Genomic DNA, 216,600 nt, shown 5'->3' with positions numbered 1-216,600 from the left:
GATCGGTCGGCCGGTCATCAGATGGCTGATCCACTGGCGCGAGGCCCGCCAGAAGGCGCCGAACGAGATCAGGTTGGAGGTCACGATCCGCACCGGCGTCAGCGGCACATGCTTCAGGCCGTGATTGATCCCGGTGAACCAGGCGCGGTGCAGGATGCGGTTGACCAGGAACAGGAAGTTGATCGTCACGATCACCCAGACCCAGTGCCGGTCGATCACCGGCGGCAGGTTCACGGCCTCCGGCCAGATCATCTCGACCAGCAGCAGGCCAAGGAGCTGCACCACGATCACATAGCCGAACATGCCCACCGGGGCGGTGAACAGGGCCTTGCGGTCGCGGAACAGGTAGTAGCGGTTCACCAGCCCGCCGAACCATCCCAGCTGGGCCCAGCCCATGATGGAGATGCCCAGGGTCCACCGCGCCTTCTGCCGGACGCTGTAGAAGAATTTGTGCGGGAAGAACTCCTTGGTCGACACCAGTTCACGGCGCTGGATGTCCACCATGCCCTTGCGGAACCAGGCCTTCCTCTGACGCGGCACCCGGGCGTGGTAGCGCACGAACATCGACGGATACCCCAGCGCGCTCAGCCGGTGGGCGACGTCGTAGTCCTCGGTCAGGCTGTCGGTGTTGAACGGCTGGCCGTCCTTTTCCTCGACCAGCGCCATCATGGCCAGGCGATGGAAGGCGGTGGCCACGCCCGCCGACGGAGTCATGCGGGCCAGGGCCGAGCGGACGGGCAGGTCCTTCGTGTGGAACTCGGCGAACTCGTCCATGTAGTGGCAGGCGACGAGGTTGGTCCATTTGCGGTCCATGGACAGGACCGGCATCTGGATCATGGCCGCCTCGTCGACGAACCAGTTGACCGTCTTCAGGCCGAACGGGTGCACCACGTCCTCGGCGTCGTGCATCAGGAAGGCGCCGAACTTCTGGCCGCTCTTCTCCTCGTACAGAAGGATGTTCTGCACGATCCAGTTCAGGCAGTCGGCCTTGGACGTCGGGCCGTCGTGCGGCACCTCGGCCCGATGCACGTTGGGAAAGCGCTGACGCACCTTCTCGACCTCGCGCCGGGTCTCCGGGTCGTTGGCGTAGACCCCCACGAAGATGTGGTAGCGGCTGTAGTCGAAGGTGTTGTTGGTGTTGGCCACCATGCTGGCGATGACGTCCGACTCCTGCCAGGCGGGCACCATGATGGCGATCAGCTTCTCGGGCTCGCGTTCCAGTAGGGCTTGCGGCGCCGGCCGCTCCCAGAAGGTGCAGAACCGCACCAGCAGTCCCCACCAGTAGGCGAGATCGATCAGCAGATCGTCCAGCGAGCTGATCAGGATCAGCACCGCCGAGATGATCACCGCCCAGCGCAGCACCTCCCAGTAGCCCAGGACGAAGGCGTACAGGTCCGCGCCCGTCGGCAGGAACGCCGTCAGGAGGTTCAGCCAGTACCCGAGGGTGATGGCCAGGACGGGAGACATGTCAGACCGCCGCCCGGATCTGTTCGCCGCCCGGCGCCTTGGCCGGGCTCCAGCGCGAGACGACGTCGGCGATACGCCCGGCCGCGAAGCCGTCGCCGAACGGGCTGATCGCGCGGACCATCTGCATCCGCTGGGGTTCGTTGGTCAGCAGGGCGGTGGCGGCCTCGACCACGTCGTCCGTCCGCGCGCCGACCAGCTTGGCCACGCCCGCCTCTACGGCCTCGGCCCGTTCGGTGGCGTCGCGCAGCACCAGAACCGGCACGCCAAGAACCGGGCCTTCCTCCTGCACCCCGCCGGAGTCCGAAAGGACCAGGGTGGCGCTCTTCAGGTGCGCGAGGAAGCCGAGGTAGTCCAGCGGCTCGACGATGCGGATGCGGTCCTGGTTCACCAGGGCCGCGTCGACACGACCGCGCAGCGCCGGGTTGGCGTGGGCCGCGAAAACGATCTCGATATCGGACACCTGGTCGCGAATCTGGAGCAGCGCGGCCAGAACCTGTTCCAATTCGGGACCCCAGTTCTCGCGCCGGTGCACGGTGACCAGCACCAGGCGCAGGCCATCGGTCAGCGGGACGGGCGTCACGCGGGCGCCCGACAGCCGAACGGCGTCGATTCCGGTGTTGCCGGTCATGTGGATACGGTGCTGGGACACGCCCCCGCGCAGCAGGTTCCGGACCGCGGCTTCGGTCGGGGCGAAATGCAGGTCGGCCAGCTGACCGACGACGCACCGCCAGCCCTCCTCGGGGAAGGGTTGCTCAAGATCGAAGGTGCGCAGGCCGGCCTCGACGTGGCCGATCGGAATCCGCCGGGCGAAGCCCGCCATGGCCCCGGCCGCCGTGGTTGAGGTGTCGCCCTGCACCAGCACTAGCTGTGGGGCCAGACGGCCCAGAACGTCATCCAGCCGGTCCATGATCTGGGCGAAGCGTCCGCCCAGGGTGCGCTCCGGCGAGGGCGGGTCCAGCCGGATCTCCGGCGTGATTCCGAAAGTCTCCAGCGCCTGCGCGTTCAGGGAGCCCTGCTGCTCGGTGGAGATCCACACGGGCTCCAGCCCGGGCACGGCGCCCAGCGCGGCTCGAACCGGCGCCAATTTGACGACTTCAGGACGAGTGCCTGCAAGTATAGCGATCTTCACAACCGGCCCCACAACCTTATCGAGAGGTCTCGATCGTCGCGGTGTGCAACTCTCGCGCCCAACAGAGGCTGAGGGTCTTGTTGTCCGCCGTTCATCTACACGAACCCCCTCAGGCCCGGACGGGCGTCTAGCCGGGGTAGGCGACCAGACCGCGGCTGCCTCAAGACCGCTTTACGGCAGCTTCACCGTTGCCGCAGCAGATCGTTCCACCGCCAGCTTCCGGTCCCCAGCACCACTCGCGCCGCGCCGGGGGCGTCGCTCATGGTGATCAGGACCAGGCCGCGCATGGTCTCGCGGCGGCAGGCCTGCGGGGCGAAGGCGACCTCCAGGGCGATGGCCTGACGCACGCCCGCCAGTCCCTTGCCCGACTGCCCCGGGGTCTGGCGCCAGTCGCCGTCCCAGACCAGCAGGGCCCGGCCCGGACCGGCGGCGCTATGGGCGCTGGCGATGGCCGCGCGCACATCGGCGTCGCCGCGCAGGGCGTTCTGGAGCTCGCGCACCATGTCGCAGCCGCCGCCGTCCCCGGAACCGCCGCCTCCGCCGCCCGCACCGCCCGCGCCTCCGGCTCCGCCGCCGGATCCCGCGCCGGCCCGCAGCGCTCCAGCCAGCTGGGCCTCGCCCACGGTCGGCATCGGAAGGGCGGGCGGCGCTTCAGGCGCTGCGGCGGGCAGGGGGACGGACTCCATCCGCGGCGTCGGCGGGGCCGGGCGCACGCGCAGGGGCGGGCGCGGCGCCGGCGGCCTGGGCGGGGCGGGCGCGGGATCAGGCGGTCCGGCGGGCGGCGTCGGCGTCTCCGCCTTCGGACCGGGCGGCGGCGGCGCCTCGGTCGGCGCTGGCGGCGGCGGCGGGGGTTTCGGCGGCGGGATCAACTCCACCAGGATCGCCGGCGGCTCGACCGGCGCCGGCAGGGCGCCCGGATCGCCGCTGGCCGCGAACAGAACCGGCAGCAGGGCGGCGTGGGCCAGTACCGCGACCGCCGTCGCGCCGACCCTTCCGCCGTTTCGCCGTCGTCTCGCTTCGCGCATCCAATCTCCGGAACGATGTTAGATGAAAATCGCTGTCTCGATGATGAGTCGCGCCTCGCGTCAGCATCATGGCGCCGCACTACAAGTTGAAAGCAAGCTTTACCGTAAGAGATGACAGAGTATCTCGATGCAATAAATCGCATAGCTTCCATTCGTCTCATGCAACCTCATTCGCCGTTCGTCGTTGGGCAACCTGTGCTGGGCGGCTCGCGCGACAACCGGACCATGGCGCACCGGACCATTGATGGAGAGACTCTTGATCAGATCGAAACTCAGGATGGCCGCGGCCGCAGGCGTTCTTCTGGCCGTGGGCGTCGCCGCCTCGGGCTGCGCTAGCCACCGCTTCGTGCGCGATCAGACCGCCGTGGTCGATGCGCGCGTGACCACGGTCGAGGGCACCGCCGGCGAAGCGCTCGCCCGCGCCAACTCGGCCCACAAACTGGCCGAGGGCAAATTCCTGTACGAGGTCGTCCTGTCGGATGACTCGGTGAAATTCCCGACCGACATGCACGGTCTCTCGCCCGAGGCGGAACAGCGTCTGTCCGAGTTCGCCCAGCGCCTGACCAGCGAGAACCAGAACGTCTATCTGGAGATCCAGGGCTATACCGACAGCGTCGGCGACGCCGCGCACAACGACCAGCTCGGTGAAGCCCGGGCCGAGGCCGTGCGCCGCTTCCTCAGCCGTCGGGGCGTGGCCCTGAACCGCATGGCGGCCATCTCGTACGGCGAGGAATCGCCGGTGGCCTCTAACGACACCCCCGAGGGCCGCGCCCAGAACCGGCGCGTGACCATCGTCGTCCTGGCGTAAGCCGGACGACGACGGACTTTCCCGGCGGCCGCGCGGTTGACGCCGCGCGGCCGTTCCCGTCTGTGTGTCGGCCCGCCTGTAGCCGAGTCCGACCATGACTGACGCCCTCAACCTCGCCTTCACCGACAGCCCGCTGAACCCGCTCGAGGTCGCCCTGAACGACAGTCTGGCGCCGCCCGCGGACATGGGCCTGTTCGAGGCCCTGCTGCTGGGCGAGGACCTGTTCGCCGTGCCCCAGCCGGACAGCGTCGGCGCCGGTCTTTCCGAGGGCGCCCAGATGATCAGCCCGGGGCAGGAGCTGATCCTGCGCGGCCTGCGCATGAAGGACGGCCGCGACACCGTCGCTCTCTTCACCGATCCCCAACGCGTCGCCCAGGTGTTCGGCGCCGACGCCGCCTTCATCGCCATTCAGGGTCGCCACCTGTTCGAGCTGCTCCAGGACGCGGTGATCCTGATCAACCCGGCCGGCGGTCGCGGCGTGATGATGAACCCCGACCAGATCCGGGCCATTCTGGCTCGGGCTCCGGCGCGGATGGGGTAGGGGCCGCCGGCCGGGCCTAGACCAGCCGGTATTCATAGCTGGTGGGGCTCAGGCGATCGTCCTCCAGAAGCCACGGCGAAAGAACCAGAAGCGTCCCGCCCGAGGCGGACACGCCGTCCTTCCCCAGCTTGACGCCATGCACCACGAGGAGCGCGTTCAGCGGATGGGACGCGCGATGCAGCGCCACCTCGTTCCGCGTGACCAGGATGCTCTTGGGGCCCGCGGTCGTGCCCTTGACCTCGATGACCCAGTCCTCGCCGTCGCGCTGGGCGCGAAAGTCGCAGCTGTCGGTGGATGAGACGTCGGTGAAGGTGAACCCTTCCTGCGAAAGCCATTCCTCGGCGACGCGCATCGCGCGCAGTTCGACCGCCGTCTTGGCCGCGGTGTCGAGGCCCCATCCCTGTCCGCGCTGAGGTGGTTTGAACGGCGCCGCCATCTCCTCCGCCAACTGCAGGATGTGGACGACTTCCGCACTGGAGGAGCCGGGCGTGATCCCCGCCTCGTCGGCGCGATAGAGTTTGGCCAGCGCGCCGGAAAACAGAATGAGATCGCCGACCAGCGCCTCGTCGGCGGGTATCGATCCGTCGGCGTAGAATTTCGAGAACAGGGCCGTTCGTTCGTAGGCCGCCGCCAGATGCTGCCGGCCCAGAACGACGCCGGCCTGCACCGCCTCGTCGTGGGCCAGGTCGTTCCTCACGACGGAGCGTCCCCAATCGACCAGCTCAGCGGCTTCGCCTCGGCCCAGGCTTTTGAATTGTCGGCCTTCCCCGGTCGTCGATCCGTGGATCAGGCACAGGGAGACGCCGGCGCCGTCCGGATGGAAGAGATAGCTGATGGACCAGCCCTTGGTCGGGGCCGGCGCCATTCTCCTGGAACAGAGCCTGATCCACGGGATGACGGCCTTGCGACCCGAGCCGTCGCTGCCCCGGACTTCCAGATCGTCCCCGTAGCGTCCCAACACCCGCGCGATTTCAAGACGCCACTCGTTGATCTCCAGCCGCAGGGCGTCGCGAACCAACTCACCCCTCAGCGCCATGGCCGGCGTGCCGACCGACGAATGCTCGTGCTGGAGCGAGATGATGGATTGCAGGATCGACGAGAGTGACATGCGCCTTTGCGCGCCTCCCCCGCGCCCTCGGCGGGTTCCTATCTCAGGTAGGAAGCAAACCTATCCGCCTACCCTAGGTTAGGCATGGCGCGAGGGGGGACAGCAACAGGTTTTAGTCGGCCTGAGGTGTCTTCACCGCCCTACCGCTTCCTGAACCGCGTCGCCTCGGCCGCCATCTTCGATCCCCAGTCGTCGCCGCGGTCGTCCGGGCCCGGCTCGGGCTGGAAGGGCAGTTCGCCGGCGACGCCGCGCATGGCCAGCGCCAGCGGCAGGGTCCAGTGGGCCAGCATGCGCAGGGGCTTGCGCTTGGCGTCCGCGACATCCCAGCCCTCGGCCTCGAAGGCGTCGGCCAGGTCGAAGCCGGTGAGGCGCTCGATACCGTCCCAGTCGGCGGGCAGGGCCACGGCCTCCGCCTCGTCCGGGGTCAGGCCGAAGGCGGCCTTCGCCGCCTCGGCGATCTCGGGGAATTCGTCGCGCGTGTCGGGGTCGGCGAGGCGCGGCTTCATCAGCGCCTTCATCTCCAGGGCGTCGAGGCCCGGCAGGTCGATCAGGCGGCGCAGGGGAGCTTGGGTCATGGGCGCGGTGTAGCGTGTCGGGCTCAAGGACGACAGAGGAGGCGACAGCGGCGGCGAAGAGGTGGAGGATGGGCTCCCCTTCGCCGAGATCATTTCATGCCCGCTTCCGACGCCGCCAAGCCGCCCCGCCTCGCCGTGCTGATCGACGCCGAGAACGCCTCGGCCCGGATCGCCGAGGCCCTGTTCACCGAGATCGCCACCCTGGGCGAGGCCTCGGCGCGGCGCATCTACGGCGACTTCTCCAGCGCTCAGCTGGCCGGATGGACGCGGGTCCTGGCCCGCTTCGCCATCCAGCCGCAGCAGAATTTCGCCAACACCAAGGGCAAGAACTCCGGCGATATCGCCCTGGTGATCGACGGCATGGACCTGCTGCATTCGGGCCGGTTCGACGGCTTCTGCCTGGTCTCCTCGGACGCCGACTTCACCCGGCTGGCGTCGCGGATCCGCGAGGAGGGGGTCGATGTCTACGGCTTCGGCGAACAGAAGACGCCCGAGAGCTTCCGGCAGGCCTGCACCCGCTTCATCTACACCGAGAACCTGAGCGCCCCCGCCGCCGAGGAGGGGACGGTCGCCGCGCCGGCGGGCAAGGCGCCGGCCGCGCCGGCGGTGCGCCGCAAGCCGTCCGAGGCCGCGCGCCTGATCGCCTCGGTCATCGCCGACATGGACGAGGACGGCGACGGCTGGGTGACGGTCGGCGGCATCGGCAACCGGCTGCGCAACGCCTATCCCGACTTCGATCAGCGGTCCTACGGCCACGCCAAGCTGTCGGACCTGATCCGCGCCACCGGCCGCTTCGATGTGGAGACCGGCCAGGGCGGCGCGATGCGGGTGCGCGACAAGGCCTAGAAGCGGACGACGGTCCGCACGGCCTTGCCCGCGTGCAGGTCGTCAAAGGCGGCGTTGATGTCCTCAAGCGCGACGACGCCGGTCAGCAGCCGGTCGACCGGCAGACGGCCCTCGCGGAACAGGGCGATGTAGCGGGGGATGTCGCGCGACGGGATGGCCGTGCCGATATAGCTGCCCTTCAGGGTCCGCTCCTCGGCGACCAGATTGACGACGTTGACCGCCAGCGCCGCCTCGGGCGGGGGCAGGCCGGCGGTGACCGTGGTCCCGCCCCGGCGGGTCATCTTCCACGCCGCCTCCAGCGCCCGGACCGAGCCGGCCATTTCCAGGACCACGTCGGCGCCGCCGCCGGTCAGGGCGCGCACCTGTTCGACGGCGTCGGCGTCCGCGGCGTTGACGGTGAGGACGGGGCCGAGGGAGCGGGCCAGCGCCAGCTTGTCCTCGGACAGGTCCACGGCCACGACGGGGCTGGCGCCGCTGGCCAATGCGCCCAGCACGGAGGCCAGGCCGACCCCGCCCAGACCGACCACGGCCACCGACTGCCCGGCCTTGACCTGCGCGGTGTTCACGACGGCCCCGACCCCGGTCAGGACGGCGCAGCCGAACAGGGCGGCGTGCTCGAACGGCAGGTCGGCCGGGACCTTGACCAGCGACCGGCGCGAGACGACCGCGCGGTCTGCGAAGGCGGAGCAGCCGAGGTGATGGTGCAGGTCGCCCTCGGGGCCGTGCAGGCGGACGCCGCCGCCCAGCAGTTCGCCCTTGCCGTTGGCCGCCGCGCCGGGCTCGCACAGGGCCGGGCGGCCGCCGGCGCAGGGCTGGCAATGGCCGCAGCTGGGCATGAAGACCATGACCACATGGTCGCCGGGCCGCAGGTCGTCGACGCCGGGGCCGACCGCCTCGACCACGCCGGCCGCCTCATGGCCCAGCGCCATCGGCATGGGGCGGGGCCGGTCGCCGTTGATGACGCTGAGGTCCGAGTGGCACAGGCCCGCCGCCCGGACCGCCACGAGGACCTCTCCAGCGCCCGGCGGGTCCAGGGTGACGGTCTCGATCGCCAGCGGACGGCTGTCGGCATAGGGGCGGGAGGCGCCCATGGTGCGGAGGACGGCGGCGCGGGTCTGGATCGGCGTGCTCATGACCAGACGCTAGACCATTTTCGCTTCGGGCCGGAACGGCCCGAATCCAGAAAATGGTCCAGCATTAAACTGGACCGAAATCTGGGTTGAGTTGGGCCCTGCCCAACCCAACCGATTTCGGTTCGGGCGCTTGACGCGGCGTCCGCCAAGCCCGAGCGTCGGTATCGGAAGTCGGCGCAGACCGGCTCCGAGGGACGAACGACCACACAGCGCGGCGCACTCATCCTGCGCTCAAGCAGCGAGGCGCCGCGCGCCGAGCGGTAGCGCACCTAAAAGAGGGAAGGGACTTAATGACCGGGACCATCGAACGCACGAAGCGCGGCGATTACCGCCGCTTCCAGCAGATCTCGACGCGCTGGATGGACAACGACGTCTACGGCCACGTGAACAATGTGGTCTATTATTCGTGGTTCGACACGGCGGTGAACCGGCTGCTGGTGGTCAACGGCGTGCTGGACATCCACGAGGGCACGACCATCGGCCTGGTGGTCGAGACGGGCTGCCGGTATTTCTCGCCGACGGCCTTCCCGGACGAGATCGAGGCCGGGGTGCGGGTGGCGCACGTGGGCTCAAGCTCGGTTCGCTACGAGATCGGCCTGTTCCGCAACAACGAGCAGGAGGCCGCCGCCGTCGGCTATTTCGTCCACGTCTATGTCGACCGAGAGACCAAGCGGCCGGTGCCCGTGGACGAGAAGATGCGCGGCTTCCTTGAGAGCCTGAAGAGCTGACCGGATGAAGAGCACGGCCCTCGCGCTTCTCAAGAAGGCCGAGACGGTGCTGCAGGAAAGCCGTGACGCTCGCGGGGAATGGCTCGCGTACAGAACCTCGCTTGCGCGTTCAGAGGCCGTGAAACGCTCGCTGGCCGAGGTGGACGCCGCGATCAGGCAGGCCCTCGCTAGCCACGCGGACATGATGCGGGCCTATACAGACCTGGACGACGCCCTTGCGGCCATTAGCCGGGCTTCAGCCAGTACGCTGCCGCCACAAGGTGCGGAGGCCGGGGCGGTGGACCGGATGCAGATCGAGACCCTGTCTCGCGCTGACGCCGCGTTTGGACTCGCGCTCGACACGGCGGCGTTTCGTGTCGCTCAGGAGTGCGGACGTCTCGCCTCGGTCCTGGCGCCCAACGACAGCCAGACGCTGACTTCGCTGATCGATTCACTGGTGCGGAACGGCGCTGACGCCGCGGCCAACTTCACCCCGATCGGGAATTTCATCGCGATCTCGAAGGCTGTCCAGAGGGCGGCCGACGATATCGCCAATCACGTCTCCAAGCCCTGGCCGGTGGAGATCGTGCTGGCGGATGGATGGTTCAGCCTGTCCGATCGCCTGAAAGACCAGCTGGTTGAATGCGACAACTGGAACAAGCTCGTGGAGGCCGACCTCACATACCGGAGACATTCCATCCAGAACTCCGCCCTTCTCGGGACGGCGGGAGAATAGCGTCTCAGTCGTCCAGGCGGCCCATCAGGGCCAGGGCGCCGACGGCGGTCAGCACACCGAGCGCAAAGGCGCCGATGACGGCGCCGGTGGCGACGGCGGTCGGCACGGTGACGGGGCGGGCTTCGTACCACTCGACGATGTCGGCCTCATGCAGGTCGTCGTCGTGATAGCCCTCGGCTGCGTAGATGGCGTCTTCGGCGGTCATGTCGGGGCTCCGTCTGCTGATCCGAAATGCCTGTAAAGCTCTACAGGTTCCTGAATCGTGACACCGCCGCCGCCTTCGGCTAGATCGCGGCTCCGACTTTCGACCCTTTGAGACGACCGGAGACCGAACCCATGGCCGGCCATTCCAAGTTCAAGAACATCATGCACCGCAAGGGGCGCGCCGACGCCCAGCGTTCCAAGCTGTTCTCCAAGCTGTCGCGCGACATCACGGTCGCCGCCAAGTCGGGCATGCCCGACCCCGCCATGAACCCGCGCCTGCGTCTGGCGGTGAACAACGCCAAGGCCGAAAGCCTGCCCAAGGACGTCATCCAGCGCGCCATCAACAAGGCCTCGTCAGGCGATGTCGATACGATGGAAGAGGTCCGCTACGAGGGCCGCGGCCCGGGCGGCGTCGGCATCATCGTCGAAGCCCTGACCGACAACCGCAACCGCGCCGCCTCCAACATCGGCGCCGCCTTCAAGAAGAACGGCGGGGCGCTGAGCGAGATGAACTCGGTCGCCTTCATGTGGGATCGCGTCGGCCAGATCATCTACAAGGCCGAGGCCGGCACCGAGGACGCCGTCATGGAAGCCGCCATCGAGGCGGGCGCCCAGGACGTCGAGAGCGATCTGGTCAAGCCGGACATCTATGAAGACGCGCCGGGCCATACCATCTGGACCGCCTTCGAGGACCTGAACGAGGTGGCCGAGGCCATGTCCAAGGTGCTGGGCGACCCGAAGTCGACCGCCATCGTATGGAAGCCCCAGTCGGAGGTGCCGGTCACCGGCGAAGCCGTCGGCACCCTGCTCAAGCTGCTCGACGCGCTGGACGCCGAGGACGACGTGCAGAACGTCTATTCGAACGAGGACATCTCGGACGAAGACGCCGCCAAGTACGCGGGCTGACCCCGTACGCCGTCCAGCAGACGGCGCCTGAGGGGAAGCGGCGGGGCTTCTCTCTCTCTAGACGATGTAGGGCGACTTTTCCTCCAGCCAGCCAGAGTCATGGCTGATCGGCCGGCCCGGGCGGCGCAGGCGGATCATGCTGTGCAGGGCGTCGCTCAGCGCCATCAGCTGTTCGTCCGACAGTTCCACGGCGGCGCGGATCACCTCAGCCTTCAGGGCGGTGAATGTCTCCGGACAGAGGCCGCGTTCGGGCGGGGAGGTCATGACGTCATCCTAGAAACGGGCGGTGACGGCGAAGCCGAAACGGGATCGGGCGCCCGAAGGCCGCGGATCGTCGACGGCGCGGGCGCCCTCCAGCTCCACCATGACCTTGTCGGCGACGGCGATGCGGACGCCGCCGCCGGCGGACATCAGGCTGTCGGACCGTTCGGCGAAGGGGCCGCGGGCGTTGACCATGACCTCGCCGCCATCGGCGAAGGCATAGAGCTCGCTGCCGGCGAACGGGCGGGGGACGAAGGCGGGGCGCCAGGCGGTCTCGATCTTGGCGCCGTAGCCGCTGTCGCCGACCAGCAGGCCCGAACCGAAGCCTCGGCCGAAGTCGGTCCCGCCCAGGCTGAACAGCTCGGCGGTCGGGGTGCGGTCTTGCGAATACTGCACGGCGACAGCCCCGCTGACCCGGACGCTTCGGCCGAAGGCGCGGGCCCCGTCGACGCGGCCGTTGAGTTTGGTGAAATCGGCGTCGGTGAAGCCGTCGACTTCGGCGCCCAGGCCGTCGACACCGCGGCTGATCGTCAGGCTGGCGTTGAGGGTCGAGCCGGTCCCGATCTGGCCGAAGGCGGCGGAGGCGCGCAGGGCGCGGGTCTTCTCGGTCGCGCGCAGATTGCCGAACACGGCGTTGTCGCTGTCCAGGCTGTCCAGCCCGGCGCTGAGCACCAGGTTGCGGCGATAGCTGCGGATCATCGGCCAGCTGAGGACGGCGCCCAGGGTGGTGGCGTCGCCGTCCGCGCCCTCGACCCGGGTGCGCAGCCGCCCGGAGGCCAGCGTCACCGCCATCCCGTCCGCGCCGATCGGCTGGCGGTGGGACAGGCTCAGGAACTGGAACCGGTCGGGGTCGGTCGGGACGGTCAGGGCCAGCCGCGTCTGGTCGCCCATCCGCCAGCCCCCGTTCAAGGTCACCGCGCCGGTGACCTGGGTCCGGCCCAGCGTCTGGGAGCCGCGATTATTGATGTCGGTCTCGAACACCCAACGGCTGAAGTCGACGTCGAAGCCCAGGTCGGTGGCGCCGGGCGTCGCCGACGGCGCGCTCTCCAGCGTCGTCTTCGCCCCGGGGATGTCGGCGATCAGCGACAGATAGCGTTCAGCCGTCTCGCGGGTCAGCGGCGCCTCGGCGGCCAGCCGCCCGGCGTAACGGCGCATCAGATCCACGCTCGGCCGCGTGTCGCCATAGATGGCCACGCGGCCGACCCGGCCCGGCGCGGCGGTGATGCGCAGCAGGCCCGTGGCCGACTCGCGGGTGTCGATGGAGACGATGGGCAAGGCGGCGCGGCGCGACAGGGTCGTGCTGACCGCGGCGCGCAGCCGGGCCAGGCCGTCGGCGTCGAGGGTCTGGCCGATGAAGGGATCGACCGCGGCGCGGATCTCGTCCGCGGCCACGGGCGGCGTCCGGATATCGACGGCGCGCAGCACGAACGGGGCGACCGGCGCATCGGCGCCTTCCGCCTCGGCGGGGGTCGGGGTCGGGGGCGGGGGCTGATCGGGGAGGGGCTGGCTGCGGTCCAGCCGGCCGCGATCGACGATCAGTCCATCCTGGGGACCGTCGGGGGCTGTCATCAGAAGAGCGGCCAGCACGGCGGGTGCGATCATTCACGACATCCTTGCAAGGGACGAGAGGCGGGCGGCGTCGAAAGGCGACGCCGCCCGTCCATTCTCAGTGGCCGCCGCCGGGGCGCAGGCCGCCCAGCAGGCCGCCGACCGGGTTGGCTCCGCCCGTCGCGCCGCCGTTCAGCAGCCCGCCGACCGTGCCGGTGACGCCGCCGAGGACGCCGCCGACGGGATTGGTCCCGCCCGTGGCTCCCGGCGTGCCGCTGACTCCGACGCCGACCGGCTGTCCGTTCGACAGGATGTTGCCCGTCACCGCCGTGCCGGAGGCTCCGGTGGGCGACAACACGTTCAGATCAATGGCCCGATTGCCGCTGCCGGAACCGACGACCTGATGACTGCCGACCGTGAGCCCCAGCAGTCCGGTGGCCGGACCCGAGGCGTTGGTCACCGGCGTATTCGGCGTGCCGGCGCCGACCGTGGCGATCTGCCCGCCGGACAGGACGCCGACCGTGGCGACCGAGCCTGTCTGCTGTGTCGGAGACAGGACGCTGACGCCGAGCGGGCCGCCGGTTCCACCTTGGCCGAGGACCGTGCGGTCGCCGACGGTGACGCGGCCCAAGGGGTCGGTCAGGCCGGTCAGGCCGGTGGTCTCGCCCAGATCGCTCAGGCCGCCGACCAGTCCGCCGCCGATGCCGCCGGGCGCGCCCGGGGTTCCGGGACCTCCGGGCGTACCGGGAGGGCCGGACGGTCCGGGTTCGCCTGGAGCGCCCGGAGCGCCTTGTCCGCCGTCGGAGCCGAAGCCGCCTCCGCCGCCGAGTGAGTATGATCGGTTTCCGTTGCAGCCCGCCACCATGAGCGCCGCGGCGATGCCGCAGCAGATCAAGGCGTTGGGAGCGCTAAAGGTTGTGTGACCCATGGTATTCTCCTTTCCCGAGCCGAAAAAGGAGCGATCCCCCAGGTGGTTCCCTTGGGGTTTCGAGTAATCACTCATTCGTGATCAGATTAGGAAATTGTTAATACTGGATTAACCTAGGAAATTCAGTCGTGGCGGCAATTCCAATAGCAAGGCTTGATGTATTCGTTGATGTTACAACATACGCAGCCGGAGCTTTGCTATTGTGATGAAGGTGCGGACTACTTTCCGTACGCCTTCACCAGTTCGAACAGGAAATCTCGTCCTTCATACAGCGACCGGACGCGAATGCGTTCGTTCAGCCCATGCACGCCGCCGCCGTCGGGGTCGGAGAACAGGCCGGTGACGCCGTAGGTCGGGATGCCGGCGGCGTTGGTGAAGCGGCCGTCGGTGGCGCCTGGGCTCATCGACGGGACCACCGGCACGCCCGGCCACAGATCGGCGGCGATGCGGCGGATCGGATCGACGATGGCGGGGCTCAGCGGCGGGGGCGGCGATGTGGGATCGATCTGGCCCGGAATCGTCACCGCGATGTCCCGATCCGCCAGCACCCGCTCCAGTTCGGCGCGCACCGCCTGTGGATCGTGACCCGGCAGGATGCGGCAGTTCACATTGGCGGTCGCGCGTTGGGGCAGGGCGTTGGGCGCGTGGCCCGCATCGACCATGGTCGCCACGCAGGTGGTGCGCAGCACGGCGTTCCATGCCGGATCGGCCGCGGAAAGCCGCTGCGCCGCCCGCTCGCGGATGTCCAGATTGGCGGCCGCGGCGACCTCGCGCATGGGCAGGGCGTAGGCGGGCGTGACCTCGGCCAGGGCGGTGAAATAGGCCCGGACCGTCGCGTTCGGCTCGGTCGGGAAGGTGTAGCCGCCCAGTCGGGTCAGGGCGGCGGACAGGCGGTAGATGGCGTTGTCCGCAACCGGCCGCGACGAGTGGCCGCCCGGATTGGTGATCTCCAGCCGGTAGTCCTGATAGATCTTCTCGCCGGCCTGGATCTCCAGCGCCACGCGGTTTCCGTCCGCGTCCAGACGCCCGCGCGCGCCCTCGTTCAGGGCGAAGTCCGCCTGCAGCGCGTCGCGGTGGTGCTCCAGCAGCCACGAGACGCCGTTGAAGGTGTCGGAGGTCTCCTCGCCGCAGGTCAGGGCGATCTTGATGTCGCGACGCGGGGTGAAGCCCTGCGCCTTCAGCCGGATCAGGGTGTCGACCCAGATGGCCGCCTGGGCCTTGTCGTCCTGCGCGCCGCGCGCGTGGAAATAGCCGCCCTCCTCGACGAGGGTGAACGGATCGCGGTCCCAGTCCTCGCGGCGGGCCTCGACCACGTCGATGTGGGCCAGCAGCAGGATCGCACCGGCCGACGGGTCCGAGCCGCGCAGCACCGCCGACAGATTGCCGTCCTTCGGCCGCTCCGCCGGAACCAGCACGCGCACGTCGGCGGCCGGGTAACCGGCGGCCAGCAGCCGCGCCGCCATCCGCTCGGACGCCAGGGTGCAACTGCCTTCGGACAGGGTAGTGTTGGTCTCGATCAGTTCCTCGTAGAGGCCGCGAAACGCCTGCTGGTCGGGCCGGGGCGCAGCGTCCTGGGCCCGCGACGGGGCGCCCCCGAAGGCGATGAGGGCGACCGCGATCGCGGCGATGGTTCCGGCGGACTTGGACATCAGGCTTCTCCCCAGCAGCCAGACGCTAGCGCGGCGCGGCGCGGCTGTCTCGGGCGTTGCAAGACAGGGGGCTGACCGGTCAGGATAGGGGCGGGGAGGCGCCATGACGCACAGCTATGACGATCCGGCGGATGCGAGGCCGCGCGGCAGGACCGAGCGGTGGCTGATCCGGGCCTTCAGCGCGACCCTGGCGGTCGCGACCGTCGTGTCGCTGGTCCATCTGGTCGGCCAGTATCGGCAGGCCGGACCTTATCGCGCGACGCAGGCCGCCGAGCGGGCGGCGCGAGCCGCCCAAAGGGCGCTTGAACGCGAACCGCCCGTGCCGACTCCCGCCGCCGAGGCGTCGTCGGCGGCCCCCCTGACGGTCCCCGTCTCGCCCCCGGGCGATCTCTCCTACGGCGACGCGCCCCCGTATACGGCGCCGCGCGGCGCATCCTCCGAGCGTGAGAGCCGTGAGCCGGCCTGGGGGCCGCTGCGCTGGTCGGTCCCGCCGACCTGGCCATCGGTCGGAGACGACGCCTACCCGACGGGCGTCACCCGCATGAGCGTTCGGTTCCGCTGCAATGTCAGCCGCGGCGGGACCCTGTCGAACTGTGCGGCGACCGAGGAGCCCGCGGGCACGGGTCTGGCCGCGCGGACGCGGCCCGCCCTGTCGGGCGCTCGCATGGAGCCGCTGACGGCCAACGGCCGCACGGTCGAAGGCACGGTCACGCTCGGCGTGTCCTACACCGCCACTCCTCGATGGGTGAGGCCGCCTCAGCCGCCGGCCGAGGCTGAAAAGCCGCCCGTCTACATGCCGCCGTCGGCCCTGCCGCCCACCGATCGGCTGGAAACGCCCGCGCCCCCGCCGCCGGAACCCGCGCCGGCCGGCTGAGCGCCGGAACCGCTACGCTCGGCCGCCGTTGCTCGCCCATGGACATGAGCGACCTGCCCGGTTTCACCCTTCCACTTCTGGCCGCCGTCCTGGCCGGCGGGCTGATCGGCTTCGAACGCGAATGGCGGGGGCGGGCGGCGGGCTTTCGCACCCACATCCTCGTCTGCCTGGCTTCGGCCCTGCTGATGGAGGCGGCGGTGTCGCAGGGCGCGTGGCGGTTCCTGCCGGTGGCGGGCGCGGCGGTGGTGGCCGATCCGGCGCGTCTGGCGCACGGCGTCCTGACCGGGATCGGCTTCCTGTGCGCCGGGGTGATCTTCCGCGCGGGCTTCTCCATCCACGGCCTGACCACGGCGGCGTCGCTGTGGATCACGGCGGCGATCGGCCTGCTGTTCGGGGCCGGCCTGTATGGGCTCGGCCTCGTCGGGACGGTGCTGACGGTCGCCATCCTGGTCGTCCTGCGGCTGGTCAGCCTGCGCCTGCCGCAGAAGGCGGTGATCGACGCCCAGATCGTCTGGCGGCGCGACGCGACCGGCGCCGAGGATCGCATCGAGGCGGCGCTGGCCGGCATCGACCGCTCCTCCACGGTGGACCATTTCGAACTGATCGACGGCGGCGCCGCCCTGCGCCGAAGTTTCCGCTTCAAGGTCGAAGGCGAGCCGGCCCTGAAGACGCTCGCGGCCCGCCTGCGCGGCATCGACGGCGTGATCGGCTACTCGCTGGATCCGCGCGACGACTGACCCCTGCTTGCCCGCTGCTTGATTGAAGCCGCCGGACAGGCCTAGGTTCGGGATTCGTCAGTTTGCGGAGCGAATTTCATTGCTGAACTTTGATCTGGTCTGGCCCGTGCTCGCGGCCATGACGGCCGGGGGGCTGATCGGCGTCGAGCGGACCTATCACGGGCATCCGGCGGGCTTTCGCACCCACATCCTGGTCTGCCTGACCAGCTGCGTGCTGATGCTGGCGGCCATGCACCAGTCGACCTGGGCCTTCACCGCCCTGCCAGGGCAGAATGTGGTGGTCGATCCGACGCGGATGTCGCACGGCCTGCTGACCGGCATCGGCTTCCTGTGCGCGGGCGTGATCTTCCGCGAGGGATTTTCGGTCCACGGCCTGACCACGGCGGCGTCGTTGTGGGTGACCTCGGCCATCGGCGTGCTGTTCGGCGTCGGCATGCTGCCGCTGGCCCTGCTGGCGGCGGGCGCGACGCTGGCGGTGCTGGCCGTACTGCGCCTCGCCGACGCCAAGCTGCCCCACATCGGCGTCATGGACGTGGTGCTGAAGTGGCGGCGCAACGCCGCTCCGGGCGAGGCCGTCGTCCGCAACCTGCTGCGCGACTCGGGCATGAAGGCCGTCCGTCTGGGCCACGTCATCTCGCAGGACGGCAAGGTCCACGAGCACCACATGAAGGTGAAGGGCGCCATGCCCCTGGACGTCGACGGCCTGGTCGCCCGCCTGTCGCAGGAGGACGATCTGTCCGGCTTCTCGGTGATGCCCAGAGACGAATAGGCCCGACGAACAGGCCTCAGGCGCAGAAGGCGACCATGGCGTCCAGGAACACCGCCATGCCGTTGCGGCTCCATAGCCAGAGCCCCAGCCCGGTCAGGACCAGCGCCGCGCCGCCGATGGCCAGTTTGCGCGTCATTGCGCCGGGACCGCTTCGGGCCGAAGCAGCGGCGCTTCCCGGATCGGCAGATTGGCGGCGGCGGCCAGCAGGCCCAGGGCGATCGAGACCATCCAGATCAGGTTGTAGGAGCCGGTGACGTCGAAGGCCACACCCGCCGTCCAGGCGCCGAGGAAGGCCCCGACCTGGTGGCTCAGGAAGACGATCCCGCCCAGCGCCGACAGGTGCCTCAAGCCGTAGATCTGTGCCACCAGCCCGTTGGTGAGCGGCACCGTGCCCAGCCACAGGAAGCCGAAGGTCGCGGCGAAGACCAGCACGCTGACCGACGACAGGGGCAGGATCATGAACAGCACGATGGTCACGGAGCGCAGGCCGTAGAGCAGGGCCAGCAGGTTCTTCTTGGACCGCTTCGAGCCCCAGGCGCCCCACAGCCAGGAGCCCGCGATGTTGAACAGGCCGATCAGGGCCAGGGACCAGGCCCCGACCTCGGCGGGCAGGCCCTGGTCGCGGATGTAGGACGGCAGGTGGGTGCCGACGAAGGCGATGTGGAAGCCGCAGACGAAGAAGCCCGCGTTCAGCAGCCAGAACGAACGGTCGGCGAACGCCTCTTTCAGCGCCTCGCGGATCGGCGGGCCGTCCTGCCGGCCGATCGAGGCGGGCGGCTTGCCCGCGATGCCGATCGCCAGCAGCGCGATCACGGCGATCAGGCCGGCCATGACGAACAGGGTCAGCCGCCAGTCCAGGGCGTCCAGCAGCCCTTGCGCCGCGGGCACGACCAGGAACTGGCCCAGCGATCCGCCGGCGGTGACGATGCCGAAGGCCAGGGTGCGCTTCTCGGCGGGCACGATCTTGCCGACCGCGCCGAGGATGACGGTGAAGGTACAGCCGGCCATGGCCAGGCCCACCAGGGCGCCGAAGCCGACGGCGAGGCCCAGCGCGTTCACCGCCGTCGCCGCGATGATCAGCCCGACCGCATAGACGGCGGCCCCGACCACGGCGACACGGCCCGCGCCGTGCCGGTCGGCCCAGGCCCCGACGAAGGGCTGCAGAAGGCCGAACAGCAGGTTCTGGCCGGCGACGATCAGGCCGAAGGTCTGGCGGTCCACGCCCAACTCCAGCCCCAGCGGTTGCAGGAACAGGCCGAACGACTGCCGCACCCCCATCGACAGGGTCACGATCACCGCCCCCGCCAGGATCATGGTCCAGGCGCGGTTCGACAGCTTCGGGTGCAGGACGTCAGACATGGGCTTCGACTTCCCGCAGCAGGGCGATCAGGGCGGCTTCGCGGTCGCCGAGGGTTTCGGACACCTTGGCCTGCGCCGCGCGCCAGTGGGGCATCGCGTCGTTCAGCTTTTCGAGGCCCGACGGCGTCACCGACAGGCGCTGCCCGCGCTCGCCCTTCGGCGAGGCGGCGTCGATCCAGCCCTTCTTCACCAGCGGCTGCAGGATACGCCACAGGGCGCTTTTCTCATGGGCGGTGGCGTCCGCCAGCTCCGTCAGCGTCGGCCGGTCCAGCCGCGACAGGGTCCGCGTGACCGAGAATTGCGTGACCGTCAGCCCGACCGGCGCCAGCGCCTCGTCATACAGTCGCGTCAGGGCGCGCGAGGTGCGGCGCAAGCGGCCGCAGATGCAGGGGGTGGTGTCCATTGCATACGCAAAGCACGACTTCATTGCGTATGCAATGGTCGATGATCGCATCCGGTCATTGTCCGTTAGGCATCTCTCGGGCAATAACGGAACGGATGGCGAACGAAACGACTCGGATACTCGGTCTGGATCCCGGCCTCAGACGCGCCGGATGGGGGGTCGTGGCCTCCGAAGGCTCGCGGCTGCGCTGGATCGCGCACGGCGTCGTGACCCCGCCCGAGACCGCCCCGTTCAGCGAGCGGCTGCTGCACCTGCTCGACGCCCTGAGCGCGATCTGCACCGAATACGCCTGTGACGAGGCGGCGGTGGAGGAGGTGTTCGTCAACATGAACCCGTCCTCGACGCTGAAGCTCGGCCATGCCCGCGCCGCCGTCATGCTGGCCCCCGCGAAATGCGGCCTGCCGGTCGCGGAATATTCGCCCAACCTGATCAAGAAGGCGGTGGTCGGCGCCGGCCACGCCGACAAGGGCCAGATCGCCTTCATGGTGAAGCGGCTGCTGCCCTCGGCCGGCGACGTGAAGGCGGACGCCGCCGACGCCCTGGCCGTCGCCATCACCCACGCCCAGCTGCGCAAGCGCGCGCTTCTGACCGCCCTGCGAGGCGCGGCATGATCGGACGTCTTCGCGGCGTGCTGGCCGAGGTCGAGCAGGATCACTGCCTGATCGACTGCGCCGGGGTCGGCTATGTCGTCGCCTGCGGGGCCCGCACCTTGCAGCGCCTGCCCGCGCCCGGCGACGAGGCGACCCTGCACATCGAATCGAACTGGTCCGCCGAGAACGGCCCGCGCCTGTACGGCTTCCTGACCCGCGACGACCGGCGCGCCTTCACCACCCTGACCGGCATTCAGGGCGTGGGCCCCAAGGCGGCGCTCAGCGTTCTAGATGTCCTGCCGCCCGGCGAACTGGCCGCCGCGGTGGCGCGCGAGGACAAGGCGGCGGTGGCCCGCGCCAACGGCGTCGGCCCCAAGCTGGCCCTGCGCATCGTCACGGAATTGAAGGGCAAGCCGCTGGGCGACACCTCCTTCACGCCCTCCGCGCCTGGCGTCCACGCCGAGATCGCGGCTCCGACCCCCAGCCTGACCGGCGAAGCCGTCTCTGCCCTGCTGGGACTCGGCGTGGCCGAGGTCAACGCCCGCCGCGCGGTGGATCAGGCCCTGATCCGCCTGGGTGAGGACGCCGACCTGTCCGCCGTCATCCGCGCCGCCCTGCAGGAGCTGGGGCGTTGACCGACGACCGCATCATCTCCGCCGAGCCCGCCCCCGGCGAGGCCTACGACCGCGCCCTGCGGCCCCAGACCCTGTCCGAGTTCGTCGGCCAGGAGCAGACCAAGGGCAATCTGAAGGTCTTCATCGACGCCGCCCGCGCCCGCAACGAGGCGCTGGACCATGTGCTGCTGTTCGGCCCTCCGGGGCTGGGCAAGACGACGCTGGCGCAGATCGTGGCGCGCGAGCTGGGCGTCGGCTTCCGCGCCACCTCCGGCCCCATCCTCGCCAAGGCCGGCGACCTGGCCGCCATCCTGACCAATCTCGAACCGCGCGACGTGCTGTTCATCGACGAGATCCACCGTCTCGCCCCGACGGTCGAAGAAATCCTCTACCCGGCCATGGAAGACCATGTGCTGGACCTGATCATCGGCGAGGGGCCTTCCGCCCGCTCCGTGCGCATCGACCTGGCCCCCTTCACCCTGGTCGGCGCCACGACCCGCGCGGGCCTGCTGGCGACGCCGCTGCGCGACCGGTTCGGCATCCCGATGCGGCTGGAGTTCTACACTCCGCAGGAACTCACCCGCGTGGTCATGGGCACGGCGCGCAAGATGGGCGCTGCGATCACCGAGGACGGGGCGCTGGAGATCGCCTCGCGCTCGCGCGGCACGCCCCGGGTCGCGGGCCGCCTGCTGCGTCGGGTGCGCGACTTCGCCTCCGCCGAAGGGGCGACCTCCATCGACAGACTGGCCGCCGCCCGCGCGCTGGCCCGGCTGGAGATCGACGAGGTCGGCCTGGACGCCAACGACCGGCGCTTCCTCAAGGCCTTGATCGAGAACTACGGCGGCGGCCCCGTCGGCATGGACACCCTCGCCGCCGCCATCGCCGAGGCGCGCGACGCGGTCGAGGACGTGATCGAGCCCTATCTGCTGCAGCAGGGCTTCATCCAGCGCACCCCCCGCGGCCGCATGGCCTGCGCACGCGCCTACAGCCACCTCGGCCTGACCGAACCGCCCAAGGTTCCCCAAGCGGGCGACCTGTTCGGGGGCAAATAGCCTTCACCTGCGCGCCGAACCCCGGCATGGTCGGGGCAGGGAGGCCGCATGGCGAAACGGACAATCCGCGTTGAACGCCTGATCGCCGTCCTCGGCGTGGCCGTCATCCTGCTCGGCGCGCTTCTGGTCTGGCTGGTCAGCCGCAACGCCTTCGGAACGCCCGAGCCGACGCCCGAGCAGCGCGCCCAGGCCCAGGTGCATCGGCTGGTCGGCCGTCAAGCGCGCGTCACCTATACGGAGACCGGCCGCCGCCGCGCGGTCTGCGGCTACATCCGCAACGGCGATGACATCGTCGCCTTCATCTCGCGCCCCAATCGCCTGATGCTGGAGACCGATCCGCTCAAGGTCGAGTTCGACCAGCTGCAGGGCGACCTGTGCCCTGGCTTCCTCAAGCGTCATGAAGAGCTGGTGCGATGACCGACCGTCCCACCGCCGGCCGTTTCGAAGGGCGTGAGCATCGCCTGCCGGTGCGCGTCTATTACGAGGACACGGACTTCACCGGCCTAGTCTACCACGCCAACTACGTCCGCTATTTCGAGCGGGGGCGGTCCGACTGCCTGCGCCTGATGGGCGTGGGCCATGCGGAGCTGCTGGACGGCGACCAGCCCATGGCCTTCGTGGTCTCCAAGATGAACCTGACCTTCCTCAAGCCCGCGCGCATCGACGACGAGCTGGTGGTGCGCACCTGGTATGAGGCCGTGAAGGGACCCCGCCTGCTGATCGCGCAGGAGATCGCGCGCGGCGATGACGCCCCCACCCAAAGCGTCCTGTGCCGCGCCGAGGTGGAGGTCGTCTGCATCCACATGGACGGCCGCCCGCGCCGTCCCACCAAGACACTCGTTGAAAAGGTCCGCCCCTGGCTGGCCGAAGAAAGGAAGCCCTGACATGGCTCAGACCTCCGAGATGACCGGCCGCCAGGCCTGGACCCTGCTGGCCATCTTCACCCTGCTGGCGGTGCTGCTGCTGGGCGGCGGACTGGTCGGCTGCCCCTACTACAAGGTCTGGGAGCGCAAGATGGCCGGTCAGGCCGAGCTGCAGTACCAGCAGGGCGCTCGCCAGGCCCTGATCGCCCAGGCCGCCGCCGAGGACGAGGCCGCGATCAAGCGGGCCGAGGCGGCCACCCGTCGGGTGCGCGGCTGGGCCGATGCGGCCAAGCGCGGCTGCGAGGATCTGGGCCGTCCGAATGATCAGGCCTGCGAGAACCAGCTGCTGCGCGACGCCGCCACCTATTCGATCGCCAAGGAAGGCCACGAAGGTGTGATCATCAGCGTCGGGGCCCCCGTCTCGGTGGCCGTTCAGCCGAACGCCGCCCGCTCGCCGGAATAGCTTGAGGCGAGAGCGGCGGCGCATTGCGAACCTGTCACGTGCACGAGCGTGACCGTGCCGCTACAGGACACTAAACCCGGCTGACGACATCTGACTCGCCACAGAACCGCCACGCCCGTCCGCTGCACAGGACGGACACGCAAGGACGCCTGAATGACCATCGCTGCAGACCCCTCGATGCTGAATCCCGTCGATCTGTTCCTGCGGGCCGACCTCGTCGTGAAGGCCATCATGGTCGGTCTGGCGCTCGCCTCGGTCTGGTCGTGGGCGGTGATCATCGACAAGGCGATCCGCTTCGCCGGCCTGAACGGTCAGGCCAACGCCTTTGAGGACGCTGTCGGCTCGGGCCGGTCGCTGGAAGAGATCGCGGCGCAGGCCGGTCCGAACCCTTCGCATCCCCTGCCGCGCATGCTGGTGATCGCCCTGTCGGACTGGCGCGAGGCCCGCACGCGCGGCCCGCTGACCGAGGGGCAGGGCAATCTGCTGATGGCCCGTATCGACCGCGCGCTGGACAGCCTGATCGCCCGTGAGGGTCAACGGGTCGAGAACGGTCTCGGCGTCCTGTCGGTGGTCGCCACCTCCTCGCCCTTCATCGGCCTGTTCGGCACGGTCTGGGGCATCATGAACGCCTTCGGCGCCATCGCCTCGGCGGGCAACACCAATCTGACGACGGTGGCCCCGGCCATTTCGGAAGCCCTGTTTGCGACAGCCATCGGCCTGTTCGCGGCCATCCCGGCCTATATCGCCTACAACAAATTCTCGATCGACGCGGGCAAGTTCACCGGCCGTCTGGAGAGCTTCGCCGACGACCTGCAGGCCGCCGTGGCCCGCCGCCTGGGCGCGCCTTCGTCCGAACCGCGCCGGGAGGCCTGAGCCATGGCCCTGGGTGGAGCAGGCGGAGGCGGCCATGTCCGCGGCCGACGCCGGGCGCGCAAGCGTCCGCTGAGCGAGATCAACGTCACCCCGCTGGTGGACGTCATGCTGGTGCTGCTGATCATCTTCATGATCTCGGCGCCCCTACTGACGACAGGCGTCGAGGTGGAGCTGCCCAAGACCGAAGCCAGTTCGGTCGACACCACGACAGAGCCGGTCACCGTCGCGATCAAGCAGGACGGCCAGATCTTCGTCGGCGAAAACGAGGTCCGCTGGGACGATCTGGTTCTGACCGTGGCCCGTGAAGGCGGAGCCGGCGCACGCGAAAAGCCGGTCTTCATTCGCGCGGATGGACGTGCGCCCTATCAGGCGGTGGCCAGGGTCATGGCCCGGCTGTCGTCGGACGGCTTTACCAAGCTGAACCTCATCACCGACACCGCTCCGACGCCTAGGGAGGGCTGACGGGGTGGAGCGTCCCGGAACCGCAGTGATCGCCTCCGTGGTGGTGCACGCCGGCATTGCCGGAGCCATCGCCTGGGCGCTGATGTTCAGCGAGGCGCACCCGCCCACGCCTGTGGTCAATTCTGTTGCGGTACAGGTGGTCTCCGAGGTCGAGGTGCTTGGCGCCGCGCCGCTCAATCCCAGCGAGGAGTTGATCACCGGGGACGTCGCCACCGCTCCGGTCGAGACCACCGCCGAGCCCGCGCCGCCGCCCGAACCGACGCCGCCTCCTCCGACGCCGAGCCCGCGCCCGCCGACCACGCCGCCGCGCACCCCTCCGCCGCGCACCCCGCCGCAACCGCCACGGCCGGCCCAGCCGCAGCCTCAGCCGCCCCGGACGCCGCGTCCCCCGGCCCCCCAACCTCAGCCCGGCTTCAATCCGGACGCCAACGCGGGTCCCCTGCGCCCCGGTCCGAACCGGAACGGACGTCCTCCCACCGGCGGCGGCGCGACCGGCGATGCGCCACGCACGCTCGGCCGCGCCTCGCTGCAGGCGCTGGCGGGCCAGATTCAGAACAACTGGGATATTCCCTGCGACTTGCCGGGCGGGCGTGATGCGGTCATCGCGGTGCGCCTCACGCTGGACGAGAGGGGCCGCCTCGTCGGTCTGGCCCGCGCCACCCATTCGAACCGGGGCATCGCCGACGGCGTTGAAAGAGCGATCCGTGCATCCGTGCCGTTCCAGATGCCGGCTGGCTACGAACAGCAGGAAATCACCATGTCGTTCCGTACGGCCACCATGTGCGCGAACCGCTGACGGAAACCGACTGTCGAGCCTTCGGGCCTGAAAGTCGCCTCAATCACGCCCAAGCTGGTTTCGGTGACAGGCCGGGGCCAGAGTGGTCCCAAACCGACCCGACCTGGAGGTCTTGATGCGTTTGAAAACTCTTCTGGTTTCGGTCGCCGCCCTGGCGGTGATCACGCCCGCGATGGCGGCCGCCCAGACCCCCCGGTCGCAAGAGCCTGATGTCATCGTCGATCAGGGCGTGATCCGCGCCTTCCAGATCGCCGTCGCCGACTTCGGCGGGCAGAACGGTTCCGACCTGTCGGGCGTGATCCGCGCCGACCTGCGCCGCTCGGGCTATTTCGAGCCGCTGGATCCGGCCAGCTTCGTCGAGACGGGCCTGACGCTGGCCAACGCGCCGAACTTCGCCCAGTGGACCTCCATCGGCGCCCAGGCCGTGCTGTACGGCTCGGTCACCGCCCGGCCCGACGGCCGCAACGACTTCGGCTTCCGCCTGTACGACCCCTATCGCCAGTGCCAGCTGGTCGCCTACCAGTTCACCGCCACGCCCGAGCAATGGCGCCGGATCGGCCACAAGATCGCGGACATGGTCTACCAGCGCATGACCGGCGAGAGCGGCTTCTTCGACAGCCGCGTGGTCTTCGTCTCGGAAAGCGGCACCCAGCTGAACCGGCTGTCGCGCCTGACGATCTCGGATCAGGACGGGTTCAGCCCCATCTACCTCACCCAGGGCGACGAGATCATCATGTCGCCGCGCTTCTCGCTGAGCGATCCGAACGAGATCACTTACGTCGCCCTCGGCAAGGACTACAGCCGCATCTATCTGTTCAACCTGGCCACCCAGCGCCGTGAGAGCCTGGGCGAGTTCGACGGTCAGGTGCTGGCGCCGCGGTTCTCGAACGACGGGGCCAAGATGGCCTTCTCGATCATCCGGAACGGCAACACCGACGTCTATGTGATGGACCTCAGCAGCCGTCAGGTGCGTCGCCTGACCAGCGATCCGGGCATCGACACCTCGCCGTCGTTTAGCCCGGACAACAGCCAGATCGTCTTCACCTCGGACCGTTCGGGCAGCGCGCGCCTGTACACCATGCGCGCCGACGGTTCGGGCCAGCGGCCGATCTCGCGCGGCGGCGGCCTCTATACGGCCCCGACCTGGAGCCCGCGCGGCGACCTGATCGCCTTCACCAAACAGGGCGGCGGCCGCTTCTCGACCGGCGTCATGAACACCGACGGCTCGGGCGAGCGCATCCTGTCGTCCAGCTATTTCGAGGAAGGCCCGACCTGGGCGCCCAACGGCCGCTACATCATGTTCGCGCGCCAGAGCCCGGGCGGCGACACCCGGCTGTGGACCGTCGATCTGTCCGGCCGGGTGGTCAGCCAGGCCGGCTACAGCGGTCGCGGCACAGACCCGGCGTGGTCGCCGCTGCTCGATCAGCAACCCAGCCGTCTGAGCGCCTCCGGCGCGGACGCCTGTCCCAGCTGATCACAAGCGGAGCCTTTGGCCTCACTACCGCGTTATCGTGTCTGGTGAAAAAGCTGGCGCGACAGTACCGACCTACTACAGCAAAGCTAAGCGGGGCCTGGCCCCGACGACCTAGGAGACGACCTCGATGATGAAGCCCTCGACCCTCGTCCGTCTGGCCGCCGTGGGCGTGGCCGTGACGGCCATCGCCGCCTGCACCCCGCGTCGTCCGGTCGAGACCGGTACGGGCGAGGTCCCGCCGCCGGTCGGCCCGCAGTATCCGCCGGTCAACAACGGCAACGTCGACGGCGGAAACCTCGGCGCCGCCGCCCCGGGTTCGGAGCAGGACTTCGTCGTCAACGTCGGCGACCGCGTCTATTTCGACCTCGACAGCTATTCGGTCCGTTCGGAAGCCTTCCCGCGCCTCGACGCCCAGGTGGCCTGGCTGCAGCGCTACCCCTCGGTCACGATCCGTATCGAAGGCAACGCCGACGAACGCGGCACGCGTGAGTACAATCTGGCCCTGGGCGCCCGCCGCGCCGAGTCGGTCCGCACCTATCTGATCGAGCGCGGCATCAACGCCGGCCGCATCGACACGATCAGCTTCGGCAAGGAACGTCCGATCGCCGCCGGTTCGTCGGAAGAATCGTGGGCCCGCAACCGCAACGCCCACACCGCGATCGTCTCCGGCGCCGCGCGCTAAATCGCGGCGACAGTTGTATGGGGAGGGGGCGTCGGTTTACCGACGCCCTTTCCTTTTGTACGGCGGGTTTGACATCCGCCTGAGTGCGGCCCGGGGGGATGCTGGCGATGGATATCGAAGGTGCAGGCGGCGTCGTGACCGCGGGTTTGATCGCCGGCGCGATCGAGAAGCCGGCCGGCAAGGCGGGCGAGGACCACACCGGAACCTGCGCCGACTGCGGGTCCGAGACCTCCGGCAATTTCTGTTCGAACTGCGGTCAGCCGACCCATGTTCACCGCACCCTGCTGCATCTCGGCGAGGAGGTGCTGCACGGCGTCATGCATTTCGACGCCCGTATCTGGCGCACCCTGCCGTTGCTGGCCTTCAATCCCGGCAAGCTGACGCGCGAGTGGATCCACGGCAAGCGCACCCGCTACGTCTCGCCGCTGGCGATCTTCCTGTTCACGGTCTTCGTCTCCTTCTTCGCGCTCAGCTTTGTGCACATGCCTGAGTCCAGCTTCCACCCGGTCAGCACCGTCGCGGGGGAAGAGGGCGCGGCCGAGTTCGAGAAGGGGCGTCAGGATATCGCCGCGGCCCGCGCCGCGGCGACAACCGCCGGCGACAAGGCGGCGCTGGACGTCGCCGACAATGTCCTGGCGGGTCTCAGCAAAAAGGCTGATGGCGCCGAAGCGGCCTCTTCCGACGAGGCGCAATCGGACAGCTGGCAGGGGTCGGTCAGTGAGATCGCCAACGACGTCTACTCTGACCCGACCGTCAGTCCGGGCGTCAAGAAGGTCGCCAAGAAGCTGATGAACCCTGACCTCGCGGTCTACAAAATCCAGCAGACCTTCTACAAATTCGCCTTCCTGCTGGTGCCGCTGTCGATCCCGTTCATGGCCCTGCTGTTCCTGTGGCGGCGCAAGACGACCCTTTATGACCACGGTGTCTTTGTTCTGTATTCGCTGACCTTCGTGGTGTTGGTGGGCCTGATCGCGATCTGTCTGGGCTTCATCCACCCGGCGCTGGGTGTGGCGGCGTGGTTCGCGGTCATGGTCGGTACGCCGATCCATCAATTCGCCCAGTTGAAGGGCGGTTATGAGCTCGGCTGGTTCTCGACGATCTGGCGGTTCGTCCTCCTCCAGAACTTCTGCCTCATCGTCGTGGGGCTGTTCGTCACGGCGATCATCTATCTGGCGGTCGCGGTCTGACTGCCTTGCGACCGCCCCAAATCCGGTGAAATCTGATCCCATGCTCAAGCTCCCGTCCGCCCTGCGCACCCGCAAAGTCGTCATCACCGCCTTGGGCGTCGTGATGATCGCCGGCACGACGACCGTTGTGGCCCAGACCACGCCGATGGAGCCGATCCAGTGGGACAAGCGCCGGCTGGATCAGCTGGACCGCAACGTCCGCCGCCTCGAGCGCGCCGTCACCCAGCGGAACGCCGCGGGCCAGCCGGTGATCATCGAGCCGGACGAAGAGGTCGTGGCGCTTCAGGGCCGCGTCGGCCTGATGGACCGCCGCCTGCAGGATCTGGAAGCCACCACCCAGCGGGTGAACGGCGAGATCGAGCGCCTGACCTTCGCCCTGGACGAGTCCAAGCGCGACAACGCCGCCCTGTCGACCCGTGTCCGCGACGCCGAGGGCCGGGTCCGCGCCATCGAGCAGGCCGCCGCCCGCGAGGCCGAGCTGAATTCGCCTATTCCCAACACCTCGCCGACGGGCGACGCGGCGCGCGATCTGGCCGCCGCCGTCCGTCTGGCCGCCACCGATCCGGCGCGGGGCGACCGCGCGCTGCAGACCGTGACCCTGGCCTGGCCCGACACGCCGCAGGCGCGCGAGGCGTTCAGCCGCATCGGCGATCTGCGCGTCTCGGACGGCGATTACGACAACGCCGTGCGCGCCTATTCCTCGGCCATCCGCGGCTGGCCGACCACGTCCTGGGCCGCGGCGACCACGCTGGAACTGGCCAATGCGCTGAACGCCGCCGACCGCAAGACCGACGCCTGCGGCGCGCTGGCGGAGTTCACCAACCGCTACGCCGCCACCGCCACGGCGCCCCAGCGCACCCGCGCCACCGAGATGGGCGCGCGCTTCGCCTGCGCCCCCGCCCGCGCCCCGGCGGCGACCCCCGCGCGTCCGCCGGCCCGGAGACCGGGCTGAGCCGGTCGGATCCTGACTGGGTCGTCCAGGCCCGGGGCCGCCTGACCGCCCGCCTTCTGACGGAGACTTCGCGCCCGCTCGCCGTGGCCCTTTCCGGCGGCGGGGATTCCATCGCCCTGCTGCGGCTCGCCGCCGACTGGGCCGGAGCCCATGGCCGCCGTCTGCTGGCGCTGACCGTCGATCACGGCCTGAACCCCGACAGCGCGGACTGGACCGCCCGCGCCGAGGCCGCCGCCCGGGCCGTCGGCGCCGACTGGCGCGGTCTCGTCTGGTCCGGCGACAAGCCCGCCACGGGCCTGCCCGCCGCCGCCCGCGCCGCCCGCCACCGGCTGCTCGCCGACGCGGCCCGCGCGGCGGACGCCTCGGTCATCCTGATCGGCCACACCGCCGACGACGTCTCCGAGGGCGAGGTCATGCGGGCCGAAGGCTCGACCCTGGGCCGCCTGCGCGAATGGACGCCGTCCCCTGTCTGGCCCGAGGGACGCGGGCTGATGCTGCTGCGTCCCCTGCTGGACGTCCGTCGCGCAGACCTGCGGACCTGGCTGAAGGCGCGCGGCGCCGACTGGATCGACGATCCGGCCAATGAAGACCTCCGCTTCGCCCGCGCCCGCGCGCGCGCCCTTCGCAGCCTGGCCGCCGCCGTCTCCCACGGCGTCTCGGCGGAGGGCCCCGTCGCGGGCGTGCTCGGCGTCGAGGAGGACCTCATCCGCCTGTCGCGCCGGGTCTCCGCCCGCGCCCTGTCCGCGGCCCTCGTCTGTGCCGGCGGCGGCGACCGGCCGCCGCGCGGCGAACGCCTGGGCGCCGTTCTGGAGCGTCTGCGGACGGGCGAGGACTTCACCGCCACCCTGTGCGGAGCCCGTCTCGAGGCGATAAGGGCGAAGATCAGCGTCCTGCGCGAGCCGGGCGAGTTCCGGCGCGGGGCGGGCCGCCCCATCCCCCTGTCGCCCGGCGTCGGGACGGTCTGGGACGGCCGGTGGCTGGTGACGGCGCCGGACGGCGGCTGGACCGTCTGCCCCGCCGCGGGGCGTATGGCCCTGTTGTCAGACGCCGATCGCGAGGTCCTGAAGGCCCTTCCGCCCGCCGCCCGCGGGGCTCGCCCTGTGCTGATCCGGAACGCTCCGGATGCTGCGGTTCTTGCAGGGGAGGGCATGAAGGCGCACGCCCTGGTCGAAGCGAGACTGGCGGCGGCGCTGGACGGAATGACGCATGAACGGGATCTGGATGCTCACGCACATGGCGCGACGCCCCGGAACCACCTATTTTCTGGCGTGACATCATCGAACGACGGGCCGCAACCGCGTTCCGAGGAAACGAGACGAGAATGAATTTGCGCAACCTGGCCATCATCGGCGTCCTGATCCTGGGACTGGCGACGGCCTATATGGCCTTCAACCGCGGCGGCCTGACGGCCCCCGACAACGCCAAGGCCACCGCCGCGCGTCCGGCCGAGATGAGCTATTCGGATCTGCTCCAGGCCCGCAACGCCAACGCCATCGCCAGCATCGAAGTTCATGGCGAGCAGGTGAAGGCCACGCTCAAGGACAACCGCGTCGTCACCGTCGTCACGCCCATGCCCAACGGCGCGCTGATCGACAGCATCACCGAGAAGGGCGCGACCGTCGACGTCAAGAACACCCGCCAGCCGATCTGGATCGGCATCCTGATGGCGGCGCTGCCCTTCCTGCTGATCATCGGCCTGTGGATCCTGATCATGCGCCAGATGCAGGGCGGCACGCGCGGGGCCATGGGCTTCGGCAAGTCCAAGGCCAAGCTGCTGACCGAGCACAAGGGCCGCAAGACCTTCGACGACGTCGCCGGCGTGGACGAGGCCAAGGAAGAACTGCAGGAGGTCGTCGACTTCCTGAAGGACCCGGGCAAGTTCCAGCGCCTGGGCGGCAAGATCCCCAAGGGCGCCCTGCTGGTCGGCCCGCCGGGTACGGGTAAGACCCTGCTGGCCCGCGCCGTCGCAGGCGAGGCCGGCGTGCCCTTCTTCTCCATCTCCGGCTCGGACTTCGTCGAGATGTTCGTCGGCGTCGGCGCCAGCCGCGTGCGCGACATGTTCGAACAGGCCAAGAAGAATTCGCCCTGCATCATCTTCATCGACGAGATCGACGCCGTCGGTCGCCATCGCGGCGCCGGTCTCGGCGGCGGCAATGACGAGCGCGAGCAGACCCTGAACCAGCTGCTGGTCGAGATGGACGGCTTCGAATCCAACGAAGGCATCATCCTGATCGCCGCCACCAACCGTCCCGACGTTCTGGACCCGGCCCTGCTGCGTCCGGGCCGCTTCGACCGTCAGGTCGTGGTGCCCAACCCCGACGTCGCGGGCCGCGAGAAGATCCTGCGCGTCCACATGAAGGACGTGCCGCTGGCCGCCGATGTGAATGTGAAGACCATCGCGCGCGGCACGCCGGGCTTCTCGGGCGCCGATCTGGCGAACCTGGTCAATGAAGCCGCCCTGATGGCCGCCCGCAAGGACCGCCGCATGGTCACGCACCGCGACTTCGAGGACGCCAAGGACAAGGTCATGATGGGCGCCGAGCGCAAATCCATGGCCATGAACGAGGAAGAGAAGCGCATGACCGCCTATCACGAGGCCGGTCACGCCCTGGTCGCCATCAACGTCAAGATGGCCGACCCGGTGCACAAGGCGACCATCGTCCCGCGCGGCCGCGCGCTCGGCATGGTCATGCAGCTGCCGGAAGGCGACCGCTACTCCATGAAGTACCAGCAGATGATCGACCGTATCGCCATCATGGCGGGCGGCCGGGTGGCCGAGGAGCTGATCTTCGGCAAGGAGAACATCACCTCGGGCGCCAGCTCGGACATCCAGCAGGCCACCAAGCTGGCGCGGGCCATGGTCACGCGCTGGGGCTTCTCGGACAAGCTGGGCACCGTCGCCTACGGCGAGAACCAGGAAGAGGTCTTCCTGGGCCACTCGGTCGCGCGCAGCCAGAACGTCTCGGAAGAGACCGCCCGGATCATCGATGAAGAGGTCAAGCGCCTGGTCACCGACGGCTGGGATGAGGCGCGCCGCATCCTGACCGAGAAGGCCGAGGATCACGAGAAACTGTCCCAGGCCCTGCTGGAGTACGAAACCCTGTCGGGCGACGAAATCCGCGACCTGCTGGAGAAGGGCCTCGCGCCGAACCGCGACGAGAGCAACTTCCCCACCGCCGGCCCGTCGGTCTCGGTGCCGATCACCCCGGTGTCGGACGGCGTCGAGGTCGAGGTTCCGACGGTCCACTGATCCGTCGCGCCATACGAAACAGGAAGGGCCGGGGAGCGATCCCCGGCCCTTTTTCCGTCCGCCTCAGACCAGGTCGTCGGGATCCTCGATCAGGACGGGCGTCAGGGTGCGGATCTGCCCGGATGGGGCGGGCCACCGGATCGACTGCCCCTGCGCCAGGCCCAGCAGGCCCGCGCCGACGTGCGACAGGGGCGAGATCAGCCCCCGATCGATATCGGCCTCGGCCGGAAGCACGATCTTGATCCGCCGCGTCCGGCTGTTGTCGCCGTCGACGTAGTGGACCCAGTGGTTCAGGCCCACGGTGGGGATGCGGCGGCCCGAGCGGTGCACATGGGCGCGGGCGAGTTCCTGCTGCAGCAGGCCCGCCGCGCCTTCGGCGTCGGCGTCTCCGACAAGGCCTGAAAGCAGGGCGTGGTCCGTGGCGCTGAGGTGGATGGCGGGCAGACGCGGGGCGGCGCCCGTGGAACGGGTTGTCATGGAATTGATCTCGATATGAAACGTGCAGCGCGCCCGCTCGGGCGCCGTTGCTGCTGTTGAACAGGTCGCGCCTCCCGGAGGCGCGACACGCGTCATCGCCCCCGGGTCAGTCGCCTGCGACGAGGCGGCCCGCGTGATTCAGCATTCGACCCTGTTCGGACAATCCGCACATGCCCCGCAGGCTAGGCCGACCACGGGGGAAGTCAAACCAGATGGACGTCGCTGTAATGAACAAGTTTGCATTTCAAACAAGTCTGACGTAGAACGCTGCTCTCAACGAGGGGAAGCCCATCATGCCGTCATCTGAAATCCGCCCCATCGGCCGTTCGCATCGGTTCGGCGCGCGCAAGGCCGGAGCTCTGGCGATCAGTCTGCTGGCGTTCGCCGCCGGGAGCACGTCAGCGGCGGCCCAGGGCGCGGTGAATCCGGCTCCCGCCGCGTCGGGCGGCTATGTCCGCCCGGCGGCTCCGGGTCGACTGGTCGCCATCGCTGACGGTCGCCGGCTGCACATCCTGTGCGAGGGCGAAGGCGGCGGACCCGCGGTGATCTTTGAAGCCGGGCTGTCCCAGTACACCGCCAACACCACCCTGAGGGCGGCCCAGGACGCGATCGCGGGCTTCGCGCGGGTCTGCACCTATGATCGCGCCGGGATGGGCTGGAGCGACCCCGCTCCGGAGGGCTGGAGCTATCCGGACAGGGTGGAAGACCTGCGCGCCCTGCTCACGGCGGCGGGGATCGACGGCCCCTATGTGCTTGTCGCCCATTCAATGGGCGGGCTCCTGGTTCGCGCCTACGCCGCCGCCAATCCCGATCAGGTGGCGGGCCTGGTGCTGGTGGACGCCACTTCGGAACGCAATCTCCCCGAGATCGACGCCGCCCGGGGACCGACCCTTTCGCAGATCGATGCGGCCCTGGCGGTCTCCCGGCCGGGCGTGCCGGTGATCGGCATGCCGGCTGGGACGCCGGCGGAAGTGCAGATGGCCTTCACGCCGGAGGTCCTGCGGGGCGTGAAGGCGGAGTTCGAGGCCCTGGGCCGGCTCGGTCCCGGGACCCTGCCGCCGGGCGGGCCGGGCGCGCTGGGCGACCTGCCTCTGATCGTCATCCGCCGGGGACGGACGATGTCGCCGCCGAGCGAAGCGGATCTGAACCATCGTCAGGGCCAGGAGGATCTGGCCGCCCTGTCCTCGAACAGCGTGCTGATCGTCGCGGAGAACAGCGGCCACACCATTCCGCTGGATGAGCCGCAGGTCGTGGCCGACGCGGTGCGCCGCCTGCTCGACGCCCTGAAATCCAACAACCGACGCCTGTGAAAGAGACCGGTTCGATGACCCATTCCGAAATCCGTCCACCCGAACGCCTTCATGGCCTCGACGCCCTGCGGGGCGGCGCGCTGTTGCTGGGCGTCGTCCTGCACGCCAGCCTGTCCTTCTTCCCCCAGCAGATCTGGATCGTCGCCGACGACAGCCGGTCGATCGGGGCGGCCTGGCTGTTCTTCGCCATCCACCTGTTCCGGATGACGGCCTTTTTCCTGATCGCCGGCCTGTTCGCCCACATGATGCTGAGCCGCAAGGGCTGGTGGGGCTTCGCGCGGGACCGGGCGGTGCGCATCACCGGGCCGCTGCTGGCCTTCTGGTTCCCCGTCATGGCGGGGATCGTGACGGCCCTGGTCTGGAACGCCCACGCCAACGGGATGATCGTCCCGGGCGCGCCGCCGCCGCCGCCGCCGACCTATGACTGGACCAATGTCCCGCTGACCCACCTGTGGTTCCTGTACGTTCTGTCCCTGTTCTGCATTGCGACCCTGATCCTGCGCGCGCCCTTCGCGGCGCTGGACCGCAATGGCGGCTGGGGCCGGGTGGTGGACCGGATCACGGGCGCGCTGATCGGCTGGTGGACGCCCGTCCTGATGGCCGCGCCGCTGGCGCTGGCGCTTTGGCTGGACCCGAAATGGATCGCCTTCTTCGCCGTGCCGACGCCGGACGCGGGACTGGTCCCGCACACCGCCGCCCTGGTCGGCTTCGGGTCGGCCTTCGGGCTGGGCTTCCTGCTGGATCGGCGGCGCGAGCTGCTGGACAGGATCGCCGCCTGGTCGCCGATCTTCCTGCTCGTCGCCGTGGCCTCGGGCGTCGCGGCCTATGAACTGGCGGGCGGACCGAAGCTGGCGCCGATGGTCGAGCCGACCATGACCAAGGCGATCGCCGCCGCCGTGTGCGCCCTGGCGGTCTATTCGTCCGCCTTCGCCGCCCTGGGCCTGAGCCTGCGGTTCCTGTCCGGCCATAGCCCGGTCCGCCGCTACCTCGCCGACGCCTCCTACTGGGTCTACATCCTGCACCTGCCGCTGGTCATGCTGGCCCAGGTGTGGGTGCAGGACTGGCCGGCGCCCTGGTGGATCAAGCTGGCGGGCGTGTCGCTCGGCGTCTTCGCCGTTTGCCTGGGCTCCTATGAGCTGCTGGTGCGGCACGGCTTCATGGGCAAGTGGCTGAACGGCCGCCGCATCCCGTGGCGTCGTCGGGCTGAACCTGAGGCGGTTCCCGCCGAATAACTTGCCAACCCCTTCCGGCTCGTCCACCCCGATGGACGAGCCGGTTCGGAGAGAGTCGCCATGCCCGCCAAGCCCCGTCTGCATTCGCCCGAGGACGACCTCGCCTTCATGCGCTCGATCGTCGAGGGCGGCGGGCGCGTGCCCATGACGCTGGCGGTCTGCTACCTGGCCGGCGGCCTGATCTACGGCGCCCAGTGCCTGTTCCACCTCGGTCAGGTCTTCGGCGTGATCCGCCTGCCCGATCTGGCCAACCTGATCATCGTGGTCGGCTTCACCGCCGCCTTCCTCGTCGTCCTGACCTGGGCGATCCTGCGGGACCGCAAGCAGGGCGCGCTCAACCGGGGCCCGACGGCGTCGCGCACGCTGAGCGCGGCCTTCAGCGCCACCGGCATGGCCAATACGGCGGTGATCATCGTCTTCGCCGTGGGCGCGATCCGGGACAAGGACTTCGCCATCTGGCTCTATTACGCCGCCATCGTCTTCGCGCTTCAGGCCGCCGCCTGGTACGTGGCCTGGATGCTGAAGCGGAAGGGCTGGATGCTGGCCACCGCGCTGGGCGGCTGGGTCACGGCGGTCGCCCTTGGGGTGCTGGTGCGCCAGCCGCTCGCCTATCTCGGCGTCTGCACCATCGCCCTGTTCCTGCTGTTCGCCCTGCCGGGCCTGATCCTGTTCCGCGACGCCCGCGCCGGATCGAAGGCGGTCTGAGCCATGGGACTGGCGGATCTCGGACGGATCGACGAGGTCATCCACGGTCGCATGCGGCTGGGGATCATGGTCTATCTGGCCGACGCCGACACCGCCGACTTCACCGAGCTGAAGACCGTGCTGGAGGCGACGCAGGGCAATCTGTCCGTCCATCTCAAGAAGCTGGAGGAGGCGGGCTATGTCGCCATCGACAAGAGCTTCAAGGACAACAAGCCGCTGACCCGCGTCTCCATCACCCCAACCGGCCGCAAGGCCTTCGGCGCCTATCTGGATGCGCTGGGCGGACTGATCGGGAGCAAGGGCTGATGGCGCCGGTCATCGTCGATCCCGCCCGCGTTCGCGAGTTCGAGGACGCCAAGGCCTTCCATGACTGGCTGGCGAAGAACCACGACCGCGAGCCCGAGGTCTGGATCAAGATCCACAAGAAGGGCTCGGGCCTGAAGTCGATCAATCACATCGAGGCCATCGAGACCGTCCTGTGCTGGGGCTGGATCGACGCCATCCGCAAGGGCTTCGACGACAAGAGCTTCCTTCAGCGCTACGTCCCGCGCGGGAAGAAGAGCACCTGGAGCCAGGTCAATGTCGACAACATCGACCGCCTGATCGCCGACGGCCGCATGACCGAGCATGGTCTGAAACAGGTCGAGGCGGCTAAGGCCGACGGCCGCTGGGACGCCGCCTACCGCATCAAGGGCTCGACTGTCCCCGACGACCTCCAGACCGCCATCGAGGCTGATCCGCAAGCCAAGGCCTTCTTCGCGACCCTGACCGCCCAAAACCGCTTCGCCCTGATCTTCCGCCTGCAGGCCCTCAAGACCGAGGCGGGCCGCGCCAAGCGCATCGCCGCCACCGTCGAGATGCTGCGCAAGGGCGAGACCGTCTATCCGCAGGGCAAGGGCTGATGGCGGTCCTGCGCCCTCGCGTGATGGGCATCGTCAACGTCACGCCCGACAGCTTCTCGGACGGCGGGCGGCACGACAGCGTCGAGGCGGCGATCGCGCACGGGCTTGAGCTGGTCCGGCAGGGCGCGGATATCCTCGACATCGGCGGCGAGAGCACGCGGCCGGGGGCCGAGCCGGTCAGCATCGAGGACGAGATCGCCCGCACCGCCCCGGTGATCGCCGGCCTGCGCGCGCACTGGGCCGGGCCGCTCAGCATCGACACCATGAAGCCCGAGGTGGCGGCCGTGGCCGTCGGCGCCGGGGCCAATATCTGGAACGATGTCTCCGCCCTGGGCTTCTCGGCCTCCAGCCTGCCGACCGCCGCCGATCTCGGCTGCGACGTGGTGCTGATGCACATGAAGGGCGAGCCGCGCACCATGCAGGACGCGCCCCACTACGACGACGTGGTGTCCGAGGTCGCCGACTGGCTGGCGCTGCGGGCGGGCGAGGTGATGGCGGCGGGCGTGGCGCCGGACCGCATCTGGCTTGATCCCGGCATCGGCTTCGGCAAGACCCTGGCGCACAACCTGGCCCTGACCGCGCATCTGGAGCGGATCGGCGCGACCGGCCTGCCGATCCTGTACGGAGCGAGCCGCAAGCGCACCATCGCCGCTGTCGATCCCACGGCGGCCGAGGCTTCAGACCGCCTGGGCGGCTCACTGGCCCTGGCGCTGGAAGCGGCGCGGCGCGGCGCGGCCGTCATCCGGGTCCACGACGTGCGCGAGACGGTTCAGGCGCTGGCCGTGCAGGCCGCCGTCACGGCGGCTCAGTAGGCGGCTCGGGCGGGCGCTTCTCCCTCGACCCAGCCTTGGGCGAACGCGTTCACATCCTCCATCTGGCGGCTAAGGACGCCCAGCCAGCCGCCAGTCCACGTACCGAAGGCCTCTGTTCCGTCCGGCCGCTTCAGGCTCTCCGGCAGGGTCCGGATCAGATAGACCGGGTTCTCGTTCGCATCGTACGCTTGGCCAAGGGCCGTGAAGTCCTCGCCTGACATCTGATAGACTGGCCGCCCTTGCCGGGCCAAAGTCACGCGACCGAACTTGCGACCCTTCATCGTCGCGGCGACCTGGAAGAGCGCCCTCATCAGGTCCACCGGGGCGGCGGTATCCACCGACACCAGATCGATCGTGATGTCGCGAGGATGAATGAGCCAGGACCGGTAGACGTGCACCTGCGCCGCGTCGGCGTTCCTGCTGTCCTTTGACAGAGCGGACGCCGCCGGCGCCCAGACACTCAGGTTGAAGACAGCGATGGCGCTGAGGACTGCGGCGGCGATCCATAGCCCCGACCTTCGCCGACTGGCCGGAGCGGTTGCTGGCGGGTCTGATTGTTCGATCATGGTGCGGCCTCCCCGGCCGGATCATCGTCCGAACACGCCCCTCCCGCAATCCGTGTTTATCCGCCGGCCGTCACGGCAGCCGGGTGAGCAGCCGCGCGCCGCGGCCCATGGTGAACCAGGCCCAGGTCCAGTTGACGTAGACCGCCGCCCGGCTGCGGAAGTCGATCAACAGCATCAGGTGGACCAGCGACCACGCCAGCCAGGCGATGAACCCCTTCAGCTTCCACGGCCCCAGCAGGGCCACGGCGCGGGAGCGGCCGATCACCGCCATCGTGCCCCAGTCGTGATAGCGGAACGGCGCCGGATCGGGCCGTCCCTCCGCCCGGGCGCGGACCAGCCGGCCGACCCACTTGCCCTGCTGCTTGGCCACGGGCGCGAGGCCGGGCAGGGGCTTGCCGTCCTGCCGGTAGCTGGCCACGTCGCCCAGGGCGAAGACGTTCTCCATCCCCGGAACGGCGCAGGTCGCATCGACCACGACGGCGCCGTTGCGCACCGCTTCGGCGCCCAGCCATTGCGCCACCGGCCGGGCTTCGACCCCCGCGCTCCACAGCACGGCGGCGGCCTCGATGGTCTCGCCGCCGGCGCGCACCATGCCGTCCGAGATCGCCTCCACCGCCGTTCCGGTGCGGACCTCGACGCCCAGTTCCTCCAGCGCCCTTTCGGCATAAGCGGACAGGTCCTCGGGGAAGGCGGCCAGCACGCGCGGCCCGGCCTCGAACAGGATGACCCGCGCCTGCGTCGGGTCGATGCGGCGGAACTCGTTGCGCAGGGTCATCCGCGCCATCTCGGCGATGGTCCCGGCGGTCTCCACCCCCGTCGGCCCGGCCCCGACCACGACGAAGGTGGTCAGCCGGCGCGCCTGCGCCGGATCGTCGGCCAGTTCCGCCCGTTCGAAGGCGGCCAGCAGCTTGCGGCGGATGGTCAGGGCGTCGTCCAGCGACTTCAGCACCTCGGCGTCGTCCGACCATTCGGGATGGCCGAAGAAGCTGTAGGCCGCGCCGGTGGCCAGGATCAGCCAGTCGTATTGCTGATCCGGGCCGTCCTTCAGCCGCACGCATTTCGCCCCGGCGTCGACCGCCGTCACCTCGCCCATCAGGACGGTGACGTTCTTCTGGCCCTTCAGCAGGGTGCGCGAGGCGGTGGCGATGTCGGCGGGCGACAGGGCCGCGGTGGCGACCTGGTAGAGCAGGGGCTGGAACAGGTGATGGTTGGTGCGGTCGATCAGCACCACGTCCACATCGGCGCCCTTGAACGCCTTGGCGGCGGCCAGCCCCCCGAAGCCGGCCCCGACGATCACCACGGTCTTCCTCGACACGACGGCTCTCCTGTTTCGATATTCCCTATGTAGTGAATACCGCGCCGGAAAGCCCGTCAGATCGTCTGGTAGAGCATGATCAGGTTGCCGCAGGTGTCGTTCAGCGTCGCGGCGCGCACCGCACCCATGTCGGCGGGCGGGCCGCGGAACGCGACGCCCAGTCCGGTCAGGCGTTCGTAGTCGGCGTCGATGTCGTCCACTTCGAAGGCGGTCCATGGGATGCCCTGCTCGACCATCCAGGCCTGGAAGGCCGCCACCTCCGGCTTGGTCGAGCCGGGCTCGATCGACAACTCGACCCCGTTGGGATCAGCCGGTGAGACGACGCTCAGCCAGCGGACCGGTCCCATCGGAATGTTCTGCTTCACCTGGAAGCCGAGCTTGTCGACGTAGAAGCGTTCAGCCCGATCCTGATCGGGCACGGAAATGCTGGTCAGTTTGATGCGGATCATCGGTCCCTTCCTTCAGGTCTTGCGGCAGTAGGTTGTGGTGGTGAAGTCGCGCCATTGTCCGTCCTGGCCGAGCACGCGCCCGGTCAGCCGGCGCTCGTCGGGCGAAAGGATTTCGAAGACGTCGTCGTAATCCGTCTCCTCGCCCTCGATATCGAAGCTGGGACCCCGGCTGCGCATGTGCAGCCGGCCGTCCTCGACGGCGCCGTCATAGGTCCACAGAGTGGGGTGTTCCCAGCTTACGAAATCGCCCGTGACCCTGCCCGTCGCCGGATCGAGCGCGAACTGGAAGCGGACGTCGTCGCTGGATTCGATGACGATCCAGGCGCCGCGGCGGGTGACGGTCTCCGCGCCCGTGCGGCGCTGAGAAGGATCGTCGGGGATCGTACGGCCGTCGAATGTCCACTCGCCGATCAGTTGGTCGAGCCAGTCGCTCATGATTGATCTCCAGTTGGTGACGCCTCCACGGTCCTCGCGAGGCCGTCCAGGATCATGGTCCAGCCCTTGGAGGCGCCCTCGACGAAGTGCGCCCATTCGTCCGGCAGGGCGTGTTCGAGCACGACAAGGCAGCCGTCGCCGGCAGGCCGGAACGTCACGGTGACGATGATCGACGGGTCGTCGGCGTATCGGGTCTCGAACACGATGCGGTGCGGCCGGTCGATCTCGATGAAGACGCCGTGATGCTCGGCGAGTTCTTCACCGCGTCGTTCGAACAGCTCGATCACCCCGCCCGGACGGGGCTCGTAGCGGACATGCTCCATCACGCCCGTGGGGGTCGCGTATAGCCATTCGCCGACATGGGCGGGATCCAGGAAGGCGTCGAACACCCGCTCCGGCGGATGGCGGAACCGCTTCTCCACACGTACGCCCGTCATGCCGACCATCCTGGTACGCGGTGCTCGGGGAAGCGATCGGCGACGAAACCCGGCTCGATCCCGTGCTCCAGCCAGATCTTGGCCCCGGCCATGACCAGGGCGAAGCCGCCGGTGGAATCAAGAGCCTCGGCGACGCCGTCGGCGTCATCCGTGAAGCCGCGGTTCTGGACCGTGACCCACGCGTGGTCGCCCCGGGGCTCGAACAGCCACTCCACCTCGGTCGGGGACGAGGTGTTGTCCCAGTCGATCAGGATGCGGCGGTTCGGCTCGACGGCCTTGACCACGACCTCGGTCGAGACGCCGTACATGGCCCAGGTCCAGGTCAGGGTCGCGCCGGGCTCCAGCCGCCCGCCGCCGTCGGTGAACCAGAAGCGGCGGGTGATCGCCGGATCGATGAAGGCCTCGAACACCTCGGCGACGGGCCGGCGGATCAGCATGCCGGCGGCGGCGACCGGGGCGGTCATCTCGTCGTCCAGTCGTTGGTGTGGCCCGCGTCCTGAGCGCCCTCCAGCCGCGCGCCATAGGCGTCGCGCAGGGCGAACCAGCGGTCCCAGTTCCACGGATGCCGCACGCCGCGCACCGCGTCGTCCAGGCCTTCCATGTGATGCTGCCAGCCGCTGAGCACATTGGCCCGCGCGCCTGCCCAGGTTTCCGGCACCCGGTGCACCAGCGTCAGGTGGGTGCCGTCGCCGTCCGGCTCGAGCCGCCACGAGACGACCGAGTCCGGATTGCTGCCGAAGGTGTGCTCGAAGCGGCTGTAGGGCTGCACCGTCAGCACCTCGTTCGACTGCCGGCGCTTCTCCGGAATGTCGGGCATGAAGTCATTGTCGGGCTGGCGGAAATTGAGCTCCATCTTACCGCCGGGGGCCAGTTCGATCTCGGCCTCGGCCAGCCAGCAGGCCAGGCCGTCGCCCGTGGTCAGGGCCTTCCAGACCCGCTCGGGCGAATGGCGCAGGCGGCGCTCGAAGCGGATCTCCCAGCCGTCCTCCACCCGGCGGATGGCGCCCGCGTCGGCCCCGAGGGCGACGGGCGGAGAGGTGGTGTCGGTCATTGCGGAAACTCCCTGTCGAGGTGCGCCTCCAGCGCATCCAGCGTGCTCGTCCAGAAGCGGCGATAACCCGCCAACCACTGGTCCAACTCCTTCAGCGGCGCGGGGTTGAGGCTGTAGAGCCGCCGCGTCGCGTCCTTGCGCACGGTCACCAGTCCGGCCTCACGCAGCACCGACAGGTGTTTGGACACCGTCGGCTGGGCGATGGGCAGGGCGTCGACGAAGTCCCCGGCGGGGCGTTCGCCGTCCGCCAGCATGGCCAGGATGGCCATGCGGTGCGGTTCGGAGAGGGCTTGAAGGGCGGCGTGCATAAGTATTGCCTATCGGCAATATAGCCGTATGGCAATGAAAAATGTGCACTTGGAAAAAAAGCGAGTGCACATTGTGCACTTTTTCTCGTTCAGGTGAGGGTGGCCGTAGCGGCTCGCCTCTCCCGAGCAGAAATTGAGTAGCACGCGACCCCGTCAGTTTTGGTCGTAGCGGGATCGGACTTGTCCCGACCTTCGGACTCGGCCATCTGCGGGGCATGACTTCCTCCCTCGGACGCGTCCTGATCATCGCCGGCTCCGACTCGGGCGGCGGGGCGGGAATTCAGGCGGACATCAAGGCCGTGACCGCCATGGGCGGCTATGCGGCGACGGCGATCACCGCCATCACGGTCCAGAACACCCTGGGCGTCCACGGCGTGCATCCCCTGCCGCTGGACCTGATCGAGGCTCAGGCCCGGGCGGTCTTGGACGACATCGGGGCCGACGCGATCAAGACCGGCATGCTGGGATCGACCGAGGTGGTCGAGCGGGTGGCGGCCATTCTGGACACCTCCGACGCCCTGACCGTCGTCGACCCGGTCATGATCGCCAAGGGCGGCCACCCGCTGCTGCCCGACGAGGCGGTGCAGGCCGTCCGCACATTGATGATCCCGCGCGCCACCCTGCTGACGCCCAATGCGCCCGAGGCCGAGGCCCTGACCGGGCTGACGGTCGCCGATCTCGACGGCCAGCGCCGGGCGGGCGAGTTCCTGCTCGGCATGGGCGCCAAGGCGGTGCTGATGAAGGGCGGCCACGTCCCGGGCGAGACCGTGGTCGACGTGCTGGTCACCCCGAACGGCGAGACCCTGCTGGAGGGCGAACGCGTCGATACCCGCCACACCCACGGCACCGGCTGCACCCTCGCCAGCGCCTGCGCCGCCGGCCTGGCGCGCGGCCTGACCCTGGAAGTCGCGGTCGCCGAGGCCTGGGCCTATGTCGCCGAGGCCATCCGCCGCGCGCCCGGCCTGGGCGGCGGCCACGGCCCGCTGGATCACGGCTGGACGCTGCGGAAATGAGCGATCTCGAGGCTCGCCTCGCCGACATCGTCCGCGCCAACCCGGATCTGATGCACGTCCTGAAGACGGTGCGCACGCTCGGCCTCGACGACTGGCGCGTCTTCTCCGGCGCCGTCTATCAGGCGGTCTGGAACGACGTCACCGGCCGCCCGGCGGGCTACGGGATCAAGGACTACGACCTCGGCTATTTTGATCCGGATGTCAGCTGGGACGCCGAGGATGTGGTGATCAAGCGCGTCGCCGCCACCTTCGACCCGCCCTTCCGCGACATCGTCGAAGTCCGCAATCAGGCCCGCGTCCACCTGTGGTTCGAAGACCGCTTCGGCGAGCCCTATGAGGCCCTGCCCGACACCGATACGGCCCTGAGCCGCTTCGTGGCCCCGGCCTTCTCCATCGGGATCCGGCTGGAGGAGGACGACGCCATCAGCATCGCGGCGCCCTTCGGCCTGGAGGACATTTTCGACATGGTCCTGCGCCCCAATCCCAACCGCCCGCTGGCCAAGGGGTGGGACAAGGTGGTGGCGAGCGCGCGGGCGCGGTGGCCGGAGCTGACAGTCGTTCGGCCATGACCCCAAAGCCCTTGCCCGACACCGATCGCTTCGTCGTCATCTCGGGTTGCTCGGGTGGCGGCAAGTCGACGCTTCTGGCGGAGCTGGCGCGGCGAGGTCATTCCGTCGTTGAGGAGCCGGGCCGGCGCATCGTCAGGCAGGCGTCGGAAGACAATGACCCATCCCTGCCTTGGCGAGATCTCGCTGCCTTCGCTCGCCGCGCGGCGGACATGGCGTCGGCGGATCGAGAGACCGCGCCGGCGGCGGGGTGGGTCTTCTTCGACCGGAGCCTGGTGGATGCGGCGGCGGCGCTGCAGCACGCGACGGGCGAAGCCGCCGTCGAACGCCTGGGCCGGGACCATCGCTACAATCCGGAAGTGTTCCTGACGCCGCCCTGGCCCGAAATCCGCGTCACCGACGCTGAGCGACGGCAGGGGTTCGACGAGGCTGTGCGGGAGTATGATCGCCTGATCGAGGCCTACAAATCGCTCGGCTATCAGATCGTCGATCTGCCCAAAGTCAGTGTCACTGAGCGTGCCGACCTGATCCTGCGAAGTCTGAACGCTCAAGGGAAGAACCGATGAAGCAGTGGACTGTCGACGCCTTCGCCGCCGCGCCCTTCCGGGGCAATCCCGCCTGCGTGGTCGAGCCCTTCGACCGATGGCCGGACGCCGGATGGATGCAGGCGTTGGCGAAGGAGAACAATCAGGCCGAGACCGCCTTCCTACTGCGCACCGCCGATCCCGCGCGCTTCGGCCTGCGCTGGTTCACCCCGGGGACGGAGGTCGATCTGTGCGGCCACGCCACCCTGGCCGCCGCCCATGTCCTGCTGGCGGAGACGGGTCCGGAGGCCGAAGCCCTGACCTTCGACACCCGCTCGGGGCCGCTGATCGTGCAGGCGTCGGGGCAGGGGTATGAGATGGATTTTCCCGCCGATCCGCCGCGCCGGACCGGGCCGGTCGAAGGGCTGGCGCGGGCGCTGGGCGTCGAGCCGGTCGAGGTCTGGGCGGGGCGCTATCTGGTCGCCGTGCTGGCGGACGCCGCCGCCGTCCATGCCGTTTCGCCCGACATCCGCGCCCTGGCCGCCTTGCAGGGCGAGGCGGGGGAGGCCGGGCAGGTCATCGTCTGCGCCCGCGCCGATGCGTCTGACGGCGTCGATGCGATCGACCGCTTCTTCGCGCCGGGCTGCGGCATCGACGAGGACCCCGCCACCGGCTCGGCCCACTGCATCCTGGCGCCGCTCTACGCCGACAAGCTGGGCCGTCCGGACGTGCGTTTCCGCCAGGTCTTTCCGGGGCGGGGCGGCGACATCGAAACGGTGCTGAACGGCGACCGGGTCCTGCTGCGCGGACAGGCGGTGACGGTGATCGAAAGCGTGCTCAGGCTCTGAACGGCGAAAGGGCGCGACCCTTTCGGATCGCGCCCCTCCGACGCCGGATAGGACGTCAGAGCTTAGTGGCGGCGGCCGTCGCGGTCGCGGCGCTCTTCGCGGACCTGGCGCGACAGCTGGTCATAGCGGCGGTCCAGGTCCTGACGCTCGCGGGCCGACAGGCCGCCGCGCTGGTAGCTGTACTCGAGGCGGACCAGCGAGTTCAGCTCAGCCCGCAGGCGGCTGGCCTCGCGGCGGCTCAGCTGGCCGTTACGCTGACCGACGTCGATACGCTGGTCGAGGTTGTACTTGCGCTGGGCGATCGGCTGCCAGCCGCGGTGGTTCTGCTCGTAGCGGGGACCGCCGCGATCATGGCCGCGATCGTGCTGGCCGTAGGACTGGGCGGCGGCGGGGACCGCGACGGAAGCCGCGGCCAGGACGAGGGCGGGGATGAGGGCTTTCTTGAACATCGGGTCTCTCCTTGGCTTGGCGCAACCGGATGGGCTGCGTTGACCCGGATAAGAGCAGCCCCGGCCTGAGCCCGACCTGAACAGCCGAAGTCAGTTAACGTTCATCTGCATGAAATCGGCGTCACGCTGGCCAGGGCCTGCTCTGGTTTGGGAGAGATGGTCCGCGCACGCGCGCGAGCCACGTCAGGCCGCATGAGGTCGGGAGGTCCCGCAGGGCCGACAGCTCGCGGCCAGAAAAAGATGCTTCGCGCCGACCGGTCGATGCCCGCGAACCGTGAAATATGTCTAGACTGCTCGTTCAGCCGTCGTTCAGAGCCCCGAGACTAGAAACCGATCCATGAACCGGATGTCCGCCCTTGTTGTCGCCGCCTTGCTCGCCGCAGCGCCCTTCCAGGCCGCGGTCGCTCAGGATGGGCCGCGCGGCGATCGCCGTCCGCCGTCCCAGGAGCAGCCGCAGCGCCAGGAACGGCCCCAGATGAGCTCCGCTGAAGCGCAGCGCATCGCCCAGTCGCGGGCGGGCGACGCCCGCTTCGTGGGCTATCGCGGCTTCTCGGGCGGGGCCCATGTGTTCACCTTCGAGCGCGACGGGCGGGTGTTCAACATCTCCGTCGACGCCAGCCGCTAGGATCCGACGATGCGAGTGCTTCTGGTCGAAGACGACGCCGACCTCTCGCGCCAGCTGAAGCTGGCGCTCGGGGATGCGGGCTATGCGGTGGATCACGCGGCGGATGGCGAGGAGGCGCATTTCCTCGGCGACACCGAACCCTATGACGTCATCGTCCTCGATCTCGGCCTGCCCAAGATCGACGGGGTGTCCGTGCTGGAACGCTGGCGGCGCGAGGGCAAGACCACGCCGGTCCTGATCCTGACCGCGCGCGGCGCCTGGTCGGACAAGGTGTCGGGCTTCGACGCCGGCGCCGACGACTATCTCACCAAGCCGTTCCACACCGAGGAGTTGCTGGCCCGCCTGCGCGCCCTGCTGCGCCGCTCGGCCGGCATCGCCTCGGCGACCCTGTCCTGCGGCGGCCTGCGCCTCGACCCCCGCGCGGCCCGCGCCAGCGTCAACGGCGAACCCCTGCGGCTGACGTCGCTGGAGTACCGCCTGCTGCACTATATGATGATGCACCAGGGCCGGGTGATCAGCCGCACCGAGCTGGTCGAGCACCTGTACGATCAGGACTTCGACCGGGATTCCAACACCATCGAGGTGTTCGTCGGCCGCCTGCGCAAGAAGATCGGCTCCGACCGGATCGAGACCGTGCGCGGCCTCGGTTACCGCCTGACGCCGCTGGCCGGGGAGTCTGACGCGGCGTGACCGACACGGCGGGGGAAGGCGAGACCGCGACGGAGCCGAAGACCTGGGGCCGCTGGTTCGGCCGTCCGGGCCGCAGCCTGACCCGGCGCCTGATCTGGCTGGCCGCCGCCTGGATCGTCGTCGCCCTGGCGCTGACCAGCTGGGCCCTGACGAGCCAGTATGAGGAAAGCACCCTGCGTCGCCTGGGCTTTCTCCTGAACCAGACCATCGACGAGGTGGTGCTGGCGACGACGGTGACCCCGGACGGCGTGACCGTCGCCGAGATCAAGGACTCGCAGACCCTTCGCCCGTTGTCCGGCAAATACTGGGCGGTGGGCGAGCTGGACGGGGAGGGCGGGGTTCGGACGCTGGCCCGTTCGCCCTCGCTGGCGGGCGAGGACCTGAACGTGCCGCCGGGGCTCGGCAACCGTCTGCAGGGCGCGTTCGGCGAGACGATCAGCTACAACGCCCCCGGCCCCATCGACAAGCCGCTGCGCGTCGCCGCCAGCCTGAAGACCATGCCCGGCCGGGATGCGCCGCTGGTGCTCATGGCGGGGGTGGACCGCTCGATGATCGACGCCGACACGCGCCAGTTCGCCACCTTCACCGGGACGGCGCTGCTGATCCTGGGGCTCGGCCTGGTGGTCGCGGTCTTCCTGCAGGTGCAGATCGGCCTGCGCCCGCTCTACAGCCTGCGCAACGAGATCGCCGACGTGCGCAAGGGCAAGGCCGCCCGCATCGCCCGAACCTACCCGCTCGAAATCCAGCCCCTGGCCGAACAGGTCAATCAGCTGCTGGACCACAATCAGGAGACGGTGGAGCGCCAGCGCACCCACGTCGGCAACCTGGCGCACGCCCTGAAGACGCCCCTGTCGGTCATGCTGGCCGAGGCGGGCGGCCAGGAAGGCGACCTGCCCGACATGGTGCGCAAGCAGACCGAGGTGATGAAGGCCCAGGTCGATCACCACCTGCGCCGCGCCCGCGCCGCCGCCCGCGCCCAGTCGCTGGGCGAACGCACCCCCATCGCCGAGGTGCTGGACGAGATGGCCGTCATGCTGGAGCGGGTGTTCGAGGAGAAGGGCGTCGAGATCGACTGGCGCGCGCCTGACGAGCTGGGCTTCCGCGGCGAGCGTCAGGACCTGCAGGAAATCCTCGGCAACCTGATGGAGAACGCCTGCAAATGGGCCAAGCGCCGGGTCCGCATCTCGGCCGGGCCCACCCATCTGGGCCAGATGATCGTGGTGGTCGAGGATGACGGCCCGGGTCTGCCCGAGGAGCAGCGCGCGGCCGCCCTGCAGCGCGGCATGCGCATGGACGAGACCACGCCCGGCTCGGGCCTGGGCCTGTCCATCGTGGTCGAGCTGACCCGCGCCTACGGCGGGAAGATCACCCTGGGCGACAGCGACATGGGCGGGCTCAAGGTCCTGCTGGAACTTCCCACGGCGGAAATCTGACCACAGAACAGTTGGTTAGAGCCTGTTAACCCTGGCTACCCCATTTTGGGGGCCTGCCGGACCTTGCCGGCTCGAAGAGGTCCCATGTCCGGGCTGACCGCCGCCCATCGCGTCGCGCTGGCAGCCCTGATCGGGCGGTGCCCGGAGACCGTCCTGAAGTCCGTCTCCGCCGCCGTCGCCGCCCTGCCGGGCGGCCGCGCCGCCGAGCTGCGCCTGATGCTGGCCGAGGAGATGCGCGATCGCGCCCGTCGCGCGGTGGTCCTGGCGCCGATCGCCCGCATGTTCCAGCCCCGCGCGGACGGCATCGCCGCCCTGGGTTTCCCGCCTGCGGTCCTGCCCCGCCTGTGGCGCGCGGCCATCGAACGCGAGCCGGATCTGCTGCCGCGCCTGGACACCGACGGGCCGGACGCGGTGGCGGTGGCCAACCGCTTCTGCCTGGCCGCCGCCTGCGCCGTCCGTGACCGGCCCGCCCTGGTCTGGCCCGAGAGCCTCGCGCCCGACCGCAGGGCTCAAGGGCTGATCGACCTGGCCTGTTGTCTCGATCTGGCCCACCTGGCGCGGCGCGGCCTGCCGTCGATCGAGGTCTGGCTCAAACGCCCGGACGGCGATCAGCTGGCCGAGCTGCGCCTGCTGGTGAAGGACTGTTCCGAAATCCATTCCGACGGCGCCACCCGCCTGCTGGAGATGCTGTTCGCCCGGCTGGACGATGCGGTGCTGGTGCTGCGCATCATCACCCGCACCTCGGGCGTGGCGGGCCGTCAGGGCTTTCTCAGCGGTTCGGAGCTGGCTGATTTCGTCGATCGGCTGCTGGCGGGCGTGGACGACCGCGCGGCCCGGCTGGCGGCCTATCGCCCCGACGGAACCGTCGGCGGCGTCGATGCGGTGATCGCCGATCTCGACTGGTGCGCCAGCGTGCTGGCCGAGCTGGACGTGACCCTGACCCTGGATCCGGATTCGGAGTGGGGACGGCGGGTGCGGGACAGCCGGGTCAAGGTCGCCGCCTGGCTGTCGGGCCTGCTCCGCAGCGCCGATAAGGCCGTGGATAAGGCGCTGCCCCTGGCCCGGGTGCAGACTACCGGCCGGATGAGCCGGATGGCCCCGATGCTGGGGGCCGCCGCGCGGGGAGAAGCGGCCGACGCGGCCTTCGCCCTGCTGCGGCTGGTCGGCGCCACCCGCGGCGCCGCCGCCATCTTCGGCGCCGAGGCGGCGCGCAAGGCGCTGGTCGAGGCCCTGACCGTACGACTGGTCGACTATGCGGACCAGGTGCTGGGCCAGATCAACGACGGCGAGGCCGCCGACGAGGCGCATGCGCTGAAGCTGGTTTCGGTCGCCGCCCGCTATCTGGAACTGATCGACGCCCGCGACCCGGCGCGGACCGTGCGTCGCCGCGCCGCAGTGGCCGGAGGGCCCCCGGTATCGAGCGGGGCCTCGTCGCGGGCGGCTTGATCGGCTACATCGCGCGGCGATGATGTTTTTCTGGATCATGACGGCTCTGCTGGCGGCCCTCGCGGGCCTGCTGGTGCTGACCGGCGCCCGCCGCGGCGCCGACGCCGGCGAGGCGGTCGAGACCGCCGCCGCTGCCGCCGAGCTGGCTGAGCTGGATCGCCTCAAGGCGCGCGGGCTGATGGACGAGGCCGGCTGGGCTGCCGCTCGCGCCGAGGCCGGGCGCCGCATCCTGTCGGGCGAGCGCGCGGTCGCGCCGGTGCGGGCCGGATCTAAGGACCGCATCTGGACCCTGGCCGGTGCGGGCGCGGCCGTCGCGGCGGCGCTGGGGCTGTATCTTCTGGTCGGCACGGTGGGACTGCCGGACCAGGCCTATGAGCGGCGGGTCGACGAATGGGCGGTCCAGCCGGAGGCCCTGGAAGGCCCGCAGATCGCGGCGGTCGTCGCTCGCATCGTGCGCGAGCAACCCGACAATCGTCAGGCCCTGACCATGCTGGGCGCGGCCCGCTTCGACGCGGGCGATCCCATCGGCGCGGCCTCCGCCTTCCGCCGGGCGCTGGCGCTCAACCCCGAGGACGCCCAGAGCTGGGCCCGGCTGGGCGAAAGCCTGGTGCGAGCCAATGACGGCGCGGTCGGGGGCGACGCCGAGGCGGCCTTCCAGGAGTCCCTCAAGCGCGACCCGAACCAGCTGGGGGCCCGCTACTTCCTGGGCGAGGCCGCCCTGGCGCGGGGCGACGCGGCGGGCGTGCGCGCGATGTGGCTGCCCCTGATCGCCGCGCTCGATCCCGCCGATCCGCGCCGGACCGATCTGGAACGCCGCCTGCCGCCGGGAGGCGCCGCATGAGCTGGCTGCCGAAATCGCCCAAGGCGCGCCGCCGCCTTTGGATCGTCGCCGCCGTGGCGCCTATCCTGGCGCTGGCTGTCGGCCTGTCGCTCTACGCCATGCGCGACAGCGTGACCTTCTTCTTCTCCCCGTCCGAGGCCTCTGCGGAGAAGGCGCCGGCCGGCCGGGTCATCCGTCTGGGCGGCCTGGTCGAGATGGGCAGCGTCCAGCGCGACGCCGACGGCCAGGTGGCCTTCGTCGTCACAGACAATGTCGCGGCCACCCGCGTGGTCTACCGCGGCGACCTGCCCGACCTGTTCCGGGAAGGGCAGGGGATCGTGGCCCAGGGCGCCTTCCTGCCGGACCGCTCGTTCCGCGCCACCCAGGTGCTGGCCAAGCATGACGAGACCTATATGCCGCGCGAGGTCGCCGACCGGCTGAAGGCCAAGGGCGAATGGCGTCCCGCCGCCGGAGATCCCGCCTCGTGATCGTCGAAACGGGCGCCTTCGCCCTCATCCTCGCGCTGGCGCTGTCGGTGCTGCAGGCGGTCATGGCGGCCGCCGGACGCCTGCGCCGCAGCCCGGTTCTGGCCGGAGCCGCCAACGGCGCGGCCATCGCCGCGGCGGGCCTGGTCGCCGTGGCCTTCGCGGCCCTGATCTTCGCCTTCGCGGTGTCGGACTTCTCGGTCGCCAACGTCGCGGCCAACAGCCACACCGACAAGCCGATGCTTTACAAGGTCGCCGCCGCCTGGGGCAGCCACGAGGGCTCGCTGCTGCTGTGGTGCCTGGTCATGACCGGGTTCGGCGCGGCGCTGGCGCGAGCGCACAACCTGCCCTTCGGCCTGAAGACCTGCGCGGTGGCGACTCAGGGCCTGCTGGGCGCCCTGTTCCTGGCCTTCACGGTCTTCACCTCGAACCCGTTCACGCGGCTGAACCCGGCTCCCTTCCAGGGCGACTCGCTGAATCCGCTGCTGCAGGATCCGGCGCTGGCCCTGCACCCGCCGCTGCTCTACCTCGGCTATGTCGGCTTCTCGGTCTGCTTCTCGCTGGCCGTCGCCGCCCTGATCGAAGGGCGCGCCAACGCCAGCTTCTGGCCCGCCTGGGGCCGTTGGGTTCGGCCGTGGGCCCTGGCCAGCTGGGCCTTCCTGACCGTCGGCATCATGCTGGGCAGCTTCTGGGCCTACTATGAGCTGGGCTGGGGCGGCTGGTGGTTCTGGGACCCCGTCGAGAACGCCTCCTTCATGCCCTGGCTGGTGGGCGCGGCCCTGCTGCACAGCGCCGTGGTCACCGAGCGGCGCGGAGCGCTGGCGGGCTGGACCACCTTCCTGGCCCTGCTGGCCTTCACCTTCTCCATGCTGGGGGCGTTCCTGGTGCGCTCGGGCGTGCTGACCAGCGTGCACGCCTTCGCCGTCGATCCCGAGCGCGGGATGATGCTGCTGGCTATCCTGGGCGGGACCGCCGGACTGGCCTTCGCCCTGTTCGCCTGGCGCGCGCCGCAGCTGAAGGGCGGCGGCCTGTTCGCCCCGGTCAGCCGCGAGGGCGCGCTGGTGATCAACAACCTGTTCCTGACCGCCGCCGCGGCGACGGTGCTGCTGGGGACCCTCTATCCGCTGATCCTGGAGGCCGCGTCGGGCGCGACCATCTCGGTCGGCCCTCCCTATTTCGCCCTGACCTTCGTGCCGCTGATGGCCGTGGCCCTGCTGATCCTGCCCGCCGGGCCGCTGCTGGCGTGGAAGCGCGGCGACCTGAAGGGGGCAAGCCAGCGGCTGGCGGTCGCCGCCGCCCTGACCGTGGTGATGGCGCTTCTGGCCTTCGCCGTGTTCGAGCCGCGCAAGGCCCTGTCGGCGGCGGGCGTCGGCCTGGGCGCCTGGCTGATCCTCGGCGCGCTGGCCGAGACCGCCGAGCGCATCCGCCTGTTCCGTGCGCCTCTGGTTGAGACGCTGCGCCGGGCCAGGGGGCTGCCGCTGGGCGCCTGGGGCATGACCCTGGCCCACGCCGGGCTGGGCGTCTTCGTGCTGGGGGCCGTGGTCGAGACCGGCTATCGCGTCGAGGCGGCCCGTCCGCTGGCCGTCGGCCAGTCGGTGCAGGCAGGGAAGTGGACCGTGACCCTGGATCAGGTCCGCATCGTCGAAGGCCCCAACTATCTGGCTGAGCAAGGCAAGCTCAGCGTCGCCACGCCCGGCGGCCGCACGCGCGAGGTGACCGCCGAGCGGCGCTTCTTCCCGGCGGGCGGCCAGACGACGACCGAGGTCGGGCTCGATTTCCGCGGGCTGGACGACGTCTATGTCGTGGTCGGCGAACGGGCGCGGGCGACGGACGGCCAACCCGCCTGGAATGTGCGCGTCTGGTGGAATCCGTGGGCGCGGCTGATCTTCCTGGGCCCGCTGATCATGGCGCTGGGCGGGGTGTTGTCGCTGATGGACCGCCGGCTGCGCCTGGCCGTGAACGCGAGGAAGGCGGCGTGAGGCGCGCCCTGCTGATCGCGGTCGCCGCCGTGGGGCTGATGGCCGCCGAGCCGCCGCCCGCGCCGGACCGGCCCCTGCCGGATGCGGTCCAGGAAGCCCGCGCCCAGCGCCTGTTCGACGACATCCGCTGCGTCGTCTGCCAGCACGAGGCCATCGCCGACAGCCCGGCGGGCATCGCCGCCGACATGCGCGGCCTGGTGCGCGAGCAGATCGCCGCCGGCCGCACGGACAAGGCGATCCGCGAGGACCTGGTGCGCCGTTACGGCGACTTCGTCCTGTTCAAGCCGCCGGTGCGGATCGGGACCTGGCTGCTGTGGTTCGGACCCCTGGCGGTGTTGCTGGCGGTGGGCGCCGCGCTGCTGGTCTTCGCGCGTCGCCGGAAGATGGAGATTTCTCCGCTTTCGCCTGATGAGGAGGCTCGACTGGCCGATATTCTCGCCGGAGAGCAGCTTCGCCGCGATCCTGACGCAAAGCCGTCCGACGACTGACGCGGGGCAGGAGCCATCATCGCGCCGTGGCGTTGGTGAGATCCACAAACGCTCTATATTCATCGCCGTAACGGGCGCATTCGTCGCCCGGCAAGAGGATCGCAAGACCGCCTATGATGAAGCGCAAGGAATTCATGCTCGGAGCCGTCGCCGGCCTGGCCTTCGCCGCCGCCGCGACCGCGGGTGGAGTGATCGACTGGCCGGCCGCCCATGCCGACCCCGTCGCGGGCGTCAGTGGACGTCTGATCCCCAGCGCCGGCGCCGCCGGCCTGAACTTCGCGCCGCCGCAGGGCGCGCCGCTGAGCTTCGCCGACATCTTCGCCCAGGTCGCTCCGGCGGTCGTGCAGATCGACGTAAAGACCCGCGTGCAACAACCGCGCGGCGGTTTCATCCAGATCCCGGGCCTCGGCCCTGTGCCGGTTCCGGCTCCGAACGGACAGGGCGAGGGCGAAGACGGCGAGGGCGCGACCGCCCTGGGCGCCGGTTCGGGCTTCTTCATCTCGGCCGACGGCTTCATCGTCACCAACAACCACGTCGTCGCCGACGCGGTCGAGATCAGCGTCAAGCTGGCCGACGGGCGTGAGATGGCCGGCCGGGTCGTCGGCCGCGACGAGTCGACCGATCTGGCGGTCATCAAGGTGGACGGTTCGGACTTTCCGTTCGTCAGCTTCGAGGAAACGGCCCAGCCCCGCGTGGGCGACTGGGTCATCGCCGTGGGCAACCCCTTCGGCCTGGGCGGCACCGCCACGGCCGGCATCGTCTCGGCGCAGGGGCGGAATCAACTGGATCGGGATACGCCCTACACCGACTACATCCAGATCGACGCCGCCATCAACCGGGGCAACTCGGGCGGCCCGACCTTCGACATCTACGGGCGCGTCATCGGCGTGAACTCGGCCATCTACTCGCCGTCAGGCGGTTCGGTCGGCATCGGCTTCGCCATCCCCGCCTCGGTCGCCAAACCGATCACGGATCGGTTGATGCGTGGTGAAAGCATTGAGCGCGGCTACCTTGGTGTCGAGATCGGGCCGATCGACCGCACCTGGGTGGGACCATTGGGGCTTCAGAGCCGCGATGGGGCCTATGTGAACAGCGTCACGCCCGGTGGTCCGGCCGAACGCGGTGGTCTGCAACAAGGCGACGTGGTTCTGAGCCTGAACGGCCAGAAGATCACGGACTCCAACGACTTGACCCGTCGAGTCGGGCAGGCGAGACCCGGCGACAACCTGCGCCTCGAAATCCTTCGTGACGGTCGCCGTCAGACGGTCAATGTCCGCTCCGGCACGCGTCCCTCTGTGGCCGAACTGAACGGTGGCAGCGCCCCCGCTCCGGATGCCGAACCCAATCCTGGCGGCGCCTCGGCCGGTACGGCGGTGGGCGGTCTGACCGTCGCGCCGATGAGCCCGGCCCTGCGCCAGCGCTACGATATCCCCGCCAACATCAACGGCGTGGTGATCACCCAGCAAGGCCGGGGCGACAACCGTGCCTATCAGCCGGGCTTCGTGATCATGCGGACGGGGCGCGGTCCTGTGACCTCGGTGGCGGACTTCCAGGCCGCCGTCCAGGCGGCCCAGACTGCGGGCACCGGGGTCTTCGTCCTGGTCTGGACGCCGCAGGGCAATGTCCCCACGGTTCTGGACCTTCCAAAGTCTGAGTAAGGCTCGGTCACTTCATCACCGCCGATGCATCGGCATCGGCGGTGATTTGCACTCAGGCGAGGATTCTCTAGGTTGTTCTTGCTTTGTGAAAATCTATAGGTTGTAGTGCTTCCTGTCTCGCTTTGGCGTTCACCTGCTTGAAGGAAGTCGTTATGAAGATAATTTCCCGTACTATCTTATCCGGTTTTGTGGCTGCGTGTTCGATATTGGGTTCTGCGACCTTGGTTCAAGCGCAGCAGCAGCAAGAAGTCAGGGATGAATCCAAGGCCGCCATTGTTTGCTATCACGTTGGTGGTGTAACGTATAATTGTTACTATGAATGGCCAGACGGTTATTCAAGATTTGCTTATAGGATTCAGGATATCTGACCCAATTGCTTTTGGTTTGATGGTTCTCTGGGCGGTGGTGGCCCGGGTCGGCGGGCACCGGAGTCTTCATCCTGGTCTGGACGCCGCAGCAGGGCAACGCGCCCTTGGTCCTGCCTCTTCCGAAGTCTGAATAACGCTTAACTGACTTCATCGCCGCCGATGCGCTAACATCGGCGGCGATTTGCATTCAGGGGCTGATTCCATGCGCATTCTGGTGGTCGAGGACGACGCCGAGGCCGCGACCGCGATGGTCCGGGGACTGACCGAGGCCGGTCACGACACCACCCACGCCGTCGATGGGGCCTTCGGCCTGCTTGAGGCCCAGAAGGGCGGCTATGACGTCTATGTCGTGGACCGCATGATGCCGCGCCTGGACGGCATCGGCATGGTCGAGACCCTGCGCAAGGACGGCGACCAGACTCCGGTCCTGTTCCTGTCGGCGCTGGGCGAGGTCGAGGACCGCGTCGTGGGTCTGAAGGCCGGCGGCGACGACTATCTGGTCAAGCCCTACGCCTTCGCCGAACTGATCGCCCGGGTCGAGGCCCTGTCGCGCCGCCGCGAGACCGGCTCGGTCGCCACGGTGCTGAAGGTCGGCGACCTGGAGATGAACCTGATCGCCCGCACCGTGCACCGCGCCGGGCAGGAGATCGACCTGCAGCCGCGGGAGTTCCAGCTTCTGGAGTTCCTGATGCGCCACGCCGGCCAGTCCGTGACCCGCACCATGCTGTTGGAGAAGGTCTGGGAATATCATTTCGACCCCCAGACCAACGTCATCGACGTCCACATCAGCCGCCTGCGCGCCAAGATCGACAAGGGTTTCGACAAGGCCATGCTGCAGACGGTCCGCGGGGCGGGATATCGGCTGGAGGCGTAGCGCCTCCGCATGAAGCTGCCCTCGCTCCTTCGCCGCACGCCCTTCCGGCTGACGCTGCTGTTCGTCGCCCTGTTCGCAGCGGCGGCCAGCGCGGTGCTGGCTTATGTCTATGTGGCCTCGGCCAATGAGGCGCGGTCCAAGACCCAGGTGGACGTGACGACCGAGTTCGGGGTGCTGACCGGCATCTATCGCGAGCGGGGGAAGGACGCCCTGAACGCGGCCCTGGTGGACCGGACCATCCGGGGCGGATCGTATCTGTACATGCTGATGGACGCCAACGGCGGCCTGATCACCGGCAACCTGACCGAGACGCCGATCGACCTGATCCCGGAGGGCACCGAGGACGGCGGTCGGACCCCGCGGTGGAGCACCTTCACCTATACCGACAACGACGCCAGCGGCCGGGTCACCCGGCCCCAGTCGCTGGGGGTGCAGGCGCGGCTGGCCGGCGGCGAGGTCCTGTTCGTCGGCCAGTCGATGGGCGACACCGAGGCCTATCTGAGCCGCCTGACCCAGGCCCTGTGGGCGGCGATGGGCATCGTCCTGCTGCTGGGCCTGGCGGGCGGCCTGTTCGTCAGCCGCAACCTGGAACGCTCGATGGGCCGGCTGAACAAGGTTGTCGGCGCTGTTCAGGAGGGCGACCTCAAGGCGCGGGTGCCGGTGCGGAATTCCGGCGACGAACTCGACGAACTGGGCGCCGGCCTGAACGTCATGCTGGACCGGATGGAGTCCTCCATGGCCTCGATCCGCCATGCCGGCGACGCCATCGCCCACGACCTGCGCTCGCCCCTGACCCGGATGCGGGCCAAGCTGGAGGTGGCGCTGATCGACGCCGAAGCCGGCAAGATCGACGGCACCGAGGCGCTGGAGCTGGCCCTGTCCGAGGCGGACGACCTGCTGAAGACCTTCAACACCGTGCTGGCCATCGCCCGCCTGCAGGCCGCCGCCGGTTCGGGCCGCACGCCGGATCCGGCGGTGTTCGACGCCGCCGACCTGGCCGCCGACATGGCCGAGCTCTACGAGCCCGCCAGCGAGGACAAGGGGCTGGAGTTCTCCGCCGAGATCGAGCGCGGCCTGATGGTCAACGCCAACCAGCCCTTCCTGGCCCAGGCGCTGGCCAACATCATCGACAACGCCATCAAGTACACGCCGGTGGGCGGCGCGGTGATGCTGCGCGCGCGCCGCCGGTCTTCGGGCGAGATCGAATTCTCGGTCACCGACACCGGCCCCGGCGTGCCCGAGGACGATCGGGAGCGCGTCATCCAGCGCTTCGTCCGCCTGGACAACAGCCGCACCGAGCCCGGCTCGGGCCTCGGCCTGTCGCTGGTCGGCGCGGTCATGGAGGCCCATGGCGGGCGCATCGTCCTGGACGAGGGCCCCGGAGCCTACGCCGGCTTCGGCCCCGGGCTGCGCGTGGCGCTGGTCCTGCCGGCGGCGGAGGGATGATCCGCGCCGCCACCGTCGCCGACGCTCCGCGCAATCTGGAGATCTGGCGCGCCGCCGTCCGCGCGACCCACGACTTCCTCGCCCCGGACGATCTGGAGGCGATCGACGCCCTGGTCGCCGAGCACCTGCCCGCGATGGTGTCCTGGGTGAAGGTGGACGGCGAGGATCGCCCGCTCGGCTTCATCGCCATGACCGAAACCCACGTCGACGCCCTGTTCGTCGATCCGGCCCGCCACGGCTCGGGCGTGGGCCGCGCCCTGATGGACCACGCCCGGTCGCTGCACCCGGCGCTGACGGTCGATGTGAACGAGCAGAACCCCCGCGCCATCGGTTTCTATGAACGCCTGGGGTTCGCGCGGACCGGGCGTTCCGAAACCGACGACCAGGGGCGCCCCTATCCGCTGCTGCATATGCGGTCGCCGGGATGAGCGCCCTGCGGCCCTGCGGACCGATCGTTGACGCCGCCGCCGCCGAGCGCGCCCATGAGCGGCTGTCGGAGGCTGCGGCGGAAGGCGGCTGGTCCGATACGCTGCAGGCCGCTTGGCCGGTTCTGGGCCCCGTCTTCTCCGCTTCGCCCTATCTGTTCGGCCTCGCCCGCCGCAGGCCGCAGATGCTGCATGATCTGCTGGAACAGGGCGCCGATGCGCGCCTGGCCGAGGTTCTGAACGGGACGGCCGCCCTGACCGGGGGGGCGGACGACCTGCGCGCGCCGCTGCGGCGTCTGAAGGGCGAGCTTCATCTGCTGACGGCCCTGGCCGACCTGGGCGGTCAATGGGACCTCGATCAGGTGACCGGCGCGCTCAGCCGTTTCGCTGACGTTTCGGCCCGGGCGGCGCTGGCGGCGGTGGCCCACGACCAGCGCGAGCGCGGCAAGCTGATCTCCGCCGCCGACGACCGGCGCGGCCCCATTCCAGGCCTGTTCGGCCTGGCGATGGGCAAGCACGGCGCGGACGAGCTCAACTACTCCTCGGACATCGACATCAGCCTGTTCTGGGAGCCGGAGGTGCTGACCGCGGCGCTGGCCGACGGCGTCGAGCCGCAGCGCTTCGTCGACCGGATCGCCCACGCCTTCTCGACCCTGATGCAGGAGCGCACCGGCGACGGCTATGTGTTCCGCGTCGACCTGCGGCTGCGGCCCGATCCGTCCTCGACCCCGCCGGTGATCGCGGTCCCCTTCGCCCTGACCTACTACGAGGGCGTCGGCCAGAACTGGGAGCGGGCGGCCTTCATCAAGGCCCGGGCCATGCTGGGCGACGAAGCGGAGGGCTGGGCCTTCCTCAAGGCGCTGACCCCCTTCATCTGGCGGCGCAGCCTCGACTATCCGGCCATCCTCGACATCCAGTCGATCAAGCGACAGATCCACGTCCACAAGACCGGCGAGGGGCTGGAGGCGGCAGGGGCCAACCTGAAACTGGGGCGCGGCGGCATCCGCGAGATCGAGTTCTTCGCCCAGACCCAGCAACTGATCCTGGGCGGGCGGGACCCGCAGCTGCGGGTCCCGCGCACCGTCGAGGCGCTGGCCGCCCTGCGCGACGCGGGCCACGTGAAGGCCGAGGTCTGCGCCGAGCTGACCGCCGCCTATGTCGAACTGCGCGGGCTGGAACACCGGGTCCAGATGCTGGACGACGAACAGACCCACAGCCTGCCCACGGACCCCGTCCGCCGCGCGGCCGTGGCGGCCCTGGCGGGGGAGGGCGACCTGGCGGTCTTCGACGCCCGCGTGGAGGCCGTGCTGGTCGGGGTCAACGGCCGCTACGGCGAGCTGTTCGAGGGCGAGGAGGAACTGTCGTCCCGCTATGGCTCCCTGGTCTTCACAGGCGTCGAGAACGACCCCGAGACCCTGGCCACCCTTGAACGGATGGGCTTTTCCGAACCCGCGGCCGTCGCCGACACGATCCGCAGCTGGCACCACGGACGCATTCCCGCGACCCGGACGGCCCGGGGGCGGGAGCTGTTCACCCGGCTGGCCCCCCGGCTGCTGACGGCGCTGGCCGACACCGGGGCGGCGGATGACGCCTTCCGCCGCTTCGCCGTCTTCTTCGCGGGCCTGAGCGGCGGGGTGCAGGTGCAGGCCCTGTTCCTGGCCCAGCCCCGGCTGTTCGACCTGGTGGTCGGCGTGATGGCCTTCGCGCCCCGACTGGCGCGCACCCTGGGCCGCTATCCGGCGGCGCTGGACAGCATGCTGGACGCCCGCTTCACCCGAGACCTGGAAGAGGACACCGGCGTCGCCGAGCAGATGCTGGCCGAGGCCGGCGCGGCCCCTGATTTCGAAGGCGCGATGAACGCCGTCCGGCGCATCCACCGCGATCAGATGTTCCGCATCGGCCTGCAGATCCTGACCGGTCGCGCGGGGGCGGAAAGCGCCGGTCGCGCCCTGACGGCGCTGGCCGACGCGACGCTGGCCGCCCTGGCCCCCGCCGCCCTGGCCGAGGCCGCGCGGCAGGGCGGGGACCTGCCCGGCGGACAGGTGGCGGTGGTGGCGCTGGGCAAGGCCGGATCGCGCGAGATGCGGGCCAGTTCCGACCTGGACCTGATGACCCTCTACGACGCGCCGCCCGAGGCGGTGTCGTCCGACAAGGGCTGGGCCGCCGGCGTCTTCTATTCCCGCTTCACCCAAAGGCTGATCGCCGCCCTGTCGGCGCACACGGCGGAGGGCGGGCTGTATGAGGTCGACATGCGGCTGCGCCCCGGCGCGGCCAAGGGACCGGTGTCCCTGCGGCTGTCCTCCATCCAGGACTATTACGCGGCCGAGGCGGACACCTGGGAGTTCATGGCCCTGACCCGCGCCCGCGTCGTCTGGGCCGACGATCCGGCCTTCGGCGCGGCGGTCACGGCGGCGCTCGAGGCCATTCTGCGCCGTCCCCGGCCCGGCGTGGACATCGCCGCCGACGCCCGCCGCATGCGGGACCTGATGGCGCGCGAACGGCCCGGACGCGGCGCCTGGGACCTGAAGCTGGCGCCCGGCGGGCAGGTCGACGCCGAGTTCGTGGCCCAGGCCGGCCAGCTGCGCGCGGCGGCGACGGGCGCCCCGCTGACCGTCTCGACGCTGGACGCCCTGGTGGGCGATCCTGAGCTGGCCGAGGCCTGGCGATTGCAACAGGCCCTGGGACAGGTGCTGGCCGCCGCCTTCGACGAGACCGGCGATCCTTCCGCCGAGCCCGAGGGGTTCCGCCGCCGTCTCGCCGAGGCCGCGGGCGCGCCCGATTTCGACGCCCTGACGGCGCGTCTGGCCGAGGTCCGGGCCGCGGCGCGAGCAGCCTTCGAGACGGCCCTGCCGCCGGTTCGCGACGGAGACTGAAGCCACCCCCGTTTGATCTCCTGACAGGGACGCACACGGCCGAACGGCCATGGAGATCATCGCATGAGCAGGACCTTGGCTATCGGCGCCGTCGCCACCGTCGTTCTGGCCGCCCTCGCCGGGGGCGCCACCGCCCAGCAGCCCGCCCGCCCCATCGTCGAGCGACAGGCGCACGCCCAGCGCGCCGACACGGACGGCGACGGCCGCATCAGCCAGGCCGAGTTCGTCGGCCGCCGCGTCGCTCGCCTGACCGCCGCCGACGCGGACCGCGACGGCTCGGTCACCCGCGAGGAGAGGCAGGCCCGGCGCGTCGCCCATCGGCAGCAGCGGGCCGAAGCGCGGTTCGCCCGGCTCGACGCCGACAGCAACGGCGCCATCAGCCGCGAAGAGTTCACCGCGCCCCGCGCCGCTCGCGCCCACGGCGAGCCCGGCCGTCATGGTCCGCGCATGGCCCGCCATGGCGGGCCGCGCGCCGAACGCGGCCCGGTTTCGGTGGCCGAGGCGCAGGCGAAAGCCGAGCAGGCCTTCGCGCGTCTGGATGCGGATCACGACGGCTTCGTCACCGCCGAAGAACGCCGCGCCGGGATGCAGCAGGCGCGCGAACATCGCCGCGAACGCATGGCCGAACGCCGCGCCGCACGTCAGGCGTCGCGTCCGGCCCCCGCTTCGGAGTAAGGAGATGGCGGGGACGACGGACCTGCGCCGACCGACCCTCTCGATGATGTTCGAACGAGGGCCTATTGGCGCTGATCGCCGACCCCGACGAGGATCTGGTGCGCCGCGTGGGTCAGGGCGATCCGGCGGCCATTCAGGCCATGGTGGCGCGCAAGCTGCCCCGCATGCTGGCGCTGGCGCGCCGGATGCTGGGCGACGCCGTGGAGGCCGAGGACGTGGCGCAGGAAGCCATGTTGCGGGCCTGGAGGCAGGCGCCGCGCTGGACGCCGGGCAAGGCGCGCTTCGATACGTGGCTGCACCGGGTGGCGCTGAACCTCTGCTACGACCGGCTGCGTCGGCGGCGCGAGATCGCCACCGACAGTCCGCCGGATCGGCCCGACGAGGGCGCGGCCCCGGATCGGGGCCTGCTGGCGGCGGACGTGGGGGCGCGGGTCGAGGCGGCCCTGGCCCGTTTACCGGATCGTCAGAGAGAGGCCATTGTCCTGTGCCACTATCAGGAGTTGACCAACATCGAGGCCGCGGCCCTGATGGAGGTCAGCGTCGAGGCTTTGGAAAGCCTGCTGTCGCGAGGGCGGCGGGCGTTGAGACTGGCTCTGGCCGATATGCGGCCGGACGCTGAAGGAGCATGAGTGTGATGACGGCGGAACGGTTCAACGCCCTGGTATCGGCCTACGGCGCCGACGCGCGGCGCTGGCCTGAAAGCGAACGGACGGCGGCGCAGGCCTATATGGCGGCTGAGCCCGAGGCGGCGCGCGCGGTCCTGGCCGAGGCGGACGCCGTCGACGCCCTGCTGCACGCCGCGCCGACACCGCAGGTCTCGCCGGCCCTGCGCGACCGGGTCATCGCTTCGGCCGCCGAACTGGGGCTGAAGGCGCGTCGCAACGGTCGCCTGTGGCTCGACCGGCTGGCGCTGGTTCTCGGCGCCGGCTGGGCCGCCGCGGCCTGCGCGGGCGTGGCCGCCGGCGTCATCATGACCGGCCACCTGACCGCCGACGCCCAGGCCGACGCGGTGCTCTATCAGGCCTCGCTGCAGGGCGTGGATGACACGGAGGTGCTCGGTTGAGCCCCAAGGCCCTCAAGATCGCGCTCGCCGCCTCGGTGGCGTTGAACCTGTTCGCGGTCGCGGCCGGCGCGACCCTCTGGGTGGGCCGGGCCAAGGTCGAGGACCGCATCGACGCCGCGCAGCGTGCGCCGCACGAGCGCTCGCCGATGCAGGTGGTGGTCAGCCGTCTCGATCCGCAGGTCCGACAGCGGGTTCGCCAGACGCTGAAGGCCTCGGCCCTGGTCGCCAAGCCGGACTTTGAGGAGGCGCGTCTGAAGCGCCGCGCGGCCGTTGATCTGGCCGGTTCTCCGGACTTCGATCCCGCCCGCGCCACAGCCCTGCTGGAAGAGTCCCGCGCCGCCGAGATCCGCGGCCGCGCCCGGCTGGAGGCCGACGCCGTCCAGCTGCTCGGCACCCTCGATCCGGCGGATCGGCAGGCGCTCTCGGAGATCCTGACCCGCCGCGGCCGCGTGGTGGTTCGGGATCGTCCGGACGTCCCGTCCGCTGACGACAAGAAGGCGGTCGATTAAGCGGCCGCCCGCGCCGCCTGCGCCGGCGCGCCGGGGGGATGGATCGGCAGTTCGAAGCTGACGGTGGTGCCCTGACCCGGCTCGCTTTCCATCATCAGCTGGCCGCCGTGCAGCTCGATCAGCGACTTGGTCAGCGCCAGGCCCAGGCCGGTGCCCTGGGTGGTCTTGGAGTGCTGGCCCTCGACCTGTTCGAACGGGCGCGCCAGGCGCGCCAGGTCCTCGGGCGCGATGCCGATGCCGGTGTCGGTCACCGCCACCCGCACCCGGTCGTCGTCGAGCCGTGACAGGGTCACCACGATGTCGCCGCCCTCGGGCGTGAACTTCACGGCGTTCGAGATCAGGTTCAGCACCACCTGCTTCAGACCGCGATGGTCGGCCTCGATGTCGGGGATTTCGGCGGCGTCGACCAGAAGCTTCAGCCCCGCCTCCTGGATCTTGCCGCGCATCAGCCGGGCCGCGTCGTCCACGACCTCCTTCAGCGACACCTGTTCATAATGCAGGGTCAGCTTGCCGGCCTCGATCTTGGCCATGTCGAGGATGTCGTTGATCAGGCTGAGCAGATGCTGGCCCGACTTCAGGATGTCGCCCGCATAGCCCTTGTATTTGGCGTCGCCCAGCGGACCGAACAGTTCTCCGGCCATGATCTCCGAGAAGCCGTTGATGGCGTTCAGCGGCGTGCGCAGTTCGTGGCTCATATTGGCCAGGAACTCGGACTTGGCCTGGTTGGCGGCCTCGGCCCGGGTCATGGCGACTTCGTATTTTCGCGCCAGCAGGGACAGCTTCTCCTCGCGGTCCTCCAACTCGGCGATGGTGGCGTGCAGGCGTTCGACCGCGCGCTGGCGCTCGGCTTCCTTCTGCTTGATGGCGGTGATGTCGGCGGCCGAGACGACCGAGCCGCCGTCCGAGGTGAAGCGCTCGACCAGCTGCAGCCAGCGGCCGTCGACCAGTTCGACCTCGCGGGCGCCGGCCCGGCCGCCCGCGGCGGCCTGCTCGGACTTGATGGCCAGGGCGGCGATGCGGTTCAGGTCCTGCTTGTAGGCTCCCTTGCGGACCACGCCGTCCTCGAACCCGAAGGCGTCCTGGAAGGCCTGGTTGGACAGGATCAGCCGGCCCGACTTGTCGAACAGGACGAAGGCGTCCGAGACGCTCTCGATGCCGTCGCGCAGGCGGCTTTCGGCGGCTTGGGCCTGAGACTTGGCGCGGCGGGCCTCGGTGGTGTCCAGCGCCACGCCGAGAATGGAGGTGAAGCCGTCCTGCCCGCGCTCGCCGCGGGCCTGGCCCCGCGCGTCGATCCAGCGGGCCCGGCCCTGGTCGTCCGGAACGGGGAAGCTGACCTCGAAGGCGCCGTAGGCCTGGGCCTGCCGCAGGGCGTGCTGCACGGCCTCGCGGTAGCGCGGATGGATGCGCTCCATGATCACGGTGTCAGGCAGGGAGCCGCTGCGGTCCAGCCCCAGCAGGCTGGCCATATAGTCCGAGATCATCACCTCGCCGGCCTCGATGTCCCAGTCCCAGACGCCGCAGTGCGCCGCCTCGACCGCGCCGCGGAACCGGCGCTCGGACGCCGCCCATTCACGGCTGATGCCCATCTGTCGCCGCTGCATGATGACGACGAGGACGAGGGTGAACAGGCCGATGCCGATCGGCGGGCCCAGCACCCACAGATCGTGCAGCGAGAAGCCGGCGCCCGTGCTCTGGGGCGCGGCGACGCCGCGGGCGACCAGAAGCACATGGGCGGTGATCGCCAGCGCCAGCGTCAGGATCGAGATGCGCAGCCATGCGGGCGCCCCGCGCTCGCGATCGGAGGCGCGTCGTCCCTGCGGTGATATGCGGCGCTCCTCACCCCGCAAGGCGCTCTCCCGGACGATTCGACAACGAAGCCCGAATCTAGGCTGCGTCGCGGATTCGTGTCGAGCGGGGTTAACCCTCGCTCAACATTCTTGAACGGGGTGAGTCGCGGGAGTCGCACTCCGGCGCCGAAACGCCGGAACCGGCCTGTCCTCGCGCCTACGCCGCCTGAATCGTCGGGGCCGCCGCCAGCTCGCCCGTCGGAGCGGCCAGCACGTCCGTCACGGTCCTGAGCACGGTCCGGGCCTCGCGGGCCAGGGCGCGCATCTCGGGCGGCGCGTCGTCGGGCGCCTCGTCGACCGAGGCCAGAAGCTGCTCGGCCAGCGCCATCAGGCGCGGCGCGGCGGCGATCAGCCGGGCCTGGAATTCGATCTGTTCGGGGTCGCGGTCGTATTCGGCGCCCGGCACGCGCCAGCCGCCCCAGTCGGCCTTGTCGGTCACGACGACGGGATAGGTGCCGGGGAAGGGATGGTGCGGGGTGTCCTCCGCCGCCTGCCACTTGTTCCGGGCGCGCATCAGCCGCCAGTTCTGGCCGGAGACCTCGGCGGCCGGATCCTCGACCGGCAGCAGCAGTTCATGGCCCAGGAACTCGCGGCCCAGGCCCACGTCATAGGTGACACGGACCGGCTCCTCGAAGCCCTTGGCCCAGACGGGCTGGACCTTCTCGATCTGGGCCCACGCGCCGACGCACTCGACCCAGACCTTCTGGCCCTTCTGGAACTGCGCGCGCGCCATTGATCACTCCCGTCCTGAGACAGGGCACAATGCGGCCTGCGGATGAACAGCCGGTTTGGCGAAAGGGTAAAGAGAATCCTGACGCCGCCGCCGGTCAGTTGCGGGAAATGCCTTCCAGGGCCTCGCCCGCGTACTTCTCCTTCACCCGGGTCGAGAGGTCGCCCAGAGACACCACGCCGACCAGGCGGTTGTCTTTATCCAGCACGGGCAGACGGCGAATCTGGCGGCTGCTCATGGCGTCCAGCACGGTCTTCAGATCATCGTCGACGCGCGCCGTGTAGGGATCGCGGGTGATGAACTCCACCACGGGGGCGGTGGCCGAGACGCCGCCGGCGAGGGCGCGCACGACGAGGTCGCGGTCGGTGATCGTCCCGATCAGGGTGTCGCCGTCGGCGACGGGCATGAAGCCGAAATCGCCGTCATGCATGCGGCGAGCCACCTCCTGCAGGCTGTCGCCGGGACGGGCCACCTGCACGTCCTTGCTCATCAGATCGCGTACCTTCATTGGGCTCTCTCCCTGGACTGGTTCGCCGACAGAACCCTTGCCCGGCGCGGCGGTTCCGCTTCCGCCCGCGCGATGGCCGGGCTACACGCCGCTTCAGACGAGGGAGAGCGGACGATGACGGCGGCGAATGAGGCGAAGGCCATCCTTCAACGACTGGGCGTCGATGCGGCGGTCTGGAACGGCCAGCTGCCGACGCGCTCGCCCATCGACGGCTCCACGGCCGGTTCGGTCGCTGAGACCGCGGACATCGACAGCGTGATCGCCCGCTCGGTCCAGGCCTTCCACGCCTGGAAACGCGTACCGGCCCCGCGCCGGGGCGAACTGGTCCGCCTGCTGGGCGAGGAGCTGCGGGCGTCGAAGGAGGACCTGGCCCGTCTGGTCACCCTGGAAGCCGGCAAGATCGTCTCCGAAGGCCTCGGCGAGGTGCAGGAGATGATCGACATCTGCGACTTCGCCGTCGGCCTGTCGCGCCAGCTCTACGGCCTGACGCTGGCCAGCGAACGGCCCGGCCACCACATGCGCGAGACCTGGCAGCCGCTGGGGCCGGTTCTCGTCATCTCGGCCTTCAACTTTCCGGTCGCGGTGTGGGCCTGGAACGCCTGTCTCGCCCTGGTCTGCGGCGACCCGGTGATCTGGAAGCCGTCGGAGAAGACGCCGCTGACAGCGCTGGCGACGCAGGCCGTCTTCGACCGGGCGCTGGCCCGTTTCGGGGACGCCCCGGAAGGGCTGTCACAGGTCGTCATCGGCGGGCGCGAAGCCGGCGAGGCGCTGGCCGCCGATCCGCGCATCCCGCTGGTCTCGGCCACGGGTTCGACCCGCATGGGCAAGGCTGTGGCGCAGACCGTGGCGGCCCGTCTCGGCCGGTCGCTGCTGGAACTGGGCGGCAACAACGCCATGATCGTTACCCCGTCCGCCGATTTGGAAATGGCCGTGCGCGCCATCGCCTTCTCCGCCGTCGGCACGGCCGGCCAGCGCTGCACCAGCCTGCGTCGCCTATTGGTGCACGAAAGCGTGGCGGACAGACTGATCGCCCGCCTGAAGGCCGCCTATGAAACCCTGCCGGTCGGGGATCCGCGTGAGACGGGGACGCTGGTCGGTCCGCTGATCGATGTCGACGCCGTGGTCGCCTTCGAGGCGGCGCTGGAACAGGCGGTCCAGCAGGGCGGCGAGATCGTCACCGGCGGGGGCCGCGTCGAGGCGGAGGGCGCCTATGTGAAGCCCGCCATCGTCCGCATGTCCGCTCAGACCGCGGTGGTCGAGCATGAGACCTTCGCCCCCATTCTCTACGTCCTGACCTGGTCCGACTTCGATCAGGCGGTCGAAATGCAGAACGCCGTGCCGCAAGGCCTGAGCTCCTGCATCTTCACCGACAGCGTCCGCGAGGCCGAGCAGTTCCTGTCGGCCTGGGGTTCGGACTGCGGCATCGCCAACGTCAACATCGGCCCCTCGGGCGCCGAGATCGGCGGGGCGTTCGGCGGCGAGAAGGACACCGGCGGCGGCCGCGAGTCCGGCTCCGACGCCTGGAAGGCCTATATGCGCCGCCAGACCCAGACGGTGAATTTCAGCCGCGAACTGCCGCTGGCGCAGGGGGTGAGGTTCGAGGTGTGAGGCAATAGGCAGGTAGGCAGTAGGCAATAGGGACGATTGCTCCCTCCGCCGACGGTCTGCATCCTACTGCCTACTGCCTACTGCCTACTGCCTGTCTCGCGTATCCACCCGCGCCACCACCGACAGGCCCGGCCGCAGGCGGTCCAGCCCTTCCTGGCCCGGATCCAGCGCGATGCGAACGGGCACCCGTTGGGCCACCTTGGTGAAGTTGCCGGTGGCGTTGTCTGGACGGATGACGCTGAACTCGGAGCCCGTGGCCGGGGCGATCTGCTCGACCTTGCCGGTCAGGGTGCGACCGCCCAGGGCGTCGACCGACAGCTCGACCGGCTGGCCCACGCGGATGTCGCGCAGCTGGTTCTCCTTGTAGTTGGCGGTCACCCAGATGCGGTCGGGGACCAGCGCCATCAGCTGGGTTCCAACGGCGACCTGCTGACCCTGCCGTACGCTGATCTCGCCCAGCCGTCCGTCGCGCGGGGCGACGATGCGGGTGTTCGACAGGTCGATCTCGGCCAGGTGCACCTGGGCCCGGGCGTTCTCGACGGCGGCTTCCAGCGAGCCGCGGCTGACGACAGCGGAGGTGACGTTGGTCTGGGCGATGCCCTCGGCGGCGCGGGCCTGGGCCAGCTGGGCCTGGGCGGCCCTGAGCGCCGCCTGGCTGACGTCGACCTGGGCCTGCGCCACCCAGCCGCCCTCGAACAGCCGCCGCGCCCGGGTCGCATCCGCCTGAGCCTTGGCCAGATTGGCTTCGGCGCCGGCGATGGTGGCGCGCTGCTGGGCCACCGACCCGCGCGCCGAATTCTGGGCCTGGGCCGAGTTGGCTAGGGCGGCCTCGGCCGAATGCAGGCTCGCCTTCGCCTGCTCTAGGCGCTGGCGGTAGATGCGGTCGTCGATGGTGGCCAGCAGCTGACCCTGTTTCACGGTCTGGAAATCCTGCACCTCGACCGAGGTGACATAGCCGGTCACCTGCGGCGCGATCACCGTCACCTGCCCGCGGACATAGGCGTTGTCCGTGTGCTGAACGCCGGAGACGAAGGGCGGCAGCTGCCAGGCCCACAGCACCAGCAGGACGCCGATCACGGCCGCCGCGATCAGCACGACGGTGAACAGCACGGTCTTCTTCGGCGCAGGCGCGGGCGCCGGAGCGGGGGGCTGCGTCGGCTCCGGGGCGGCTCCGGTCGTGGGAGCCGGGGTGGATGCGGGTGCGGTCGTGTCGGTCATGGCTTCAAGAGGGTTTCGTCGGTCATTGCGTGGCGGCGACGGGTTCGCCGGCCTTGCGCGCGGCCCGGCGGGCCAGGATGCGGGGTCGCAGGTGATGGAAGGTCGTCCACGCACAGCCGACCGCCGCGAACACCGCGATCAGCAGGAAGACGTCGTTGTAGGCCAGCACGTGAGCCTGCTGGGTGATCTGCTGCTGCAGCATCGCCTGTCCCTGCGTCGTGCGCAGGGCGGGATCGCCGAGCACCCGCGCATAGGCTCCGCCCAGCTGCTGCAGCCGCAGGACCACGTTCGGGTCGCCGAGGTTGATCGCCTCGGACAGCTGGTTGGAGTGGAATTTCTCCCGGATCGTCTCGATGGTGCCGACCAGGGCCGACCCCATCAGGCCGCCGATGTTCTGGCCGACCGTGAACACCACGATGAAGCTGACCAGGTTCTGGGCGCCCTTCTGGAGCACCTGCAGGAAGCCGATCAGCATCGCCGGCCCGATGAAGAACGAGGCCGCGAAGGCCATCAGGGCCTGGCTGAAATATAGCTGCGCCGGACGCGTCAGGATCGTCGAACGGGCGTCCAGGAAGGCGCCGACCGCGATTAGGGCCAGGGCGATGGCGATCAGGGCCATCAACCGGTCCGGCTTCAGCGTCAGGATGCTGACCACCGTCCCCGCCGCCGTGGCGACCAGAACCACCCAGAACAGGCTGTAGAGCTGCTCCGGCCCCAGGCCCATCTGGGTCATCAGGCCCACGGCCCCGGAGGTCTGCTCCGACAGGACGATGCGGGTCCCGATGATCACCAGCCCCAGCCGGAGGATGTCCGGCCCGGCCATCCATTTCAGGTTTATAAGAGGGGTCTCGCGATTGTACTCGATGGCGATCGCCGCGGTCAGCAGGACGATGGAGCCGACCAGGGCCCAGCCGATCCAGGCGGCCTCGGTCCACCAGACGATCCGGCCCAGGCCCAGCACGGCGCAGAGCAGGGCGATCCCCGGCGCGAACAGGGCGAAGGTGACGAAATCGAGGGGCTGGAACACCTTGGTCCGCTCGGACGGGGGCAGGCGCACGGCCAGGACGGTGGCGAGGGCGACCAGCGCCAGTCCCAGTTCGAAGACGTAGACGCCCCGCCACTCCGACAGGTCGATCAGCGAGGTCGAGAACAGCCGGGCGGCCGGTATGGCCAGGCCCGAGATCCCGATGCCGGTCAGCAGGCCGCCGATCCGCAGCTTGGGCGGAAAGGCCTGGATCAGATACAGAATGCCCAGGGTCGACAGGGCCGCCGCCGCCATGCCGGCGAACCCGCGGGCGATCAGCAGCGACTGGTAGTCTTCGAAAAGCAGGGTCCCCAGGCCGATCAGGACGTAGGCGACCAGGAAAATCTGGGCGAACAGCCGCAGCCCGTACTGCATCCGGAACTTGATCAGCAGCAGGTTCATGCAGGCGTTGGTCATGACGAACACGACCGGCAGCCAGGCCGCCTCGACCAACGACACGCCCAGGGCGCCCGCCAGTTGCGGCGTGTTGGCGGTGACGATGGCGTTGCCGATGCTGCCCGTGGCCGTGATCAGCACACCGGTGCCGGCATAGGCCAGCCGCCACGGGGCCGTGTGGTCCGGCGTCGCGGGCGAGCCGGGCAGCATCGGCCGCTCGTGCGGCTTCAGGGTCTCGAGATACTCGGCCCAGGGCAGGTGGAAGTTCCGACGGCTCATGCCTCCTCCCCGAGGCGCGCCTTCACAGCGTCCAGCACAAGCTCCAGCGTTCGGCGAGCGATGCCGTTCCGTTCACGCACCGTCGCATTGTGCAATCCGCCGCCCAGCATGGCCGCGAGGACGCGGATATCCTTCAGGGTCAGGTCGGGCCGGACCACGCCCGCGGCCTGCGAAACCTTCAGCGGCGCGGCGGCCGCTTCGATCATCGCGGCGCGCAGCGGGGTCAGGAGTTCGGGCGACGGCGGCGACCGCACGACCCCGCCCAGGGCCGCGTTGCGGACCATCCGGTCAGACAGGGCGGCGAGGAAGTCCAGGAAGGCGTCCGGCGCGTCGCGGTCCGCGAACCGCTCGCCCAGTTCGGCCATGTCGTCCAGCAGCACCGCCAGCGCGATCTCGGTCCGGCCGGGGAAGTTCCGGTACAGGGTCGCGCGGCCGACGCCCGCCCGTTCGGCGATGCGGTCCAGCGGCGCGTCGATGCCCTCTTCCGCGAAGACGGCGCGGGCGGCGTCCAGCAGCGCCTTGCGGCGTTCGGCGGCGTCTTTCCTCAGCGGGCGATCCATGATGGCGCGTAAGTGGACAGTCGTGTCCACTTAATCAAGAGGCGCCGCCCCGGACTTTTCAAAGCGCGCCGGCCAGGGCCTCCGCCAGATCGCCCTTGCCGACGACGTGGACGCCCCCCAGCCCCAGCCAGCCGGCCATCCGCTTCAGCTCGTCCGCCAGCCGCGCGGCGGTGTCGGGCGTGGCGTCCGGTTCACGCCAGGCGGCCTGCACCAGCAGTTGACCGGCCTTGCGGTCCGCCTTCAGATCGACGCGCGCCGTGATGGCCTCGTTCTCCAGGAAGGGCAGGACGTAGTAGCCGTGCTCGCGCTTGTGGGCGGGGGTGTAGATCTCCAGCCGCACCCGCACGCCGAACAGCCGCTCGGTCCGGTCGCGCGCCCAGATCAGGTTGTCGAACGGCGACAGCAGGGCGACGCCCTCGACCTTCCTCGGGGTTCGGGCGCCCGGCGCCAGATAGGCGGCGTGACGCCAGCCCTTCACCGTCACCGGCGTCAGCTCCCCCGCCTCGACCAGTTCCGCGATCCGCGCCTTCGTCTCGGCCACGGGCATGCGGAACCAGTCGCGCAGGTCGGCCTCGGTCGCGACGCCGAGCGCCTGCGCGGCGATGCGGACCATCTCGCGCTGGGCGTCCGGTTCGTCGGGGGTCGGCAGGTCGAGGATGCGGTCGGGCAGGGCGCGCTCGGTCAGGTCATAGACCCGCTCGAAGCCGCGCCGGGTCTTGGTCGTGATCAGCCCGGCCCAGAACAGCCACTCGAGAGCGCGCTTGCCGTCCGACCACGACCACCAGCCGGGCTGGCCGCGCGGCCCTTGCGCGAAGTCGCCGCCGGTCACCGGGCCGCGCCGTTCGATCTCGGCCAGCACGCCGTCGATGTAGTCCCGCTTTTCGCGTCCGAACCGCGCCAGGCCGGTCCACATCGCCCCGTCGCGCGCCCGCGCCATACGCCAGCGGAACAGGGGTTGAAGCTCCATCGGCATCAGCGAGGCTTCGTGGCCCCAGTATTCGAACAGGCTGCGCCGCGCGCCCCAGGCCTCGGCCTCCAGTGCTTCTCGCGGATAGTCGCCCAGCCGCGAGAAGGCGGGCAGGTAGTGGGTGCGCGCCACCACATTGACGCTGTCGATCTGCACCACGCCCAGCTTGCGGACGAGGTCGCGGACATGGCTCCGGCCGGGCGCCGCGGGGCGGGTTCGGCCGAAACCCTGGGCGGCCAGGGCGATGCGGCGGGCGGTCTTCAGGCTGATGGTTTCGGTCACCGGGTCAGCCTAGCCGAAGTCTGCCGCCACGCCATGGCAGGATGGCGGAAACCGGCTACGGAACCGGTCGGGCGGGCAGGCCCTGCGCGGCCCGGACCAGTTGCACGAACTCGGCCCGGTCGCCGTACGGGTCCTCGCCGCGCGCGCCCTGCGCCTGCTCCAGGATCTGATCCCAGCCGTAGTCGGCGGGCATCCAAGGATCGCCGCGCAGGCGTTGACCGAAGGCCGCGACCGCCAGCGCCCAGCGCGTGCTTTCCGGCGGCTGGGTCGAGCGGGCCGGCTGGCCGCTGTTGGACACCACGCGCTGGATCAGGCGCGAGTCCGCCTCGCCCGGCAGCTTGTAGCGGACCTGGACGAAGCCGATCTCCCCATTCGGATCGCCGCCGCCGACGCCGATGCGGTTCTGGTCGTAGCGCCGCTCGGGGATCTGGCTCGGTCCCCCGACGGGCGTGATTTCGTACAGGGCGGTCACCGAGGCGCCGGAGCCGACCTCGCCCGCATCGACGCGGTCGTTGTTGAAGTCTTCCTCGTTCAACATCCGGGTCTCATAGCCGATCAGCCGGTATTCGCTGACCCGCGCCGGATTGAACTCGACCTGGATCTTCACATCGTCGGCGATGGGGAAGGCGCCGCGGTCGAACATCGGCCCGAACAGGCGGCGTGCCTCGTTCAGGTCGTCGACATAGGCCGCCGTCCCGTTGCCGGCCTGGGCGATCGTCTGCATGCGGGCGTCCTGGTAGTTGCCGCGCCCGAAGCCGTAGACGGACAGGTAGATCCCGGTCGCGCGCTTGGCGGCGACGTAGTCCTCCAGCCGCTGGTTCTCGGTCACGCCGACGTTGAAGTCGCCGTCGGTGAACATCAGGATGCGGTTGACCTTGTCGGCCCCGAACGCGGCCTCGGCCTGCTGATAGGCGTTGACCATGCCCTGGGCTCCGGCGGTCGAACCGCCGGCGTTCAGGGCCGCCACGGCGCAGCGCAGCTTCAGCTTCTGGTCGCCCGGCGTCGGGCCGACGGCGGTGCCGACGTCGGAGGCGTAATAGGTTACCGCCACCCGGTCCTGGGGCCGCAGCCGGTCGATGATCAGGTTCATGGACCGCTGCGCCAGCGCCAGCTTGTCCGGCGAGTGCATCGAACCCGAGACGTCGACCATGAAGGTCAGGTTCAGGGGCCGCCGCTGGGCCGCGGGCAGTTCATAGCCCTGCAGGCCGACATGGACGATCTGGCGGCCCGGCGACCACGGCGCGGCCGCGACGACGGTGGTGATCGCGAACGGCTGACTGGCCGAGGTCGGACGGTCGTACCCGTAGTCGAAATAGTTGATCAGCTCCTCGACCCGCACGGCGTCGGCGGGTGGCGCGCGACCCTCGTCGATGAAGCGCCGGACGTTGGAATAGCTGGCCGTGTCCACGTCGATCGAGAAGGTGGACACCGGTTCGTCGGCGACGCGGCGCACGGGATTGGGCGTGGCGTCAGGATAGCGCTCTGTATCCGGCGTCGGCCGGGGGGCGACCGAGGGGTGCATCACCGGAGGAGCGACGGCGTACTGGGTGGTGGCGGCCCGCGCCTCAAGGCGCGGAATCGGTGAGGGCGCGACCGGCGGGGGCGGGGGAGGTGGCGGAGGCGGCATAGGCATTGAGGATTGCGGTCCAGTGCGCCTCATCCGCGTACCCGTGACGACGACATCCCCCTGAGCGACCTCCCGCTGCAGGGTGATCCCGACCTCACGGCAGGCCGCGACCGAGACTTCGCCGTCTCGCGCCAGCCGCCTTTGCGGCGCGCCCGCGGGAGGCGGCGGCGCGGCGCCCATGATCATGAGGGCGCTCATCGCCACGACGGTGGCGGACTTCAGCGGGCTGTGGGTCATCACGCATCTCCCTTTGGCTCTGACGGGCATCAGGGAGTTCAGCCTCGGGCCAAACTGTGGCGGGCGGACCTGACGAAGTCTGACGGCGCGGGGTGGCGATTCACGCCGTCGCGCCCCACTATGGAGCCTCGACTGACGAGGGGATGACAATGGCCGATGCGACCGGCGGACTCGAGCTGGGCCATGTGGCGGCGCTGCTGGCGGCGGGCGTCGTCGCCGTGCCGCTGTTCCGCAGGCTGCAACTGGGCTCGGTGCTCGGCTACCTGGCCGCCGGCCTGGCGATCGGCCCGTTCGGCGTCGGCCTGTTCACCGAGCCCGAGGTCATCCTTCACGTCGCCGAGTTCGGGGTGGTCATCTTCCTGTTCATCATCGGACTGGAGATGCGGCCCAGCCGGTTGTGGAGCCTGCGCAAGGACATCTTCGGCCTCGGCGCGGCCCAGGTGCTGGGCGCCGGCCTGCTGCTGACCTTCACCGGCATGGCCGCGGGCCTGTCGGTTCCGGTGGCCTTCGTCGCGGCCATGGGCTTCGTGCTCAGCTCCACCGCCGTGATCATGCAGATGCTGGATGAGCGTGGGGAGATGTCCGCGCCCTCGGGCCAGCGCGCCGTCTCCATCCTGCTGCTGGAAGACCTCGCCATCGTGCCGTTGCTGGCCGTGGTCGCCGTCATGGCCTCGGTCATGGGACTGGCGGGCGAGGCGGCGCCGCCCCTGTGGCGCACGGTCGGCCTGGCCATCGGCGCGGTGGCCATCGTCTTCCTGGCCGGCAAATTCCTGATCAATCCGATTTTCCGCCTCCTGGCCCGCTATGGCGGCCGCGAAGTGATGACCGCCGCGGCCCTGCTGGTCGTGGTGGGCGCCGCCTGGCTGATGGACCTGGGCGGCCTGTCGATGGCCATGGGCGCCTTCCTCGCCGGTGTGCTGATGTCGGAGTCCAGCTTCCGGCACCAGCTGGAGGCGGACGTGGAGCCTTTCCGCGCCATCCTGCTGGGCCTGTTCTTCCTCAGCGTCGGCATGTCGCTGGACCTCGGCGTGGTGCTGGCCGACTGGCAGGTCGTGGTCGGGGGCGTCATCGCCTTCATGGCCGTGAAGGCCGTGGCCATCTACGGCGTCGCCCGCATCTTCAAGGCCAGCGAGCGCGAGGCCGTGGAACGCGCCGTCCTGTTCGCCCAGGGCGGGGAGTTCGCCTTCGTCCTGTACGCCGCCGCCCTGACCACCGGGGTCTTCGACGCACGCATCTCGGGCATCGCCACCGCCGTCGTCATCCTGTCGATGGTGCTGACGCCGCTGACCACCCTGCTGGTCGGCCGTCTGATGCCCGCCTCGACCCTGAACCCCGAGGATGCGGACGGCGTCGACAAGGCCAAGAACCTGCGCGAGCGGGTGCTGATCATCGGTTTCGGCCGCTTCGCCCAGGTGGTTTCCCAGCCTCTGCTGGCCCGCGACGTGGACGTCTCCATCATCGATCTGGACGTGGAGATGATCCAGGCCGCCGGCAATTTCGGCTTCAAGGTCTATTACGGCGACGGGACCCGGCTGGACGTGCTGCGCGCCTCGGGCGCCGCCAACGCCGAGACCATCCTGGTCTGCGTCGACAAACAGGCGGACGCGGACAAGATCGTCGAACTGGTCAAGGCCGAGTTCCCGCTGACCAAGCTGTTCGTCCGCGCCTACGACCGCGGCCACGCCATCCGTCTGGTCCAGGCCGGGGTCGAGTATCAGCTGCGCGAAACCTTCGAGAGCGCCCTGGTGTTCGGCTATCAGGTGCTGATCGACCTGGGCTTCACCCACGAACAGGCCGGAGAGACCATCGAGGACGTTCGCCGCCGCGACGAGGAACGCCTGTCCATCCAGATGGTCGAGGGCATTCAGGGCGGGCGGTCGCTGATGCGGGGCAACATCCGCACCACCAAGCCGGAGCCCTACATCAAGCCCCGTCGCGAGGGGCAGGCGCTCAACGAGGAAGCCGCCGAGGCCCTCGAGGAAGAGGAAGAAGAGCGCGAGAAGGCCGGCGTTTGATCCATCACGGCGCCGGCGCGTTCAGCCTCGGGGTCGCAGCCATCTTCAGGAGCCCAGAATGTCGAAGCTGTCCGCCGTCGCCGTTTCGCTTGCCGTCTTCTCCCTGGTCGCCGCCTGTTCGCCGCCGGCCGAAGCTCCGGCCGCGCCCGCCGAACCCGCCGCGGCTGCGCCCGTGCCGTTGCCGACTGTCGACGCCGCGGCGCTGCAGGCCATCCTGTCGCCCGATGAAACCCTGTCGGTGGTGGAGCTTCCGCGCGAGGGTTCGACCACGGTCACGGGCGAGGTGAAGGGCTACAAGTCCACCGTCTGGGCCGTCCCAGTGGCGGGGGGGCAGACCCTGACGGCGACCTTCGCGCCCTCGAACACCAACCTCTACATCAACGTCATCGACGCGGCGGACACCAGCGGCGCCGCCGTCCATGCCGGAGAGACCGCCGGCGAGACGGCGACGGTCACCGCGGAGAAGGGGGCGATCTACATCATCCGGCCCTTCCAGCCTCGCGCCATGGCGCGTCGTGACGAGACCGGCGGCTACAGCCTGACCATCGCCCGGCGCTGAGCCGGGCTAGAAGAATTTGGGGATCGGCCCGAGCTGCGGCGTCTGGTCGGGCAGGTCGACGAACTCCTCGTCCGCGTAACACCAGCCCCAGCCCTCGGGCGGGTCATAGCCCTCGATGATCGGATGGTGGGTCGCCTGGTGGTGCGCGGTCGCGTGGCGGCTGGGCGAGTCCTCGCAGCAGCCGACATGGCCGCAGCTTCGGCACAGGCGCAGATGCACCCACCAGCCGCCGGTCTTCAGGCATTCCTCGCAGCCCTTCGATCCCGGGGTGACCCGGTTCACGGTGGCCAGATGTCCGCAGCCCGCCATGGTCTGTTCTCCTGTCGCGGAACCGAGGTTCGCCCTGTCGAGGACCCCGTGCAAGCGCTCCGGTCGCCTTCCGGGTCCGGATGACGTAAAAGCCGCCGCCTTCGTCTTCCAAACGGCCGTCTCGCTTGTCCGACCCGCTCGCCCTCTCCCGCCGCCTCTCCGTCGCTCCGATGATGGACTGGACCGACCGGCACTGCCGCGCCTTCCACCGCGCCCTGTCGGCGCGCGCGCTGCTCTATACCGAGATGGTCACGGCGCCCGCGGTGGTGCACGGCGACCGGGACAAGCTGCTGGGTTTCGACGCGGTCGAGCATCCGGTGGCCCTGCAGCTGGGCGGCTCCGACCCCGCGCAACTGGCCGAGGCCGCCCGCATCGGCGAGCAGTACGGCTATGACGAGATCAATCTGAACGTCGGCTGTCCGTCAGACCGGGTCCAGTCGGGCAAGTTCGGCGCCTGCCTGATGCGCGAGCCGGAACTGGTCGCCGACTGCATGGCGGCCATCAAGGAGGCGGTCTCGGTTCCCGCCACCGTCAAATGCCGCATCGGGGTGGATGACCAAGACCCTGAGGTCAGCCTGTTCGCCACCGTGGACGCCAGCGCAGCGGTCGGGATCGACACCTTCATCGTCCACGCCCGCAAGGCCTGGCTGAAAGGCCTCTCGCCCAAGGAAAACCGGGACGTTCCGCCGCTGGACTACGCCCTGGTCCGCCGCCTGAAGCGTGAGCGGCCTCACCTGTCGATCAGCATCAACGGCGGCATAGCGTCACTCGACGAGGCCGAAGCGCATCTTGACGACGCTGACGGGGTGCGGCTGGACGGGGTCATGCTGGGCCGCGCCGCCTATCACGAGCCCGCGCTGCTGGGGCAGGCCGACCGGCGCCTGTTCGGGTCGGCGGGGGCCGACGTGGACGCCTTCGAGGCGCTGGAGCGCTACCGTCCCTATCTGCGGGCGCGGCTGGAGGAGGGCGTGCACCTGGCCCACATGACCCGCCACATGCTGGGCGTCATGCACGGTCGGCCGGGCGCGCGCGCCTTCCGCCGCATTCTGACCGTCGAGGGGGTGAAGTCCGGCGCCGGCCTTGAGGTCGTCGATCGCGCCGCCGACGCCGTACGCGAGGCGGAGGCGCGTCTCGAGGCACACGAAGACGCGGCCTGACCGCGTTCACCTGAGGCGTGAAAGCCACAGCCCCGCTTTTGTGAAATCCGTCCGCGTGAGGACGGGAACTCCGACGAGTCAGCCCGCATTGGCTTGGCAGGAGACACCGCCATGCCCAAGCGCTCGCCGCCTTCTCAACCCGATCTGCGTCTCGTCCAGGCCGAGGCTGAAATCTACGACCTGATGCGGACGCCGGAGACCACGGCGGACCGGGTCCGTCGGCTTCAGATGGAAGCCCGTGCGCTGGCCGTCGAGCAGGTCGAGGCGCTGGAGGCGGTCCTGATGCAGGCGGCGGCTCTGGCCCGCGAGATCGCCGAGGGCGGTGACGCCTATCCGGTGGGTGCGCGTGAGCTGGCCGGGCGGCTGGCTTCTGACCTTCCCTCCAAGTCCGAGACGCTCAAGGCGATCGTCAGCCGGGCGCTCTGACTCGTCCCGCGTCGCGGCCGCGCAGACGGTTGGCCAGCCGAAAGACGATGACCGCCAGCACGATCAGCGCCAGCGGGATGAGGATCGGCGCGAGGAAGGCGACGATCACGGTCAGGACCGCCAGGACGTCCTCGATCAGGGACACCACCGGATTGCCCAGCCCGGCCGTGGTCGCGGTCGATCCGACCCGCACCCCGGTCTGGGCGGCGTTGAAGGCCAGCGCCGCGGGCGCTCCTACGATGACCCCGGCGATGGCCGCAGTCGTCGGATCCACGGCCCAGAACACGCTGCCCGCCGCCACCGCCCCGGCCACGGGTCGCGTCACATAGCCGATCGCGTTCAGCGCATGGTCGACCGCCGGGACCTTGTCGCCGGCGAATTCGGCCACGGCCGCCGTGCCCAGGGCCGCGATGGCGGGCCACGACACCAGCCAGTCCATCTGATCGATCAGCCGCACGCCGAACAGCTCGAACTTCGCCGCCAGCGCCAGCATCAGCAACGGCAGGAAGGTGCGCAGCCCCGTCGCCGAGGCCAGGCCGAGTCCCAGCAGGGCCGGCAGGATCCAGGTCTGCAGCGGCCCCGCCGCGGCGCCCAGGGTGTTCAGGTCCAGTTCCGGCATCTCGCCTCCCTCCAGCCGCTACGAGCTGGTCGAACACCATAATGCGCTGGAACGGTCGGCGCTCCCTCGGCTTTCCCTTCACCAGCTGAAGGAGAATCGACATGGATGACCGCTTCGAACCTCGCGCCGATACCATCGCCGATCAGGAGCGGAAGATTCAGGCTGTGATCGACGCCAAGGGCTCCTCGGGCGATAGCGAGAAGAGGGGCGCGGTCCAGGCCGGCGCGCGGAAATACCCTGAACCGCCGTTCCCGAGACAGCACCAGCGCAAGCCTGGCGAGGAGTTCAGGCTCGATCCCGCGCCGATGTACGAGGCGCCCTTCTGGAAGGGCTCGGGCAAGCTGGAGGGTTTGGCGGCGATCATCACGGGCGGCGATTCCGGCATCGGCCGCGCCGTCGCTGTCCTGTTCGCCCGCGAAGGCTGCGACATCGCCCTCTGTCATCTGGACGAGGAAAGAGACGCCGAGGATACGAAGAAGGCCGTCGAGGCCGAGGGCCGCAAGGCCATCGTGCTCAAGGGCGACGTCTCGGATCCCGCCTTTGCGACGGCGGCGGTGAAATCGGCGCTCGACGCCTTCGGGCGGCTGGATGTCGTCGTCCCCAACGCCGCCTTCCAGGAGCATGTGGAAACGCTGGAGGACCTGACGTTCGAACATTTCGACCGGACGCTGAAGACCAATCTCTACGGCTATTTCAACCTGGTGAAGGCGGCGGTCCCGCACTTGCGGCCCGGCTCGGCCATCGTGATGACCGGCTCGGTCACGGGCATCATGGGGAACGAGGACTTGCTGGACTATTCGATGACCAAGGGCGGCATCCATGCCTTCGCCCGGTCCTTGGGCACGCATCTGGCCCCTCGGGCGATCCGTGTGAACGTGGTCGCGCCGGGGCCGGTCTGGACGCCGCTGAACCCGGCCGACAAAGACGCCGAGGCGACTTCGAAATTCGGCTCAGGGACCGTCATGAAGCGTCCCGCCCAGCCCGAGGAAATCGCGCCCGCCTTCGTCTTCCTCGCCTCGCGCCAGTGTTCCAGCTACATCACCGGTGAAGTTCTGCCGATCATCGGCGGCTACGGAGGCGGCTGACGCCTAGCGGCCCTTGCCGGGGGCGGCGGAGGCGGCGCCCTTGTCCGGCCAGGCCTTTTCCGTCACCAGCTCGCAGGTGCCGATGAAGCGGTCCAGCTGCGCGCGGAGGTTGGTCAGGTTGACCCCGCCCGTCAGCTCGACCGCCCGTTCGACGACGTAGTCTTCGCCATCGGCCATGTCCGCCACGAAATTGTGGATCAGTTCGGATTCCAGCCGCCGGGCGCGAGCGGCGTCGTCGATCTCGAACAGGGCGTTGAAGGTCATCTCCTTGCAGCGCAGGGCCGGGCCCCGACCGTTGCAGTCCTTGCCGCCGATCAGGACCTTCAGCCAGCCGTCGAAGGTGGCGTAGACCTCCAGCGTTCCGTCATCGGGGCGCAGCACCTCGTCGACCACGCCGTTCTCGGCGGCGACCAGGGTGCGGGCTTCGGCCTCGCTCCAGTCGCTCCAGACCTGGGCGGAGGCCATGCCGGGCGCGGCCATGACGCAGACGGCCGCCACGGCGGCCAGATGGCGAACGATCATGTGAAAACTTCCCCCTGAGCGGGGCAGTCCAGCACAGGCTCAGGCGCAAGGCCAGTCGGGCGCGGCTCAGGCCAGGACGTCGTCGTACTCAGGGTGGCGACGGTGCCACAGGACCGCATAGCTGCAACGCGGTTGGAGTTTCAGCCCCTCGGCGCGGGCGTGGCCGGCCAACGCCTGCATGAATCGCCCGGCCGCGCCCCCGCCCCGCAGGGCGGGATCAGCCTCGACATGCAGGATCACCCTGACGTCGTCCTGCGTCGCATAGTCGGCGAAGACCGTGCGCATCTCGCCCTCGGAATCGGCGAAGCCCTGTTCAAAGCGCTGTTCGGCGCGAACGTCACGAAAGGTGGTCATGCGGAACTCCTGACTCTTGTCGGCGAACCGACATGCCCCCAATCCGCGCGCCGTCCCGGCGTTCCTGGAAAACCGCGAATCGCCGACGTCCGTGGTTCCGTCGCCTCAGGGCGCGCGGTCGTTGAGCAGGTTCAGCAGGCCGAGGATGCTCTTCACCGTGAACCAGACGGTGATCAGCAGCCACAGGATGCCGAAGAGGATCAGGAAGGGAATGCCCACCAAGATCATCGACAGCACCGCGCTGACCGCCAACCCGATCCAGCAGCCGATCGTCCACCAGAAGACCGACCAGAACAGCTTGATCTGCGCATCCAGATGGTCGCGCGAGAGGCCGGTGGCGGTGTCGCGCGAGGCGTAGGCGACCACCAGGCCGACCAGCACCAGGATGTTCGCGCTCGGAATGGACAGGATGTAGAGGGCCCAGGTGATCAGCGCCGGAACCCTGCCGCCGTCGCCGCTTCCGCTGTCAAAGCGCGGCGTGTCAGAATCCTGAGGGGGCACATGCGACATCGGGTTGTCTCTCTTTCAGATCCACCAGCTTCGTGGGCTGGAAATGGCGCGGCCTGATTTCAGGTTCCAGACGCCGGTGGCGCCGCGCAGCACGACCCACAGCGCCGCCAGGAACAGGATGGGCACGCCCAGGGCGAAGGGCGCCGCCAGCAGGATCACCCCCGCCACGACCGCCACCGCCGCGGCCCACAGGGTCCGCTGCTGATAGATGAAGTGCGACCGCGCCAGGGCGTCGTCCGGACCGGGCCGTCCGGTCACGGCGAACAGGGCGATCACCGCCGAAGCGCCCAGCGTCGGCACGGCCAGCAGGATCAGGGCGTAGACGGCGTACAGGCCCATGCCGCCGGGCGGGTCCTTGACCGGCGCGGCGCGCGAACGCGAATGGCCGGTGAAGTCGGGCGAGGCCTCGAAGATCGAATCGGCGGAGGCCGGGCGCCGGTCGGGCGTCGCCGGCTCCGGGGGCTTCGCACGGACGGGCGGAGGATCGAACAGATCGGGTTCGGGTTCCGGCTGCGGAGCCGCCTGGGGTTCCGGTTCCGGCTCCGGTTCGGGCGTGGGCTCGGGCTCCGGCGTCACGTCGCGCGGACGGCCCTCGAGCGCCGCCGCCGAGGCGAAGCCGACATGATCATCATGATCATCAGGGTGTTGGGGATCGCCGGGTTCGGCCATCGGGGGTCCTTCGAGTCCGTCCTCAGGTATGACGGTCCGGCTCGCGGGGCGCAACCGCCAGAGTCCGGAGACTAGCGGCTCATCACCAGTTCGCAGCCCGGAACCTCGTCGCCGCCCAGGGCGCCCGGCTTCTCGACCCGCACGGTGCAGCGCCGCACGCGCGCATCCCCAAGCATGGCCACGGCCAGCCGTTCGGCGAAGGTCTCGACCAGGCCCACGTGGCCCTCGGCGACGATGGCGCGCGCGGCCTCGGCCACGGTCTCGTAGTTGATGGTGTCGCTCAGCCGCTCGATCGGCGCGGGCGTCAGATCCAGCGTCACATCGATGACCAGCCGCTGCAGCCGGCCCTGTTCATGGTCGTAGACGCCGATGCCGGCGGCGACCTCCAGCCCTTTGACGAAGACGGTCAGCCCCTCGCGGACCGGCGCGCCAGGGGCGGGGAAGGGCAGGGGAGACGGTGCGGCCACGGGCTACTCCACAATGTCCGGGGTTCGCCAGGCCAGGTGCTGGCCCCCGTCGACAGCGATCATCTGGCCTGTCACGAGGTCGGCTTCAACCAGCCAACGCACCGCGGCGGCCACGGCCTCGGGGCTGCCCGCCCGTTCCAGCGGCACGGCGGCGGCCTCGGCGGCGAAATCTTCGGGGCTTTGATGGATGGAGGGCAGGGTCGGACCGGGGCCCACGCCGTTGACGCGGATACGCGGCGCCAGCGCCTGCGCCATCGTCCGCGTCGCCCACCACAGGCCGTTGCGCGACAGGGCGTAGGAGAAGAAGCGGGGATCGGGTTTCAGCACCCGCTGGTCCAGCAGGTTGACGATGCAGCCGCCGTCCGGCGCCTGGGCCGCGAAGGCCTCGGCCAGCACCACGGGCGCCCGCAAATTGGTCTCGATATGCGCGTCCCAGGTCTCGCGCCCCAGCGCTCCGACCCGGTCGTCCTCGAAGATGGAGGCGTTGTTGACCAGCACGGCCAGCGGACCGATGGCCTCGGCGGCGGCGGGAACGATCCCGCGCACTTCGGCCTCGACCGACAGGTCTCCGCGGACGACGGCGGCCCGGCGACCCAGGGCGCGCACCTCTTCGGCCACGGCTTCCGCCGCCTCCTTCGACCCGCGATAGTGGATCACGATGTCGAAGCCGGCGCGCGCCAGCTCCAGACAGATCGCCTTTCCGATCCGCTTGCCGCCGCCGGTGACCAGCGCGGCGCCGCGATCGGCGGCGGACTTAGTCAACCCGGCCGAACTCGACGAAGTTGATCAGGGCGAGGACGGCGATGAAACCGAAGATGATGTAGAGGGCCAGCATGGGAAGCTCCTTGATGCGACCGGCAATAAAGCGGCGTGCCTCGCTGTTCAAGGATGCATCAGGGCGTATCGTCGCCGCATGACGACGTGGCGCGCCCGCATCGAGCCCTTCACCCGGCCCCTGTTCTTCGCCTTCGCCCGCGCCAGCCGGGGCATGACCCTGGGCGTGCGGGGCGTCGCGGTGGACGGCGAGGGGCGGGTGCTGCTGGTCAAGCACACCTATGTCCGCGGCTGGTGGCTGCCCGGCGGCGGGGTCGAGCGCGGCCAGACCGCCGAGGACGCCCTGATCCGCGAGATGCGCGAGGAGGCCGGGCTGATCGTCGAAGGGCGGCCGATGCTGGTCAGCGCCCATTCCAACGAACGCTATTTCCGCGGCGATCATGTGCTGGTCTACCGCATCGACCGCTTCACCCTGACCGACCGCTCCAGCCACGGCGAGATCGCCGACATCGGCTGGTTCGACCCCGCCGCCCTGCCTGAGGACACCCATCGCGCCACCCGGACCCGACTGGCGGAGGTGTTCGGCGCGAACGAGGCCACGCCGCACTGGTGACGACGGAAAGAGGTCAAGCTTGGCGTTGAAAACCCTCGGGGGCTTAGGGAGACACATCTATGCGTGAACTGGATCGCCGCGCGGCCCTGATCGCGGGTATGGCCGCCACCTTCGCCGCCGGGGCCGCCGCTGCGCAGGATCGTCCTCGACTGCTCGGTCGCCGCCGAGGGCGGGGGGACGGCGCCTCCGACGCACCACACGTCTCGATCTCTACCGGGCCCGATCCGCAGCAGGCCTATGACCTCTACAGCGGCGGTCCGGATACCGGGCCTGTTCTGGCCTTCATCCATGGAGGCGGCTGGTCGAGGGGCGACCGGAGCATGGTGCACGGCCTGCCGGAGTACGCCCGCCGTCACGGTCTGACGTTCGCCTCCATCGGCTACCGGCTGGTCCCGCAGGTGACGCCGCGCGAGCAGGCGCAGGACGTGGCCGCCGCCGTCGCGGGACTGAAACGCACCCATCCGGGGCGCCCGTTGTTCCTGATCGGCCATTCCGCCGGGGCTCATCTGGCCGCGCTGGTCGGGGCCGATCCGGCCTACCTGGCCGGGCAGGGGCTGCAGCCGTCGGACCTGGCGGGCGTCATCCTTCTGGACGGCGCGGGCTATGACGCCACCGGCGATCGGGGCGGGCGGCTGCTGGGCGATCTGTACGGCGCCGCCTTCGGCGATCAGGCCGCGGAGCTGTCGCCGATCCTGCTGATCCGGTCCGGCGTGACCTATCCGCCCTATCTGATCTTCCACATCGCGAGCCGCGCCGATTCGAAGCGTCAGAGCGAGGCTCTGGCCGCCGCCTTGATCCGCGCGGGCGGCCGGGCCGAGGTGGTCGCCGCTCCGGGTGACAGCCACCGCGACATCAATGTCGACTTCGGCAAGGCGGGCGATGCGGAAGGCGAGCGCGCCGCGCGCTTCATGCTCGACCGCTGACGACCGGTGCGCGTCGCATCGGGAGGTGGTAGCCAGACAACATGAACCCGATGCTGCTTTCCATGATCGCCGTCGTCCTTGCGGGGGGCGCCACCGCGCTTCAGGCCCCGACCAACGCGAAGATGATGACCGCCGTCGGGTCGCCCGTGAACGCCGCCTTCGTGTCGTTCGCGGTGGGAACGGCGGCGCTGGGCGTCATGGCGGTGATCCTGCAGACCAAGCCGGACATGGCCGCCGCGCGCGGCCTGCCCTGGTACGCCTGGATCGGGGGGCTGTACGGCGCGATCTTCGTGGTCGCGGCGGCCTGGGGCGTGCCGCGTCTCGGCGTCGCCCTGACCATCACCCTGATGGTCGCCGGCCAACTGCTGATCGGCCTGATCCTGGATCAGATCGGCGCCTTCGGCGCGCCCCAGCACCCGATCAGCCTGGGCCGACTGGCCGGGGTGGCCCTGGTCATCGGCGGCGTCCTGATGGTCCGGCGCTTCTAGACCGGCTGCTGACGCTTCGCGGCGGCGCTGGGACGCCTATATTGCTTCCGATGACCGAGGAGACGCCCACGACTGATTCGCCGCTCCCGGAGTCGCCCCTGAGCGCCGCCGACCTGATCCGCGACGAAGCCCGTCGCGCGCCGGACAAGCCCGGCGTCTACCGGATGTACGGCGAGGACGGCGCCTGCCTGTACGTCGGCAAGGCGCGGTCGCTGAAGAAGCGCATCCTCCAGTACGCGCAGGGCCGGTTCCACACCCAGCGCATCGGCCTGATGGTCTCTCTCACCCGCTCGATGGAGCTGGTGGTCACGGCGTCCGAGACCGAGGCCCTGCTGCTGGAATCCAACTTCATCAAGAAGCTGAAGCCGCGGTTCAACGTCGTCCTGCGCGACGACAAGTCGTTCGCCGAGCTGATGATCCGCCGCGACCACCGCGCCCCCCAGGTCCGCAAGCATCGCGGCGCCCACACCATCAAGGGCGACTATTTCGGCCCCTTCGCTTCGACCTGGGCGGTGAACCGGACCCTGACCACCCTGCAAAAGGCCTTCCTGCTCCGGTCGTGCTCAGACAGCGTCTACGAGACCCGCACCCGGCCGTGCATGCTGCACCAGATCAAGCGCTGTTCGGCCCCCTGTACGGGCCTGATCAGCCTGGAGGATTACGGCGAGCTGGTCAGCGAGGCCGAACAGTTCCTGCGCGGCAAGTCGCGCGCGGTCATCGGCCGCCTGTCCAAGGAGATGCAGGCCGCGTCCGACGACATGGACTTCGAACAGGCCGCCCGCGTCCGCGATCGTATCCGCGCCCTCTCGGCCATCTCGATGGAGAACTCCGTCAGCGCCGAGGGTGTGGCCGAGGCCGACGTCTTCGCCCTGCATTCCGACGGCGGGCAGGCCTGCGTGCAGGTCTTCTTCTATCGCGGCGGCCAGAACTGGGGCGGGCGCGCCTACTTCCCGCGCGTGGACAAGACCGACACCGATCCCGAAATCCTCGCCGCCTTCCTGGGCCAGTTCTACGAGGACAAGCCGGTCCCGCGTCAGATCCTGTCCAACGTCGTCCCGTTCGAGAAGGAACTGCTGGAAGAGGCCTTCTCGATGAAGGCCCGTATCGTCGACGGCCGCCGCGTCGTCAGCATCGAGAAGCCCGCCCGGGGCGACCGCAGGGCGCTGGTCGATCACGCCCTGACCAACGCCCGCGAGGCGCTGGGCCGCAAGATGGCGGAGAGCTCGGCCCAGTCGAAGATCCTGGACGAGGTTTGTGAGGCCTTCGGGCTGGATTCGCGCCCCGAACGGATCGAGATCTACGACAACGCCCACATCTCCGGGACCAACGCCGTGGGCGGCATGGTCGTCGCCGGACCCGAGGGCTTCCGCAAGAACCAGTACCGCAAGTTCAACATCCGGGGCGAAGACCTCACCCCCGGCGACGACTACGGCATGATGCGCGAGGTCATGCGGCGACGCTTCACCCGCCTGGTCAAGGACGAGGATGAGGGCGAGGAGGTCGAACGCCCCGACCTGCTGCTGATCGACGGCGGGGCCGGCCAACTGGCCGAGGTGCAGGCGGTTCTGGCCGATCTGGGGCTGGAAGACATCCTCGCCGTCGGCGTGGCCAAGGGGCCGGACCGCGACGCGGGCAAGGAGCATTTCTTCATGCCGGGCAAGGCGCCCTTCATGATGCCGCTGAAGTCGCCGGCGCTCTATTACATTCAGCGCCTGCGCGACGAGGCGCACCGTTTCGCCAACGGCGCCCACGCCAAGCGGCGCTCCATGGACATCAAGAAGAACCCGCTCGACGAGATCGAGGGCATCGGCCCCGGCCGCAAGAAGGCGCTTCTGCACGCCTTCGGTTCGGCCAAGGGCGTCGGTCGGGCGTCGGTCGCCGACCTGATCCAGGTCGAGGGCGTCAGCCAGGCGCTGGCCGAACGCATCCACGGTTTCTTCCATCCCGAGGCGAACCGCTAGATCGAGGCGCGGCCCGATACGAGGTGCGGGGCGATGACCGTCGCTCCCGCAGGGATCGAAATTAGATACAGATACCACCATAGGTCATTGACCGGTGTTCTTCAGTCTGTTTCTTGAGCGGCGGATCGTGGCTGTCACGCTCCATTGAACCGTCGGAATTGGACCCTCTCAGATGTCGAGTGCACCCGGTCAAACCTCTCAGGCGCAGGCGCTTATTCCGTACACGGGCTTCTATGTCGTGGACGCGACGACCAACGCCTTCGTCATGGTCGATACCCATGAAGTCTGGACGGCGTCGCCGACAGGCGGTCAGTCGCAATATTTCGGCACCATCACCCTCTGCCCGGACGGCGTAACGTCCAACAAGTTTGAGATCGGCGCCGGGGCGAGCTTCGACGGCACGACCCTGACCGTCTCCGATGGCCAGGGCGGCGCTGCGGCCGCCCTCACCTTCAGCAGCACCTCATCGGGGGTCAGCCTGAGCGGCACGCTGTACGGCGCTCAGGTGAAAGGGACCACGCCGTTCGGGCCGGTTCTGCTGCCGCTCTGGACCGGGACCTACTATCAACAGGGGGCGGTTGAGCACCACGGCGGCCTTCTGCACTACCCCTATATCCCGGCCCTGCAGGTCAACCCCGACGGCTCCATGCTGTACACCGCCACCCAGGGCGGCGAGATGAAGCCCGTGTCGTCCTACTGGTACGACTACGGCATGTTCGTGATCGGACTGATGGGTGTCGGTGCGGCGGGCAGCCCCCCCAAGCTTTACGAGATGGGCACGTCGTCCGGCTGGGGCCGGGTGGCCGGTGACGCTGACAGCGGCGTGATGCTGGTCAGCCTTCAACTGCAGCAGCTGGCTCCGAATCTGTGACCCCTGCAGCCCGCCGCGCGACCTCTCCTCGCGGCGGGCGAGGGCATCTCCCCTAACGGCGCAGGAATGCTTATACGGGCGTCATGACCGACGAACTGGCTTCCGGCTATCGCCGCTTCCGTGAAGAACGCTGGCCCGAGGCCCGCGCCGAATACGAGGCTCTCGCAAAGGGCCAAAGGCCGCACACCCTGATCGTCGCCTGTTCCGACAGCCGCGCCGATCCGGCCCTGATCTTCGATACCGCGCCTGGCCAGCTGTTCGTGGTGCGCAACGTCGCCAACCTGGTCCCGCCCTATCAGCCCGACGGCCACCTGCACGGCGTCTCGGCGGCGCTGGAGTTCGGGGTGAAGGTGCTGAACGTGTCGCGCATCGTCGTCATGGGCCATGCCTCCTGCGGCGGGGTCAACGCCATGATCCACGGCGCGCCCGACAATGTGCGGGACTTCGTCGCGCCCTGGGTCGCGCAGGGCGCGCCCGTCGTGCGCCGAGTCTGCGAGGAGGTCGCTCCGGCGGAGCGGGAGCAGGCGGCGGAGGAGGCGGTGGTCCGCCTGTCGCTGGACAACCTGCGCACCTTCCCGTGGATCGCAGAGCGTGAGGCGGCGGGAACCCTGATGCTGAGCGGCCTGCATTTCGGCATCGCCGACGGCGTGCTTCGCGCGTTGAAGGGACCGGGGCGGTTCGAGCCCTTGGACTGAAGCCCCTTGTGACGCCTCGCCTCGTCCGACGAAGCGTGGCACACCGGACACCTGTTTTCGGAAGGCCGCGATGACCCCCACCCCTCACGCCAATCCCATCCCCAACATCCTGACCGGCCTGCGCCTCGCCGCGGGCGTGGTGATGTTCCTGATGCTGGCGGGCGCGGCCCCGGGCTTCATGGACGGCTTCCTGTCGCCCGAGCAGCAGCTCAGCTTCGGCGTCTGGGCCTTCTGGATCTACGCCGTCGCCGCCTCGACCGACTGGGTCGACGGCTTCCTGGCGCGCCGCTGGCACGCCACGACCCGCTGGGGCGCCATCCTGGATCCGATCGCCGACAAGGTGCTGATCACCGGAGCGATCCTGGGCGTGCTGGCGTCCGGTTCGCTGCCGGGCATCGCCATTCCCTGCGGCCTGATCCTGTTCCGCGAGTTCGCGGTTTCGGCCCTGCGCGAGACCGTGGCGGGCAAGGTCAAGCTGCCGGTCACCCTGCTGGCCAAGTGGAAGACCCTGCTTCAGATGCTGGCGCTGGGCGCCCTGCAACTGACCCTGCTGTGGGACGCTTTCGGCCTGACCAACCCGGACGGCACCGCCCCGGAATGGCAGACCCATTTCGAGACCTTCGCGGTCGTCCTGACCTGGGTCGCCGCCGGCGTCACCCTGTGGACCGGCTGGCAGTATTTCTCGAAGGCCCAGCAGAAGATGAGCCAGCTCTGAAGGTCTCCCTCCCCCGAAGTGGGGAGGGTGGCTGAGCGCAGCGAAGCCGGGTGGGGAATGCCAAACACACCCCACCCTGTCGCCGCTTCGCGTCGACATCCCTCCCCATGAAGGGGAGGAAGAAGCCTCACCGAACGCCCAGTTCCCGCACCAGCCCGTCCATGCCGTAGACGTCCCGCAGGGCGGTGGTCACCGCGCCGGTGGTCACGATGACCGAGCGGTTGACATTGCGGTCGTAGCCGTAGGCGTTGCGCTGGGTCAGGACGGTGGAGTCGAAGTTCGCCCCCACGATCTCTCCCGCCGCTGTCACGATAGGCGAACCCGACGAGCCGCCGATGGTGTCCGACGACACGGTCATGTTCAGCACGGTCGAGCCGTCGATGCGGTCACGCGCGGCCAGAAGTTTCGGGGCGACGTCGAACGGCGCGGCGCCGGTCGCCCGGTCCCACAGCCCGCTGAAGGTGGTGAAGGCGCCGAACCGCTGGCCCGGCACGTCCGACCCTTCGATCTTGCCGTAGGTCAGACGCAGGGTGCCGGTGGCGTCCGGGTAGACCGCGTCGCCGTAGGTCTGGAAGCGCAGGGCGGCCAGGCGTTCCGAGGCGCGGTCGGTCGGGGCCTGGACCCGGGCCTCCCAGTCTGAGCGGGCGGCGCGGGTCTCGTCCTGGATCGACAGCAGGTATTTGATCAGCGGATCGTTCGACGCCTCGACGGCGGCGAGGCCGCCCTCCCACAGCGCGCGGCGAACGGCGGGGTCGGCCAGGGTCGTGCCTTCGATCAGGCGCGCCGACAGGCCTTCCGGCGACTCGGCGCCCAGCAGGCCGCGCACCGCCGGATGATCGACCGTCAGCCACTCGCGGGTCTTGGACAGCCACCACTCCATGCGGACCTGCTCGAGGCCGGGATAGACCGGACGTTCGGCGAACAGGCCGGTCTGCACCGCCGCCAGACGGCTGTCGGCGAACTCCGGCAGGCGCTCGGCCGACGGCTTGCCGCGCTCCTGCGCGCCGCGCACGATGGTCCGCGCCCACAGGAACAGCTGGGATCCGCCGGCCACCGGCGTGGTGCCGATGCCGGTCGTGCCTTCCAGCAGGGCGTAGGCCGGATAGCTCTCCCGCAGGATCGGCTGCACGCCGCTCAGCGTGGTCCAGGGATTGTCGGCGCCGACGCCGGCCTCGGCGCGGCCGCGGAAGTCGGCTTCCTGCTCGGCCTTCATGGCCATGAACGACGGATCGGTCAGCGCCCGCATCCGGCCCAGGCCGCGCTTGTAGGTGTTCTCCAGGCCGACGATCGGATCCATGGCTTCGAAGGCCTGGCGCTCGCCCTCTTCGGAGTAGCGGATCAGGCGGCCGCGCAGCTCGGACGCGATCAGCTGGTCCATCGGCAGGACGACGTCGCGCACGCTGAACAGCTGGTCCTGCGTCAGCAGGCGCTGGGTCGCGCCGGGGCTGCCCGAAACGAACACCGGCGTGCCCTCGACCGGACGATCAGCCTTCCAGGTGAAGTGGGTCGGCGTCGCCGCCGGGGCGCCGTTCTCGTACAGGCGGATGAAGGCCGCATCGATGGCGAAGCGCGGGAAGCTGAAGTTGTCCAGATCGCCGCCGAAGGTCGCGGCCCGGTCCTCCGGCGCGAAGGCCAGGCGGACGTCCGAGTATTTCTTGTACGTGTAGAGCTTGAACTGACCGCCCCGATACAGGGTCACCACCTGGCAGCGCTTGTTGGGATCGCCGGCGCAGGCCTCCTGCTCGATCCGGCCCGCTTCCGCGTCACGGGCGCGGGTGAAGGCCTGGCCCGACAGGCCGGCGCCGACGGCGTGCATCCGCTCGGTCACGTCGGTGATGTCGGTCAGGATCTCCGCGCTGCCGCCGGGGCATTTCAGCTCCTCTTCCCGGCTGCGCGGGGTGAAGCCGGTCTCGGCGTAGTTGATCGCCTGCGTCGACAGGTTGGCGACGCAGGTGGCGACGCAGTGATTGTTGGTCATCACCAGGCCTTCGCCCGACACCAGGCCCGCCGAACAGCCGCCGAACTTCACCGACGACAGCCGCACCCGGTCCAGCCACGCCTGGTCGATATGGGTGCCCAGCGTCTGGTTGGCCCGCGCGATGGGGAAGTTGTCGAACGTCCACATGCCTTCTTCCGCCTGGGCGGCGGAGCCTGCGGCGAGGGTCAGAAGGGCGGCGGCGACGGCGGGGGTGAGATGACGCATGAAAACGGACTCCGGGCGGGCGGCGTGCGCCCTCATTTGCGGCGGACCATGAAACCAGAAGGGGCCGCCCGGCAAGTCCGGACGGCCCCTCTCGAAGGCGTTGCGGTGTCGCGCCGGACTTAGCGGCGGCGACGCTGCGGTTGATCGACCCCCAGCTCCTGAAGCAGGCGCGGGTTCGGGTAGATGTTGCGCAGCGCTTCGGTGATCGCCGCGGTCGAGACGGAGACGGTCCGGTTCAGCTCGCCGTCGTAGCCGAACGAGCCGCCCAGCGAGTGGATGTTGCCGTCGAAGGCGGCGCCGATCACTTCGCCGGCGGCGTTGATCACGGGCGAGCCCGAGTTGCCGCCGATGATGTCGTTGGTCGACGAGAAGTCATAGACCACCGACTTGTTCACCCGGCTCTCGTTGTCGATGAAGGCCTGGGCCGCGTTGAACGGCTCGGCGCCCGTGGCCCGTTCGTACAGGCCGCCCATGTAGGTGAACGGCGGCACGGTCACGCCGCGGTAGCTCCAGCCTTCGATCTTGCCGAAGGACAGGCGCAGGCTGAAGGTCGCGTCCGGATACAGGTTGGTGCCGTAGACCGCGAAGCGAGCCTGGGCGACCTTCTCGGCGGCGCGGGCCGTCGGGGCGTTGACCTCGGCGTTCCAGCGGTCGCCGATCGCCTTGGCGGCGTCGTCATTGGCGACGACGAAGGCCAGCAGCGGATCGGCTGCGGCCAGTTGCTCGGTCGTCATGGTCGCGGCCTGGGCGCGGAAGGCCGGATCCGCCAGCTTGGTGCCGGTGATCAGGCGCTCGGCCAGGGCTTCCGGGCTCTCGCGGCCCAGCATCGCCTTCACCTGCGGATTGTCGACCGTCAGGTACTCCCGCGTCTTCGACAGCCAGTAGCGCATGCGGATTTCTTCCATATCCACATAGATCGGCGTTTCGGCCGAGATCGTCGCCGCCATCCGGGTGCGCTGCTCGGCGGTCATGGTGGTGTTCTTGGACGCGCGGACCAGGGCCTTGGCGTAGGCGTACAGTTGCGAGCCGCCGCCGGCCGATTGCTCCAGCTGGCGGACGGGCAGGTAGAGGTCGCGGGCGGTGGCCTGCACGCGCTCCAGGTCGGCCCACGGATCGCCGATGCGCTGGACCAGCGACGGGTCGGCGGCGACGCGGGCGCGCAGCTCGGTCTCTTCTTCCCGCTTGCGGGCCATGAAGGCCGGATCGGTCAGGGCGCCTTGCTGGCCGTAGTAGACCTTGAAGCTGTTCTCCAGGCCGAACACCGGATCGAACGACACGCGCTTGGCCTCGTCGCCGGTCAGCGAATATTCGAGCAGGCGGCCGCGCAGTTCCGAGTTCTGGATCAGGGTGACCGGCAGCTGCTGGTCGCGCAGGCGCTCCAGCTGGCTCATGGTCAGCAGGCGCTGGGTGGTGCCCGGGTTGCCGGACACGAAGGTCACGTCACCCTCGGCCGGGGCGTTCGGGTTCCAGCGCAGATAGTTCTGGCCGACGTTGACCGGCTTGCCGTCCTCGTAGGCGCGCAGGAAGCCCGCATCCAGGGCGTAGCGCGGGAAGTTGAAGTTGTCGGGGTCCCCACCGAAGAAGGCGGCCTGGTTTTCAGGCGCGAACACCAGGCGGACATCGTCGTACTTGCGGAACTTGTACAGGGCGTATTTGCCGCCGCGGTAGAAGCTGATGACCTGGCAGTTGAACTTGGCGTCGCCCGCGCAGGCTTCGGTCTGGATCTTGTTGATCTCGGCCGAGCGGGCGGCGTTGAAGGCCGCGCCTTCCAGGCCCTGGCCGGCGCCCAGCACGCGGTCGGTGACGTCGACGATCTCGGTCAGGACTTCAGCGGTCTGGCCGGGGCAGCGGCGCTCTTCCTCGCGGGTCGCCGCCGTGAAGCCGTTCTTCACGAGGTCCTGCGTCGGAGTGGACAGCTCCTGCGAGCAGCCGACCACGCAGTGCCAGTTGGTCAGGATAAGGCCTTCCGGCGAAACGAAGGAGGCCGAGCAGCCCTGGATGCGGACCGAGGCGTTGCGCACGCGATCCAGCCACGCCTGATCGATGCGGGTGCCGTAGCGCTGGTTCACCGTCGCGATCGGGAAGTTGTCGAAGGTCCACATGCCTTCATCGGCCTTGGCGGCCGACGGCGTGGCCATGATCGCCATAACGCCACCCACGGCGATGATGGACGCGGTCGCCTGAACAGCGGCGCGCAACGAACGGAACATCATTTTGGCATTTCTCCCTTGGGCCGGCCCCCGGCCTGGTGCGGGTAACTAGCGCCTGTGCAACGCGGTCGTCCACGGTTTCCCGTCGCCGCCGTTTCATATCGGCGCTCGCCTTACCCCGATTTAACTTGGCCACAACCTTGGGCGTCGTCACATAGCGGGCAACGTCCGGGACCCGCTGATTTCATGTCGCTCGCACTTTCAACCCTTCTGTACGAGTGGCGCCGCTACATGGCGGCGGTGATGGCGCTCGCCCTTTCCGGCCTGCTGGTGTTGGCCATGACCGGCGTCTTCATCGGCATCGGCAAGGGCTTCACCGCGACCATCGAGCGCTCCAGCGCCGACATCATCATCATGCAGCCCGGCGCCAAGAGCCTGATGGGCGGACCGTCGGGCGTGCCGCGCCGCTTCATCCCGCTGGCCTACCGCAATCCGGCCGTGGTCGAGGTCCAGCCGCTGGACGGCGCCGGCGGCTCCTTCCAGTCGGTCAAGAACGTCGATCCGACCATGTCGCAGGCCGATCGCGCCAAGATGGGCGCGCCGCGTCAAGAGTTCGTCCAGGCCAGCATCATCGACACGACGCCGGGGTCCGTGACCATCCCGACCGACTATTCCCAGGAACTGGTCGACGCCCTGCGTCAGCCCTACACGGTCGCCATCGACGAGACCGCCACGCGCAAGCTGGGCGTCAAGCTGGGCGACAAGGCCCTGTACAACGGCCAGACCGTCACGGTCGTCGGGATCACCCGCGGCTATCCCAACATGATGCAGGCGACCATCATCATGTCGCGCGACACCCTGCGCATGGTGGGCCAGGCCGATACCGGTCCGCGCGTCGGCCCGCTGATGATCAAGCTGTCCGATCCGACCCAGGCCCAGCGCGTCGCCAATGAGCTGAACGTCCAGGGCGACGGCCAGTGGAAGGCCTGGACCCGCCAGCAGCTGGCTGACGCCAACGCCGGCGCGATGTTCGAAGAAGGCATCCTGGTCATCATCATCGGCGGCTGCGTGGTGCTGGGCACCATCATCGGCGTCGCCATCACCTGGCAGACCCTGCGCGGCGCCATCATGGCCAACATCAAGGAGTTCGCCTCGCTGCGCGCCCTGGGCGTGGGCATGGGGAGCCTGCGCCGCATCGTCATGGAACTGAGTTTCTGGGTCGGCTGCGTCGGCGTCATCGCCGCCATCTTCCTGACCTGGCTGGTGCAGCTTCTGGCCCTGTCCAACGCCGTCATCATCGCCCTGCCGATCCCGCTGCTGATCATCGTGGGCGGCGGCCTGATCATCATCGCCATGCTCTCGGGACTGCTCTCGCTCGGCATCCTCAAGAACAGCCAACCCGCGGACCTGCTGCGATGAACAGTCACACCAAGGTTCACGGAAAACACGGCGACTTCGCCATCGAGGCCAAGGGCCTGGTCAAGCGGTTCAAGTCCGGCAAAAGCTTCGTCGAAGTGCTGAAGGGCGTGGATTTCGACGCCCGCCACGGCGACCTGACCATGGTCATGGGACCGTCGGGCTCGGGCAAGTCGACCTTAATCGCCGCCCTGTCCGGCCTGCTCCGTCCCGAGAAGGGGCGGGTGGACGCCCTCGACGTGGACGACCTGTGGAGCTTCTCCTCGGGACGGATCGACCGCTTCCGGCTGGACCACTGCGGCTTCATCTTCCAGGGCTTCAACCTGTTCCCGGCGCTGTCGGCGCTGCAGCAGGTCGAGATCGTCCTGAAGTTCCAGGGGCTGTCCAAGGGCGACGCCACCAAACGCGCCAAGCTGGCGCTGGAGGAGGTCGGCCTCGGCCATCGCCTGCACCAGCGGCCGTCGGCCCTGTCGGGCGGCGAGAAGCAGCGCGTGGCCATCGCCCGCGCGCTCGCCAAGGATCCGAAGATCCTGTTCGCCGACGAACCCACATCGGCGCTGGACGGCGAGAACGGCCAGGTGGTCATCCGCCTGCTGCGCCGCGCCGCCACCGAACACGGCGCCGCCGTCATCTGCGTGACCCACGACCCCCGCCTCGAGGCCTGGGCCGACCGGGTCATCCACATCGAGGACGGCGTCATCATCAGCGACGAACGCCGCACCCCCAATCCTGACGCCGTCTTGGCGTCGCACTGAACGCCTTCCAGGACCGAGAAACGACATGCTCCGCTTTCTGAAGAACAAGTGGCTCTGGATCGGCCTGATCGCGGTGATCATCGCGGTCGCCGGCTTCACCATGGTCAGGGGTAACGCCAAGGCGAAAAAGGCCGAGGAAGAGAAGGCCGCCGCCGAGAAGGTTGAAAGCCCGTATGCGGCGATCGCCAACGGCAAGGTCGATATCGAGGGCGGCATCATCCAGATCGCGGCCCGCCGCGGCGGCGTGGTTCGCGAGGTTCTGGTGCAGGAAGGCGACCGTGTCGTCGCCGGTCAGATCCTGGCCCGTCAGGAAGACGATGAACCCCGTCTGGCCCTGCAGACCGCCAACGCCGATCTGGTCGCGGCCGAAAGCCAGCTGCGCCTGATCCAGGTCAACATCCGCACCGCCCAGCGCGAGTTCGAGCGTCTGGAACGTCTGGCCGCCACCAACTTCGTCGCCGCCCAGCGCCTCGACCAGGCCCGTGACGCCATCGCGTCGGCCCAGGCCCAGCTCGGCTCGCAGCAGGCGGCGGTCGAGACCGCGCGCGCCCGCCGCGATCAGGCGACCTATAATGTCGAGTTGACCGTCATCCGCTCGCCGGCCAACGGCCGCATCGTGCGTCGCTACGCCAATCCGGGCGCCGGCGCCTCGACCCTGAACGTGTCGAACATGTTCGATCTGGAGCCCGACGCCCCGCGCATCGCCCGCGCCGAGATCGTCGAGAGCGACATCCCGAACGTGACGGTCGGCCAGCAGGTCGAGATCACGCCCGAAGGCGACACCTCCAAGGTCTACGTCGGCACCGTCCTGCGCCGCGCCGCCGTCTTCGGCGCCCGCAAGCTGGCCTCGGACGATCCCTCGCAGCGTTCGGACGAGCGCGTCATCGAGGTGGTGGTCACCGCCGGCGACGCCCCGCTGCTGATCGGCCAGCGCGTGCTGGTGAAGTTCATGAAGCCCGGCCAGGTCGCCGGCGCCCCGCGCACGGTCGCCGCCGGCGTTCCGGCCGACCGCTCGATGCGCGCCCCGGCCCGTCAGGGCGGTTGATCAACGGCTGTGAGGATCAGGTTCGCGTCGCGCGGACCTGATCCCTCAGCCATCGCAGCACGGTTCGCTCGCTGCGGGTCGCCTCGCCTCGCCCGCGGATGACGGCCAGCACGCCGCCGTCCGGCACGAAACCGAACGGCGCCGCCAGCCGCCCGGCGGCCACCTCATCCTCGACGATGGCCCAGGGCAGCACCGCCGCCCCCAGGCCCGCCACGGCGGCGTCCACCACTACATGAAGATGCGCCAGCGTCCGGTTCCGCCCGCTCGGCGGCGTCTGTCCGGTGACGGCCGTCCAGTCCGTCCAGGCGCTTTCCCGGGTTCGCGTCGTCAGGCGCGGCGCGGTCGCCAACGTTTCGATCAACTGCGGCGCGCAGACCAGTCCGATCCGGTTCTCCGCGAGGATCTCTACCCCCGGCTCTTCCGCCTGGACGCGGTCGATATAGCGCAGGGCCAGGTCCGCGCCGCGCTGGCGCAGGGCGTGGGTCTCCAGTTCGCTCAGTGACAGCGCCACCTCCGGGTGTCGCGCTTCGAAATCGGCCAGCCGGGGCACCAGCCACTTCACCGCGAGGCTCGGATGCACCGCCAGTCGCACGGTCTCGCGCTCGCGCACCTGCCGCACCGCCGCCGCCAGCGTGTCGAAGCCGGACGTCAGTCCCGCCAGCAGAGTCTGGCCGGCTTCTGTCAGCCTCAATCTGTGCTTCGGCCCCTCGAACAGACGCACGCCCAGCGCGGCCTCCAGCGCCTTCACCTGCCGGCTGACGGCGCTGTGGGTCACATGCAGTTCGGCGGCCGCCCGGGTGGCGCTGCCGGTCCGTCCCATGGCCTCGAAGGCGCGCAGTCCGTTCAGCGACGGCAGCGACCCACGAGGTGTGAGGTTTTCGAACATGGTCTAGCCGATAAGTCGCTTTCGCGGGCGCCGCAATCCCGCGATCCAGCGCCATGTTCACGCGCGCCCGTCTCGTCGTCCCCGTCCTCGGCTTCGGCCAAATCGTCGCCTTCGCCTCCAGCTACTATCTGCTGGGGGTTCTCGCGGACCCGATGGCGCGGGCCTTCGGCCTGCCGCCGACGCAGGTGTTCGCCGCCCTGTCCGTCGCCTTCCTGATCTCGGCGGTCCTGACGCCCTGGGCGGGCCGGTGGCTCGAGCGGCGGGGCGGGCGGCGCGTTCTCGGATGGGCCCACAGCGCCTTCGCCGCCGCGCTGCTGCTCATGGCGACGGCCCCGTCGAAATGGGTCCTGCTGGCGGCGGTCGCGGGGCTGGGCGTGGGCATGTCGATCGGCCTGTACGGCTCGGCCTTCGCGACGCTGGTGGAGATCCACGGCGCGCAGGCGCGTCGTCCCATCACCGCCGTCTCGCTGCTCGGCGCCCTGGGCGGAGGGCTGGGCTGGCCGATCAGCCGCCTGATCGTCGAAACCTTCGACTGGCGGATCGCCTGCGCCTTCTGGGCGCTGGCGCATCTGGCGCTCTGCCTGCCCCTGACCGCCTTCGTCCTGCCGCCCCGACCACCGGGCGTGATCGATGGCCGGGCGCCCGCGGAGCGCATGCGCTGGGACCGCCGCATGGTCCAGATCGCCGCGGTGTTCGCCGGAGGCTGGATGGTCTCGACCGCCATGGGCGCGCATCTGCCGCGCCTGCTGGCCGATCTCGGCCTGGCGCCCGCCCACGCCGCCTGGGCCGCGGGACTGATGGCCGCCAGCGCCGTCGCCGCCCGTCTGTTCGACCTGCTGATCCTGCACCGCTCGCACCCGGTCCTCACCATCCGGATCGCCAGCCTGTTCCATCCTCTGGGCGCGGTCCTGGCGCTGCTCGGCGGCGCGCGCCTGGCGCCCCTGCTGGCGGTGGGGCAGGGGCTGGGCAACGGCCTGCTGTCCGTCGCCGCCGGCGTCCTGCCGCTGCATGTGTTCGGCCCGGATCGCTACGCCGTCCGGCAGGCGCTGGTCCTGACGCCGGCCCGCTACCTCCAGGCGGTCGCGCCCGCCGCCTATGCCTTCGCCGTGGACGCCTCGCCGGTCGCGGCTCTGATCCTGTCCGGCCTGGTGTGTCTGGCCATGTTCGCGATGACGCTGGGGCTGCGGCCGGTCGGGGAGGTCGCATAGCTTTCACTATGCAATCGATGCGAGAGGTGTAGGCTCCCGTTTCTGAAGCTTCACAGGAGACGTGCCATGGCCTTTCCGACCGCCGTCAACGACCAGATCACCGACGCGATCACTCAGAGCAATGTCAGCGTGCTGGGCGAGTCGCCCGCCGTGGCGCTGGGCAGCCTGTACCAGAGCATGGCGCACGCCACCGGCCTGATGTTCCACAACGCGGTCGCCGCCCAGCAACAGCAGAACATCGCCGCCCAGGCCGCGACCACTCAGGGCGTGATGCAAATTTACAGCCTGGACACCGTGGCGACCAGCAAGATCCTCGGATGAAACGGCCCATGCCGAAGGCTGGAGCCGAGGCCGGACCGGCGCGGCCCGCCGCGCGGTCCCGCTATGCTCACGTCAACCGGGAGGTCACCGACTCGGTGACCGAAACCAATGTAAAAGTGACGGCCGAAGCGCCCGCCATGGCGATGGGCGGGCTGTTCCAGAGCTTCGCCCATGCTTCGGGGATGATGTTCGAGAACACGACCGCCGCCCAGCAACAGCAGTTGGCGCTCGCCCAGGCCGCGAGCGACATCGGCATCGCCTTGCTCTATCGGGCGGCGGGCGTCACGCCGCCGACGCCGGCGAACGGCAAACCGCCCGTGGAGGGAACGACCTGAGATGGCGAAGCCTCCGCCCCCGAAACCCGCGCCCCCGAAGCCGTCCAAGCCCGTTCCGCCCACGTCGGACCCGACCATCGACGCCATGGTTCGACTGGCGGTGGCTCAATCGGTCTGCATGAATCTGATCGACGCCGCCGCGCATGTGCGGCGCACCTCCATCCTGGTCGAGGCGGCGAGCACCGCGGCCCTGATGCGCGCGCTTCAGGCCCCCGAAGGCGACAGGAGCTGGGTCCAGGCCCTGGAAGGCGCCGGAGTGATGATGAGCACGGCCTCCTCGGCCTTCGTCGCCGCCACACAATCGGCAATGGCGATGGCGGTCGATCCGCCGAAGCCGCCTAGCGTCCCTTGAAGTCCGCGGGCCGCTTCTCCAGCACGGCGGCCACCCCCTCGGCGTGATCGTCGGTCAGATGGGCCAGCGCCTGCATGGCGGCGGTCATCTCCAGGATCTGGTCGAAGGTCGCGTCTCGGCCCTGACGCAGCAGGGCCTTGGTCATGCGCAGGGCGTTGGGAGCCTGGGCCGCGATCTGGCCGGCGGTGGCGAAGGCCTCGTCCAGCAGGGCCTCGGCGGGAACCACCCGGTTGACCAACCCCCACTCCAGCGCCGTCTGAGCGTCCAGCGTCCGGCCGGTGAACAGAAGTTCCGCCGCGCGGACGTAGCCGACGTTGCGCGGCATCAGCCACGCCCCGCCGTCGCCCGGCAGGATGCCCAGCTTGAGGAAGGGCACGCCGAAAGAGGCGGCTTCGGAGGCGATGCGGATGTCGGCCAGGCCGGCGATGTCGCAGCCCAGTCCCATGGCCGGACCGTTCACCGCCGCGACCAGCGGAACCTCCAGTCCATACAGAGACCGCACGATCCGGTGCACGACGCGGCGGTAGCGCTCGCGGATGTCGGTCCCGGCCCCGGCGAAGAGGTCGCGCCTGTCCTGCATCGCCCGCAGGTCGCCGCCGGCCGAGAAGGCTCGGCCCGCGCCGGTCAGCACCACGCAACGCACATCTCGGTCGGCGTTCACGGCCTCGCAGGCGGCGGCGAAGGCCTCCCCGTCCTCCAGGTCGGGCAGGGCGTTCAGCCGCTCGGCGCGGTCCAGCGTCCAGAGTTCGATCGGGCCGCGGCGTTCAATGTGGATCAGGGTCATGACCGAGCAGTGCCGCATTCGGCGAGCGCGCTCAAGCTGCCGCCGGGGGAGCGCCGACCCGCTCAAGCCGCGAGCGGCCGCGTCGCGAACGGTAGCGCCCTCTGGAACAAGCCGCGCTCAAGCCGCGAGCGACCGCGTCGCAAGCGATAGCGCCCCCTGGAACCAGCCGCGCTCAAGCAGTGAGCGACCGCGTCGCGAGCGATAGCGCCCCTCTAGAAAGACAAAAGCCCCGGACCTTGCGGGCCGGAGCTTCTGTGTTCTTCGGATCCGGGTCTCGCCTTACCGGCGCGCCCTGTCGATCTTGATGGGCACGAAGTTCGACGGGTGGCTGATCACGCGATCGCCTGCGCCGTTGGTGTTCTTCGTGTTCACCAGCATCCCGCCCCAGAGCGCAAAGCTCATCATGGCGTGCTGGAGGTTCCTGTCTTTGTCGTTCATCTGTGATGTCTCCTTTCGTTGAACGATGAAAAGAGACACGTCGTGCTGATCGGGAGTCTCACCGTCATAGTCGTTTCGCGTCATGGTCAAGGTAGGATAATCCTGATCGAATTGCAAGTATTTTTACTCCGCTACCGGACCATATTTCGCACCCATGTCATCAACTGTCCCCTCCGCGCCACACCAGCCGCCCCGGCCCATCGTCACGCCCTGCGTGAAGGTGTGCATCGTCGACGGTCCTACCGGCCTTTGCCTGGGCTGCTATCGCACCCTTCCGGAGATCGGCGGTTGGAGCGCCCTGACCGACGAACAGCGCGCCGCCGTCATGGCCGAGCTGGCCTCGCGCCGCTCGCGGATCGATCCGGCGAAACTGGGGCCTGTCTGACTGGACGGATTCAGATTCCGTCCACCATCCTCCTTCACCGCATCCCAATCGGCCTGTGCGACAGGGGAGGGGCCGCAGTAAGCGGTGATCGCCGCGAGTTCGCGTCTTCATGCGTGTCGACCTGTCTTCCCTCGGGGTGCTGGCCCTGGCCGTTGCCTCGTCGCTGACCGTCCTGTGGTGGATGGAGCAATCCGGCCTGCGTGGCGAAGCCCAGGCCGCCGAAATCCCCGCAATCCACGCCGCCGCGACGGGCGTTCCGGGCCAGGTGCTCAAGGCCGCCGACGGCCACTACTGGGCTGAGGCGCGGATCGACGATCATGCGGTGCGCGTCATGGTCGATACCGGCGCCAGCGTGGTGGTCCTGACCCCCGCCGACGCCGCCCGCCTGGGCTTCGATCTCAAGGCCTCGGATTTCAGCGCCAAGGTGGTAACCGCCTCGGGCCCCGTCCGCGCCGCCCCCGTCCAGCTTCAGGCGGTCTCGGTCGCCGGCGCCCGCGTCGAGCAGGTCGAGGCCCTGGTGGTCGAACAGGGGCTGCCCCACTCGCTGCTGGGCATGAGCTACCTCGGCCGCCTGTCCGCCTTCACCGCGACCCCGGCCGCGCTGACGCTGAGGCCGTAGGGCGAGGGACTAGGGGCTAGGGATTAGATTGATGGGTTCTTGCGGTTCCGGCCTGCTCGCCAAACTAGCCCCTAGCCCCTAGCCCCTAGCCCCTCACAGCGCCTTCACGACCACCGACAGCGCCGTCGCCACCATGTAGACGGCGAAGACCTTGCGCAGGACGCGCTTGTCCAGCCGATGCGCCAGCTTGGCGCCCCAGGGCGCGACCGCCGTGGTCAGCACCCCCATGACGATGGCCGCGGGCACGTTGACGTAGCCGACCGAGAACGGCGGCCGTCCGACCGCATCCCAGCCGAACACCACGAAGCCGAACGCCGCCGCGGCGCCGATGGCCACGCCGAAGCCCGAGGCGGTCGCCACCGCCTGATGGATCGGCCGTCCGCACAGGGTCATGGTCAGGCCGCCGAAGCTGCCGCCGCCGATGCCCATCATCGCCGACAGCCCGCCGATCCCCGTGCCCACGATGCGCCGAGTCCAGCCGGTCGGCATGTCCTTCGCCAGGGTGAACCGTTCGGGCAGGAAGCCCAGCTGCAGCCCGATCAGCGCCAGGCAGACGCCGTAGACGACGGCCAGCCCTTCCATGGAGGCGACGCCCGCGATGGCCGCGCCGACCAGGCCGCCAAGCCCGACCCAGGGCGTCCAGCTTTTCAGCACCGCCTCGTCCACGGCGCCGTGGCTGCGGTGCGCCTTCAGCGAGCGCCAGCTGGTCGCCACGATGGTCAGCAGCGAGGTGCCCACCGCGACATGCAGATTGCTCTCGCCGCCGACGCCCAGCACCTCGAAGGCGTAGAACAGGGCGGGCACGATCACGGTCCCGCCGCCCACGCCGAACAGCCCGGCCACCAGTCCTCCGGCCAATCCCGCCGCGACCAGCGCCGCCAGCAGGATCAGGATTTCGGACAGGGGGAGGGCGGTCATGGATCGGGTTTAGCGGCTCCGCCTCAATCCGCCAGCCAGAACAGGTCCTCGACCTTCGCGTCCAGCGCCCGCGCCAGCGACAGGGCGAGGATGGTCGAGGGGATGAAGACCCCGTTCTCGACCGTGTTGACGGTCTTGCGCGACACCCCGGCTCTTTCAGCCAGTTCCGCCTGCGTCAGGCCCGCCGCCTGCCGCGCCTCCTTCAGCCGCGAGGCCAGCCGCGGATCACCCATCGTCGACCGGGCCCTTGTCCGCCTGACGATGAAGCCAGGCGAAATGGACACAGGCCACGCTGCCGCCCAGCCACAGGGCGAAGGGCAACAGGTACGTCAGCATGCCCGGGGCGCTGAAGCTAATCAGAAAGGCGGCGGCGCCCCCGGCCAGCAGGGCCCAGAAGCCGGACGCGGTGGCTCGCGCCCGGAAGGCATGATTCAACTCGCGATCCGGATCATCACGCAGCCGCTTTCCTTGGTGCCCCCAACCCATCAGGGTCGCGGGGGAGGCATAGAGCCAAAGCAGCACCAGGGACGCGTAGCAGTAGCCCGCCAATCGGTCGCCGTCTTCGAAAGCGCGAGCGGCTTGCGCGGTCCCCCATGCGATCCAGAGCAGGCCGGCGACAACATTGCTGACCAACTGCCAGGTCAGACTGGGTTCAACCGTTGGCTTCCCCTTGAGGCCGGTGTGCGGGATCGGCGCTGGCGTATAGGTCAGCGCTGCTCCCCCGAGGGTAATGCCGATCACGCAAGACAGGATCAGCGAGGTGGACATGTCTAGAGTGTCCAATCGCCCGACGCGCCACATCCACAGGGTTAGGGCGGCGCAGATAAAAGCCATCAAGGCCACGGCGGCCAGGCCAAGTCTCACGCGCGGAACCGCGCCCCATTTCGGCGATCTCTTAGTCATCTCCGCTCATCTCCTGCTCGGCCCGCCGGTGCAGGGCGGCGAACCTCAGGGCCGCCGTCGCCGCCGCGACCCACAGGATCATCGGCAGGGCGATCACCGTCACGTCCGCGTTCCACAGCCCGACCAGATAGGCCCCTGTCACCCCGACCAGCAGCACCCAGAAGGCGCAGGTCATGGCGCTCGCCCGATAGGCGCGGGTCAGTTCGTCGTCCAGCAGGCGCTTCACCTTCCGTGAACCGCCGTCCCAGCCCATGATCATCAGCGGGATCAGCAGCAGGTTCATCGCCGCCGCGCCGGCCAGGATGACCCCGCCCCAGCTGGTGTCCTCGCCGCTCAGCCATTCCTGGGCGCGACTCATGGCGACCGCCGTGATGCCCAGGGTGGCGGCGGGCAGGATAGTGATCCGGCTGATCCAGTCGCGCTGCAGGCGGTCGCGATAGCTGCCGGCTCCCTCCCGCGTCCGCTCGGCGTCGTCCCGGCGGAAGGCGAACATTCCACCGACCCCGGCCGCCGCCATCACGGCCCCCACACGATCGCGATCGCAAGAAGGCTGTGCGCGTCCGGCCCGTCCTCGTGCCGCCTGATGGCGGCGAAGCAGGCGATGAAGACGCCCAGGCAGAAGACCGCCACGGCGACGCCGTACCGCGTCGCCCTCCGTCGTTCCACCGCCTGCCAATTTCCGTCGCTCATGACCCTGCTTCCCGTGTCACCTACGGGTTACATGTCACCTCAGGGTTACATGAGTCAAGCGGTCAGAGCAGCAGGGCGCCCTCGTGCCTCAGCAGCCAGGTTTTGCGCTCCAGCCCGCCGCCGAAGCCGACCATGGCGCCGTCCGCGCCGACGACGCGGTGACAGGGCAGGACCACCGCGATCGGATTGCGGTTCAGCGCCACGCCCGCCGCCTGGGCCGCGCCGGGTTCTCCCGCCCGCTTCGCCATCTCGCCGTAGCTGATGGTCAGGCCGGCCGGGATCTCCGCCAGCGCCTTCCACACCCGCGCCTGAAAGCCGTCGCCCGCAGACGCGCCGTCCAGCGACCATGGGATCCGATGCAGCGCGGCCTGGTCGCCGGCGAAATAGGCCGTCAGTCCGTCCTGCACCGCCGCCGGGGTTTCGCCCTCGATCTGGACCGCGTCCGGATATTCCCGCCGCATGGCCTTGCTCAGTCCCTCGCCGAACGACACGCCGCGCAGCCGCCCTTCGGCGTCGCAGGCCAGAGCCAGCGGACCGACGGGGGAGGGCAGGATGGAGAGGGTCAGAATCATCGGGCCAGTCTAGCCCGGCATCAGGGCGTTCATCTCGCCCCAGCCCAGCGCGCCCTCCATCATCGGTTCGGACACGCCCGTGCTCAGGAAGTCCCTCGCCAGCGCCGCCGTCCGGCCGTAGGCGGCGCTCGCGAGTCCCGATCCGGCGCTCAGCCGCCGCACGCCAAGCCGCTCCAGCTCCGCCGCGTTCGGCAGGCCCGGGAAGGCCAGCAGGTTGACCGGCAGGGATGTCGCGCCGGTCAGGGTGGCGATCCCCTCGGCCTCGACCAGCCCCGGCGCGAACAGGCCGTCGGCCCCGGCCGCCTGATAGATCACCGCGCGGCGCACCGCCTCGTCGACCCGCCCCGCCGGCGCGCCCACGCCCGCCAGCCAGATATCGCAGCGGGCGTTGATGAACAGGGCGTCGCCCACCGCCGCGCGGATGGCCGCGATCTTGGCCGCCAGCGCCTCGGGCGCCTTGCCGCCGTCCTCGATGTTGACGCCCTGGGCGCCCGTCGCGACCAGCCGCTTCGCCGTCGCCGCCACCTCGGCCGGATCGTCGGAATAGCCGCCTTCGAAGTCGACGCTGACCGGGACGCCCTGCGCCGCCCGCACCACGTCGGCGGACATCTGTACGGCGCGGTCGACCGGCAGGGCGTCGCCGTCCGGCCAGCCCAGGGCCCAGGCGCAGCCCGCACTGGTGGTGGCGATGGCCCGCGCGCCCAGCGACCGCATCACCGCCGCGCTCCCGGCGTCCCAGGCGTTGGGCAGGATCAACAGGCCGGATCGATGCAGGTCGTGAAAGGCGGTCATGGGAAACTCCTCCGTGTCGGACGTCTACATGGGGGCGCGTTCGACCCGACGCTGGCGGTTTCCGGACATCCTCACCATCCTCGCCTTGCCGCGCCGCAGCAACCTTAACGGCTGCGCACCGTTCTTCCGGCCTCGAACAACGGTCGGAGCCTGACCCATGACGTCCAACAAACTCCTTTACGCAGCCGCCGCCGGCGCGCTGGTCCTTGGCGCCGCGCCGCTGGCCGCGGCCCAGACGCCCTACGGCTCGACCCAGCAACAGCCGACGAACCAGCAGGACGCCGTCGGCGCCATTCTCGGCGCCCTGTTCGGGGATCGTCTCGGTGTCTCGTCTTCGCTGGAGACCGAATGGAGCCGGGGACGCCGTCCGCTCTCGAACCAAAGCAGCCAATTCCAGACCCGGCTCGACGCCGATGTCCGCTCGGGCCGTCTGTCCAGCAGCGAAGCCCGTCGCCTGCGCGACGAATACGATGATCTGGTCCAGCTGGAGGCCCGCTACACCGCCGACGGCCGGGTCACGACCCAGGAGCGGGCCGATCTGGTCGCCCAGTATCGCGAGTTCTCGCAGCGGGTCGAAGCCGGCGGCTCCGACTATTCCTCCGGCCGCGCATCGGTCGCCGACGGCCGCGCCGATTTCGAGGCCCGGGTCGACACCGCCGTCCGCAACCGCCGGCTGACCCGCACCGAGGGCACGCGGTTGAAGACCGACTATCAGGACCTGATCCGCGTCGAGAGCGGCTACCTGCGCGACGGTCGCCTGACTGCCCAGGAACGCGACGACCTCGACAGCCGGCTGGACGCGCTGGACGCCCGCGTCGGCGACGCGCCCTCGGGCGGGAACAACGGCGGCGGCTATCAGGACAACCGCACCCGCCTGTCCAATATCGAGCGCGCCCTGTCGTCGAACGGCGCGGGTCTAAGCCGCACCGAGATCGCCGACATCCGCGTCGAGGCCGGCGACCTGGCCCGCCTCGAAGCCGCCTACGGCCGCACCCAGCCTTCGTCCGACGATCGGTCCTATCTGGATCGCCGCATCGGCGAGCTGGAGGTTCGCGCCCGCGTGCGCCGCTAGGGATCTGGCTGCTGCCAACCTGCTGTCAGCAGCCGAACATGCGGGGGCGTGCGTTCACTGGCGCACGCCCCCTTCGCTGACTAGATTGCGTTCATGGCCCGTTCTCCCCGGAATTCCTCCCAGACCACCCCGCAGGGGACGCGCAAGCCCGAGCACGTCCCCGGCGTGGCCGAGGCCCAGGCGCCCTTCATCTTCGACCCGGCGGCGGGCAAGAACCGCCAGCCCATGTTCGCCCCCGTCACCGGCCCGCGCCTGACGCCGGAGGAGGCGCCGGGCAAGCCGTCCGACTGGGTCCCGCACCGTCCGGACCGCCCGCAGGACCGCAAGTCCATCCCCTTCCGGCTGGAGACCCGGTACAGCCCCGCCGGCGACCAGCCCTCGGCCATCGCCGAACTGGTCGCGACCGCCGAGGCCGGCGAGCGGGATCAGGTGCTGCTCGGCGTCACCGGCTCGGGCAAGACCTTCACCATGGCCAAGGTCATCGAACAGACCCAGCGCCCGGCCCTGATCCTGGCCCACAACAAGACCCTCGCCGCCCAGCTCTATTCCGAGTTCAAGTCATTCTTCCCCGATAATGCTGTCGAATACTTCGTATCGTATTACGATTATTATCAACCGGAAGCATACGTCCCCCGGACCGACACCTACATCGAGAAGGACAGCTCCATAAACGAGCAGATCGACCGCATGCGCCACTCGGCGACGCGGGCGATCCTGGAGCGGGACGACGTCATCGTGGTGGCGTCGGTCAGCTGCATCTATGGCATCGGCTCGGTCGAGACTTATACCGCCATGACCTTCACCCTGAAGGTCGGGGACCAGATCGACGAGAGCAAGCTGCGCGCCGATCTGATCGCGCTGCAGTACAAGCGCAACGACCTGAATTTCGAGCGCGGCATGTTCCGCAAGCGCGGCGACGTGCTGGAGATCTTCCCGGTTCACATGGAGGACCGCGCCTGGCGCATCCAGCTGTTCGGGGACGAGGTCGAGAGCATCCAGGAGTTCGACCCCCTGAACGGCAAGAAGACCAATGACCTGACCGAGGTCACCGTCTACGCCGCCAGCCACTACGTCACCCCGCGCCCCTCGCTCAACCAGGCCATGACCGGCATCAAGGCCGAGCTGAAGGAGACGCTCGACTGGATGGTCGAGAACGGCAAGCTGCTCGAGGCCCAGCGGCTGGAGCAGCGCGTGCGCTTCGACCTGGAGATGATGGAGGCCACCGGCGCCTGCGCCGGCATCGAGAACTACAGCCGCTGGCTGACCGGCCGCGCGCCGGGCGAGCCGCCGCCCACCTTCTTCGAATACATCCCCGACAACGCCCTGCTGTTCGTCGACGAGAGCCACGTCACCGTCGGCCAGATCAGCGCCATGTACCGCGGCGACTACCGCCGCAAATCGACCCTGGCCGAGTACGGCTTCCGCCTGCCCAGCTGCATCGACAACCGCCCGCTGAAGTTCGACGAGTGGGACGCCATGCGCCCCCAGACGATGTTCGTCAGCGCCACCCCCGGCCCGTGGGAGCTGGAGCGGACCGGCGGCGTCTTCACCGAACAGGTCATCCGCCCCACCGGCCTGATCGACCCCCCGGTCGAGATCCGCCCGGTCAGCGGGACCACCCGCAACCAGGTCGACGACGTCATCGACGAGGTGAAGGCCGTCGCCCGCCAGGGCTACCGCTCCCTCGTCACCGTCCTGACCAAGAAGATGGCCGAGGACCTGACGGAGTACATGCACGAGCAGGGCGTCCGCGTCCGCTACATGCACTCCGACGTCGACACGCTCGAACGCATCGAGATCCTGCGCGATCTCCGTCTCGGTTCATTCGACGTCCTGATCGGCATCAACCTGCTGCGCGAGGGCCTGGACATCCCCGAGTGCGGCCTGGTCGCCATCCTCGACGCCGACAAGGAGGGCTTCCTGCGCTCCGAGACCAGCCTGATCCAGACCATCGGCCGCGCGGCGCGGAACGTCGACGGCCGCGTCATCCTCTACGCCGACCGCATGACCGGCTCGATGGAGCGCGCCATCGCCGAGACCAACCGCCGGCGCGAGAAGCAGGTCGAATACAACACCGCCCACGGCATCACGCCGGAGTCGGTCAAGCGCGACATCAAGGAGATCCTGGCCAGCCCCTATGAGTCCCGCGAGATGGACCGCCTGACCAACCCGGGCCTGAAGGACGAGTCCAAGCCCTTCATCGGCACGAATTTCCAGGCCGCCCTCAAGGACCTGGAAGGCCGCATGCGCAACGCCGCCGCCAACCTGGAGTTCGAGGAAGCCGCCCGCCTGCGCGACGAGATCAAGAAGATGAAGCTCCTCGACCTGGAGTTCGCCAACGAGGTCCTGACCGGCGCGGGCGAGGAGGTCGACAAGTCGGCGCCGAAGCGCTGGCGGGCCGAGGCGGCGGCGGAGAAGGCGGAGGCGTTCAGGAAGGGGCGGTGAGGGGCGTACTGGCTTGAGACCAGGGGCCCCATTGCGCTATCGGACAACCTCAAAGATAGTGCTGCCTATGGGTTCGCCTCAGGCGAGCCGGTTGGGGCGGGGGCCGCAGAAAAATGATGGGATTCCTGAAGGGTATACCCATTTTAGGTCAGTATTTCGAATGTAAAACTCAGCATTTTTCGGCGTCTTTGCTGGAGTTCGGGTTCATATTACTGGCATCCCTTTTGCCCATTCTAGCGGTCACATTCATCGAAGTGGCTGCTGGAAGCGTGACGACATTTCAGAACTGGACGCTTCGGTTTGCGCCGGAACTAGCCATCGCGGCACCGTGCATCATTGCGCCGATGATGTATTTCTTCGTGACTCCATCTCACCCTCGAGCAGATGGAGAGAGAACGGACTTTCCGCATAAGGGGTCTCTGCAACTTGCCTGCTTAGTCATCTTTGCGTTTGGGATGCTTTTGTATGTGACGTTGTCTTGTATAAAGTTTTTCAGACCCGAGACCGCAGAGGCAGTCAGATCTACGCTCTATAGCCTGGGCCTTTGGCTATATATTCCGTCGCTGTTCCTGTCATACACGGCGATTTTGTTTCGCAACTTTTCTGAGCGCCCGCCTATCGCGGGGCCTGACGATGACGTCCCTGACATTCTTGAAGATTTGAAAGGGAGGGCGTGACGTGGCAGTAACAAAAATCTATCCCGACCCTAACGATTTTGAGTACACATTTCCCTGTTTGAAGGCTGTGCAGCCTATCGGGGACTTGTACTCTGGAGTGCTTCCTCACGATGTCCTATATGACATCTGCGAGTTCGACGTCAGGCGGGTCATATACGAAGAGCGAGATATCGAACGATACCTCGGAATCCAAAGACCTTTGAACAAGGGTAGAGTTCAAGAGATTGGGTCGTATGTAAATTTTGCCGACGCATCCTTTCCGTCTGCCATTATCATTGCCATCGACGAGCGGTGCGTCAGTTACGACAACGGCCGCAACCGTATGACGATCCGAAATGTGCGGGATGTTGATGACCCAGTTCCCAAGAGAATGATCGCTCGAGTTATTGATGGTCAACATCGGGTCGCCGGCCTGAAGGCATTCGCGAGAGCCAACGGCGCATTTGACTGTTTGATCACCGTTCTCGTTGGAATGGATATCGCTGACCAAGGTCACATATTCGCAACTGTAAATTTGGCGCAAACCAAGGTTAATCGCAGTCTCGCGATTGACCTCTACGCACTCGAGAAAATCCGTAGTCCCATGAAGACCTGCCACTCCGTAGTGGTTGCGCTTGACCGTGATCCGAACGGTCCATTTTTCAAAATGATCAAGCGTCTTGGGGTAACGACGGAGGGTCGGAGAGGTGAGTCTCTCACCCAGGCGACGGTCGTTGATGGGCTAATCCCGTACGTGAGCGCGGAGCCCGACAAAGACCGAGATGCGATGCTGCGTGGCCAGAAACTGAAGCGTGTGGATCCGGCGAGAGAACGAGAGCTTCTATTTAGGAACTGGTTCTTGGATGGTGAGGATAGCCTGATCGCGGTCGTGTATTCGAACTACTTCGACGCGGTAAAGGAAAAGTGGGGTGCCGCTTGGTCTCGTCCCGGAGCTGGCCAGATATTGGGGCGCACGACAGGGTATCGTGCTTTAGCTAAGCTGTTTGGCGAAGCATATATTGCTTTGGGCGGCATCGGAAAGACGCCTTCCAAGGACGATTTTTATGCGCTCTTCAAGAACGTTGATATGGATGGTGAGGATTTCACCTCCGATATCTACCTGCCCGGCTCGTCAGGACAGAGCTTGTTGTATCAGACACTCAGAGAAAAAATCTTCGGCTGACCTACTCTGCCGCCACTGACGAGTTGTAAGAATACGTCTTCCACGTCGGCGTATAGGTCTCGTCTGCCTGATTGCCCCAGACAGCCCAGCCGGGCCGCTCGCCGCGCGCGAACAGTTCGAGATACGGCCCCGTGCTGCACGCCTCGACCAGATCGTACTGCTCGTCCGGCTTGCGGCTGTGTTCGCGCTTGCGCGTCTGGATCATGTTGACCTGGCTGCGGCCGGGGGCCTCGGTGCGGGCGTTCTTGCCGCGCGTTCCGAACAACAGGATCTCGGTGACATTGCGGAAATAGAAGCCGACGCCCCGACCGTCCGAGCCGCCGTCCTTGCGGATCTTGTGCCAGATCAGGTTGGATTTGTAGTTGAAGCCCCAGGCCTTCATGACCTCCAGCCCCTCGGGCAGCAGGGCGTTCGGCACCCACATGTAGAGGTGCGCCGTATCCTGCGCGACCTCGGCCACCGGCAGGTCGCAGATCGCCTGCAGATCCATGGTCGGATAGCGGTTCAGCCGCTTGTGCTCGGGCGCCACCTTGCCGGTGCGGTTCTGGAACTGCCACGGCGGGTCAGCGAGGATGGTCCTGAACTTCCGGCCATTGGCGAAGGCGCGGAGGTTCTCGATGGGATCAGGAAATTCGGCGTCGTAGGCCATCAGTCACTCCGGACCCAACCGAATCGGGTCGCACGATACAAAGGGTAACGTCGGAACCACACGATCCCCACACGAAATCCTTACGATCTGTATACCGGTGTTCGTGATTTGTTCCAGCGCTCACGCCTTGGACGGGGCGATCAGTCGCTGACACACGCGGGGGTGATGCCGAACACCAGTACCGGACAGGCGCCGTTGCGGCCGGCATTCAGCCGATAAAGGAGCTTGCCCATCCAGGTGGTGCTGGCCCCGTACTTGGCGCCGACCATCCGGGGCGCGCCGCCCTTGGTGAATTCAAGATTACCGTCCTTGTCGAGCGATTGGCCGAGCGATCGGATGAAGTCAGTCATGTCTTGGCCGCCCCGCGTGACCAGCACTCCCACATCGATCACGCCCGTCTGGGCGAAGGCCGAGAAGGCGTACAGGTCGCGGTCGAAGGTTTGATCCTTGCTGTTCCATTCGAGGTCGAAGGCGACGCGGCCTTTGACGTAGTCGACCTTGTGTCCGTCGAGATACTTGGAGCGTCGGATCACCCGAGTCTGTGCCTTGGTCCTCGCCTTGCCCTTGGAGTCGACGCCGACCTGAACCCTCGAAATCAGTTCGACCAACAGGTCGCCGCGAATGATCGTTTCGAACCATCCCTTGGGACGCAGTGACGCCGAGAAGACCTTCGGCACGTCGGACTCGTTTCCGCCGGCGGTCCGGATGATCGTCTTGGTGATCATGAAGGCGCGCAGCGCCTCGCACAGCTCACCGAACTCCTCCGGATGGCTTTCGGCGAGGATCGTGGCAGCGCTGCGGTAGCTATAGACCTCGTACTTGGCGCGCAGGTCGGCCGGAATCTTGGCATCGACCAACCATTGCGGGTCGGCAGCCTCGTCCGGCTTCAGCGCGACTTCGTCGCGGGAAATCTCGGCCTCGAAGTCATCTTCATCACTCATGCGCGAACAATGCCCCGGATTCTTGTCGCCCCACAACGGGGCGAACCAAGAGCCGACAGGAGTTTGAGCTGCTTGAGGCTGGCCGGATCGGGAGCGCGATCAGCTCTTGTGGCAGGCCCGCGAGCACCAGTAGCAGCCATCGACCTGAGAATAGATCGTACGCGCTTTGACAACCGCACTGGCGCATCCCGAATGGTCGCCGAGATATGTCCGGTTCGTCGCGTCGGGCAGATAGCTGCAGGTCGCCGCGTGAACTTCGTGGTCGCCGTTGGTCTGGGCGTTGTCGTTGACGTAGTAGTTGGCCATCACGGCCTCCGGGTGTCTCGCCCTCGACGGACGTTCTCTTTACGTTCACCGATTCTCGGTTGTGGTCAACGCGAACGGGGGGTGGTGTCCGCTTTCCGGTACACCGCCACCGGCGCAGACCGGACGACCCAGCGGCGCCGCGACGGCGGCGACACACCGGTGGATCAGGCGTGGGCGCTCCCGACAACTTCGCGCTCACGCGCGCCGCTGGGTCCCCCGGTCTCCCCTCGCTTTCGCGAGGGTCGCCGGAGGATGACGAAAGCAAGGGAGGGCGCCCCCGCACCCCACACCCCAACCCCACCACTCCCGACACCCTCCCTCCCTGCCAAACCCTGCCACCGCACCCCGCCATCCCGCGCCCACGTCCGTTTCTGACGCAGGCGCATGCCAGACTCCGCCGGTCGGAGGCTGCAGCAGGGGACATCGGACATGCAGGAGACTTCACGGCGGCGGTTGCCGCGCACGCGCTATGTGACGGCCAGTCCGGAGACCTGGGGGCTGATCCGGGGCGCCTATCTCTCAGGCCTGTCGGCGCCGGCGGTGGCGGCGCGGTTCGGGGTGTCGGAGACCTCGATCCGGCGGCGCGCCGGGCGCGAGGGCTGGACCAAGACCGCCTTCGCCGCACGCGTCACGCCCTGGCTGATCCCGCCGGGGGCGCGGGCCATCGCCCGGCCGGCGCAGGCCGCCGCCGCCACGCCCGAGGCCGCTGATCCGGAGGCGGCGGCCGAGGCGCCGGTGCTGGACCACTGGCGCGCGCCCCTGACCATCCGGCCGCAGGATCTGGCGCGCAAGGCGCTGGGCGGGGCCATGTCGGCGCTCAAGGCGGGGGAGGGGCTGAATGCGCTCCGGCTGGCCCGCGCCGCCGCCGAGATCGCCCGGCTGGACGCCGTCCTGGACTGGACCGAGGAGGACCTGGCCAATAGCGAGGCGGACGCCGAGTTCCGCTTCCAGCAGATGCAGACCTTCATCCGGGAACGCGCCCTCAACCTGGCCGAAGACCTCTTCGCCGGCCGGGACCTGCCCGAGCAGTACGCGGCGCTGAAGGCCGATCTGGAACGCCGCCGCGCGGTCCAGGCGGAGATCGACCGGGGCGCGGGCGTGTCGGGATGACAGGGTTTGGGGATTTTCCGGTGACAGGCGCCATCTCACCCTCCCCCTCGGAGGAGGGTAGTCGGGCAGCGACCGGACGGGGAGGAAGGGGCTGCGCGAAGCGCCAGGCCGCGTCGGGTCGGGAGGTCCCGCAGGGCCGACGGTCCGCGGCCCAAAAAGAAAGGCGCGGAGGCCTTGGCCTCCGCGCCCATCTTGTTCGACGTGGATGTCGATCCTTAGAGGATCTTCAGGTCCACGGCCGAGGTCTTGCCGCGCTGGGATTCCAGCTCGTATTCGACCTTGGCGTTTTCATCGAGGCCCGCGAGGCCGGCCTTCTGAACCGCGGTGATGTGGACGAAAACGTCCGAGCCGCCGCCATCAGGCTGGATGAAACCGAAACCCTTGGTCGGGTTGAACCACTTGACCGTGCCGGTCGCCATAATGCGTCTCCGTAAACGCGCTTTCCAGGCGGATGCCCCGACGGGGTCATCCGTCAGCCCATCTGGACAAGCTCGTTCCGTAAGAAGGAGCGGTGCACGGGTGTGGAGGCCGCGCGAAATCCGGACTGCGGGCGAAGTTCTCTCCCGCAAAACCGGACTGGTCAACAGCAAAGAGATTCGTTCGCAAGGCGAACATTATGAGCGGGGTTTAACCACACAGGCCGCGTGGGGCGCCGTCGAGGTGCAGGTGGTCCTTGTGCGCCTCATTGTAGTCCGGGGTCAGAACGGTCGAGAAGACCCGGCAGCCGCCGTCCTTCAGCCGGTGCAGGAAGCGGCCCCCGGGCTCCCCCGCCTGGCCCTGGCCGGTCCAGTCATTGGCCACGGAGACGGTGCGGCCGTCCTCCAGGGTCACGCCGGCGACATCCAGAGCATTGGCGCGGGCGTGCTCGCTGGGCCGGTCCTGGGGCTTGTCGGAGTTGTAGATGCGGCGGCAGGCGTAGGAGCCGTAGTTGTCGACCCGCGCGACCTTCGAGCCGAGGATCTCCTGCGCGGCGGGGCGCAGCACCTGCCGGTCCCAGATGACGTAGCGGACCGCCAGCGGGCACTGCATGACCAGGCCGCCCGGGGCCAGGGGGGTGATATCGCCGCCGGTGATGCGCACGGCGCCGCGCACGATGCAGAAGCCGCCGTCGTCGCGGTCGGGCGCGCGCTCCACCGTGACGCCCGCGTCGCGCAGGATCTGGATGCAGGCGTCGGTGACGGCGGCGACCTCTTCCGGGGCGGAGACGCGGGTCAGCTCGAAATCGTCGACCTTGGCGGCGGTGGCCTGGCCGATGGGGTGGCTGAGGTCCAGCGGCTTCCACGGCAGGTCCTGGGCCGGGGCGAAGGCGTTCAACAGGGCGAAGGCCGCGCAGACGCCCAGCGCGGCCTCCCACATCAGGTTCCAGAAATCGGCGAAGTCGCGCTGCATGCCCGCACAGGGTTAACCGGCCCGGACGGTTCGGCAAAGGGTGATCCGGGGCGCGCGGTTGCAACGGCCCGCAAGCTTGGGCGTTGGATTGCCCGACGCGCCATGGGGGCGCAGGGTGGGCGCATGGCCAAGACCAAGAATGACTATGACGACGTGCTGGAGCGGCTCCAGATCGCGATCGTCGACACCCAGGCGTGGACGATCGACAACGGGCGGCGGACGCTGATCGTGTTCGAGGGGCGGGACTCGGCGGGGAAGGACGGGGCGATCAAGCGCCTGACCGAATACATGTCGCCGCGGCAGACGCGGGTCGTGGCCCTGCCCAAGCCGACCGACCGCGAGACGACCCAGTGGTATTTCCAGCGCTACGTCGGCCACCTGCCGGCGGCGGGCGAGACGGTCATCCTGAACCGCTCCTGGTACAACCGCGGCGGGGTCGAGCCGGTGATGGGCTTCTGCACCCCGGCGCAGCACGAGCAGTTCCTGAAGGACGCGCCGCGCTTCGAGCGGATGCTGGCCGACGACGGGGTGACGATCATCAAGCTGTGGCTCGACATCTCCAAGGACGAGCAGGCCAAGCGGCTGGGCGAGCGGATCGAGGATCCGCTGAAGCGGTTCAAGGTGTCCTCGCTGGACGCCGAGGCGCAGGCGCGCTGGGACGCCTACAGCGCGGCCCGCGACCGCATGCTGGACGAGACCGACAGCAAGCACGCGCCGTGGAGCGTGGTGGCCACCGACGACAAGAAGACCGCGCGGCTGAACATCATCCGCCACATCCTGCGGACCATCGGCGGGCCGGGCGCCAAGGTCGAGGCGCCGGACAAGGCCGTGGTCTTCTCGCCGGCGAAGAACACCGACGGGCTATTCCGCTAGAAGCCCAGCTCCGCGCGCAGGGTGGCGGGGGCCAGCCCCTCGGACCGCAGGTGGGCCAGGGTGACGGAGCCGTCGCGCTTGGCGTAGCGGCGGCCGTCCTCGCCGGTGATCAGCCGATGATGGCGATAGACCGGCGTGGGCCAGCCCATCAAGGCCTGGATCAGGACCTGGATATGGGTCGCCTCGAACAGGTCCTGCCCGCGGATGACGTGGGTGACGGCCTGCAGGGCGTCGTCATGGGTGACGGCCACATGATAGGCGGTCCCCGCGTCCTTGCGGGCCACGACCACGTCGCCGGCGGTTTCGGGCCGGGCGCGGATCAGGCCGCGGTCGCCGTCGCCCTCCTCGACGAAGACCAGGGCGTCCCAGGCGCGGGCGCCGAGCGTCTCGCGGGCGCGGTCCAGCGACAGCCGCCAGGCGAAGGGACGGCCCTCCGCCAGCAGGGCGGCTTCCTCGTCGGCGGGATGCGGGCCGGGCCGCACCGCCTCCGCCGCGCCGTGCGGGGCGTCCCCGATGGCGTCCAGAATCTCCTTGCGGGTGCGGAAGCAGCGGTACAGCAGGCCGCGCCGGTCCAGGGCGTCCACCACCGTGGCGTAGTCGGCCAGGTGTTCCGATTGACGCCGCACCGGCGCGTCCCAGTCCACCCCCAGCCAGGCCAGGTCCTCGAGAATCCCGGCGTCGAACTCGGGCCTGCAGCGGGTGGGATCGATGTCCTCGATCCGCAGCAGGAAGCGCCCGCCGGCCGCCCGGGCCGCGCGCCAGGCGGTGAGGGCCGAGAAGGCGTGCCCCTTGTGCAGCCGTCCGGTCGGAGAGGGGGCGAACCGGGTGATCATGCGGCGCGCGCTTCAGACCCTTTGCAGGGCGCCCGCGGCCAGGGCGGCTTCGACCCCCGCGCGGATGTCGGCCTCGGAGACGAAGTCGAAGCGGGCGACGGCGTCCTCGACGGCGAACTGGCGCTCGAACTGCATCCACTCATAGCTCACCTGCACGCCGGTGGAGGCGCGGGGGAAGGGTCGGCCCGTGATCCGGCACAGCGTCACCGGCTTGCGCTCGGGCAGGCTGAAGCCCGAGGGGCGGGCGACCAGCTGGGTCTGGGTCATGGCCACCTCGTCGAGGAAGGCGGGCGAGGCGGACAGGGCGGCGAGCAGCTCGCCCAGCTCCTTGAGCCGCCGTCCGAGGGCGGCGCCGCCGTCGCGCGAGGCGGGCGGCAGATAGGCCCGGAAGGCGGTGTTCTGCATGGCGGCGTTGTCGAGCAGCTTGAGCAGGATCCGGCCGTAGAGCGGCGCGACGGAGAAGGTCACGTGCAGCGACCCGCCGTCCTGGGCGAGGGCGTCGTGGTACCAGCCGCGCGGCAGGTAGAGGACGTCGCCGGGCTTCATGACGACCTTCTGGATCACCGGCCCACGCGTCTGCTCGAAATAGCGGCGGGTCTCGGCGTTGTCCGGCAGGGGATCGACGGGGTTGGCCGCGCGGCCCTGATACAGGTTCCAGACCTTCTCGCCCTCGGTGTGGATCACGAAGACGTCGTGGTTGTCGTAGTGGGTGCCGAACGCCTGCACGCCCTGGAACGAGCAATAGACATTGGCCCCGACCCTGGCGCCGAAGGCCTCGCCCAGCGCGGCGGTCATCGCGGTCAGGGGCGGGTGCAGGTACATTACGTCGTTAGCGACTAGGCTGGCGCCCGTGGCCAGCAGCATCTCGACCTTCGCCGGCACGGGCCGCGGGATCGCGCCCTCCATCGTCGTCAGCGTCGTGCAGTACTGTTCGGGCGGCACGGCCTGATGGTTCATCATCAGGCGAAGGGTGTTGGCCGACCAGTTGGTGGTGCGGTCCAGCATGGCGTTGAAGTCGGCCCAGGCCAGGACCTGCCGCTTGCGGCGATCATCGCCCGCCGGGACGTGCAGCGGTTTCCGGTCATCATAGTCCGCGAAGAATTGCGCGGGCGTGATCGGGTGCAGAAGATCGTCCAGGGTGAACATGCCAAACGATTAGATCGCCCGCTTTCCCCTGTCGATGAGGTCCCATGCCCGTTCCGCCCGACCCCGCGCAGATCGCCGCCGCCCGCGAGGCGCTGATCGCGCTCGACCCCGCCCTGGGTGAGGCGCACCTGCGCCTGCCGGTGTTCGAATGGCGGCAGAGGACCGGCGGTTTCGAGGGCCTGTTCCGGATGATCGTGGAGCAGCAGGTCTCCGTGGCCTCGGCGAACGCCATCTGGAAACGGGTGGTGGACGGGCTGGGAGGCGTGGTCACGCCGGAGCGCGTGCTGGCCGCGGACATCGAGACGCTGCGATCCTTCGGCCTGTCGATCCAGAAGGCCACCTACGGCCACGAGATCGCCCGCGCCCACGTCGAGGGGCGGATCGACTTCGATCATCTTGAGACCCTGTCGGACGACGAGGCGGTGGCCCGGCTGGTGGCCATCAAGGGCGTTGGGCGATGGACGGCCGAGACCTTCCTGATGTTCTGCGAGGGGCGTACGGACGTCTTCCCCGGCGGGGACATCGCCCTGCAGGAAGCGATGCGCTGGGCGGACGGCGCGCCGCTGCGGCCCCGCGAAAAGGAGGCCAATCGCCGGGCCGAGGCGTGGAGCCCGCACCGCAGCGTCGCCGCCCATCTGCTGTGGGGCTGGTACGGCGCGGTGAAGCGGGGCGAGATCGCGCTGGAGAACCCGCCCGCGTAGCGCGAAACCGGTTTGGATGCTTTGGCATCCGAACTCAGATTTCGCTCCAACGTCGTGCCTGGAGCCTGATCCACGGCATCGATGGATCGCGAAGCGATTCCATCTCAACCGATCAGGCTCTAGGCGCTACAAGCGAAACCATGACGCCGATCATCGATCCCGCCATCGCCAATCCCGAGACGGTTCTCGGCGCGCTCGACTTCGCGGGCGTGGCCGTGTTCGCCGCGACCGGCGCGCTGGCGGCGGCGCGGCAGAAGCATGATCTGGTCACCTTCGCCTTCTTCGGCGCGATCACCGGCGTGGGCGGCGGCACCCTGCGCGACCTGCTGATCGGGGCGCCGGTCTTCTGGGTGCAGGACTGGCGCTACATCGCCGTCTGCCTGGCCGCATCGGTGGCGGTCTGGCTGATCGGCGCACGGCCCTGGCGGTTCCGCGCCCTGCTGTGGCTCGATGCGGTCGGGCTGGCGGCCTATGGCGTCATGGGGGCGGCCAAGGCCGGCGCCTTCGGCATCGCGCCGTTGATCTGCATCGTCATGGGCGCCCTGACGGCCTGTTTCGGCGGGGTGGTGCGCGACCTGCTGGCGGGGGAGCCGTCCATCCTGCTGCGGCGCGAGATCACCGTGTCCGCCGCCCTGCTGGCGGCCACCGTTTTCGTCATCGCCCGCGTGCTGGGCCTGGACATCTGGCCGGCGGCCATCGTCGGCGGCGCGCTGGGCTTCGGCCTGCGGGCCGGGGCGCTGGCCTGGGGCTGGAGCCTGCCGGCCTTTCCCGGCACCGTTGTCCGTAACTGAGGAAAAACCCGTGATGACCCTATCGCTCGACGCCTTTGGCGACGCACCCCGCTGGGCGTTCGGGGACAGCCCCGAACTGGCTGACGAGCTTCTGGCCCTGGTTCTGGCGGGCGGAAAGCGGGCGACCTGTTCGTCGCTCGCATCCTGCCAGGCCGACATCATGCCCACGGTCGGCGAACTGAGCGTGATCCTGGACGGGGCGGGAACGCCCACCTGCGTCATCCGCACGACCGAAGTCGAGATCATGCCTTATCGCGACGTGAGCGAGGACTTCATGCGCGCCGAGGGCGAGGGCGATCTGTCGCCCGAGTACTGGCGCACGGAGCACGAGGCCTACTACCGGCGAGAGGGGCATTTCTCGCCGGATATGCTGGTGGTGTGCGAGCGGTTCGAACTGGTCGGCCGCTTTTAGGCGGCGTCGCGAAAGCGTCGTCGTCCAGTCATCGCCAAGCTGTCGAATCAGGTCTAGCCTTCTCCTTGCCCTCATTGGGGCCTGACGAGGGAAGGAGACGTGTCTTCAGTCCTGTCGCTTCCATAACCCTCCGTCACGCGGAGCGGACCTGATGCAGGTCCTCAGTCGCCCCCCGTCGGGTTGGCCCGCGCTGGTGTTGAACGCCGACTTCCGTCCGCTGTCCTACTACCCGCTGTCGATCTGGCCGTGGGAGGAGGTGGTGAAGGCGGTGTATCAGGACCGCGTCGACGTGGTCTCGGTCTACGACAAGGTCGTGCGCAGCCCGTCCATGGAGATTCAGCTGCCCAGCGTGATCGCGCTGAAGAGCTATGTGGATCAGGATCGGCAGCCCGCCTTCACCCGCTTCAACGTCTTCCTGCGCGACGGCTTCGCCTGCCAGTACTGCGGCGACAGCGCCGAGCTGACCTTCGACCACGTCATCCCGCGCTGCCGCGGCGGCCGCACGACGTGGGAGAACATCGTGGCCGCCTGCGGCCCCTGCAACCTGCGCAAGGGCGGGCGCACGCCCCAGCAGGCACAGATGATGATCCGCCGCGCGCCCCATAGACCCAGCGCCTGGCAGCTGCAGGAACACGGCCGCCGCTTCCCGCCGCACTACCTGCACCAGAGCTGGCTCGACTACCTGTACTGGGACATCGAGCTGGAGCCGTAGGCTTCTGGCCGGTTCGCCGGATCAGCCGATCCGCGTCAGTCGCCGCAAACCCTCCTCCATCTCCCCGATCACCCGGTCGATGTGCGGATCCTCCCTCGACAGGCGGGCGTAGGTGTCGAGGGGCGAGCCGGGCTCGAGCAGGTCCAGTCCGAGACGATCGGCGGTGACCGCGACCGCGAACAGGGCGGGGGCCAGGGCGCAGTCGGCGATGGTGAGATGATCGCAGAGGGCGTATCGCGGCCCCTCCAGCAGGCCATCGACCATCTGGAGGCCATTCAGAAGATCCTCGACCGCGCGTCGCGCGCCCGCGCTATCGGTCCGTGGATCGGCGAGCGTCACCACCGGCGGCATCAGATAGAGATCGACGTGCTGCACCAGCAGCCGTGCGGTCGCCCGGTCAAAGAGATCGACGGGCATCAGCGACGAAGGGCTCGGGAAGCGCTCCTCCAGATATTCGAGCAGGACGGAGGACTCCCAGAGGGCGCCCCGGTCGTCGAGCAGCACCGGGACGCGGCCGGTCGGGTTCAGGTCCCGAAACTGGCGACTGTCGGGCCAGCCCGAGGGCGGCGGGACGATGTTGACCGGCAGATCCTTGGCGTAGATCGCGATACGAACGCGAGCCGCGAACGGCGAAACCGGAAGGCTGATCAGGTCCATGCCGGGGCTCCTCCAAAGCCGGTCCCCGGAAAATCGGAGCTGGGCATTCTTCGGTCTGCCCCTCCTGAGTCAATGTCGGAACGGGCTCCGCGAACCGGCCCTCGCGGCTCGTGATGATTTCCCGGAACGCCGCTTCCATCGCCGACGTTGACGGCAGGTTCCGCTTGGCCCAGTCGAGACCCCATGAAAATCCGCGTCCGCGCCGACCTCGTCTACCGCTTCGATCCGCCCACCGACGCCATCTACAAGATCCAGGTCGCGCACTGGCCGGGTCAGCATGTGCTCGAGGAACGGCTGACGACGACGCCGCATGTCGACTTCATCGAGGACGAGGACGATGAGTTCGGGGCCCGGACCCTTCGCGCCCACCTGTCCGGCGAGGTGGCCCTGACCTATGAGGCGGTGGTCGACAACGGCACCCTGAAGGGCCTGCCGCCAGTGACGGTGCAGCACGACTGGAACGACCTGCCGCCCGAGGTGCTGACCTATCTGTGGCCCAGCCGTTATTGCCCGTCGGACCAGTTCGGACGGTTCGTGGAGCGGACCTTCGGCGGCACGATCGGGGGCGGGCGGGTGCTGGCCATCCTCGACTGGATCAAGACCAACATCGACTATGAGCCCGGGGCGTCGGACAGCGACACGACGGCGGCGCGGACCTTTATCGACCGGGCCGGGGTGTGCCGCGACTTCACCCACATGGGGATCACCCTGTGCCGCGCCTCGGGCATTCCAGCGCGGGCGGTCAGCGCCTATGCCGACCAGCTGCAGCCGCCGGACTTCCACGCCATCTTCGAAGTCTGGCTGTCGGACGGCTGGTGGCTGGTCGATCCGACAGGACTGGCCCCGGTCGAGGGACTGGTGCGCATCGCCTGCGGCCGAGACGCCGGCGACATCGCCTTCCTGACGACGCAGGCGGGCTGCCGGCTGGTGCGGCAGTCGATCAGCGCGGCGGCGGTCGACTAGCGGGCCTGACGGCCCTTCCAGACCTCGATGAAGTCGAGGCGGCGCAGGACCTTGTTCTGCGGATCGATCAGCACATGAGCGCCCGCCGACGCCGTGACCTCGCCCCGGCCGCGGGTCATGGGCACGGTGACGATGCGCCCGTCGATCTCGACCTCGACCGGCATGGGGAAGGTCCCGCCGTCGCCCGTGACCCACTCCAGCGTCAGCCGGTCACCCTCGCGGGTCTGACGCAGGTCGGGCAGGGCGGCGTTGTAGAGATAGCCGCGGAAGAACCAGGTCAGGTCCCGGCCGGCCTCTTCGTTGACGATGGCCAGGAATTCATCGGTCGTGGCGTAGCGGGTGGTGAAGTTGCCGGGGCGCGGGTCCGGGCGTCCGTAGACCAACCGGGTCACCGACCGGAAGAAGGCCTCGTCGCCGATCAGCAGGCGCAGCGAGTGCGCGATCAGCGATCCCTTGTAGTAGATGTCGTTTCCGGGGCCGACCTCGCCCTTGTAGACCTCGTCCTCGGCCTTCTCGACGCCGGACACCACCGGGAAGCGATTGGCCAGGTTGTTGCGCTGGCTCAGCAGTTCGGCCTGGAAATACCGTTCGCCGTACAGCCAGCGCAGGTAGAGGGGCTGCATGTAGCTGCCCAGACCCTCGTGCAGCCACATGTCGTCGGCGTTGCGGTTGGTCATCTGGTTGCCGAACCACTCGTGCGCCAGTTCGTGGTGCAGCAGCCAGTCGTAGCCCTTGCCGTCCAGCCGATAGCCGTTGCCGTAGGCGTTGATGGTCTGGTGCTCCATGCCCAGGTGCGGGGTCTCGACCACGCCCATCTTCTCGTCGCCGAAGGGGAAGGGGCCGACGGTGGCTTCGTAGAAGTCCATCATCGGCGTGAACTCGGCGAACAGGGCCTGCACCTTGGCCGGGTCGTCCGTGCGCAGGTGCCAGTAGGACATCGGGATCGTGTTGCCGAAGCGGCTGCGGTAGCCGGTCGTGACCTCCTCGTACGGCCCGATGTTCAGGGCGATGGCGTAGGTGTTGGGATTGGCGGCGGACCAGTTCCAGGTGGTCCAGCCGTCGCCGTGATCCTGCTTGCCCATGAAGCGGCCGTTGGAGGGGGCGGAAAGGTCCGAGGGCACGGTGATGTGCAGGTCGACCCGGCCGGGTTCGGCCAGCGGGCTGTCGATGCAGGGCCAGAAGATGTCGCAGCCCTCGGGCTGGACGGCGGTGGCGATCCACGGCTTGCCGTCGACGGTCGTGGCCCAGACGAAGCCGCCGTCCCATGGGGCGCTGGGGGCCACGCGCGGGGCGCCGGCGTAGGCGATGCGCACCGCGACCTTGCCGCCCTCGGCGAGGGGACGGGGCAGGGGGATGGTCATGCGGCCTTCCGGATTGCTCCAGCCGCCCGGTCCGACCTCGGCGCCGTCGATCTGGACCGACGAGACGGTCAGCAGGGTGTCCAGCTCCAGCACCACGGCCTCCAGCGGGGCGGTGGCGGTGATCTCCAGCACGGCGACGGCGTCGATGGCCTTGTCGTCGGGGATGACCTTGATCGACAGGTCCGCCCGGTCGATGCGCATGGCCAGCTGTTCCGGCGTGCGGGGCTGATCGGTGCCCAGGGTGAAATCGGTGGATTCGCGGGTGATCTCCGGCGTGGCGGCATCCTGCGCCAGGGCGGGTGCGGCGGTCAGGGCCAGAAGCGAGGCGCCCAGCAGGGCGGCGCGGCGGATGGATGCGGACATGGCGTGACTCCCCGGCGAACAGGCGGGCAGACTGGCGGGGCGGCGACCGTCACGCAACCGCCAAGGTCTGGCTTCAAGCCTCCAGTCCGCGCGCCTTGCGCTGGGCCCGGGTCGCCCGCCGGGCCCAGGCCTTGTCGATCTGTTCGCGCAGCCGGTCGTCGTCGGCCGCGGCGTAGCGCACCAGCACCGCCGGCCAACCCTCATAGTGCGGGGTCTGGAAATAGGTCCCTGGCTCGGTCTCCTTGAGGAAGTCCACCGTGCCGAGGTCCAGCGCCAGGGCCAGGGCGTCCGGCTCGCGCCCTTCGTTGACGATCCAGTGGCCGCGCACCCGTACGCAACGCCCGCCGTGCAGGGTCGAATCCTCGGCCCCCGGCTGGGTCAGGGCGTAGGCGAACATCTCGTCGCGGGTCATGGGCGCAGGATGCGCCGCCTTTCGCGCAAAGCAAAAGGGCCGGTGTTTCCACCGGCCCCTTCAAACGTGATGGTCGTCGCGGATCAGGCGGCGGCGGCTTGTTCAGCCAGCTTGGCCTTGATCTGGCGCTTGATGCGCTGGGCGGCGATCGACAGCTGCTCGTCGCGAGCCTTGACGATGAAGGCGTCCAGGCCGCCCTTGTAGTCGAGGGTGCGCAGGGCGGCGTTCGAGATACGCAGCGAGAAGGTCTGGCCCAGAGCGTCCGAGCTGACCTTGACCGCCTTCAGCGACGGCAGGAACCGGCGCTTGGTCTTGATGTTCGAGTGGCTCACGCTGTGGCCGACCATCGGGCCGATACCGGTGAGTTCGCAACGACGCGACATCTGACTATCCTTCGGAGCCGTCCGCGAAGCGTGCAGACGCATGAAACAGGTGCGCGCGGGACGACATCCCGCGCGAGAGGTGGGGCGTATAGAGGAAGAGTCTGCCGGGCGTCAAGGCGTGGGGCCGTTCAGCCGCCGTTCAATTCCGGCCATATATCCCTTCTAGTCATAACGGACCAATCGCCTGAGGGGCCACGAGATGAAGACCGTCCTGACCCGAGCCGCCGCCGTCGCCGTGCCCGCGATCATCGGCGCCCTGTTCCTGGCCGCGCCCGCGACCCCGCAGGCGGCCATGGCGGCGCAGACCGGCGGGGACACCGTCCTGCCCGGCTACTGGGAGTATACGACCAGCGCGGTGGGGTCGCGCGACACCCAGCAGAAATGCGTCCGCCCCAGCGAGATCAACCGGTTCTTCGGCGGCCTGTCGACGCGCCGCTGGCGCTGCACCTATCCGGTGCGTCAGGTCGGCAACGGCAATGCGCGCTTCGAGGGCGTCTGCACCGACCACAAGAACCGCCGGGTGAATGTGCGCCTGAACGGCACCTATACGCAGGAAAGCTTCACCTTCCGCGGCGGGGCCCAGCTGGCGCGCGGCACGCCCTACCTGCCGGCCTCGATCACCGCCCGCCGTCTGGCGGCGACCTGCCCGGCCGACGCCGAATACTTCTGATCCCGGAGGAGGACCTCCCGCCGTCGATGACGGCGGGGGGCCGCCCGCGGGCCTACCAGTAGCCGCCCGGGCAGGAGCCGACGGCTTCCGCGACGACGAAGTCCGACTTCGAACCGGCCAGCGGGCCGGAGCCGACGTTGCCGTTGACGCACCGGTCGACCTGGATGCCCACCACCGTCGTCAGGGTGGCGTCGCTGTAATAGGTCTTCTGGTACATGAGCCCCGGGGGCACGGCCGAGGCCGCGCCGGCGATACCGGCGACGGCGACCGCCGCCGCGAGCGCCAGAGACTTGATGAGCTTCATAGCAGACCCTCCTTTGGTGAAGGTCCGCATTGGGGCAAACGGCGACGCGCCTGTACAACCCCAAATAAGGTGAATGGATAACGTTCGCGTGTTTGGAGAAGCTAGTGTGTGGCGGCGCCGGGCTTCAGCTTCAGGATCTGGTGCAACACGACCGCGATCACGGCGCCGACGACGACCCCGATCACCGCCGAGATCAGGGCGGTGGTCAGCCAGCCGGCGAGGCCGCCGATCGGGCCCAGCGCATGGGCGACCGTATGGGCCAGCTGCTCGACCGGCACGGCGGGCCAGTCCAGCCCCAGGGTGTGCGTTCCGTGAAGCAGGATGCCGCCGCCGACCCACAGCATGGCGGCGGTGCCGATCACGGACAGGGACGACATGACGATGGGCATGCCCTTGACCAGCCAGCGGCCGACGGTCCTGCTGAAGCGCGACGGGCGCTCGGCCATGTGCAGGCCGATGTCGTCCATCTTCACGATCAGCCCGACCGCGCCATAGACGATCACGGTCATGCCCAGGCCGACGACGATCAGCACTCCAGCCTGGGTCCACAGCGGGGCGTCCGAGACGTCGTTCAGCGCGATGGTCATGATCTCGGCCGACAGGATCAGGTCGGTGCGCACGGCGCCCGCGACGGTCGTGGCCTCCAGATGGGCGGCGTCGCCCTCGACGGGCGCATCTTCGCCATGGCCGCCGCCGAACATCTCCATCAGCTTTTCGGCCCCCTCGAAACAGAGGTAGGCCCCGCCGCACATCAGCAGCGGCGTGATGGCCCACGGCGCGAAGGCGGTCAGCAACAGGGCGACGGGCAGGATCAGCAGCAGCTTGTTGCGGATCGAGCCGATGGCGATCTTGCCGATGATCGGCAGCTCGCGGCTAGGCGACAGGCCGGTGACGTATTTCGGCGTGACCGCCGCGTCGTCGACCACGACCCCCGCCGCCTTGACCCCGGCCTTGCCCGCCGCGGCGCCGACATCGTCGATCGACGCCGCCGCAAGCTTGGCGATCCCCGCCACATCGTCGAGCAGGGCGATAAGTCCGGAGGGCATGGGCGCGGTCACAGGTGAGAAGGGGAGGCCGCAGGGGTACGGCAGGCGAGGGCGCGTGTCGATCCGGGCGCCTTCCGATGCGGCGTCCAAAAACACATAAGGATATCCTTATATGTTTCTTGACTTTGCCCCGACGCCCGGCATTGTAGCGCCTGTCGTGGTCTGCGCGTCGTCTTCGGGCGGCGCGGAGCTAAGAGGGAAGCCGGTGCGACGCCGGCGCTGCCCCCGCAACTGTAAGCGGCGAGCCGAAGGTTCATCACGTGTCACTGGGGGTTCGCTCCCGGGAAGGCCGGACCCGAAGCCGTGACCCGTGAGCCAGGAGACCTGCCCCGACAGATAACGTCCTCCGGCGGGGTGTCCGGTCAGGTCGCCTGTGCGCCGCCGGACCGTTTCCGCGCGGGCGTTCGCGCGTCCCTGCCCGAAGCCTTGCCACCAGCAAAGGCTTCGCATCATGACCGCCCGTCTCCCCGTCCAGGTCGCCACCCTCGGCTTTCCCCGCATCGGCCCGAAGCGCGAACTCAAGACCGCGCTTGAGCAGCATTGGTCCGGCCGGATCGACGACAAGGCCCTGCTGGCCGCCGCCGCCGAGCTGCGCGGCCAGGCCTGGCGGCGCCAGCGCGATCTGGGCGCCGATATCGTCCCGTCCAATGACTTCTCGCTCTACGACCATGTGCTGGACGCGACCGCCATGGTCGGCGCCGTGCCGGACATCTACGGCTGGACCGGCGAGCGGGTCGGGCTGGAGACCTATTTCGCCATGGCGCGCGGGTCGCAGGGTGACGGCGAGACCGTCTGCGCCCACGGCCATTCGCACGGCGGCGACGGAGTTCCCGCCGCCGAGATGACCAAGTGGTTCGACACCAACTACCACTACCTGGTGCCCGAGTTCACGGCGGACCAGGCCTTCCGGCTGGGTTCGACCAAGGCGTTGCACGAGTATCTGGAGGCGAAGGAGCAGGGGATCGAGACCCGGCCCGTGCTGCTGGGACCGGTCAGCTATCTGCTGCTGGGCAAGGCGCGGGCCGTCTCGAGCGGCGCGGCGGCGAACGACGCGGGCTTCGACCCGCTGACCCTGCTGCCCAGGCTGCTACCGGTCTACGCGGAGGTGCTGCGGTCGTTGGCGCGGGCGGGGGCGACCTGGGTGCAGATCGACGAGCCCTGCCTGGTCACTGACCTGAGCGACACGGCGCGCGAGGCCTACGCCCATGCCTACGCCGTGCTGAGCGATGTGACCCCGCCGATCAAGCTGATGCTGACGACCTGGTTCGGCGCGATCGGCGACAATCTGGAAACGGTGCTGACCCTGCCGGTGCACGGCCTGCACGTCGACCTGGTCCGCGCGCCGGAGCAGCTGGACGCCGTCGTCGCGGGCGCGCGGCCGGACCTTGTCCTGTCGCTGGGGGTGCTGGACGGGCGCAACGTCTGGAAGGCCGACCTGAACGCCGTGCTGGACCGGATCGAACCGGTGGTCGCGGCGGGCCGTCAGGTGATCATCGCCCCCTCATGCAGCCTGTTGCACACCCCGATCGATCTGGAGCGCGAGACCGCGCTGGACGCCGAGGTGAAGGACTGGCTGGCCTTCGCGGTGCAGAAGATCGCCGAGCTGGCGACGCTGGCGAAGGCCCTGAACGAGGGGCGCGACGCGGTGCGTGAGACCCTGGACGCCTCGACCGCCTCGGTGGCTTCGCGCCGGGTCTCGCGGCGCATCAACGATGCGGCGGTGCAGGCCCGGGCCGCCGAGCGCGACCCCGACCTGAGCCGGCGCACGGCCTCGTTCGAGGTGCGCCGCCTGCTGCAGGACGCCCGGCTGGGCCTGCCCGACTGGCCGACGACCACCATCGGCTCCTTCCCCCAGACCCCCGAGGTTCGAAAGGCCCGCGCCGACCACGGCAAGGGCGTCCTCGACGACGGGGCCTACGAACAGTTCCTGCGCGAGGAGACCGCCCGCACGGTCAGATGGCAGGAGGAGGCCGGTCTGGACGTGCTGGTCCACGGCGAGTTCGAGCGCAACGACATGGTCCAGTATTTCGGGGAGCAGCTGTCGGGCTTCGTCTTCACCAAGGCGGCGTGGGTGCAGTCCTACGGCTCGCGCTGCGTCCGCCCGCCGATCCTCTACGGCGACGTGTCGCGGCCGAAGGCCATGACGGTGGAGTGGTGGCGCTACGCCCAGTCCCTGACCGAGCGGCCGATGAAGGGGATGCTGACCGGTCCTGTGACGATCCTGAACTGGTCCTTCGTGCGCGACGACCAGCCGCGCAGCGAGACCTGCCGCCAGATCGCCTTCGCGATCCGGGACGAGGTGGTCGACCTGGAGACCGCCGGCGCCCCCATCATCCAGATCGACGAGGCCGCTTTGCGCGAGGGCCTGCCGCTGCGCCGCGCCGACTGGCAGGCCTATCTGGACTGGGCGGTCGAGGGCTTCCGCATCGCCGCCTCGGGGGTGCGGGACGAGACCCAGATCCACACCCACATGTGCTATTCAGAGTTCAACGACATCATCCGGTCGATCGGCGCCATGGACGCCGACGTCATCTCCATCGAGACCTCGCGCTCGAAGATGGAGCTGCTCGACGCCTTCTCCGGCTATCGCTATCCGGCCGGGATCGGGCCGGGCGTCTACGACATCCATTCGCCGCGCGTGCCGGCGGTGGAGGAGATGACGGCCCTGCTGAAGGCCGCGGCCGCCAAGCTGCCCGTCGGCCAGCTGTGGGTGAATCCGGACTGCGGGCTGAAGACCCGCCAGTGGCCCGAGACCGAGGCCGCCCTGCGCAACATGGTGGCGGCGGCGAAAGCGGTGCGGGCATGACCGTTCGCCTGATCGACATGGTGTTCCCCGGGGACGCCAACCACCACGGCACCCTGTTCGGGGGCGTCGGGCTGGCGCACCTGGACAAGGTCGCCTTCCTGGCCGCCAGCCGCCACGCGCGGCGGGCGGTGGTGACGGCCGGGTGCGAGCGGATCGACTTCGCCGCCCCCGCCCGCATCGGGGAGATGGCGGAGGCCACGGGCCGGGTCGTGCGCACGGGCCGGTCGTCGCTGGGCGTGGAGGTCGAGCTTCACGCCGAGGCCCTGCTGACCGGCGAGCGGCGGCTGTGCACGCGCGGCCTGTTCAACATGGTCGCCCTGCGCAGCGACGGAGACGAGACGCCGCTGTCGCCGGTCCAGGACGAGGCGGAGGAGGCCGATGGCTGGCTGCGAACGGTGGAAATGGTGTTCCCCGGCACGACCAACCACTACGGCACCCTGTTCGGCGGCGACGCCCTGAAGCTGATGGGCAAGGCGGCGTTCGTCACCGCGACGCGGTCCGCCCGCGCCGTGGTGGTGATGGCCGCCACCAACCGCATCGACTTCAAGGCCCCCATCGACGGCGGCGACATGATCGAACTGGTCTCGCGGGTGAAGATGACGGGGCGCAGCTCGCTGGCCGTCGAGGTTCAGCTGTGGGCCGAGGGGCTGGTGAGCGGCGACCGGCGCCACTCGGCCACGGCGGAGTTCATCATGGTCGCCGTCGACCGGACGGGGATACCGACGCCGGTGTCCTGAGGCTCAGGCGGTCCAGAAGCCATTGCGCCGCCGCGGCGGCCCCGTCTCTCCGGACTTCGCCTGCGAGCGCCGCAGCCCGCGCTGTCGTTTCGGGCCGCAGCGCCGCGTCCAACGCCGCCGTCAGCGTCTCGACCGTGGGCGTTGGGCCCTCGTGCGCCACGCCGACGCCCAGGCCGGCGACCCGGGCGGCCCAGTAGGGCTGATCGACGAGCTGGGGGACGATGACCTGCGGCGCTCCGGCGCGGGCGGCGGCGGTCGTGGTGCCCGCCCCGCCGTGGTGGATGACGGCGGCGACGCGGGAGAAGAGGGCCTGCTGATTGATGTCGCCGACCCGGAAACAGTCAGCTCCGTCGTCGGGCAGGGCGAAGCCGGCCCAGCCGCCGGCCAGAACGACGCGGCGGCCATGGGCGCGGGCGGCGGTGACGGCGGCCCGCGCCGCGTCCTGCGAGGCGGCCATGCTCATGCTGCCGAAGCCGACATAGACAGGCGGCGCGCCGGCCTCGAGAAAGTCGTCCAGCCCCTCCGGCAGCGGGCGCGGGTCCGGCAGGATCCAGGCGCCGGTCTGGACGGCGGCGCACAGGTCGGTCGGCGCCCAGGGCCACAGGGCCGGGTCCGAGGCCAGGAGCGGGCGATCAGAGAAGACCTGGTCGCGGACATTGTCGGTCGGCGACAGGCCGACGGAGGCGCGCAGACCGTTCACCGCCTCGCCGAACAGCGCGTTCATGACGCCGATGTTGAGGTCCCACAGCGCGCGGTTATCGGTCACCTCCGGCGGGTGGGGATGGCCGGGATAGGGGAAGGGGGCGTGATGCTCGGACGGCAGGATCAGGGGGCAGAAGGAGACGTGGGCGTAGGCCGCGCCCTTCTGCTCGGCCACGGCCTGCGAGGCCGCGCAGGACGGCATCAGGCCGGTCGCCACGATCAGGTCGCAACCCTCGGCCGCCCTGGAGATCGCGCCCAGCTGGGCGAAGGCCATTTCGGCCGCGCGTTTGGGCAGGTCCACCGGCGGCTTGCCGGCGACGGCGATCCAGTCGCGGATACCCATGAAGGCCGGGACGAACGGCACGCCGGCGCGGGCCAGCAGGTCGATGAACTCCTGATCGGGCGGGGCGCAGACCACCGCTTCCGCGCCTTGCGCCTGAAGCGCCGCGGCCAGCGCCGCCATCGGCTCGACGTCGCCGCGCGATCCATAGGTCGTCAGCAGAATACGCATTCGGTCACCCTCCATTCCGAGGGTTCCGGACTCTGCGCATAAAAGCCGGCGCGCCAAGCCTTGAACGAAACTGTTTCGTGCCCACTTCCAGTCCAACTGGACGGTCAGTCGGGCAACCGAAGCGCCTTCCACTTCAACACAGCCGGAAGTCGGGTCCCCTCCGCCCAGGCCGTGAACGCTCCCAGGATGTCCTCGAATTCCAGAACTGTCAGGCCGCCTTCCGTCTCCGCGCGGAAGTGGCGATCCGCGCCGCCGTCGCGGCGCTCGAGCGTGAAGCCGCCGTCGGTCCAGCGGGTCTGGATGTAGTCCTCGGGGGCGGCCTCAAGGATCAGGATGTCGTTCGGGCCGGTTTCGGAAAGCGCCTCCTGCAACTCGGCCGCGGAGATCACACCGGTCCGCGTCGTCTCGTTGACGATCAGGGTCAGCGTCCGGAGCGGAGCGGTTGCAGACGGCGTTCGCCTGGACGGCCCCGTCGCATTGCGCAGGAAGCGGACCAGAGGGTCGGCCTCAACATGCATCGCGTTCCGCAGCCAGACGCCCAACAGCCACAGGGGGATGAAGATCGCGGCCATGAACGGGATAGACCGCAGGGCTTCGGTTGCATCCCGTCCAGTGAGAAGCGCCACGAGCGGGACGAACAGGAAGGCTACGCCGATCAGGGTCACGCCAATGACTCCGTTCAGGTCGGAGCCCGCGCGGCCGGTGATCCGGGCGCCCGAGGGGTCGGAGGAAATCCAGCCGATGAGCATGGGGCCTCGGGTTATGCCCGTCCACCACAGGCAGACCAGGGAGCCGAGGATCCAGCCGCGGGCGCCGTTCTTCTGTTCGAACCAGCCCTTCGCCCGGCGGCGAATGCGGGCCTTGGCCTCGTCCGGCGAGAGGGGCGACAGGATCTCGAACGGATAGCCGAACGGTTGCAACGCCATGAACTCTCCCGACCTTCCGCGCTCGCCGGGAGTCTTGTCGGGCCCGCCGGTCCGCGCAAGACAGGGCAAACAAAAAGGCCCGGGATCGCTCCCGGGCCTTTCGTATTCCAGCGATGCGCGTCGATCAGGCGGCTTCGGCCTCGGCGGTCGCCGCGACGATGGCCTTCTTGGCGCTCAGCGACTTGCCGAGCAGTTCGACGGCGGCGTCCTTGTCGATCTTGTTGGCCGCGGCGACTTCACGGGCCATGCGGTCCAGGGCCGATTCATAGAGCTGACGCTCCGAATAGGACTGTTCCGGCTGGCTGTCGGCGCGGTGCAGGTCGCGAACCACTTCGGCGATCGAGATCAGGTCGCCCGAGTTGATCTTGGCTTCGTATTCCTGGGCGCGACGCGACCACATGGTGCGCTTCACGCGGGCGCGGCCCTTGAGGGTCGTCAGCGCCTTGGTGACCACGTCGTCGGCGGCCAGCGAGCGCAGGCCGGCGGTCTTGGCCTTCTTGGTCGGAACGCGCAGGGTCATCTTCTCGTGGTCGAAGGTCACGACGTAGACCTCCAGCGACATGCCAGCGATTTCCTGGGTCTCGACGGCCGCGACCTTGCCGACGCCGTGCGCCGGATAGACCACCGCATCGCCTACCTTGAATTCCAGACCGGTTTTGCTCGTCATGTCATTCCTTTCCCGGCTTCAGCGGGAGGGAGAGGCGAAGGCGCAAGGACAATAGATAAACAGCCGCCGGAAACACGCCCGTCGGTGATGTCTTTCTAGTCGTCAAATGCGGAAACGGATCACCCAACCTCTGGCCGATCCCGTCTTCGTGGACGGGATTCTGTCGCAAACGCGGGCGGCGCGAAGAAATCGCATACCGCCCGACCCAATGACAGGAACCTATCACAAATCTGCGGAATTTCAAAACGTCCACAGCGTCAGTGTGGAGAAGGCTGGAAATCCTCTCCGGATCAGGGCAGCGCGCGGGACTAGTCTCAGCTGCCCTTGCCGGGGTTGGGCGAGAAATACTTCTCGAACTTGCCGGTCTCGCGCTCGAACTGTTCCTTGTCCGCCGGCGGCTCGCCCTTGACCGTGATGTTCGGCCAGACCTTGGCGTACTCGGCGTTGACCTGAAGCCATTTGCCGTCCGGTTCGTCCTCGGTGTCCGGGACGATGGCGTCGACCGGGCATTCCGGCTCGCAGACGCCGCAGTCGATGCATTCGTCCGGGGCGATGACGAGGAAATTCTCGCCCTCATAGAAGCAGTCGACCGGACACACCTCGACGCAGTCCATGAACTTGCAGCGCACGCAGGCGTCGGTGACGATGTAGGTCATGGGGTGAGGCGGGGCGTTCAGTTGGGCGCGGGAGGCGCAGATGACCCCGCGGGCCTCAGGTGTCAACAGCAGCAGACCTCTCGGGGTTGCGTAGCTGGGCTATCCGGCTATTTGTATCTAATCCGATTGCAGTTTCTCACAGGTCTCCCTCCATGCGCTCACCGTTCCGCTACATCGCCTCCAGCGTCGCCGCCGTCGCCCTTCTGACCGCGGGGGGCGTGGTCGCCCAGTCCGCCCTGACCCGCGTTCCCGCCGAAGTCAGCGCGGGCGCCTACAAGCTGGATTCCGACCACGGCAAGATCACCTGGTCGGTCAGCCACCTGGGCTTCTCGACCTACACCGGCCAGTTCGTGAACGTGCAGGCCGAGCTGAAGCTGGACCCCGCCAATCCGTCGGCCTCGACCCTGACGGCGACCATACCGCTGACGGACGTGGCCTCGGGCAATGCGGGCCTGAACGGCCACCTGCAGACGGCGGACTTCTTCGACACCGCCAACCATCCGACCGCGACCTTCGTCTCGCGCTCGGTGACGGTCGACGCCGACGACGCCAACGAAGCGACCGTGGTCGGCGACCTGACCCTGCGCGGCGTGACCCGTCCGGTGACGATGGAGGTCGAGTTCAACCAGGCCGGCCCGTCGATGGGCAACGCCTACCGGACCGGTTTCGACGGCGAGGCGACCATCAAGCGCTCGGAGTTCGGCATCACCTACGGAACCCAGATGGGCCTGGGCGACGAGGTGAAGCTGCACATCGAGGGCGAGTTCACCCTTCAGCGATAGGCGCATACAGGGCGCGGGCTTCCTCGGCGGGCCCGCGCCGCTCGCCCAGACCGGTCACCTCCAGATCGATCAGCCGTCCGCCGAGGGCGAAGACCAGCCGGTCGCCGACGTGGACGGTGCGGCCGGGCTTGTCGAGGCGCACCTGGCGTCCCTGATGGGTCAGCCGGATCGCGCCCTTGTCCACCAGCGCCGCGGCCTGCGTCCGCGTCTTCGCGAACCGCGCACGCCATAGCCAGACATCGATGCGGCAGCCCGTTTCGCTCATTCGGCCGCGCCGGATTCCGGATCCGGGGTGCGGGCGTAGGCCGCGGAAAGCCGCCGGTAGTAGGTCGAGTTGAAGGCCAGGACGGTCATCAGGACGCCGGCCACGCCCGCGATGGTGAAGACCAGGGCGATGCCCCTGTCCGGCCCCCGGCCGAACCAGTCGCCGATGGCGTCCGCGCCGGCGCCGTCGGTCATGAAGGGGATGACCACGAACTGGGTCAGCGGTCCGATCAGGAAGGCGGTCAGGGGCGCGGCGGACATCTCCACGGACTGGGCGAAGCCGAACACCCGGCCCTGACGCTCATAGGGCACGACCTTCTGCAGGGTGGTCTGTTCGGCCGCCTCGGCGAAGGGCCCCACGAACATCCAGATGAAACAGCCGACCGCCAGCAGCAGGATCCACGGCTGCAGGGTGAAGACCGCCGCCGTGCACCAGGCGATCAGGTTGACCAGCATCAGGGTCCGCAACGGGTTCTGACCCAGGCCGGTTCGCGAGATGACGATCCCGCTGAGGATGAAGGCGACCGAGACCGCGCCCCACAGCAGGCCCCAGTGTTGAACCTTCATCAGCGACAGGCCGTAGGCGTCCATAAGGGCCATGAAGACCCCGCCCAGGAAGTTGTTGAAGGTCGCGAACAGGATCAGGGCGAACAGGCCCGGCACCGCGCCGATGATCCGCAGCGTCCCGCGCAGATCGACCTTCCTCAACCGGGGTTCGCCTCCGGGTTCCACGGTCGGCGCGGGCTCGTCCAGCCGGACCGTCAGCAGGTGGGCGAAGGCGACGGCCGTCCCGATCAGGCCGAAGGCCAGGGTGGCTGTCAGCCCGCCCCAGGCGACAAGGAAGCCGCTGATCACCGAGGTGGTCAGGATGCCGACGCCGCTGACCATGCCGACCAGTCCGTTGGCCTTGTCGCGGCGATCCTCGGGGATCAGGACGGTGACCAAGGTCGGCAGGGCGATGCCGCGGATATTGCCGGCGATGACGCCCAGCATGATCAGGCCGATCAGCAGCCACAGGGGCGCGCCCCCGACGTCGGCCAGCGCCTGCTCCGGCGCCAGGGCGTAGGCCATGAAGGCGACGGCGTAGAAGACCAGCGAAGCGATGCTGGAGCCCAGCATGACCCGCTTCTTGCGATGATGGTCGACCAGGCTGCCGAACCACAGGGCGAAGGCGGCGGTCAGCACCAGATACAGGCCGGCGATCATGCCGGTGGCGAAGACGGATTGCGTCTTGATGTAGACCCAGAAGGTGAGCGCGAACCACACGGTGTAGTTGGTGATGCTGGCCAGGGCGTTGTTGGCGAGCACATGATGAAAGGGCGTCATCGGGCCTCTTTCGTCCGGCGGCGGCGTGGGCGGGCGGGCCTTGCGGTCGCTGGCGCCGGGGGCGGCGCGGTCAGGGCCGACAGGGCGGCGAAGGGCGAATCCTTGATCGGCTTGACGGCCTTGTCCAGACGGTCGGGTTGCCGGGCGCGGGTGGTCCTGAGCGCGGCCAGCAGCGCCCGGGCTTCGTCGGCCGTGACGCCGAGATCACGCAGGGTCTTGTCGGACAGCCGGAGTTCACCGCCCGCCCGTCTTTCAGGCAGGGCCTCCAGCAGCTCCACCGGCGCGGCGAAGCGACCGACGGCGCGCAGGCCGAAGGCGGACAGCAGGCGGGGAGACGGCGGCGGGTCGGGCAGGACGCTGAGCCCCGCCGGCTTCGGGCGGAACGGCTCGCGGGCCACGAAGGCCTGGGCCGTGATCCGGGCGCGGTCTTTGAGCAGGGCGGGTTGCCAGACGGAATGGGCTCCCACCCGGATACCGAATTCCTTGAGCGTGCGGCGCTCGGCCTGGCTGAGGGCGGCCAGATCACGTTCGACCTCGCGCCGGTCGATGATCCCGCCGGCCTCGACCAGCCGGTAGGCGACCCCGCGCGGCAGGCCCTTCAACGCGCCGTTCTCGATGGCCGTCTTCAGCCGGCGCAGGGGACGCAGGGCGCGCCCGGCCTCGCCCGCCAGCCAGGCCTCCAGCCGCTTGGCCGCCCGTTCGCGCGCGGCGACGGCGCCGAGGTCGCCCAGCAATCGGACTTTCGGCGTGAACGGTTCGCCGCCGGTGATCACGCCCGCCTGCACTCCGCGCCACAGGACCGCCCCGTCGGGGGTGACCGAGAAGGCTTCGTCCGGTTCGGCCGCCAGCTTCCCTAGGCGCCGGGCGATCTCGGGCGTCACCGCCTGCCGGGCCGCGTGGCGTAGGGCGCGGTCTTCGAGCGCCGAGGAGCCCTTGTCGATCTGGAAGTCGACGCCCGACAGGCGGCCGACCGAATGGCCTTCGACGATGACCTCGCCGGTGTCCTCGACCTCGGCCACCGCATCGCCGCGCACATTCAGCGCCTGCATCAGGGCGGTGGTGCGCCGGTCCACGAAGCGGGCGGTCAACCGTTCGTGCAGGACGTCGCTGAGCCGCTCCTCCAGCGCCTTGGTCCGGTCGCGCCAGCCCTGGGCCTGGTCCAACCAGTCGGGGCGGTTGGCGATGTAGCTGAGCGTGCGCACGCCCGAGAGCCGGGCCGACAATTGATCGATCTGGCCGTCGTCGCGGTCCAGTTCGGCGAAGCGCGGCGCGATCCAGTCCTCGGTCAGGCGTCCCCGCTTGCCGGTCAGGGCCTGGAAGATGTCCTTGGCCAGCCGCCCGTGCTCATCCAGCGTGGTCTTCTGGAAGTCCGGCAGCTGGCACGCCTCCCACAGGCGCATGATGGCCCCGCGCGAGCGGCCGATGCGGGCCACCTCCTCGTCCTTGATCAGCCGGCGCAGCAGGGTCTCGTCCAGCGCCGGGGCGGTGAGATTCAGGCCGAAGGTGTTGGGCGTCACCGTCAGCGAGCGCAGCAGGTCGTTCAGGGTGTCGAAGTCCAGCCGGGCGTTGCGCCACTCGGCGCCCTGGACCGGATCGAAGCGATGCTCGACCACCTGTTCGACCAGGTCGGGGTCCAGCTCCAGCGCCTCGCCCGTGACGCCGAAGGCGCCGTCTCGCAGGTGGCGGCCGGCGCGGCCTGCGATCTGGCCGATCTCATTGGCGTGCAGCCAGCGGGTGCGGCGGCCGTCGAACTTCCTCAGGCCGGCGAAGGCGACATGGTCGACGTCCATGTTCAGCCCCATCCCGATGGCGTCCGTGGCGACCAGGAAGTCGACCTCGCCCGACTGGAACAGTTCGACCTGGGCGTTGCGGGTGCGGGGCGACAGGCTGCCCATCACCACCGCCGCCCCGCCGCGCTGACGCCGGATCAGCTCGGCGATGGCGTACACCTGGTCGGTCGAGAAGGCGACGATGGCGCTGCGTCGGGGCAGGCGGGTCAGCTTCTTGGAGCCGGCGTAGCTGAGGGTCGACAGCCGGTCGCGGGCCACGATCTCCACGTCGGGGACGAGCGCCCGCATCAGCGGCGCCATGGTCCCGGCCCCCAGGAACATGGTCTCCTCGCGCCCCCGGGCGTGCAGCAGCCGCTGGGTGAAGACGTGGCCGCGCTCCGGGTCGGCGACCAGCTGGATCTCGTCCACGGCCAGGAACTCGACCGTCCGCTCCAGCGGCATGGCCTCGACGGTACAGACGAAATAGTGCGGCCGGGCGGGGATGATCTTCTCTTCCCCCGTGATCAGGGCCACGGCGGCGGCCCCGCGCCGGGCGACGATCCGGTCATAGATCTCGCGCGCCAGCAGACGCAGCGGCAGGCCGATCATGCCCGAGGCGTGACCCAGCATCCGCTCGACCGCCAGGTGGGTCTTGCCGGTGTTCGTGGGCCCCAGGATCGCCGTCACGCGCGAGGGGGCCTTGCCTGTGCCGCGGTCACTCATCTCAGGTGAAAGGTGGCGTGTCCCGCACGGTTCCTCAAGCGGAAGTCTCGTCTTCGGGACCGGCGTAAACGTCACGCTGTCCCTCAGCGGAACAGGGGCGAAACGAATCAGGACCGAATCACCGACACGGCCCGATTCGGGGTTTGTTCCCTACAAGATATTGTATCTTAAGGGCGATTAACCACAATCATTTTGAGGCGGCTCGCGCCGGGGCGGGCAAGAAAAAGGGGCGACGGGAAGAAATCCCCGCCGCCCCGCTTCCGTCACGCTTTGCGCTCCGGTAGTTCACCCGGCCATGGCCCCGTAGCTCAGCTGCATAGAGCAAGGCTTTCCTAAAGCCGAGGTCGCAGGTTGGAGTCCTGCCGGGGTCGCCAAACCCATTGTCGAACTGTCCCGTCCGCGGAGCGTCATGGCGCGCTCAGCGACCGGTGCGGCGAGCTTCAGCCAGTTCTTCAGCGGCGATGGTGAAGTCGGCCTGGAACTCGGGGTCGGCCTTCAGGGCCGCGACGATCGCCGCGCCGACGATGCGGCCGGCCTCGACGTCGCTGGCGTAGTGGACGCCGCAGATCATCCGGCTTTCGCCGTAGGCGACGCCGCGCGACAGCAGGGCGTCGGCGCGGTCCGGCGCCATCTCCGCCAGCACCAGGGCCCAGGCCCAGCCGAGGGCGGCGTGGCCCGACGGATAGGAGCCGCTGGTCCCGAGCCACGGTTCCGGCTGGAAACAGGTCTCGGCTGGTTCGACGACGAAGGGGCGAGGCCGGAAATAGTTACGCTTGGCGGGGGTCTGGATGGTCTCCAGATCGCCCAGCATGCGCCCCAGCAACAGCGTCAGGGTGGGCATCCGCTCCGGGACGAAGGCGATGCCGAGCGCCTCGTCGAAGATGCGGGGCGCCGACGGCGTCTCGATCTCGTTGTCGGCGGCGGCCTGGGCCCAGCGCGCCGTGCCCTTGAGGGCGCGGGTGGCGCGGTAGACGGCGATGTCGTCCTGTTCGCGCAGGGAGCCGGGCCGGGGCGGCGGGGGCAGGAAGTTCGCGGCGTTGGGCGCGGAGCCCTCATCCAGGTAGCCGTGCGGATGATCACGGAAGCCGATCCAGAAGATCGGGTCCCGCGCCGGCGCGGCGGCGCAACCGGCGAGGACGAGAGCGAGGGCGGCGCCGACCAGAAGGGGGGCGTTGGGAAGGTGCATCATGGGCGTTCTGGAGCTTGTTGGTCAGGCGGACTGGGCGCCGGGGCGGCCGTTCTCGACCACCCAGGTGTTGAGCGTCGACAGGGACGCACGCGGGTCGCGGACGTCGCTGATCTGCTGATAGCGGGTGGTCATCAGCTCCGGCGTGACGTCCATCGAGATGTAGCCGCGCACCCGGCCGTCGAAGAATTTGATGTGCGGATTGGCGGGCATGGCCGACATCAGGCCCTCGTAGGGCGGGCCGCCCGAGGTGATGGAGGTGCCGACGAACTCGGTCGCCACTTTCGGCGAGGACTCATCCTGGCTGTCGAGCAGGACATCGTTGGTCCAGAACGAGTGGTAGTCGCCGGCCAGCACGACTGGATTGTTCGGCTTGAGCGTATGCAGGGCGCGGGTCATGCGATCGCGCGCGGCAGGGAAGCCGTCCCAGGTGTCGGTCCAGTAGCGGGTCTCGTCGCCCCGGTTCTCGAACCGCAGCCCGGCCATCACGAGGTTCTGACCCAGGATGTTCCAGCGGGCGTCCGTCCGAGCCAGGCCATCGTAGAGCCAGGTCTCCTGATCGAAGCCCAGGAAGGTGCGCGACGGATCCAGACGGTCGGTGCACTGGCTGTCGGCGACGATCTGGCCCTTGGCGCCGCCTTCGACCGTACAGGCGCCGCGCGAGCGATACTGCCGCCCGTCCAGCATGTAGAATTCGGCCAGCCGGCCATAGCGGACGCGCTTGTAGATCGGCATCTGCAGCCGGGCGTCGACGCGCGTGCGGCGGATCGGCATGGCCTCGTAAAAGGCTTGGTAGCCGGCGGCGCGGCGCTGCCGGAAATCGGCCGTTCCGCCGTCCTTGTCGGGCCAGACGCCGGAATAGTTGTTCAGCACCTCGTGGTCGTCCCAAGTGACCAGACAGGCGGCCGCGGCGTGCAGGCGCTGCAGGTCCGCGTCGGTGCGATGCAGGGCGTAGCGGTTGCGGTAACCGGCCAAGGTGGTGGCTTCCTCGAAGCCGTAGTGGCGCACGTTCGAGGCCGCGCGCTCGCCGGTGCGGCTGTATTCGTAGATGTAGTCGCCCAGGAACAGGGTCAGGTCCGGCGCCTCGTCGGCCATGTGGCCATAGGCGCTGAAATAGCCGACCTCCCAGTTCGAGCAGGAGGCGACGGCGAGGCGCATCCGGTCGACGGCGGCGTCGGGGGCCGGGGCGGTGCGGGCCATGCCGACCGGGCTCTGCTGGCCGGCCGCGGTGAAGCGGTACCAGTAGGGCCGGCCCGGGCGCAGACCCTGCACCTCGACATGGACGGCGTGGGCGCTGGAGGCGTCCGCGGTGATCCGGCCGCCCGCCGCGATCCGGGTGAAGCGCTCGTCGGCGGAGACCTCCCACAACAGATCGATGGGGGCGGACAGGCCGCCGAAGCCGTCCGGTGCGATCGGGTCGGCGGCCAGGCGCGTCCAGATCACGAAGCCGTCGGGCCAGGGATCGCCGCTGGCGACGCCGAGCGGGAACAGATAGGCGCCCCCGGCGTGGGCGCGACCGAACTGAAGCACCACCGGCGCGGCGACCAGGCCGCCGATCAGGGCTCGGCGGTTCAGGGATGGCGGGGCGATCAGCAGAGACATCGGCGGCGTCCGGGAAGACGAAAGGAAGGACCGGCGGGTCGGAGGACCGACCCGCCGGAGGGGCGACTTCGCTTAGAAGTCCATCGACAGGCGCAGGCCGACCGTGCGGCCCTGGTTCGGCGAGGCGGTCGGACGGGCCGAGCCGTTGAAGCCGTTACGGGTCTCTTCGTAGTAGGTGTTGAAGAGGTTGCGGCCCCACAGGGTCACGCGCCAGTTGGCGTCCGAGGGTCCCATGCTGAAGTTGGCGTTCCACAGCCAGTAGCCGGGCAGGACCGAGCTGGACGCCGCGTTGTAGATGGCGTCGCGCTGCATGTAGTTGGTCTCGGCCCGCCAGTCGAAGCCGGCCAGTGACCAGTCATAGGCGACCGAACCGCCGTAGTTGTATTTCGGGAACTGCAGCGGTTCGCCCGAACGGTCGTTCGAGATGATGACGGTCCACGGCCCGTTCGTCGGGTTGGCCGCGTCCGTCGCCGCGCCGTCGATGGCGAAATACTCGGTGTACTCGCCTTCCTTGTAGCCGAAGTTCTGGCTGATCGTCAGGCCTTCGAGCGGCATCCAGGTCAGCTCGATCTCGCCGCCGTAGATTTCCGACTTGGGCACGTTGGTGATCTTGCCGAGGCGACCCGCCTCGCGGTCGTACTCCAGGCCCTGAACCTGCTGGTTTTCATAGTCGTAGAAGAAGACCGAGCCGTTCAGGCGCAGGGTGTTGTCGAACAGGTCCGACTTGAACCCGGTCTCGTAGGCGATGACGATCTCGGGCTTGAACGGGGTCGCCGAGGTGCCGTTGTAGGTTGTGAAGCCGCCGGACTTCACGCCCCGCGCCACGCTGGCGTAGAGCATGGCGTTGTCGGCCAGGTCGTACTCCAGACCGAAGCGGCCGGTCACTTCCGACAGGTCGGTTTCGTAAGTCACCTTCGGGCCGACCGGCACGTTCAGGCGACGGGTGCCCGAGGTGGTCAGGCTGCGGTCCTCCTGTTCCCAGCGCAGGCCGGCGATCAGGGTCAGGCGGTCGGTCAGGGCGAAGCTGTTGTGGGTGAAGATACCCATCGCCTGCACCGACTGCTCGTAGGGCGTGTTGATCAGCTCGCGGTTGGCGCCGCGGAACTGGGTGTAGAAGCCGCCGTCCAGGCTTTCATCGGCATAGTGGGCGCCGACCATCCAGTTCAGGCGGCCGATCTCGTTCGACAGGCGCAGCTCCTGCGACAGCACTTCCAGGTCGTTGTAGAAATAGACGTCGGACTCGTTGAAGCGGGTGCCGTCCCAGTCGTTGTATTCCGAACGGTTGAAGGTCTGGTAGGCGGTGACCGAGTTCAGGGTCGCCCAGCCCAGATCAGCCTGGACGCGCGCGGCCAGGTCCAGACCGTCGTTGTCGCGGCCCGGCTTGGAGCCGAGCGCGCGGCCCGAGACGGCGGCCATTTCCGGCGACAGCTGCCAGCCCGTGATCCGCCAGGCGGTGTCGGTCGGATAGGTGATGCTGCCGTCGTTGACCGCGTAGGGTCCGCGCAGGCGGAAGCCGAGGCCGTCCGACTTGTCCATGGCCCAGGTCGCGGCCAGGTCGACGGTGACGTTTTCGGCGGCGTCCCAGGTCAGGCGGCCGCGGACGGCGGTCTTGTCGCGATCACCGAGGCGCTGGCCGGTGTCGCGGTGGTACTGCCAGGCGCCGCCCTGTTCGGTGACGGCGGCCAGGCGGCCCAGCAGGCCCGGCGCGATCCGGCCCGAGACGAAGCCCTCGACCTTGTAGCGGTCGTAGGAGCCGTATTCCGCGGTGAAGCCGGAGCGGAGGTCGGCCGTCGGGGCGTTGGTGATGATGTTCACCGCGCCGCCGGTGGTGTTGCGGCCGTACAGAGTCCCCTGCGGCCCGCGCAGGACCTCCATGCGGGCGATGTCGAACATCGCGCCCTGGGTGGTGATCGTATAGGGGTGGGCGACCTCGTCGACATAGACGCCGACCGTCGAGGAGTTGTTGCTGGAGTATTCGCGGGTGCCGATGCCGCGGATGCGGAAGCTGGGCTGGCCGCTGCCGAACTGGCTGTCGACCTCAAGGTTGGGCACGACATTCTCGATGTCGTTGACGACGTTGACGCCCTTCTCGTCGAGCTCCTCGCCGCCGATGACGCTCAGGGCGATGCCTACGTCCTGGCTGTTCTGTGCGCGGCGCTGGGCGGTGACCACGACATCATCGAGCGCAGAGGCGCCGTGCGTCGCTTGCGGCTCGGAAGCGGTCTGGGCCATGGCGGGCAGCGCCGCCAGGGCCAGAATGGCGCTGGACGCGCCGAAGAGGAGACGTTGCATTTTTGACCATCCATCGGGCGACGCGCGGAGTACCCCCACCCTCGCGAGCCGAGTGTTTTGGGATGTCGTCGAACGTCTGCTGGTCCGGTCGAGGATCGAGGCGGCTCCCGCAATGGGGAGGAGCTGGAGCCACCGTCGCGACGAAGAAAAACAAACGTTCGACAACGATCCGGCAGTAGGATGGGCGAGCTATGCTTTTGTGACGCCCGCCTGAAGTGTTTTTGTCAGATGTTCTAGGGCTTTGTGACGCCCTGGAGAAAACGCCTGTTTTACCGCGTCTTGCGCGCGACCAGTTGGCCCGCCGCGGTCTGGAGGTCCGTCGCGCTGACCGGGGTTCCGGTCGTCAGGGCGATGAGGGCCGCGCCCTTGTACCAGAGCGCGAAGCGGGTGGCGGCCAGCCGGGTGAGGTCGAACTCGGCGGGCCAGATTCCCGCCTGGTTATAGTAGGTGCCGCCGCCCTCCGGGCCGCGCAGCAGCATGGCGAGATCTCGCAGGGAGGCGTCGCGACGGGCCTCCACGCAGATGCTGGCGATCAGGCGCGCGTAGCGAACATAGAACCCCTCGGCGTCCGGCTGGATGGAGGCGAGCGGGATCATCCGGGAGGCCCAGCGATCCAGGTCGACGCGGGCGGGATCGTCGTCCGGCTTCTGGCCGGCGAGATAGCGCGGCATGTCCCGGAAGACCGCGTGCCAGACCGCGTCGAGGACGAACCTGCGCATGTCCGGCCAGTGGTAGGCGAGGGTGGAGGTCGAGGTCCCGGCCACCGCGCTGACCGACCGGTTGGTGATCGCCGTGAGGCCGCCGGCGAGGATCTGGTCCGCGGCGATGTCCAGCAGCTTCAGGGGCATGGAGTCCGGATCCATGCCGTCCGTCGGCGCCTTGGGCAGGATCAGGCGATGGCGATACCACAGGGTGGCTGTCGGCGGACCTTCGGGAAGGCCCAGAATCCGGTCGGCGAGACCGCCCAGGCCCTCCGCCGCGATGACCTGGTAGTCGGGGCGACCCGCGAGCGCTCCGGCATAGAACTGCTCGATGGTCAGGGTCGCGACCAAAGGCTCGGAAAAATCAGCTGTTCGATCTTCGGTTGCGAGGTAGCCGCGCCACGCGTCTACCCTGAGGGCATGCCAGCGCCGCATCAGGTCGCGTCGCTCGGCGCCGGCGTCCGCATCCAGCGTCAGGGCCTCCCATATGCGCACGAAGCCGGCGTCGTCCGCGGCGCGCCGGTGAAGATAGTGCTGGATCAGCGCCAGCAGGCTGTCGCGGCCCGGGCTCAATCCATCCGCCGCGCGGAAGAATTCGGCGTGGAAGGCCGCGTCGCGGCGCAGGGCCTCCTCGCCGACCGCCTGGATCAACCCGGCCTTGGTCCCGAACAGATTGACGATGACGGTCGTGCTCTTGCCGACCGCCTGGGCCAGGTCGCGCATCGTCAGGCTGTGCAGGCCGTCCTTTCCGGCATGGGCGATGGCCGCATCCACGATCTGCTGGGCATCGGCCGCGCGACTGGTCGCTTGGAGGAAGGGCATGGCGTTCAATGCCGGTGAGGTCGCGAGATGTCGAGAGTGGTGAACTCGGGCGATATCAACCTGAAATTGGGTTGCGCACTTTCACTATATTAAGTTGTATTCCCCTTCAGGGCGCCATCCGGCGCGATCTGGGGGGACTATCCATGACTACGCGACCGATTGAGGGTTCGGGTTCGAACCTGCTGACGCTCGACAATGCGGGACCGATCCAGATGGGGTTCTGGGTCCCCAACCGGGTCTGGGCGACGGCGAAATTCCTCGTGCCGCTGCGCGACCATATCGCGGCGAAGAAGGCGGCGGGCACGCTCACGCCGATGGTCTCCGCCGTCCAGGACCTCAAGGACTGGGTCAGTTCGAACAGCGTCTACCGGATGTGGGTCAACTCGATGATCGAGCAGGCCAACGCCTTCGTCCTGACGCTGGACCCCGCGACCCGGGAGCAGATCCAGGACCAGGACGGAGACGTCGTATGGATCCCGGACTTCGACACCTTCTTCGACATGCTGAACGAGATCATCACCACCTCGCCCTCGTTCAACACGACGGCCCAGGTCGGCACGCCCATGAACGGGATGATGGCCATCGGCATGGCCACCGAGGCGGGGTTGGCCCTGTTCCACGACACGACCTTCAACGAGCAGTTCCGCACGGTGCTGGACGCCTGGAACGCCTTCCTGAAGAGCCCGGCCTCGCTCGACAAGCTGGATATCAACGATCCGGAAAAGGCCGGCTCGTGGATTTCGCAGGCCGCGTGGTCGGCGGGCGTGTGGAACCAGATGCAGTTCGACGCGACCCAGCCCGGCTACGGCTTCGACTCGTGGAATTCCTTCTTCATCCGGCTGTTCGTTCCCGGCGCCCGGCCCTTCCAGGGCGACCCGACCACCCAGATCAACATCGGCTGCGAGACCACGCCCTGGGAGTACAGCAACGGCGTCGCGCTCGAGACCGAGTTCTGGATCAAGGACGTCAACTACTCCCTGACCGACCTGTTCGCCGGACAGACCGCCATCGCCTCGTTGTTCGAGGGCGGCCAGCTGTACCAGGGCTTCCTGTCGGCGACCCACTATCACCGCTGGAACTGTCCCCTGGACGGCCGGCTGGTCCGCTCATGGGTGCAGCCGGGCACCTATTTCGCCCAGCGGCCGGGCCAGGGCGAGGATGTCGGCACCTGGGAGGGGACGGAGTCGCAGCCCTATCTCGGCCACGTCGCGGCGCGCGCGATCTTCATCTTCGAGCACCCGGCCTGCGGCTATGTCGCCCTGATCTGCATCGGCATGGTCGAGGTCTCGACCTGTGTCATCGATCCGCAGTTCCTTGTCGGGCCCGGCGATCCGGCGGTCATCGTCTCCCGCGGCGTGGAGATCGGCCATTTCGAGTTCGGCGGCTCCACCCACATGATGGTGTTCCAGAAGGATCGGGTGGTGCTGGAGGATTGGGCGGTCAACGCCGTGCAGCACCAGAACGACCCCAACCCGACCCCGCTGGGCAGCGTCATCGCGACGGCGGTGGTTTAGGCCAGGCCCTTGCGAGAACGGGGCGGCGGGAAGAAATCCCGCCGCCCCACTTCCGTGGCGCTTCGCGCTCCGACAGTTTACCCGGCCATGGCCCATAGAGCAGCGCTTCCTAAGGCAGAGGTCGCAGGTTGAAGTCCTGCCGGGGGCGCCAGTTTGTGCGTGGTGGTTTGATAGTTCCGAATTTGAGGCGGCTTCCTCAGGATTCGGGGGGAGACTTGAAGATCATCCCGATTTCCTTGAGAGCCATAATGGACATGGTGAAAACTAAGATTGTCCAAACTCCCCACCCTGCCGCCAGAATTAACAAGTAATCGTTTGTGTTTTGCTTGTTCATCCAGACGATGGTGGGCAGTGCCAAGAGTGCTATCAAGGCGATTGTATATATCACGTAGGCCCATGTTGGCATTGGGTACGAGTATATACCTTGCGATTTCAACCTCGCATGCATCCGATTTCGTATCGGAAAAGCGATTCTCCACCGCATAAACAACATTATAGCCACAACTGCAACTATAACACTTACAATGACGTTGGAAAAGGATGTTGCGTTATAATACAGTAGGGATCCTCCAAGAAATCCTCCCACAGTTCCTGATATAAGCCTCTCTTTCATTTCAGACTCTTGCATCACAAGCACTTTCATCCATTAGATTTGCTTTATTGACGAACTCATCGCCGGCCCATCCGGCAAGCTCTCTGCCAAATCCTCCTAGCGGGCCTGCGTAGGTTAGAGTTGTTTGTAGCCCGTAAACTGCAGCTGCACCCCAGTCGCCCGTTGCTACACCATAGAAGCCTACCGAGGTGGCGTTCAGCACCAGTCCAGTCACAAGCAATGTACCGCCGACGCCCTCGGAAAGGGGAACCAGGAAAACTGCAAGAGGTCCTGTGCTCATTGAGGCGACGCCACCCACAACCGCTGTTCCGAACCCGATACGCCCGATCACCGAAGATGCCTCACTCAGACGCATAGCGCCACGGACCATGCTAAGGCAGCGCTCTCGTGACATGCCGCTCGGACTCAGGCCGCTGACGCCGCCTCCAACGCCGCCACCGCCACCGGCGGAGTTGGGATCGTTCCACGACCCATGATCACCGATGGCGACGGTAGGGCCGCCGGTCACTGTTTTCGGCGTACACCAAAGGCCGTCTGACCTCCGAACGACCTGCCAGCCCTCGCGTTCACACTCTGCCCGGTCAGTCCACTTGGGATCCTTGAATTCCAGGCCCATGGGATCGATCCTATTCACCGGATCCCCGCCCACATAGGCATACAGGTTCGCCCCCGCCGCATACCCGATCGGGTCCGTCTGCAGGAACCGCCCGACCTGCGGCAGATAGGTCCGCGCCCGGTAGTGATAGGCGCCCGCCTCCGGCAGCCATTGCTGGCCGGTGTACTGGAAGCGGCCGACGTTGCCCGCGGCCGGGACGCCGTATTCGTCATAGGTGTTGATGGCCGACACCGCGCCGGTCGCGCCGGACTGGGCGATGACGGAGCCGCGTTCGTCGGCCAGTTGCCAACTGCGGTTCGACGTTCCCGACCCGTCATAGGCCGCCGCCACATCGTCCAGGCCGAGGCCGGGGATGTAGCGGCGCGTCAGGGCGCCCGTGCCGGCGTTGTACTCGGCCGCCAGTTGCTGGCCGACGTACTGACGCCGGGTCGTGGCGCCGCCGACGGTCGAGGTCGCCAGACGGTTCATCGGATCGAAGGTGAAGGCCGCGGCGCCCGCCCCCGCGCTGGCCGAGGTCAGGCGATTGGCGGCGTCGTAGCCGTAGGTGTCGCCTGAAATCCCGGTGGTGTTGCCGTTGCTGTCATAGGTCACAGGCGAACCGCCGGAGGTCGTCGCCTGGTTCAGGCCGTTAACCGTGTAGTCCGCGCCACCGCCGGACCGGGTGTAGGCGCCGTTGGACACCATGCGGGTGACCAGCTGACCGGCCGGATTGTGGCTGAAGCCGTACGTCACGTCGTTGGTGGAGCCGTCGGCGTTCTGGGCGAGGCTGGAGAGCCGGCCCCAGGCGTCGTAGCCGTAGGTGGTCGAGGCCCCGCTTCCGCCGGCGCGGGTGATCGACGTGGATTGGCCCAAGTCGTTCCAGCCGTAGCTGGCCAGGACGCCCGCCCCGGACGTGGCGCCGTTCTCCCGCACCGTCTTGAGGCCGCCGTACAGGTCGTACTCATAATCGGCGTAGAAGGCGTCCGGCCAGGTGATGCGGGTCACACGGCCCGCGGCGTCATACTGATACGCCATGGCGCCGACGCCGCTGGAGGTCTCGCTGACCGGGCGGGACAGGGCGTCCCAGGTCGTGTTGACCGTGATCGTTCCGTCGCTGGTGCTGAACACCCGCCCGAGATTGTCATAGGCCGTGCTGACGTCCGGGGTGCCGGACGGCAGGTTCAGGGTGACCAGCCGGTTCAGGGCGTCGTAACCGAAATAGGTCAGCTCGCCCGCCCGGTTCCGCGCGCTGTAGGGGCGGCCTACGGCGTCATAGACGGTCTGCTCATAGTCCGTGGTCGAGGTTCCGCCGCCCGTCGCGTTGGGATAGCGCAGCTTCACCTGGCGGTTGAAGCCGTCGTACTCGAACAGCGAGACATTGCCCTTGGCGTCGGTGAAGGACGCGAGCTGTCCGCCGGCGGTATAGGTCTGGCTTTGGGGCTGGGCGTCTCCGGTGCCGTAGGCCGTGGTCACCGACAGCGGCCGGTCGGCGACGTCATAGGTGACCCGGGTGATCCGGTCCGGGCCGAAAGCGCCGGTCGTGGCGGCCGTACAGGCCGAGGACGGCAGGGCGCCGAATGTCGAGGGGTTCATCCGCACCGCCGCGCAGGTGACCCGTCCGGCTGCGTCATAGCTGGTCTGCTGGACGCCGGAGACGGCGTCGGCGGCGGACATCTGACGCGTTTCGACCGGTCGGCCGAAGTCGTCGTAGACGGCGCTGCTCTTCTGAAGTGGCGAGAACGCCGCCCAGTTCGGATCGGTATGGCCGGCGGTGGTTCCCACCTCGCTGAGGATCGTCTGACCGCGGTCATTGTAGGTCACGCGCTGGGCCCGATTCAGGCCTGCGCCGACCCCATCCGGATCGGGACCGATCACGCCGACCACACGCCGCGACGTGTCATAGCGGTAGGTGGTCGTGTCGTCGGATCCGCTGAGCGGACCGTTGACCGAGGCGACGTCGCCGTCCGGCGTATAGGTCAGGGCCGTCACCGCCATGGCGGGGACGGCGCCGGAGCCCTGGCTGATCGAGGCCGGAAGCAGGTTGTTGGCGACGCCGCTGGCGACGCCGTAATCGACCGTGGTCAGGACCTCGTCAGCGGTGGCGTCGCAGGTGGCGCCGGTCACGCAGGCGGAGGTCTCGACCGGCAGGGTGACGGGGGTCGAGGCCGCCACGATCACGCCCGCGCTGTTCTTGAACTGGGCGGTCTGGGGCGCATAGGCGTAGCGGGTCTGCGGCCGGACGGCGCCCACGCCCGGTGCGGGCAGGGTGACCGTCAGCGGTCCGCCGTGGGTGCTGTCCCAGGTGTAGTCGGTGACGGCGCCCGTCGCATCGGTGGTCGAGGTCGGCCGGTTGCAGGTGACAGGGTTGGCGCAGGTCGCCGGGTAGGCGGCGCTGGTGACGATGTCCGCCTCCGTTCCACCGGTCTTGGGCGACAGGGTCACCTGGGTGACGTTGCCGCGGCCGTCATAGACGTATTCCGCGGTTTCACCCTCGGGCCCCGTGGCGGCGTCGACACGAGACCCGGCGTTGTACGTCCATGCCCAGGTGCGGCTCGTCGTCGGCGACGTCGACGTGACTTCGGTCGCGGAGGTGACGAGGCCGGTGTCGAGGTCCGAGACGACCTCCGTCTTCTGCCCTAGCGGACCGTAGACATGGGCGGTGCGGGTCGCGCCCGTATCCTGAAAACCGTATTCCCACCGGCCGGTCGAGTCGGTCACCGCCTCGACCCAATGGTTGATATGGTCGTACTGGACCGACACGAGAGGGGTGGTGCTGGCTCCGACCGAGAGTTCCACCAACCGGTCGCCGTCGAGCAGGGTGCTGTAGCGATAGCGCGTCTCGACGCCGGCCTGATCCACCAGGATCTGATCTTGGTAGCCCGGCCCCTCCGCGTAGCCGAATGTTACGCTGGGCCATGTGCGAGTCAGACCCGTGCAGGTGAAGGCGGCCTTGTCACAGAAGTCCACCGCAAGATTCAGCCCGGTGACTTTTGCAACCCTGCCCCAGCTGAGAGCCATCGGGTCTGTGTTCTGCTCGTAGTCATAGTGGATCTGATAGCCGGTGTTTGTCTGATAGGACTGGAGCCGGGCGGTATGCGTTTCATTCCACCAGCCGCAAGGATCGCCGGGGTTCTCCGGAAGGCAGTATTTGTCGATGGTGTAGGTGTAGTCGGTCCGCAATCCGTTCGGCTGCTCGCGCCGCGTCAGCATCGGGGCGGACAACAGGTTTTCAGGGCCGACGGGCTCAATTCGATAGGACGTGCCGGCGCGAACATAGGTGTACGCGTTCGCGACCGAGTCGTAGACCAGCGTGGACCCGTTGTTCTCGACAGGAGTCCAGGGGCCGCCGAACGGGCCGTCGAAGGCTTCGGAAATGCCATCGGCGGTGATGATGACGCCGGTGTCGGTGTATCGGACAGCGGCGATCGCGTTGTCCCACCACGGCTGGTCATAGGCCAGTTGGACCCGGCTGTAGGACAGGCCGGTCTCGCCGCCGATCGCCACCTGGGCGCTGATGGGCGTCCATTCCCTCCGCACCAGATCGATGCCTCGGGGATCGAGCGTATAGCGCGCGGGCGGGAGCGTCTGCGCGGCGGCGTATTGCGGGGCGATGAGGCCGAGCCCCAGCGCGGTTGATGCGAGAAGATGGCTCAGGCGCATGGGGTGCTCGATGTCCAGAGGGTGGTTCCGCCCGCGCTCTTCAGGATCGCGACGCCGGAATTTTGAAGGGTGAGAACGGCGCCCGGATTGCCGGACGCGCCGGCGGTCCAGAACGGAGCGCCGGTGGTGTCGAAGATGGCCAGCTGGCCGTCGGACGAGACCCGCACGAACCAGGAGCGTCCCTGGCCGGTGCAGCTGTTCCAGACCTGAGCGCCGGACGTGTTGCGGATGACCAGGTCGCCGCTCGGCTCGAACGTCATCGTGTACTGGCCGTTGGCCGAGGTCAGCTTCTGGGTCGGGACCAGGGTGTAGGGGAAGGTGAAGGTATCGCCGGCCGGCGGGGGGCTGACGGGGACCGCCCCGTGGCCCAAGCGGTTGTCGGCCGCGTCCAGGATGTAATACGACCGCACGGAATCGCCGGTCGTTCGCGCCGTCGTGTTCGCCGTGAGGCGGCCGTTGGCGTCGTACAGGAATGTCTGGGCGTCCTGGGCCGTCGCCGAGCCTGCGAGCAGGCTCGCCGCACAGGCGAGGACGTGAATGGGTGTTCGCAAGTGTCCCTCCGTTTATAGGTCTGCCCAGCGCGGGCAGGAAATAAATCCTACAGTACGGATGCGTCAGAAATGGACGTAGGCAGGAATATATTCTTGCTTGATTGGCTGGCTGATCTTTCGGCCGGGCGGGCGGCGCTCAACCTGTGATTGATGGAAGACGTGACCGACGGGGCGCTGCACCGCTTCTGCACGCCGTCTGCGCCGAAGCTCCCCGGGCCGCCCCGCACGTCTGAACCGCACCGCGCGACAAGGGCCCCCTCACTTGAGGGGAGGCCCATGCTCAGCACTCATCCATTCACGCGATCGTCGTTCTGGCTGAAGGCGGGGGTCGCCGCCGGCCTGGCCGTTCTGGCGGACGCCCTGTTCTTCCAGTCCATTCCATGGGGCGCGGTCGTCGGCGGGTTCGCGGCGGCGTGGATCGGCGGATTGCTGCTGATCCGAAAGGGCCTGGCGCGCGACCGCCGGGCGCAGTTCGCGGTGGTCGCGGCGGGGGCCATGGCGGCGGTGATGATCGAGCGGCCCGATGCGCTGTCATGGCTGCTGTTCGGCCTGATGCTGACCGTCGCGGCCCTGTCGGCGCGGGTGCGCGAGGGGGAAGCCGTCTGGCGGTGGGCCCAACGTCTGGTCATTCATGGCGTGGTGTCGCTGGTCGGGCCGATCCTCGATCTGGTCCGGCTGGCGCGGCTGCGACGGCGCAGACCCGCCCGGGTGTCGCTGGCGGCCGTGCTGAAGGTGCTGGCCCTGCCGGCGGCCGGGGGACTGATCTTCCTGCTGCTGTTCGCGCGCGCCAATCCCCTGATCGCCGACGTTCTGGACACGGCGCGGATCCCGGCGCCGTCCGGATCGACCGTGCTGCGCCTGATCGGCTGCGGGATCGTGGCGGTGATGGTCGGCACGACCCTGCGGCCGCGCTGGTATCGCAAGCTGATCGCTCTGCCGTCCCTGGGCGAGCGCCGGATCCCGGGCGTGAACACGGCCTCGGTGACCCTGTCCCTGCTGGTCTTCAACGCCCTGTTCGCGCTCCAGAACGGACTGGACGTCGCCTTCCTGTGGAGCGGCGCGCCGTTGCCGGGCGAGATGACCCTGGCGGACTACGCCCATCGCGGCGCCTATCCGCTGATCGCGACGGCGCTGCTGGCCGGCCTGTTCGTGCTGGTGGCCCTGCGGCCAGGATCGGAGACGGCGCGGCGTCCGCTGGTGCGGGGACTCGTGGTCCTGTGGGTGGCCCAGAACATGGTGCTGGTCGCCTCGTCCCTGCTGCGCACGGCGGACTATATCGAGGGCTACGCCCTGACCCGCTTCCGCATCGTGGCCATGATCTGGATGGTCATGGTCGGACTCGGCCTGCTGCTGATCTGCTGGCGGTTGCTGAAGAACAAGGACGGCGACTGGCTCATCGGCGCCAATGTGAAGCTGGCGCTGGTGGTTCTGGCCGTCGTCAGCACGGTCGATCTGGGCGCCGTCGCCGCGGCCTGGAATGTCAGGCACGCCCGCGAGATCGACGGGACCGGCGCCCAGCTGGACCTCGGCTACCTGCGCGATCTCGGCGCCCCGGCGCTGGTGTCGCTGGTCGAGCTGGAACAGGCGACCGACGATCCGGAACTGCGCGACCGCGCCGCCGCTGTGCGCCGCGACCTGATGGCGCGCCTGCAGGAGGATCAGTCGGAATGGCGCGGCTGGACCTGGCGCAATGCGCGGCGGCTGCAGCGGATCGACGCCCTGACCGCGCATCGGCCTCTGCTGGTTCCGAGGCCCGGCGAACGGATGTGGGACGGCCGCCTGAGGCCCCCGCCGCCGCCCCGGCTCGCACCCTCGGCGACCGTTCCCCCGACCGTGGCCGTCCCGGCCCGGTTGACCTCAGCCTCTGGAGTCTGAACATGGCGATCATGCAGCGCACTGTCCTGGTGGTCGATGACGACCCCCACATCCGCGATCTTCTGACCTTCGCCCTGCGCAAGGCCGGCCTCGCCACGCGCGAGGCGGCGGACGGGGAGGCGGCCCTGAGCGATCTTGAGGCCCATCCTTCCGATCTGGTGGTGCTGGACATCAACATGCCCCGCATGGACGGGATCGAGACCTGCCGCCGCCTGCGGGCGAAGGGCGACGTCCCGGTGCTGTTCCTGTCCTCGCGCGACGACGAGTTCGACCGGGTGCTGGGCATCGAGCTGGGCGCGGACGACTATGTCACCAAGCCTTTCAGCCCGCGCGAGGTGGTGGCGCGGGTGGCCGCCATCCTGCGGCGCACGGCCCGTACGCCGGCGCCCCTGCCGTCGGGGGCGGTGAGCTACGGCCGGCTGACGCTGGACGCCGAAGGCTGGCGCGCCGCCTGGGGCGGAGCCGAGGTGCCGCTGACGGTGACCGAGTTCGCCATCGTGCGGGTGCTGGCGGCCCAGCCCCGCATGGTCTTCACCCGCGACGCCATCATCGACCGGGTGCACGGCCCCGGCTTCGCGATGACCGACCGGACCATCGACAGCCATGTCCGCAACCTGCGCGGCAAGTTCGCGGCGGTGGGCGGCGGCGACGTGGTCGAGACCCGGCCCGGCCTCGGCTACCAGCTCGGACCCTGCGTCGGCGCGGCGGCGTGAGCGACAAGCCGCCCGGGCGCTTCCGGCTGTTCGTGCGGCGGCACTGGCCGGCCCTGAGGCTGCGGACCATCCTGCTGTCGGTGCTGCTGTTCGCGGCCCTTCTGCCCGGCTTCGCGGCCATCTTCCTGCGGGTCTACGAGAACACCCTGGTGCGCCAGACCGAGGCGGAGCTGGTGGCGCAGACCGCCGCCCTGTCGGCTACGGCGGAGGCGTTGTGGCCGGGCTCGCGCCTCACCACGCCGACCGCGGCGCAGCGGCTGGCGCCCGGCTGGTACCAGCCCGAGGCGGCGACCATCGACCTGGGTTCGACCCCGATACTGCCCGCCCGTCCGCCCGCTCGACCCTCCGGCCCGCCGACTCCGGAGGCCGTCATCGTCGGCCGCCGTCTGGACGTCGTGATGCAGGAGACCAGCCGCACGACGCTGGCCTCGATCATCTTCCTGGACCGCAACGGGGTGGTGGTCCGCGGCTTCGGCGAAGGCGGCAGCTGGAAGGACATCCCGGAGGTCCGCGCGGCCTTGTCCGGGCGACCCGCGACGATGCTGCGCCGGAACGCCGCCTATCATCCACGCTATTCGTGGGAGTGGCTCAGCCGCGCCTCGGCCCTGCGCATCCATCACGCCCGGCCGGTAGTGGTGGACGGACAGGTCGAGGGGGTGATCCTGGTCTCCCGGTCGCCGCGCGCCCTGTTCCGGGGCATCTACCAGGACCGCATCAAGATCGCGCTGGGCATCGTCGGGGTGCTGGGTTTCATCGCCTTCCTGGCGGTGCTGGTGTCGCGGGGCATCGCCCGGCCGATCGAGGCGCTCAGCCGGGTCACGCGCGAGGTCGCCAGCGGGGGCGGGTCGGTGCCGCCGCCGCCCAGCACCGCCGCCGTCGAGATCCGGACCCTGTACGAGGACTTCGGCATCATGGCCGAGGCGGTGGAGCGTCGCTCCCGCTACCTGCGCGACTTCGCCGCCGCCGTCAGCCACGAGTTCAAGACGCCCCTGGCCGGCATCCAGGGCGCGGTCGAGCTGTTGCAGGATCACGAGGACATGGAGCCCGCGCGGCGGCGCAAATTCCTGGACAACATCGCCGCAGACGGGCGGCGGCTGTCGGGGCTGGTGACGCGGCTGATGGACCTGGCCCGCGCCGACATGGCCCGGCCCGAGGCGGGGCTGTCGGTCGACTTGAGGCCGCCCCTGCTGAAGTCCGTCGACGCCTGTTCGCCGGGATTGAACATCACCCTGGACCTGCCCGGGGACCTGCCGCCGGTGGCGGCGCCCGCCGCGACGCTGGAGGTGGTGGTCTCGACCATGCTGGAAAACAGCCGCCAGGCAGGAGCGAAGGCGGTTCGGATCGCGGCGCGGGTGGCGGGCGACTCGGTCATTCTGTCGGTGTCGGACGACGGCCCCGGCGTGGCGCCGGCGGATGCACGACGCATCTTCGAGCCCTTCTTCACCACCCGGCGCAGCGAGGGAGGGGCCGGCCTCGGCCTGTCGATCGCGCGCGCCCTGCTGGCCGCCAATCAGGCGACGCTGGACCTGGCGCCGTCCGAGAGCGGGGCGGTGTTCGAGATCGGACTACCGGTGGCGGAACGCTAAGGCGCTCAGCGCCACTTCGACCCGTCGCCGTGCTTGCCGATGCTTTCCCACTCCGGCGGGGCCGCCTTGTGGATGTACTGTTCCGACACCAGCCAGCCCTTGAGCGGGCGGAGCACGGCCAGGCAGGCGAGGACCAGCAGCGGCATGGTGACCGCGAAATGCACCCAGACCGGCGGGTGGACGGTGAACTCGAACCACATGAACAGGGCCATGCCGATGACGCCGACCAGGCTCATGCCGAAGAATGCCGGGCCGTCCGCCGGGTCCGCGAAGCTGAAGTCCAGTCCACACTTCGGGCAGTTGTCGCGGATCTTGAGGAAGCCCCGCAGCAGTGGACCCTCGCCACAGCGCGGGCAGCGGCAGCGCAGGCCGGTCTTCAGGGTGCTCAGCGGCGGATAGACAGGGTCGCTCATGGCGTTCCGGTTCCTCAATGGCCTGCATGTCGGCCTGTTGAGGGACGGGTGCAACCGGGGCCGTTTGTCGCGGCGTGGAAACCGGTGGCGCGCCGGGGTCCAGTCACCATCCGTTAACCGCGTTTAAAGGGGCGTCGCGCGAGGGTGCGCGCGCATGTCCGGGGCCCGTTCCAGCAAGCGCATCCTGAAGTCGACCGTGGCCGCCGCCGCGGCCGGCGCGGTGGTGCTCGCCCCGCTAGCGCCGCTCTACGCCCAGGAAGCCGGCGCGGCCCTGGATCCGGTCACCATTCGCATCGGCGCCAATGAGGTCTTCACCCGGGTGGAGTTCGCCGGCGTCATCGGCGCCCGGTCGCAAGTCCGGCGTGAGGGCCGGACGGTCATCGTGCGCATCGGCGCCACCGCCGCCCCTGATGTTTCACGTCTGCGCGTCGATCCGCCGCGCGGGGTCGAGAAGGTCGAGACCCACGCCGTGCGCGGCGGCACCGAGCTGGTCCTGACCCTGGCCGAGGGCGCCGATGTGCGCACCGGCTCAGCCGACGGCGCGGTCTTCGTCAACCTGTACGCCACCGCCCCCGAGGCGCCCGTAGCGCCGGTCGCGGCCGCCCAGGCCGCGGTCGTGCCGGTGGTCTCGCATGTCAGCCCGGAAAAGGTCAGCCTCGACTTCAAGTGGGAACAGCCGGTCGGCGCCGCGGTCTTCCGCCGGGGCGACGCGGTATGGGTGGTGTTCGACACCCCCGCCCGCCTCGACATGGGCGGGGCCAAGGCGCTGGGCCCGGCCACCGGCGCCCACTGGACCGCCGGTCCGGACCACGTCGCCGTCCGTATCGCCGCGCCGCGCGCCCTGCGGGTGTCGGCGACCTCGAACGGCTCGACCTGGACCGTCAGCATCGGCGGCCCGGCGGCCTCGGCCGGCGGCGTCACCGTCGATCGCGACGATACGGGGGAGCCCGCTCTGGTCGCCCGCATGGCCGGGGCGACCAAGGCCATCTGGCTGACCGATCCGATGGCCGGCGACCGCTTCGCCGCCGTCACCGCCCTGGCGCCCGGCAAGGGCTTCGCCGATAGCCGGCAAAGCCTCGACATGTCCCTGTTGCCGACGGCGCACGGTCTGGCGGTCGAGACCCTGGTGTCCGACCTGGCCATCCGGGCCGACGGCGACCTAGTCACCCTGAGCCGCCCGGGCGGCCTGACCCTGTCGGCGCCCTCGGCCGCGCTGGAGACCGCCGAGGACGAGCCGGGCGCGCCGCGCAAGGCCAAGTATCCGGGCCTCATCGTCGAGGGCTGGGAGAGCACCGGCCACGCCACCTTCGCCGCCCGCTATCGCGAGCTTCAGGACGCGGCGGGCGCGGAGTCCGCCGTTGCCGGAGAGAACCCGCGCGCGCCCATCGAGGCGCGCATGGCCTTCGCCCGCTTCCTGGTCGGTTCGGGCCTGTCCTATGAGGGCATCGGCGTGCTGAACGCCATCGTGGCCCAGGCGCCGAACATGGCCGGCGAGCCCGAGGTGCGCGGTCTGCGCGGCGCGGCGCGGGCCTCCATCGGTCGTCTGGACGAAGCCCAGGGCGACTTCGCCTCGGCCGCGGTCGCCGGGGATCCGGCTTCGGCGGTGTGGCGCGGCTATATCGCCTCGAAACAGGGCGACTGGGCCGCCGCGCGCCAGGCCTTCAACGCCGGCGCCGGGGCGGTCGACGACTTCCCGCCGATCTGGCGCGCCCGCTTCGGCGCCGCCCACGCCGAGGCCGCGCTGGAAAGCGGCGACCCGGAAGCCGCCCGCGCCCTGCTGTCCTACGCCTTCAGCCAGAACGCGCCCGCCGCCGACCAACTGGCCGCCCGCAACGTGCAGGCCCGGCTGTTCGAGCAGGACGGCATGGGCGACCGGGCGCTGGCCGTCTATCGCGCCGTCGGCCGCGCGCCGCTGGACAAGGTCGCCGTGCCCGCCAAGCTGGGCCTGATCCGCCTGTCGCTCGAGCGCGGGACAATGAAGCCTGACGAGGCGGCCAAGGAGCTGGAAGCCCTGCGCTGGCGCTGGCGGGGCGACGCCACCGAGCTGGCCGTCATCCGTCAGCTGGGCAAGCTGTACCTGTCGCAGGGGCTGTACCGCGAGGCGCTGACGGCCCTGAAGGGCGCCGGCGGCCGCATGAGCCGCCTGCCGGGCGCGGCGGACCTGTCGATCGATCTGAACAACGCCTTCCGCATGCTGTTCCTCGAAGGCGGCGCCGACGGCCTGCAGCCGGTGCAGGCGCTGGGCCTGTTCTACGACTTCCGCGAACTCACCCCCATCGGCGCCGACGGCGACGAGATGGTCCGCCGCCTGGCCCGCCGCCTGATCGACGTCGACCTGCTGGACCAGGCCGCCGAACTGCTGAAGCACCAGGTCGACAGCCGACTGGAGGGCGTCGCCAAGGCCCAGGTCGCGACCGATCTGGCCACCGTCTATCTGATGGACCGTCAGCCCGAGCAGGCGTTGCAGGCGATCTGGAGCTCGCGCTCGACCCTGCTGCCCACGCCCCTGAACGCCGAGCGCCGGGCGCTGGAGGCCCGGGCCCTGATGAACCTGGGCCGCTACGACCACGCGCTGGAAGTGCTGGGCGCGGACGCCTCGTCCGACGCCAAGGCCGTGAAGGCCGAGATCTTCTGGAAACAGGAGAACTGGGGCGGCGCGGCGGCCCTGTACGAAGCGGCGATGGGCGAGCGTTACCGCAACCCGGCGGCCCTGACCCAGGACGAGGAAGCCCGGCTGATCCGCGCGGGGGTCGGCTATTCGCTGGCGCATGACACGGCCGCGCTGGGCCGGCTGTCGCGCAACTATCGTCCGTTCGTGGCCGGAGCCCGGTCCAAGGTCGCCCTGTCGATCGCGCTGGACGGTCCGGACGGCATGGCCTCGGCGGGCGACTTCGCCGCGCTCAGCGCCTCGGCCGACACCTTCGCCGGCTGGGTCAACGAGATGAAAGCCGAGCTCAGACAGAAAACGGGCGGGAATCGCCCTGCGACTCCCGCCCGTTCCTGAATAGCCCTGGCAGCGGAGCCGTCAGGCTCCGTCGCCGAATGGCTTAGCCGTTGACGGCGTCCTTCAGCGGCTTCGAGACGCGGAAGCGGACGGCCTTCGAGGCGGCGATCTTGATGGTCGCGCCGGTGGCGGGGTTGCGGCCTTCGCGCGCGGCGCGGGCAGCGGTGTCGAACACGCCGAGGTTCGAGATGCGGACGTCGCCGCCCGAGGTCAGCGACTTGTGAATGTTCTTCACGATCGCTTCCAGGACGCGGCCGGCGTCGGCTTGGCTGACGCCCGCGTCTTTGGCGACGGCGGCGATGAGTTCGGCTTGAGTGGTCATTGTGGGTCGTTTCCCGATTGAAGCTCGCCCCCCAATTCAAGGGCGATGACGGACGGATCAACGCCGCTTTTTCTCGGGATGGCAAGCGGGATCGCCGCTGTAAGCCCCACGGGCTGGGGATTTACCCTGTTCCGGACGCCCGCTGGAAGCTCTCGACCAGGCTTCCGGCGACCAGTCTCCAACCGTCCACGAGCACGAAAAAGATCAGTTTGAAGGGCAGTGAAATCACCACCGGGGGGAGCATCATCATGCCCATGGACATGAGCACGCTGGCGACCACCAAATCGATCACAAGAAACGGAACGAAAAGGAGAAATCCGATTTCGAACGCCCGCTTCAACTCGCTGATCATGAAGGCCGGAGTGACCACCCGAAGGGGCAGGTCCACGGCCTGCGCCGGGGCCTCGATGTTGGACAGTCGGGTGAACAGGGCGAGGTCGTCCTGATCGACCTGTCCGAGCATGAAAGTCTTCACAGGTTCCGACGCCGCATCGAAGGCCTGAGGCAGCTCCATCTGCTGGTCCAGCAGGGGTCGGATGCCCGAATCATAGGCGTCCTGCCACGTCGGAGCCATGACGATGGCGCTCAGAAACAGGGCCAGGGAGACCAGCACCGCGTTGGGCGGCGACTGCTGCATGCCCAGGGCGGTGCGGAGCAGGGACAGCACCACGACGATTCGCACGAAGCTGGTGGTCATGATCACGATCGACGGCGCCAGCGACAGGACGGTCATCAGGCCGACCAGCTGGACGACCCGCTCGGTCAGGCCCGCGCCGGTGCCCAGGTCGACATTGATCGCCGCGCCGCCGGCGGCGACATCCTGGGCCAGGGCCGCGAGCGGCCAGCACAGGCAGAGCAGGGTGGTCAGCAGGGACAGCAGGGCCGCGCGCTTCCACTCATCGCGCGTCGGCATGACGAAGATGGATTTCAGGCCGGCTCGTCCGCTCACCGGCCCGCCTCCGGTCCGCGCGGCTCAATAAGCTCGCGGCCTTCGCCGAGCAGCAGCAGGCGTTCCTCGTTATCGACCTTGACCAGCACCAGGCGGCGAGCGGGGTCCAGCACCAGGGTCTCGACCACCTGCATGCGGCGTTCGCCGCGCTCGGCGCTGAGCTTGGCCAGCAGCTGCGGGGCGTACCGCCGGGCCGCCCAGGCCGCCAGGCCGATGATGCCGAGGGTGAAAGCCAGGGCGAACACGGCCCTGAGCAGATCGAGGAAGTTCATGCGACGGGCCCCGCCGAAGACTGATTCCGGCGCGTCAGACTTCGGCGATCATGGTTAACGTCTCGTTGAGATAACGTCTCATTAACCATGGAGGCGGCATTTTCTGCCCATCGAACCGTGGGCGATCCGCGCCCGGAGACTTTGACGCCCGTGGGCTTCACCGACCTTCCGCTGCTAAGCCAGATCAAGGGCCGCCTGTCCTGGCTGGACGAGCGCCAGCGCGTCATCGCCGAGAACGTGGCCAATGCGGACACGCCCGGCTACGTCGGCCGCGATCTGAACGCGCCGAAGGACTTCGCCGCCGCCCTGCGCAGCGGCGGCGGCCTGCAGATGACCCGGACCAGCGCCATGCATATCGCCCCGGCGGGACAGCGGGCGCGCTTCAACGCCGTCGCCGCGCCGGACTCCGAGACCACGCTCGACGGCAACGCGGTGGTGGTCGAGGAGCAGATGCTGAAGATGGCCGAGAGCCGCATGTCCTACGACGCCGCCATCGGCTTCTATCAGAAGTCGATGCAGATGCTCCGCATGGCCGCCCGCGCGCCCGGCCGTTGATAAACAGGGAATAGCTGATGCCTGATCCCGTCCCCCCGAGAAACAGCGCCATGGCTGTCGCGGCCAGCGCGTTGAAGGCGCAGCAGTCGCGCATGCGCATCATCGCCGAGAACATCGCCAACGCGCAGTCGACGGCCCAGACTGCGGGCGGCGAGCCCTATCGCCGCCAGATCCCCGTCTTCCAGGCGCGCGAAATCGACGGCGCCACCGGCGTGACCCTGGCCGAGGTCCGACCGGATCAGGGCGATTTCCGCTCCGAGTACGACCCATCGCACCCGGCGGCCAACGCCGAGGGCTATGTGCTGCGGCCCAACGTCGACACCCTGGTCGAGGCCATGGACATGCGCGAGGCCCAGCGGGCCTATGAGGCCAACCTGAACGTCATCGAGACGGCGCGGTCGATGGACGCGCGCACCCTCGACATCATCAAGAAGTAGGGCTGACCCATGAACCCCATGATGGCGGCCAAGGCCTATTCGGCGATCCAGGGCGGGGCGATGCCGACCGCGCCGGCCGCCGCGCCCGAGCAGTCCGGCTTCGCCGAGATGCTGACCAACGTCATGGGCGACATGACCCAGACCTCGCGCGCCGCCGAGGGCCAGATGGCCTCCGCCGTGCAGGGGCAGGGCAGCCTGATCGACGTGGTCACCGCCGTCAGCTCGGCCGAGGCCTCGCTGGAAACGGTCATGGCCGTCCGCGACCAGGTGATCGCCGCCTATCAGGAAATCATGCGGATGCCGATCTGACGGCGGCGGCCTGTTCGAGCTGAGCCGGGAACCGGACCCGCGGCCCGGACGCTGCCTCTCCCATATCGAAAAGGAGACCGTCATGCTGAAGGACCGCAACGCGTCCGCCATCGTCGCCGTCAGCGATCTGGCCCGCGCCCGGGCGTTCTACGAGGATACCCTGGGCCTGACCCGCGACGGCGGGAGCGAGGACCAGGGCGTGCTGGGGTTCCGCACCGGGGCGACGCATCTGACCGTCTACAGGTCCGACTTCGCCGGGACGAACAAGGCCAACGCCGTCACCTGGGACATGAAGGGCGACCTCCTCGCGGTGGTGGATGACCTGAGGGCGAAGGGCGTGACGTTCGAGCACTACCCCGACATGGGCTTGACCCTGAACGGAGACATCCACGAGGCTGGCCCCATGAAGCTGGTCTGGTTCAAGGATCCGGACGGCAATATTCTTCATCTGATCGAGGGCATGAAATGATCCGGACGAGGCGCGGCAGCTGTCATTGCGGAGCGGTGAAGTTCGAGTGCGAGATCGATCTGGCGCCTGAGGGACAGCGCTCGCCGCAGCTTCGGCCCGGGCCGTGGTACGCGACCACGCTGCGCTGCAACTGCTCGATCTGCCGCAAGACCCGGATGTGGAAGAACCACGTGCCGTCCGAGGCCTTCCGGCTGCTGGAGGGCGCGGACAACCTGACCCACTACCGGTTCGGCGAAGGCGGGATCGATCACACGTTCTGCAAGACCTGCGGGATCTACGCGTTCGTCCTCGCCAGCGAGCCGGTGATGGGCGGAGACTTCGTGTGCGTGAACGTCGCCGCGCTGGACGACGTAAGCCCCGAGGAACTGGCCGAGGCGCCGATCCGCTACGAGGACGGCGCCGCCGACGAATGGGGCAGGGCGCCGGCGATCACCGGCTACATGTAGCCGGGACTCAGCCTTCCAGCGACACCACCGGCTGTCCGACGACCGGGGCCGACCGACGGCGCGACTTCAGCCAGCCGCGGACGCGGTCCTGGATCGGGGTGTCGATGATTTGGTGGAACAGGAAGGCGAAGACGAAGGCCGCCGCCACGCCCGCGAACCACAGGGCCCACTGCACCGGCGAGGGCAGGGCGAATTTGGCGATCAGCACATTGGCGATCCCGAACCAGGCGATGCGCACGACCTCGTTGGTGATGAACATCGAGAATGACACCTGGGCGGCCTTCTCTACGAATTTGGAGGCGCGCGGCGTCGGCGTGGCGCCGGCGGCCAGGATGATGGTCGAGATGCAGGCCAGCGAGATCAGGGCGTGCTTGTCGAAATACTGGACGAAGGCCAGCAGCAGGGCCGCGCCGATCCCGGCCCAGCCCGCCAGCTTCGGCGCGATCCAGACCTTCTGGGCGAACCAGGCCAGCGACATGCCCAGCACGAACAGCGGCAGGGCGCGGAAGAAGCCGAAGCCCATGGGCATCTGGTAGACGGGATAGCCCAGCAAGGTCCAGGTGATCTGGTTGGCCAGCAGATATAGGCCGACGCCCAGGCCCAGCACGCTCCACGGGCCGAGCTTGATCAGCTGGCGCAGGATCCACGGGAAGGCCAGGTAGCAGCCGACCAGGGCCGAGATCGACCAGCTGGGCGCGTTCCAGCCGTAGCCGCCCGGAACGCCGTAGGCCTGGGTCAGCGTCAGCTGGGCCCACAGCTGGTCCCAGCGGAACCATTCGGGCGCCCGGGGCGCGAACCCCAGGGCGCCGCCGACGACGACCAGCGCGACCAGCGACAGGCCCATGATCAGGTGAGCGGGCAGCACGCGCAGATAGCGCTTCAGGAAGAAGTCGCCCGCGGACATCGAGCCCTTGGCGACCGAGGCGCCGTAGACCCGCATCAGCACATAGCCGCTGTCGATCAGGAAGAAGTTGGTCAGCAGGAAGCCGCCCCGCTCGAACACCGGATGCAGCCCTTCGGCCAGCGGCACGGGGGCCGACATCTGGAAGTGATGCAGGATGATCAGGCTGGCCACAATGAAACGCAACGCGTCGAGCCAGCCGCCCCGAACGATGGGGGGTGTTTCATTTCGGGTCGAAATCGCGGTCCAGGCCATGGGAAGGGCCTCCTTCGAGGCGAATTCCGCAAGGACCGGGCCGTGACGGCCCCGGGTTACAGCTTGCCGAAGGCGACGCCGCGCCAGCGCCAGCCCGCCTCAAGGACGGCGGCCCGCACCGGGTTTTTGATTTCGGTGGTGTCGAACGCGTAGTCGTAGACCTCGCCGAACGATCCGTCCTCGCGGAAGGCGTAGACGGTCTCGAAGCTCTTTTCGAACGTCTGGCCGCGCGAGGCGCTGCCTCGGGCGCTCAGCGTCGGCACGCCGGCGCGCCATTCGACTTCCCACAACTCATCGACGGACCGGACCTCGCCCTTGGCCTCGTCGAACTTCATCAGGACCTTGAAGACCTTCTTGATGCCGGCCTTGGCGAAGAACTCGTACCATTTGGCGTCGACGATCCGCCATTCGGCGACCATGTCGACGCCTTCCTTCTTCCCGTCCCGGATGACGAAGGGCGCCGTCGCGCGGTTGACGGCCATCAGGCGCTTGCGCAGGTCAGTCGTGGACTGGCGCTTGGCCCCGGCGGGCGGCGAGCGCGTTCCGGTCAGGAAGTCGAAAAGTCCCATGGTCATCCCCCGCGCGTTGCCGGGGGACAGTGGTCGATCGCTCGACCGAAGACCAGCGTTCTACGTCCGCGTCAGCCGCAGGAACTCTTCCCGGGTCCGCGGATCGTCGCGCATGACGCCGCTCAGGTGGCTGGTGGTCAGGCTGGCGCCCGGGGCGTTGACGCCGCGCAGGGTCATGCAGCTGTGCTCGGCCTCGATGACCACGCCGACGCCCTGGGGACGCAGCACCTCCTCGATGGCCAGGGCGATCTCGGAGGTCATCTTCTCCTGGATCTGCAGCCGCCGGGCATAGCCGCGGACCACGCGCGCCAGCTTGGAAATGCCGACGACGCGGTCGGTCGGCAGGTAGCCGACGTGGGCCACGCCGACGACCGGCAGCATATGGTGCTCGCAGAAGCTGACGAAGCGGATGTCCTTCAGCACGACCATCTGGTTGTAGCCGCCGACCTCCTCGAAGGTCCGCTCCAGATAGGCGCGCGGCTCGACCTCATAGCCCTCGAACAGCTCCTTGTAGCTGCGCGCCACCCGCGCCGGCGTGTCCAGCAGGCCCTCGCGGTCGGGATTGTCTCCCGCCCATTCGATCAGGGTGCGAACGGCGGCTTCGGCGTCGGACTGGGTGATGGTCGGCTTGGTCATGGGGCCTTCATAGAGGGGGAGAACGCGAAAGGGGAGGCTCGACGAAACGAACCTCCCCCTGATTTCACGCTTTCCGCCGCCGGTTCCGGATCGTCAGGGCGATGGCCGAGACGAGGAAGTAGAAGGCGCCGAACGCGGCGTAAGGCGCGACGGTCGTGAGGACCGAAGGAACCACGGGAGCGAAGGACTGCTGGATGAAGAACCCGCCCGCCAGCGCGGACTGGGCTCCACTCAGAATCATCGCCCACTGCGCCCCATAGACGCGCCAGCGGCGAACGCCCGCCAGCAGTTGAAGCAGGCCCGCCAGGATGGCCCAGGCCCCGAACAGTTGAAGCACTCGGGCCATATCGACCTGCATCAACAGGGCGACGCCGAGCGCGACGACGGCGCTGACTCCCAGGTTCAGGGCCTGGGCCGGGTTCGCGCGCAGGCCGCCGTTCGCCAGGGCGTCCCGCGCGTTCGCGACGGCGTCCCACGCCGGATAGAGGACCAGAAGCGCGCCTCCGATGAGGGGATTGGCCCCGCCGATGGTGAAGGCCGCCGCGACCCAGGCCGCGGCGACGCCCGCCCTGAGGAAGTAGTAGCGGGTCAATGCGGCGGCGCGTTCGGGGCTGGGAGCGGTGGCGGCCATGCGAAATCCTTGGGAATGAGGAAGCGAGGAGGGTGTGATATGCTGCGACATAATATGTCGTGACATATAATAACTATCGAGGTGGCTCGCCTCTGTCCAGGGATTATATGTCGCGATATGTTTTGAGGCGGCCCGGATTCGCTTCGGGAGCCGTCTGAGGAGTCGTTTTGCCCAATCCTGCCCCAACCCTGACCCTGGACCAGCAGCTCTGCTTCTCGCTGTACGGGGCGAGCATGGCGATAAATCGCGCCTACAAACCGCTGCTGGACGCGCTGGAGATCACCTATCCCCAGTATCTGGTGCTCGGCGCCCTTTGGGAGGCCGACGGCCTGACCATCGGCGAGATCGCGGGCAGGCTGGGGCTGGATTCAAGCAATGTGACGCCTCTGGTGAAGCGGATGGAGGGGGCCGGCCTGGTGTCCCGCATCCGCAATCCGGCCGATGAACGTCAGGTGGTGGTGCGCCTTACGAACGCGGGGCGGGACATGCAGGCGCGCAGCACCTGTCTCGGCGAGACCCTGTTCGCCTCCGCCGGCCTCAGCGTCCAGAAGCTGGTGCAGCTGAACAAGGATGTTCAGGCGTTCCGGGACTCGGTGGCCCGTTTCGTCGCCGATCGTCCTCATAGCTGAGGTGCGGCGCCTCCGGTTAGCGCCCTGTTAACCACACTCCCGGCATTTCTTGCCCAGTTCGGCTGCGCGTCCTGCGGCCTGTGGAGCGTGGAATGAACGGCGCGGAAGTTCTGGATGTGGGCCGCGACGCCTTGTGGCTGACGATCCAGCTGTGCGCGCCGATCCTTCTGGTCGGGCTGGTCGTCGGCGTGGTCATCGGCCTGGTGCAGGCCCTGACGCAGATCCAGGAGCAGACCCTGATCTACGCGCCCAAGATCATCGCCATCTTCATCTCCCTGCTGCTGTTTCTGCCGCTGATGGGCGCCCTGCTGGGCGGCTTCATGCGCACGATCGCCGCCCGCATCGCCGGCATGTGACCGGCCGGTGGAGCCCTGGGCCACTTCTGATCAGGTCTGGCAAGGCGCGCTGATCTTCGCGCGGATCGGCTCCGTGCTGCTAATGCTGCCCGGCGTCGGCGAAAGCTATGTGCCGCCGCGCATCCGCCTGGCCTTCGCCCTCGTCGTGACCCTGGCCCTGTGGCCGGTGGTGGCGGGCGCGCTTCCGGCCCTGCCGCAGACCCTCGGCGCCATGGCTGGCTGGATCATCCGTGAGGTCATCGTGGGCCTGATGATCGGCGCCCTGCTGCGCAGCTTCCTGACCGCCCTGTCGACGGCGGGCGAGATCGTCTCGCTGCAGACCACCCTCAGCTTCGCCCAGACGGCCAACCCGCTACAGGCCCAGCCCGGTTCGACCATCTCGGCCTTCCTGATGCTGCTGGGCACGACGCTGATCTTCGCGACCAACACCCATCACCTGTTCATCGCCGGCCTGGTCGGCTCCTACGAGCTGATCGCTCCGGCCAGACCTCTGGTCACCGGCGACTTCGCCACCCTGGCGATCCGCACGCTGGGCGACAGTTTCGCGCTGGGCGTCCAGCTGTCGGCGCCGCTGCTGGTCTTCGCCCTGATCTTCAACCTCGCCTCGGGGCTGGTCGGGCGGGTCATGCCCCAGTTCCAGGTCTTCTTCGCCGCGGCTCCGCTCAGCGTCATCCTGGGCCTGTCGATCTTCGCCCTAAGCCTCGGCGTGCTCGGCACGGTCTTCATCGACCGCTACCGGGCGCTGGCCCAGATCTTCGCGGGAGGCGCCGGTGGCTGAAGGCGCCGATCCCGAGTCGAAGACAGAAGAGGCGACACCGCGAAAACTAGCGGACGCGCGAAAGAAGGGTGATGTCGCCAAGTCCATGGACGTGGGCTCGGCCGCGTCCCTGCTCGGCGCCTCGGCGGTCCTGCTGGGGATGGGGGGCTATTTCGCCACCTCGATGGCCGAGCAGCTGCTGCCCTTCATCGCCGCGCCGCACACCATGCTGGGCGGGCTGGAGACGGGCGCCGGCGTCGAGATCGGCGCCCAGGCCCTGTGGGCCATCGCCCCCTTCCTCGGCGCGGTCATGCTGGCCACCATCATCGGCGGGGCGGGCGGCAACCTGGCTCAGTCCGGCATCATGTTCACCGCCGAAAAGCTGAAGCCGCAGTGGGAGCGCGTCAGCCCCATGGCGGGCTTCAAGCGGATCTTCGGCCCGGACGGCCTGGTGCAGTTCATCAAGACCTTCCTCAAGTTGATCGCCGTCGGAGCCATCTGCTGGATGGTGATGAAGCCGCATATCCGGGAGTTCGAGAACCTGGCGGCCATGCCGCCCGCCGCCATCCTGCCGTTGGCACGCGACCTGGCCATCGCCCTGATGAGCGCGGCCCTGATCTTCCTCAGCTTCACCGCCGGCGCCGACTATCTGTGGCAGCGCTACCGCTTCAACGAGCGGATGAAGATGTCCAAGGAAGAACTGAAGGAAGACTACAAGCAGTCCGAGGGCGACCCGCACGTCAAGGCCAAGCTGAAGCAGATCCGGGCCCAGCGCAGCCGCCAGCGGATGATGCAGAACGTGCCCAAGGCCACGGTCATCGTCACCAACCCGACCCACTATTCGGTCGCCCTGCGCTACGAGCCCACCGAGGGCGACGCCGCGCCTGTCTGCGTGGCCAAGGGCGTCGATGCCCTGGCCCTGCGGATCCGCGAGCTCGCGCGCGAGCACAATGTGCCGATCATCGAGAACGTGCCGCTGGCCCGCGCCCTCTACGCCGCCGTCGATGTGGACGAGACGATCCCGCGCGAACATTTCGAAGCCGCGGCGAAAGTGATCGGCTTCGTCATGGGACAGCGCAAGAAACGCTGATTGGTCAACGTCCTTAACGCGGCGTTTACCACGCGCCCGGCATTTTCTGCCCAGCGGGTCGTTCCAGAGTCGCGTGAGTATCGGGGCAAGAGCGCGTGGGCGGCTTCACGGCGGCGTTGCAGAGATTCGGGATCGGTCGACTGACCGTGGTGCTGGGCGTCGCCGCCGGCGTCGCGGCCATGCTGGTCTTCGTCATGCTGCGGATCGGCCAGGCGCCGGATGCGCTGCTGTATTCCAACCTCGACCTGCGCGAAGCCTCGGAAGTCACCACGGCGCTGGACGGCGCCGGCATCAAATACAGCTCCAAGGGCGACGGCTCGACCATCTTCGTCAACCGCGACCAGGTGGGCGAAGCCCGCATGCTGGTGGCGGGCAAGGGGCTCGTGACCTCCGGCAGCGTCGGCTACGAGATCTTCGACAATCAGTCGGTGCTGGGTCAGACCGAATTCCAGCAGAACCTCAACGAAAAGCGCGCCCTCGAAGGCGAGCTGGCCCGCACGATCCAGACCATGCGCGGCATCCAGTCGGCGCGGGTCATGATCGCCCTGCCGCGCCGCGAACTGTTCCAGTCCCAGGCCGCCGAGCCCACGGCCGCGGTAGTCGTCGGCGTGACGGGCGGCCAGCTGACCGGCGCCCAGGTCCAGGCCATCCGCAACGTCGTCGCCTCCTCGGTGCCCAATATGAAGCCTGAGAAGGTCACCCTGACAGACACTTCGAACCGCACCCTCGCGGCCGGGAACGCCGGCGAGGGCTTCAGCTCCGCGTCGGCGGAAGAGGCGCGCGGCCAGACCGAGTCCCAGCTTCAGGCGCGCATCAAGGATATCGTCGAGGGCGTCGTGGGCGTCGGCGGCGCGCGGGTGCAGGTCACCGCCGAGATCGACCACGCCCGCTCCACCACTCAGGAGCAGCGCTACGATCCGGACGGCCAGGTCGTCCGCTCGACCTCGACCAACGGCTCGGAGAGCCAGGACACGACCGGCGCGACCGACGGCGGCGCGACGGCGACCAACAACATTCCGGGCGGTCAGGCTCCGGGCCTGACTCCGCAGGGCTCGCGCGACACCCAGAACACCGAGACCACCAACTACGAGATCTCCAACACCACCACGACCACGGTGAAGGAAGCCGGAGAGATCAAGAAGCTGGCCGTCTCGGTCGCGGTCGACGGCAAGTGGACCCCGGGCGCCAACGGCGGCGAGCCGACCTATGCGGCGCGCACCGCCGAGGAGATCGCCCAGATCAAGTCCCTGGTCGCCGCCGCCGTCGGCATCGACGAGAGCCGGGGCGACAAGATCGAGGTGCTGAACGTCCGCTTCAATCGCGATGTCGCGGCCGCGGGCGGCGAGGAGGGCGGCTCGCCCCTGTTCAACTTCACCAAGAACGACCTGATGCGCGGCGTGGAGCTGTTGGTGCTGCTGATCACCGGCCTGCTGCTGATCTTCTTCGTCCTGCGTCCGCTGCTGAAGGCCGCCACGGCCGGCGCCGGCGCCGGCGCGGGCGGCCAGCCGCAACTGGCCGGACCCGGCGGCCAGCCGGTCACCTCGCTGCAGACCACCATCGTGGGCGGCGCGGGCTCCGCCCTGCCGCAACTGGGCGGTCCGTCCGAGATGGACCAGCGGCTCGACATCGCCCGGATCGAGGGCCAGGTGAAGGCGTCGTCGGTCAAGAAGGTCGCCGACTTCGTCGAGAAGCACCCGGAGGAATCGACCTCGATCCTCCGCAGCTGGGTGCATGAAGGCTGATGTCCGGCGCCCGCATGGTCACCAAGAAGCCTGCTGTCGATGACATCAGGAAACTGACCGGCCCCGAGAAGGCGGCCGTCATCCTGCTGTCGCTGGGCGAGGACCACACCAAGCTGTGGCAGGGGCTGGATGAGGAGGAGATCAAGGAGATCTCCCAGGCCATGGCCTCGCTGGGCACCGTCAGCGCGAGCGTCGTCGAGGAGCTGCTGGTCGAGTTCGTCTCGGGCATGAGCGGCTCGGGCGCGGTCATGGGCAGCTATGAGCAGACCCAGAAGCTGCTGGCCTCCTTCATGCCGGGCGATCGCGTCGACGCCCTGATGGAGGAAATCCGCGGGCCCGCCGGCCGGACCATGTGGGACAAGCTCGGCAATGTGAACGAGGCCGTTCTCGCCAACTATCTGAAGAACGAATACCCGCAGACCGTCGCGGTGATCCTGTCCAAGATCAAACCTGACCACGCCGCCCGCGTGCTGACCAGCCTGCCCGAGGACTTCGCCCTGGAATGCGTGCAGCGGATGCTGCGCATGGAGCCGGTGCAGCGCGACATCCTGGACAAGATCGAGCAGACCCTGCGCACCGAGTTCATGTCGAACCTGGCGCGCACGTCCAAGCGCGACAGCCACGAGCTGATGGCCGATATCTTCAACAGCTTCGACCGCCAGACCGAGGCCCGCTTCATCGGCGCGCTGGAAGAGCGCAACCGCGAGGCCGCCGAGCGCATCCGCGCCCTGATGTTCGTGTTCGAGGACCTGGCCAAGCTGGATCCGGGCGGCATCCAGACCCTGCTGCGCGCGGTCGAGAAGGACTCGCTGGGGCTGGCCCTGAAGGGCGCCTCCGAGACCCTGCGCGAACTGTTCTTCTCCAACATGTCCGAGCGTGCGGCCAAGATCATGCGCGAGGACATGGAGTCGATGGGCCCGGTCCGTCTGAAGGACGTCGATCAGGCCCAGATGGCCATGGTTCAGGTCGCCAAGGATCTCGCCGCCAAGGGCGAGATCATGCTGGTCGGCCAGGGCGGCGACGACGAGTTGATTTACTGACATGAGCGCGCAACCCGAAACGAAAGCCTTCTTCTTCGACACCGAGTTCGACGCCGGCGGCGAGGTCGTGCGCGGTTCGAGCTGGCGTCCGACCAAGCGCGCCTGGACCCAGGGCGAGGTCGAGGCGCTGGTGGCGCAGGCTTCGGTGGAGGCGCGCGAGACGGCGCTGGCCGAGATCGCCAGCATCCAGGCCATGGCCCTGTCGAGCATCGGTCAGGCGCTCGAGGCCGCGGCGCCGGCCCTGACCCAGATCGCCCAAGCTCACCGCGAACAGTCGGCCGAGCTGGCCATGGCCGCCGCCCGGGTCGTCGCTGCGGCCGCTCTGGAGCGCTTCCCGGAGGCGCCGTTGCAGGCTGCGCTGGAAGCCCTGGGGCAGGAGATCGACGCCTCTCCGCGCCTGGTCATCCGCACCGGCGACCTGACCGACGAGACCCGCGCCCGTCTGCAGCAACTGGGCGCCGACGCTGGCTTCTCGGGCATCGTCGCCTTCCGCGACGAGCCGGGCCTGCCCCCGGCCGCCTTCCGCCTGGAATGGGCCGACGGACGCGCCGACTTCGATCCCGCCGACGCTTTCGCCCGCATGGCCGAAGCGCTGAACTCCGCCCTGGCCGCCGAGGCCGGGCACGCTGAAACCCTGAACGGGAGGTCCTGATGGCGACCGACACCATGGCGTTGGAGGAGTTTCCGGACTCCACCGCCCTCGCAGAACATGAAGAGCACACCGACAAGACCGCGCACGATCTCGCGCCGGTCTTCGACGTGCCCGTCAACATCTCCGCCGTGCTGGGCAAGGCCCACATGTCCGTGGCCCAGCTGCTGAAGCTGAACCGCGGCAGCGTGCTGGAGCTGGACCGCAAGGTCGGGGAGGCGATCGACATCTTCGTCAACAACCGTCTCGTCGCCCGCGGCGAGGTGGTGGTGGTCGAGGACCGTCTGGGCGTGACCATGACGGAAATCATCAAGATCGAGGACAGCAACGCCTGATGGTGTTGCACCCGGGCCCGCGGAGCGGACCGGTGCGTAGGATTTGAAGGAGAAGACCCATGCGGCTTCTGGTGGTTGGCAGGCTCAGCGGACAGCTGGCGACGGCGGTGAAGATGGCCATGGCGCACGGCGCCAAGGTCCAGCACGTCGAGCGCGGCGATCAGGCGACGGAGCAACTGCGTCGCGGGCAGGGGGCCGACCTGCTGATGGTCGATTACCGCGTGGACATCGCCGCCCTGATCGCGGCGAACGAGAACGAGCGCATCCACGTGCCGGTGGTGGCCTGCGGCGTCGACGCCGACGCCACGGACGCGGCCAACGCCATCCGCGCGGGGGCCAAGGAGTTCATCCCCCTGCCGCCGGAAGCCGACCTGATTGCGGCGGTGCTGTCGGCGGTCGCTGACGACGAGCGCCCGATGATCTCGGCCGATCCGTCGATGAAGCACGTGATCCAGCTGGCCGACCAGGTCGCGCGCTCGGAAGCCTCGATCCTGATCACCGGCGAAAGCGGCGTCGGTAAGGAAGTCATGGCGCGCTACCTGCACAGCGGGTCCAAGCGCGCCGACCGCCCCTTCATCAGCGTCAACTGTGCGGCCATCCCCGACAACCTGCTGGAGTCGGAACTGTTCGGGCATGAGAAGGGGGCCTTCACGGGCGCCCTGGCCCGCCGCATCGGCAAGTTCGAGGAAGCCGACGGCGGCACCCTGCTGCTGGACGAAATCTCCGAAATGGACGTCCGCCTGCAGGCCAAGCTGCTGCGCGCCATCCAGGAGCGCATCATCGACCGCGTCGGCGGCACCAAGCCCGTTCCGGTCAACATCCGCATCATCGCCACGTCCAACCGCGACCTGGCCCGCTCGGTCAGCGAGGGGACCTTCCGGGAAGACCTGCTGTACCGCCTGAACGTCGTGAACCTGCGCCTGCCGGCGCTGCGTGAGCGTCCGGGCGACATCGCGGCCCTGGCCGACCACTTCGTCAAGAAATACGCCGCCGCCAACGGCGTGCCGGTGCGTCCGATCTCGGCCGAAGCCAAGCGCGCCCTGACCACCCACCGCTGGAACGGCAACGTCCGCGAGCTGGAGAACGCCATGCACCGCGCGGTGCTGCTGGCGGTCGGGCCCGAGATCGACGTCGAGGCCATCCGCCTGCCGGACGGCCAGCCGCTGACCGCCGGCGCCTATGGCGCGGCCGCTGCTGACGCCGGCCCCGCCGCCCGCGCGGCCCACGCCGCCGACGTCGTCACCCGCTCGCACGTCGGCCAGACCGTCGCGCAGATGGAGAAGACCCTGATCCTCGACACCCTGTCGCACTGCCTGGGCAACCGCACCCACGCGGCCAACATCCTGGGCATCTCGATCCGAACCCTGCGCAACAAGCTGAACGAATACGCCGACGAGGGCACGTCGATCCCGGCGCCCCAGTCGGGCGTCGCCTCCAGCGGCTACGCGGCCGCCTGATCCATGACCACGGGAACGGACCGCAGAAGCGTCCTGACCGGCCTCGGCGCGCTGGCTGTGGCCGCGTGCGGGCCCTCGCCTGAAGCGGCGGCTGGCCCTCAGTCGGACACGCCCCACAGGCTCGCCGGCCTGCCGCGGCACCTCGACCTCTCCGGCCTGGAAGCCGCCTATGGCGGACGGATCGGCCTTGATGGCGTGGACACCACGAACCGTCGTCGCGTGGTCTGGCGCAGCAGTGAGCGGTTCGTCTACTGCTCGACCTTCAAGATGTACCTGGCCGCCGCGACGCTGCTGAGGGTGCAGGCCGGTCACGAACGTCTGGATCGGGCGATCCCGATCACCCGCGCCGACATGCTCAACCATGCCCCGACCACGGAGCCGGCGGTCGGTTCGACCCTGACGGTCCAGCAACTGATGCAGGGGACGGTTGAGCTCAGCGACAACCCCGCCGCCAACATCCTGATCCGCGAGATGGGGGGGCTGGACGCTCTGCGCGCCTTCTACCGGGGCATCGGCGACGACAGCACGCGCGTCGATCGGCTCGAGCCGGAAATGAACCGTCTGGACGGCGACAAGGACACGATTACGCCGGCCCAGTCCGTGGACAACATCGAGCGTCTGCTGGTCTCGGCCGAGACTCCGCTGAGCCCAAGCTCGAAGGCTCTTCTGACGCGCTGGATGATCGACACCCCCACCGGTCCGGGCCGGATCAAGGCGGGCGTTCCCGCCGGTTGGACCGTGGCGCACAAGACCGGCACCGGCGGCTATGGTCCGACCAACGACATCGGCGTGCTTACGCCCCCGTCCGGCGCGCCGATCACGCTGGCGATCTACTACCACGCCGACCGCTCTTCATCATCGGAGCAGAACGAAGCGGTCATCGCCGAGGCGACCCGCATCACGCTGAAGGCGCTCGGCCATGACTGACGCTCCCGTCCTGATGAAGGACGGCTACGCCCGTCCCACCGCGCTGGACATGCGCGGCTGGCTGATGCGCGGCGAGGTGCTGATGGCCGTCGGCGTGATCGGCGTGATCATGCTGCTGATCCTGCCGGTGCCGAAATTCCTGCTGGACCTGCTGCTGGCCATTTCGCTGGTCTCGTCCGTGCTGATCCTGATGACGGCCGTGATGATGAAGCGGCCGCTGGACTTCGCCATCTTCCCGACGGTGCTGCTGGTCTCGACCCTGTTCCGTCTGGGCCTGAACCTGGCCTCCACGCGCCTGATCCTGACCCATGGGCAGGAGGGGCACGCCTCCGCCGGTCAGGTCATCGCCGCCTTCGGCGAGCTGATGATGGGCGGCAATTTCATCATCGGGGTGATCATCTTCGCGATCATCCTGGTGGTGAACTTCGTGGTCATCACCAAGGGTTCGACCCGGATCGCGGAAGTGTCCGCCCGCTTCACCCTGGACTCCATGCCGGGCAAGCAGATGGCCATCGACGCCGACCTGTCGTCCGGCCTGATCACCGAAGACCAGGCCAAGCTGCGCCGCAAGGAGCTGGAGCAGGAATCGACCTTCTTCGGGGCCATGGACGGTGCGTCCAAATTCGTGCGCGGCGACGCCGTGGCCGGCCTGATCATCACCTTCATCAACGCCATCGGCGGTATCCTGATCGGCGTCATCTCGCACGGCATGCCGATCAGCGAGGCGGCCAATACCTATATCCAGCTGACCATCGGCGACGGTCTGGTGACCCAGGTCCCGGCCATCATCATCTCGATCGCCGCCGGCTTCCTGGTGTCCAAGGCGGGCGTCGAGGGCACGGCGGACAAGGCCTTCGTCAGTCAGCTGGCCACCAATCCCGTCAGCCTGGGCGTCGTCTCGGCCGCCTCGGCCCTGATCGGCGTCATCCCCGGCATGCCGCTGATCCCCTTCATGGCCCTGGCGGCGGGGGCGGGCTTCATGGCTTGGCGGCTGGGCCGCCAGCGGCTCAAGCCTCAGCCGACAGAGGCCGAGATCGCCCAGGCCGCAGCCGGTCCCAAGGAGGATGTCGAGGAGCCCATCGGCACCGCCCTGACCATCGACGAGGTCAAGATCGAGCTGGGCTATTCCCTGCTGTCGCTGATCAACGATCTGGAGGGCCGCCGCCTGACGGACCAGGTCCGCGCCCTGCGCCGTTCGTTGGCCCAGGAGTACGGCTTCGTCATGCCGTCGGTGCGCATCCTGGACAACATGCGCCTGGGCACCCAGGGCTATGCGATCCGGATCAAGGAGATGGAGGCCGGGACCGGCGAGGTGCGCCTGGGCTCCCTCATGGCCATGGATCCGGCCGGCCGTCAGGTCGAGCTGCCGGGCGAGCACACGCGCGAGCCCGCCTTCGGCCTGCCCGCCACCTGGATCGACGAAAGCCTGCGCGAGGAAGCGACCTTCCGCGGCTACACCATCGTCGATCCGTCGACGGTGCTGACCACCCACCTGACCGAAATCCTCAAGGAGAACATGGCCGACCTGCTCTCCTACGCCGAGGTGCAGAAGCTGCTGAAGGAACTGGGCACGGAAGAGAAGAAGCTGGTCGACGAACTGATCCCCTCGGTGGTCACCGTCACCACCCTGCAGCGCGTCCTGCAGTCCCTGCTGCGCGAGAAGGTCTCGATCCGCGACCTGGCCGCCATTCTGGAGGGGCTGGCCGAGGCCGCGCCGCACACCAGCTCGGTCACCACCCTGGTCGAGCACGTCCGCGCGCGCCTGGCCCGCCAGCTGTGCTGGCAGCACAAGGGCGACGACGGCGCCCTGCCCATCGTCACCCTGTCGCCCGAGTGGGAAGCCGCCTTCGCCGAAAGCCTGATCGGCCCCGGCGAAGACAAGCAACTGGCCATGGCCCCCTCGCGCCTGCAGGACTTCATCCGCGCCGTCCGCGACGTGTTCGAGCGGGCCGCCATGGCGGGCGAGACGGCGGTGCTGCTGACCGGGCCGCAGGTGCGGCCCTACGTGCGCTCCATCATCGAGCGCTTCCGCGGCCAGACCGTGGTCATGAGCCAGAACGAGGTGCACCCCAAGGCGCGCCTGCGGACCATCGGCTCGGTCTAGATCAGTCCACCGAGACCCAGCCGCCGGCCGAGGCGTTGCGGGCCACGTCGTTGGCGGGGCGGGCGATCAGGCCGGACTGGGTGATCCACACGTCGTAGCGCGCCCCGTCGGCCATCGGCATATAGGCCGCGCCGCCGTACAGGGTGTCCACGGCGTCGACGTACTTGCGGTACTTCCGCGCCGTATCCCAGGTGCTGATCTTCCACGACTGGCCGTTGTCCGCCTCGGTCATCGACAGCGGATGCACGCTGCGCTCGGCGTTGATCTCCTGCTGGATGGACTGATAACGGCCTGACAGGCGGTCCAGCCGGTACTGGGTGTTCAGGCCCAGGACATTGGCCCACGGCTTCCATTTCAGGACCTGGGCCTCGATGCGCCATTCGTCGCCGTGCAGCGGATACAGATTGGTCGCCGCCGGCATGTTCTCGCCGTTGCCGGGCTGGATGACAGTGGCTTCGTAATACTGGGGGCCCAGCTGGCGGGTGGTGATGGTCGCCACCGGCCGCTCATAGACCAGCCGCGAATAGGTCTGGATGTCCAGCGCCAGCAGCGCCGCGATCGCCGCCACGGCCATGAAGCCGGCTCCGCCGACGCCGCCCAGGAGGCCGGAGAGGAGTTTGCCCCGGAACAGGGCCCCCAGGCCCTTGAACAAAAGCACCAGTCCGATCAGTCCCACGACCGCCGGTACGATCCACCACCACCAGACCATTTGCGCCTCTTCCCCCGAACAAGACCCGACGATCTTTACCCTAAATCCTCAACTCGGCGAGAGTTTCTCCCTGCGCGCGACTGGACAGGGCAAAGCGCGACGCTAATGCTCGTATCCGATGAGTTCGGCGTTGCGCGACACGCTTGAGGCCCTGGGCCAGTTTTTGCGGACGCCGACCCTGGGTCGTCGGGTCGCGGGCCTTCTCGCGCTCGCGATTGTCCTGCTGCTGGCCAGCAACGCGGCCACCTTCGTGATGATCCGCCGCACGGCGACCTTCAACGACGAGGTCGAGAAGGCGCAACTGCTGCGCCGCCAGACGCGGACGGTGCTGATCCGGCTGATCGACGCCGAGACGGGACAGCGGGGCTTCCTGCTGACCGGGAACGCAGAATATCTCGAGATCAACGACGAGGCCTCCCGCGACCTGCCGAACATCCTGGCCGAGCTGACCGAGCTGTCGCGCGGTGATCCGGACATCGAGCCACGCGTCGTCCACCTGCGCCAGCTGGCGGAGACCAAGGACGCCGAGCTGGAACGGACCATCGTCATGGCGCGCACCGGGCGTCTGGGGCAGGCCCTCGGGGTGGTGCGCGGCAATGAGGGCAAGGCGACGATGGACGCCTTCCGCAGCGAGGCGTCCAGCATCGACGAGATTCTGGATACCCGGATGCAGTTCCGGACCCGCCAGTCCGAATGGGCCGGCAGCATCACGGTTCTGGTCAACGCCATCGGCGGCGTGCTGATCATCGTCCTCGCCGGCGTCAGCGCCTGGCTGATCCGCCGCTATGTGGCCGAAATCCAGGCCGCCCGGGATGCGGTGCATCGCATGAACGCGGGTCTGGAAGCCAAGGTCCGCGAGCGGACATCGGACCTGACCCGCGCCAACGAGGAAATCCAGCGCTTCGCCTATATCGTCAGCCACGACCTGCGCGCGCCCCTGGTCAACGTCATGGGTTACACCTCCGAGCTGGAACAGGTCGGCAAGGTCATCGACAAGGCGATCGTCGAGGCCGAGAGCCGCCGGAAGGTGGACCCTGAGATCATCGTGGCCGTCCGCGAGGACATGCCGGAGGCCATCGGCTTCATTCGCGCCTCGACCGAGAAGATGGACCGGCTGATCAACGCCATCCTGAAGCTGTCCCGCGAAGGCCGCCGGACGCTGGTCCCCGAACTGCTGGACATGACGCAGATGGTGCGGGGCATCGCCGACAGCGTCCGCCACCAGACCGAGTCCGCCGATGCCGAGGTCGTCGTGGAGCCCTTGCCCCGGCTGGACAGCGATCGGCTGTCGGTCGAGCAGGTGTTCGGCAACCTGATCGACAACGCCGTCAAATACCTCGAGCAGGGCCGCCCGGGCCGCATCGTCGTTTCGGGAGAGGTGCAGGGCGACTGGAACGTCTACCGCATTGAGGACAACGGCCGGGGCATCTCGCCCAAGGATCACGAGCGCATCTTCGAGCTGTTCCGCCGGTCGGGCCGCCAGGATCGGGCCGGTGAAGGCCTGGGACTGGCGTTCGTGCGCAACAGTGTTCGCCGCCTCGGCGGAGATATCGCAGTGGATTCAGAGCTCGGAAAGGGCTCGACATTCACTCTCAAATTCCCCACACGCCTGACCCTTGCCGGCCCCGGAGATTATTGATGAGCAGTTCCGTCAAGATCGTCATGATCGAGGATGATCTCGGTCACGCCAAGCTGATCGAAAAGAATATCCGCCGCGCCAACATCGCCAATGATATCGCGCACTTCGCCGACGGCAGCTCCGCCCTGGACTATCTGTTCAGCGCCCCCGTCAAGGCCAACGGGCCGCTGCTGATCCTGCTGGACCTGAACCTGCCGGACATGTCGGGCACGGACATTCTGGAGAAGGTCAAGAACGACGAGCGACTGCGCCGCGCGCCGGTGGTCGTCCTGACCACCACGGACGACAAGGTCGAGATCCAGCGCTGCTACGATCTGGGCTGCAACGTCTACATCACCAAGCCGGTCGACTACGAAAGCTTTGCGGGAGCTATCCGCCAGCTCGGGCTTTTCCTGTCTGTCATGCAGGCGCCGGAGATCGAGTGAAGACCCACGGGGAGGTCATCCGCCTGCTCTACATCGACGATGACCGCGGACTGTCGCGGTTGGTCGAGAAGGAGCTCGGGCGTCACGGCTACGCCGTTTCCTGCGCCCCCGACGGGGATGCGGGGCTGAACCTTCTCATCACGCGTCCGGGCGATTTCGACGCCGTGGCCCTGGACCACTACATGCCCGGCCGCGACGGGCTGGACGTATTGCCGGACATCGTCGCTCTGACCGACCCGCCGCCGGTGGTTTATGTGACCGGAGCCCAGGAGGGGCGTATCGCCGTCGCCGCCCTGCGCGCCGGCGCCGCCGACTACGTCATCAAGGACGTGTCCGAGGACTTCACCGCCCTGCTGCGCAACGCGGTCGAGGAAGCGGTGCGGCGCCGCCGCCTGCAGCGCGAGCATGACGAGGCGCAGGAACAGGTCCGCCTCGCCCGCGACCGCGCCGAGGCCATGCTGCGCGAGGTCAACCATCGTGTCGGCAACTCGCTGCAGCTGGTGTCCAGCTTCATGTCGCTACAGCTGCGCCACCTCGCCGATGAGGGCGCCCGGGCGGCGCTGAAGGAATCCCAAGCCCGCATCGAGGCCGTCGCCCACGTCCACCGCCGCCTCTACACCTCGGGCGACATGACCTCCGTGGACATGGACGAGTACCTGAAGGGCCTGATCGACGAGCTGGGCAAGTCGGTGGGACCGGGCGCGGGCTCGCCCGCCATCACGCTTGAGGTCGAGCCCCTGCGGGTGTCGACCGATCAGGCGGTTTCCCTTGGCGTGGTGGTCACCGAGCTGGTCACCAATGCGGTGAAGTACGCCTACGCGCCCGGGCAAGGGGGCGAGATCCGCGTCATCCTGCGCGCCGACGCTGACGGCCGTGCCCTGCTGACCGTCGAGGACGACGGCCCGGGCATGGGTGACGGATCCCCCAAGGGCACCGGTCTGGGCGGCAAGATCATCTCGGCCATGGCCTCGGGCCTGCGTTCGACGGTCGAGTTCGACCGGGCGCACAAGGGCGTTCGCGCGCGCCTGGCCTTCGATCTCTGACATGACCGCCGCCTTGCAGTTCGGCGTTGCGGAGCCTGGGCTCGACTATGTCCTGCGCCCCACCGCCTTCGGCCTGGTTTTCCACGACGGCAAGCTGGCCTGTGTTCGGGTCGATCGCGGCGAGGGCAGCTATTACGACCTGCCGGGCGGCGCGGTGGATGGCGACGAGAACGAGGAACAGGCGCTGATCCGCGAGTTCGTGGAGGAGACAGGCATGACCGTTCGCCCCTTCGCCCGCATCGCCGAGGCCTCCCAGTTCTTCCGCAAATCGACCGGCGAGCCTCTCAACAACACCGGCGGCTACTGGATCGCCGAACAGGTCTCGCTGGATCCCTCGGCCAAGGTCGAGGCGGATCACGAGCTGGTCTGGCTGCATCCGCACACCGCCCTGAACGAGTTGCGCCACGACGCCCATGCCTGGGCGGTGGCGGCGTGGTTGCGGCGCAAGACCATTTTTGCTTCAGGTCGGATCGACCTGAATCCAAAAAATGGTCCAGCATCAAACTGGAGCGAAATCTGAGCCGAGCTGGACAGCGTCCAGCTCAACCGATTTCGCTCTAGGGCTGATCTCCGTACGGTCCCGCACACTGTGACGCGGGCGGGAACATCGCTCCGCCTTCGCCCGTTCTCCTATCGAAGCGCCGTCCTCCCCTCGGCGCTCTTCCAAGGAGACTCTGATGCCCGATCAAGACCGTATCGACGGCGCCGCCAAGAACATCGGCGGCAAGGCCAAGGAACTCGCCGGCAAAATCACCGGCGACGAAAAGCTGAAAGCGGAAGGCAAGGCCGACCAGGCCGCCGGCAAGATCCAGAACGCCGTCGGCGGCCTCAAGGACACCCTGCGCGGCGACAAGCGCAGCTAGGACCGTCCGATCCTGCATTTCGAAGCGCCGCGTTCCCTCCGGGAGCGCGGCGTTCGCGTATCCGCCTGAGGGGATTCAGTCGCGGCGGCCGAGGTTGATCTTCAGGCCTTCTTCGCGAACCTCCCGGCCGCCGACCGTGCATTCCTCGCGGAAGGCGACCGCGCCCTGGTTCGTGACGGCGGGTCGGGTCGTGCAGTTCCGGTCGCTCAGATCCGGGCCGGCGGGCACGCTGCGGCTCGGCGCGCCGCACTGCATCGCATAGCGGTCGCCGGCCGCTTCCTGGCGGCAGTTGTCCGGCGATCCGCTGGGGCGCAGGCCGGCGGGCAGGGCGTCGCCGAGATTGGCGGCCAGGGCGAGGCGCACGCGGCTTTGGCATGCCTCCATCGGCTCCGAGGCCGCGCGGATCAGGGGGCTGCATTCCGAGCGCTCATAGCCAAACGGATCGGCGCGGGCCCAGTCGGGAATCGCGGGGGCGGCGGCTGTCGCGGTCACGGCGGGAGCGGGCTCCGCGGGCGCGGTCCAGACGACCGGGCCGGGCGCGGCCTGTTGCAGCATCAGGGCGGAAAGCACGGCGGCGGTCAGCATTGGGGGGAGCCTCCGAAATGTACGCCGCCACGCTAGCCTATTTCGCCAGCGCCCGCATCGCCTTCTCCAGCCCGTCCAGCGTCAGCGGATACATGCGTTCGTCGATGACATCGCGGATCAGGCCCACGGACGCCGAATAGTTCCAGTACCGCTCCGGCGACGGGTTCAGCCACGCCACCTTGTCCCACTGCTGCGTGGCCCGCTTCAGCCAGACCGCGCCGGCCTCCTCGTTCCAGTGCTCGACCGAGCCGCCGGGCATGGTCACCTCATAGGGGCTCATGGTCGCGTCGCCGACGAAGATGGCGCGCCAGTCGGCGGGGTATTTGTTCAGCACCTCCCAGGTCGGGATCTTCTCGGCGTGCCGGCGCCGGTTGTCCTTCCACACGCCCTCGTAGAGGCAGTTGTGGAAATAGAAGAATTCCAGGTGCTTGAACTCGGTCTTCGCCGCCGAGAACAGCTCCTCGCACATCTTCACATGGGCATCCATCGAGCCGCCGATGTCGAGGAACAGCAGCACCTTGATCGTGTTGCGCCGCTCGGGCCGCATGTGGATGTCCAGCCAGCCCTGGCGCGCCGTACCGTCGATGGTGGCGTCCATGTCCAGCTCGTCCGCCGCGCCCTGGCGGGCGAAGCGACGCAGGCGGCGCAGGGCGACCTTGATGTTGCGCGTGCCCAGCTCGACCTGGTCGTCCAGGTTCTTGTACTCGCGCTTCTCCCAGACCTTTACGGCCCGGCCCTGCTTGCCGGGGCCGCCGATGCGCACGCCTTCGGGATTGTAGCCGCCGTGGCCGAAGGGGCTGGTCCCGCCCGTGCCGACCCATTTGCTGCCGCCCTCGTGCCGGCCCTTCTGTTCTTCCAGGCGCTCTTTCAGCGTCTCCATCAGCTTGTCGAAGCCGCCCATGGCCTCGATCTGGGCCTTCTCCTCGTCCGAGAGGAATTTCTCGTTCAGCAGCCGCAGCCAGTCCTCGGGCAGGTCGGTGGTCAGGTCCTCGCCCGCGCCGACCGTCTCGATCCCCGCGAACACCTTGCCGAACACCTGGTCGAAGCGGTCGTAGTGCTTCTCGTCCTTGACCAGAACGGCGCGCGACAGGTGATAGAAGTCATCCACCTTTCCGCCGGCCACGCCCTTGTCCATGGCCTCCATCAGATGGAGCCATTCCTTCATCGACACGGGGACTTTCGCGTCGCGCAGGGCGGTGAAGAAGGGCAGGAGCATGCCCCTAACCTGATCGCCGATCAGCCGCGCCGCAAGATGAACTCGTCATCGAACCACGAGCCGACCGGATACCGGTACTCGCCCGCCTTCTCGAAGCCGTAGGCCTCGTAGAGCTTCTGGGCCTTCAGGTTGCCGCTCCAGACCCCGATCCACATCGGGCCGGTGGTGTTGGCCTGCATCCACTCCAGCGAGATCGCCAGCAGCCGGGTGCCCAGTCCCAGCCCCTGCGCGGCCTTCGAGACGTACAGCCGCCGCAGCTCCGCGTGGCCGGCCTCGCCCTCGGGGTGGGGCAGGGTGTTCGGCCCGGTGTTGGCGAAGGCCAGCAGGTCGCCGTCGCGCTCCGCCACCCACCAGGCCGCGCCCGGCTCCGCCAGCTTGGTGCGGATCGTGTCGGCGTTGAAGCTCGCGTCCAGGAAGGCCGTCAGGTCGGCTTCCGGATAGGGAATGGCGAAGCCGTCGGCGGCGACGAAGGTGTCGATGAAGGTCTGGCGGCCCAGGTCGGCCAGCGCCTGTGCGTCTTCGGTGCGGGCGGGGCGGATGATCGCGTCGGTCATCCGCCCCGCTTAGCGTGGGAAGGCGTCCAGCGCGAGCTTGCCGATGGTCGATCCGCTCTCCAGCCGTCGGTGTCCTTCCAGCAGGGCCTCCACCGACAACGGGCCGAGGTTTTCGGTCAGGGTGGTGCGGAACTTCCCGGCGTCCACCAGGGCGGCGACCTGCGTCAGCAGGTCATGCTGGGCCTGGATGTCGGCGGTCTGGTGCATCGGGCGGGCGAACATGAACTCCCAGACGAAGCCCGCGCTCTTGCCCTTCAGCAGTTCGATGGGCAGGCCCTTGAAGTCGTCGATGCAGCCGATCACGCCCTGCACGGCGATCGCGCGGGCCAGGGCCTCGAAATGGCGCGGCGTCTGGGTCAGGGCGGCGATGTATTTCGGCGCGCGTTCGCCCGCGGCCTCCAGCGCCTCGTCGATGGGGCCGGTGTGGTCGATGACGGCATGGGCGCCGAGCTCGAGGCACCACTGCCGCGTCTCGGGCCGCGAAGCAGTGGCCACGACGCGCAGGTCCGTCGCCGCCCGCGCGATCTGGATCAGGGCCGAGCCGACGCCGCCGGCCCCGCCGACGACCAGCAGGGTCTCGTCCTCGTCCTTCCCGGCCTTCATCCGATCGAACAGCAGTTCCCAGGCCGTGATGACGGTCAGGGGCAGGGCGGCGGCTTCGGCGAAGGTCAGCGACTTCGGCTTCGGCCCCACGATTCGCTCATCCACCGCCTGCCGTTCGGCGTTCGAACCCGGCCGATCGATCTGCCCGGCGTAGAAGACCTCGTCCCCGACCTTGAACAGGCTGGCCTCGGCGCCGACCCCGACCACCACGCCCGCGGCGTCGTAGCCCAGGATCGACGGCTGGCCGTCAGTGGGGGTCCGGCCGGCGCGGGCCTTGGCGTCCACCGGGTTCAGGCCCACGGCCCGGACCTCGACCAGCAGGTCCCGGGGCCGCGGCGCCGGCTCGGGCGCGTCGAAGGCGATCAGGGCGGCCGGATCGTCAGAGGGGCGCGGGGCGAGGGTTCCGATGGCTTTCATGGTGATCTCCGTTGCGACGGACTCCCACCTGATGCACCCTGCCATTGACGGCAAGTACGGTCATTTTCTGGATGTAGTACCCGAATGGATACCGCCTCTCACTTCTACCATCGCCCTGTCGAGCGTCGTGTGCGTGACGGGGAATGCGTCGTCGACGCCTCGCTCGACCTGATCGGCGGCAAGTGGAAGGGCATGATCGTTTATCAGCTGCTGACGCAGGAAAACCTGCGCTTCAACGCCTTGCGGCGGCTGGTCGGCGACGTCACCCAGCGGATGCTGACCAAGCAACTGCGCGAGATGGAGGAGGACGGCCTGATCTCCCGCACCGTCTACGCCGAGGTTCCGCCGCGCGTGGAGTATCGCCTGACCGACGCCGGGCGGGACCTGACGCCGGTGGTCCTCGCCCTGAAGGCGTGGGGCGAAAGCCACCTGCGCGTCACCGACCGGGCCTGCGCCGCGTGAGCGCGGTTCTCTTCACCCATCCCGATATGCTGGCCCATCAGCCGGGGCTGGGACATCCGGAAAGCCCGGAGCGGCTGAAGGCGGTGCTGGACGCGCTGGACGACGCCGGCCTGGGCCGCGACCGCCGCGCCGCCGCCGAAGCCTCGGTCGCCGATCTGGAGCGGCTGCACCCGGCGGCCTATGTCGCCCGCCTGCTGGACGCCTCGCCCGCCGAGGGGCTGAACCCGCTGGACGCCGATACCGTCCTTTCGCCCGGCAGCATCCGCGCCGCCCGCCTGGCCGCCGGGGCGGTGGTCGATGCGGTGCGCGCCGTGGCCCGGGGCGAGCTGACCCGCGCCTTCGCCGCCGTCCGTCCGCCCGGTCACCACGCCGAGCCCGACCGGGCCATGGGGTTCTGCCTGTTCTCCAACGTCGCCGTCGCCGCCCGCGTGGCCCAGTCGGAAGGCCTGGTCCGCGTCGCCGTGATCGATTTCGACGTGCACCACGGCAACGGCACCCAGGCGGCGTTCGAGACCGACGACAGCCTGTTTCTGGGCTCCATCCACCAGATGCCGCTCTATCCCGGCACGGGCGCCGCCTCCGAGACCGGCGTCGGCAACATCGTCAACGCGCCCGTCGCGCCCCACGCGGCGCGCGAGGCGTGGCGCGCGACCTTCGCCAGCGGACTGATGCCGGCCTTGCAGGGCTTTCGGCCCGACCTGATTCTGATCTCCTCCGGATTCGACGCGCACCGCCGCGATCCATTGGCCCACCAGAGCCTGGAGGCCGAGGATTTCGCCTGGGCCACCCGCGCCGTCATAGAGGTCGCGCGTTCGTGCTGCGGCGGGAAGGTTGTCTCATCGCTCGAGGGCGGTTACGACCTAGAAGGGCTGGGCCGTTCGGCGGTCGCCCATGTACAGGCCCTGGGGGAGGAATAAGGACGGTCTGCCAAAGGTTTGGCCCTCCAATGTTATGCCCCTCGCCGCTAGAGACTCATCCTTGGTCGATACCCCCGCGTCCGCGCCGTCAGAGCCTGTCCCGCCCCAAGATCGCGTCAGGGCGGCGCTGGTCGCGGTGCGTCCCGGCGCCATTATCCTGGCCCGCCATGGCGAACCGGCCCTGTCGCGCAAATGCATGCTGACCTCGGACCAGTACCGCGACTGGTGGGCGAAGTATGAGATCGGCGGCCTGCGCGCCGGCCAGACCCCTCCGCCCGAACTGGTCGCCGCCGCCGAGGGCGCGGGCGCCATCTACGCTTCGACCCGCCCCCGTGCGCAGGAGACGGCCGCCGCCGCCGCCGCGGGCAAGGAGGTCATGACCGACGCCCTGTTCATCGAGGCGCCGCTGCCGCCGCCGCACTTCCCCGCCTGGTTCAAGCTGCCGCCGAAATACTGGGGCGCGGTCGCCCGTTTCTGGTGGCACGCCTTCAATCACCACGAGGGTCAGGAGACCCGGCACGAGGCCGAGGCTCGCGCCGAGCAGGCCGCCCAGGTCCTCATCGGACGCGCCGAAAGCGGTCAGGACGTGCTGGTGCTGGCGCACGGCTATTTCAATCACATGGTCGGTCGCCGCCTGAAGGCCGACGGGTGGAAGCTGGTTCACAACCAGGGCTTCCGCTACTGGTCCCAGCGCCGCTACGAGAAGCGCTGAAGCGAAACGGAGGCGTCATGATCCGGCGATCCCTGCTTTCCGGCCTCCTCGGCCTTCTTCTGCTGTTCGGCGCCGGCCCGGTCCTGGCCCAGGACGCCGCGACGCCCGCACCCGCCGGGGTCCGCGTGGCCCTCGTCACCGATCTGGGGACCATCCTCGTCGAGACCGATCCGCGCGCGCCGCTGACCTCAGCCAACTTCCTCCGCTATGTCGACCAGCGCCGTCTCGACGGCCTGACCTTCTACCGCGCCATGCAACTGGGGCCGGACGCGGGCCTGATCCAGGGCGGCGCCAGCGGCGCCCGGGACCGGATCCTGCCGCCCGTGGCGCATGAACCGACCAGCCAGACCGGCCTGACCCACACCGAAGGCGCCCTGTCGATGGCGCAGAACGCGCCCGGCACGGCGACGGCCGACTTCTTCATCATCGTGGGCAGCCTGACCTCGCTGGACGCCGGCAAGACCACGCCCGACGATCCGGGCTACGCCGTGTTCGGCCATGTGGTCGAGGGCATGGATGTGGTTCGCACCATCCTGGCGGCGCCCAAGTCGCCGACTGAAGGCGAAGGTGTCATGCAGGGCCAGATGCTGGAGCCGCGCGTCAGCATCATCTCCGCCCGCCGAGTCGAGACGCCGGCGCCCTGAGCCGGTCAGGCGTCTTCCGTCGCCTTCTTCGCCTTGTCGATCAGGGTTTTCACCCCGTCCAGCAGATCGGCGAACGCTCCCAGCCGGGTGACGATGTCCACCTCGTCCTGACGCGCCTTGTCGACCGCGGCCTTGGCGTCCTTCGCGGCCTTGAACGCGGCCTCCACCGCTGGGCCGGTTTCGGCCAGCCAGGCGTTGGCGGCGCGCAGCATCTGGGTGTGAAGGCCGTCCAGGTTGGCGTTGATCGCCTTCAGCTTCACCGCGTCGCCGCCGCAGGCCTTGCGGTCCGCCTTGCGGGCGCTCCACGCATCCGAATAGGCCTGAGCGGCCAGGGCGAAGCGCTCCTCATGGGTGCTGCTCATCGGGCGGCCTCCTTCGGCGCCGGGATCAGGGCTGTGATCTCGGCGATGGCCCGGTTCAGGTCCGCGATGTCGGCGGCGCCCACGGTCTCGAAATCGGTGTGGGCCGTCTCCAGCTTGGCGAGGGTGTTCAGGATGGCGTCATAGCGCGCGGCCTGCAGGCGCACCCGGTCATTGGCCTGTCCGCGCAGGAAGGCCAGGGTCGCGCCCCGCGCGCTGGGATTGGACGCCAGGATCTGCTCGGCGTCAGGGACCAGGGTCACGCCCAGGTCGGCGGCCATGGGCTGCAATAGAGGCGATCGCGAGATCAGTCCGGCGTTGTAGAGGGCCTCGACCGCGGCGCCTTCCTGATCAGCGAACGATCCCGACAGGGCGTTGAACAGCCGCACCTCGGCCCCCAGCGACCGGCGCAGCAGGACGACGGCGTCGCGGATGCGGGCGCTGCCGTTGCGCAGCCGGGTCCGTTGCCGGTCGCCGGCCAGCAGCCCCGCGCCCTGACTGATCGCGCTGCCCAGAGGGGCGCTGATCAGGGCGCCCGATCCGGGCTGCAGGATGTCGGCATAGGCGTTGACGCTGGTGGTCAGGCGACCGACCACGGCCTCCATCGCGCCCGCCGCGTCGTACTGCGCCTCCTGTTCCAGCGCCCGATAGGCGTCGGCCAGGGCGGTCAGCGCGTCGGCCCTCAGGTTGATCGCCCGGATCAGCTTGCCGACCTCCTGGGCGTTGGCGTCGCTCTGGTCCGCCGGCTCACACTGGTTCGGATCGGCCAGTTCGATGCAGGTCTCCCAGGTGTTGGTGAAGGCCATCAGCTCTTCCTGCCGGTCCAGCCGTCCCGACAGGTCGCGCACCTCCTTCGCCGCAAGGTCCGAGGCCTCCGCGCCGCTTTTGGCCAGATCTGCCGCCTGGTCGCGAGGCACGGAGGCGCAGCCCGCCAGTCCGGCGCACACTCCCGCGATGATCAGCCATCCCCGCATGATCGCTCCCCGCTCTTCCCGAACCTGAACGCGTGTAGTCGGTAACGACGGTATGTGGAACGCCCTTTCAACGCATTGCCGCCACGGGGTCCACTGACTAAGGAAGGTGTTCGTCCGTGGAAGCCCTATGACCGACACTCCCATCCCCGCCGAACTGAGTTTTGAAGACGCGCTGCAGCGCCTGGAGCAGATCGTCCAGAAGCTGGAATCCGGCCAGGCGCCGCTCGAGGAATCGATCGCCCTGTACGAGGAGGGCGCGCGCCTGAAGGCGCATTGCGAGGCGCGGCTGAAGGCCGCCCAACTGCGCGTCGAGAAGATCGTCGTGGGTCCCGACGGCCAGCCGCGCGGCGCCGAGCCGGCGGCGTTCGACTGATGTCCGCACCGGCCGAAACCATCGGCTTCGACGACTTCATGAAGGTCGATGTTCGCGTCGGCCGGGTGCTGAAGGCCGAGCCGTTCCCGGAGGCCCGCAAGCCCGCCTACAAGCTGACCATCGACTTCGGTCCGGACATCGGGGTCAAGAAGTCCTCGGCCCAGATCACCGTGCACTACACGCTCGAGGAGCTGGAGGGCCGCAAGGTCGCCGCCGTGGTCAACTTCCCGCCCCGCCAGATCGGGCCGGTCCGGTCCGAGGTCCTGACCCTCGGCTTCCCTGACGAGAACGGCGCCGTGGTGCTGGTCGGGGTCGATCGCGACGTTCCCGTGGGCGGGAGGCTGTTCTGAACAAGCCTCACGCCGCCAATTCGCCCGAGCAGGGCGTCATCGACCGGGTGGCCGAGGTCGCCGACCTGGTCACCGTGGCGCTGGATGAATTGCTGCCGCGCGCCGAGGGGCCGGAATCGCGCCTGACCGAGGCCATGCGCTACGCCGCGCTCGGTCCGGGCAAGCGGCTGCGGCCCTTCTTCGCCCTCGAGGCCGCCCAGTTGTTCGACATCGAGGAACGCCCGGTCCTGCGCGCCGCCTGCGCCCTGGAGTGCGTCCACGCCTACAGCCTGGTCCATGACGACCTGCCCTGCATGGACGACGACGATGTCCGGCGCGGCCGTCCGACCGTGCACATCGCCTATGACGAGGCCACCGCCGTCCTCGCCGGCGATGCGCTGCAGACCGCCGCCTTCGACATCATCCTGCATGAGGACACCCACGAGGATCCCGCCATTCGCTGCGAGCTGGCGGCCCGTCTGTCGATGGCGTCCGGCGCGCGCGGCATGGCCGGCGGCCAGATGATCGACCTCCTTGGCGTCCGCGACGACCTGGGCGGCGTGGCCCGCATGCAGCGGCTCAAGACCGGCGCCTTGTTCACCTTCGCCTTCGAGATCCCGCTGATCATCGCCCAGGCCCGCGAGGTGCACCGCCAGGCCCTGACCAGCTTCGCTCACGACATCGGCCTGGCCTACCAGATCGTCGACGACCTACTGGACGTCGAGGGCGACGAGGACATTCTGGGCAAGGCGGCCCGCAAGGATCACGCCCAGGGCAAGACCAATTTCGTCACCCTGCTGGGCGTCGACCAGGCGCGGCACAGGGTCGCGCACCTGGCGGACCAGGCCCGCGCCCATCTGGACGTGTTCGGGCCCGACGCGGATATCCTTAAGGCCAGCGTGGACTTTGTGCTTCAGCGCCGGTCCTGATACGGAGCGGATCCCTGCACTGGTCCTGCACGGATTTTTCAGATCGCATCGACCTCGACCGCAGCGAAATGCTCTACTGCGTGTTGGAAGACCAAAGGCCTAGGTACGAACCGCCCGCATGCCCGATACCCCGATCCTCGACCAGGTGAAGTTCCCCGCCGATATGCGGGACTTCGACATCGCCCAGCTGAAGCAGTTGGCTGACGACGTGCGGACCGAGACCATCGACGCCGTATCGGTGACCGGCGGCCACCTCGGCGCCGGCCTGGGCGTGGTCGAGCTGACCGTCGCCCTGCACCATGTGTTCGAGACGCCCAGGGACATCCTGATCTGGGACGTCGGTCACCAGTGCTATCCGCACAAGATTCTGACCGGACGCCGCGACCGCATCCGCACCCTGCGTCAGGGCGGCGGCCTGTCGGGCTTCACCAAGCGATCCGAGAGCGAATACGACCCCTTCGGCGCGGCCCACGCCTCGACTTCGATCAGCGCCGCGCTCGGCTTCGCCGCCGCCCGCGACCAGAAGGGTGAGAGCAACCGCGTGGTCGCCGTCATCGGCGACGGCTCGATCTCCGCCGGCATGGCCTACGAGGCCATGAACAACGCCGCCGAGGCGACCAATGGCCAACTCATGGTCATCCTCAACGACAACGACATGTCGATCGCCCCCCCGGTCGGCGGCATGAGCGCCTACCTGGCCCGCCAGGTCTCGGGCGGCGCCTATCGCCAGGTCCGCAACATCGGCAAGAAATTCGTCGAACACCTGCCGCGACCGTTCAAGAACGCCGCCCGCAAGGCCGAGGAATACGCCCGCGGCATGATCGTCGGCGGCACCTTCTTCGAGGAACTCGGCTTCTACTATGTCGGTCCTATCGACGGGCACGACATGGACAACCTGGTTCCCATCCTCAAGAACGCCGCCGCCATCACGGATCGCCCGGTGCTGGTCCACGTCGTGACGCAGAAGGGCAAGGGCTACGCCCCGGCCGAAAGCAGCGCCGACAAACTGCATGCCGTGGTCAAGTTCGACGTCGTCTCGGGCAAGCAGTCCAAGCCGGTCTCCAACGCGCCCAGCTACACCAAGGTGTTCGGCACAGAGCTGATCAAGCGGGCTCAGATCGATCCGACGGTGGTGGCCATCACCGCCGCCATGCCCTCGGGCACCGGCCTCGACCTGTTCGGCGCGGCCTTCCCGACCCGCACCTATGACGTCGGCATCGCCGAGCAGCACGCCGTCACCTTCGCCGCCGGCCTCGCCGCCGACGGGATGAAGCCGGTCTGCGCCATCTATTCGACCTTCCTCCAGCGCGGCTACGACCAGGTCGTCCACGACGTGGCTATCCAGTCCCTGCCGGTGCGCTTCGCCATGGACCGCGCCGGCCTGGTCGGCGCTGACGGCTCGACCCACGCGGGCAGCTTCGACATCGGCTACATGGGCGCGCTGCCGGGCATGGTCCTGATGGCCGCCTCGGACGAGGCCGAGCTGGCCGCCATGATCGCCACCAGCCTGGAGATCGACGACCGCCCCTCGGCCTTCCGCTACCCGCGCGGCGACGGCGTCGGGGTCGAGATTCCGGAACTGGCCGCCCCGCTCCAGATCGGCAAGGGCCGCGTCGTGCGCGAGGGCACGACCGTCGCCATCCTGTCGCTGGGCACCCGCCTGCAGGAATCGCTCAAGGCCGCCGACGCCCTGGCCGCGCGCGGCGTCTCGGCCACCGTCGCCGACGCCCGCTTCGCCAAGCCGCTGGATGAGGCGCTGATCCTGCGTCTCGCTCGCGAGCATGAATGCCTGATTACGGTGGAAGAGGGCGCCATGGGCGGCTTCGGCGCCTTCGTGCTCCAGATGCTGGCCGAGAAGGGCGCGTTGGACGGCGGGCTCAAGATCCGCACCCTGCACCTCCCCGACGTCTTCCAGGACCAGGACAGCCCGGCGGTCCAGTACGCCCAGGCCGGCCTGAACGCCGAGCAGATCGCCGCCACGGCCCTGCAGGCCCTGGGCGTCGAGGCGACCCGCGCCGTTCGGGCCTGAGGCAACCTAGAGGCCGGCATGCCGTTTTGAACCGGGGCGGTTCGGAGCGTCGTCATGAAATCCATCGTCCTGTCTCTCGCCCTGGCGCTCGCCGCCGGGCCCGTGCTCGCCCAGGAGGCGCCGGCGGAATCGCCGCCGCCCGAGCAGCTGCATATCTTCCGCACCGGCGACGCAGCCATGAACTGCCGGCAGATTTCCGACGAGGCGGCCGACCTCAGCGCGCAGATGGGGGGCGGGCAGGGCGGCGGAGTGTTCAGTTCGGTCGTCGGCGTCGGCCGCGCGGGCGCCTCCATGCTGATCCCCGGCGCGGGCCTGGCCTTGGCCGGCGCGGACGCCCTGACCCGGCCGGAGCGCGAGCGCCGCGAGGCCCGGGCGCGGTCCATCGAGCAGCGCTGGTACTACCTCAACGGCCTCTACACCGGCCTGCGCTGCGGCGAGGAGCCGGCGATCCCGGCGCCGACGCCGGGCGGATAGACGCGGTTGCGCGATCGTCGCCGTCACTTTGATGCGGCCCGGTTCGACGGCCCGTGCGCGAATCCTCGCGCAGCACAGCGACCGTTCGCCACGCCCGCTCAAACGGCGAAATAATCGTGCGCATTTTCAATGATCTAAAGCATCCTCGCGCCGCCTTGACCTGCGGGGGTCTCGCCTATAGGTTCCGCGCCGAATTCAGACCCCCTCCGGGGTTCGCCAACCGGCGGATCAAGGAGCGCTGAGGCCGCCATGTCCCTGCCACCGGAATCGCGCGAAGAGGCGATCGCTCGTCTCAACAAGAGCGCATCCGACCTGGAGGCGCGCACCGCGCCGCCGCTCTCTCACGAGGCTGCGGGTCAGGCGGCGGCGGGCCAGGCCTGGAAGATCATCGCCGACCTGTTCGGCGGCGTCTTCGTGGGTCTCGCGATCGGCTTCGGGGTCGATCATTTCGCCGGCACCTCGCCGGTGGGGATTATCGGCGGGGTCCTTCTGGGCTTCGCCCTCTCGGTCTGGATGGCGTGGCGCACGGCGCAGCGTCTCATGGCCGAGGCCAACAAGAGTGGGGAGCCGAAGTCGGTTCCCTTCGACGACGAAGATGAAGGAGCCTGATCGACCGATGGCCGATCCGCTACACCAGTTCCAGATCCAGAAGATCGTCGATCTGCCCGACGTCACCCTGCCGCTCGTCGGCAAGGTCGATCTCGCGTTCACGAACTCGCACCTGGCGATGACCATCGCCTTCGTCATCGTCGTGGGTTTCCTGACGCTCGTGACCAACGGCGCCAAGGTCGTCCCGGGCCGCATGCAGGCCGTGGGCGAGACCCTCTTCGGCATGATCGACGGCCTGACCGAGTCCATCATCGGTCACGACGGCAAGAAATACTTCCCGTTCGTCTTCTCGATCTTCACCTTCATCCTGGCGATGAACCTGCTCGGCATGTTCCTGAGCTTCACCGCCACCTCGCAGCTGGCCATCACGGCCACCTTCGGCGTCATCACCTTCGCGCTGGTGGTCATCGTCGGCATCGTCAAGAACGGTGTCGGCTTCCTGAAGCTGTTCTGGCCGACCGGCGCCCCGCTGGTCATGCGCCCCGTCGTCGGCCTGATCGAGTTCTTCTCGTTCCTGCTGCGCCCCATCACCCTGACGCTTCGTCTGTTCGGCAACATGATGGGCGGCCACATCGCCCTGAAGGTGTTCGCCGGTTTCGTCGCCGCCGCGATCATCGGCGGCGCCGGCTGGTTCGGCATCCTGGTCTTCCCGCTGTCGCTGGGCATGACCATCGGCCTGACCGCCCTCGAGTTCCTCGTGGCCTTCCTTCAGGCCTTCGTTTTCGCCGTTCTGACCTGCATCTACCTCAACGATGTGGTCAACCTGGACCACGCCCACTAGGGCCGGACCAGTTCTTTCCAACCCAACCAAAACCTAGACCAACAGGACTGAGACCATGGATCCCCAAGCCGCTAAACTCATTGGCGCCGGCATCGCGATGTGCGGCATGATCGGCGCCGGCATCGGCGTCGGCAACATCTTCGGCCAATTCCTGGCGGGCGCCCTGCGCAACCCGTCGGCCGCCGGCTCGCAAATCGGCAACCTGTTCGTCGGCGCCGCCCTGGCTGAAGCCCTGGGCATCCTGGCCTTCGTCATGGGCATCCTGATCTGGATCTCGTAATCGGCTTCGGCGGCGCGGACCCGGTCCGCGCCGCCGGCTGACGACCTTCCAGACTCTTCTCCAGGCGACCGATGACCGCTCAAGCCCACCCCGTCATGCCCGAAGACGCGACCCACCCGGTCGCGGTCGAGGACACGCACGCCACGACCGAAGCCGCTCACGGCGGTGAACACGAGTCGGGCGGCCTGCCCCAGTTCGAGTTCCAGCACTGGGTCGGCCAGATCGTCTATCTGGTCTTCCTGTTCGCCGTTCTCTACCTCCTGATCGCCAAGATCTTCGCGCCGCGCATGCGTCGCGTGTTCGATGAGCGCGCCTCGACCATTTCGACCGCGGTCGAGACGGCTCGTCAGGTGCAGGCTGAAGCCGCCGGTCAGGCCGAAGCCGCCAAGCGCGAAGTCGAGGAGGCCCGCGCCGCCTCGCGCGCCACGGCCACCGCCGCCAAGACCCGCGTGACCGACGAAGCCAACGCACGCGCCGCCGCGGAAGAGGCCGTCGTCTCGGCTCGTATCGCCGAGGCGGAAGCTGCGATCGGCAAAACCCGCGACGCCGCCATGGCCAATGTCTCGACCATCGCGTCGGACACCGCCGTAGCGATTGTCGAACGTCTCACCGGTAAAGCGCCGACCGGCGCTGAAGCCGCCGCCGCCGTGAAGGGCGCCGCCTGATGGAATTCTTCAATCCCCATCTCTACGACCTGGCCAACCCGGAACTTTGGGTCGCCATCGGTCTGATCATCTTCTTCGTGATCGCCGCCATCGCCGGCGTGCCCAAGCTGGTCGCGGGCGTGCTCGACGCCAAGGCCGCCAAGATCCAGGCTGAACTCGACGAGGCCGCCCGCCTGCGCGCCGAGGCCGAGGCCCTGCTGGCCCAGATCCGCGCCGAGAAGGCCGAGGCTGAAGCCCAGGCCGCCGAGATGCTGAAGGCCGCCGAAGCCGACGCCCGCCGCATGGAAGAAGAGGCGAAAGCCAAGCTGGAAGAGACCCTGACCCGCCGTCAGGCTCTGGCCGAGCGTCGCATCGCCCAGGCCGAGGCCCAGGCCGCCGCTGAGGTGAAGGCCGCCGCCGCCGATCTGGCCGCCAAGGCCGCCGAACAGATCCTGACCGCCCGTGTGGCCGGCCAGAAGAGCGATCCGCTCCTCGACGCCGCCATCGCTCAGCTGGGCACGCGGCTGAACTGATCAGGCCGTCAGGTCAAAACAATCAGGCCCCGCCGGTTCGCCGGCGGGGCCTTTTTCTTGCTCAGTGGGCCGGGGCGGCGTGGATCGGCGGATGCAGCTTCTCGCGTCGCACCAGCCGGCCGTAGACGTTGCCCAGCACGATGCCGAAGATCGCGTGGCTGACGATCATCCAGGCCAGGGTGCCGAAGCCGCCGCGCATGAAGAACATGCCCATGCCTGCGATCGGCGCGACTGTCAGGCCCATCAGGATGAAGGCGCCCACGGCGAACAGGATGCCCTTAGATTCAGGCGTATCCGTCGGCAGCCGGGGACAGAGGATGGCGAACAGCGGTCCCAGCACCAGGGTGCCGACCACGATGTGCGCGATCCAACCGACCGCTGGAATATCCGGTGTCCTCAGCATGACGGAGAGCAGTTGCGGAAAACTCACCGCCCAGTGCCCGACCGTCATGTTCACGGCCTCGATGATCGAGACCGCCACGGTGGCCGCAAAACCCGCGACCAGACCCTTTTGTACGCGTGACATCATGACCTGCAGCGCCTCCAACGCCTGTTTCCGGTTCTGACAACGCAACGCAAGCATACGCCTCTGACGGGAGAGGACGTTCACTTTGGCGTGCTTCGCAGGTGCGGGAGGAAGCGAGGTCGAACGCGTCAGGGGAAGGCGACGCCGGTCAGCTCCTCCGATGCGGCCCAGAGCTGCTTGGCGACGGAGGCGTCCAGCGCCTGGGATTCGATCTTGCCGCGTCCGGGCGGGCCCTTCATCTCCTGCCAGCCTTGGGGGCCGAAATACTGGCCGCCGGCGACGCCGGGAGCCGTGGCGGCCATCACGGTCGGTAGGGCGCCCTGGGCCGCCGAATGGCTGAGGAAGGGCGTAATCAGGCTGGTGCCCCATGCGAACAGGGCGCCGCCGTCCACGGCCGGCCCGTTGGTGATCAGGTCGGTCCGCGCGAAGCCCGGATGCGCCGCGACGCTGGTCAGACCCCAGCCGTTCGCCCGGCTGCGGCGATCCAGTTCCAGGGCGAACATCAGCATGGCCAGCTTCGACTGCTGATAGACCGGCCAGGGCCGATAGCCCTGCTCGTAGTTGAGGTCATCCAGACGGATGCGCCCTCCGCGGTGCGCCATGCTGGACAGTTGCACCACCCGGGCTTTCGCCGCCGTCAGCAGGGGCAGCAGGCGCGCCGTCAGGGCGAAATGGGACAGGTAGTTCGTGCCGAACTGCATCTCGAACCCGTCGGCCGTGCTCTGCCGCTTCGGCAGGGCCATGACGCCCGCATTGTTGATCAGCAGGTCGATCGGCCGGCCCGCGGCCAGATATCGGTCCGCGAAGGCCGTGACCGAGGCCAGATCGCCCAGGTCCAGCAGATCGAAGCGCACATTCGCCGACGGATGGCGCGTGCGGATCAGCTGCTCGGCTTCCGCGCCCTTTCTGGGATTGCGGGCCGCCAGCACCACCTCCGCGCCTGCGCCCGCAAGAGCGATGGCCGTTTCCAGCCCCAGCCCGCCAGTCGCGCCGGTCACCACGGCCAGCTTGCCGCTTTGATCGGGAATATCTTTTGTGGTCCACGTCGCCATTGGCTTTATCCTGTCGCTGAAACCAGTCGCCTCGAAGGGCTCCGGCTTGCATATCTGCATCCGGTGCAAATATGCAAGAAGTGCAAGATCACAATTCTTCTAGCGAGCCCGGTCTGCGCGAGCGCAAGCGCGCGGAGACGCACGCCCGCATTCAGACGGAAGGCGTCCGGCTGTTCCTCGAGAAGGGGTTCGAGGCCACGACCCTGGACGAAGTCGCGGCGGCCGCCGACGTCTCGCGGCGGACCCTGCTGAACTATTTCGGCACCAAGGAGGAGATCATCCTCTCGACCAAGGCCGAATTTCCGCAGTTGATCGCCGACGCCGTGGCCGCGCGACCGGCGGACGAGCCTCTGCTGGAGATGGTGGAGAACGCCTTCGTCGATCTGGCGCAGCGCCATCGGTCCGAGGAAATGCGCGCCGTGGCCGCCCTGATCGGCTGCACGCCGTCCCTGCAGCCCGGCGATCAGGCCAAGTACGAGCGGATCGAACGGCTGCTGGCGCAGACCCTGGCGGCCCGCAAGGGACTGCCCGAGGACGACATCAGCTGCCGGGTGGTCGCCGGCGCGGCCGTCAGCATCCTGAAGCTGTCCACGGAGGCCTGGCTGAAAGACCCTTCAGGGAACCCGGAGGTCTTCGGCCGCGCGGCTTTCGCGGCGCTCAGGCGCGTCGCGGGGTGACGGCCTCCCCCGCGCGGCGGGGGAGGCTATCGGGATCAGGCCGCCTGGTTGGAGCCATCCGGGGCGGTCCAGCGCAGCACCGGCGAGCGGGCGGCGCGGGTCTCGTCCAGGCGGCGCAGGGGGGCGTGGAACGGCGCGCCCTTGAAGCGGTCGACGTCGCCGGCCTTCGCGGCCTCGGCCAGCAGGCGCATGGCGTGGATGAAGCGGTCCAGCTCGGCCTTCGATTCCGTTTCGGTCGGCTCGATCAGCATGGCCCCGTGGACGACCAGCGGGAAATACATGGTCATCGGGTGGAAGCCCTCGTCGATCATCGCCTTGGCGAAGTCGAGCGTGGTGATGTCCGTGCCCTTCAGCCATTCGTCGTCGAACAGGGCCTCGTGCATGCACGGGCCCTCCGGGAAGGCCGGGCTCATCAGGTCCTGCAGGCGGGCCTTGATGTAGTTGGCGTTCAGGACCGCGTCCTCGGCCACCTGACGCAGGCCGTCCGAACCATGGCTCAGCATGTAGCTCAGCGCGCGGACGTACATGCCCATCTGGCCCTGGAAGGCGCACAGGCGGCCGAAGGCCTGGGCTGCCTCGTCTTCCTCGCGCTCGACAAGCCGATAGCCGTTGTCGTCGTGCACGACCCACGGGGCCGGGGCGAAGGGAGCCAGGGCCTCGGACAGCACCACCGGACCCGCGCCCGGACCACCGCCGCCGTGGGGCGTCGAGAAGGTCTTGTGCAGGTTGATGTGCATGGCGTCGACGCCGAGGTCGCCCGGGCGGACCCGGCCGACGATGGCGTTGAAGTTGGCGCCGTCGCAGTAGAAATAGGCGCCCGCTTCGTGCGTCAGGCGGCTGATCTCCAGGATGTCGCGCTCGAACAGGCCGCAGGTGTTGGGGTTGGTCACCATGATGGCGGCGACGTCGTCGCCCAGCTTGGAGGCCAGGTCGGCGACGTCCACGCGGCCGTCGTCGGTCTGGGCCACTTCCACGACCGAATAGCCGACGAAGGCGGCGGTGGCCGGGTTGGTGCCGTGGGCGGAGGTCGGCACCAGAACCTTGCGGCGCTTCTCATGCTGGCCCGAGGCCTCGTGGGCCGCGCGAATGGCCATCAGGCCGCACAGCTCGCCGTGCGCGCCGGCCTTGGGCGACAGGGCGACGGCGGGCATGCCGGTCAGGGTCTTCAGCCAGTGGGCCAGGGTGTCCATCAGCTCCAGCGCGCCCTGCACGGTCGAGATCGGTTGCAGCGGGTGGATGTCCGAGAAGCCGGGCAGGCGGGCCATCTTCTCGTTGAGGCGCGGGTTGTGCTTCATCGTGCACGAGCCCAGCGGATAGATGGCCAGGTCGATGGCGTGGTTCTTCTGCGACAGGCGCACATAGTGGCGCATGGCCTCGGGCTCGCTCAGGCCCGGCAGGCCGATCGGATCCTTGCGGACCAGATCGCCGAGGTCCGAACCGGTCGTCTTCGGTTCCGGCAGGTCAACGCCGGTCTTGCCCCAGCCTTCGCCCTCGAAGATCAGGGCTTCGTTCTGCAGCAGGCCGCGGCCGCCGGTCAGGGTGGCGGGCTTCTCGGAAACCTGGTTCGGGGCGGTCGGGCGGCCGACGGTGTTCATGGTGCTCATCGTTCGATCTCCGCTCAGGCCGCCAGGACCGTGGCGAGAGCCTTCGCCAGGAACTTGATGTCGTGATCCAGGGTGGTTTCGGTGGCCGCGACCAGCAGCACGTCATCCATGCCCGCGTCGGGGGCCAGACGGCTGTACGGCACGCCCGCCAGCACATGGTGTCCGGCCAGGGTGTCGACCACTTCGGCGGCGTTCTTCGGCAGCTTGATCGCGAACTCGTTGAAGAAGCGCGGGGTCAGGACCTCGACGCCCGGAATGGCGGCCAGGGCGTCGCGGGTCGCCACGGCCTTCTCGTGGTTCAGCAGGGCCAGCTTGCGCAGCCCCGTCTCGCCCAGCAGGCTCATGTGGATGGTGAAGGCCAGGGTGCACAGGCCCGAGTTGGTGCAGATGTTCGACGTCGCCTTGTCGCGGCGGATGTGCTGCTCGCGCGTCGACAGGGTCAGGACGAAGCCGCGCTCGCCGTCGGCGTCCACGGTCTCGCCGGTCAGGCGGCCCGGCATCTGGCGGATCAGCTTCTCGCGGGTGGCGAACAGGCCGACGTAGGGGCCGCCGAAGTTCAGGGCGTTGCCGATCGACTGGCCCTCGGCCGCGACGATGTCCGCGCCCATCTCGCCGGGCGACTTCAGCAGGCCCATCGACACGGCCTCGGTGACCACGACGATCAGCAGGGCGCCGGCGGCGTGAGCGGCCTCGGCGATCTTGGTCACGTCGGTGGCGGTGCCGAAGACGTTCGGGGTCTGGACGACCACGCAGGCTGTGTCCGGGCCGATCTGGGCGATCACGTCCGCCTCGGCGTCCACGGCGGCGGGCAGGGCCAGGGTCTCTACGCCGACGGCGTGGACCACGGTCTCGGTGGCGCGGACGTAGTGCGGGTGCACCCCGCCCGAGATCACCGCCTTGTTGCGGCGGGTCACGCGGGTCGCCATCAGCACGCCCTCGGCCATGGCGGTCGAGCCGTCATAGAGCGAGGCGTTGGCCACCGGCATGCCGGTCAGGTTCGCGACCTGGGTCTGGAACTCGTACAGGTACTGCAGCGTGCCCTGGGCGATTTCCGGCTGGTAGGGGGTGTAGCTGGTCAGGAATTCCGACCGCTGGATCACGTGGTCCACGGTGGCCGGGACGTGGTGCTTGTAGGCGCCGGCGCCGCAGAAGAAGGGCACCGAACCGGCCGAGGCGTTCCTGTTGGCCATGGCCGAGAGCGTGCGCTCGACTTCCAGTTCGCCCGCCACGCGCGGCAGGTCGACGAAGCCTTCGCGGCGCGCCGCCTGCGGCACGTCCACGAACAGGTCGTCGATGGATTTGGCGCCGATCGCGGCCAGCATGGCCTCACGGTCGTCGGGCGTCAGGGGGAGGTAACGCATCTAGACAGCTTTCCCGAAGAGGAGATCGAGGATGAAGGAGCCCGGGCCGGGCTTTGAAGGGCGTCGCGCCGCCGGGGCGGGCGTCGGACGGGAGGCGGGTTCGGAGTCCTCGCGGCTTTCGTGGATCTGCTTCAGCAGTTCCAGGAGGTCGTCGGCGGACTCAAACTCGGTTATCTGCGGCGCGAAGATCAGGGGGGCGCGGGGCTCGCCCACGACGCCCGACAGGCGCACCAGGGCTGCGCCCCGGGGATCGCCGAGCAGGAAGCTGTTGGTCCGCGACAGGATCGTCAGGAGCGCCTCGGCGACCGTCGGGGTGAGGACGGGGTACTCGGCGAGCATCCCGTCGGTCTCGTCTTCCCCGAACAGATACAGAAGCGCCCCGTCGTTGAGCCGCACTTCAGCCTCCAGACCGGTCCGCTCCGCCCCGCTGTCTACGAGCGCCGCCTCGACCAGCTGGCGCAGGCCTGGCTGGAACGGCGTCGTCGTCGCGTGGCTGAAGTAGACCGTGAACACCGCGTCAGAGGGTGGCGAGGAAGGCGTCGTAGGCGGCGCGGTCCATCAGGGCGTCCAGTTGCGAGGCGTCCGAGACGCGGATCTTCGCGAACCAGCCTTCGCCTTCCGGGTCGGCGTTGACGGTTTCCGGAGCCGAGGCGAGGACGGCGTTGCCTTCGACGACTTCACCCGACACCGGGGCGTAGACGTCCGAGGCGGCCTTGACGCTCTCGACGACGGCGAAGCTGTCGCCCTTCGAGACGGCCTTGCCGGCGTCCGGGGTCTCGACGAACACCACGTCGCCCAGGGCGTCGGCGGCGTGCTTGGAGATGCCGACGGTGGCGATGTCGCCGTCGACTTTGACCCACTCGTGATCCTTGGTGAAGCGCATGGGAGTGATCCTTAGACCTTGGGTTTGCGGTAGTAGCGTTGGGCGACGAAGGGCATGGCGACGACCTCGGCGGCGGCGGGCTTGCCGCGCACCAGGACCTTCAGGTCCGTGCCCAGTTCGGCGAAGGCGGGGGGCACATAGCCCATGGCGATGTTGCGGCCCAGCGTCGGCGAGGGGCCGCCCGAGGTGACCGTGCCGATGATGTTTCCGTCCAGGTCGGCGATCTCGGCGCCTTCGCGGGCCGGGGCGCCTTCCTTGACGCTCAGGCCGACGCGGACGCGGCTCGGGCCGTCGGCCAGTTCCTTCAGGATGCGGTCGGCGCCGTTGAAGTCAGCGGCTTCCTTGCGCGACTTGGACAGGGCGAAGGTCAGCGCGCCCTCGACCGGGCTGGTCGAGGCGTCGATGTCATGGCCGTGCAGCGGCAGGCCGGCTTCCAGGCGCAGGCTGTCGCGGGCGCCCAGGCCGATCGGCTTGACGCGGGCGTCCTTCAGGATGGCGTTCCAGATGCGCTCGGCGTCGGCGGCCGGGACCGAGATCTCGTAGCCGTCCTCTCCGGTGTAGCCCGAGCGGGAGACGTAGCAGTCCACCCCGAACAGCATCAGCCGCGCGCTGTCCATGAAGCCGAAATCGTTGAAGACCGGATCGTGGGCGGCCATGACCTCGGCGGCCTCGGGCCCCTGGATGGCGATCAGGGCGCGGTCCAGCACGGTCAGCTTGGCGTCGCCCTGCAGGTTGGCTTCCCAGAAGGCGAAGTCCTCGTCCTTGTTGCCGGCGTTGACGACGACGAACAGGCCGTCGTGGTCGGGCTTGCCGGCCATCAGATCGTCGATAATGCCGCCGCTCTCGTTGAGCAGCAGCGAATACTTCTGCCGGCCGGACTTCAGGACCTGGTAGTCGCCGGGCACGAAGCGTTCGAACTGGGTCACGGCGTCCGCGCCGGTGATCTTGCACTGGCCCATGTGCGACACGTCGAACAGGCCTGCGTGCTCGCGGGTCCAGCGGTGCTCGGCCAGCACCCCTTCATACTGCACCGGCATGTCATAGCCGCCGAAGCCGACCATGCGGGCGCCCAGCGCGCGGTGCGCGGCGTTCAGGGGAGTGGTCTTCAAGGCTTGATCGGTCATAAGACTCTCGCGGTCGCGGGTTTTGGCGGAAGCTCCGCCGTCTTCGCGCCCCCGCTGTCCTGAAGCCTGAGAGATTCCGCCCCGGACGTGATCCGGGACTTGCTCCGTCGGCGCGCCATGCGGCGGCTTTCCAGCGTCCGTGCGCTTTCGCGGTCCTTTTGCCTGAGCGTTTCCGGGGCGGTTGCGCCTTCGGCTCCGGGCTCCGTTTCCGGACCCCGATCTCTCCCGCGAGAGCGAGCGGACCTAGGCCCCGACTCCGGCGCGAAGTCAAGCGTGGGCGGGCGGATCGGGCCGCCAATGACGGGGCGGTGGCGGCGGGTGCTCACGCCATGCGAGCGCGCCCCCATCCGTGCGGCGGCGGCGTTCATTTCGCGTTCAGCTAAAACGACATCCTGTAGCTGTGCTGTACAAGGGAGGTGGGGGATGTGGCGGATCGTATGGATCATCGTGGGTGTCGTGATGCTGGGGGCCGCCCTGCCGGGCTCGGCCTCCGCCCAGACCATGCCGCTGAACGAGTTCATCGCCACGGCCGACCGCATTCCACGCAATCCGCTGGCTCTTCTGCGGTCCGACTATCGTCGCCTCAAGCGCGAGGTCGAAGCCGGCCTGATACTCATCGCCACGGCGCAGTATCGGGCGCGGGAGGCGAACCAGCCGCCTCAGACGTGTCTACCCGAGACCTTCACGTTCAATACCGAGACCGTCCTGAATCAGCTCAAGGCGATCCCCGAACCCCGCCGCCGGCGCATGACGATCACCGATGGCCTGCGCGAGGTCATCCGGCGCCAGTATCCGTGCCCGTAAACCGACCCCGTCATCCTGAAGGGGCGACGGGAAGGTGAGGTTCAGACGCTCGCGTAAGCCTTCACTTCTGCGATCCGCGCCGCCTTGTCCGCCTCATCGAGGAAGCTGCCCTCGAAGCTGTTGATGGCGATCTGGGTCACCTGCTCGCGGGTCAGGCCCACGGCCTCGGCCAGACGGGCGTAGTTGGCGTTCACATAGCCTCCGAAATAGGCCGGGTCGTCCGAGTTCAGGGTGACGTGCAGGCCCCGGCGCAGCATCTCGGGGACCGGGTGGTCCTTCAGGTCGTTCACCACGCAGAGCTTCAGGTTCGACAGGGGGCAGACGGTCAGGGTCATCTGCTCGGCGGCCAGCCGCTCGATCAGGCTCTCGTCCTCCATCGAGCGGTTGCCGTGGTCCATGCGGTCGATGTGCAGCAGGTCCAGCGCCTCGTGCACATAGGCGGGCGGGCCTTCCTCGCCGGCGTGGGCGCACAGCTTCAGGCCCAGCTCACGCGCGGCGGCGAAAACGCGGACGAATTTCGACGGCGGATGTCCGACCTCGGACGAATCCAGCCCCACCCCGATGAAGTGGTGCAGGTAGGGCTTGGCCATCTCCAGCGTGGCGAAGGCCTCCTCCTCGCTCAGGTGACGCAGGAAGCTCAGGATCAGGCCGCTGGTCACGCCCAGTTCGGCCTTCGCCCGCTCCATGCCCGCGATCAGGCCTTCCACCACCACGGCGAAGGGTACCCCCCGGTCGGTGTGGGTCTGGGGATCGAAGAAGATCTCGGCGTGGCGGACGTTGTCCGCGGCGGCGCGCTGGAAATAGGCGAAGGCCAGGTCCTCGAAATCCTTGCGCGTCAGCAGGACGTTGGCCCCGGCGTAATAGATGTCCAGGAAGTCCTGCAGGTTCGAGAAGTCATAGGCCGCGCGCACGGCCTCGACGCTGTCGAACGGAATGGCCACGCCGTTGCGCTGCGCCAGCTCGAACATCAGCTCGGGCTCCAGCGAGCCCTCGATGTGAAGATGCAGCTCGGCCTTGGGCAGGCCGGCGATATAGGCGTCGAGCGACATGAGGGGGCTCCTGAAAGGCCCCGCCAGTCTAGCCTACATCCGCTCCGGCGTGTCGATTCCCAGCAGGCTCAGCGTCAGGACCAGTTGATCCAGCGTGGCCTTCGACAGGGCCAGCCGCGACGCCTTGGTCGCCTCGTCCGGCGCCACCAGCACGGGGCAGGCGGCGTAGAATTTCGAGAACGACTGCGCCAGCCGGTAGGCGTGCTCGGCGATCACGTGCGGCATGCGCTTGTCGTAGGCCTCGGCCGCCGCCTGCGAGAAGGCGTCCAACGTCAGGGCCAGGTCGCGCTCCGCCGGTTCGGCGATGACGATGGCTCCGGGCCGGGCGCCCTGTTCCTCGCCCCGGCGCAGCAGGGATTTGATGCGCACGGCCTGATACAGCAGGTAGGGACCGGTCTTGCCCTCGAAGCTCATGAATCGGTCGAGGTCGAAGACGTAGCTGGTGGTCCGGGCGTTCGACAGATCGGCGAACTTCAGGGCGGCGATCGCCACCTTGTGCGCGATGGCCTCGAACGCGTCGGGCGGCAGGTCGTCGCCCAGCTTGGCCTCATGCAGGCGCTCGCGCGCCTTTTCGGTCGCCTGGTCGATCAGGTCGCGCAGCTTCAGGACGCCGCCCGCGCGGGTCTTGAAGGGCTTGCCGTCCTGGCCGTTCATGGTGCCGAAGCCGAGGTGCTCCAGCGCGCCTTCGGCCGCGTAGCCCGCCAGATAGGCGGCGCGGAACACCTGTTCGAAATGCTCGGCCTGGCGCTCATCGACGACGTACAGGGCCAGGTCCGGCGCCAGCGACTTCTTGCGGTCCAGGATCGTGGCCAGGTCGGTCGTGCCGTACATGGCCGAGCCTTCCGAGCTGATCACCAGCAGCGGCGGCGGGGAGGGAGCCTCGATCACCGAGCCGTCGGCCAGCTTCTTCTTGCGGGTCTCACCGGGCCGGGCGACGTGCACCACCTGGGCCCCGTCGTCGGGGACCAGCAGGCCGGTCGCCTTCAGATGCTCCAGCATCTCGGGCATCTGCGGATCGGCGTCGCTCTCGCCGTTCCACAGGTCGAAATCGACCGACAGGTCGCCATACTCGCGCTTCAGCGCCTCGCGGCTGACCGCCACGAAATGCTTCCACAGCGCGCGATAGCCGGGGCGGCCGCCCTGCAGTTCCGCCGTCGCCTTGCGGGCGCGGTCGCGGAAGGCCGGGTCTTCCTTGGCCTTGCCGGCGGCCAGCGGATAGAGGCGGTCCAGGTCGCCCAGGGTCACCGGGCTTTCGGCCGGGAAGGGACCGTCGCCCTCGGCCATGAAGGCGTCGGCCAGCCCTTCGTCGCCGCAGGCGACGATCAGCAGGCCCATCTGAAAGCCCCAGTCGCCGAAGTGGGCGTCGCCGGTCACGTCGTCGCCGCGGAAGCGGAACAGCCGCTTCAGGCTTTCGCCGATGATGGCGCTGCGCAGGTGGCCGACGTGCATCGGCTTGGCCACGTTCGGGCCGCCGTAGTCGATGACCACCTTGCGGGCTTCGGCGACGACCGCGGCTCCGGCGTGTTCGGCGTCCGTGGCCACCTCGGTCGCGCGCCGGGCCAGGGCGGCGTCGGCGATCTTCAGGTTGATGAAGCCCGGGCCCGCGATCTCGACCGAGGCCAGGCGCGGATCGCCTTCCAGGCGCGCCGCAATCTTGCCGGCCAGCTCACGCGGATTAGCCTTCAGCGCCTTGGCGGCGGCCAGGGCGCCGTTGGACTGGAAGTCGGCCAGGTCGGGCCGGTCCGAGGGGGTGACGCGCGCCAGCGCGGGGTCCACGCCTTCGGCGGCGAAGGCGGCCCCGACCGCTTCGCCCAGTTCCGTTCTGAGATCGGTCATTTACTGGGCCGGGGGCTGGGTCGTGGGGGCGGCGGCGCCCGCGTTGACGCGGAAACGGCTGCCCGATCGGTTGAACTCGGCCATCTGCGGCGTGATGTCGAAGCCGACCAGGATCTCGAAATGGTCGCCCGCGGTCGTGGCCGAGGCGCGCGGGATGACGATCGTGTTGTCCTGGGTGACCGTCGTCGTGGTGGCGCCGTTCTCGAACGTCACCGGCAGGTCGAAATAGGTTTTCTCCAGCACGGCGCTGTTCCGCTCGGTGACGGCGATCCAGTACCGGTAGGTGCGGCCGTCGCCCTGCGCTTGCGGTCCGCGGCCGAGGTTGAACAGCACGCGGGTCTCGACCTGGATCGGCCCGTCGCCCTGGTAGGCGCAGTCGGACACCAGGCCCTCCATTTCGCCGGTGTAGCCGACGTTGGCGGCCGCGACCCGGTCGCCGGTCATTTCGACGTAGCGGGCGGCGTCGTAGAGGATCTTCACATAGGGGCAGGGGCCGGCCGCCGAGCGGCGCTGCAGCGGGGCGATGCGCACCCGACGGGCCCGGTCGCCGGTCTGCTCGCCCGGTTCGGGGCGGTCGCGGCCCGCCGGATCCTGTCCGCGTCCGCCCGGCCGGCTCTGCGCGACGGCGGCGGGCGCGACGGCCGCGAGGGTGGCGGCGACAAGAGCCGAGGCCAGGGAAACCTTCAGGACGCGACGCATCAATGCTCTTCCAGATCACGAGGAGGCGGCGACAGCCCGACGCCGTCCGCACGCTTGCCGCTGATAGCGGCTAAACCGAGGCGCGGCAAACCCGCCGGACGCGGAAACGACGGTGGCGGCGAACGGTCCGAACGACTAGGTTCCGGCCCATGACCGTTCATCAGCCGATCCGACCGGCGGACAAGCGTCCCCTGACCGTGCGCCTCGCCACCCCGCGGGGGTTCTGCGCGGGCGTGGACCGGGCCATCCAGATCGTCGAACGCGCCATCGAGAAGTACGGCGCCCCGGTCTATGTGCGGCATGAGATCGTGCACAACCGCCACGTCGTCGAGCGGCTGCGCGCCATGGGCGCCGTCTTCGTCAAGGAACTGGACGACTGCCCCGACGACCGTCCGGTGGTCTTCTCCGCCCACGGCGTGCCCAAGTCGGTGCCCGCCACCGCCCGCTCGCGCGAGATGCTGTTCCTGGACGCCACCTGCCCGCTGGTCTCCAAGGTCCATGTCGAGGCCGAGCGCCATCATGCGAACGGCAAGCACATCATCCTGATCGGCCACGCCGGACACCCTGAGGTCGTCGGCACCATGGGCCAGCTTCCGGCCGGGGCTATCAGCCTGGTCGAGACGGTCGAGGACGCCGAGACCTTCCAGCGTCCGGGCGACGCCCCCCTGGCCTATGCGACCCAGACCACCCTGTCGGTGGATGACACCGCCGAGATCCTGGCGGCGCTGAAGCGGCGCTTCCCGGAGCTGCCGGATCCGCACAAGGAAGACATCTGCTACGCCACCACCAACCGTCAGGAGGCCGTGAAGCGGCTGGGCGACGGCTGCGACCTGGTGCTGGTGGTGGGGTCCAAGAATTCGTCCAACTCGGTCCGGCTGGTCGAGGTGGCGATCAAGGCCGGCGCCCGCGACGCCCGGCTGGTGGATGACGCCAGCCACGTCGACTGGACCTGGCTGGACGGGGTGTCGACCCTGGGCATCACCGCCGGGGCCTCGGCGCCCGAACGGCTGATCGAGGATCTGGTCCAGGCCGTCCGCGACCGCTTCGACGCCGATGTGGTCGAGGACGACGGCGAGCGCGAGACCGTCACCTTCAAGCTGCCGCGTGTCCTGACCGCCTGACGCAGGCCGTCATCCTGGGTTCGCACGGCTGTGCTTCGGTGCGGCATCAACCGGGAGCCGACCATGGACGCTGACCGCCGCCGCCTTCTGCTCGCCGCCGGCGGCGGAGCCCTGATGCTTCCGGCCATCGCCAGGGCCATGGGCATCGACGCCGACGTCCGCGCAGGCGACATCACCGACGTCGCCCATGTGGTCATCCTGATGCAGGAGAACCGGTCGTTCGATCACTATTTCGGCGCCCTGCGCGGCGTTCGCGGCTTCGGCGACCGCTTCCCCATCCCGCTGCCGGACACCGCCGACCGCAAGGGCGGGACCTGCTGGGTCCAGGCCAATCCGGGCAAGCCCGGCCGGCCGTCCCTGGTCTCTCCCTTCCCGCTGAACACGGCCGAGGACTTCCGGCTCATGCGGGTCGAGGGCACGCCCCACAGCTGGCCCGACGCCCAGGCCGCCTGGGATGAGGGCCGCATGGCCGCCTGGCCGACCGCCAAGACCGAACATTCCATGGGCTATTTCCGCCAGGAGGACATTCCCTACCAATACGCCCTGGCCGAGGCCTTCACGGTTTGCGACGCCTACCACTGCTCGATCCAGACCGGCACCAACTCCAACCGGCTGTTCCTGTGGAGCGGGACCAACGATCCGGCCGGGACGCGGGGCGGGCCCTCCATCTCCAATTCGCATGACGCCCTGGCGACGGACGGCGGTCACCCCGACGGCTACCGCTGGACCACCTATCCCGAGCGGCTGCTGGCCGCGGGGGTGAGCTGGCGCATCTATCAGGACATGGCGGACAACTTCACCGACAACCCCACCGCCGGGTTCCAGTCCTTCCGCGACAGCCACGCGGGCGCGCCCGGCGCCGACCCCCGCCTCGCCGCGCTGGCCCTCAGCACCCGACATCTGGACGGCCTGCGCGAAGACGTCCTCGCCGGCGCCCTGCCGCAGGTCTCCTGGATCGTCGCCCCGGCCGCGGGTTCCGAGCACCCGGGACCATCCAGCCCGGCCCAGGGCGCCGACTACACCGCCCGGGTCATTGAGGCCCTGACCGCCGATCCGACGGTTTGGGCCCGCACCGCCCTGTTCGTCACCTTCGACGAGAACGACGGCTTCTTCGACCACGTTCCCCCGCCGGCGCCCCCGGCGCTGGACGGCGGCGCGGCCTCGCCCGCCATGGGCGGCTCCACGGTCAATACGGCCGGCGAATATCATCTGGCGACCACGCCGAGCGAAGCCCGCGCCGAACGCCCGGAGTTCGTCGGCCGGCCCTACGGCCTGGGCCCCCGCGTGCCGATGTACGTCATCTCGCCCTGGAGCCGGGGCGGCTGGGTCAATTCCCAGGTCTTCGACCACACCTCGGTGATCCGCTTCCTCGAGAGCCGTTTCGGCGTGATGGAGCCCAACATCTCCGCCTGGCGGCGCGCGGTCTGCGGCGACCTGACCGGCGCCTTCGATTTCCACACGCCCAACGCCGTCTTCCCCACGGCCCTGCCGCCGACCGGCGAAACGGCGGCCCGCGCGGCCGCCCTGCCCGGGCAGACCACGCCGACGACACCCGCCCGGCCGGAAATCCCTGTCCAGGCCGCCGGCTTCCGCCCCTCCCGCGCCCTCCCGTACGTCCTCGGCGTCGACGAGGACCGCGAGAGCGGGGCCATCGCCCTGACCTTCCGCAATCACGGCGGCGTCGGCGCGGTCTTCCATGTCTACGACCGCCTGCGCCTCGACCGCACGCCCCGCCGCTACACCGTTGGCCCCGGCGGCGCCCTGCGCGGCGTCTGGGAGCCGGGCGCCTATGATCTGTGGATCCTCGGACCCAACGGCTTCCACCGCCATCTGATCGGCGACGCCGCCGGCGGCGAGCTTCGCCTGTCCCTGGCCCAACATCCGGATCGCCGGGAGCTGGTCCTGACCATCTCCAATCCCGGCGATGTCGCGCAGGCGGTTGAGATCATGGACGCCTATCGTCCCGATGCGCCGCCCTGGCTCGGCGAGATCGCGGCGGGCTCGACGGTCAGCCGGCCCCGGTTCGTCGCTCCGACCAAGGGCTGGTACGACCTCTCCCTGGGCCGCTCCGGCGGCGGCGGTTACTTCCGCAGGCTGGCCGGCCGGCTCGAGACGGGCGCGGATTCGGTCAGTGATCCTCTGATGGGCGGCCCGGCGATCATGGGTCAGGCCTGACCGGTCCGCGCAGGCTTGCGCAAGCGGAGCCTTTGCCGTTCGGTGGCGTTAACTGCGACCGGGAAAAGGGACTTCTCCATGCGCCTGACAGCCGCCTGCACCACCGCCGTCTCCATTCTGGCCCTCGCCGTCGCGGCCTGTTCACCCGAAGCCGAGCAGCCGCCGGCCCCCATCCCGCCGTCGCCCGCGCCGACCACCCCGGCCGCGCCGCCAGTCAGCTACGCCTGCGAAAGCGGCCAGTCGATCACCGTCGCCTACCCGGACGATTCGACCGCCCAGCTGGCCTACAAGGGCCAGGCCTACGCCCTGCGCATCTCCCAGTCGGCCTCGGGCGCGCGCTACGTCGGCTCGGGCGTCGAATGGTGGACCGCCACCCGCGACGGCGCCGAGAGCGCCACTCTCAGCCGTCTGGGGCCAAATGAGGAAGTCGGCACGGCGGTGCTGGAGCGTTGCAGCCGTCCGTCCCCCGGCCCGGTCGTCGCGCCCGGTCCGGTTCCGACGCCCCAGCCGGCGCCCGGCGGCGTCCTGCCCGCCGCCGCGCCCTGCCGCGGTCCCCAGCTGAAGCTGTCCAACGAGGGCGGCGACGCCGGAGCGGGCAACCGGGTTTCCAACATCGGCGTCCAGAACATCGGAACCACGGCCTGCAGCCTGACCGGCTATCCCGGCGTGGTCCTTCAGGATCGCCAGGGCCGCAACCTGACCGCCATCCGCAGCGAGCAAAGCCCCGGCAGCTACTTCACACAGGGCCAGGCGCCGTCGCCTGTGCTGCTGGCCCCGCAGGCCAAGGCCGCCTTCGAGATCGCCTGGAACGTCATGCCGAACGAGGCCGAGGGCCAGACCTCCTGCCCCAATGTGACGCGCCTCCGGGTGACTGCGCCGGGCGACACCGCGGCGGTTTCGATGGACATGGCGTTCAGTCCCTGCAGCAACCGCGTGCGGGTCAGCCCGATCCGTCCGCTGACGCCCACGGGAACGCCCGCGCCCGAGCCCACGGTTTAGGGGGTTCAAACCGTCACGGATTCGGCGTAGCGGAGCGCGCATGACAGCGACCTTCTACGACCGCGTCTCCGCGGAACTCGCCGACATCGACGCCCAGGGGCTGACCAAGCCCGAACGCGTGATCGCCTCCCGTCAGGGACCCGTCATCAAGGTGGGCGGGCGCGATGTCCTGAACTTCTGCGCCAACAACTACCTCGGCCTCGCCGGCGACGAGCGGGTGACCCAGGCGGGCATCAGGGCGCAGGAAAAGTGGGGGGCGGGCACCGCCTCGGTCCGCTTCATCTGCGGCACGCTGGAGATCCACAAGGAGCTGGAGCGGGCCATCGCCGACTACCTCGGCTTTGAAGACACCATCCTGTTCGCCGCCGCCTTCGACGCCAACGGGGGCATCTTCGAGCCCCTGTTCGGCGCCGACGACGCCATCATCTCCGACAGCCTGAACCACGCCTCGATCATCGACGGCGTGCGCCTGTGCAAGGCCAAGCGCTACCGCTTCGCCACTTCGGACATGGCCGATCTGGAGGCCCAGCTGAAGCAGGCCCGGGCCGACGGCGCCAAAGAGATCATCATCGCCACCGACGGCGCCTTCTCGATGGACGGCTATATCGCCAAGCTGAAGGACATCCGCGCGCTGGCCGACCAATACAACGCCCTGATCATGGTCGACGACTGCCACGCCACCGGCTTCCTCGGCCCGCAGGGGCGCGGCTCCTATGCCTGGAACGGGGTCGAGGTCGACTTCGTGACCGGCACCTTCGGCAAGGCGCTGGGCGGCGCCATGGGCGGCTTCATCTGTGCGAAGTCCAACGTCGTGGCCCTGCTGAAACAGCGCGCCCGGCCCTACCTGTTCTCCAATGCGCTCAGCCCCGCCGTCTGCGGCTCGTCGCTGGAAGCCATCCGCATCGCCGCCGGCGAAGAAGGCGACACGCTGCGCGAACAGCTGTTCGCCAACGCCGCCCGCTATCGCAAGGCGATGACCGAAGCGGGCTTCACCCTGCAGCCGGGCGAGCATCCGATCATCCCGGTCATGCTGGGCGACGCTAAGCTGGCCCAGGACATGGCCGCCCGCCTGCTGGAGCTGGGCGTCTACGTCATCGGTTTCAGCTTCCCGGTGGTGCCGCGCGGCCAGGCTCGCATCCGCACCCAGATGTCGGCGGCGCACACCTTCGAACAGATTGATCAAGTGGTCGCGGCGTTCACGACGGCCGGCAAGGAATTGGGAGTTATCGCATGACCGACACCATGAAGGCCCTGGCCAAGACCCGTCCCGAAGTCGGCCTTGAGCTGATCGACGCCCCGATCCCGGTCGCCGGCGACGAGGATGTGCTGATCAAGGTCAAGCGCACCGCCGTCTGCGGCACC

238 protein-coding genes, 1 tRNA gene and 2 riboswitches (2 of these 241 cut by a window edge) are annotated in these 216,600 nt (G+C 68.9%); of the genes, 136 read left to right on the top strand and 103 right to left on the bottom strand.

Annotated elements, in window-relative coordinates:
* From AC3WRV_RS15715 to AC3WRV_RS15705, 3 genes are all read right to left on the bottom strand, one after another.
* Window positions 1-1,467, bottom strand: the 5' portion of a protein-coding gene (locus AC3WRV_RS15715) for a glycosyl transferase family protein (protein ID WP_492313976.1). 846 nt of this gene lie to the left of the window's left edge; 1,467 of the gene's 2,313 nt are visible here — the first part of the coding sequence; its start codon is at window positions 1,465-1,467; its stop codon lies off the left edge, out of view.
* A gap of 1 nt (window position 1,468) precedes the next feature.
* A complete protein-coding gene (gene wecB, locus AC3WRV_RS15710; protein WP_291841225.1) occupies window positions 1,469-2,596 on the bottom strand; it encodes a non-hydrolyzing UDP-N-acetylglucosamine 2-epimerase in 1,128 nt (375 codons plus the stop codon).
* 182 nt (window positions 2,597-2,778) lie between these two features.
* Window positions 2,779-3,621, bottom strand: a complete 843-nt coding sequence (locus AC3WRV_RS15705; RefSeq protein WP_492313975.1) for a hypothetical protein — start codon at window positions 3,619-3,621, stop codon at window positions 2,779-2,781.
* Between the two features lie 256 nt (window positions 3,622-3,877).
* On the opposite strand from AC3WRV_RS15705, the gene AC3WRV_RS15700 reads away from it, so the two are divergent.
* On the top strand, window positions 3,878-4,429 hold the full coding sequence (locus tag AC3WRV_RS15700; protein ID WP_492313974.1) for an OmpA family protein: 552 nt from the start codon (window positions 3,878-3,880) through the stop codon (window positions 4,427-4,429).
* Window positions 4,430-4,523: 94 nt separating this feature from the next.
* Entirely contained in the window at window positions 4,524-4,970 is a 447-nt protein-coding gene (locus AC3WRV_RS15695) for an SseB family protein (protein ID WP_291840265.1), read from the top strand.
* A 16-nt stretch (window positions 4,971-4,986) separates the two neighbouring features.
* Here AC3WRV_RS15695 and AC3WRV_RS15690 read toward each other — a convergent pair whose 3' ends face one another.
* Window positions 4,987-6,078, bottom strand: a complete 1,092-nt coding sequence (locus tag AC3WRV_RS15690; RefSeq protein WP_492313973.1) for an MrcB family domain-containing protein — start codon at window positions 6,076-6,078, stop codon at window positions 4,987-4,989.
* Between the two features lie 140 nt (window positions 6,079-6,218).
* The gene (locus AC3WRV_RS15685; protein ID WP_492313972.1) at window positions 6,219-6,653 is read right to left on the bottom strand and encodes a hypothetical protein; all 435 of its coding nucleotides are present in this window, start codon (window positions 6,651-6,653) and stop codon (window positions 6,219-6,221) included.
* Window positions 6,654-6,749: 96 nt separating this feature from the next.
* On the opposite strand from AC3WRV_RS15685, the gene AC3WRV_RS15680 reads away from it, so the two are divergent.
* Window positions 6,750-7,499: an NYN domain-containing protein gene (locus AC3WRV_RS15680; RefSeq protein ID WP_291840274.1), complete on the top strand. Its 750-nt coding sequence runs from the start codon at window positions 6,750-6,752 to the stop codon at window positions 7,497-7,499.
* Here AC3WRV_RS15680 and AC3WRV_RS15675 read toward each other — a convergent pair.
* Complete coding sequence (locus AC3WRV_RS15675) at window positions 7,496-8,632, bottom strand: zinc-dependent alcohol dehydrogenase family protein (RefSeq protein WP_492313971.1); 1,137 nt, start codon at window positions 8,630-8,632, stop codon at window positions 7,496-7,498. The genes AC3WRV_RS15680 and AC3WRV_RS15675 overlap by 4 nt on opposite strands.
* Window positions 8,633-8,922: 290 nt before the next feature.
* On the opposite strand from AC3WRV_RS15675, the gene AC3WRV_RS15670 reads away from it, so the two are divergent.
* Both AC3WRV_RS15670 and AC3WRV_RS15665 read left to right on the top strand, forming a co-directional pair.
* Window positions 8,923-9,360 (top strand): acyl-CoA thioesterase, encoded by a 438-nt coding sequence (locus AC3WRV_RS15670; protein ID WP_492313970.1) that lies wholly within the window; start codon window positions 8,923-8,925, stop codon window positions 9,358-9,360.
* A gap of 4 nt (window positions 9,361-9,364) precedes the next feature.
* Window positions 9,365-10,075: a hypothetical protein gene (locus AC3WRV_RS15665; protein WP_492313969.1), complete on the top strand. Its 711-nt coding sequence runs from the start codon at window positions 9,365-9,367 to the stop codon at window positions 10,073-10,075.
* Between the two features lie 4 nt (window positions 10,076-10,079).
* On the opposite strand, the gene AC3WRV_RS15660 is transcribed toward AC3WRV_RS15665, so the two are convergent.
* Window positions 10,080-10,280 carry a hypothetical protein gene (locus tag AC3WRV_RS15660; RefSeq protein ID WP_291836685.1) on the bottom strand — a complete coding sequence of 67 codons (201 nt, stop codon included), beginning with the start codon at window positions 10,278-10,280 and terminating at the stop codon, window positions 10,080-10,082.
* 131 nt (window positions 10,281-10,411) lie between these two features.
* Between AC3WRV_RS15660 and AC3WRV_RS15655 the strand changes: the two genes are divergently transcribed.
* Window positions 10,412-11,185, top strand: coding sequence for a YebC/PmpR family DNA-binding transcriptional regulator (locus AC3WRV_RS15655; protein ID WP_492313968.1), 774 nt, complete (start codon window positions 10,412-10,414; stop codon window positions 11,183-11,185).
* Between the two features lie 57 nt (window positions 11,186-11,242).
* Here the strand turns inward: AC3WRV_RS15655 and AC3WRV_RS15650 are convergent, their stop codons facing one another.
* The 4 genes from AC3WRV_RS15650 to AC3WRV_RS15635 form a co-directional block, all read right to left on the bottom strand.
* Window positions 11,243-11,449: a hypothetical protein gene (locus AC3WRV_RS15650; protein WP_492313967.1), complete on the bottom strand. Its 207-nt coding sequence runs from the start codon at window positions 11,447-11,449 to the stop codon at window positions 11,243-11,245.
* A 9-nt stretch (window positions 11,450-11,458) separates the two neighbouring features.
* Window positions 11,459-13,048 (bottom strand): ShlB/FhaC/HecB family hemolysin secretion/activation protein, encoded by a 1,590-nt coding sequence (locus AC3WRV_RS15645; protein ID WP_492313966.1) that lies wholly within the window; start codon window positions 13,046-13,048, stop codon window positions 11,459-11,461.
* A gap of 64 nt (window positions 13,049-13,112) precedes the next feature.
* Window positions 13,113-13,922 (bottom strand): hypothetical protein, encoded by an 810-nt coding sequence (locus AC3WRV_RS15640; protein WP_492313965.1) that lies wholly within the window; start codon window positions 13,920-13,922, stop codon window positions 13,113-13,115.
* 218 nt (window positions 13,923-14,140) lie between these two features.
* Window positions 14,141-15,571 carry a M20/M25/M40 family metallo-hydrolase gene (locus AC3WRV_RS15635; protein WP_492313964.1) on the bottom strand — a complete coding sequence of 477 codons (1,431 nt, stop codon included), beginning with the start codon at window positions 15,569-15,571 and terminating at the stop codon, window positions 14,141-14,143.
* Between the two features lie 103 nt (window positions 15,572-15,674).
* On the opposite strand from AC3WRV_RS15635, the gene AC3WRV_RS15630 reads away from it, so the two are divergent.
* The 3 genes from AC3WRV_RS15630 to AC3WRV_RS15620 all read left to right on the top strand — a co-directional run bounded on the left by AC3WRV_RS15630 (window position 15,675) and on the right by AC3WRV_RS15620 (window position 17,951).
* Window positions 15,675-16,445, top strand: a complete 771-nt coding sequence (locus AC3WRV_RS15630; protein WP_492313963.1) for a hypothetical protein — start codon at window positions 15,675-15,677, stop codon at window positions 16,443-16,445.
* A 44-nt stretch (window positions 16,446-16,489) separates the two neighbouring features.
* A complete protein-coding gene (locus AC3WRV_RS15625; protein WP_492313962.1) occupies window positions 16,490-17,182 on the top strand; it encodes an MgtC/SapB family protein in 693 nt (230 codons plus the stop codon).
* A gap of 79 nt (window positions 17,183-17,261) precedes the next feature.
* A complete protein-coding gene (locus tag AC3WRV_RS15620; RefSeq protein ID WP_492313961.1) occupies window positions 17,262-17,951 on the top strand; it encodes an MgtC/SapB family protein in 690 nt (229 codons plus the stop codon).
* Between the two features lie 132 nt (window positions 17,952-18,083).
* On the opposite strand, the gene AC3WRV_RS15615 is transcribed toward AC3WRV_RS15620, so the two are convergent.
* Entirely contained in the window at window positions 18,084-19,310 is a 1,227-nt protein-coding gene (locus tag AC3WRV_RS15615; RefSeq protein WP_492313960.1) for an MFS transporter, read from the bottom strand.
* Window positions 19,303-19,713: a MarR family winged helix-turn-helix transcriptional regulator gene (locus tag AC3WRV_RS15610; RefSeq protein ID WP_492313959.1), complete on the bottom strand. Its 411-nt coding sequence runs from the start codon at window positions 19,711-19,713 to the stop codon at window positions 19,303-19,305. The genes AC3WRV_RS15615 and AC3WRV_RS15610 overlap by 8 nt, the downstream gene beginning before the upstream one ends.
* 95 nt (window positions 19,714-19,808) lie before the next feature.
* Here AC3WRV_RS15610 and ruvC point away from each other — a divergent pair, with 95 nt between their 5' ends.
* The 15 genes from ruvC to ftsH all read left to right on the top strand — a co-directional run bounded on the left by ruvC (window position 19,809) and on the right by ftsH (window position 32,971).
* Window positions 19,809-20,324 carry a crossover junction endodeoxyribonuclease RuvC gene (gene ruvC / locus AC3WRV_RS15605; protein ID WP_492313958.1) on the top strand — a complete coding sequence of 172 codons (516 nt, stop codon included), beginning with the start codon at window positions 19,809-19,811 and terminating at the stop codon, window positions 20,322-20,324.
* Window positions 20,321-20,938 (top strand): Holliday junction branch migration protein RuvA, encoded by a 618-nt coding sequence (gene ruvA / locus AC3WRV_RS15600; protein ID WP_291836657.1) that lies wholly within the window; start codon window positions 20,321-20,323, stop codon window positions 20,936-20,938. The genes ruvC and ruvA overlap by 4 nt, the downstream gene beginning before the upstream one ends.
* Window positions 20,935-21,969 (top strand): Holliday junction branch migration DNA helicase RuvB, encoded by a 1,035-nt coding sequence (gene ruvB / locus AC3WRV_RS15595; RefSeq protein ID WP_291836654.1) that lies wholly within the window; start codon window positions 20,935-20,937, stop codon window positions 21,967-21,969. Before ruvA ends, ruvB begins: the two co-directional genes overlap by 4 nt.
* 48 nt (window positions 21,970-22,017) lie before the next feature.
* The gene (locus AC3WRV_RS15590) at window positions 22,018-22,386 is read left to right on the top strand and encodes a hypothetical protein (protein ID WP_291836651.1); all 369 of its coding nucleotides are present in this window, start codon (window positions 22,018-22,020) and stop codon (window positions 22,384-22,386) included.
* The gene (locus tag AC3WRV_RS15585; RefSeq protein ID WP_492313957.1) at window positions 22,383-22,853 is read left to right on the top strand and encodes a YbgC/FadM family acyl-CoA thioesterase; all 471 of its coding nucleotides are present in this window, start codon (window positions 22,383-22,385) and stop codon (window positions 22,851-22,853) included. The genes AC3WRV_RS15590 and AC3WRV_RS15585 overlap by 4 nt, the downstream gene beginning before the upstream one ends.
* Before the next feature lies 1 nt (window position 22,854).
* Window positions 22,855-23,295 (top strand): hypothetical protein, encoded by a 441-nt coding sequence (locus AC3WRV_RS15580; protein ID WP_492313956.1) that lies wholly within the window; start codon window positions 22,855-22,857, stop codon window positions 23,293-23,295.
* 153 nt (window positions 23,296-23,448) lie between these two features.
* A complete protein-coding gene (gene tolQ / locus AC3WRV_RS15575; RefSeq protein ID WP_291836643.1) occupies window positions 23,449-24,168 on the top strand; it encodes a protein TolQ in 720 nt (239 codons plus the stop codon).
* Between the two features lie 3 nt (window positions 24,169-24,171).
* Entirely contained in the window at window positions 24,172-24,630 is a 459-nt protein-coding gene (locus AC3WRV_RS15570) for an ExbD/TolR family protein (protein ID WP_492313955.1), read from the top strand.
* Window positions 24,631-24,655: 25 nt separating this feature from the next.
* Window positions 24,656-25,426, top strand: coding sequence for a TonB C-terminal domain-containing protein (locus AC3WRV_RS15565; RefSeq protein WP_492313954.1), 771 nt, complete (start codon window positions 24,656-24,658; stop codon window positions 25,424-25,426).
* 115 nt (window positions 25,427-25,541) lie between these two features.
* Entirely contained in the window at window positions 25,542-26,900 is a 1,359-nt protein-coding gene (tolB, locus tag AC3WRV_RS15560; protein ID WP_492313953.1) for a Tol-Pal system beta propeller repeat protein TolB, read from the top strand.
* A 130-nt stretch (window positions 26,901-27,030) separates the two neighbouring features.
* Window positions 27,031-27,582 carry a peptidoglycan-associated lipoprotein Pal gene (pal, locus tag AC3WRV_RS15555; protein WP_291840263.1) on the top strand — a complete coding sequence of 184 codons (552 nt, stop codon included), beginning with the start codon at window positions 27,031-27,033 and terminating at the stop codon, window positions 27,580-27,582.
* 107 nt (window positions 27,583-27,689) lie between these two features.
* Window positions 27,690-28,769, top strand: a complete 1,080-nt coding sequence (locus AC3WRV_RS15550; RefSeq protein WP_492313952.1) for a DUF3667 domain-containing protein — start codon at window positions 27,690-27,692, stop codon at window positions 28,767-28,769.
* 40 nt (window positions 28,770-28,809) lie between these two features.
* A complete protein-coding gene (locus tag AC3WRV_RS15545) occupies window positions 28,810-29,721 on the top strand; it encodes a tol-pal system protein (RefSeq protein ID WP_492313951.1) in 912 nt (303 codons plus the stop codon).
* Window positions 29,718-31,046, top strand: coding sequence for a tRNA lysidine(34) synthetase TilS (tilS, locus tag AC3WRV_RS15540; RefSeq protein WP_492314093.1), 1,329 nt, complete (start codon window positions 29,718-29,720; stop codon window positions 31,044-31,046). The genes AC3WRV_RS15545 and tilS overlap by 4 nt, the downstream gene beginning before the upstream one ends.
* Entirely contained in the window at window positions 31,043-32,971 is a 1,929-nt protein-coding gene (gene ftsH, locus AC3WRV_RS15535) for an ATP-dependent zinc metalloprotease FtsH (protein WP_492313950.1), read from the top strand. Before tilS ends, ftsH begins: the two co-directional genes overlap by 4 nt.
* A 63-nt stretch (window positions 32,972-33,034) precedes the next feature.
* On the opposite strand, the gene AC3WRV_RS15530 is transcribed toward ftsH, so the two are convergent.
* The gene (locus tag AC3WRV_RS15530) at window positions 33,035-33,448 is read right to left on the bottom strand and encodes a GreA/GreB family elongation factor (RefSeq protein ID WP_492313949.1); all 414 of its coding nucleotides are present in this window, start codon (window positions 33,446-33,448) and stop codon (window positions 33,035-33,037) included.
* Window positions 33,449-33,741: 293 nt separating this feature from the next.
* On the opposite strand from AC3WRV_RS15530, the gene AC3WRV_RS15525 reads away from it, so the two are divergent.
* Genes AC3WRV_RS15525 through folP form a run of 6 tightly spaced genes read left to right on the top strand, consistent with a single transcriptional unit; the run spans window position 33,742 to window position 38,409 of the window.
* Window positions 33,742-34,758, top strand: coding sequence for an alpha/beta fold hydrolase (locus AC3WRV_RS15525; protein WP_492313948.1), 1,017 nt, complete (start codon window positions 33,742-33,744; stop codon window positions 34,756-34,758).
* Between the two features lie 14 nt (window positions 34,759-34,772).
* Entirely contained in the window at window positions 34,773-35,990 is a 1,218-nt protein-coding gene (locus tag AC3WRV_RS15520) for an acyltransferase family protein (RefSeq protein ID WP_492313947.1), read from the top strand.
* A gap of 60 nt (window positions 35,991-36,050) precedes the next feature.
* Window positions 36,051-36,695, top strand: a complete 645-nt coding sequence (locus AC3WRV_RS15515) for a hypothetical protein (RefSeq protein WP_492313946.1) — start codon at window positions 36,051-36,053, stop codon at window positions 36,693-36,695.
* 3 nt (window positions 36,696-36,698) lie between these two features.
* A complete protein-coding gene (locus tag AC3WRV_RS15510; RefSeq protein ID WP_291832785.1) occupies window positions 36,699-37,001 on the top strand; it encodes a winged helix-turn-helix domain-containing protein in 303 nt (100 codons plus the stop codon).
* The gene (locus tag AC3WRV_RS15505) at window positions 37,001-37,597 is read left to right on the top strand and encodes a YdeI/OmpD-associated family protein (protein ID WP_492313945.1); all 597 of its coding nucleotides are present in this window, start codon (window positions 37,001-37,003) and stop codon (window positions 37,595-37,597) included. Before AC3WRV_RS15510 ends, AC3WRV_RS15505 begins: the two co-directional genes overlap by 1 nt.
* A complete protein-coding gene (gene folP / locus AC3WRV_RS15500; protein ID WP_492313944.1) occupies window positions 37,597-38,409 on the top strand; it encodes a dihydropteroate synthase in 813 nt (270 codons plus the stop codon). The genes AC3WRV_RS15505 and folP overlap by 1 nt, the downstream gene beginning before the upstream one ends.
* Here the strand turns inward: folP and AC3WRV_RS15495 are convergent.
* From AC3WRV_RS15495 to AC3WRV_RS15460, 8 genes are all read right to left on the bottom strand, one after another.
* Window positions 38,403-38,975: a hypothetical protein gene (locus AC3WRV_RS15495; RefSeq protein WP_492313943.1), complete on the bottom strand. Its 573-nt coding sequence runs from the start codon at window positions 38,973-38,975 to the stop codon at window positions 38,403-38,405. The genes folP and AC3WRV_RS15495 overlap by 7 nt on opposite strands.
* Before the next feature lie 70 nt (window positions 38,976-39,045).
* Window positions 39,046-40,290, bottom strand: coding sequence for an NAD(P)/FAD-dependent oxidoreductase (locus AC3WRV_RS15490; protein ID WP_492313942.1), 1,245 nt, complete (start codon window positions 40,288-40,290; stop codon window positions 39,046-39,048).
* Between the two features lie 56 nt (window positions 40,291-40,346).
* The gene (locus tag AC3WRV_RS15485) at window positions 40,347-40,739 is read right to left on the bottom strand and encodes a VOC family protein (RefSeq protein ID WP_492313941.1); all 393 of its coding nucleotides are present in this window, start codon (window positions 40,737-40,739) and stop codon (window positions 40,347-40,349) included.
* A 12-nt stretch (window positions 40,740-40,751) separates the two neighbouring features.
* On the bottom strand, window positions 40,752-41,174 hold the full coding sequence (locus AC3WRV_RS15480; RefSeq protein ID WP_492313940.1) for a DUF1579 family protein: 423 nt from the start codon (window positions 41,172-41,174) through the stop codon (window positions 40,752-40,754).
* Complete coding sequence (locus AC3WRV_RS15475) at window positions 41,171-41,611, bottom strand: SRPBCC family protein (RefSeq protein ID WP_492313939.1); 441 nt, start codon at window positions 41,609-41,611, stop codon at window positions 41,171-41,173. The genes AC3WRV_RS15480 and AC3WRV_RS15475 overlap by 4 nt, the downstream gene beginning before the upstream one ends.
* Window positions 41,608-42,075 carry an SRPBCC family protein gene (locus tag AC3WRV_RS15470; RefSeq protein ID WP_492313938.1) on the bottom strand — a complete coding sequence of 156 codons (468 nt, stop codon included), beginning with the start codon at window positions 42,073-42,075 and terminating at the stop codon, window positions 41,608-41,610. The genes AC3WRV_RS15475 and AC3WRV_RS15470 overlap by 4 nt, the downstream gene beginning before the upstream one ends.
* Window positions 42,072-42,662: an SRPBCC family protein gene (locus AC3WRV_RS15465; RefSeq protein WP_492313937.1), complete on the bottom strand. Its 591-nt coding sequence runs from the start codon at window positions 42,660-42,662 to the stop codon at window positions 42,072-42,074. The genes AC3WRV_RS15470 and AC3WRV_RS15465 overlap by 4 nt, the downstream gene beginning before the upstream one ends.
* Entirely contained in the window at window positions 42,659-42,970 is a 312-nt protein-coding gene (locus AC3WRV_RS15460) for an ArsR/SmtB family transcription factor (RefSeq protein ID WP_492313936.1), read from the bottom strand. The genes AC3WRV_RS15465 and AC3WRV_RS15460 overlap by 4 nt, the downstream gene beginning before the upstream one ends.
* Before the next feature lie 215 nt (window positions 42,971-43,185).
* Between AC3WRV_RS15460 and thiD the strand changes: the two genes are divergently transcribed.
* From thiD to AC3WRV_RS15440, 4 genes are read left to right on the top strand one after another with little or no spacing between them, the layout of a single operon-like run.
* A complete protein-coding gene (gene thiD, locus AC3WRV_RS15455; RefSeq protein ID WP_492313935.1) occupies window positions 43,186-43,983 on the top strand; it encodes a bifunctional hydroxymethylpyrimidine kinase/phosphomethylpyrimidine kinase in 798 nt (265 codons plus the stop codon).
* Window positions 43,980-44,552: a nucleotidyltransferase family protein gene (locus AC3WRV_RS15450; protein WP_492313934.1), complete on the top strand. Its 573-nt coding sequence runs from the start codon at window positions 43,980-43,982 to the stop codon at window positions 44,550-44,552. The genes thiD and AC3WRV_RS15450 overlap by 4 nt, the downstream gene beginning before the upstream one ends.
* A gap of 11 nt (window positions 44,553-44,563) precedes the next feature.
* Window positions 44,564-45,115: an AAA family ATPase gene (locus AC3WRV_RS15445; protein ID WP_291832811.1), complete on the top strand. Its 552-nt coding sequence runs from the start codon at window positions 44,564-44,566 to the stop codon at window positions 45,113-45,115.
* Complete coding sequence (locus AC3WRV_RS15440; protein WP_492313933.1) at window positions 45,112-45,921, top strand: PhzF family phenazine biosynthesis protein; 810 nt, start codon at window positions 45,112-45,114, stop codon at window positions 45,919-45,921. The genes AC3WRV_RS15445 and AC3WRV_RS15440 overlap by 4 nt, the downstream gene beginning before the upstream one ends.
* 62 nt (window positions 45,922-45,983) lie before the next feature.
* Here AC3WRV_RS15440 and AC3WRV_RS15435 read toward each other — a convergent pair whose 3' ends face one another.
* Complete coding sequence (locus tag AC3WRV_RS15435; RefSeq protein ID WP_291832815.1) at window positions 45,984-46,370, bottom strand: hypothetical protein; 387 nt, start codon at window positions 46,368-46,370, stop codon at window positions 45,984-45,986.
* 337 nt (window positions 46,371-46,707) lie between these two features.
* Between AC3WRV_RS15435 and AC3WRV_RS15430 the strand changes: the two genes are divergently transcribed.
* The 17 genes from AC3WRV_RS15430 to AC3WRV_RS15350 all read left to right on the top strand — a co-directional run bounded on the left by AC3WRV_RS15430 (window position 46,708) and on the right by AC3WRV_RS15350 (window position 64,227).
* Window positions 46,708-46,995 carry a hypothetical protein gene (locus tag AC3WRV_RS15430; protein WP_291832817.1) on the top strand — a complete coding sequence of 96 codons (288 nt, stop codon included), beginning with the start codon at window positions 46,708-46,710 and terminating at the stop codon, window positions 46,993-46,995.
* A 9-nt stretch (window positions 46,996-47,004) separates the two neighbouring features.
* Window positions 47,005-47,685: a response regulator transcription factor gene (locus AC3WRV_RS15425; RefSeq protein ID WP_291832819.1), complete on the top strand. Its 681-nt coding sequence runs from the start codon at window positions 47,005-47,007 to the stop codon at window positions 47,683-47,685.
* Window positions 47,682-49,118: an ATP-binding protein gene (locus AC3WRV_RS15420; protein ID WP_492313932.1), complete on the top strand. Its 1,437-nt coding sequence runs from the start codon at window positions 47,682-47,684 to the stop codon at window positions 49,116-49,118. The genes AC3WRV_RS15425 and AC3WRV_RS15420 overlap by 4 nt, the downstream gene beginning before the upstream one ends.
* A gap of 84 nt (window positions 49,119-49,202) precedes the next feature.
* Window positions 49,203-50,564 carry a hypothetical protein gene (locus tag AC3WRV_RS15415; RefSeq protein ID WP_492313931.1) on the top strand — a complete coding sequence of 454 codons (1,362 nt, stop codon included), beginning with the start codon at window positions 49,203-49,205 and terminating at the stop codon, window positions 50,562-50,564.
* Window positions 50,565-50,601: 37 nt separating this feature from the next.
* On the top strand, window positions 50,602-51,405 hold the full coding sequence (gene ccmI / locus AC3WRV_RS15410; RefSeq protein ID WP_492313930.1) for a c-type cytochrome biogenesis protein CcmI: 804 nt from the start codon (window positions 50,602-50,604) through the stop codon (window positions 51,403-51,405).
* Window positions 51,402-51,872: a cytochrome c maturation protein CcmE gene (gene ccmE / locus AC3WRV_RS15405; RefSeq protein WP_291832825.1), complete on the top strand. Its 471-nt coding sequence runs from the start codon at window positions 51,402-51,404 to the stop codon at window positions 51,870-51,872. The genes ccmI and ccmE overlap by 4 nt, the downstream gene beginning before the upstream one ends.
* Complete coding sequence (locus AC3WRV_RS15400; protein ID WP_492313929.1) at window positions 51,869-53,848, top strand: heme lyase CcmF/NrfE family subunit; 1,980 nt, start codon at window positions 51,869-51,871, stop codon at window positions 53,846-53,848. The genes ccmE and AC3WRV_RS15400 overlap by 4 nt, the downstream gene beginning before the upstream one ends.
* Entirely contained in the window at window positions 53,845-54,336 is a 492-nt protein-coding gene (locus tag AC3WRV_RS15395) for a cytochrome c-type biogenesis protein (RefSeq protein WP_492313928.1), read from the top strand. The genes AC3WRV_RS15400 and AC3WRV_RS15395 overlap by 4 nt, the downstream gene beginning before the upstream one ends.
* Window positions 54,337-54,449: 113 nt before the next feature.
* A complete protein-coding gene (locus tag AC3WRV_RS15390) occupies window positions 54,450-55,994 on the top strand; it encodes a Do family serine endopeptidase (protein ID WP_492313927.1) in 1,545 nt (514 codons plus the stop codon).
* Window positions 55,995-56,564: 570 nt separating this feature from the next.
* Complete coding sequence (locus tag AC3WRV_RS15385) at window positions 56,565-57,236, top strand: response regulator transcription factor (protein WP_492313926.1); 672 nt, start codon at window positions 56,565-56,567, stop codon at window positions 57,234-57,236.
* Between the two features lie 9 nt (window positions 57,237-57,245).
* The gene (locus tag AC3WRV_RS15380; RefSeq protein WP_492313925.1) at window positions 57,246-58,682 is read left to right on the top strand and encodes a sensor histidine kinase; all 1,437 of its coding nucleotides are present in this window, start codon (window positions 57,246-57,248) and stop codon (window positions 58,680-58,682) included.
* Complete coding sequence (locus tag AC3WRV_RS15375) at window positions 58,679-59,110, top strand: acetyltransferase (RefSeq protein WP_492313924.1); 432 nt, start codon at window positions 58,679-58,681, stop codon at window positions 59,108-59,110. The genes AC3WRV_RS15380 and AC3WRV_RS15375 overlap by 4 nt, the downstream gene beginning before the upstream one ends.
* On the top strand, window positions 59,107-61,980 hold the full coding sequence (locus AC3WRV_RS15370; protein ID WP_492313923.1) for a bifunctional [glutamine synthetase] adenylyltransferase/[glutamine synthetase]-adenylyl-L-tyrosine phosphorylase: 2,874 nt from the start codon (window positions 59,107-59,109) through the stop codon (window positions 61,978-61,980). Before AC3WRV_RS15375 ends, AC3WRV_RS15370 begins: the two co-directional genes overlap by 4 nt.
* Window positions 61,981-62,043: 63 nt before the next feature.
* Window positions 62,044-62,655 (top strand): EF-hand domain-containing protein, encoded by a 612-nt coding sequence (locus tag AC3WRV_RS15365; RefSeq protein WP_492313922.1) that lies wholly within the window; start codon window positions 62,044-62,046, stop codon window positions 62,653-62,655.
* 65 nt (window positions 62,656-62,720) lie between these two features.
* The gene (locus AC3WRV_RS15360) at window positions 62,721-63,284 is read left to right on the top strand and encodes an RNA polymerase sigma factor (protein ID WP_291837675.1); all 564 of its coding nucleotides are present in this window, start codon (window positions 62,721-62,723) and stop codon (window positions 63,282-63,284) included.
* A 5-nt stretch (window positions 63,285-63,289) separates the two neighbouring features.
* Window positions 63,290-63,718, top strand: a complete 429-nt coding sequence (locus AC3WRV_RS15355) for a hypothetical protein (protein WP_492313921.1) — start codon at window positions 63,290-63,292, stop codon at window positions 63,716-63,718.
* Complete coding sequence (locus AC3WRV_RS15350; RefSeq protein WP_291837678.1) at window positions 63,715-64,227, top strand: periplasmic heavy metal sensor; 513 nt, start codon at window positions 63,715-63,717, stop codon at window positions 64,225-64,227. Before AC3WRV_RS15355 ends, AC3WRV_RS15350 begins: the two co-directional genes overlap by 4 nt.
* Here AC3WRV_RS15350 and AC3WRV_RS15345 read toward each other — a convergent pair.
* From AC3WRV_RS15345 to AC3WRV_RS15335, 3 genes are all read right to left on the bottom strand, one after another.
* Window positions 64,224-66,074 (bottom strand): PAS domain-containing sensor histidine kinase, encoded by a 1,851-nt coding sequence (locus tag AC3WRV_RS15345; RefSeq protein ID WP_291837681.1) that lies wholly within the window; start codon window positions 66,072-66,074, stop codon window positions 64,224-64,226. The two genes, AC3WRV_RS15350 and AC3WRV_RS15345, sit on opposite strands and share 4 nt — an antisense overlap.
* A gap of 157 nt (window positions 66,075-66,231) precedes the next feature.
* Entirely contained in the window at window positions 66,232-66,807 is a 576-nt protein-coding gene (locus tag AC3WRV_RS15340) for a hypothetical protein (protein ID WP_291837684.1), read from the bottom strand.
* A gap of 94 nt (window positions 66,808-66,901) precedes the next feature.
* Window positions 66,902-67,312: a CBS domain-containing protein gene (locus AC3WRV_RS15335; protein ID WP_291837687.1), complete on the bottom strand. Its 411-nt coding sequence runs from the start codon at window positions 67,310-67,312 to the stop codon at window positions 66,902-66,904.
* Window positions 67,313-67,426: 114 nt separating this feature from the next.
* Between AC3WRV_RS15335 and amaB the strand changes: the two genes are divergently transcribed.
* On the top strand, window positions 67,427-68,920 hold the full coding sequence (gene amaB / locus AC3WRV_RS15330; RefSeq protein WP_492313920.1) for an L-piperidine-6-carboxylate dehydrogenase: 1,494 nt from the start codon (window positions 67,427-67,429) through the stop codon (window positions 68,918-68,920).
* A gap of 84 nt (window positions 68,921-69,004) precedes the next feature.
* Here amaB and AC3WRV_RS15325 read toward each other — a convergent pair whose 3' ends face one another.
* From AC3WRV_RS15325 to AC3WRV_RS15305, 5 genes are read right to left on the bottom strand one after another with little or no spacing between them, the layout of a single operon-like run.
* On the bottom strand, window positions 69,005-70,138 hold the full coding sequence (locus tag AC3WRV_RS15325) for an HlyD family secretion protein (RefSeq protein ID WP_492313919.1): 1,134 nt from the start codon (window positions 70,136-70,138) through the stop codon (window positions 69,005-69,007).
* A 22-nt stretch (window positions 70,139-70,160) separates the two neighbouring features.
* A complete protein-coding gene (locus tag AC3WRV_RS15320) occupies window positions 70,161-71,837 on the bottom strand; it encodes an MFS transporter (RefSeq protein ID WP_492313918.1) in 1,677 nt (558 codons plus the stop codon).
* Window positions 71,834-72,397, bottom strand: coding sequence for a TetR/AcrR family transcriptional regulator (locus AC3WRV_RS15315; RefSeq protein WP_492313917.1), 564 nt, complete (start codon window positions 72,395-72,397; stop codon window positions 71,834-71,836). Before AC3WRV_RS15315 ends, AC3WRV_RS15320 begins: the two co-directional genes overlap by 4 nt.
* Before the next feature lie 58 nt (window positions 72,398-72,455).
* Window positions 72,456-73,646 (bottom strand): winged helix-turn-helix domain-containing protein, encoded by a 1,191-nt coding sequence (locus AC3WRV_RS15310; RefSeq protein WP_492313916.1) that lies wholly within the window; start codon window positions 73,644-73,646, stop codon window positions 72,456-72,458.
* 55 nt (window positions 73,647-73,701) lie between these two features.
* Entirely contained in the window at window positions 73,702-75,510 is a 1,809-nt protein-coding gene (locus AC3WRV_RS15305; RefSeq protein ID WP_492313915.1) for a vWA domain-containing protein, read from the bottom strand.
* Between the two features lie 149 nt (window positions 75,511-75,659).
* Here AC3WRV_RS15305 and AC3WRV_RS15300 point away from each other — a divergent pair, with 149 nt between their 5' ends.
* Complete coding sequence (locus tag AC3WRV_RS15300; RefSeq protein ID WP_492313914.1) at window positions 75,660-77,525, top strand: monovalent cation:proton antiporter-2 (CPA2) family protein; 1,866 nt, start codon at window positions 75,660-75,662, stop codon at window positions 77,523-77,525.
* A gap of 58 nt (window positions 77,526-77,583) precedes the next feature.
* Window positions 77,584-78,084, top strand: coding sequence for a hypothetical protein (locus AC3WRV_RS15295; protein ID WP_492313913.1), 501 nt, complete (start codon window positions 77,584-77,586; stop codon window positions 78,082-78,084).
* A 6-nt stretch (window positions 78,085-78,090) separates the two neighbouring features.
* Here AC3WRV_RS15295 and AC3WRV_RS15290 read toward each other — a convergent pair whose 3' ends face one another.
* Window positions 78,091-78,393 (bottom strand): UBP-type zinc finger domain-containing protein, encoded by a 303-nt coding sequence (locus AC3WRV_RS15290; RefSeq protein ID WP_492313912.1) that lies wholly within the window; start codon window positions 78,391-78,393, stop codon window positions 78,091-78,093.
* A gap of 125 nt (window positions 78,394-78,518) precedes the next feature.
* Between AC3WRV_RS15290 and dusA the strand changes: the two genes are divergently transcribed.
* Together dusA and AC3WRV_RS15280 are read left to right on the top strand one after the other, a co-directional pair.
* Complete coding sequence (gene dusA / locus AC3WRV_RS15285) at window positions 78,519-79,550, top strand: tRNA dihydrouridine(20/20a) synthase DusA (RefSeq protein WP_492313911.1); 1,032 nt, start codon at window positions 78,519-78,521, stop codon at window positions 79,548-79,550.
* Window positions 79,551-79,661: 111 nt separating this feature from the next.
* Window positions 79,662-79,976 carry a hypothetical protein gene (locus tag AC3WRV_RS15280; RefSeq protein WP_291840550.1) on the top strand — a complete coding sequence of 105 codons (315 nt, stop codon included), beginning with the start codon at window positions 79,662-79,664 and terminating at the stop codon, window positions 79,974-79,976.
* Here the strand turns inward: AC3WRV_RS15280 and AC3WRV_RS15275 are convergent.
* Window positions 79,960-80,595, bottom strand: coding sequence for a DUF4126 domain-containing protein (locus AC3WRV_RS15275; RefSeq protein ID WP_291840547.1), 636 nt, complete (start codon window positions 80,593-80,595; stop codon window positions 79,960-79,962). The genes AC3WRV_RS15280 and AC3WRV_RS15275 overlap by 17 nt on opposite strands.
* A gap of 101 nt (window positions 80,596-80,696) precedes the next feature.
* Between AC3WRV_RS15275 and AC3WRV_RS15270 the strand changes: the two genes are divergently transcribed.
* Window positions 80,697-81,680 (top strand): SDR family oxidoreductase, encoded by a 984-nt coding sequence (locus AC3WRV_RS15270; protein ID WP_291840544.1) that lies wholly within the window; start codon window positions 80,697-80,699, stop codon window positions 81,678-81,680.
* 3 nt (window positions 81,681-81,683) lie between these two features.
* Here AC3WRV_RS15270 and AC3WRV_RS15265 read toward each other — a convergent pair whose 3' ends face one another.
* The 7 genes from AC3WRV_RS15265 to AC3WRV_RS15235 form a co-directional block, all read right to left on the bottom strand.
* Complete coding sequence (locus AC3WRV_RS15265; protein WP_492313910.1) at window positions 81,684-82,202, bottom strand: hypothetical protein; 519 nt, start codon at window positions 82,200-82,202, stop codon at window positions 81,684-81,686.
* 66 nt (window positions 82,203-82,268) lie between these two features.
* Window positions 82,269-82,556, bottom strand: a complete 288-nt coding sequence (locus tag AC3WRV_RS15260; protein WP_492313909.1) for a GNAT family N-acetyltransferase — start codon at window positions 82,554-82,556, stop codon at window positions 82,269-82,271.
* 105 nt (window positions 82,557-82,661) lie between these two features.
* Window positions 82,662-83,066 (bottom strand): hypothetical protein, encoded by a 405-nt coding sequence (locus AC3WRV_RS15255; protein ID WP_291835507.1) that lies wholly within the window; start codon window positions 83,064-83,066, stop codon window positions 82,662-82,664.
* Between the two features lie 15 nt (window positions 83,067-83,081).
* Window positions 83,082-83,735: a hypothetical protein gene (locus AC3WRV_RS15250; protein ID WP_492313908.1), complete on the bottom strand. Its 654-nt coding sequence runs from the start codon at window positions 83,733-83,735 to the stop codon at window positions 83,082-83,084.
* Between the two features lie 71 nt (window positions 83,736-83,806).
* Window positions 83,807-84,202: a dihydroneopterin aldolase gene (gene folB, locus AC3WRV_RS15245; protein ID WP_492313907.1), complete on the bottom strand. Its 396-nt coding sequence runs from the start codon at window positions 84,200-84,202 to the stop codon at window positions 83,807-83,809.
* 3 nt (window positions 84,203-84,205) lie between these two features.
* On the bottom strand, window positions 84,206-84,964 hold the full coding sequence (locus AC3WRV_RS15240; protein ID WP_492313906.1) for an SDR family oxidoreductase: 759 nt from the start codon (window positions 84,962-84,964) through the stop codon (window positions 84,206-84,208).
* Window positions 84,957-85,088, bottom strand: coding sequence for a hypothetical protein (locus tag AC3WRV_RS15235; RefSeq protein WP_291835515.1), 132 nt, complete (start codon window positions 85,086-85,088; stop codon window positions 84,957-84,959). The genes AC3WRV_RS15240 and AC3WRV_RS15235 overlap by 8 nt, the downstream gene beginning before the upstream one ends.
* Before the next feature lie 27 nt (window positions 85,089-85,115).
* Between AC3WRV_RS15235 and AC3WRV_RS15230 the strand changes: the two genes are divergently transcribed.
* The 7 genes from AC3WRV_RS15230 (at window position 85,116) to pgsA (ending at window position 91,242) form a co-directional block, all read left to right on the top strand.
* Window positions 85,116-85,589 (top strand): NUDIX domain-containing protein, encoded by a 474-nt coding sequence (locus AC3WRV_RS15230; RefSeq protein WP_492313905.1) that lies wholly within the window; start codon window positions 85,116-85,118, stop codon window positions 85,587-85,589.
* A 59-nt stretch (window positions 85,590-85,648) separates the two neighbouring features.
* Complete coding sequence (locus AC3WRV_RS15225; protein ID WP_492313904.1) at window positions 85,649-86,512, top strand: alpha/beta hydrolase; 864 nt, start codon at window positions 85,649-85,651, stop codon at window positions 86,510-86,512.
* 41 nt (window positions 86,513-86,553) lie between these two features.
* Window positions 86,554-87,000, top strand: a complete 447-nt coding sequence (locus tag AC3WRV_RS15220; protein WP_291835525.1) for a DMT family transporter — start codon at window positions 86,554-86,556, stop codon at window positions 86,998-87,000.
* A 50-nt stretch (window positions 87,001-87,050) separates the two neighbouring features.
* Window positions 87,051-88,961, top strand: coding sequence for an excinuclease ABC subunit UvrC (gene uvrC / locus AC3WRV_RS15215; protein WP_492314092.1), 1,911 nt, complete (start codon window positions 87,051-87,053; stop codon window positions 88,959-88,961).
* A 172-nt stretch (window positions 88,962-89,133) separates the two neighbouring features.
* Window positions 89,134-89,832, top strand: coding sequence for a hypothetical protein (locus AC3WRV_RS15210; protein WP_492313903.1), 699 nt, complete (start codon window positions 89,134-89,136; stop codon window positions 89,830-89,832).
* Between the two features lie 83 nt (window positions 89,833-89,915).
* Complete coding sequence (locus tag AC3WRV_RS15205; protein WP_492313902.1) at window positions 89,916-90,527, top strand: carbonic anhydrase; 612 nt, start codon at window positions 89,916-89,918, stop codon at window positions 90,525-90,527.
* Window positions 90,528-90,597: 70 nt separating this feature from the next.
* On the top strand, window positions 90,598-91,242 hold the full coding sequence (pgsA, locus tag AC3WRV_RS15200; RefSeq protein ID WP_291835534.1) for a CDP-diacylglycerol--glycerol-3-phosphate 3-phosphatidyltransferase: 645 nt from the start codon (window positions 90,598-90,600) through the stop codon (window positions 91,240-91,242).
* A 127-nt stretch (window positions 91,243-91,369) separates the two neighbouring features.
* Here pgsA and AC3WRV_RS15195 read toward each other — a convergent pair whose 3' ends face one another.
* Both AC3WRV_RS15195 and AC3WRV_RS15190 read right to left on the bottom strand, forming a co-directional pair.
* On the bottom strand, window positions 91,370-93,445 hold the full coding sequence (locus AC3WRV_RS15195) for a S46 family peptidase (protein WP_291835537.1): 2,076 nt from the start codon (window positions 93,443-93,445) through the stop codon (window positions 91,370-91,372).
* 119 nt (window positions 93,446-93,564) lie between these two features.
* The gene (locus tag AC3WRV_RS15190; RefSeq protein WP_492313901.1) at window positions 93,565-95,658 is read right to left on the bottom strand and encodes a S46 family peptidase; all 2,094 of its coding nucleotides are present in this window, start codon (window positions 95,656-95,658) and stop codon (window positions 93,565-93,567) included.
* Between the two features lie 183 nt (window positions 95,659-95,841).
* On the opposite strand from AC3WRV_RS15190, the gene AC3WRV_RS15185 reads away from it, so the two are divergent.
* The 3 genes from AC3WRV_RS15185 to AC3WRV_RS15175 are packed head-to-tail and all read left to right on the top strand — an operon-like array spanning window position 95,842 to window position 98,811.
* Window positions 95,842-97,014, top strand: a complete 1,173-nt coding sequence (locus tag AC3WRV_RS15185) for an ABC transporter permease (RefSeq protein ID WP_492313900.1) — start codon at window positions 95,842-95,844, stop codon at window positions 97,012-97,014.
* Window positions 97,011-97,766 (top strand): ABC transporter ATP-binding protein, encoded by a 756-nt coding sequence (locus AC3WRV_RS15180; RefSeq protein WP_291834412.1) that lies wholly within the window; start codon window positions 97,011-97,013, stop codon window positions 97,764-97,766. The genes AC3WRV_RS15185 and AC3WRV_RS15180 overlap by 4 nt, the downstream gene beginning before the upstream one ends.
* A 25-nt stretch (window positions 97,767-97,791) precedes the next feature.
* Window positions 97,792-98,811, top strand: coding sequence for an HlyD family secretion protein (locus AC3WRV_RS15175; RefSeq protein WP_291834410.1), 1,020 nt, complete (start codon window positions 97,792-97,794; stop codon window positions 98,809-98,811).
* A 16-nt stretch (window positions 98,812-98,827) separates the two neighbouring features.
* On the opposite strand, the gene AC3WRV_RS15170 is transcribed toward AC3WRV_RS15175, so the two are convergent.
* Entirely contained in the window at window positions 98,828-99,697 is an 870-nt protein-coding gene (locus AC3WRV_RS15170) for a LysR substrate-binding domain-containing protein (RefSeq protein WP_492313899.1), read from the bottom strand.
* Window positions 99,698-99,750: 53 nt separating this feature from the next.
* Here AC3WRV_RS15170 and AC3WRV_RS15165 point away from each other — a divergent pair, with 53 nt between their 5' ends.
* The 4 genes from AC3WRV_RS15165 (at window position 99,751) to AC3WRV_RS15150 (ending at window position 101,913) form a co-directional block, all read left to right on the top strand.
* Window positions 99,751-100,905: an MFS transporter gene (locus AC3WRV_RS15165; RefSeq protein ID WP_492313898.1), complete on the top strand. Its 1,155-nt coding sequence runs from the start codon at window positions 99,751-99,753 to the stop codon at window positions 100,903-100,905.
* A 66-nt stretch (window positions 100,906-100,971) separates the two neighbouring features.
* Entirely contained in the window at window positions 100,972-101,226 is a 255-nt protein-coding gene (locus AC3WRV_RS15160; protein ID WP_291834400.1) for a RebB family R body protein, read from the top strand.
* Between the two features lie 95 nt (window positions 101,227-101,321).
* On the top strand, window positions 101,322-101,561 hold the full coding sequence (locus tag AC3WRV_RS15155) for a RebB family R body protein (RefSeq protein WP_492313897.1): 240 nt from the start codon (window positions 101,322-101,324) through the stop codon (window positions 101,559-101,561).
* Window position 101,562: 1 nt separating this feature from the next.
* A complete protein-coding gene (locus tag AC3WRV_RS15150; protein WP_492313896.1) occupies window positions 101,563-101,913 on the top strand; it encodes a hypothetical protein in 351 nt (116 codons plus the stop codon).
* Here the strand turns inward: AC3WRV_RS15150 and AC3WRV_RS15145 are convergent.
* Both AC3WRV_RS15145 and AC3WRV_RS15140 read right to left on the bottom strand, forming a co-directional pair.
* A complete protein-coding gene (locus AC3WRV_RS15145; protein ID WP_492314091.1) occupies window positions 101,900-102,697 on the bottom strand; it encodes a crotonase/enoyl-CoA hydratase family protein in 798 nt (265 codons plus the stop codon). The two genes, AC3WRV_RS15150 and AC3WRV_RS15145, sit on opposite strands and share 14 nt — an antisense overlap.
* Window positions 102,698-102,976: 279 nt before the next feature.
* On the bottom strand, window positions 102,977-103,135 hold the full coding sequence (locus tag AC3WRV_RS15140) for a hypothetical protein (protein WP_376858655.1): 159 nt from the start codon (window positions 103,133-103,135) through the stop codon (window positions 102,977-102,979).
* Between the two features lie 154 nt (window positions 103,136-103,289).
* Here AC3WRV_RS15140 and AC3WRV_RS15135 point away from each other — a divergent pair, with 154 nt between their 5' ends.
* Together AC3WRV_RS15135 and AC3WRV_RS15130 are read left to right on the top strand one after the other, a co-directional pair.
* Window positions 103,290-103,520, top strand: a complete 231-nt coding sequence (locus tag AC3WRV_RS15135) for a DUF1289 domain-containing protein (protein ID WP_492313895.1) — start codon at window positions 103,290-103,292, stop codon at window positions 103,518-103,520.
* Between the two features lie 109 nt (window positions 103,521-103,629).
* A complete protein-coding gene (locus AC3WRV_RS15130; protein WP_291834388.1) occupies window positions 103,630-104,139 on the top strand; it encodes a retropepsin-like aspartic protease family protein in 510 nt (169 codons plus the stop codon).
* 93 nt (window positions 104,140-104,232) lie between these two features.
* On the opposite strand, the gene AC3WRV_RS15125 is transcribed toward AC3WRV_RS15130, so the two are convergent.
* The 7 genes from AC3WRV_RS15125 to AC3WRV_RS15095 all read right to left on the bottom strand — a co-directional run bounded on the left by AC3WRV_RS15125 (window position 104,233) and on the right by AC3WRV_RS15095 (window position 108,014).
* Window positions 104,233-105,057: a sulfite exporter TauE/SafE family protein gene (locus AC3WRV_RS15125; RefSeq protein ID WP_291834385.1), complete on the bottom strand. Its 825-nt coding sequence runs from the start codon at window positions 105,055-105,057 to the stop codon at window positions 104,233-104,235.
* 23 nt (window positions 105,058-105,080) lie between these two features.
* A complete protein-coding gene (locus tag AC3WRV_RS15120; protein ID WP_291834382.1) occupies window positions 105,081-105,290 on the bottom strand; it encodes a helix-turn-helix transcriptional regulator in 210 nt (69 codons plus the stop codon).
* Window positions 105,283-105,825 (bottom strand): hypothetical protein, encoded by a 543-nt coding sequence (locus AC3WRV_RS15115; RefSeq protein WP_492313894.1) that lies wholly within the window; start codon window positions 105,823-105,825, stop codon window positions 105,283-105,285. The genes AC3WRV_RS15120 and AC3WRV_RS15115 overlap by 8 nt, the downstream gene beginning before the upstream one ends.
* A 127-nt stretch (window positions 105,826-105,952) precedes the next feature.
* On the bottom strand, window positions 105,953-106,453 hold the full coding sequence (locus AC3WRV_RS15110) for a hypothetical protein (protein ID WP_492313893.1): 501 nt from the start codon (window positions 106,451-106,453) through the stop codon (window positions 105,953-105,955).
* 23 nt (window positions 106,454-106,476) lie between these two features.
* On the bottom strand, window positions 106,477-106,650 hold the full coding sequence (locus AC3WRV_RS15105) for a hypothetical protein (protein WP_492313892.1): 174 nt from the start codon (window positions 106,648-106,650) through the stop codon (window positions 106,477-106,479).
* A 62-nt stretch (window positions 106,651-106,712) separates the two neighbouring features.
* Window positions 106,713-107,222 (bottom strand): methylated-DNA--[protein]-cysteine S-methyltransferase, encoded by a 510-nt coding sequence (locus AC3WRV_RS15100; RefSeq protein ID WP_492313891.1) that lies wholly within the window; start codon window positions 107,220-107,222, stop codon window positions 106,713-106,715.
* Between the two features lie 9 nt (window positions 107,223-107,231).
* On the bottom strand, window positions 107,232-108,014 hold the full coding sequence (locus tag AC3WRV_RS15095; RefSeq protein ID WP_492313890.1) for an isocitrate lyase/PEP mutase family protein: 783 nt from the start codon (window positions 108,012-108,014) through the stop codon (window positions 107,232-107,234).
* Between the two features lie 157 nt (window positions 108,015-108,171).
* Here AC3WRV_RS15095 and AC3WRV_RS15090 point away from each other — a divergent pair, with 157 nt between their 5' ends.
* From AC3WRV_RS15090 to AC3WRV_RS15075, 4 genes are all read left to right on the top strand, one after another.
* A complete protein-coding gene (locus AC3WRV_RS15090; protein ID WP_492313889.1) occupies window positions 108,172-109,086 on the top strand; it encodes a hypothetical protein in 915 nt (304 codons plus the stop codon).
* Window positions 109,087-109,179: 93 nt separating this feature from the next.
* On the top strand, window positions 109,180-111,531 hold the full coding sequence (uvrB, locus tag AC3WRV_RS15085; protein WP_492313888.1) for an excinuclease ABC subunit UvrB: 2,352 nt from the start codon (window positions 109,180-109,182) through the stop codon (window positions 111,529-111,531).
* 113 nt (window positions 111,532-111,644) lie between these two features.
* Window positions 111,645-112,208 carry a hypothetical protein gene (locus tag AC3WRV_RS15080; RefSeq protein ID WP_492313887.1) on the top strand — a complete coding sequence of 188 codons (564 nt, stop codon included), beginning with the start codon at window positions 111,645-111,647 and terminating at the stop codon, window positions 112,206-112,208.
* A gap of 1 nt (window position 112,209) precedes the next feature.
* Window positions 112,210-113,370: a DGQHR domain-containing protein gene (locus tag AC3WRV_RS15075; protein WP_492313886.1), complete on the top strand. Its 1,161-nt coding sequence runs from the start codon at window positions 112,210-112,212 to the stop codon at window positions 113,368-113,370.
* 1 nt (window position 113,371) lies between these two features.
* On the opposite strand, the gene AC3WRV_RS15070 is transcribed toward AC3WRV_RS15075, so the two are convergent.
* From AC3WRV_RS15070 to AC3WRV_RS15060, 3 genes are all read right to left on the bottom strand, one after another.
* Window positions 113,372-114,019 (bottom strand): MT-A70 family methyltransferase, encoded by a 648-nt coding sequence (locus AC3WRV_RS15070; RefSeq protein WP_492313885.1) that lies wholly within the window; start codon window positions 114,017-114,019, stop codon window positions 113,372-113,374.
* Window positions 114,020-114,159: 140 nt separating this feature from the next.
* Window positions 114,160-114,960 (bottom strand): BglII/BstYI family type II restriction endonuclease, encoded by an 801-nt coding sequence (locus tag AC3WRV_RS15065; RefSeq protein ID WP_492313884.1) that lies wholly within the window; start codon window positions 114,958-114,960, stop codon window positions 114,160-114,162.
* Window positions 114,961-115,059: 99 nt separating this feature from the next.
* Window positions 115,060-115,266, bottom strand: coding sequence for a hypothetical protein (locus tag AC3WRV_RS15060; protein WP_492313883.1), 207 nt, complete (start codon window positions 115,264-115,266; stop codon window positions 115,060-115,062).
* A gap of 453 nt (window positions 115,267-115,719) precedes the next feature.
* Here AC3WRV_RS15060 and AC3WRV_RS15055 point away from each other — a divergent pair, with 453 nt between their 5' ends.
* Complete coding sequence (locus tag AC3WRV_RS15055; protein WP_492313882.1) at window positions 115,720-116,376, top strand: hypothetical protein; 657 nt, start codon at window positions 115,720-115,722, stop codon at window positions 116,374-116,376.
* Between the two features lie 215 nt (window positions 116,377-116,591).
* On the opposite strand, the gene AC3WRV_RS15050 is transcribed toward AC3WRV_RS15055, so the two are convergent.
* A complete protein-coding gene (locus tag AC3WRV_RS15050) occupies window positions 116,592-116,795 on the bottom strand; it encodes a cold-shock protein (protein ID WP_291837410.1) in 204 nt (67 codons plus the stop codon).
* A gap of 208 nt (window positions 116,796-117,003) precedes the next feature.
* Window positions 117,004-117,765, bottom strand: a complete 762-nt coding sequence (locus AC3WRV_RS15045) for an extensin-like domain-containing protein (RefSeq protein ID WP_492313881.1) — start codon at window positions 117,763-117,765, stop codon at window positions 117,004-117,006.
* Between the two features lie 123 nt (window positions 117,766-117,888).
* On the opposite strand from AC3WRV_RS15045, the gene ppk2 reads away from it, so the two are divergent.
* Window positions 117,889-118,638, top strand: a complete 750-nt coding sequence (ppk2, locus tag AC3WRV_RS15040) for a polyphosphate kinase 2 (protein ID WP_492313880.1) — start codon at window positions 117,889-117,891, stop codon at window positions 118,636-118,638.
* Here ppk2 and gluQRS read toward each other — a convergent pair.
* Both gluQRS and AC3WRV_RS15030 read right to left on the bottom strand, forming a co-directional pair.
* Window positions 118,635-119,471, bottom strand: a complete 837-nt coding sequence (gene gluQRS / locus AC3WRV_RS15035; RefSeq protein ID WP_492313879.1) for a tRNA glutamyl-Q(34) synthetase GluQRS — start codon at window positions 119,469-119,471, stop codon at window positions 118,635-118,637. The two genes, ppk2 and gluQRS, sit on opposite strands and share 4 nt — an antisense overlap.
* A 12-nt stretch (window positions 119,472-119,483) precedes the next feature.
* On the bottom strand, window positions 119,484-120,617 hold the full coding sequence (locus AC3WRV_RS15030; protein ID WP_492313878.1) for a cupin domain-containing protein: 1,134 nt from the start codon (window positions 120,615-120,617) through the stop codon (window positions 119,484-119,486).
* A 44-nt stretch (window positions 120,618-120,661) separates the two neighbouring features.
* Here AC3WRV_RS15030 and AC3WRV_RS15025 point away from each other — a divergent pair, with 44 nt between their 5' ends.
* From AC3WRV_RS15025 to AC3WRV_RS15010, 4 genes are all read left to right on the top strand, one after another.
* The gene (locus AC3WRV_RS15025) at window positions 120,662-121,318 is read left to right on the top strand and encodes a DNA-3-methyladenine glycosylase family protein (RefSeq protein WP_492313877.1); all 657 of its coding nucleotides are present in this window, start codon (window positions 120,662-120,664) and stop codon (window positions 121,316-121,318) included.
* 140 nt (window positions 121,319-121,458) lie between these two features.
* Window positions 121,459-122,109 carry a trimeric intracellular cation channel family protein gene (locus tag AC3WRV_RS15020; protein ID WP_492313876.1) on the top strand — a complete coding sequence of 217 codons (651 nt, stop codon included), beginning with the start codon at window positions 121,459-121,461 and terminating at the stop codon, window positions 122,107-122,109.
* A 13-nt stretch (window positions 122,110-122,122) separates the two neighbouring features.
* The gene (locus AC3WRV_RS15015) at window positions 122,123-122,521 is read left to right on the top strand and encodes an ASCH domain-containing protein (protein ID WP_291837423.1); all 399 of its coding nucleotides are present in this window, start codon (window positions 122,123-122,125) and stop codon (window positions 122,519-122,521) included.
* A 151-nt stretch (window positions 122,522-122,672) separates the two neighbouring features.
* On the top strand, window positions 122,673-123,233 hold the full coding sequence (locus AC3WRV_RS15010) for an HNH endonuclease (RefSeq protein ID WP_291837425.1): 561 nt from the start codon (window positions 122,673-122,675) through the stop codon (window positions 123,231-123,233).
* Window positions 123,234-123,254: 21 nt separating this feature from the next.
* Here AC3WRV_RS15010 and AC3WRV_RS15005 read toward each other — a convergent pair whose 3' ends face one another.
* A complete protein-coding gene (locus AC3WRV_RS15005) occupies window positions 123,255-123,890 on the bottom strand; it encodes a glutathione S-transferase family protein (protein ID WP_492313875.1) in 636 nt (211 codons plus the stop codon).
* A 183-nt stretch (window positions 123,891-124,073) separates the two neighbouring features.
* On the opposite strand from AC3WRV_RS15005, the gene AC3WRV_RS15000 reads away from it, so the two are divergent.
* Window positions 124,074-124,853: a transglutaminase-like domain-containing protein gene (locus AC3WRV_RS15000; protein ID WP_492313874.1), complete on the top strand. Its 780-nt coding sequence runs from the start codon at window positions 124,074-124,076 to the stop codon at window positions 124,851-124,853.
* Here the strand turns inward: AC3WRV_RS15000 and AC3WRV_RS14995 are convergent.
* The 3 genes from AC3WRV_RS14995 to rpmB form a co-directional block, all read right to left on the bottom strand.
* Window positions 124,850-126,577 (bottom strand): M1 family metallopeptidase, encoded by a 1,728-nt coding sequence (locus AC3WRV_RS14995; protein ID WP_492313873.1) that lies wholly within the window; start codon window positions 126,575-126,577, stop codon window positions 124,850-124,852. The two genes, AC3WRV_RS15000 and AC3WRV_RS14995, sit on opposite strands and share 4 nt — an antisense overlap.
* 73 nt (window positions 126,578-126,650) lie before the next feature.
* Complete coding sequence (locus tag AC3WRV_RS14990; RefSeq protein WP_492313872.1) at window positions 126,651-126,989, bottom strand: MmcQ/YjbR family DNA-binding protein; 339 nt, start codon at window positions 126,987-126,989, stop codon at window positions 126,651-126,653.
* A gap of 83 nt (window positions 126,990-127,072) precedes the next feature.
* Window positions 127,073-127,372 carry a 50S ribosomal protein L28 gene (gene rpmB, locus AC3WRV_RS14985; RefSeq protein ID WP_291841029.1) on the bottom strand — a complete coding sequence of 100 codons (300 nt, stop codon included), beginning with the start codon at window positions 127,370-127,372 and terminating at the stop codon, window positions 127,073-127,075.
* Window positions 127,373-127,571: 199 nt separating this feature from the next.
* Between rpmB and AC3WRV_RS14980 the strand changes: the two genes are divergently transcribed.
* A complete protein-coding gene (locus tag AC3WRV_RS14980) occupies window positions 127,572-128,042 on the top strand; it encodes a DUF3617 domain-containing protein (protein ID WP_291841027.1) in 471 nt (156 codons plus the stop codon).
* Window positions 128,043-128,094: 52 nt separating this feature from the next.
* Here AC3WRV_RS14980 and AC3WRV_RS14975 read toward each other — a convergent pair whose 3' ends face one another.
* Both AC3WRV_RS14975 and AC3WRV_RS14970 read right to left on the bottom strand, forming a co-directional pair.
* A complete protein-coding gene (locus AC3WRV_RS14975) occupies window positions 128,095-128,346 on the bottom strand; it encodes a hypothetical protein (RefSeq protein ID WP_291841025.1) in 252 nt (83 codons plus the stop codon).
* 101 nt (window positions 128,347-128,447) lie between these two features.
* Complete coding sequence (locus AC3WRV_RS14970; protein ID WP_492313871.1) at window positions 128,448-129,392, bottom strand: DUF808 domain-containing protein; 945 nt, start codon at window positions 129,390-129,392, stop codon at window positions 128,448-128,450.
* A gap of 141 nt (window positions 129,393-129,533) precedes the next feature.
* Window positions 129,534-129,738: riboswitch (cobalamin riboswitch) on the top strand.
* A gap of 105 nt (window positions 129,739-129,843) precedes the next feature.
* On the opposite strand from AC3WRV_RS14970, the gene metE reads away from it, so the two are divergent.
* Complete coding sequence (gene metE / locus AC3WRV_RS14965) at window positions 129,844-132,198, top strand: 5-methyltetrahydropteroyltriglutamate--homocysteine S-methyltransferase (RefSeq protein WP_492313870.1); 2,355 nt, start codon at window positions 129,844-129,846, stop codon at window positions 132,196-132,198.
* Window positions 132,195-132,935, top strand: a complete 741-nt coding sequence (locus AC3WRV_RS14960) for an acyl-CoA thioesterase (protein WP_492313869.1) — start codon at window positions 132,195-132,197, stop codon at window positions 132,933-132,935. The genes metE and AC3WRV_RS14960 overlap by 4 nt, the downstream gene beginning before the upstream one ends.
* Here the strand turns inward: AC3WRV_RS14960 and AC3WRV_RS14955 are convergent.
* The 4 genes from AC3WRV_RS14955 to fdxA all read right to left on the bottom strand — a co-directional run bounded on the left by AC3WRV_RS14955 (window position 132,889) and on the right by fdxA (window position 136,397).
* A complete protein-coding gene (locus AC3WRV_RS14955) occupies window positions 132,889-134,148 on the bottom strand; it encodes a glycosyltransferase (protein ID WP_492313868.1) in 1,260 nt (419 codons plus the stop codon). The two genes, AC3WRV_RS14960 and AC3WRV_RS14955, sit on opposite strands and share 47 nt — an antisense overlap.
* 104 nt (window positions 134,149-134,252) lie before the next feature.
* Complete coding sequence (locus AC3WRV_RS14950) at window positions 134,253-135,074, bottom strand: hypothetical protein (RefSeq protein ID WP_492313867.1); 822 nt, start codon at window positions 135,072-135,074, stop codon at window positions 134,253-134,255.
* A 124-nt stretch (window positions 135,075-135,198) separates the two neighbouring features.
* Window positions 135,199-135,741 carry a CarD family transcriptional regulator gene (locus AC3WRV_RS14945; protein WP_492313866.1) on the bottom strand — a complete coding sequence of 181 codons (543 nt, stop codon included), beginning with the start codon at window positions 135,739-135,741 and terminating at the stop codon, window positions 135,199-135,201.
* A 314-nt stretch (window positions 135,742-136,055) separates the two neighbouring features.
* Window positions 136,056-136,397 (bottom strand): ferredoxin FdxA, encoded by a 342-nt coding sequence (fdxA, locus tag AC3WRV_RS14940; RefSeq protein ID WP_291834231.1) that lies wholly within the window; start codon window positions 136,395-136,397, stop codon window positions 136,056-136,058.
* Window positions 136,398-136,549: 152 nt separating this feature from the next.
* Here fdxA and AC3WRV_RS14935 point away from each other — a divergent pair, with 152 nt between their 5' ends.
* A complete protein-coding gene (locus AC3WRV_RS14935; RefSeq protein WP_492313865.1) occupies window positions 136,550-137,179 on the top strand; it encodes a YceI family protein in 630 nt (209 codons plus the stop codon).
* On the opposite strand, the gene AC3WRV_RS14930 is transcribed toward AC3WRV_RS14935, so the two are convergent.
* Genes AC3WRV_RS14930 through AC3WRV_RS14920 form a run of 3 tightly spaced genes read right to left on the bottom strand, consistent with a single transcriptional unit; the run spans window position 137,163 to window position 141,261 of the window.
* On the bottom strand, window positions 137,163-137,444 hold the full coding sequence (locus AC3WRV_RS14930) for an RNA-binding S4 domain-containing protein (RefSeq protein WP_492313864.1): 282 nt from the start codon (window positions 137,442-137,444) through the stop codon (window positions 137,163-137,165). The genes AC3WRV_RS14935 and AC3WRV_RS14930 overlap by 17 nt on opposite strands.
* On the bottom strand, window positions 137,441-138,769 hold the full coding sequence (locus AC3WRV_RS14925) for an MFS transporter (protein ID WP_492313863.1): 1,329 nt from the start codon (window positions 138,767-138,769) through the stop codon (window positions 137,441-137,443). Before AC3WRV_RS14925 ends, AC3WRV_RS14930 begins: the two co-directional genes overlap by 4 nt.
* Entirely contained in the window at window positions 138,766-141,261 is a 2,496-nt protein-coding gene (locus AC3WRV_RS14920; RefSeq protein WP_492313862.1) for a helicase-related protein, read from the bottom strand. Before AC3WRV_RS14920 ends, AC3WRV_RS14925 begins: the two co-directional genes overlap by 4 nt.
* A 297-nt stretch (window positions 141,262-141,558) precedes the next feature.
* Between AC3WRV_RS14920 and AC3WRV_RS14915 the strand changes: the two genes are divergently transcribed.
* A tRNA-Arg gene (locus AC3WRV_RS14915) sits at window positions 141,559-141,635 on the top strand.
* 44 nt (window positions 141,636-141,679) lie between these two features.
* On the opposite strand, the gene AC3WRV_RS14910 is transcribed toward AC3WRV_RS14915, so the two are convergent.
* The 4 genes from AC3WRV_RS14910 to AC3WRV_RS14895 all read right to left on the bottom strand — a co-directional run bounded on the left by AC3WRV_RS14910 (window position 141,680) and on the right by AC3WRV_RS14895 (window position 147,864).
* On the bottom strand, window positions 141,680-142,450 hold the full coding sequence (locus AC3WRV_RS14910) for an acid phosphatase (RefSeq protein WP_492313861.1): 771 nt from the start codon (window positions 142,448-142,450) through the stop codon (window positions 141,680-141,682).
* 21 nt (window positions 142,451-142,471) lie between these two features.
* A complete protein-coding gene (locus tag AC3WRV_RS14905; protein ID WP_492313860.1) occupies window positions 142,472-144,049 on the bottom strand; it encodes an alkaline phosphatase D family protein in 1,578 nt (525 codons plus the stop codon).
* A 72-nt stretch (window positions 144,050-144,121) separates the two neighbouring features.
* Complete coding sequence (locus AC3WRV_RS14900) at window positions 144,122-146,341, bottom strand: TonB-dependent receptor (RefSeq protein ID WP_492313859.1); 2,220 nt, start codon at window positions 146,339-146,341, stop codon at window positions 144,122-144,124.
* Between the two features lie 269 nt (window positions 146,342-146,610).
* Entirely contained in the window at window positions 146,611-147,864 is a 1,254-nt protein-coding gene (locus tag AC3WRV_RS14895; protein WP_492313858.1) for a TetR/AcrR family transcriptional regulator, read from the bottom strand.
* Between the two features lie 143 nt (window positions 147,865-148,007).
* Between AC3WRV_RS14895 and AC3WRV_RS14890 the strand changes: the two genes are divergently transcribed.
* Window positions 148,008-149,378 (top strand): phophatidylserine decarboxylase associated domain-containing protein, encoded by a 1,371-nt coding sequence (locus AC3WRV_RS14890; protein WP_492313857.1) that lies wholly within the window; start codon window positions 148,008-148,010, stop codon window positions 149,376-149,378.
* Window positions 149,379-149,992: 614 nt separating this feature from the next.
* On the opposite strand, the gene AC3WRV_RS14885 is transcribed toward AC3WRV_RS14890, so the two are convergent.
* On the bottom strand, window positions 149,993-154,246 hold the full coding sequence (locus AC3WRV_RS14885; protein ID WP_492313856.1) for an RHS repeat domain-containing protein: 4,254 nt from the start codon (window positions 154,244-154,246) through the stop codon (window positions 149,993-149,995).
* Window positions 154,237-154,797: a hypothetical protein gene (locus tag AC3WRV_RS14880; RefSeq protein ID WP_492313855.1), complete on the bottom strand. Its 561-nt coding sequence runs from the start codon at window positions 154,795-154,797 to the stop codon at window positions 154,237-154,239. The genes AC3WRV_RS14885 and AC3WRV_RS14880 overlap by 10 nt, the downstream gene beginning before the upstream one ends.
* Before the next feature lie 276 nt (window positions 154,798-155,073).
* On the opposite strand from AC3WRV_RS14880, the gene AC3WRV_RS14875 reads away from it, so the two are divergent.
* Genes AC3WRV_RS14875 through AC3WRV_RS14865 form a run of 3 tightly spaced genes read left to right on the top strand, consistent with a single transcriptional unit; the run spans window position 155,074 to window position 158,971 of the window.
* Entirely contained in the window at window positions 155,074-156,672 is a 1,599-nt protein-coding gene (locus tag AC3WRV_RS14875; RefSeq protein ID WP_492313854.1) for a DUF4153 domain-containing protein, read from the top strand.
* Between the two features lie 2 nt (window positions 156,673-156,674).
* Window positions 156,675-157,385: a response regulator gene (locus tag AC3WRV_RS14870; protein ID WP_492313853.1), complete on the top strand. Its 711-nt coding sequence runs from the start codon at window positions 156,675-156,677 to the stop codon at window positions 157,383-157,385.
* Window positions 157,382-158,971 (top strand): sensor histidine kinase, encoded by a 1,590-nt coding sequence (locus tag AC3WRV_RS14865; RefSeq protein ID WP_492313852.1) that lies wholly within the window; start codon window positions 157,382-157,384, stop codon window positions 158,969-158,971. Before AC3WRV_RS14870 ends, AC3WRV_RS14865 begins: the two co-directional genes overlap by 4 nt.
* A gap of 5 nt (window positions 158,972-158,976) precedes the next feature.
* Here the strand turns inward: AC3WRV_RS14865 and AC3WRV_RS14860 are convergent, their stop codons facing one another.
* On the bottom strand, window positions 158,977-159,384 hold the full coding sequence (locus AC3WRV_RS14860) for a DUF983 domain-containing protein (protein ID WP_291832530.1): 408 nt from the start codon (window positions 159,382-159,384) through the stop codon (window positions 158,977-158,979).
* A 154-nt stretch (window positions 159,385-159,538) separates the two neighbouring features.
* On the opposite strand from AC3WRV_RS14860, the gene AC3WRV_RS14855 reads away from it, so the two are divergent.
* Window positions 159,539-162,388: a tetratricopeptide repeat protein gene (locus AC3WRV_RS14855; protein WP_492313851.1), complete on the top strand. Its 2,850-nt coding sequence runs from the start codon at window positions 159,539-159,541 to the stop codon at window positions 162,386-162,388.
* A 43-nt stretch (window positions 162,389-162,431) separates the two neighbouring features.
* Here the strand turns inward: AC3WRV_RS14855 and AC3WRV_RS14850 are convergent, their stop codons facing one another.
* From AC3WRV_RS14850 to AC3WRV_RS14840, 3 genes are all read right to left on the bottom strand, one after another.
* Window positions 162,432-162,710, bottom strand: a complete 279-nt coding sequence (locus AC3WRV_RS14850; RefSeq protein WP_492313850.1) for an HU family DNA-binding protein — start codon at window positions 162,708-162,710, stop codon at window positions 162,432-162,434.
* 121 nt (window positions 162,711-162,831) lie between these two features.
* Complete coding sequence (fliP, locus tag AC3WRV_RS14845; protein ID WP_492314090.1) at window positions 162,832-163,623, bottom strand: flagellar type III secretion system pore protein FliP; 792 nt, start codon at window positions 163,621-163,623, stop codon at window positions 162,832-162,834.
* A 32-nt stretch (window positions 163,624-163,655) separates the two neighbouring features.
* Window positions 163,656-163,931, bottom strand: coding sequence for a flagellar biosynthetic protein FliO (locus tag AC3WRV_RS14840; protein ID WP_291832537.1), 276 nt, complete (start codon window positions 163,929-163,931; stop codon window positions 163,656-163,658).
* 150 nt (window positions 163,932-164,081) lie between these two features.
* On the opposite strand from AC3WRV_RS14840, the gene flgB reads away from it, so the two are divergent.
* The 5 genes from flgB to AC3WRV_RS14815 all read left to right on the top strand — a co-directional run bounded on the left by flgB (window position 164,082) and on the right by AC3WRV_RS14815 (window position 166,147).
* Complete coding sequence (flgB, locus tag AC3WRV_RS14835) at window positions 164,082-164,486, top strand: flagellar basal body rod protein FlgB (RefSeq protein ID WP_492313849.1); 405 nt, start codon at window positions 164,082-164,084, stop codon at window positions 164,484-164,486.
* Between the two features lie 50 nt (window positions 164,487-164,536).
* On the top strand, window positions 164,537-164,923 hold the full coding sequence (gene flgC, locus AC3WRV_RS14830) for a flagellar basal body rod protein FlgC (RefSeq protein ID WP_291832540.1): 387 nt from the start codon (window positions 164,537-164,539) through the stop codon (window positions 164,921-164,923).
* A gap of 9 nt (window positions 164,924-164,932) precedes the next feature.
* A complete protein-coding gene (fliE, locus tag AC3WRV_RS14825) occupies window positions 164,933-165,232 on the top strand; it encodes a flagellar hook-basal body complex protein FliE (protein WP_291832542.1) in 300 nt (99 codons plus the stop codon).
* Window positions 165,233-165,314: 82 nt separating this feature from the next.
* Window positions 165,315-165,701: a VOC family protein gene (locus AC3WRV_RS14820; protein ID WP_492313848.1), complete on the top strand. Its 387-nt coding sequence runs from the start codon at window positions 165,315-165,317 to the stop codon at window positions 165,699-165,701.
* Entirely contained in the window at window positions 165,698-166,147 is a 450-nt protein-coding gene (locus tag AC3WRV_RS14815) for a GFA family protein (RefSeq protein ID WP_492313847.1), read from the top strand. Before AC3WRV_RS14820 ends, AC3WRV_RS14815 begins: the two co-directional genes overlap by 4 nt.
* 7 nt (window positions 166,148-166,154) lie before the next feature.
* Here AC3WRV_RS14815 and AC3WRV_RS14810 read toward each other — a convergent pair whose 3' ends face one another.
* From AC3WRV_RS14810 to AC3WRV_RS14795, 4 genes are all read right to left on the bottom strand, one after another.
* The gene (locus AC3WRV_RS14810) at window positions 166,155-167,303 is read right to left on the bottom strand and encodes an acyltransferase family protein (protein WP_492313846.1); all 1,149 of its coding nucleotides are present in this window, start codon (window positions 167,301-167,303) and stop codon (window positions 166,155-166,157) included.
* A gap of 56 nt (window positions 167,304-167,359) precedes the next feature.
* Window positions 167,360-167,872, bottom strand: a complete 513-nt coding sequence (locus tag AC3WRV_RS14805) for a hypothetical protein (protein ID WP_492313845.1) — start codon at window positions 167,870-167,872, stop codon at window positions 167,360-167,362.
* Window positions 167,873-167,932: 60 nt separating this feature from the next.
* The gene (folE, locus tag AC3WRV_RS14800) at window positions 167,933-168,508 is read right to left on the bottom strand and encodes a GTP cyclohydrolase I FolE (RefSeq protein ID WP_291832556.1); all 576 of its coding nucleotides are present in this window, start codon (window positions 168,506-168,508) and stop codon (window positions 167,933-167,935) included.
* 64 nt (window positions 168,509-168,572) lie between these two features.
* Window positions 168,573-169,139: a DUF308 domain-containing protein gene (locus tag AC3WRV_RS14795; RefSeq protein ID WP_492313844.1), complete on the bottom strand. Its 567-nt coding sequence runs from the start codon at window positions 169,137-169,139 to the stop codon at window positions 168,573-168,575.
* A 233-nt stretch (window positions 169,140-169,372) separates the two neighbouring features.
* Here AC3WRV_RS14795 and AC3WRV_RS14790 point away from each other — a divergent pair, with 233 nt between their 5' ends.
* The 11 genes from AC3WRV_RS14790 (at window position 169,373) to flhA (ending at window position 180,225) form a co-directional block, all read left to right on the top strand.
* Window positions 169,373-169,768, top strand: a complete 396-nt coding sequence (locus AC3WRV_RS14790) for a MarR family winged helix-turn-helix transcriptional regulator (protein ID WP_492314089.1) — start codon at window positions 169,373-169,375, stop codon at window positions 169,766-169,768.
* Between the two features lie 92 nt (window positions 169,769-169,860).
* On the top strand, window positions 169,861-170,124 hold the full coding sequence (fliQ, locus tag AC3WRV_RS14785) for a flagellar biosynthesis protein FliQ (protein ID WP_291832566.1): 264 nt from the start codon (window positions 169,861-169,863) through the stop codon (window positions 170,122-170,124).
* A 7-nt stretch (window positions 170,125-170,131) separates the two neighbouring features.
* On the top strand, window positions 170,132-170,902 hold the full coding sequence (fliR, locus tag AC3WRV_RS14780) for a flagellar biosynthetic protein FliR (protein WP_492313843.1): 771 nt from the start codon (window positions 170,132-170,134) through the stop codon (window positions 170,900-170,902).
* Window positions 170,895-171,971 (top strand): flagellar biosynthesis protein FlhB, encoded by a 1,077-nt coding sequence (gene flhB / locus AC3WRV_RS14775; protein ID WP_291832573.1) that lies wholly within the window; start codon window positions 170,895-170,897, stop codon window positions 171,969-171,971. The genes fliR and flhB overlap by 8 nt, the downstream gene beginning before the upstream one ends.
* Window positions 171,972-172,066: 95 nt before the next feature.
* Window positions 172,067-173,713: a flagellar basal-body MS-ring/collar protein FliF gene (gene fliF, locus AC3WRV_RS14770; RefSeq protein ID WP_492313842.1), complete on the top strand. Its 1,647-nt coding sequence runs from the start codon at window positions 172,067-172,069 to the stop codon at window positions 173,711-173,713.
* A gap of 14 nt (window positions 173,714-173,727) precedes the next feature.
* Window positions 173,728-174,753, top strand: coding sequence for a flagellar motor switch protein FliG (gene fliG / locus AC3WRV_RS14765; protein WP_492314088.1), 1,026 nt, complete (start codon window positions 173,728-173,730; stop codon window positions 174,751-174,753).
* 1 nt (window position 174,754) lies between these two features.
* On the top strand, window positions 174,755-175,405 hold the full coding sequence (locus AC3WRV_RS14760; RefSeq protein WP_492313841.1) for a FliH/SctL family protein: 651 nt from the start codon (window positions 174,755-174,757) through the stop codon (window positions 175,403-175,405).
* Window positions 175,405-175,737, top strand: coding sequence for a flagellar motor switch protein FliN (gene fliN, locus AC3WRV_RS14755; protein WP_291832583.1), 333 nt, complete (start codon window positions 175,405-175,407; stop codon window positions 175,735-175,737). Before AC3WRV_RS14760 ends, fliN begins: the two co-directional genes overlap by 1 nt.
* A gap of 59 nt (window positions 175,738-175,796) precedes the next feature.
* Window positions 175,797-177,194 carry a sigma-54-dependent transcriptional regulator FlbD gene (flbD, locus tag AC3WRV_RS14750; RefSeq protein ID WP_492313840.1) on the top strand — a complete coding sequence of 466 codons (1,398 nt, stop codon included), beginning with the start codon at window positions 175,797-175,799 and terminating at the stop codon, window positions 177,192-177,194.
* A 3-nt stretch (window positions 177,195-177,197) separates the two neighbouring features.
* Window positions 177,198-178,121, top strand: a complete 924-nt coding sequence (gene bla / locus AC3WRV_RS14745) for a class A beta-lactamase (RefSeq protein WP_492313839.1) — start codon at window positions 177,198-177,200, stop codon at window positions 178,119-178,121.
* Between the two features lie 13 nt (window positions 178,122-178,134).
* Complete coding sequence (gene flhA, locus AC3WRV_RS14740; protein WP_291839434.1) at window positions 178,135-180,225, top strand: flagellar biosynthesis protein FlhA; 2,091 nt, start codon at window positions 178,135-178,137, stop codon at window positions 180,223-180,225.
* A 1-nt stretch (window position 180,226) separates the two neighbouring features.
* Here the strand turns inward: flhA and AC3WRV_RS14735 are convergent, their stop codons facing one another.
* Entirely contained in the window at window positions 180,227-180,934 is a 708-nt protein-coding gene (locus AC3WRV_RS14735) for a hypothetical protein (RefSeq protein WP_492313838.1), read from the bottom strand.
* Window positions 180,935-181,064: 130 nt separating this feature from the next.
* Here AC3WRV_RS14735 and AC3WRV_RS14730 point away from each other — a divergent pair, with 130 nt between their 5' ends.
* The 5 genes from AC3WRV_RS14730 (at window position 181,065) to AC3WRV_RS14710 (ending at window position 184,904) form a co-directional block, all read left to right on the top strand.
* Window positions 181,065-182,573, top strand: a complete 1,509-nt coding sequence (locus AC3WRV_RS14730) for a sensor histidine kinase (protein ID WP_492313837.1) — start codon at window positions 181,065-181,067, stop codon at window positions 182,571-182,573.
* Window positions 182,573-182,998, top strand: coding sequence for a response regulator (locus tag AC3WRV_RS14725; protein WP_492313836.1), 426 nt, complete (start codon window positions 182,573-182,575; stop codon window positions 182,996-182,998). The genes AC3WRV_RS14730 and AC3WRV_RS14725 overlap by 1 nt, the downstream gene beginning before the upstream one ends.
* On the top strand, window positions 182,995-184,041 hold the full coding sequence (locus AC3WRV_RS14720; protein WP_291834981.1) for a sensor histidine kinase: 1,047 nt from the start codon (window positions 182,995-182,997) through the stop codon (window positions 184,039-184,041). Before AC3WRV_RS14725 ends, AC3WRV_RS14720 begins: the two co-directional genes overlap by 4 nt.
* 1 nt (window position 184,042) lies before the next feature.
* Window positions 184,043-184,561: an NUDIX domain-containing protein gene (locus tag AC3WRV_RS14715; protein WP_492313835.1), complete on the top strand. Its 519-nt coding sequence runs from the start codon at window positions 184,043-184,045 to the stop codon at window positions 184,559-184,561.
* 157 nt (window positions 184,562-184,718) lie between these two features.
* Window positions 184,719-184,904, top strand: a complete 186-nt coding sequence (locus tag AC3WRV_RS14710) for a CsbD family protein (RefSeq protein ID WP_291834986.1) — start codon at window positions 184,719-184,721, stop codon at window positions 184,902-184,904.
* Between the two features lie 75 nt (window positions 184,905-184,979).
* On the opposite strand, the gene AC3WRV_RS14705 is transcribed toward AC3WRV_RS14710, so the two are convergent.
* The 4 genes from AC3WRV_RS14705 to AC3WRV_RS14690 are packed head-to-tail and all read right to left on the bottom strand — an operon-like array spanning window position 184,980 to window position 188,279.
* Window positions 184,980-185,489 (bottom strand): hypothetical protein, encoded by a 510-nt coding sequence (locus AC3WRV_RS14705; RefSeq protein WP_291834989.1) that lies wholly within the window; start codon window positions 185,487-185,489, stop codon window positions 184,980-184,982.
* 37 nt (window positions 185,490-185,526) lie between these two features.
* Window positions 185,527-186,705, bottom strand: a complete 1,179-nt coding sequence (locus AC3WRV_RS14700; RefSeq protein WP_492313834.1) for a vWA domain-containing protein — start codon at window positions 186,703-186,705, stop codon at window positions 185,527-185,529.
* A gap of 20 nt (window positions 186,706-186,725) precedes the next feature.
* Window positions 186,726-187,259 carry a GNAT family N-acetyltransferase gene (locus AC3WRV_RS14695; RefSeq protein ID WP_492313833.1) on the bottom strand — a complete coding sequence of 178 codons (534 nt, stop codon included), beginning with the start codon at window positions 187,257-187,259 and terminating at the stop codon, window positions 186,726-186,728.
* 9 nt (window positions 187,260-187,268) lie between these two features.
* Window positions 187,269-188,279 (bottom strand): zinc-binding alcohol dehydrogenase family protein, encoded by a 1,011-nt coding sequence (locus AC3WRV_RS14690; protein ID WP_492313832.1) that lies wholly within the window; start codon window positions 188,277-188,279, stop codon window positions 187,269-187,271.
* Window positions 188,280-188,363: 84 nt separating this feature from the next.
* Here AC3WRV_RS14690 and AC3WRV_RS14685 point away from each other — a divergent pair, with 84 nt between their 5' ends.
* From AC3WRV_RS14685 to AC3WRV_RS14670, 4 genes are all read left to right on the top strand, one after another.
* Window positions 188,364-188,741, top strand: a complete 378-nt coding sequence (locus tag AC3WRV_RS14685; RefSeq protein WP_492313831.1) for a winged helix-turn-helix transcriptional regulator — start codon at window positions 188,364-188,366, stop codon at window positions 188,739-188,741.
* Window positions 188,738-189,658 (top strand): histone deacetylase family protein, encoded by a 921-nt coding sequence (locus tag AC3WRV_RS14680; RefSeq protein ID WP_492313830.1) that lies wholly within the window; start codon window positions 188,738-188,740, stop codon window positions 189,656-189,658. Before AC3WRV_RS14685 ends, AC3WRV_RS14680 begins: the two co-directional genes overlap by 4 nt.
* Before the next feature lie 127 nt (window positions 189,659-189,785).
* On the top strand, window positions 189,786-190,370 hold the full coding sequence (locus AC3WRV_RS14675) for a histidine phosphatase family protein (protein ID WP_492314087.1): 585 nt from the start codon (window positions 189,786-189,788) through the stop codon (window positions 190,368-190,370).
* Between the two features lie 17 nt (window positions 190,371-190,387).
* Window positions 190,388-191,014 carry a peptidylprolyl isomerase gene (locus tag AC3WRV_RS14670; RefSeq protein ID WP_492313829.1) on the top strand — a complete coding sequence of 209 codons (627 nt, stop codon included), beginning with the start codon at window positions 190,388-190,390 and terminating at the stop codon, window positions 191,012-191,014.
* Between the two features lie 5 nt (window positions 191,015-191,019).
* Here AC3WRV_RS14670 and AC3WRV_RS14665 read toward each other — a convergent pair whose 3' ends face one another.
* Both AC3WRV_RS14665 and AC3WRV_RS14660 read right to left on the bottom strand, forming a co-directional pair.
* Window positions 191,020-191,376: a hypothetical protein gene (locus AC3WRV_RS14665; RefSeq protein WP_492313828.1), complete on the bottom strand. Its 357-nt coding sequence runs from the start codon at window positions 191,374-191,376 to the stop codon at window positions 191,020-191,022.
* The gene (locus AC3WRV_RS14660; RefSeq protein WP_492313827.1) at window positions 191,373-192,347 is read right to left on the bottom strand and encodes a hypothetical protein; all 975 of its coding nucleotides are present in this window, start codon (window positions 192,345-192,347) and stop codon (window positions 191,373-191,375) included. Before AC3WRV_RS14660 ends, AC3WRV_RS14665 begins: the two co-directional genes overlap by 4 nt.
* A 127-nt stretch (window positions 192,348-192,474) precedes the next feature.
* On the opposite strand from AC3WRV_RS14660, the gene AC3WRV_RS14655 reads away from it, so the two are divergent.
* From AC3WRV_RS14655 to AC3WRV_RS14610, 10 genes are all read left to right on the top strand, one after another.
* Window positions 192,475-192,720, top strand: a complete 246-nt coding sequence (locus AC3WRV_RS14655; protein WP_291835012.1) for an exodeoxyribonuclease VII small subunit — start codon at window positions 192,475-192,477, stop codon at window positions 192,718-192,720.
* Entirely contained in the window at window positions 192,720-193,070 is a 351-nt protein-coding gene (locus AC3WRV_RS14650) for a tRNA-binding protein (RefSeq protein WP_492313826.1), read from the top strand. Before AC3WRV_RS14655 ends, AC3WRV_RS14650 begins: the two co-directional genes overlap by 1 nt.
* A 38-nt stretch (window positions 193,071-193,108) precedes the next feature.
* Window positions 193,109-193,978, top strand: a complete 870-nt coding sequence (locus AC3WRV_RS14645) for a polyprenyl synthetase family protein (RefSeq protein WP_291835042.1) — start codon at window positions 193,109-193,111, stop codon at window positions 193,976-193,978.
* A 118-nt stretch (window positions 193,979-194,096) separates the two neighbouring features.
* Entirely contained in the window at window positions 194,097-196,007 is a 1,911-nt protein-coding gene (gene dxs / locus AC3WRV_RS14640) for a 1-deoxy-D-xylulose-5-phosphate synthase (protein WP_291835017.1), read from the top strand.
* 54 nt (window positions 196,008-196,061) lie between these two features.
* Window positions 196,062-196,481, top strand: a complete 420-nt coding sequence (locus AC3WRV_RS14635) for a hypothetical protein (RefSeq protein ID WP_492313825.1) — start codon at window positions 196,062-196,064, stop codon at window positions 196,479-196,481.
* A gap of 249 nt (window positions 196,482-196,730) precedes the next feature.
* The gene (locus AC3WRV_RS14630; RefSeq protein WP_291835022.1) at window positions 196,731-197,090 is read left to right on the top strand and encodes an AtpZ/AtpI family protein; all 360 of its coding nucleotides are present in this window, start codon (window positions 196,731-196,733) and stop codon (window positions 197,088-197,090) included.
* A 7-nt stretch (window positions 197,091-197,097) separates the two neighbouring features.
* The gene (locus AC3WRV_RS14625) at window positions 197,098-197,871 is read left to right on the top strand and encodes a F0F1 ATP synthase subunit A (protein ID WP_492313824.1); all 774 of its coding nucleotides are present in this window, start codon (window positions 197,098-197,100) and stop codon (window positions 197,869-197,871) included.
* Between the two features lie 55 nt (window positions 197,872-197,926).
* Window positions 197,927-198,151 carry a F0F1 ATP synthase subunit C gene (locus tag AC3WRV_RS14620; RefSeq protein WP_056619394.1) on the top strand — a complete coding sequence of 75 codons (225 nt, stop codon included), beginning with the start codon at window positions 197,927-197,929 and terminating at the stop codon, window positions 198,149-198,151.
* Between the two features lie 71 nt (window positions 198,152-198,222).
* Window positions 198,223-198,816, top strand: a complete 594-nt coding sequence (locus AC3WRV_RS14615; RefSeq protein WP_291835036.1) for a F0F1 ATP synthase subunit B family protein — start codon at window positions 198,223-198,225, stop codon at window positions 198,814-198,816.
* A complete protein-coding gene (locus AC3WRV_RS14610) occupies window positions 198,816-199,328 on the top strand; it encodes a F0F1 ATP synthase subunit B (RefSeq protein WP_291835039.1) in 513 nt (170 codons plus the stop codon). Before AC3WRV_RS14615 ends, AC3WRV_RS14610 begins: the two co-directional genes overlap by 1 nt.
* 61 nt (window positions 199,329-199,389) lie before the next feature.
* Here the strand turns inward: AC3WRV_RS14610 and AC3WRV_RS14605 are convergent, their stop codons facing one another.
* Window positions 199,390-199,854: a DUF6789 family protein gene (locus AC3WRV_RS14605; protein ID WP_492313823.1), complete on the bottom strand. Its 465-nt coding sequence runs from the start codon at window positions 199,852-199,854 to the stop codon at window positions 199,390-199,392.
* A 128-nt stretch (window positions 199,855-199,982) separates the two neighbouring features.
* Window positions 199,983-200,906: an SDR family oxidoreductase gene (locus AC3WRV_RS14600; RefSeq protein ID WP_492313822.1), complete on the bottom strand. Its 924-nt coding sequence runs from the start codon at window positions 200,904-200,906 to the stop codon at window positions 199,983-199,985.
* A 71-nt stretch (window positions 200,907-200,977) separates the two neighbouring features.
* Between AC3WRV_RS14600 and AC3WRV_RS14595 the strand changes: the two genes are divergently transcribed.
* Window positions 200,978-201,583 (top strand): TetR/AcrR family transcriptional regulator, encoded by a 606-nt coding sequence (locus AC3WRV_RS14595; RefSeq protein ID WP_492313821.1) that lies wholly within the window; start codon window positions 200,978-200,980, stop codon window positions 201,581-201,583.
* Window positions 201,584-201,618: 35 nt separating this feature from the next.
* Here AC3WRV_RS14595 and gcvPB read toward each other — a convergent pair whose 3' ends face one another.
* From gcvPB to gcvT, 5 genes are read right to left on the bottom strand one after another with little or no spacing between them, the layout of a single operon-like run.
* A complete protein-coding gene (gene gcvPB, locus AC3WRV_RS14590) occupies window positions 201,619-203,187 on the bottom strand; it encodes an aminomethyl-transferring glycine dehydrogenase subunit GcvPB (RefSeq protein WP_492313820.1) in 1,569 nt (522 codons plus the stop codon).
* Window positions 203,188-203,201: 14 nt separating this feature from the next.
* Window positions 203,202-204,548, bottom strand: coding sequence for an aminomethyl-transferring glycine dehydrogenase subunit GcvPA (gene gcvPA, locus AC3WRV_RS14585; RefSeq protein WP_492313819.1), 1,347 nt, complete (start codon window positions 204,546-204,548; stop codon window positions 203,202-203,204).
* Window positions 204,549-205,061 (bottom strand): hypothetical protein, encoded by a 513-nt coding sequence (locus tag AC3WRV_RS14580; protein WP_492313818.1) that lies wholly within the window; start codon window positions 205,059-205,061, stop codon window positions 204,549-204,551. It lies immediately after the preceding gene.
* 4 nt (window positions 205,062-205,065) lie between these two features.
* Complete coding sequence (gcvH, locus tag AC3WRV_RS14575; RefSeq protein ID WP_291837832.1) at window positions 205,066-205,431, bottom strand: glycine cleavage system protein GcvH; 366 nt, start codon at window positions 205,429-205,431, stop codon at window positions 205,066-205,068.
* An 11-nt stretch (window positions 205,432-205,442) separates the two neighbouring features.
* Window positions 205,443-206,555 (bottom strand): glycine cleavage system aminomethyltransferase GcvT, encoded by a 1,113-nt coding sequence (gcvT, locus tag AC3WRV_RS14570; protein WP_492313817.1) that lies wholly within the window; start codon window positions 206,553-206,555, stop codon window positions 205,443-205,445.
* Window positions 206,556-206,695: 140 nt separating this feature from the next.
* A riboswitch (glycine riboswitch) is annotated at window positions 206,696-206,793 on the bottom strand.
* Between the two features lie 185 nt (window positions 206,794-206,978).
* On the opposite strand from gcvT, the gene AC3WRV_RS14565 reads away from it, so the two are divergent.
* Window positions 206,979-207,359 carry a hypothetical protein gene (locus tag AC3WRV_RS14565; RefSeq protein WP_492313816.1) on the top strand — a complete coding sequence of 127 codons (381 nt, stop codon included), beginning with the start codon at window positions 206,979-206,981 and terminating at the stop codon, window positions 207,357-207,359.
* A gap of 41 nt (window positions 207,360-207,400) precedes the next feature.
* Here the strand turns inward: AC3WRV_RS14565 and AC3WRV_RS14560 are convergent, their stop codons facing one another.
* Genes AC3WRV_RS14560 through AC3WRV_RS14550 form a run of 3 tightly spaced genes read right to left on the bottom strand, consistent with a single transcriptional unit; the run spans window position 207,401 to window position 210,943 of the window.
* On the bottom strand, window positions 207,401-208,408 hold the full coding sequence (locus AC3WRV_RS14560) for an adenosine deaminase (RefSeq protein ID WP_492313815.1): 1,008 nt from the start codon (window positions 208,406-208,408) through the stop codon (window positions 207,401-207,403).
* A gap of 33 nt (window positions 208,409-208,441) precedes the next feature.
* Window positions 208,442-210,244 carry an arginine--tRNA ligase gene (argS, locus tag AC3WRV_RS14555; RefSeq protein ID WP_492313814.1) on the bottom strand — a complete coding sequence of 601 codons (1,803 nt, stop codon included), beginning with the start codon at window positions 210,242-210,244 and terminating at the stop codon, window positions 208,442-208,444.
* Entirely contained in the window at window positions 210,245-210,943 is a 699-nt protein-coding gene (locus tag AC3WRV_RS14550; protein ID WP_492313813.1) for a Tat pathway signal sequence domain protein, read from the bottom strand. It abuts the gene before it with no gap.
* Between the two features lie 149 nt (window positions 210,944-211,092).
* Between AC3WRV_RS14550 and ispH the strand changes: the two genes are divergently transcribed.
* The 5 genes from ispH to tdh form a co-directional block, all read left to right on the top strand.
* The gene (ispH, locus tag AC3WRV_RS14545) at window positions 211,093-212,064 is read left to right on the top strand and encodes a 4-hydroxy-3-methylbut-2-enyl diphosphate reductase (RefSeq protein ID WP_291839220.1); all 972 of its coding nucleotides are present in this window, start codon (window positions 211,093-211,095) and stop codon (window positions 212,062-212,064) included.
* A 63-nt stretch (window positions 212,065-212,127) separates the two neighbouring features.
* Complete coding sequence (locus tag AC3WRV_RS14540) at window positions 212,128-214,239, top strand: phosphocholine-specific phospholipase C (protein WP_492313812.1); 2,112 nt, start codon at window positions 212,128-212,130, stop codon at window positions 214,237-214,239.
* Window positions 214,240-214,317: 78 nt separating this feature from the next.
* On the top strand, window positions 214,318-215,238 hold the full coding sequence (locus tag AC3WRV_RS14535) for a DUF4232 domain-containing protein (RefSeq protein ID WP_492313811.1): 921 nt from the start codon (window positions 214,318-214,320) through the stop codon (window positions 215,236-215,238).
* A gap of 40 nt (window positions 215,239-215,278) precedes the next feature.
* On the top strand, window positions 215,279-216,472 hold the full coding sequence (locus AC3WRV_RS14530; RefSeq protein WP_291839231.1) for a glycine C-acetyltransferase: 1,194 nt from the start codon (window positions 215,279-215,281) through the stop codon (window positions 216,470-216,472).
* Window positions 216,469-216,600 carry the 5' portion of an L-threonine 3-dehydrogenase gene (gene tdh / locus AC3WRV_RS14525; protein WP_492313810.1) on the top strand. 921 nt of this gene lie beyond the right edge of the window, so the window shows 132 of its 1,053 coding nt (coding positions 1-132); the start codon lies at window positions 216,469-216,471; its stop codon lies off the right edge, out of view. The genes AC3WRV_RS14530 and tdh overlap by 4 nt, the downstream gene beginning before the upstream one ends.

Source organism: Brevundimonas sp. EU05-FHT14B11 (genome assembly GCF_058790835.1).
Note: the sequence above shows the minus strand (reverse complement) of the source record. Positions and strands in the feature narration are given on the sequence as shown.

Bases quoted from the DNA above. Each gene is read 5' to 3' on its own strand.
- AC3WRV_RS15440 (WP_492313933.1), top strand. From the start codon at position 45,112: ATGAAGCAGTGGACTGTCGACGCCTTCGCCGCCGCGCCCTTCCGGGGC.
- AC3WRV_RS15105 (WP_492313892.1), bottom strand. From the start codon at position 106,650: ATGAGCGACGGAAATTGGCAGGCGGTGGAACGACGGAGGGCGACGCGG.
- AC3WRV_RS15050 (WP_291837410.1), bottom strand. From the start codon at position 116,795: ATGGCGACCGGCACGGTCAAGTGGTTCAACCCGACCAAGGGTTTCGGT.
- AC3WRV_RS15190 (WP_492313901.1), bottom strand. From the start codon at position 95,658: ATGATGTTCCGTTCGTTGCGCGCCGCTGTTCAGGCGACCGCGTCCATC.
- AC3WRV_RS14650 (WP_492313826.1), top strand. From the start codon at position 192,720: ATGTCCGCACCGGCCGAAACCATCGGCTTCGACGACTTCATGAAGGTC.
- AC3WRV_RS14760 (WP_492313841.1), top strand. From the start codon at position 174,755: ATGAGCGCGCAACCCGAAACGAAAGCCTTCTTCTTCGACACCGAGTTC.
- AC3WRV_RS14635 (WP_492313825.1), top strand. From the start codon at position 196,062: ATGAAATCCATCGTCCTGTCTCTCGCCCTGGCGCTCGCCGCCGGGCCC.
- AC3WRV_RS15520 (WP_492313947.1), top strand. From the start codon at position 34,773: ATGACCCATTCCGAAATCCGTCCACCCGAACGCCTTCATGGCCTCGAC.
- AC3WRV_RS14960 (WP_492313869.1), top strand. From the start codon at position 132,195: ATGACCGTTCGCCTGATCGACATGGTGTTCCCCGGGGACGCCAACCAC.
- AC3WRV_RS14715 (WP_492313835.1), top strand. From the start codon at position 184,043: ATGACCGCCGCCTTGCAGTTCGGCGTTGCGGAGCCTGGGCTCGACTAT.
- AC3WRV_RS15065 (WP_492313884.1), bottom strand. From the start codon at position 114,960: ATGAGTGATGAAGATGACTTCGAGGCCGAGATTTCCCGCGACGAAGTC.
- AC3WRV_RS15650 (WP_492313967.1), bottom strand. From the start codon at position 11,449: ATGACCTCCCCGCCCGAACGCGGCCTCTGTCCGGAGACATTCACCGCC.
- AC3WRV_RS14920 (WP_492313862.1), bottom strand. From the start codon at position 141,261: ATGAGTGACCGCGGCACAGGCAAGGCCCCCTCGCGCGTGACGGCGATC.
- AC3WRV_RS14625 (WP_492313824.1), top strand. From the start codon at position 197,098: ATGGCCGATCCGCTACACCAGTTCCAGATCCAGAAGATCGTCGATCTG.
- AC3WRV_RS15150 (WP_492313896.1), top strand. From the start codon at position 101,563: ATGGCGAAGCCTCCGCCCCCGAAACCCGCGCCCCCGAAGCCGTCCAAG.
- flbD (WP_492313840.1), top strand. From the start codon at position 175,797: ATGCGGCTTCTGGTGGTTGGCAGGCTCAGCGGACAGCTGGCGACGGCG.
- gcvPA (WP_492313819.1), bottom strand. From the start codon at position 204,548: ATGCGTTACCTCCCCCTGACGCCCGACGACCGTGAGGCCATGCTGGCC.
- AC3WRV_RS15355 (WP_492313921.1), top strand. From the start codon at position 63,290: ATGACGGCGGAACGGTTCAACGCCCTGGTATCGGCCTACGGCGCCGAC.
- AC3WRV_RS15680 (WP_291840274.1), top strand. From the start codon at position 6,750: ATGCCCGCTTCCGACGCCGCCAAGCCGCCCCGCCTCGCCGTGCTGATC.
- AC3WRV_RS15365 (WP_492313922.1), top strand. From the start codon at position 62,044: ATGAGCAGGACCTTGGCTATCGGCGCCGTCGCCACCGTCGTTCTGGCC.
- amaB (WP_492313920.1), top strand. From the start codon at position 67,427: ATGACGGCGGCGAATGAGGCGAAGGCCATCCTTCAACGACTGGGCGTC.
- AC3WRV_RS14815 (WP_492313847.1), top strand. From the start codon at position 165,698: ATGATCCGGACGAGGCGCGGCAGCTGTCATTGCGGAGCGGTGAAGTTC.
- AC3WRV_RS15370 (WP_492313923.1), top strand. From the start codon at position 59,107: ATGAGCGCCCTGCGGCCCTGCGGACCGATCGTTGACGCCGCCGCCGCC.
- AC3WRV_RS14990 (WP_492313872.1), bottom strand. From the start codon at position 126,989: ATGACCCGCGACGAGATGTTCGCCTACGCCCTGACCCAGCCGGGGGCC.
- AC3WRV_RS15390 (WP_492313927.1), top strand. From the start codon at position 54,450: ATGATGAAGCGCAAGGAATTCATGCTCGGAGCCGTCGCCGGCCTGGCC.
- AC3WRV_RS15320 (WP_492313918.1), bottom strand. From the start codon at position 71,837: ATGAGCCGTCGGAACTTCCACCTGCCCTGGGCCGAGTATCTCGAGACC.
- AC3WRV_RS15480 (WP_492313940.1), bottom strand. From the start codon at position 41,174: ATGAGCGACTGGCTCGACCAACTGATCGGCGAGTGGACATTCGACGGC.
- AC3WRV_RS15090 (WP_492313889.1), top strand. From the start codon at position 108,172: ATGACGTCCAACAAACTCCTTTACGCAGCCGCCGCCGGCGCGCTGGTC.
- AC3WRV_RS15080 (WP_492313887.1), top strand. From the start codon at position 111,645: ATGATGGGATTCCTGAAGGGTATACCCATTTTAGGTCAGTATTTCGAA.
- fliE (WP_291832542.1), top strand. From the start codon at position 164,933: ATGAACCCCATGATGGCGGCCAAGGCCTATTCGGCGATCCAGGGCGGG.
- AC3WRV_RS15220 (WP_291835525.1), top strand. From the start codon at position 86,554: ATGAACCCGATGCTGCTTTCCATGATCGCCGTCGTCCTTGCGGGGGGC.
- AC3WRV_RS14630 (WP_291835022.1), top strand. From the start codon at position 196,731: ATGTCCCTGCCACCGGAATCGCGCGAAGAGGCGATCGCTCGTCTCAAC.
- ppk2 (WP_492313880.1), top strand. From the start codon at position 117,889: ATGGCCAAGACCAAGAATGACTATGACGACGTGCTGGAGCGGCTCCAG.
- AC3WRV_RS15070 (WP_492313885.1), bottom strand. From the start codon at position 114,019: ATGGCCTACGACGCCGAATTTCCTGATCCCATCGAGAACCTCCGCGCC.
- AC3WRV_RS14895 (WP_492313858.1), bottom strand. From the start codon at position 147,864: ATGCCCTTCCTCCAAGCGACCAGTCGCGCGGCCGATGCCCAGCAGATC.
- AC3WRV_RS15000 (WP_492313874.1), top strand. From the start codon at position 124,074: ATGAAAATCCGCGTCCGCGCCGACCTCGTCTACCGCTTCGATCCGCCC.
- dxs (WP_291835017.1), top strand. From the start codon at position 194,097: ATGCCCGATACCCCGATCCTCGACCAGGTGAAGTTCCCCGCCGATATG.
- AC3WRV_RS15015 (WP_291837423.1), top strand. From the start codon at position 122,123: ATGACCCTATCGCTCGACGCCTTTGGCGACGCACCCCGCTGGGCGTTC.
- AC3WRV_RS15550 (WP_492313952.1), top strand. From the start codon at position 27,690: ATGGATATCGAAGGTGCAGGCGGCGTCGTGACCGCGGGTTTGATCGCC.
- ccmE (WP_291832825.1), top strand. From the start codon at position 51,402: ATGAGCTGGCTGCCGAAATCGCCCAAGGCGCGCCGCCGCCTTTGGATC.
- AC3WRV_RS15185 (WP_492313900.1), top strand. From the start codon at position 95,842: ATGTCGCTCGCACTTTCAACCCTTCTGTACGAGTGGCGCCGCTACATG.
- AC3WRV_RS15205 (WP_492313902.1), top strand. From the start codon at position 89,916: ATGACCGACGAACTGGCTTCCGGCTATCGCCGCTTCCGTGAAGAACGC.
- AC3WRV_RS14655 (WP_291835012.1), top strand. From the start codon at position 192,475: ATGACCGACACTCCCATCCCCGCCGAACTGAGTTTTGAAGACGCGCTG.
- gcvT (WP_492313817.1), bottom strand. From the start codon at position 206,555: ATGACCGATCAAGCCTTGAAGACCACTCCCCTGAACGCCGCGCACCGC.
- AC3WRV_RS15005 (WP_492313875.1), bottom strand. From the start codon at position 123,890: ATGGACCTGATCAGCCTTCCGGTTTCGCCGTTCGCGGCTCGCGTTCGT.
- AC3WRV_RS15180 (WP_291834412.1), top strand. From the start codon at position 97,011: ATGAACAGTCACACCAAGGTTCACGGAAAACACGGCGACTTCGCCATC.
- AC3WRV_RS15270 (WP_291840544.1), top strand. From the start codon at position 80,697: ATGGATGACCGCTTCGAACCTCGCGCCGATACCATCGCCGATCAGGAG.
- ruvA (WP_291836657.1), top strand. From the start codon at position 20,321: ATGATCGGACGTCTTCGCGGCGTGCTGGCCGAGGTCGAGCAGGATCAC.
- tolQ (WP_291836643.1), top strand. From the start codon at position 23,449: ATGACCATCGCTGCAGACCCCTCGATGCTGAATCCCGTCGATCTGTTC.
- fdxA (WP_291834231.1), bottom strand. From the start codon at position 136,397: ATGACCTACATCGTCACCGACGCCTGCGTGCGCTGCAAGTTCATGGAC.
- AC3WRV_RS15210 (WP_492313903.1), top strand. From the start codon at position 89,134: ATGTCGAGTGCACCCGGTCAAACCTCTCAGGCGCAGGCGCTTATTCCG.
- AC3WRV_RS14550 (WP_492313813.1), bottom strand. From the start codon at position 210,943: ATGCGTCGCGTCCTGAAGGTTTCCCTGGCCTCGGCTCTTGTCGCCGCC.
- AC3WRV_RS15705 (WP_492313975.1), bottom strand. From the start codon at position 3,621: ATGCGCGAAGCGAGACGACGGCGAAACGGCGGAAGGGTCGGCGCGACG.
- AC3WRV_RS15135 (WP_492313895.1), top strand. From the start codon at position 103,290: ATGTCATCAACTGTCCCCTCCGCGCCACACCAGCCGCCCCGGCCCATC.
- AC3WRV_RS15570 (WP_492313955.1), top strand. From the start codon at position 24,172: ATGGCCCTGGGTGGAGCAGGCGGAGGCGGCCATGTCCGCGGCCGACGC.
- AC3WRV_RS14605 (WP_492313823.1), bottom strand. From the start codon at position 199,854: ATGTCACGCGTACAAAAGGGTCTGGTCGCGGGTTTTGCGGCCACCGTG.
- AC3WRV_RS15265 (WP_492313910.1), bottom strand. From the start codon at position 82,202: ATGATCGTTCGCCATCTGGCCGCCGTGGCGGCCGTCTGCGTCATGGCC.
- AC3WRV_RS14540 (WP_492313812.1), top strand. From the start codon at position 212,128: ATGGACGCTGACCGCCGCCGCCTTCTGCTCGCCGCCGGCGGCGGAGCC.
- AC3WRV_RS15615 (WP_492313960.1), bottom strand. From the start codon at position 19,310: ATGTCTGACGTCCTGCACCCGAAGCTGTCGAACCGCGCCTGGACCATG.
- uvrC (WP_492314092.1), top strand. From the start codon at position 87,051: ATGACCGAGGAGACGCCCACGACTGATTCGCCGCTCCCGGAGTCGCCC.
- AC3WRV_RS14810 (WP_492313846.1), bottom strand. From the start codon at position 167,303: ATGGCCTGGACCGCGATTTCGACCCGAAATGAAACACCCCCCATCGTT.
- AC3WRV_RS15260 (WP_492313909.1), bottom strand. From the start codon at position 82,556: ATGACCACCTTTCGTGACGTTCGCGCCGAACAGCGCTTTGAACAGGGC.
- AC3WRV_RS14705 (WP_291834989.1), bottom strand. From the start codon at position 185,489: ATGCTGACCGCCGCCGTGCTTTCCGCCCTGATGCTGCAACAGGCCGCG.
- AC3WRV_RS15160 (WP_291834400.1), top strand. From the start codon at position 100,972: ATGGCCTTTCCGACCGCCGTCAACGACCAGATCACCGACGCGATCACT.
- AC3WRV_RS15465 (WP_492313937.1), bottom strand. From the start codon at position 42,662: ATGACCGACACCACCTCTCCGCCCGTCGCCCTCGGGGCCGACGCGGGC.
- tolB (WP_492313953.1), top strand. From the start codon at position 25,542: ATGCGTTTGAAAACTCTTCTGGTTTCGGTCGCCGCCCTGGCGGTGATC.
- AC3WRV_RS15010 (WP_291837425.1), top strand. From the start codon at position 122,673: ATGCAGGTCCTCAGTCGCCCCCCGTCGGGTTGGCCCGCGCTGGTGTTG.
- AC3WRV_RS14975 (WP_291841025.1), bottom strand. From the start codon at position 128,346: ATGAAGCTCATCAAGTCTCTGGCGCTCGCGGCGGCGGTCGCCGTCGCC.
- AC3WRV_RS14735 (WP_492313838.1), bottom strand. From the start codon at position 180,934: ATGGTCTGGTGGTGGTGGATCGTACCGGCGGTCGTGGGACTGATCGGA.
- AC3WRV_RS15225 (WP_492313904.1), top strand. From the start codon at position 85,649: ATGCGTGAACTGGATCGCCGCGCGGCCCTGATCGCGGGTATGGCCGCC.
- rpmB (WP_291841029.1), bottom strand. From the start codon at position 127,372: ATGTCGCGTCGTTGCGAACTCACCGGTATCGGCCCGATGGTCGGCCAC.
- AC3WRV_RS15665 (WP_492313969.1), top strand. From the start codon at position 9,365: ATGAAGAGCACGGCCCTCGCGCTTCTCAAGAAGGCCGAGACGGTGCTG.
- gcvH (WP_291837832.1), bottom strand. From the start codon at position 205,431: ATGCGCTTCACCAAGGATCACGAGTGGGTCAAAGTCGACGGCGACATC.
- gluQRS (WP_492313879.1), bottom strand. From the start codon at position 119,471: ATGATCACCCGGTTCGCCCCCTCTCCGACCGGACGGCTGCACAAGGGG.
- AC3WRV_RS14905 (WP_492313860.1), bottom strand. From the start codon at position 144,049: ATGTCTCTGCTGATCGCCCCGCCATCCCTGAACCGCCGAGCCCTGATC.
- AC3WRV_RS15545 (WP_492313951.1), top strand. From the start codon at position 28,810: ATGCTCAAGCTCCCGTCCGCCCTGCGCACCCGCAAAGTCGTCATCACC.
- ispH (WP_291839220.1), top strand. From the start codon at position 211,093: ATGACCGTTCATCAGCCGATCCGACCGGCGGACAAGCGTCCCCTGACC.
- argS (WP_492313814.1), bottom strand. From the start codon at position 210,244: ATGACCGATCTCAGAACGGAACTGGGCGAAGCGGTCGGGGCCGCCTTC.
- fliG (WP_492314088.1), top strand. From the start codon at position 173,728: ATGGTCACCAAGAAGCCTGCTGTCGATGACATCAGGAAACTGACCGGC.
- AC3WRV_RS14725 (WP_492313836.1), top strand. From the start codon at position 182,573: ATGAGCAGTTCCGTCAAGATCGTCATGATCGAGGATGATCTCGGTCAC.
- AC3WRV_RS14695 (WP_492313833.1), bottom strand. From the start codon at position 187,259: ATGACCGACGCGATCATCCGCCCCGCCCGCACCGAAGACGCACAGGCG.
- AC3WRV_RS15295 (WP_492313913.1), top strand. From the start codon at position 77,584: ATGTCGAAGCTGTCCGCCGTCGCCGTTTCGCTTGCCGTCTTCTCCCTG.
- AC3WRV_RS15685 (WP_492313972.1), bottom strand. From the start codon at position 6,653: ATGACCCAAGCTCCCCTGCGCCGCCTGATCGACCTGCCGGGCCTCGAC.
- AC3WRV_RS15510 (WP_291832785.1), top strand. From the start codon at position 36,699: ATGGGACTGGCGGATCTCGGACGGATCGACGAGGTCATCCACGGTCGC.
- AC3WRV_RS15110 (WP_492313893.1), bottom strand. From the start codon at position 106,453: ATGTTCGCCTTCCGCCGGGACGACGCCGAGCGGACGCGGGAGGGAGCC.
- AC3WRV_RS14890 (WP_492313857.1), top strand. From the start codon at position 148,008: ATGACTACGCGACCGATTGAGGGTTCGGGTTCGAACCTGCTGACGCTC.
- AC3WRV_RS14995 (WP_492313873.1), bottom strand. From the start codon at position 126,577: ATGTCCGCATCCATCCGCCGCGCCGCCCTGCTGGGCGCCTCGCTTCTG.
- AC3WRV_RS15475 (WP_492313939.1), bottom strand. From the start codon at position 41,611: ATGACGGGCGTACGTGTGGAGAAGCGGTTCCGCCATCCGCCGGAGCGG.
- fliQ (WP_291832566.1), top strand. From the start codon at position 169,861: ATGAACGGCGCGGAAGTTCTGGATGTGGGCCGCGACGCCTTGTGGCTG.
- AC3WRV_RS15525 (WP_492313948.1), top strand. From the start codon at position 33,742: ATGCCGTCATCTGAAATCCGCCCCATCGGCCGTTCGCATCGGTTCGGC.
- AC3WRV_RS15495 (WP_492313943.1), bottom strand. From the start codon at position 38,975: ATGATCGAACAATCAGACCCGCCAGCAACCGCTCCGGCCAGTCGGCGA.
- ftsH (WP_492313950.1), top strand. From the start codon at position 31,043: ATGAATTTGCGCAACCTGGCCATCATCGGCGTCCTGATCCTGGGACTG.
- AC3WRV_RS15375 (WP_492313924.1), top strand. From the start codon at position 58,679: ATGATCCGCGCCGCCACCGTCGCCGACGCTCCGCGCAATCTGGAGATC.
- AC3WRV_RS15695 (WP_291840265.1), top strand. From the start codon at position 4,524: ATGACTGACGCCCTCAACCTCGCCTTCACCGACAGCCCGCTGAACCCG.
- AC3WRV_RS15165 (WP_492313898.1), top strand. From the start codon at position 99,751: ATGTTCACGCGCGCCCGTCTCGTCGTCCCCGTCCTCGGCTTCGGCCAA.
- thiD (WP_492313935.1), top strand. From the start codon at position 43,186: ATGACTTCCTCCCTCGGACGCGTCCTGATCATCGCCGGCTCCGACTCG.
- AC3WRV_RS15045 (WP_492313881.1), bottom strand. From the start codon at position 117,765: ATGCAGCGCGACTTCGCCGATTTCTGGAACCTGATGTGGGAGGCCGCG.
- AC3WRV_RS15060 (WP_492313883.1), bottom strand. From the start codon at position 115,266: ATGGCCAACTACTACGTCAACGACAACGCCCAGACCAACGGCGACCAC.
- AC3WRV_RS15590 (WP_291836651.1), top strand. From the start codon at position 22,018: ATGGCGAAACGGACAATCCGCGTTGAACGCCTGATCGCCGTCCTCGGC.
- AC3WRV_RS15450 (WP_492313934.1), top strand. From the start codon at position 43,980: ATGAGCGATCTCGAGGCTCGCCTCGCCGACATCGTCCGCGCCAACCCG.
- AC3WRV_RS15670 (WP_492313970.1), top strand. From the start codon at position 8,923: ATGACCGGGACCATCGAACGCACGAAGCGCGGCGATTACCGCCGCTTC.
- AC3WRV_RS15315 (WP_492313917.1), bottom strand. From the start codon at position 72,397: ATGGATCGCCCGCTGAGGAAAGACGCCGCCGAACGCCGCAAGGCGCTG.
- pgsA (WP_291835534.1), top strand. From the start codon at position 90,598: ATGACCCCCACCCCTCACGCCAATCCCATCCCCAACATCCTGACCGGC.
- AC3WRV_RS15655 (WP_492313968.1), top strand. From the start codon at position 10,412: ATGGCCGGCCATTCCAAGTTCAAGAACATCATGCACCGCAAGGGGCGC.
- AC3WRV_RS14925 (WP_492313863.1), bottom strand. From the start codon at position 138,769: ATGACGCCCTTTCATCATGTGCTCGCCAACAACGCCCTGGCCAGCATC.
- AC3WRV_RS15675 (WP_492313971.1), bottom strand. From the start codon at position 8,632: ATGAGCACGCCGATCCAGACCCGCGCCGCCGTCCTCCGCACCATGGGC.
- AC3WRV_RS15640 (WP_492313965.1), bottom strand. From the start codon at position 13,922: ATGGGTCACACAACCTTTAGCGCTCCCAACGCCTTGATCTGCTGCGGC.
- AC3WRV_RS14870 (WP_492313853.1), top strand. From the start codon at position 156,675: ATGGCGATCATGCAGCGCACTGTCCTGGTGGTCGATGACGACCCCCAC.
- AC3WRV_RS15630 (WP_492313963.1), top strand. From the start codon at position 15,675: ATGACGCACAGCTATGACGATCCGGCGGATGCGAGGCCGCGCGGCAGG.
- AC3WRV_RS14665 (WP_492313828.1), bottom strand. From the start codon at position 191,376: ATGAGCAGCACCCATGAGGAGCGCTTCGCCCTGGCCGCTCAGGCCTAT.
- AC3WRV_RS15170 (WP_492313899.1), bottom strand. From the start codon at position 99,697: ATGTTCGAAAACCTCACACCTCGTGGGTCGCTGCCGTCGCTGAACGGA.
- gcvPB (WP_492313820.1), bottom strand. From the start codon at position 203,187: ATGAGCACCATGAACACCGTCGGCCGCCCGACCGCCCCGAACCAGGTT.
- AC3WRV_RS15635 (WP_492313964.1), bottom strand. From the start codon at position 15,571: ATGTCCAAGTCCGCCGGAACCATCGCCGCGATCGCGGTCGCCCTCATC.
- AC3WRV_RS15130 (WP_291834388.1), top strand. From the start codon at position 103,630: ATGCGTGTCGACCTGTCTTCCCTCGGGGTGCTGGCCCTGGCCGTTGCC.
- AC3WRV_RS14790 (WP_492314089.1), top strand. From the start codon at position 169,373: ATGGCGATAAATCGCGCCTACAAACCGCTGCTGGACGCGCTGGAGATC.
- AC3WRV_RS15385 (WP_492313926.1), top strand. From the start codon at position 56,565: ATGCGCATTCTGGTGGTCGAGGACGACGCCGAGGCCGCGACCGCGATG.
- AC3WRV_RS15660 (WP_291836685.1), bottom strand. From the start codon at position 10,280: ATGACCGCCGAAGACGCCATCTACGCAGCCGAGGGCTATCACGACGAC.
- ccmI (WP_492313930.1), top strand. From the start codon at position 50,602: ATGACGGCTCTGCTGGCGGCCCTCGCGGGCCTGCTGGTGCTGACCGGC.
- ruvC (WP_492313958.1), top strand. From the start codon at position 19,809: ATGGCGAACGAAACGACTCGGATACTCGGTCTGGATCCCGGCCTCAGA.
- AC3WRV_RS15280 (WP_291840550.1), top strand. From the start codon at position 79,662: ATGCCCAAGCGCTCGCCGCCTTCTCAACCCGATCTGCGTCTCGTCCAG.
- AC3WRV_RS15255 (WP_291835507.1), bottom strand. From the start codon at position 83,066: ATGTCGCATGTGCCCCCTCAGGATTCTGACACGCCGCGCTTTGACAGC.
- AC3WRV_RS14690 (WP_492313832.1), bottom strand. From the start codon at position 188,279: ATGAAAGCCATCGGAACCCTCGCCCCGCGCCCCTCTGACGATCCGGCC.
- AC3WRV_RS14620 (WP_056619394.1), top strand. From the start codon at position 197,927: ATGGATCCCCAAGCCGCTAAACTCATTGGCGCCGGCATCGCGATGTGC.
- AC3WRV_RS14860 (WP_291832530.1), bottom strand. From the start codon at position 159,384: ATGAGCGACCCTGTCTATCCGCCGCTGAGCACCCTGAAGACCGGCCTG.
- AC3WRV_RS14970 (WP_492313871.1), bottom strand. From the start codon at position 129,392: ATGCCCTCCGGACTTATCGCCCTGCTCGACGATGTGGCGGGGATCGCC.
- AC3WRV_RS14900 (WP_492313859.1), bottom strand. From the start codon at position 146,341: ATGCAACGTCTCCTCTTCGGCGCGTCCAGCGCCATTCTGGCCCTGGCG.
- AC3WRV_RS14950 (WP_492313867.1), bottom strand. From the start codon at position 135,074: ATGGCGTTGCAACCGTTCGGCTATCCGTTCGAGATCCTGTCGCCCCTC.
- AC3WRV_RS15305 (WP_492313915.1), bottom strand. From the start codon at position 75,510: ATGACCCACAGCCCGCTGAAGTCCGCCACCGTCGTGGCGATGAGCGCC.
- flhA (WP_291839434.1), top strand. From the start codon at position 178,135: ATGAAGGACGGCTACGCCCGTCCCACCGCGCTGGACATGCGCGGCTGG.
- AC3WRV_RS15580 (WP_492313956.1), top strand. From the start codon at position 22,855: ATGGCTCAGACCTCCGAGATGACCGGCCGCCAGGCCTGGACCCTGCTG.
- uvrB (WP_492313888.1), top strand. From the start codon at position 109,180: ATGGCCCGTTCTCCCCGGAATTCCTCCCAGACCACCCCGCAGGGGACG.
- pal (WP_291840263.1), top strand. From the start codon at position 27,031: ATGAAGCCCTCGACCCTCGTCCGTCTGGCCGCCGTGGGCGTGGCCGTG.
- AC3WRV_RS15485 (WP_492313941.1), bottom strand. From the start codon at position 40,739: ATGATCCGCATCAAACTGACCAGCATTTCCGTGCCCGATCAGGATCGG.
- AC3WRV_RS15300 (WP_492313914.1), top strand. From the start codon at position 75,660: ATGGCCGATGCGACCGGCGGACTCGAGCTGGGCCATGTGGCGGCGCTG.
- AC3WRV_RS14935 (WP_492313865.1), top strand. From the start codon at position 136,550: ATGCGCTCACCGTTCCGCTACATCGCCTCCAGCGTCGCCGCCGTCGCC.
- AC3WRV_RS15250 (WP_492313908.1), bottom strand. From the start codon at position 83,735: ATGGCCGAACCCGGCGATCCCCAACACCCTGATGATCATGATGATCAT.
- AC3WRV_RS15025 (WP_492313877.1), top strand. From the start codon at position 120,662: ATGCCCGTTCCGCCCGACCCCGCGCAGATCGCCGCCGCCCGCGAGGCG.
- AC3WRV_RS15095 (WP_492313890.1), bottom strand. From the start codon at position 108,014: ATGACCGCCTTTCACGACCTGCATCGATCCGGCCTGTTGATCCTGCCC.
- AC3WRV_RS14660 (WP_492313827.1), bottom strand. From the start codon at position 192,347: ATGCGGGGATGGCTGATCATCGCGGGAGTGTGCGCCGGACTGGCGGGC.
- AC3WRV_RS15515 (WP_492313946.1), top strand. From the start codon at position 36,051: ATGCCCGCCAAGCCCCGTCTGCATTCGCCCGAGGACGACCTCGCCTTC.
- AC3WRV_RS14700 (WP_492313834.1), bottom strand. From the start codon at position 186,705: ATGCTCCTGCCCTTCTTCACCGCCCTGCGCGACGCGAAAGTCCCCGTG.
- AC3WRV_RS14600 (WP_492313822.1), bottom strand. From the start codon at position 200,906: ATGGCGACGTGGACCACAAAAGATATTCCCGATCAAAGCGGCAAGCTG.
- AC3WRV_RS15425 (WP_291832819.1), top strand. From the start codon at position 47,005: ATGCGAGTGCTTCTGGTCGAAGACGACGCCGACCTCTCGCGCCAGCTG.
- AC3WRV_RS15145 (WP_492314091.1), bottom strand. From the start codon at position 102,697: ATGACCCTGATCCACATTGAACGCCGCGGCCCGATCGAACTCTGGACG.
- AC3WRV_RS15435 (WP_291832815.1), bottom strand. From the start codon at position 46,370: ATGTTCAAGAAAGCCCTCATCCCCGCCCTCGTCCTGGCCGCGGCTTCC.
- AC3WRV_RS15230 (WP_492313905.1), top strand. From the start codon at position 85,116: ATGACGACGTGGCGCGCCCGCATCGAGCCCTTCACCCGGCCCCTGTTC.
- AC3WRV_RS15470 (WP_492313938.1), bottom strand. From the start codon at position 42,075: ATGACCGCCCCGGTCGCCGCCGCCGGCATGCTGATCCGCCGGCCCGTC.
- AC3WRV_RS14955 (WP_492313868.1), bottom strand. From the start codon at position 134,148: ATGCGTATTCTGCTGACGACCTATGGATCGCGCGGCGACGTCGAGCCG.
- folE (WP_291832556.1), bottom strand. From the start codon at position 168,508: ATGACCAAGCCGACCATCACCCAGTCCGACGCCGAAGCCGCCGTTCGC.
- flgC (WP_291832540.1), top strand. From the start codon at position 164,537: ATGGCTGTCGCGGCCAGCGCGTTGAAGGCGCAGCAGTCGCGCATGCGC.
- AC3WRV_RS14565 (WP_492313816.1), top strand. From the start codon at position 206,979: ATGTGGCGGATCGTATGGATCATCGTGGGTGTCGTGATGCTGGGGGCC.
- AC3WRV_RS15690 (WP_492313973.1), bottom strand. From the start codon at position 6,078: ATGTCACTCTCGTCGATCCTGCAATCCATCATCTCGCTCCAGCACGAG.
- AC3WRV_RS14850 (WP_492313850.1), bottom strand. From the start codon at position 162,710: ATGACCACTCAAGCCGAACTCATCGCCGCCGTCGCCAAAGACGCGGGC.
- AC3WRV_RS14910 (WP_492313861.1), bottom strand. From the start codon at position 142,450: ATGATGCACCTTCCCAACGCCCCCCTTCTGGTCGGCGCCGCCCTCGCT.
- AC3WRV_RS14855 (WP_492313851.1), top strand. From the start codon at position 159,539: ATGTCCGGGGCCCGTTCCAGCAAGCGCATCCTGAAGTCGACCGTGGCC.
- AC3WRV_RS14875 (WP_492313854.1), top strand. From the start codon at position 155,074: ATGCTCAGCACTCATCCATTCACGCGATCGTCGTTCTGGCTGAAGGCG.
- AC3WRV_RS14840 (WP_291832537.1), bottom strand. From the start codon at position 163,931: ATGAACTTCCTCGATCTGCTCAGGGCCGTGTTCGCCCTGGCTTTCACC.
- AC3WRV_RS15100 (WP_492313891.1), bottom strand. From the start codon at position 107,222: ATGATTCTGACCCTCTCCATCCTGCCCTCCCCCGTCGGTCCGCTGGCT.
- bla (WP_492313839.1), top strand. From the start codon at position 177,198: ATGACCACGGGAACGGACCGCAGAAGCGTCCTGACCGGCCTCGGCGCG.
- AC3WRV_RS15645 (WP_492313966.1), bottom strand. From the start codon at position 13,048: ATGATCGCACCCGCCGTGCTGGCCGCTCTTCTGATGACAGCCCCCGAC.
- AC3WRV_RS15140 (WP_376858655.1), bottom strand. From the start codon at position 103,135: ATGAACGACAAAGACAGGAACCTCCAGCACGCCATGATGAGCTTTGCG.
- AC3WRV_RS14530 (WP_291839231.1), top strand. From the start codon at position 215,279: ATGACAGCGACCTTCTACGACCGCGTCTCCGCGGAACTCGCCGACATC.
- AC3WRV_RS15430 (WP_291832817.1), top strand. From the start codon at position 46,708: ATGAACCGGATGTCCGCCCTTGTTGTCGCCGCCTTGCTCGCCGCAGCG.
- AC3WRV_RS15120 (WP_291834382.1), bottom strand. From the start codon at position 105,290: ATGGGTGATCCGCGGCTGGCCTCGCGGCTGAAGGAGGCGCGGCAGGCG.
- AC3WRV_RS14805 (WP_492313845.1), bottom strand. From the start codon at position 167,872: ATGGGACTTTTCGACTTCCTGACCGGAACGCGCTCGCCGCCCGCCGGG.
- fliP (WP_492314090.1), bottom strand. From the start codon at position 163,623: ATGCCGACGCGCGATGAGTGGAAGCGCGCGGCCCTGCTGTCCCTGCTG.
- AC3WRV_RS14885 (WP_492313856.1), bottom strand. From the start codon at position 154,246: ATGCGCCTGAGCCATCTTCTCGCATCAACCGCGCTGGGGCTCGGCCTC.
- AC3WRV_RS15335 (WP_291837687.1), bottom strand. From the start codon at position 67,312: ATGAAGGTACGCGATCTGATGAGCAAGGACGTGCAGGTGGCCCGTCCC.
- AC3WRV_RS15325 (WP_492313919.1), bottom strand. From the start codon at position 70,138: ATGACCGACACGACCGCACCCGCATCCACCCCGGCTCCCACGACCGGA.
- AC3WRV_RS15625 (WP_492313962.1), top strand. From the start codon at position 16,490: ATGAGCGACCTGCCCGGTTTCACCCTTCCACTTCTGGCCGCCGTCCTG.
- AC3WRV_RS14945 (WP_492313866.1), bottom strand. From the start codon at position 135,741: ATGACGAGCAAAACCGGTCTGGAATTCAAGGTAGGCGATGCGGTGGTC.
- AC3WRV_RS15585 (WP_492313957.1), top strand. From the start codon at position 22,383: ATGACCGACCGTCCCACCGCCGGCCGTTTCGAAGGGCGTGAGCATCGC.
- AC3WRV_RS14795 (WP_492313844.1), bottom strand. From the start codon at position 169,139: ATGGCCGCCACCGCTCCCAGCCCCGAACGCGCCGCCGCATTGACCCGC.
- AC3WRV_RS14930 (WP_492313864.1), bottom strand. From the start codon at position 137,444: ATGAGCGAAACGGGCTGCCGCATCGATGTCTGGCTATGGCGTGCGCGG.
- AC3WRV_RS15460 (WP_492313936.1), bottom strand. From the start codon at position 42,970: ATGCACGCCGCCCTTCAAGCCCTCTCCGAACCGCACCGCATGGCCATC.
- AC3WRV_RS15275 (WP_291840547.1), bottom strand. From the start codon at position 80,595: ATGCCGGAACTGGACCTGAACACCCTGGGCGCCGCGGCGGGGCCGCTG.
- AC3WRV_RS15195 (WP_291835537.1), bottom strand. From the start codon at position 93,445: ATGCGTCATCTCACCCCCGCCGTCGCCGCCGCCCTTCTGACCCTCGCC.
- AC3WRV_RS15290 (WP_492313912.1), bottom strand. From the start codon at position 78,393: ATGGCGGGCTGCGGACATCTGGCCACCGTGAACCGGGTCACCCCGGGA.
- fliN (WP_291832583.1), top strand. From the start codon at position 175,405: ATGGCGACCGACACCATGGCGTTGGAGGAGTTTCCGGACTCCACCGCC.
- AC3WRV_RS14980 (WP_291841027.1), top strand. From the start codon at position 127,572: ATGAAGACCGTCCTGACCCGAGCCGCCGCCGTCGCCGTGCCCGCGATC.
- AC3WRV_RS15415 (WP_492313931.1), top strand. From the start codon at position 49,203: ATGTCCGGGCTGACCGCCGCCCATCGCGTCGCGCTGGCAGCCCTGATC.
- AC3WRV_RS15610 (WP_492313959.1), bottom strand. From the start codon at position 19,713: ATGGACACCACCCCCTGCATCTGCGGCCGCTTGCGCCGCACCTCGCGC.
- AC3WRV_RS14710 (WP_291834986.1), top strand. From the start codon at position 184,719: ATGCCCGATCAAGACCGTATCGACGGCGCCGCCAAGAACATCGGCGGC.
- AC3WRV_RS14615 (WP_291835036.1), top strand. From the start codon at position 198,223: ATGACCGCTCAAGCCCACCCCGTCATGCCCGAAGACGCGACCCACCCG.
- AC3WRV_RS14820 (WP_492313848.1), top strand. From the start codon at position 165,315: ATGCTGAAGGACCGCAACGCGTCCGCCATCGTCGCCGTCAGCGATCTG.
- AC3WRV_RS14535 (WP_492313811.1), top strand. From the start codon at position 214,318: ATGCGCCTGACAGCCGCCTGCACCACCGCCGTCTCCATTCTGGCCCTC.
- AC3WRV_RS15380 (WP_492313925.1), top strand. From the start codon at position 57,246: ATGAAGCTGCCCTCGCTCCTTCGCCGCACGCCCTTCCGGCTGACGCTG.
- AC3WRV_RS14560 (WP_492313815.1), bottom strand. From the start codon at position 208,408: ATGTCGCTCGACGCCTATATCGCCGGCCTGCCCAAGGCCGAGCTGCAT.
- AC3WRV_RS15340 (WP_291837684.1), bottom strand. From the start codon at position 66,807: ATGGCGCGCGCGCAGTTCCAGAAGGGCCAGAAGGTCTGGGTCGAGTGC.
- AC3WRV_RS14595 (WP_492313821.1), top strand. From the start codon at position 200,978: ATGCAAGAAGTGCAAGATCACAATTCTTCTAGCGAGCCCGGTCTGCGC.
- AC3WRV_RS15530 (WP_492313949.1), bottom strand. From the start codon at position 33,448: ATGACAACCCGTTCCACGGGCGCCGCCCCGCGTCTGCCCGCCATCCAC.
- AC3WRV_RS15175 (WP_291834410.1), top strand. From the start codon at position 97,792: ATGCTCCGCTTTCTGAAGAACAAGTGGCTCTGGATCGGCCTGATCGCG.
- AC3WRV_RS14670 (WP_492313829.1), top strand. From the start codon at position 190,388: ATGATCCGGCGATCCCTGCTTTCCGGCCTCCTCGGCCTTCTTCTGCTG.
- AC3WRV_RS15115 (WP_492313894.1), bottom strand. From the start codon at position 105,825: ATGTCCACCTCGCTGATCCTGTCTTGCGTGATCGGCATTACCCTCGGG.
- AC3WRV_RS15030 (WP_492313878.1), bottom strand. From the start codon at position 120,617: ATGTTCACCCTGGACGATCTTCTGCACCCGATCACGCCCGCGCAATTC.
- AC3WRV_RS15505 (WP_492313945.1), top strand. From the start codon at position 37,001: ATGGCGCCGGTCATCGTCGATCCCGCCCGCGTTCGCGAGTTCGAGGAC.
- metE (WP_492313870.1), top strand. From the start codon at position 129,844: ATGACCGCCCGTCTCCCCGTCCAGGTCGCCACCCTCGGCTTTCCCCGC.
- AC3WRV_RS14685 (WP_492313831.1), top strand. From the start codon at position 188,364: ATGGATACCGCCTCTCACTTCTACCATCGCCCTGTCGAGCGTCGTGTG.
- AC3WRV_RS15020 (WP_492313876.1), top strand. From the start codon at position 121,459: ATGACGCCGATCATCGATCCCGCCATCGCCAATCCCGAGACGGTTCTC.
- folP (WP_492313944.1), top strand. From the start codon at position 37,597: ATGGCGGTCCTGCGCCCTCGCGTGATGGGCATCGTCAACGTCACGCCC.
- AC3WRV_RS15125 (WP_291834385.1), bottom strand. From the start codon at position 105,057: ATGACCGCCCTCCCCCTGTCCGAAATCCTGATCCTGCTGGCGGCGCTG.
- AC3WRV_RS14610 (WP_291835039.1), top strand. From the start codon at position 198,816: ATGGAATTCTTCAATCCCCATCTCTACGACCTGGCCAACCCGGAACTT.